This is a genomic window from Sphingobium sp. LMC3-1-1.1 (assembly GCF_040676285.1).
Lineage (GTDB): Bacteria > Pseudomonadota > Alphaproteobacteria > Sphingomonadales > Sphingomonadaceae > Sphingobium.
In genome coordinates this window covers 446,864-676,552 of the sequence record NZ_JBEGHQ010000001.1, presented here as the reverse complement: position 1 = coordinate 676,552, position 229,689 = coordinate 446,864, and the positions used below count along the sequence as shown (strand labels likewise).

General features: G+C 63.7%; 201 protein-coding genes, 9 tRNA genes, 1 other RNA gene and 1 pseudogene (1 of these 212 running past the window's edge). 108 read left to right on the top strand and 104 right to left on the bottom strand.

The features are described 5' to 3' along the window. Nucleotides 1–646 carry the 3' portion of a class I SAM-dependent methyltransferase gene (locus MRBLMC3_RS03285; RefSeq protein ID WP_363825766.1) on the top strand. Its footprint begins 2 nt before the window's first position, so the window shows 646 of its 648 coding nt (coding positions 3–648); the start codon is cut by the window's left edge — 1 of its three bases falls inside, at nt 1; it ends in the stop codon at nt 644–646. 18 nt (nt 647–664) lie between these two features. Here MRBLMC3_RS03285 and hemA read toward each other — a convergent pair whose 3' ends face one another. Together hemA and murI are read right to left on the bottom strand one after the other, a co-directional pair. Further along, nucleotides 665–1,885 (bottom strand): 5-aminolevulinate synthase, encoded by a 1,221-nt coding sequence (gene hemA, locus MRBLMC3_RS03280; RefSeq protein WP_363734783.1) that lies wholly within the window; start codon nt 1,883–1,885, stop codon nt 665–667. Nucleotides 1,886–2,039: 154 nt separating this feature from the next. Next, entirely contained in the window at nt 2,040–2,843 is an 804-nt protein-coding gene (gene murI, locus MRBLMC3_RS03275) for a glutamate racemase (RefSeq protein WP_363825765.1), read from the bottom strand. A 189-nt stretch (nt 2,844–3,032) separates the two neighbouring features. Here murI and plsY point away from each other — a divergent pair, with 189 nt between their 5' ends. The 3 genes from plsY (at nt 3,033) to topA (ending at nt 7,432) form a co-directional block, all read left to right on the top strand. Beyond that, nucleotides 3,033–3,647 carry a glycerol-3-phosphate 1-O-acyltransferase PlsY gene (plsY, locus tag MRBLMC3_RS03270; RefSeq protein ID WP_363826627.1) on the top strand — a complete coding sequence of 205 codons (615 nt, stop codon included), beginning with the start codon at nt 3,033–3,035 and terminating at the stop codon, nt 3,645–3,647. Then, nucleotides 3,644–4,726 carry a DNA-processing protein DprA gene (dprA, locus tag MRBLMC3_RS03265; RefSeq protein ID WP_363754291.1) on the top strand — a complete coding sequence of 361 codons (1,083 nt, stop codon included), beginning with the start codon at nt 3,644–3,646 and terminating at the stop codon, nt 4,724–4,726. The genes plsY and dprA overlap by 4 nt, the downstream gene beginning before the upstream one ends. A 117-nt stretch (nt 4,727–4,843) precedes the next feature. Further along, the gene (topA, locus tag MRBLMC3_RS03260; RefSeq protein ID WP_363754288.1) at nt 4,844–7,432 is read left to right on the top strand and encodes a type I DNA topoisomerase; all 2,589 of its coding nucleotides are present in this window, start codon (nt 4,844–4,846) and stop codon (nt 7,430–7,432) included. A gap of 66 nt (nt 7,433–7,498) precedes the next feature. Here topA and era read toward each other — a convergent pair whose 3' ends face one another. The 3 genes from era to lepB all read right to left on the bottom strand — a co-directional run bounded on the left by era (nt 7,499) and on the right by lepB (nt 9,972). Then, on the bottom strand, nt 7,499–8,407 hold the full coding sequence (gene era, locus MRBLMC3_RS03255) for a GTPase Era (protein ID WP_363734787.1): 909 nt from the start codon (nt 8,405–8,407) through the stop codon (nt 7,499–7,501). A 72-nt stretch (nt 8,408–8,479) separates the two neighbouring features. Beyond that, nucleotides 8,480–9,193 (bottom strand): ribonuclease III, encoded by a 714-nt coding sequence (gene rnc, locus MRBLMC3_RS03250; RefSeq protein ID WP_363825762.1) that lies wholly within the window; start codon nt 9,191–9,193, stop codon nt 8,480–8,482. Further along, entirely contained in the window at nt 9,148–9,972 is an 825-nt protein-coding gene (lepB, locus tag MRBLMC3_RS03245; RefSeq protein ID WP_133652043.1) for a signal peptidase I, read from the bottom strand. Before lepB ends, rnc begins: the two co-directional genes overlap by 46 nt. Before the next feature lie 459 nt (nt 9,973–10,431). Here lepB and pgi point away from each other — a divergent pair, with 459 nt between their 5' ends. Both pgi and gor read left to right on the top strand, forming a co-directional pair. After that, the gene (gene pgi / locus MRBLMC3_RS03240) at nt 10,432–11,937 is read left to right on the top strand and encodes a glucose-6-phosphate isomerase (RefSeq protein WP_363754283.1); all 1,506 of its coding nucleotides are present in this window, start codon (nt 10,432–10,434) and stop codon (nt 11,935–11,937) included. A 91-nt stretch (nt 11,938–12,028) separates the two neighbouring features. Beyond that, entirely contained in the window at nt 12,029–13,375 is a 1,347-nt protein-coding gene (gene gor, locus MRBLMC3_RS03235; protein WP_363754281.1) for a glutathione-disulfide reductase, read from the top strand. A gap of 34 nt (nt 13,376–13,409) precedes the next feature. Here gor and MRBLMC3_RS03230 read toward each other — a convergent pair whose 3' ends face one another. Beyond that, nucleotides 13,410–14,123, bottom strand: a complete 714-nt coding sequence (locus MRBLMC3_RS03230) for a 2OG-Fe dioxygenase family protein (RefSeq protein ID WP_363825760.1) — start codon at nt 14,121–14,123, stop codon at nt 13,410–13,412. A gap of 76 nt (nt 14,124–14,199) precedes the next feature. Then, on the bottom strand, nt 14,200–14,985 hold the full coding sequence (locus MRBLMC3_RS03225; RefSeq protein ID WP_363825758.1) for an SDR family NAD(P)-dependent oxidoreductase: 786 nt from the start codon (nt 14,983–14,985) through the stop codon (nt 14,200–14,202). Nucleotides 14,986–15,093: 108 nt separating this feature from the next. On the opposite strand from MRBLMC3_RS03225, the gene MRBLMC3_RS03220 reads away from it, so the two are divergent. Next, nucleotides 15,094–15,990: a LysR family transcriptional regulator gene (locus tag MRBLMC3_RS03220; protein WP_363825755.1), complete on the top strand. Its 897-nt coding sequence runs from the start codon at nt 15,094–15,096 to the stop codon at nt 15,988–15,990. Between the two features lie 53 nt (nt 15,991–16,043). On the opposite strand, the gene MRBLMC3_RS03215 is transcribed toward MRBLMC3_RS03220, so the two are convergent. After that, nucleotides 16,044–17,459: a helix-turn-helix domain-containing protein gene (locus MRBLMC3_RS03215; protein ID WP_363734794.1), complete on the bottom strand. Its 1,416-nt coding sequence runs from the start codon at nt 17,457–17,459 to the stop codon at nt 16,044–16,046. Between the two features lie 121 nt (nt 17,460–17,580). On the opposite strand from MRBLMC3_RS03215, the gene MRBLMC3_RS03210 reads away from it, so the two are divergent. The 8 genes from MRBLMC3_RS03210 (at nt 17,581) to alr (ending at nt 28,185) form a co-directional block, all read left to right on the top strand. After that, nucleotides 17,581–19,113, top strand: a complete 1,533-nt coding sequence (locus MRBLMC3_RS03210; RefSeq protein ID WP_133652036.1) for an acyl-CoA carboxylase subunit beta — start codon at nt 17,581–17,583, stop codon at nt 19,111–19,113. Nucleotides 19,114–19,126: 13 nt separating this feature from the next. Beyond that, complete coding sequence (mce, locus tag MRBLMC3_RS03205; protein WP_363734795.1) at nt 19,127–19,567, top strand: methylmalonyl-CoA epimerase; 441 nt, start codon at nt 19,127–19,129, stop codon at nt 19,565–19,567. A gap of 1 nt (nt 19,568) precedes the next feature. Beyond that, a complete protein-coding gene (scpA, locus tag MRBLMC3_RS03200; protein WP_363825752.1) occupies nt 19,569–21,722 on the top strand; it encodes a methylmalonyl-CoA mutase in 2,154 nt (717 codons plus the stop codon). After that, on the top strand, nt 21,722–22,732 hold the full coding sequence (gene bioB, locus MRBLMC3_RS03195) for a biotin synthase BioB (protein ID WP_363754273.1): 1,011 nt from the start codon (nt 21,722–21,724) through the stop codon (nt 22,730–22,732). The genes scpA and bioB overlap by 1 nt, the downstream gene beginning before the upstream one ends. Before the next feature lie 117 nt (nt 22,733–22,849). Continuing rightward, nucleotides 22,850–24,850 carry an acetyl/propionyl/methylcrotonyl-CoA carboxylase subunit alpha gene (locus MRBLMC3_RS03190; protein ID WP_363825749.1) on the top strand — a complete coding sequence of 667 codons (2,001 nt, stop codon included), beginning with the start codon at nt 22,850–22,852 and terminating at the stop codon, nt 24,848–24,850. Nucleotides 24,851–25,018: 168 nt separating this feature from the next. Beyond that, nucleotides 25,019–25,390: a tRNA-binding protein gene (locus MRBLMC3_RS03185; protein WP_363825747.1), complete on the top strand. Its 372-nt coding sequence runs from the start codon at nt 25,019–25,021 to the stop codon at nt 25,388–25,390. A gap of 115 nt (nt 25,391–25,505) precedes the next feature. Then, entirely contained in the window at nt 25,506–27,098 is a 1,593-nt protein-coding gene (locus tag MRBLMC3_RS03180) for an MFS transporter (RefSeq protein WP_363825744.1), read from the top strand. A gap of 40 nt (nt 27,099–27,138) precedes the next feature. Then, complete coding sequence (alr, locus tag MRBLMC3_RS03175) at nt 27,139–28,185, top strand: alanine racemase (RefSeq protein WP_363826625.1); 1,047 nt, start codon at nt 27,139–27,141, stop codon at nt 28,183–28,185. A gap of 61 nt (nt 28,186–28,246) precedes the next feature. Here the strand turns inward: alr and MRBLMC3_RS03170 are convergent, their stop codons facing one another. Further along, nucleotides 28,247–29,422, bottom strand: coding sequence for an acetyl-CoA C-acetyltransferase (locus MRBLMC3_RS03170; RefSeq protein ID WP_363825741.1), 1,176 nt, complete (start codon nt 29,420–29,422; stop codon nt 28,247–28,249). 50 nt (nt 29,423–29,472) lie between these two features. Next, nucleotides 29,473–30,561, bottom strand: a complete 1,089-nt coding sequence (locus MRBLMC3_RS03165) for an alpha/beta hydrolase (protein ID WP_363825738.1) — start codon at nt 30,559–30,561, stop codon at nt 29,473–29,475. Between MRBLMC3_RS03165 and phaR the strand changes: the two genes are divergently transcribed. The 3 genes from phaR (at nt 30,560) to proS (ending at nt 33,143) form a co-directional block, all read left to right on the top strand. Further along, nucleotides 30,560–31,147, top strand: a complete 588-nt coding sequence (phaR, locus tag MRBLMC3_RS03160; protein WP_363734802.1) for a polyhydroxyalkanoate synthesis repressor PhaR — start codon at nt 30,560–30,562, stop codon at nt 31,145–31,147. The two genes, MRBLMC3_RS03165 and phaR, sit on opposite strands and share 2 nt — an antisense overlap. Before the next feature lie 4 nt (nt 31,148–31,151). After that, nucleotides 31,152–31,493 (top strand): hypothetical protein, encoded by a 342-nt coding sequence (locus MRBLMC3_RS03155; protein WP_363734803.1) that lies wholly within the window; start codon nt 31,152–31,154, stop codon nt 31,491–31,493. A gap of 123 nt (nt 31,494–31,616) precedes the next feature. Then, nucleotides 31,617–33,143 carry a proline--tRNA ligase gene (gene proS / locus MRBLMC3_RS03150; RefSeq protein WP_363734804.1) on the top strand — a complete coding sequence of 509 codons (1,527 nt, stop codon included), beginning with the start codon at nt 31,617–31,619 and terminating at the stop codon, nt 33,141–33,143. Nucleotides 33,144–33,268: 125 nt separating this feature from the next. Here the strand turns inward: proS and hslU are convergent, their stop codons facing one another. Together hslU and hslV are read right to left on the bottom strand one after the other, a co-directional pair. After that, complete coding sequence (hslU, locus tag MRBLMC3_RS03145) at nt 33,269–34,570, bottom strand: ATP-dependent protease ATPase subunit HslU (protein ID WP_363735382.1); 1,302 nt, start codon at nt 34,568–34,570, stop codon at nt 33,269–33,271. A gap of 120 nt (nt 34,571–34,690) precedes the next feature. Further along, nucleotides 34,691–35,269, bottom strand: coding sequence for an ATP-dependent protease subunit HslV (gene hslV, locus MRBLMC3_RS03140; RefSeq protein ID WP_414714615.1), 579 nt, complete (start codon nt 35,267–35,269; stop codon nt 34,691–34,693). 171 nt (nt 35,270–35,440) lie between these two features. Between hslV and MRBLMC3_RS03135 the strand changes: the two genes are divergently transcribed. Next, nucleotides 35,441–35,629 carry a hypothetical protein gene (locus tag MRBLMC3_RS03135; RefSeq protein WP_363734806.1) on the top strand — a complete coding sequence of 63 codons (189 nt, stop codon included), beginning with the start codon at nt 35,441–35,443 and terminating at the stop codon, nt 35,627–35,629. 35 nt (nt 35,630–35,664) lie between these two features. Here the strand turns inward: MRBLMC3_RS03135 and MRBLMC3_RS03130 are convergent, their stop codons facing one another. Continuing rightward, on the bottom strand, nt 35,665–35,793 hold the full coding sequence (locus tag MRBLMC3_RS03130; protein ID WP_007685859.1) for an entericidin A/B family lipoprotein: 129 nt from the start codon (nt 35,791–35,793) through the stop codon (nt 35,665–35,667). 134 nt (nt 35,794–35,927) lie between these two features. Here MRBLMC3_RS03130 and MRBLMC3_RS03125 point away from each other — a divergent pair. The 5 genes from MRBLMC3_RS03125 (at nt 35,928) to MRBLMC3_RS03105 (ending at nt 41,033) form a co-directional block, all read left to right on the top strand. Next, nucleotides 35,928–36,002: transfer RNA gene (locus MRBLMC3_RS03125), tRNA-Val, on the top strand. A gap of 129 nt (nt 36,003–36,131) precedes the next feature. Further along, nucleotides 36,132–38,369, top strand: a complete 2,238-nt coding sequence (locus MRBLMC3_RS03120; RefSeq protein WP_363825736.1) for a S9 family peptidase — start codon at nt 36,132–36,134, stop codon at nt 38,367–38,369. 162 nt (nt 38,370–38,531) lie between these two features. Beyond that, nucleotides 38,532–39,557, top strand: coding sequence for an aspartate-semialdehyde dehydrogenase (locus MRBLMC3_RS03115; RefSeq protein WP_133652022.1), 1,026 nt, complete (start codon nt 38,532–38,534; stop codon nt 39,555–39,557). An 8-nt stretch (nt 39,558–39,565) separates the two neighbouring features. Further along, the gene (locus MRBLMC3_RS03110; RefSeq protein WP_363825733.1) at nt 39,566–40,267 is read left to right on the top strand and encodes a DUF2238 domain-containing protein; all 702 of its coding nucleotides are present in this window, start codon (nt 39,566–39,568) and stop codon (nt 40,265–40,267) included. A 4-nt stretch (nt 40,268–40,271) separates the two neighbouring features. Beyond that, nucleotides 40,272–41,033, top strand: coding sequence for an alpha/beta fold hydrolase (locus MRBLMC3_RS03105; protein ID WP_363825730.1), 762 nt, complete (start codon nt 40,272–40,274; stop codon nt 41,031–41,033). Between the two features lie 17 nt (nt 41,034–41,050). Here MRBLMC3_RS03105 and MRBLMC3_RS03100 read toward each other — a convergent pair whose 3' ends face one another. Then, nucleotides 41,051–42,505, bottom strand: coding sequence for an AMP nucleosidase (locus tag MRBLMC3_RS03100; RefSeq protein WP_363734810.1), 1,455 nt, complete (start codon nt 42,503–42,505; stop codon nt 41,051–41,053). A gap of 72 nt (nt 42,506–42,577) precedes the next feature. Further along, nucleotides 42,578–43,060, bottom strand: coding sequence for a peroxiredoxin (locus MRBLMC3_RS03095; RefSeq protein WP_133652018.1), 483 nt, complete (start codon nt 43,058–43,060; stop codon nt 42,578–42,580). Between the two features lie 145 nt (nt 43,061–43,205). Between MRBLMC3_RS03095 and MRBLMC3_RS03090 the strand changes: the two genes are divergently transcribed. Beyond that, nucleotides 43,206–43,766, top strand: coding sequence for a YqgE/AlgH family protein (locus MRBLMC3_RS03090; protein WP_363825728.1), 561 nt, complete (start codon nt 43,206–43,208; stop codon nt 43,764–43,766). A gap of 377 nt (nt 43,767–44,143) precedes the next feature. Continuing rightward, complete coding sequence (ahcY, locus tag MRBLMC3_RS03085; RefSeq protein WP_363734812.1) at nt 44,144–45,553, top strand: adenosylhomocysteinase; 1,410 nt, start codon at nt 44,144–44,146, stop codon at nt 45,551–45,553. 202 nt (nt 45,554–45,755) lie between these two features. Here ahcY and MRBLMC3_RS03080 read toward each other — a convergent pair whose 3' ends face one another. The 3 genes from MRBLMC3_RS03080 to MRBLMC3_RS03070 are packed head-to-tail and all read right to left on the bottom strand — an operon-like array spanning nt 45,756 to nt 47,418. Next, nucleotides 45,756–46,037, bottom strand: a complete 282-nt coding sequence (locus MRBLMC3_RS03080) for an acylphosphatase (protein WP_363825725.1) — start codon at nt 46,035–46,037, stop codon at nt 45,756–45,758. Next, nucleotides 46,037–46,768 (bottom strand): NYN domain-containing protein, encoded by a 732-nt coding sequence (locus tag MRBLMC3_RS03075; RefSeq protein ID WP_363734814.1) that lies wholly within the window; start codon nt 46,766–46,768, stop codon nt 46,037–46,039. The genes MRBLMC3_RS03080 and MRBLMC3_RS03075 overlap by 1 nt, the downstream gene beginning before the upstream one ends. Continuing rightward, nucleotides 46,768–47,418: a carbonic anhydrase gene (locus MRBLMC3_RS03070; protein ID WP_363734815.1), complete on the bottom strand. Its 651-nt coding sequence runs from the start codon at nt 47,416–47,418 to the stop codon at nt 46,768–46,770. The genes MRBLMC3_RS03075 and MRBLMC3_RS03070 overlap by 1 nt, the downstream gene beginning before the upstream one ends. A gap of 20 nt (nt 47,419–47,438) precedes the next feature. Between MRBLMC3_RS03070 and lipA the strand changes: the two genes are divergently transcribed. Beyond that, nucleotides 47,439–48,422, top strand: coding sequence for a lipoyl synthase (gene lipA / locus MRBLMC3_RS03065; RefSeq protein ID WP_363754247.1), 984 nt, complete (start codon nt 47,439–47,441; stop codon nt 48,420–48,422). Between the two features lie 4 nt (nt 48,423–48,426). Then, nucleotides 48,427–48,903 (top strand): type II toxin-antitoxin system RatA family toxin, encoded by a 477-nt coding sequence (locus MRBLMC3_RS03060; protein ID WP_363734816.1) that lies wholly within the window; start codon nt 48,427–48,429, stop codon nt 48,901–48,903. On the opposite strand, the gene MRBLMC3_RS03055 is transcribed toward MRBLMC3_RS03060, so the two are convergent. Next, complete coding sequence (locus tag MRBLMC3_RS03055; protein ID WP_363734817.1) at nt 48,849–49,367, bottom strand: CinA family protein; 519 nt, start codon at nt 49,365–49,367, stop codon at nt 48,849–48,851. The two genes, MRBLMC3_RS03060 and MRBLMC3_RS03055, sit on opposite strands and share 55 nt — an antisense overlap. Before the next feature lie 4 nt (nt 49,368–49,371). Continuing rightward, entirely contained in the window at nt 49,372–50,538 is a 1,167-nt protein-coding gene (locus tag MRBLMC3_RS03050; protein ID WP_363825722.1) for a bifunctional 2-C-methyl-D-erythritol 4-phosphate cytidylyltransferase/2-C-methyl-D-erythritol 2,4-cyclodiphosphate synthase, read from the bottom strand. Between the two features lie 106 nt (nt 50,539–50,644). On the opposite strand from MRBLMC3_RS03050, the gene dusB reads away from it, so the two are divergent. From dusB to hflX, 7 genes are all read left to right on the top strand, one after another. Further along, the gene (gene dusB, locus MRBLMC3_RS03045; RefSeq protein ID WP_363825719.1) at nt 50,645–51,664 is read left to right on the top strand and encodes a tRNA dihydrouridine synthase DusB; all 1,020 of its coding nucleotides are present in this window, start codon (nt 50,645–50,647) and stop codon (nt 51,662–51,664) included. Then, entirely contained in the window at nt 51,661–52,770 is a 1,110-nt protein-coding gene (locus MRBLMC3_RS03040) for a two-component system sensor histidine kinase NtrB (protein ID WP_363734821.1), read from the top strand. The genes dusB and MRBLMC3_RS03040 overlap by 4 nt, the downstream gene beginning before the upstream one ends. A gap of 13 nt (nt 52,771–52,783) precedes the next feature. Then, nucleotides 52,784–54,229 carry a nitrogen regulation protein NR(I) gene (gene ntrC, locus MRBLMC3_RS03035; protein WP_363734823.1) on the top strand — a complete coding sequence of 482 codons (1,446 nt, stop codon included), beginning with the start codon at nt 52,784–52,786 and terminating at the stop codon, nt 54,227–54,229. A gap of 117 nt (nt 54,230–54,346) precedes the next feature. Continuing rightward, nucleotides 54,347–56,611: a sensor histidine kinase gene (locus tag MRBLMC3_RS03030; protein ID WP_363825717.1), complete on the top strand. Its 2,265-nt coding sequence runs from the start codon at nt 54,347–54,349 to the stop codon at nt 56,609–56,611. After that, nucleotides 56,601–57,974 (top strand): sigma-54-dependent transcriptional regulator, encoded by a 1,374-nt coding sequence (locus MRBLMC3_RS03025; RefSeq protein ID WP_133652005.1) that lies wholly within the window; start codon nt 56,601–56,603, stop codon nt 57,972–57,974. The genes MRBLMC3_RS03030 and MRBLMC3_RS03025 overlap by 11 nt, the downstream gene beginning before the upstream one ends. Before the next feature lie 155 nt (nt 57,975–58,129). Further along, nucleotides 58,130–58,612, top strand: a complete 483-nt coding sequence (gene hfq / locus MRBLMC3_RS03020; protein ID WP_133652004.1) for an RNA chaperone Hfq — start codon at nt 58,130–58,132, stop codon at nt 58,610–58,612. Nucleotides 58,613–58,677: 65 nt separating this feature from the next. Further along, nucleotides 58,678–60,009: a GTPase HflX gene (hflX, locus tag MRBLMC3_RS03015; protein WP_363825714.1), complete on the top strand. Its 1,332-nt coding sequence runs from the start codon at nt 58,678–58,680 to the stop codon at nt 60,007–60,009. 36 nt (nt 60,010–60,045) lie between these two features. Here the strand turns inward: hflX and mazG are convergent, their stop codons facing one another. The 10 genes from mazG to MRBLMC3_RS02965 form a co-directional block, all read right to left on the bottom strand. After that, the gene (gene mazG / locus MRBLMC3_RS03010; protein WP_363825712.1) at nt 60,046–60,837 is read right to left on the bottom strand and encodes a nucleoside triphosphate pyrophosphohydrolase; all 792 of its coding nucleotides are present in this window, start codon (nt 60,835–60,837) and stop codon (nt 60,046–60,048) included. 123 nt (nt 60,838–60,960) lie between these two features. After that, nucleotides 60,961–62,256, bottom strand: coding sequence for an MFS transporter (locus tag MRBLMC3_RS03005; RefSeq protein ID WP_363825709.1), 1,296 nt, complete (start codon nt 62,254–62,256; stop codon nt 60,961–60,963). Continuing rightward, nucleotides 62,253–62,888: a retropepsin-like aspartic protease family protein gene (locus tag MRBLMC3_RS03000; RefSeq protein ID WP_363825707.1), complete on the bottom strand. Its 636-nt coding sequence runs from the start codon at nt 62,886–62,888 to the stop codon at nt 62,253–62,255. The genes MRBLMC3_RS03005 and MRBLMC3_RS03000 overlap by 4 nt, the downstream gene beginning before the upstream one ends. A gap of 11 nt (nt 62,889–62,899) precedes the next feature. After that, the gene (locus MRBLMC3_RS02995; RefSeq protein ID WP_363734831.1) at nt 62,900–63,679 is read right to left on the bottom strand and encodes an MBL fold metallo-hydrolase; all 780 of its coding nucleotides are present in this window, start codon (nt 63,677–63,679) and stop codon (nt 62,900–62,902) included. Further along, nucleotides 63,676–64,449, bottom strand: coding sequence for a TatD family hydrolase (locus tag MRBLMC3_RS02990; RefSeq protein WP_363754241.1), 774 nt, complete (start codon nt 64,447–64,449; stop codon nt 63,676–63,678). Before MRBLMC3_RS02990 ends, MRBLMC3_RS02995 begins: the two co-directional genes overlap by 4 nt. 4 nt (nt 64,450–64,453) lie before the next feature. Then, the gene (metG, locus tag MRBLMC3_RS02985) at nt 64,454–66,016 is read right to left on the bottom strand and encodes a methionine--tRNA ligase (RefSeq protein ID WP_363825705.1); all 1,563 of its coding nucleotides are present in this window, start codon (nt 66,014–66,016) and stop codon (nt 64,454–64,456) included. Nucleotides 66,017–66,059: 43 nt separating this feature from the next. After that, a complete protein-coding gene (locus MRBLMC3_RS02980; RefSeq protein ID WP_363825702.1) occupies nt 66,060–67,022 on the bottom strand; it encodes an AAA family ATPase in 963 nt (320 codons plus the stop codon). Beyond that, on the bottom strand, nt 67,019–67,660 hold the full coding sequence (gene tmk, locus MRBLMC3_RS02975; protein WP_363734836.1) for a dTMP kinase: 642 nt from the start codon (nt 67,658–67,660) through the stop codon (nt 67,019–67,021). Before tmk ends, MRBLMC3_RS02980 begins: the two co-directional genes overlap by 4 nt. Then, complete coding sequence (locus MRBLMC3_RS02970) at nt 67,657–68,820, bottom strand: D-alanyl-D-alanine carboxypeptidase family protein (RefSeq protein ID WP_363825700.1); 1,164 nt, start codon at nt 68,818–68,820, stop codon at nt 67,657–67,659. The genes tmk and MRBLMC3_RS02970 overlap by 4 nt, the downstream gene beginning before the upstream one ends. A 79-nt stretch (nt 68,821–68,899) precedes the next feature. Further along, the gene (locus MRBLMC3_RS02965) at nt 68,900–69,937 is read right to left on the bottom strand and encodes a lytic murein transglycosylase (protein ID WP_363825697.1); all 1,038 of its coding nucleotides are present in this window, start codon (nt 69,935–69,937) and stop codon (nt 68,900–68,902) included. Nucleotides 69,938–70,085: 148 nt separating this feature from the next. On the opposite strand from MRBLMC3_RS02965, the gene MRBLMC3_RS02960 reads away from it, so the two are divergent. Then, nucleotides 70,086–70,175 (top strand) — tRNA-Ser (locus MRBLMC3_RS02960). Nucleotides 70,176–70,248: 73 nt separating this feature from the next. Next, on the top strand, nt 70,249–70,449 hold the full coding sequence (locus MRBLMC3_RS02955) for a hypothetical protein (RefSeq protein WP_133654158.1): 201 nt from the start codon (nt 70,249–70,251) through the stop codon (nt 70,447–70,449). A gap of 438 nt (nt 70,450–70,887) precedes the next feature. On the opposite strand, the gene secA is transcribed toward MRBLMC3_RS02955, so the two are convergent. Then, nucleotides 70,888–73,617 (bottom strand): preprotein translocase subunit SecA, encoded by a 2,730-nt coding sequence (gene secA / locus MRBLMC3_RS02950; protein ID WP_363734867.1) that lies wholly within the window; start codon nt 73,615–73,617, stop codon nt 70,888–70,890. A gap of 181 nt (nt 73,618–73,798) precedes the next feature. Here secA and argJ point away from each other — a divergent pair, with 181 nt between their 5' ends. Both argJ and MRBLMC3_RS02940 read left to right on the top strand, forming a co-directional pair. Beyond that, nucleotides 73,799–75,025, top strand: coding sequence for a bifunctional glutamate N-acetyltransferase/amino-acid acetyltransferase ArgJ (gene argJ, locus MRBLMC3_RS02945; RefSeq protein ID WP_363825696.1), 1,227 nt, complete (start codon nt 73,799–73,801; stop codon nt 75,023–75,025). A 15-nt stretch (nt 75,026–75,040) separates the two neighbouring features. Next, entirely contained in the window at nt 75,041–75,838 is a 798-nt protein-coding gene (locus MRBLMC3_RS02940) for an inositol monophosphatase family protein (RefSeq protein ID WP_363754226.1), read from the top strand. A gap of 114 nt (nt 75,839–75,952) precedes the next feature. Here MRBLMC3_RS02940 and trxA read toward each other — a convergent pair whose 3' ends face one another. From trxA to ettA, 8 genes are all read right to left on the bottom strand, one after another. Continuing rightward, on the bottom strand, nt 75,953–76,273 hold the full coding sequence (gene trxA / locus MRBLMC3_RS02935) for a thioredoxin TrxA (protein WP_363825693.1): 321 nt from the start codon (nt 76,271–76,273) through the stop codon (nt 75,953–75,955). Nucleotides 76,274–76,301: 28 nt separating this feature from the next. Then, the gene (gene addA, locus MRBLMC3_RS02930; protein ID WP_363825690.1) at nt 76,302–79,745 is read right to left on the bottom strand and encodes a double-strand break repair helicase AddA; all 3,444 of its coding nucleotides are present in this window, start codon (nt 79,743–79,745) and stop codon (nt 76,302–76,304) included. Beyond that, nucleotides 79,726–82,725, bottom strand: coding sequence for a double-strand break repair protein AddB (gene addB / locus MRBLMC3_RS02925; RefSeq protein WP_363825687.1), 3,000 nt, complete (start codon nt 82,723–82,725; stop codon nt 79,726–79,728). The genes addA and addB overlap by 20 nt, the downstream gene beginning before the upstream one ends. Then, nucleotides 82,718–83,428 (bottom strand): nucleotidyltransferase family protein, encoded by a 711-nt coding sequence (locus tag MRBLMC3_RS02920; protein ID WP_363734874.1) that lies wholly within the window; start codon nt 83,426–83,428, stop codon nt 82,718–82,720. Before MRBLMC3_RS02920 ends, addB begins: the two co-directional genes overlap by 8 nt. Then, nucleotides 83,425–84,411, bottom strand: a complete 987-nt coding sequence (locus tag MRBLMC3_RS02915) for an aminoglycoside phosphotransferase family protein (RefSeq protein ID WP_363826623.1) — start codon at nt 84,409–84,411, stop codon at nt 83,425–83,427. Before MRBLMC3_RS02915 ends, MRBLMC3_RS02920 begins: the two co-directional genes overlap by 4 nt. Continuing rightward, nucleotides 84,408–84,827, bottom strand: a complete 420-nt coding sequence (gene tsaE / locus MRBLMC3_RS02910; protein WP_414714625.1) for a tRNA (adenosine(37)-N6)-threonylcarbamoyltransferase complex ATPase subunit type 1 TsaE — start codon at nt 84,825–84,827, stop codon at nt 84,408–84,410. Before tsaE ends, MRBLMC3_RS02915 begins: the two co-directional genes overlap by 4 nt. Before the next feature lie 31 nt (nt 84,828–84,858). Beyond that, nucleotides 84,859–87,204 (bottom strand): sensor histidine kinase, encoded by a 2,346-nt coding sequence (locus MRBLMC3_RS02905; RefSeq protein ID WP_363825682.1) that lies wholly within the window; start codon nt 87,202–87,204, stop codon nt 84,859–84,861. 365 nt (nt 87,205–87,569) lie between these two features. Further along, nucleotides 87,570–89,255: an energy-dependent translational throttle protein EttA gene (gene ettA / locus MRBLMC3_RS02900; RefSeq protein WP_363734879.1), complete on the bottom strand. Its 1,686-nt coding sequence runs from the start codon at nt 89,253–89,255 to the stop codon at nt 87,570–87,572. 100 nt (nt 89,256–89,355) lie between these two features. Between ettA and MRBLMC3_RS02895 the strand changes: the two genes are divergently transcribed. The 3 genes from MRBLMC3_RS02895 (at nt 89,356) to MRBLMC3_RS02885 (ending at nt 91,301) form a co-directional block, all read left to right on the top strand. Next, nucleotides 89,356–90,726, top strand: a complete 1,371-nt coding sequence (locus tag MRBLMC3_RS02895; RefSeq protein WP_363825679.1) for a M28 family peptidase — start codon at nt 89,356–89,358, stop codon at nt 90,724–90,726. Between the two features lie 156 nt (nt 90,727–90,882). Beyond that, nucleotides 90,883–91,095: a hypothetical protein gene (locus tag MRBLMC3_RS02890; protein ID WP_133654171.1), complete on the top strand. Its 213-nt coding sequence runs from the start codon at nt 90,883–90,885 to the stop codon at nt 91,093–91,095. Nucleotides 91,096–91,224: 129 nt separating this feature from the next. Further along, a tRNA-Pro gene (locus tag MRBLMC3_RS02885) sits at nt 91,225–91,301 on the top strand. 350 nt (nt 91,302–91,651) lie between these two features. Here the strand turns inward: MRBLMC3_RS02885 and MRBLMC3_RS02880 are convergent. The 5 genes from MRBLMC3_RS02880 to MRBLMC3_RS02860 all read right to left on the bottom strand — a co-directional run bounded on the left by MRBLMC3_RS02880 (nt 91,652) and on the right by MRBLMC3_RS02860 (nt 98,211). Beyond that, nucleotides 91,652–92,929 (bottom strand): alginate export family protein, encoded by a 1,278-nt coding sequence (locus MRBLMC3_RS02880; RefSeq protein ID WP_363825676.1) that lies wholly within the window; start codon nt 92,927–92,929, stop codon nt 91,652–91,654. Nucleotides 92,930–93,009: 80 nt separating this feature from the next. Next, nucleotides 93,010–93,813: an ABC transporter ATP-binding protein gene (locus MRBLMC3_RS02875; RefSeq protein WP_363734882.1), complete on the bottom strand. Its 804-nt coding sequence runs from the start codon at nt 93,811–93,813 to the stop codon at nt 93,010–93,012. 14 nt (nt 93,814–93,827) lie between these two features. Next, nucleotides 93,828–94,784, bottom strand: coding sequence for a nitrate ABC transporter permease (gene ntrB, locus MRBLMC3_RS02870; protein WP_363825673.1), 957 nt, complete (start codon nt 94,782–94,784; stop codon nt 93,828–93,830). Between the two features lie 14 nt (nt 94,785–94,798). Beyond that, complete coding sequence (locus tag MRBLMC3_RS02865) at nt 94,799–96,079, bottom strand: CmpA/NrtA family ABC transporter substrate-binding protein (protein ID WP_363734885.1); 1,281 nt, start codon at nt 96,077–96,079, stop codon at nt 94,799–94,801. 569 nt (nt 96,080–96,648) lie between these two features. Then, entirely contained in the window at nt 96,649–98,211 is a 1,563-nt protein-coding gene (locus MRBLMC3_RS02860; protein ID WP_363825671.1) for a DUF389 domain-containing protein, read from the bottom strand. Between the two features lie 150 nt (nt 98,212–98,361). Here MRBLMC3_RS02860 and nhaA point away from each other — a divergent pair, with 150 nt between their 5' ends. From nhaA to MRBLMC3_RS02840, 4 genes are all read left to right on the top strand, one after another. Next, the gene (nhaA, locus tag MRBLMC3_RS02855; protein ID WP_414714614.1) at nt 98,362–99,564 is read left to right on the top strand and encodes a Na+/H+ antiporter NhaA; all 1,203 of its coding nucleotides are present in this window, start codon (nt 98,362–98,364) and stop codon (nt 99,562–99,564) included. After that, a complete protein-coding gene (locus tag MRBLMC3_RS02850; RefSeq protein WP_363754205.1) occupies nt 99,557–100,855 on the top strand; it encodes a chloride channel protein in 1,299 nt (432 codons plus the stop codon). The genes nhaA and MRBLMC3_RS02850 overlap by 8 nt, the downstream gene beginning before the upstream one ends. 477 nt (nt 100,856–101,332) lie before the next feature. Beyond that, nucleotides 101,333–103,087 carry a chloride channel protein gene (locus MRBLMC3_RS02845; RefSeq protein WP_363825668.1) on the top strand — a complete coding sequence of 585 codons (1,755 nt, stop codon included), beginning with the start codon at nt 101,333–101,335 and terminating at the stop codon, nt 103,085–103,087. A gap of 45 nt (nt 103,088–103,132) precedes the next feature. Next, nucleotides 103,133–104,380: an MgtC/SapB family protein gene (locus MRBLMC3_RS02840; protein WP_363825665.1), complete on the top strand. Its 1,248-nt coding sequence runs from the start codon at nt 103,133–103,135 to the stop codon at nt 104,378–104,380. Between the two features lie 94 nt (nt 104,381–104,474). On the opposite strand, the gene MRBLMC3_RS02835 is transcribed toward MRBLMC3_RS02840, so the two are convergent. Together MRBLMC3_RS02835 and MRBLMC3_RS02830 are read right to left on the bottom strand one after the other, a co-directional pair. Next, nucleotides 104,475–104,918, bottom strand: a complete 444-nt coding sequence (locus tag MRBLMC3_RS02835) for a potassium channel family protein (protein WP_363734894.1) — start codon at nt 104,916–104,918, stop codon at nt 104,475–104,477. Nucleotide 104,919: 1 nt separating this feature from the next. After that, entirely contained in the window at nt 104,920–105,429 is a 510-nt protein-coding gene (locus tag MRBLMC3_RS02830; protein ID WP_363826620.1) for an NUDIX domain-containing protein, read from the bottom strand. On the opposite strand from MRBLMC3_RS02830, the gene MRBLMC3_RS02825 reads away from it, so the two are divergent. Continuing rightward, complete coding sequence (locus MRBLMC3_RS02825; RefSeq protein WP_363825662.1) at nt 105,355–106,089, top strand: host attachment family protein; 735 nt, start codon at nt 105,355–105,357, stop codon at nt 106,087–106,089. The genes MRBLMC3_RS02830 and MRBLMC3_RS02825 overlap by 75 nt on opposite strands. Before the next feature lie 111 nt (nt 106,090–106,200). On the opposite strand, the gene MRBLMC3_RS02820 is transcribed toward MRBLMC3_RS02825, so the two are convergent. The 4 genes from MRBLMC3_RS02820 to MRBLMC3_RS02805 form a co-directional block, all read right to left on the bottom strand. Further along, entirely contained in the window at nt 106,201–106,401 is a 201-nt protein-coding gene (locus tag MRBLMC3_RS02820; RefSeq protein ID WP_363754191.1) for a hypothetical protein, read from the bottom strand. 127 nt (nt 106,402–106,528) lie between these two features. Further along, nucleotides 106,529–106,604 (bottom strand) — tRNA-Ile (locus MRBLMC3_RS02815). 25 nt (nt 106,605–106,629) lie between these two features. Continuing rightward, nucleotides 106,630–107,667, bottom strand: a complete 1,038-nt coding sequence (locus MRBLMC3_RS02810) for a polysaccharide deacetylase family protein (protein WP_363825659.1) — start codon at nt 107,665–107,667, stop codon at nt 106,630–106,632. Between the two features lie 52 nt (nt 107,668–107,719). Next, nucleotides 107,720–109,429 carry a sensor histidine kinase gene (locus MRBLMC3_RS02805; protein WP_363825656.1) on the bottom strand — a complete coding sequence of 570 codons (1,710 nt, stop codon included), beginning with the start codon at nt 109,427–109,429 and terminating at the stop codon, nt 107,720–107,722. 204 nt (nt 109,430–109,633) lie between these two features. Here MRBLMC3_RS02805 and MRBLMC3_RS02800 point away from each other — a divergent pair, with 204 nt between their 5' ends. Further along, nucleotides 109,634–110,107, top strand: coding sequence for an Lrp/AsnC family transcriptional regulator (locus MRBLMC3_RS02800; RefSeq protein WP_133654704.1), 474 nt, complete (start codon nt 109,634–109,636; stop codon nt 110,105–110,107). Nucleotides 110,108–110,237: 130 nt separating this feature from the next. On the opposite strand, the gene MRBLMC3_RS02795 is transcribed toward MRBLMC3_RS02800, so the two are convergent. Together MRBLMC3_RS02795 and MRBLMC3_RS02790 are read right to left on the bottom strand one after the other, a co-directional pair. After that, complete coding sequence (locus MRBLMC3_RS02795; RefSeq protein WP_363734902.1) at nt 110,238–111,509, bottom strand: hypothetical protein; 1,272 nt, start codon at nt 111,507–111,509, stop codon at nt 110,238–110,240. Between the two features lie 103 nt (nt 111,510–111,612). Then, on the bottom strand, nt 111,613–112,893 hold the full coding sequence (locus MRBLMC3_RS02790) for a hypothetical protein (protein WP_363734904.1): 1,281 nt from the start codon (nt 112,891–112,893) through the stop codon (nt 111,613–111,615). A gap of 241 nt (nt 112,894–113,134) precedes the next feature. Here MRBLMC3_RS02790 and gyrA point away from each other — a divergent pair, with 241 nt between their 5' ends. From gyrA to MRBLMC3_RS02745, 9 genes are all read left to right on the top strand, one after another. Continuing rightward, nucleotides 113,135–115,870 (top strand): DNA gyrase subunit A, encoded by a 2,736-nt coding sequence (gene gyrA, locus MRBLMC3_RS02785; RefSeq protein ID WP_363825654.1) that lies wholly within the window; start codon nt 113,135–113,137, stop codon nt 115,868–115,870. Then, complete coding sequence (locus MRBLMC3_RS02780; RefSeq protein ID WP_363754181.1) at nt 115,867–116,214, top strand: DUF952 domain-containing protein; 348 nt, start codon at nt 115,867–115,869, stop codon at nt 116,212–116,214. Before gyrA ends, MRBLMC3_RS02780 begins: the two co-directional genes overlap by 4 nt. A 216-nt stretch (nt 116,215–116,430) precedes the next feature. Then, the gene (locus MRBLMC3_RS02775) at nt 116,431–117,408 is read left to right on the top strand and encodes a GGDEF domain-containing protein (protein WP_363825651.1); all 978 of its coding nucleotides are present in this window, start codon (nt 116,431–116,433) and stop codon (nt 117,406–117,408) included. A gap of 197 nt (nt 117,409–117,605) precedes the next feature. Next, nucleotides 117,606–118,250, top strand: coding sequence for a phosphoribosylanthranilate isomerase (locus MRBLMC3_RS02770; protein WP_363825649.1), 645 nt, complete (start codon nt 117,606–117,608; stop codon nt 118,248–118,250). Between the two features lie 90 nt (nt 118,251–118,340). Continuing rightward, the gene (trpB, locus tag MRBLMC3_RS02765) at nt 118,341–119,582 is read left to right on the top strand and encodes a tryptophan synthase subunit beta (RefSeq protein ID WP_363735385.1); all 1,242 of its coding nucleotides are present in this window, start codon (nt 118,341–118,343) and stop codon (nt 119,580–119,582) included. After that, the gene (trpA, locus tag MRBLMC3_RS02760) at nt 119,579–120,409 is read left to right on the top strand and encodes a tryptophan synthase subunit alpha (protein ID WP_363734911.1); all 831 of its coding nucleotides are present in this window, start codon (nt 119,579–119,581) and stop codon (nt 120,407–120,409) included. The genes trpB and trpA overlap by 4 nt, the downstream gene beginning before the upstream one ends. Continuing rightward, nucleotides 120,406–121,257: an acetyl-CoA carboxylase, carboxyltransferase subunit beta gene (gene accD / locus MRBLMC3_RS02755; protein WP_363734912.1), complete on the top strand. Its 852-nt coding sequence runs from the start codon at nt 120,406–120,408 to the stop codon at nt 121,255–121,257. The genes trpA and accD overlap by 4 nt, the downstream gene beginning before the upstream one ends. Nucleotides 121,258–121,278: 21 nt before the next feature. Further along, on the top strand, nt 121,279–122,601 hold the full coding sequence (locus MRBLMC3_RS02750; protein WP_363825648.1) for a bifunctional folylpolyglutamate synthase/dihydrofolate synthase: 1,323 nt from the start codon (nt 121,279–121,281) through the stop codon (nt 122,599–122,601). Between the two features lie 68 nt (nt 122,602–122,669). Then, on the top strand, nt 122,670–123,110 hold the full coding sequence (locus tag MRBLMC3_RS02745) for a DUF6628 family protein (RefSeq protein WP_363734914.1): 441 nt from the start codon (nt 122,670–122,672) through the stop codon (nt 123,108–123,110). Between the two features lie 58 nt (nt 123,111–123,168). On the opposite strand, the gene MRBLMC3_RS02740 is transcribed toward MRBLMC3_RS02745, so the two are convergent. Next, a complete protein-coding gene (locus MRBLMC3_RS02740; protein WP_363734916.1) occupies nt 123,169–124,479 on the bottom strand; it encodes an AmpG family muropeptide MFS transporter in 1,311 nt (436 codons plus the stop codon). 95 nt (nt 124,480–124,574) lie between these two features. Further along, a complete protein-coding gene (locus MRBLMC3_RS02735) occupies nt 124,575–125,033 on the bottom strand; it encodes a response regulator (RefSeq protein WP_363734917.1) in 459 nt (152 codons plus the stop codon). A gap of 161 nt (nt 125,034–125,194) precedes the next feature. Here MRBLMC3_RS02735 and MRBLMC3_RS02730 point away from each other — a divergent pair, with 161 nt between their 5' ends. Both MRBLMC3_RS02730 and rsmD read left to right on the top strand, forming a co-directional pair. Continuing rightward, a complete protein-coding gene (locus MRBLMC3_RS02730; RefSeq protein WP_363734918.1) occupies nt 125,195–126,109 on the top strand; it encodes a pseudouridine synthase in 915 nt (304 codons plus the stop codon). After that, on the top strand, nt 126,106–126,654 hold the full coding sequence (rsmD, locus tag MRBLMC3_RS02725; RefSeq protein WP_363825646.1) for a 16S rRNA (guanine(966)-N(2))-methyltransferase RsmD: 549 nt from the start codon (nt 126,106–126,108) through the stop codon (nt 126,652–126,654). Before MRBLMC3_RS02730 ends, rsmD begins: the two co-directional genes overlap by 4 nt. 49 nt (nt 126,655–126,703) lie before the next feature. On the opposite strand, the gene MRBLMC3_RS02720 is transcribed toward rsmD, so the two are convergent. Next, nucleotides 126,704–127,153 (bottom strand): globin domain-containing protein, encoded by a 450-nt coding sequence (locus tag MRBLMC3_RS02720; protein ID WP_363734921.1) that lies wholly within the window; start codon nt 127,151–127,153, stop codon nt 126,704–126,706. Nucleotides 127,154–127,262: 109 nt separating this feature from the next. Here MRBLMC3_RS02720 and MRBLMC3_RS02715 point away from each other — a divergent pair, with 109 nt between their 5' ends. Next, on the top strand, nt 127,263–127,715 hold the full coding sequence (locus MRBLMC3_RS02715; RefSeq protein WP_363734922.1) for an RrF2 family transcriptional regulator: 453 nt from the start codon (nt 127,263–127,265) through the stop codon (nt 127,713–127,715). On the opposite strand, the gene MRBLMC3_RS02710 is transcribed toward MRBLMC3_RS02715, so the two are convergent. Together MRBLMC3_RS02710 and MRBLMC3_RS02705 are read right to left on the bottom strand one after the other, a co-directional pair. After that, nucleotides 127,696–128,160, bottom strand: coding sequence for a Fe-S oxidoreductase (locus MRBLMC3_RS02710; RefSeq protein WP_363825644.1), 465 nt, complete (start codon nt 128,158–128,160; stop codon nt 127,696–127,698). The two genes, MRBLMC3_RS02715 and MRBLMC3_RS02710, sit on opposite strands and share 20 nt — an antisense overlap. A gap of 148 nt (nt 128,161–128,308) precedes the next feature. After that, nucleotides 128,309–128,704, bottom strand: coding sequence for a GFA family protein (locus MRBLMC3_RS02705; RefSeq protein ID WP_363825641.1), 396 nt, complete (start codon nt 128,702–128,704; stop codon nt 128,309–128,311). Between the two features lie 103 nt (nt 128,705–128,807). On the opposite strand from MRBLMC3_RS02705, the gene MRBLMC3_RS02700 reads away from it, so the two are divergent. Further along, entirely contained in the window at nt 128,808–131,084 is a 2,277-nt protein-coding gene (locus MRBLMC3_RS02700; protein ID WP_363825638.1) for an ATP-dependent helicase, read from the top strand. Nucleotides 131,085–131,662: 578 nt separating this feature from the next. Here the strand turns inward: MRBLMC3_RS02700 and MRBLMC3_RS02695 are convergent. From MRBLMC3_RS02695 to MRBLMC3_RS02680, 4 genes are all read right to left on the bottom strand, one after another. Next, nucleotides 131,663–132,220: a hypothetical protein gene (locus tag MRBLMC3_RS02695; RefSeq protein ID WP_363825635.1), complete on the bottom strand. Its 558-nt coding sequence runs from the start codon at nt 132,218–132,220 to the stop codon at nt 131,663–131,665. Between the two features lie 560 nt (nt 132,221–132,780). After that, nucleotides 132,781–132,856: transfer RNA gene (locus MRBLMC3_RS02690), tRNA-Ala, on the bottom strand. A gap of 199 nt (nt 132,857–133,055) precedes the next feature. Then, a tRNA-Ala gene (locus MRBLMC3_RS02685) sits at nt 133,056–133,131 on the bottom strand. An 89-nt stretch (nt 133,132–133,220) separates the two neighbouring features. Further along, entirely contained in the window at nt 133,221–133,556 is a 336-nt protein-coding gene (locus MRBLMC3_RS02680) for a TIGR02300 family protein (protein ID WP_133654682.1), read from the bottom strand. A gap of 149 nt (nt 133,557–133,705) precedes the next feature. Between MRBLMC3_RS02680 and aroA the strand changes: the two genes are divergently transcribed. The 7 genes from aroA to MRBLMC3_RS02645 all read left to right on the top strand — a co-directional run bounded on the left by aroA (nt 133,706) and on the right by MRBLMC3_RS02645 (nt 140,573). Beyond that, the gene (gene aroA, locus MRBLMC3_RS02675; protein WP_363825633.1) at nt 133,706–135,046 is read left to right on the top strand and encodes a 3-phosphoshikimate 1-carboxyvinyltransferase; all 1,341 of its coding nucleotides are present in this window, start codon (nt 133,706–133,708) and stop codon (nt 135,044–135,046) included. Further along, nucleotides 135,043–135,294: a CBU_0592 family membrane protein gene (locus tag MRBLMC3_RS02670; RefSeq protein ID WP_133654680.1), complete on the top strand. Its 252-nt coding sequence runs from the start codon at nt 135,043–135,045 to the stop codon at nt 135,292–135,294. The genes aroA and MRBLMC3_RS02670 overlap by 4 nt, the downstream gene beginning before the upstream one ends. Beyond that, nucleotides 135,291–135,926, top strand: a complete 636-nt coding sequence (gene cmk, locus MRBLMC3_RS02665) for a (d)CMP kinase (protein ID WP_363825630.1) — start codon at nt 135,291–135,293, stop codon at nt 135,924–135,926. Before MRBLMC3_RS02670 ends, cmk begins: the two co-directional genes overlap by 4 nt. Nucleotides 135,927–136,097: 171 nt before the next feature. Beyond that, nucleotides 136,098–137,810, top strand: a complete 1,713-nt coding sequence (rpsA, locus tag MRBLMC3_RS02660) for a 30S ribosomal protein S1 (protein WP_133654678.1) — start codon at nt 136,098–136,100, stop codon at nt 137,808–137,810. Between the two features lie 168 nt (nt 137,811–137,978). Continuing rightward, nucleotides 137,979–138,269 carry an integration host factor subunit beta gene (locus MRBLMC3_RS02655; RefSeq protein WP_133654677.1) on the top strand — a complete coding sequence of 97 codons (291 nt, stop codon included), beginning with the start codon at nt 137,979–137,981 and terminating at the stop codon, nt 138,267–138,269. Between the two features lie 54 nt (nt 138,270–138,323). Continuing rightward, nucleotides 138,324–138,409: transfer RNA gene (locus MRBLMC3_RS02650), tRNA-Leu, on the top strand. Between the two features lie 379 nt (nt 138,410–138,788). Then, entirely contained in the window at nt 138,789–140,573 is a 1,785-nt protein-coding gene (locus MRBLMC3_RS02645) for a cation:proton antiporter (protein ID WP_363734933.1), read from the top strand. Here MRBLMC3_RS02645 and MRBLMC3_RS02640 read toward each other — a convergent pair. From MRBLMC3_RS02640 to MRBLMC3_RS02630, 3 genes are all read right to left on the bottom strand, one after another. Continuing rightward, entirely contained in the window at nt 140,570–141,508 is a 939-nt protein-coding gene (locus MRBLMC3_RS02640; protein ID WP_363734935.1) for a glutaminase, read from the bottom strand. The genes MRBLMC3_RS02645 and MRBLMC3_RS02640 overlap by 4 nt on opposite strands. A 218-nt stretch (nt 141,509–141,726) precedes the next feature. Continuing rightward, nucleotides 141,727–144,393 (bottom strand): alanine--tRNA ligase, encoded by a 2,667-nt coding sequence (gene alaS, locus MRBLMC3_RS02635; protein ID WP_363825628.1) that lies wholly within the window; start codon nt 144,391–144,393, stop codon nt 141,727–141,729. Between the two features lie 220 nt (nt 144,394–144,613). Beyond that, nucleotides 144,614–146,707, bottom strand: a complete 2,094-nt coding sequence (locus MRBLMC3_RS02630) for a malate synthase G (RefSeq protein ID WP_363825625.1) — start codon at nt 146,705–146,707, stop codon at nt 144,614–144,616. A gap of 94 nt (nt 146,708–146,801) precedes the next feature. Here MRBLMC3_RS02630 and MRBLMC3_RS02625 point away from each other — a divergent pair, with 94 nt between their 5' ends. The 4 genes from MRBLMC3_RS02625 to MRBLMC3_RS02610 all read left to right on the top strand — a co-directional run bounded on the left by MRBLMC3_RS02625 (nt 146,802) and on the right by MRBLMC3_RS02610 (nt 152,155). Beyond that, nucleotides 146,802–147,725 carry a LysR family transcriptional regulator gene (locus MRBLMC3_RS02625; RefSeq protein ID WP_363825622.1) on the top strand — a complete coding sequence of 308 codons (924 nt, stop codon included), beginning with the start codon at nt 146,802–146,804 and terminating at the stop codon, nt 147,723–147,725. Nucleotides 147,726–147,735: 10 nt separating this feature from the next. Continuing rightward, nucleotides 147,736–150,003, top strand: a complete 2,268-nt coding sequence (locus MRBLMC3_RS02620; protein WP_363825620.1) for an NADP-dependent malic enzyme — start codon at nt 147,736–147,738, stop codon at nt 150,001–150,003. 148 nt (nt 150,004–150,151) lie between these two features. Beyond that, the gene (locus tag MRBLMC3_RS02615; protein WP_363734943.1) at nt 150,152–150,826 is read left to right on the top strand and encodes a L,D-transpeptidase family protein; all 675 of its coding nucleotides are present in this window, start codon (nt 150,152–150,154) and stop codon (nt 150,824–150,826) included. Between the two features lie 117 nt (nt 150,827–150,943). Beyond that, entirely contained in the window at nt 150,944–152,155 is a 1,212-nt protein-coding gene (locus tag MRBLMC3_RS02610; protein WP_363825617.1) for an MFS transporter, read from the top strand. Nucleotides 152,156–152,187: 32 nt separating this feature from the next. Here MRBLMC3_RS02610 and MRBLMC3_RS02605 read toward each other — a convergent pair whose 3' ends face one another. The 12 genes from MRBLMC3_RS02605 to MRBLMC3_RS02550 form a co-directional block, all read right to left on the bottom strand. Continuing rightward, nucleotides 152,188–152,721, bottom strand: coding sequence for a hypothetical protein (locus tag MRBLMC3_RS02605; protein WP_363825614.1), 534 nt, complete (start codon nt 152,719–152,721; stop codon nt 152,188–152,190). Continuing rightward, nucleotides 152,708–153,079, bottom strand: coding sequence for a phosphoribosyl-AMP cyclohydrolase (gene hisI / locus MRBLMC3_RS02600; protein WP_363734947.1), 372 nt, complete (start codon nt 153,077–153,079; stop codon nt 152,708–152,710). The genes MRBLMC3_RS02605 and hisI overlap by 14 nt, the downstream gene beginning before the upstream one ends. Nucleotides 153,080–153,213: 134 nt before the next feature. After that, nucleotides 153,214–153,290 (bottom strand) — tRNA-His (locus MRBLMC3_RS02595). A gap of 281 nt (nt 153,291–153,571) precedes the next feature. Then, nucleotides 153,572–153,844 (bottom strand): HU family DNA-binding protein, encoded by a 273-nt coding sequence (locus tag MRBLMC3_RS02590; protein WP_007688799.1) that lies wholly within the window; start codon nt 153,842–153,844, stop codon nt 153,572–153,574. Between the two features lie 176 nt (nt 153,845–154,020). Then, the gene (gene lon / locus MRBLMC3_RS02585; protein ID WP_363825611.1) at nt 154,021–156,417 is read right to left on the bottom strand and encodes an endopeptidase La; all 2,397 of its coding nucleotides are present in this window, start codon (nt 156,415–156,417) and stop codon (nt 154,021–154,023) included. A 130-nt stretch (nt 156,418–156,547) separates the two neighbouring features. Next, nucleotides 156,548–156,871: a YbaB/EbfC family nucleoid-associated protein gene (locus MRBLMC3_RS02580; protein WP_363734949.1), complete on the bottom strand. Its 324-nt coding sequence runs from the start codon at nt 156,869–156,871 to the stop codon at nt 156,548–156,550. Then, nucleotides 156,868–158,478 carry a DNA polymerase III subunit gamma/tau gene (locus tag MRBLMC3_RS02575; RefSeq protein WP_363825608.1) on the bottom strand — a complete coding sequence of 537 codons (1,611 nt, stop codon included), beginning with the start codon at nt 158,476–158,478 and terminating at the stop codon, nt 156,868–156,870. Before MRBLMC3_RS02575 ends, MRBLMC3_RS02580 begins: the two co-directional genes overlap by 4 nt. 105 nt (nt 158,479–158,583) lie before the next feature. Further along, nucleotides 158,584–158,681, bottom strand: an RNA gene (gene ffs, locus MRBLMC3_RS02570) — signal recognition particle sRNA small type. Between the two features lie 132 nt (nt 158,682–158,813). After that, on the bottom strand, nt 158,814–159,731 hold the full coding sequence (blaSGM, locus tag MRBLMC3_RS02565; protein ID WP_363826617.1) for an SGM family class A beta-lactamase: 918 nt from the start codon (nt 159,729–159,731) through the stop codon (nt 158,814–158,816). A gap of 14 nt (nt 159,732–159,745) precedes the next feature. Next, nucleotides 159,746–160,081 (bottom strand): 2Fe-2S iron-sulfur cluster-binding protein, encoded by a 336-nt coding sequence (locus MRBLMC3_RS02560; protein WP_133654664.1) that lies wholly within the window; start codon nt 160,079–160,081, stop codon nt 159,746–159,748. Nucleotides 160,082–160,149: 68 nt separating this feature from the next. Then, nucleotides 160,150–161,238 carry a cysteine desulfurase family protein gene (locus tag MRBLMC3_RS02555; RefSeq protein WP_363825606.1) on the bottom strand — a complete coding sequence of 363 codons (1,089 nt, stop codon included), beginning with the start codon at nt 161,236–161,238 and terminating at the stop codon, nt 160,150–160,152. Next, nucleotides 161,235–162,278 carry a cysteine desulfurase family protein gene (locus tag MRBLMC3_RS02550; protein WP_363825603.1) on the bottom strand — a complete coding sequence of 348 codons (1,044 nt, stop codon included), beginning with the start codon at nt 162,276–162,278 and terminating at the stop codon, nt 161,235–161,237. The genes MRBLMC3_RS02555 and MRBLMC3_RS02550 overlap by 4 nt, the downstream gene beginning before the upstream one ends. Before the next feature lie 147 nt (nt 162,279–162,425). On the opposite strand from MRBLMC3_RS02550, the gene MRBLMC3_RS02545 reads away from it, so the two are divergent. Then, nucleotides 162,426–163,082, top strand: a complete 657-nt coding sequence (locus MRBLMC3_RS02545) for an alpha/beta hydrolase (RefSeq protein WP_133654661.1) — start codon at nt 162,426–162,428, stop codon at nt 163,080–163,082. Nucleotides 163,083–163,265: 183 nt separating this feature from the next. Further along, a complete protein-coding gene (locus MRBLMC3_RS02540) occupies nt 163,266–164,351 on the top strand; it encodes an HPP family protein (RefSeq protein ID WP_363734955.1) in 1,086 nt (361 codons plus the stop codon). Here the strand turns inward: MRBLMC3_RS02540 and MRBLMC3_RS02535 are convergent. After that, the gene (locus MRBLMC3_RS02535) at nt 164,348–164,542 is read right to left on the bottom strand and encodes a hypothetical protein (RefSeq protein ID WP_363754156.1); all 195 of its coding nucleotides are present in this window, start codon (nt 164,540–164,542) and stop codon (nt 164,348–164,350) included. The two genes, MRBLMC3_RS02540 and MRBLMC3_RS02535, sit on opposite strands and share 4 nt — an antisense overlap. A 102-nt stretch (nt 164,543–164,644) precedes the next feature. Between MRBLMC3_RS02535 and rpiB the strand changes: the two genes are divergently transcribed. From rpiB to MRBLMC3_RS02515, 4 genes and pseudogenes are all read left to right on the top strand, one after another. Further along, nucleotides 164,645–165,082, top strand: coding sequence for a ribose 5-phosphate isomerase B (gene rpiB, locus MRBLMC3_RS02530; RefSeq protein ID WP_363734958.1), 438 nt, complete (start codon nt 164,645–164,647; stop codon nt 165,080–165,082). Between the two features lie 12 nt (nt 165,083–165,094). Further along, a complete protein-coding gene (gene glyA / locus MRBLMC3_RS02525; RefSeq protein WP_363825601.1) occupies nt 165,095–166,414 on the top strand; it encodes a serine hydroxymethyltransferase in 1,320 nt (439 codons plus the stop codon). 6 nt (nt 166,415–166,420) lie between these two features. After that, entirely contained in the window at nt 166,421–166,882 is a 462-nt protein-coding gene (gene nrdR / locus MRBLMC3_RS02520; protein ID WP_133654656.1) for a transcriptional regulator NrdR, read from the top strand. 16 nt (nt 166,883–166,898) lie between these two features. Next, a pseudogene (locus tag MRBLMC3_RS02515) lies at nt 166,899–167,612 on the top strand (RNA methyltransferase); the annotation flags it as partial. Between the two features lie 14 nt (nt 167,613–167,626). Here the strand turns inward: MRBLMC3_RS02515 and MRBLMC3_RS02510 are convergent. Beyond that, complete coding sequence (locus MRBLMC3_RS02510) at nt 167,627–167,923, bottom strand: chorismate mutase (protein ID WP_363825598.1); 297 nt, start codon at nt 167,921–167,923, stop codon at nt 167,627–167,629. 180 nt (nt 167,924–168,103) lie between these two features. Between MRBLMC3_RS02510 and rpsD the strand changes: the two genes are divergently transcribed. From rpsD to aguB, 6 genes are all read left to right on the top strand, one after another. Beyond that, a complete protein-coding gene (gene rpsD, locus MRBLMC3_RS02505; RefSeq protein WP_363734962.1) occupies nt 168,104–168,718 on the top strand; it encodes a 30S ribosomal protein S4 in 615 nt (204 codons plus the stop codon). A gap of 186 nt (nt 168,719–168,904) precedes the next feature. Further along, nucleotides 168,905–170,551, top strand: coding sequence for a M28 family peptidase (locus MRBLMC3_RS02500; protein ID WP_363825595.1), 1,647 nt, complete (start codon nt 168,905–168,907; stop codon nt 170,549–170,551). Between the two features lie 296 nt (nt 170,552–170,847). Next, nucleotides 170,848–171,441, top strand: coding sequence for a hypothetical protein (locus MRBLMC3_RS02495; RefSeq protein ID WP_363735620.1), 594 nt, complete (start codon nt 170,848–170,850; stop codon nt 171,439–171,441). 216 nt (nt 171,442–171,657) lie between these two features. Continuing rightward, the gene (locus MRBLMC3_RS02490) at nt 171,658–172,641 is read left to right on the top strand and encodes an agmatine deiminase family protein (protein ID WP_363754148.1); all 984 of its coding nucleotides are present in this window, start codon (nt 171,658–171,660) and stop codon (nt 172,639–172,641) included. Then, nucleotides 172,642–172,995 carry a DUF3147 family protein gene (locus MRBLMC3_RS02485; protein WP_363825592.1) on the top strand — a complete coding sequence of 118 codons (354 nt, stop codon included), beginning with the start codon at nt 172,642–172,644 and terminating at the stop codon, nt 172,993–172,995. 10 nt (nt 172,996–173,005) lie between these two features. Next, complete coding sequence (aguB, locus tag MRBLMC3_RS02480; protein WP_363734967.1) at nt 173,006–173,854, top strand: N-carbamoylputrescine amidase; 849 nt, start codon at nt 173,006–173,008, stop codon at nt 173,852–173,854. Nucleotides 173,855–173,914: 60 nt separating this feature from the next. Here the strand turns inward: aguB and MRBLMC3_RS02475 are convergent, their stop codons facing one another. Continuing rightward, the gene (locus tag MRBLMC3_RS02475) at nt 173,915–174,571 is read right to left on the bottom strand and encodes a uracil-DNA glycosylase (protein WP_363826614.1); all 657 of its coding nucleotides are present in this window, start codon (nt 174,569–174,571) and stop codon (nt 173,915–173,917) included. Between the two features lie 23 nt (nt 174,572–174,594). Between MRBLMC3_RS02475 and folK the strand changes: the two genes are divergently transcribed. Both folK and MRBLMC3_RS02465 read left to right on the top strand, forming a co-directional pair. Continuing rightward, nucleotides 174,595–175,095: a 2-amino-4-hydroxy-6-hydroxymethyldihydropteridine diphosphokinase gene (gene folK / locus MRBLMC3_RS02470; RefSeq protein WP_363825589.1), complete on the top strand. Its 501-nt coding sequence runs from the start codon at nt 174,595–174,597 to the stop codon at nt 175,093–175,095. Nucleotides 175,096–175,140: 45 nt separating this feature from the next. Then, nucleotides 175,141–175,216: transfer RNA gene (locus MRBLMC3_RS02465), tRNA-Lys, on the top strand. A 248-nt stretch (nt 175,217–175,464) separates the two neighbouring features. On the opposite strand, the gene glgX is transcribed toward MRBLMC3_RS02465, so the two are convergent. The 6 genes from glgX to MRBLMC3_RS02435 all read right to left on the bottom strand — a co-directional run bounded on the left by glgX (nt 175,465) and on the right by MRBLMC3_RS02435 (nt 186,117). Further along, a complete protein-coding gene (gene glgX, locus MRBLMC3_RS02460) occupies nt 175,465–177,372 on the bottom strand; it encodes a glycogen debranching protein GlgX (RefSeq protein WP_363825586.1) in 1,908 nt (635 codons plus the stop codon). Continuing rightward, entirely contained in the window at nt 177,369–178,811 is a 1,443-nt protein-coding gene (glgA, locus tag MRBLMC3_RS02455) for a glycogen synthase GlgA (RefSeq protein ID WP_363825584.1), read from the bottom strand. Before glgA ends, glgX begins: the two co-directional genes overlap by 4 nt. 35 nt (nt 178,812–178,846) lie before the next feature. Next, entirely contained in the window at nt 178,847–180,106 is a 1,260-nt protein-coding gene (glgC, locus tag MRBLMC3_RS02450; protein WP_363734971.1) for a glucose-1-phosphate adenylyltransferase, read from the bottom strand. Between the two features lie 50 nt (nt 180,107–180,156). Further along, complete coding sequence (glgB, locus tag MRBLMC3_RS02445; RefSeq protein WP_363825581.1) at nt 180,157–182,319, bottom strand: 1,4-alpha-glucan branching protein GlgB; 2,163 nt, start codon at nt 182,317–182,319, stop codon at nt 180,157–180,159. An 18-nt stretch (nt 182,320–182,337) separates the two neighbouring features. Then, a complete protein-coding gene (locus MRBLMC3_RS02440) occupies nt 182,338–184,824 on the bottom strand; it encodes a glycogen/starch/alpha-glucan phosphorylase (RefSeq protein ID WP_363825580.1) in 2,487 nt (828 codons plus the stop codon). Nucleotides 184,825–184,911: 87 nt separating this feature from the next. After that, nucleotides 184,912–186,117, bottom strand: a complete 1,206-nt coding sequence (locus MRBLMC3_RS02435; protein WP_363825577.1) for a serine hydrolase domain-containing protein — start codon at nt 186,115–186,117, stop codon at nt 184,912–184,914. A 283-nt stretch (nt 186,118–186,400) separates the two neighbouring features. Here MRBLMC3_RS02435 and MRBLMC3_RS02430 point away from each other — a divergent pair, with 283 nt between their 5' ends. The 4 genes from MRBLMC3_RS02430 to MRBLMC3_RS02415 all read left to right on the top strand — a co-directional run bounded on the left by MRBLMC3_RS02430 (nt 186,401) and on the right by MRBLMC3_RS02415 (nt 193,641). Beyond that, a complete protein-coding gene (locus MRBLMC3_RS02430; RefSeq protein WP_133651998.1) occupies nt 186,401–186,913 on the top strand; it encodes an RNA polymerase sigma factor in 513 nt (170 codons plus the stop codon). A gap of 55 nt (nt 186,914–186,968) precedes the next feature. After that, on the top strand, nt 186,969–187,901 hold the full coding sequence (locus MRBLMC3_RS02425; protein ID WP_363735388.1) for a FecR family protein: 933 nt from the start codon (nt 186,969–186,971) through the stop codon (nt 187,899–187,901). Continuing rightward, on the top strand, nt 187,885–190,329 hold the full coding sequence (locus MRBLMC3_RS02420; protein ID WP_363825574.1) for a TonB-dependent receptor domain-containing protein: 2,445 nt from the start codon (nt 187,885–187,887) through the stop codon (nt 190,327–190,329). Before MRBLMC3_RS02425 ends, MRBLMC3_RS02420 begins: the two co-directional genes overlap by 17 nt. A gap of 102 nt (nt 190,330–190,431) precedes the next feature. Then, nucleotides 190,432–193,641, top strand: a complete 3,210-nt coding sequence (locus tag MRBLMC3_RS02415; protein ID WP_363825573.1) for an autotransporter outer membrane beta-barrel domain-containing protein — start codon at nt 190,432–190,434, stop codon at nt 193,639–193,641. 149 nt (nt 193,642–193,790) lie between these two features. Here the strand turns inward: MRBLMC3_RS02415 and MRBLMC3_RS02410 are convergent, their stop codons facing one another. The 4 genes from MRBLMC3_RS02410 to gatC form a co-directional block, all read right to left on the bottom strand. Continuing rightward, nucleotides 193,791–194,675: a hypothetical protein gene (locus tag MRBLMC3_RS02410; RefSeq protein WP_363825570.1), complete on the bottom strand. Its 885-nt coding sequence runs from the start codon at nt 194,673–194,675 to the stop codon at nt 193,791–193,793. Between the two features lie 50 nt (nt 194,676–194,725). After that, nucleotides 194,726–196,228 carry an Asp-tRNA(Asn)/Glu-tRNA(Gln) amidotransferase subunit GatB gene (gatB, locus tag MRBLMC3_RS02405; RefSeq protein ID WP_363825568.1) on the bottom strand — a complete coding sequence of 501 codons (1,503 nt, stop codon included), beginning with the start codon at nt 196,226–196,228 and terminating at the stop codon, nt 194,726–194,728. A gap of 97 nt (nt 196,229–196,325) precedes the next feature. After that, on the bottom strand, nt 196,326–197,828 hold the full coding sequence (gene gatA / locus MRBLMC3_RS02400) for an Asp-tRNA(Asn)/Glu-tRNA(Gln) amidotransferase subunit GatA (RefSeq protein WP_363825565.1): 1,503 nt from the start codon (nt 197,826–197,828) through the stop codon (nt 196,326–196,328). Then, a complete protein-coding gene (gene gatC, locus MRBLMC3_RS02395) occupies nt 197,828–198,115 on the bottom strand; it encodes an Asp-tRNA(Asn)/Glu-tRNA(Gln) amidotransferase subunit GatC (RefSeq protein WP_133651941.1) in 288 nt (95 codons plus the stop codon). Before gatC ends, gatA begins: the two co-directional genes overlap by 1 nt. Nucleotides 198,116–198,221: 106 nt before the next feature. Between gatC and MRBLMC3_RS02390 the strand changes: the two genes are divergently transcribed. Continuing rightward, nucleotides 198,222–199,340: a DUF3089 domain-containing protein gene (locus MRBLMC3_RS02390; protein ID WP_363825562.1), complete on the top strand. Its 1,119-nt coding sequence runs from the start codon at nt 198,222–198,224 to the stop codon at nt 199,338–199,340. A gap of 2 nt (nt 199,341–199,342) precedes the next feature. After that, complete coding sequence (gene ruvX, locus MRBLMC3_RS02385) at nt 199,343–199,813, top strand: Holliday junction resolvase RuvX (protein ID WP_363734983.1); 471 nt, start codon at nt 199,343–199,345, stop codon at nt 199,811–199,813. Nucleotides 199,814–199,837: 24 nt separating this feature from the next. Here the strand turns inward: ruvX and MRBLMC3_RS02380 are convergent, their stop codons facing one another. After that, complete coding sequence (locus MRBLMC3_RS02380) at nt 199,838–200,239, bottom strand: MerR family transcriptional regulator (RefSeq protein WP_363825559.1); 402 nt, start codon at nt 200,237–200,239, stop codon at nt 199,838–199,840. 70 nt (nt 200,240–200,309) lie between these two features. On the opposite strand from MRBLMC3_RS02380, the gene MRBLMC3_RS02375 reads away from it, so the two are divergent. Continuing rightward, nucleotides 200,310–201,065 carry a glutaredoxin gene (locus tag MRBLMC3_RS02375; RefSeq protein WP_363825556.1) on the top strand — a complete coding sequence of 252 codons (756 nt, stop codon included), beginning with the start codon at nt 200,310–200,312 and terminating at the stop codon, nt 201,063–201,065. Between the two features lie 163 nt (nt 201,066–201,228). Here the strand turns inward: MRBLMC3_RS02375 and serB are convergent, their stop codons facing one another. Further along, nucleotides 201,229–202,107 (bottom strand): phosphoserine phosphatase SerB, encoded by an 879-nt coding sequence (serB, locus tag MRBLMC3_RS02370; protein ID WP_363754124.1) that lies wholly within the window; start codon nt 202,105–202,107, stop codon nt 201,229–201,231. Here serB and miaA point away from each other — a divergent pair. The 7 genes from miaA (at nt 202,106) to leuA (ending at nt 209,871) form a co-directional block, all read left to right on the top strand. Beyond that, nucleotides 202,106–203,050, top strand: coding sequence for a tRNA (adenosine(37)-N6)-dimethylallyltransferase MiaA (gene miaA / locus MRBLMC3_RS02365; RefSeq protein WP_363825553.1), 945 nt, complete (start codon nt 202,106–202,108; stop codon nt 203,048–203,050). The two genes, serB and miaA, sit on opposite strands and share 2 nt — an antisense overlap. Before the next feature lie 100 nt (nt 203,051–203,150). After that, nucleotides 203,151–204,899: an acetolactate synthase 3 large subunit gene (locus MRBLMC3_RS02360; protein ID WP_363734989.1), complete on the top strand. Its 1,749-nt coding sequence runs from the start codon at nt 203,151–203,153 to the stop codon at nt 204,897–204,899. 10 nt (nt 204,900–204,909) lie between these two features. Beyond that, nucleotides 204,910–205,254: a hypothetical protein gene (locus MRBLMC3_RS02355; RefSeq protein ID WP_133651933.1), complete on the top strand. Its 345-nt coding sequence runs from the start codon at nt 204,910–204,912 to the stop codon at nt 205,252–205,254. Then, nucleotides 205,254–205,769: an acetolactate synthase small subunit gene (gene ilvN, locus MRBLMC3_RS02350; RefSeq protein WP_133651932.1), complete on the top strand. Its 516-nt coding sequence runs from the start codon at nt 205,254–205,256 to the stop codon at nt 205,767–205,769. Before MRBLMC3_RS02355 ends, ilvN begins: the two co-directional genes overlap by 1 nt. A 251-nt stretch (nt 205,770–206,020) precedes the next feature. After that, entirely contained in the window at nt 206,021–207,040 is a 1,020-nt protein-coding gene (gene ilvC / locus MRBLMC3_RS02345) for a ketol-acid reductoisomerase (protein WP_133651931.1), read from the top strand. Nucleotides 207,041–207,281: 241 nt separating this feature from the next. Next, nucleotides 207,282–207,905 carry a YceI family protein gene (locus MRBLMC3_RS02340; protein WP_363734991.1) on the top strand — a complete coding sequence of 208 codons (624 nt, stop codon included), beginning with the start codon at nt 207,282–207,284 and terminating at the stop codon, nt 207,903–207,905. A 292-nt stretch (nt 207,906–208,197) separates the two neighbouring features. After that, nucleotides 208,198–209,871: a 2-isopropylmalate synthase gene (gene leuA / locus MRBLMC3_RS02335; protein WP_363825550.1), complete on the top strand. Its 1,674-nt coding sequence runs from the start codon at nt 208,198–208,200 to the stop codon at nt 209,869–209,871. Between the two features lie 154 nt (nt 209,872–210,025). Here leuA and MRBLMC3_RS02330 read toward each other — a convergent pair whose 3' ends face one another. Continuing rightward, nucleotides 210,026–211,402, bottom strand: coding sequence for a M20/M25/M40 family metallo-hydrolase (locus MRBLMC3_RS02330; RefSeq protein ID WP_414714613.1), 1,377 nt, complete (start codon nt 211,400–211,402; stop codon nt 210,026–210,028). A 185-nt stretch (nt 211,403–211,587) separates the two neighbouring features. Between MRBLMC3_RS02330 and MRBLMC3_RS02325 the strand changes: the two genes are divergently transcribed. Both MRBLMC3_RS02325 and trmFO read left to right on the top strand, forming a co-directional pair. Then, a complete protein-coding gene (locus tag MRBLMC3_RS02325) occupies nt 211,588–212,907 on the top strand; it encodes a dicarboxylate/amino acid:cation symporter (RefSeq protein WP_363825549.1) in 1,320 nt (439 codons plus the stop codon). Between the two features lie 91 nt (nt 212,908–212,998). After that, a complete protein-coding gene (trmFO, locus tag MRBLMC3_RS02320) occupies nt 212,999–214,342 on the top strand; it encodes a methylenetetrahydrofolate--tRNA-(uracil(54)-C(5))-methyltransferase (FADH(2)-oxidizing) TrmFO (protein ID WP_363825546.1) in 1,344 nt (447 codons plus the stop codon). Nucleotides 214,343–214,364: 22 nt separating this feature from the next. On the opposite strand, the gene MRBLMC3_RS02315 is transcribed toward trmFO, so the two are convergent. From MRBLMC3_RS02315 to eno, 6 genes are all read right to left on the bottom strand, one after another. Beyond that, nucleotides 214,365–214,829 (bottom strand): EF-hand domain-containing protein, encoded by a 465-nt coding sequence (locus MRBLMC3_RS02315; protein ID WP_133651925.1) that lies wholly within the window; start codon nt 214,827–214,829, stop codon nt 214,365–214,367. A 10-nt stretch (nt 214,830–214,839) separates the two neighbouring features. Beyond that, nucleotides 214,840–215,481 carry a hypothetical protein gene (locus MRBLMC3_RS02310; protein ID WP_363825544.1) on the bottom strand — a complete coding sequence of 214 codons (642 nt, stop codon included), beginning with the start codon at nt 215,479–215,481 and terminating at the stop codon, nt 214,840–214,842. Nucleotides 215,482–215,626: 145 nt separating this feature from the next. Beyond that, nucleotides 215,627–216,979: a pyruvate dehydrogenase complex E1 component subunit beta gene (locus tag MRBLMC3_RS02305; protein ID WP_363825542.1), complete on the bottom strand. Its 1,353-nt coding sequence runs from the start codon at nt 216,977–216,979 to the stop codon at nt 215,627–215,629. Continuing rightward, nucleotides 216,979–218,055 carry a pyruvate dehydrogenase (acetyl-transferring) E1 component subunit alpha gene (gene pdhA / locus MRBLMC3_RS02300; protein ID WP_133651922.1) on the bottom strand — a complete coding sequence of 359 codons (1,077 nt, stop codon included), beginning with the start codon at nt 218,053–218,055 and terminating at the stop codon, nt 216,979–216,981. The genes MRBLMC3_RS02305 and pdhA overlap by 1 nt, the downstream gene beginning before the upstream one ends. A 124-nt stretch (nt 218,056–218,179) precedes the next feature. Beyond that, complete coding sequence (locus MRBLMC3_RS02295; protein WP_363825539.1) at nt 218,180–218,491, bottom strand: FtsB family cell division protein; 312 nt, start codon at nt 218,489–218,491, stop codon at nt 218,180–218,182. 76 nt (nt 218,492–218,567) lie between these two features. Continuing rightward, complete coding sequence (eno, locus tag MRBLMC3_RS02290; protein ID WP_363735002.1) at nt 218,568–219,842, bottom strand: phosphopyruvate hydratase; 1,275 nt, start codon at nt 219,840–219,842, stop codon at nt 218,568–218,570. 223 nt (nt 219,843–220,065) lie between these two features. Between eno and MRBLMC3_RS02285 the strand changes: the two genes are divergently transcribed. From MRBLMC3_RS02285 to MRBLMC3_RS02265, 5 genes are all read left to right on the top strand, one after another. After that, nucleotides 220,066–220,683: a hypothetical protein gene (locus MRBLMC3_RS02285; RefSeq protein ID WP_363735003.1), complete on the top strand. Its 618-nt coding sequence runs from the start codon at nt 220,066–220,068 to the stop codon at nt 220,681–220,683. A 53-nt stretch (nt 220,684–220,736) separates the two neighbouring features. Next, nucleotides 220,737–221,096 carry a phage holin family protein gene (locus tag MRBLMC3_RS02280; protein WP_363825536.1) on the top strand — a complete coding sequence of 120 codons (360 nt, stop codon included), beginning with the start codon at nt 220,737–220,739 and terminating at the stop codon, nt 221,094–221,096. Next, nucleotides 221,093–221,416: a hypothetical protein gene (locus MRBLMC3_RS02275; RefSeq protein WP_363735006.1), complete on the top strand. Its 324-nt coding sequence runs from the start codon at nt 221,093–221,095 to the stop codon at nt 221,414–221,416. Before MRBLMC3_RS02280 ends, MRBLMC3_RS02275 begins: the two co-directional genes overlap by 4 nt. Then, nucleotides 221,409–221,996 (top strand): hypothetical protein, encoded by a 588-nt coding sequence (locus MRBLMC3_RS02270; RefSeq protein ID WP_363735007.1) that lies wholly within the window; start codon nt 221,409–221,411, stop codon nt 221,994–221,996. Before MRBLMC3_RS02275 ends, MRBLMC3_RS02270 begins: the two co-directional genes overlap by 8 nt. Nucleotides 221,997–222,104: 108 nt before the next feature. Then, nucleotides 222,105–222,326, top strand: a complete 222-nt coding sequence (locus MRBLMC3_RS02265; RefSeq protein WP_133651916.1) for a DUF4170 domain-containing protein — start codon at nt 222,105–222,107, stop codon at nt 222,324–222,326. Between the two features lie 3 nt (nt 222,327–222,329). Here MRBLMC3_RS02265 and MRBLMC3_RS02260 read toward each other — a convergent pair whose 3' ends face one another. The 6 genes from MRBLMC3_RS02260 to carA form a co-directional block, all read right to left on the bottom strand. Continuing rightward, nucleotides 222,330–222,968 (bottom strand): rhomboid family intramembrane serine protease, encoded by a 639-nt coding sequence (locus MRBLMC3_RS02260; protein ID WP_363826608.1) that lies wholly within the window; start codon nt 222,966–222,968, stop codon nt 222,330–222,332. A gap of 28 nt (nt 222,969–222,996) precedes the next feature. Beyond that, complete coding sequence (greA, locus tag MRBLMC3_RS02255) at nt 222,997–223,473, bottom strand: transcription elongation factor GreA (protein WP_133651914.1); 477 nt, start codon at nt 223,471–223,473, stop codon at nt 222,997–222,999. Nucleotides 223,474–223,554: 81 nt separating this feature from the next. After that, nucleotides 223,555–226,902 (bottom strand): carbamoyl-phosphate synthase large subunit, encoded by a 3,348-nt coding sequence (gene carB / locus MRBLMC3_RS02250; RefSeq protein ID WP_363754110.1) that lies wholly within the window; start codon nt 226,900–226,902, stop codon nt 223,555–223,557. Continuing rightward, nucleotides 226,902–227,546 carry a hypothetical protein gene (locus tag MRBLMC3_RS02245; RefSeq protein WP_363825533.1) on the bottom strand — a complete coding sequence of 215 codons (645 nt, stop codon included), beginning with the start codon at nt 227,544–227,546 and terminating at the stop codon, nt 226,902–226,904. Before MRBLMC3_RS02245 ends, carB begins: the two co-directional genes overlap by 1 nt. After that, nucleotides 227,543–227,911, bottom strand: coding sequence for a ribonuclease E inhibitor RraB (locus MRBLMC3_RS02240; RefSeq protein ID WP_363825530.1), 369 nt, complete (start codon nt 227,909–227,911; stop codon nt 227,543–227,545). The genes MRBLMC3_RS02245 and MRBLMC3_RS02240 overlap by 4 nt, the downstream gene beginning before the upstream one ends. Then, entirely contained in the window at nt 227,908–229,071 is a 1,164-nt protein-coding gene (carA, locus tag MRBLMC3_RS02235; RefSeq protein WP_363825528.1) for a glutamine-hydrolyzing carbamoyl-phosphate synthase small subunit, read from the bottom strand. Before carA ends, MRBLMC3_RS02240 begins: the two co-directional genes overlap by 4 nt. 154 nt (nt 229,072–229,225) lie before the next feature. Here carA and MRBLMC3_RS02230 point away from each other — a divergent pair, with 154 nt between their 5' ends. Next, complete coding sequence (locus MRBLMC3_RS02230; protein ID WP_363735015.1) at nt 229,226–229,678, top strand: GatB/YqeY domain-containing protein; 453 nt, start codon at nt 229,226–229,228, stop codon at nt 229,676–229,678. Nucleotides 229,679–229,689 lie beyond the last annotated feature (11 nt).

Here is a 229,689-nt window from a genome sequence, read left to right as displayed (position 1 = left end):
GACGGGCGGGCATGGGGGGCTGATGGACAGCGTCTATCGGCGCCAGCGGCATATTTATGACCTTTCCCGCAAATTCTACCTGCTGGGGCGTGATGCTCTGATTGCCGATCTGACCCCGCCGGCCGGTGGGGCGGTGCTGGAGATTGGTTGCGGCACCGGGCGCAACCTGATCGCCGTGGGCAAGGCCTGGCCGGAAGCGCGGCTTTACGGGGTCGACATATCCGAAGCGATGCTGAAGACGGCGCGGAAGGCCGTGATGAAGGCGGGGCTGGCGGATCGCGTCGTGCTGGCGCAGGGCGATGCCTGCGCTTTCGATGCAGGGGCGCTGTTCGGGCGGGAGCGGTTCGAGCGGGTGTTCATCAGCTATGCGCTGTCGATGATACCGGATTGGGAAAGCGCTTTGCGGCAGGCCGCAGGGTGCGTGGCGCCGGGCGGCAAGCTGGAGTTTGTCGATTTCGGGCAACAGGATGGTCTGCCGGGCTTCTGGAGGCGGGCCCTGTTCGGATGGCTCGCCCGATTCCATGTGTCGCCGCGGGCGGGACTGGGGCAGGCGATCGGAAGAGTGGCGGCGGACCTGGGCGGCTTTCCGCATAGCCGGAGCCTGTATCGGGGCTATGCGGTCAGGGGCGGGTTGATCCGGCTGTGAATCTTGGAAGGCGACCGTTCAGGCCGCCTTCCTGAATTCCAGTTCCAGACGATCCCAGATTTCCACCAGGGCATCGACCAGTTCGCGCATCATCGCTTCGCTGTGCGCCGGTCCCGGCGTGAAGCGCAGGCGTTCCGTGCCGCGCGGCACGGTGGGGTAATTGATCGGCTGCACATAGGCGCCATATTCCGCGAGCAAAATGTCGCTGATCCGCTTCGCCTTGACCGGATCGCCCACCATCAGCGGGACGATGTGCGTCACCGATGGCATGACCGGCAGGCCGGCTTCGGCCATCAGGCGCTTCAGGGTCGCGGCGGACGCCTGCTGGCCTTCGCGTTCCTCGCTCGACTGCTTGAGGTGGCGCACGCTGGCCAGCACGCCGGCCACGAGTACCGGGGAGAGGGAGGTGGTGAAGATGAAGCCCGGCGCATAGCTGCGGATCACGTCCACGATCATCTGGTCGGCGGCGATATAGCCGCCCATGACGCCGAACGCCTTGCCCAGCGTGCCTTCGATGATGGTCAGACGATGTGCGACATCATCGCGTTCCGAAATGCCGCCGCCGCGCGGGCCGTACATGCCGACTGCATGAACCTCGTCCAGATAGGTGAGCGCGTTGAATTCGTCCGCCAGGTCGCAGATCGCCGCTATCGGGGCGACGTCGCCGTCCATCGAATAGACGCTTTCAAAGGCAATCAGCTTGGGCACGTCGGGATCTTCGGCGGCGAGAAGTTCGCGCAGATGGTCGACGTCATTGTGGCGGAAGACGCGCTTTTCGCAGCCCGAATTGCGGATGCCCGCGATCATCGAGGCGTGGTTCAGTTCGTCGGAGAAGATGATGCAGCCGGGCAGGATCCGGGCGAGGGTAGAGAGCGTCGCTTCATTCGAGACATAGCCCGAAGTGAACAGCAGCGCGCCTTCCTTGCCGTGCAGGTCGGCGAGTTCCGCCTCCAGATCCACATGATAATGGGTGTTGCCGCCGATATTGCGGGTGCCGCCGGAGCCTGCGCCGACATCGTGCAGCGCCTCTTCCATCGCGGCGACGACCTTGGGATGCTGGCCCATGGCGAGATAGTCGTTGGAGCACCAGACGGTGATGGGCTTTGGCCCATTATGGCCGTGGAAGCAGCGGGCGTTGGGGAAGGCGCCCTTGTTGCGCAGGATGTCGATGAAAACGCGATAACGGCCTTCGCTATGCAGCCGGTCGATCGCCTGCGTGAAGATGTGCTTGTAGTTCACCTGAAAGCCCAGTCCCTATTCCCGCTTCCCCTCTTTCGAGGGGCATTTACCTGCTGTGTCCGCCCATTACCAGTGATAAACGTTCGCAGCCTTAGGGAGAATTACCTATCACACTGATAGAAAGGCTTGCGATTGGACCAAAGGTCCACCCGTTTCAAAGGCCCTCCATCCGCTGCAGCCCATAGCCGGCAAGCGCGGCGCGCAGAGGTTCGACGCCCTGGTCCAGCCGCGTGAACAGCGCTGTTCCGGGGGACGGGACGGACGGCCATTCCTGCCCCACTGTCAGGTAGGCGATGCGGCGCGCAATGCCCTCTCCCCCATGCACGAAGCGGAGCGGGCGCGGCGATGCGGCGGCCAGTTCGGCCTCTACCAGCGGAAAATGCGTGCAGGCGAGGACCACTATGTCCATCCTGTCGCCGCCGGGCTGATCGAGCAGGCCGGCCAGCGCGTCGCGCGCTATGGCGGGATCGAGCGGTTCGCCGCGCAATTTCGCCTCGGCAAGCTGGACCAGCGCGGCCGACCCATGGCGCAGGACCGTGCAATCGGCGCCATGTTCGGCCGCGAGCCGGTCGACATAGGGCTGGCGCACCGTGGCGTCCGTGCCAAGCACGCCAAAGACGCGGCTTTGGGACAGCAGGGCGGCGGGCTTGATCGCCGGCACCGTGCCGACGACGGGAATGTCGAGCGCCGCGCGCACCGCCGGCAGCGCGATGGTGGAGGCGGTGTTGCAGGCGATGACGGCCAGTCGTGGGCGGTATCGTTCCACCAGCCGGCCCAGCAGGGCGGGAACGCGGGCGGCGATTTCCGCCTCGCTCTTGGTTCCATAGGGGAAGCCTGCACTGTCGGCCGCATAGACGACCGGCGCGTTGGGCAGTGCGGCGCGTGCCGGGCCAAGGATGGAAAGCCCGCCGACGCCGGAATCGAAGAACAGCAGGGGTGCATGGGGTGCGACGGTCATTATGCCCGATATGTCGCGACGTCCGGCATTCCTGTCAACGGGCGGCCTGTCAGCGGCTGGGCTGTCAACGGGCGGCCTTTCATCGGGCGGCTGCCCAGGCCGGGTTCCGGTGTGTGCAAGGCGCCCCTCCAAGGGTTGCCCGGCGCGCCGGGAACGCTATGGTCGCGCCGCAACCATAATGGCGAGATCATGACTCCTCCCTGGCTACTTCCCGCATTCGTCCTGCTGATCGGTTATCTGCTGGGTTCCATTCCCTTCGGCCTGCTGCTGACGCGCGTCACCGGCGCGGGCGACCTGCGCAAGATCGGGTCGGGGAATATCGGCGCGACCAATGTGCTGCGGACGGGGCGCAAGGGGCTGGCGGCGGCGACGCTGCTGCTCGACCTGCTGAAGGGCGCGGCGGCGGTGCTGATCGGTTCGGCGCTGATCGAGGGCGGTGGGCCGATGGCGGGCGCCATGGCCTTTATCGGCCATTGCTATCCGGTCTGGCTCCGTTTTGCCGGTGGCAAGGGCGTGGCGACGATGATGGGCGTGGTGACGGCGCTGTACTGGCCGGCGGGAATCGTCTTCGCGGTCGTGTGGCTGGGGGCGCTGTTCGGGACGAAATGGTCCTCCGTCGGCGGCATGTCGGCGGCGGTGAGCGCGCCTGTCGCCATGTGGTGTTTTGGCCGGATCGACCTGGTTCCCGTCGCGCTGGCGCTCGCGCTGATCGTGCTGTGGCGGCATCGGGCGAATATCGCGCGGCTTGCCAGGGGGACGGAGCCGAAGGTCGGTGCTTCGAAAAAGGCTGCGGGCGGGGAATGAGCGAGCAGGAGCGGTTCAACCGCCTGCGCCTGATCCGTTCGCCGCGCATCGGCCCCGTGACATTCCGCCAGTTGATGGCGCGCTTCGGCACGGCGGGCGAGGCCTTGCGCGCCGTGCCGGACATGGCGGCGCGGGGCGGGGGCAAGGCGAGCATCATCGACGCGCAGATCGTCGAACAGGAAATTGCGCGCAGCCGGGCGGCTGGCGCCCGCTACCTCATCATCGGCGATGCCGATTATCCCTTCCTGCTGGACCAGATGGAAGGCGCGCCGCCGGCGCTGATCGTGCGCGGGCATGTGTCGCTGGCGGGGCGCGAATGCGTGGCGATGGTGGGCGCGCGCAATGCCTCCGCCGCGGCATGCCGTTTCGCCCGAACGCTGGCGCAGGAACTGGGGCAGCGAGGCGCCGTGGTGGTTTCGGGGCTGGCGCGGGGAATTGACACCGCCGCGCATCAGGGCGCGCTGGAAAGCGGCACCATCGCCGTCATCGCCTGCGGCATCGACATCGCCTTTCCGCCTGAAAATGCCGAGTTGCAGGAGCGGTTGGCGGAGGAAGGATTGCTGGTCACCGAGCATCCGCCGGGCACGCAGCCCCTGGCGCGGCAGTTTCCGGCGCGCAACAGGATCATCGCCGGGCTGGCGAGGGGCACCGTTGTCGTCGAGGCGGCGCCCAGGTCCGGCTCGCTGATCACGGCGCGGCTGGCGGGCGAGGCGGGGCGGGAGGTCATGGCCGTGCCCGGTTCCCCGATCGATCCCCGCGCCCAGGGGTGCAACCAGCTGATTCGGGAGGGCGCGGTGCTGATCCAGAGCGCCGCCGACGTGATCGAGGCGATCGGCGCCATCGATCCGCGCATGGTTCGCCAGCCGGGAAGCGATTTTTCGGGCGAGCCGCCGTCGGGCGACGTGGCCGATCGGGAGCGGGCGTCGATCGTCGCGCTGCTGGGTCCGGCGCCCGTGCCGGTGGACGAACTGATCCGCTTGTCCGGCCTTGGCCCCGCGGTCGTGCAGACGGTGCTGCTGGAACTGGAGCTTGCAGCGCGGCTGGAGCGGCATGCGGGGGGAAAGGTCAGCCTGTCCTGAGCGCGAGCGTTATGCCGCATGTTCGGATGCCCGCTGCATCGCGGCGGGTTGACGGGGGGCCAAAACAGCTTTCAGACTCGCGCGTGTACGTGAGAGACAATTTGAACCGGGGCATGAATGCAACTTGTCATCGTTGAATCGCCGGCCAAGGCGAAGACCATCGAAAAATATCTGGGCGGCGATTTCCACGTGCTGGCCAGCTATGGGCATATTCGCGACCTGCCGCCGAAGGACGGGTCGGTGGACCCCGACAACGGCTTTGCCATGAGTTGGGAAAATTATGGCGACAAGGGCAAGCAGCTGAAAGCCATAACCGATGAAGCCAGGAAGGCGACGCGCCTGATCCTGGCGACTGACCCTGATCGCGAAGGGGAGGCCATCAGCTGGCATGTGCAGGAGGTGCTGCGCGCCAAGAAGGCGCTGCCGCAGAAGGTCGACCGCGTCACCTTCAACGCGATCACCAAGCAGGCGGTGACGGACGCGATGGCGCAGCCGCGCGCGTTGGACGAGGATCTGATCGACGCCTATCGGGCGCGGCGGGCGCTGGATTATCTGGTGGGCTTTACCCTGTCGCCGGTGCTGTGGCGCAAGTTGCCGGGCGCCAAGTCGGCGGGGCGCGTGCAGTCGGTGGCGTTGCGGCTGGTGGTCGAGCGCGAGCGCGAGATCGAGAGTTTCGTGCCGCAGGAATATTGGTCCGTCGCGGCCGAGATGGAGCAGGGCGGACAGGGCTTCACCGCCCGGCTCGTCAGGTGGCGCGGGGAGAAGATCGACCGGCTGACCATCGGCAGGGAAGGCGACGCCATGGCCGCGAAGGCGGATGTGGAGGCGGGGCGCTTCACCGTCGAGAAGGTCGAGACCAGGCCGGTTTCGCGCAACCCTCCGCCGCCGTTCACGACCTCGACGCTCCAGCAGGAGGCGGCGCGCAAGCTCGGCTTCTCGGCCAGCCATACGATGCGGGTCGCGCAGCAGCTCTATGAGGACGGCGCGATCACCTATATGCGTACCGACGGCGTGCAGATGGACGGCAGCGCCATTTCCGCCGCGCGCAAGGCGATCGCGGAGCGCTATGACGGCGGCTATCTGCCCGAAAAGCCGCGCCAATATCAGACCAAGGCCAAGAATGCCCAGGAAGCGCACGAAGCCATCCGTCCGACCGAATTTGGTCGTGAAAAGGTCGGTTCGGGCGATCATGCGCGGCTTTACGACCTGATCTTCAAGCGGGCGCTGGCAAGCCAGATGGCTTCGGCGCGCATGGAGCGGACCACCGTCGATCTGGTGGATGCGACCGGGCAACATGGGCTGCGCGCCACGGGTCAGGTGGTGATCTTCCCGGGATTCCTGGCGCTCTATGAAGAGGGCCGTGACGATCCTGAGCGCGGCTCCGGCAAACAGGCCTCCGCCGATGCCGAGGAGGATGACAGCAAGCTGCTGCCGCGCATGGTCGCGGGCGACGCGCCGGCGAAGAAGAAAGTGACGGCGGAGCAGCATTTCACCCAGCCGCCGCCGCGTTATTCGGAAGCGTCGCTGGTCAAGAAGCTGGAGGAACTGGGGATCGGGCGTCCGTCCACCTATGCCTCCACGCTTCAGGTGCTCAAGGACCGCGACTATGTGCGGGTGGAGAAGAACCGCTTCTTCGCCGAGGAGAGCGGGCGGCTGGTGACGGCCTTCCTCGAGCGTTTCTTCGAACGCTATGTCTCCTATGACTTCACCGCGGGGCTGGAAGAAGAACTGGACGATATTTCCGGCGGCCGCGCCCAGTGGCAGGCGGTGCTGGAAGCCTTTTGGCGCGACTTCAAGCCGAAGACCGCCGAGGTGATGGAGCAGAAACCGTCCGACATCACGGCGGAGCTGGACAAGTTCCTGGAGCCGATGCTGTTTCCGCCCAGGGCCGACGGCAGCAATCCGCGCGCCTGCCCCATGTGCGGCGACGGGCAGTTGGCGCTGCGTGGCGGACGCTTTGGGGCGTTCATTGCCTGCTCCAACTATCCCGAGTGCAAATATACGCGGAAGTTCGGTCAGCCGGGCGGCAAGGAAGGCGACGAGGATACGGGTCCGGAGGTGCTGGGCAAGCATCCGGAAACCGGGCAGGACATCGTCCGGAAATCCGGTCGTTTCGGCCCCTATATCGAGATGGGCGAGGGGAAGGAGGCCAAGCGCGGTTCCATTCCCAAGGACCTGCCCGATGGCGAGATGACGCTGGATTGGGCCGTGAAGCTGTTAAGCCTGCCCCGCGAGGTCGGGCTGCATCCGGAGACGGGCAAGCCGATCGTGGCCAATATCGGGCGTTTCGGGCCCTATTTGCTGCATGACGGCAAATATGGCCGCCTGTCATCGACCGCCGAGATTTTCGAGGTGGGGATGAACAGCGCCGTCGCCAAGCTGGCCGACGCGGCGAACAAGGGCGGGCGGGGGGCTTCCTCGCGGGAGCCGTTGAAGGTGCTTGGCAAGCATCCGCGCACGGAGGCCGAGATCAAGCTGATGGCGGGGCGCTATGGCCCTTATGTGACCGATGGCACGACCAATGCGACCTTGCCCAAGACGATCGAGCAGGATGCCTTGACGCTGGAGGAGGCGGCGCAGCTGATCGACGCGCGGGCTGCGGCGGCGCCGGCGAAGAAGGGGAAGAAGGCTCCGGCGAAAAAGGGTGCGGCCAAGAAGCCTGCTGCGAAAAAGGCGCCTGCGAAGAAGAAGGTGGCGGCGGAATAGCCACCCTTCAAGCGAGGCGCGACGTACTCCTGCCTGCGCAGGAGCACGTCGCATTATTGGATGGATTCACTCCACCCAATCCAGACCGATGTCGCGGTAGATGAAGCGGTCATCCTCCCAATCCTCCTTCACCTTGACGTGGAGGTAGAGATGGACCTTGACGCCCAGCAGGCTGGCCAGTTCGGCGCGCGCCTTTGATCCGATTTCCTTGAGGCGCTGACCGCCCTTGCCCAGCACGATGGCGCGCTGGCTGGGGCGGCCGACCAGTATCTGCTGGTGGATTTCGACGGAACCGTCCTCGCGCTCGCTATATTTTTCGGTGTCCACTGCGGCGGCATAGGGCAGTTCGGCATGGAGTTGGTGATAGAGCTGCTCGCGGGTGATCTCGGCGGCCAGCATGCGATCGGTGGCGTCGGAAACCTGATCCTCCGGGAAATGCCAGGGGCCTTCCGGCATGGCCCTGGCAAAGGCGGCCTTGAGTTCGGGAAGGCCATCGCCGGTGGCGGCGCTGACGAAAAATGTCTCGGCGATATCGAGCTGCTCGTAGAGCTTCTGGGTGTGGACCAGCAGCTTTTCCTTGATGGCGATATCGACCTTGTTGAGGATCAGCCATTTCTTTTCCGGGCGGGCGGCGAGGGCGGAAATGATCGGTTCCATCTTGGCGCCCAGCCCGGCCTTGCCGTCGACGACCAGCGCGATCAGGTCAGCGCCCTGCGCGCCGCCCCAGGCGGCCTGCACCATGGCGCGGTCCAGCCGGCGTCGGGGCGCGAAGATGCCGGGCGTGTCGACCAGCACCATCTGTGCCGCTCCCTCGATCGCGACGCCCATGACGCGGGTCCGGGTGGTCTGCGCCTTGGGGCTGGTAATCGCCACCTTCTGGCCGACAAGGGCATTTACCAGCGTCGATTTGCCCGCATTGGGGGCGCCGACGATGGCGATTACGCCGCAACGTTGATTGTCGAGATCGATCGTCAAACAAGAACTCCGTTCACCCGGCGCCTTTCGCCGGGCTTCTTTCCTACCGTAAAATCAGGCTTTGGGACAGGATCAGCCGCCCAGCTTTTCCAACAGGGCCCTTGCCGCCGCCGTTTCCGCTTCCTGCTTGGAACCGCCCGATGCGCTTGCCTCGCCCGCGCCCCTGATGCTGACGGTGACCGTGAATTTCAGGGCGTGGTGCGGGCCGGAGCGGTCGGTCATCGCATATTCCGGCGGCTTGCGCTTGTTGGCGGCCGCCCATTCCTGAAGAGCGGATTTGGGGTGTTTGGGCGCGCTCGCCTGGGTATCGACGCGGTCGGCCCAGAGGCGGCGAACCAAGGCGCGGACTTCCTCCAGCCCGCCTTCCAGATAGAGCGCGCCGATCAGCGCCTCCATGACGTCGCCCAGGACATTGTCGCTGTCCGCCGCGCCATCGTCGCGGGCCTGCTTTCCCAGCACCAGATGAGCGGGAACCCCGGCGCTGCGGGCGACGTCGGCACAGGTCTCGCCCGATACCAGGGCGTTGAAGCGGCGGGAGAGCTTGCCTTCCGGTTCGCCGGAAAAGCGGTCATAGAGCCATTCCGCGACCAGCAGGCCGAGTATGCGGTCGCCAAGAAATTCCAGCCGTTCGTAATTCACCGCACTGGCGCTGCCATGGGTCAGCGCCTGATCGAAGGCGGCCGGATCCCGCGGCGTGCGGCCGATCAGGGTCTTGAGCCAGCCTTCGGTGTCCGGTTTCGTCAAAAGCCTTCCCCGATCCGGCTCCAGCGCGCGGCGGTGAACCATGTCCAGGGCAGCAGCCAGTTCGCGCTGCCGTCGGTCGAGAAGACGGAGACCATCGCCTTCCCCACCAGATTTTCCTCCGGCACCAGGCCGATGCCGCCACCTTCGACCGCCGGGAAGCGGCTGTCCGCGCTGCGATCCCGATTGTCGCCCATCATGAAGAGATGGCCTTCCGGCACGACCACCGTGTCGCGGTCGTCGGCCGCGCCGTCCGGCACCAGGTCAAGCACATTGTAGCTTTTGCCGCCCGGCAGCGTCTCCCGATATTGGGGATAGCGGCACTGGCGCCCGCCATCGGGTGCGGCTTCCTCGAACTTCGGGCGGTAGCAGGGGGAGGGACTGCCTTCCTTTTCCGCCGCGTCGACCATATTGGGGGTGACGGGTATGACGAGGTCGGCCACCTTCTGCTTGGGAATCGCCTGGCCGTTCAGATAGACGGTGCCGCCGCGTACCGAGATCATGTCGCCGGGCAGGCCGATGACGCGCTTGATATAGTCGTTCTTCTGGTTTGGCGGCGCCTTGAACACCACCACGTCGCCGCGATGGGGCGTGGATGCGAAGATGCGGCCGGGGATCAGCGGGATGCCGAAGGGCAGGGAATAGCGCGAATAGCCATAGGGCCATTTCGCCACCAGCAGATAATCCCCGATCAGCAGGCGCGGCTGCATCGATTCCGACGGGATGTTGAAGGGCGATACGATGAAGCTGCGAAGGACGAAGACGAACACCGCCAGCTTTGCGAGAAACCAGAGGAAATCCCGCGTTTCGGATTTTGCGCTCATGCTTTGGTCGTCTTTTCCTTCATTTCGCCCTGAAAACAGGCCGTCGCGGCTTTTGCGGGTTAGTAAAGCCGCCGTCAAGCGCGCTAGAGCGCGTCGCGTCAAATCCGACTCATCCAGCGCGTTCTATTCTTTTGATGTCGCATCGTTTTTGCGCAAAACCGGTTCCCGCTTCTGCGCACGATGCTCCAGGATGGATCGCCATTCAGCGCTGACGGCCCGCACATGATGATTTGCCGCGCTTCCGATGTTCCTATGCTGCACGAAAAACCGCCATTTTTCGGTTCGTCATCCTATGAAAGGCAACCCTTTTCGACGACCGGGCGATCGTCACCCGATAGACCCTTGCCGCCTGATTTTTCCTGCTTGACGGTGCAATAGCGGAACGACTTGGCTAGGATGGCAAGAATCGACAGGTGCAGCGTCGGTGTCGACCAACAGCGAAACAAGAGGATATTCCCAATGCCCAGCCCTGCACTGGCAGCGCTTTCGGCTCTTCCCCAGGCTGATCTGAAGTCCATCTTCACGACCGATCCCGACCGGTTGAGCAAGTTCACCCTGACGCACGGGCCGATCCGCTTCGACTGGTCGAAGACGCACCTGACCGACGAATTGTTCGACGGTTTCCTGAAGCTGGCGGAGGAACAGGGCTTTGCCGCGCAGCGTGACGCCCTGTTCGCGGGCGAGGCGGTGAACAACACGGAAGGGCGCGCCGCCGAACATCCCGCCGAGCGGGGCGAGGGCAATGCGGACAGCGTGGCGCGGGCCAAGATGTTCCATGCGCGGATGCGCGCGCTGATCGATGCGATCGAGGGCGAGGCGCTGGGGCCGATCCGGCACATCCTGCACATCGGCATCGGCGGATCGGCGCTGGGCCCCGACCTGATCATCGACGCCTTGGGCGGGGACGGCGCGCGCTACGATGTCGCGATCGTCTCCAATGTGGACGGCACCGCCATGGAACGGGCGATTTCGCGTTTCGACCCGGAAGCGACGCTGATCGCCGTGGCCTCCAAGACCTTCACCACGACCGAAACCATGCTGAACGCGGCGAGCGCGATCAACTGGATGGTCGAGGCGGGCGTGGAAGACCCTTATGGCCGGGTGATCGCGCTGACGGCGGCGCCGGACCGGGCGATCGAATGGGGCGTGGATGAAACCCGCGTGCTGCCCTTTGCCGAAAGCGTGGGCGGGCGTTATTCGCTGTGGTCGTCCATCGGTTTTCCGGCGGCGCTGGCGTTGGGCTGGGACGCTTTCGAGAGCCTGCTGGAAGGGGCGGCGGCGATGGACCGGCATTTCCGCCTGTCCGATCCCAAGGCCAATGCGCCTTTGATCGCGGCCTTTGTCGACCAATATTATGCACGGGTGCTGGGTTGCCAGACGCGCGCGCTGTTCGCCTATGACGAGCGGTTGCGGCTGCTGCCCTCCTATCTCCAGCAACTGGAAATGGAGAGCAACGGCAAGAGCGTGACGCGGGACGGCCAGCCGGTGGACGGTCCCACGGCGCCGATCACCTGGGGCGGCGTCGGCACGGACGCGCAGCATGCGGTGTTCCAGTTGCTGCACCAGGGTACGATCCTGACGCCGGTCGAATTCATCGCCTCGATCGAGCCGGGCCATGCGCTTGATCCCGCGCATCACCGCGCGCTGCTGGTGAACTGCTTTGCCCAGGGCGCGGCCCTGATGCGGGGCAAGGACAATGCGGCCGATCCGGCACGGGCCTATCCCGGCAATCGTCCTTCGACCACGATCCTGCTGAATGACGTGACGCCGGAGGTGCTGGGCGCCCTCATCGCCTTCTACGAGCATCGGACCTTTGCCAATGCGGTGCTGATGGGGATCAATCCCTTCGACCAGTTCGGGGTGGAACTGGGCAAGGAGATTGCCAGGTCCATCGAGGCGGAGGGGCCGAGGGGGTTCGATCCCTCGACCATGGCGCTGATCGACATCGCGCTGGGCGGTGTTTGACGATCGGGTCTTTCCGGTTTCGGGAAGCAAGAAGCATTTGTAACTCCGCTGGCGAAGCTCCATATGCGGGCCCAGTCCAGCGGAGGGATGAATGAGCAATTACGACTTCGACCTTTTCGTCATCGGTGCGGGATCGGGAGGGGTCAGGGCGTCTCGGGTGGCCGCAGCACATGGCGCAAAGGTCGCCGTGGCCGAGGAATATCGCGTCGGCGGCACCTGCGTCATTCGCGGCTGCGTGCCCAAGAAGCTGCTCATCTATGGCGCGCATTTTGCCGAGGACCTGAAGGATGCGCGGCGTTTCGGCTGGAACGTGCCCGATTGCGGTTTCGAATGGACGACGCTGCGCGACAATGTGCTGGCGGATGTCGACCGGCTGGAGGGGCTCTACAGGAACACGCTCGACAGCCACAAGGTCGAGCTGATCGCGGAACGCGCCACGATCACCGGGCCGCATGGCGTGAAGCTCGCCAGCGGGCGGCAGGTGAGCGCGAAACATATCCTCATTTCCACCGGCGCCTGGCCCATCATTCCCGATATCGAGGGCGCGGAGCATGGCGTGACGTCCAACGAGGTGTTCCATCTGGAGGAATGCCCCAAGCGGATCGTGATCGTCGGCGGCGGCTATATCGCCAATGAATTTGCCGGCATCTTCCACCAGTTCGGCAGCCATGTGACGATCGTCAACCGATCAGGCACGCTGCTGCGCGGCTATGACGAGCAGATCCGCGACCGATTGCTCCAGATCTCGACGATGAAGGGGATTAATTTCCGCTTCAATGCGGAGATGGAGAAGATCGAGAAGAATGAGGACGGCACTTTATGCGTCCGGTTCAGGAACGGCGATCCGGTCGCCTGCGACCTGCTGGTCTTCGCGACCGGGCGCAAGCCGCATGTCGATGGGCTGGGCCTGGAAAATGCCGGGGTCGAGTTGAACGACAAGGGCGCGATCAAGGTCGATGAATATAGCCGCACGAGCTGCGAGAGCATCTATGCGGTGGGCGACGTCACCGACCGGATGCAACTGACGCCGGTGGCGATCCGCGAGGGGCATGCCTTTGCGGACACGGTGTTCGGGGACAATCCGCGCACGGTCGATTACAGCTGCATCCCCTCCGCCGTGTTCAGCCATCCGCCGCTGGCCGGCGTCGGCCTGACCGAAGCGCAGGCGAAGAACAAGCTGGGCACGGTGAAGGTCTACACGTCCGACTTCCGGCCGATGAAGAACGTGCTGGCCGGGCGGGACGAGCGGGCGCTCTACAAGATGGTGGTGGATGCGACGACCAATCGCGTGGTCGGGCTGCACATGATCGGGCCGGATGCGCCGGAGATATTGCAGGCAGCTGCGATTGCGGTGAAGGCGGGCCTTACCAAGCAGCAGTTCGACGACACGGTCGCCCTGCATCCGAGCATGGCCGAGGAACTGGTGCTGCTGAAATAGGATCGGGAGCGGAGGACGGGCTGCCCGGACGGGTTCAGCCCTCCGCCACGAAGGTCAGGACCAGCGCGTCGCGCCAGGCCGGTTGCGCCGGATCGACGCCATGGATCTCAGTGACGCCGTGCAGGATGCGGTGGTCGTCGATCAGTACGGCATCGCCCGCCTGCGCCAGGGTGAATTCGCCCAGCGGCGTGCCGTCTGGAGAGCCGATCCGGGTCACGCCCTCGCCGACATTGCGGCGGTCGACCAGCATCACGAACACCCAGTCCACGCCGTCGCGGTGCATGCCCTCCGGCGTCGGGCGGCCGGCCTCCGCCAGGCTTGCCTCGATGCGGAACTGATGCATTTCGACATGCTGCGGCCCGGCGAGCGGGAAGCTGCGCGCGCAGAAGGCGAAGATGGAACGCATCGCGCCATTGTCGATCGTGGCCTGTTCCACGGGATCGAACCAGCGCTGCACGTCGCCGTTCAGCGGATTATAGTCGCGGCTCTGGAAATGGGGCTGATGCGGTTTGCGCGTGAACCGGCCCTGGTCGTAGGCGAAGGTCGCGTGGCGGCGGCGGCGGTAGCGACCGCCGTCCGCCATGTAGAGGTCGGGACCAAGGTCGTTCCAGCTGCGTACGAGCGCTGCCCAGTGGTCCGCCGCGATCGCGAGCTGTCCGAACAGCCGGGGACCGTCCAGGCGCGCGAAGCCCGCGGCCTCCAGTTGCTGCCGAAGGGCGGTGTCCGCCAATATGTCCGTGTCGCGCATCCATCTTTCCTACCGGAAGGGACGGACGAGCGACAGGGCCAGTTCCCGCATTCAGGATTGCCGCATGTTCCCAGGCTCAGGCGATCGTCGGAACGATCCCGCCCTCCGCCCTTATGGCGGCGCCGTTGGTGACGGCAGCGAGCGGGCTGGCGAGATAGGCGACCATCGATCCGATCTCGTCCGCCTCTATCAAACGGCGGATGAGGGAGAGCGGACGCATCGTCCGGAAGAACTCCGCCTCGCGATCGGCCTCCGGCGCTTCCTTGTTGTCGACTACGGACTGGATGAAATCGACTATCCCTTCCGACCGGGTGGGGCCGGGGAGGACGGAATTGACGGTCACGCCGGTGCCCCGGGTCTGTTCGGCAAGGCCGCGGGCGATGGCGAGCTGGGCCGTCTTGGTCATGCCGTAATGGATCATCTCTCCTGGGATCACCAATGCGCTTTCGCTGGCGATGAAGATGATGCGGCCCCAGTTCCGGTCGAGCATGCGGGGGAAATAATGGCGGGCAAGGCGCGCGCCGCTGACCACATTGACCTCGAAGAAGCGATGCCAGTCCTCATCCGAAATTTCGGTGAAGGGCCTGGCCTCATAGATGCCCAGATTGTTGACGAGGATGTCGATATCGGGCGCGGCCTCGACAAGGGTGGCTGCGCCGGCGGCCGTGGCTGCGTCGGCCAGTATCGGCCGGATCCTGCCCGATTGGGCGAGTTGCGCGGCGGCCTCGTCCAGCTTGTCCTGGTTGCGGCCGGTGATGACGACTTCGACACCTTCTTCGGCAAGGCGTTTGGCTATGGCAAAGCCGATTCCGGCGGTCGATCCGGTGACGAGCGCGGTCTTGCCGCTGAGTTTCAGATCCATGGGGCAACTCCTGTCTTGCGTGGTTGGGCGCAGAGATAGGAGAAGCAGTCATTGATGATTAGAATGATCATCGTCACTATAGAAGTGATTCAGGATCATGAGTGACATATGGATAACCGCTTCGGGGACATAGAGACATTTCTGGCCGTGGCGCAGGAGGGCAGCCTTGCCTCCGCCGCCCGGACATTGCGGCTGACCCCGTCCGCCGTCAGCCGAAGCATCGCGCGGCTGGAGCAGCGTCTTGGCGTCACCTTGCTGCGGCGGACAACGCGATCCCTGGCGCTGACCATGGAAGGCGCGGCCTATCGGGACCGGATGACCGCCCTGATGGCGGAAATGACCGATGTCGAAAGCAGGCTGGGGCAGGAGGACCAGGGACCGCGAGGGCTGTTGCGGGTGAATGCCTCCGTATCCTTCGGCATCCACTGCCTCTTGCCGATCCTGCCCCGGTTTCTGGCGCGGCATCCGGTGGTGACGGTCGATCTGGCGCTATCCGACGCGGTGGTGGACCTGGTGGAGGAGAGGGCCGACATCGCCATCCGGATCGGACCGTTGCGCGACACGCGGTTGCGGGCGAAGAAGCTGGGGCACAGCCGCATGGTGCTGGTCGCCAGTCCCGCCTATCTGGCTGAGCGGGGCACGCCGCGCACGCCCGACGATCTTGAAGGGCATGACTGCCTGCAATTCAGCTTTCGCAGGTCGGTGGACAGCTGGGCGTTCCGGATCGGGGGGCGCACGGTGATGCGGCCGGTACAGGGGCGCTTCTTCGGCAATTCCGGCGAGGTCGTTCGGCAGATGGCGATCGCGGGCGGCGGCATAGCGCGGCACGGGCGGTTCCACGTCGCCGCCGACCTGCGGGAAGGTCGGCTGGTCGAGGTGCTGGGCGATTTCAGCACGGGCGACGGCGAGGATATTCACGCCCTCTATTCCGCTCAGGACCGGCTGGCGGCGCGGCTGAGGGCCTTTCTGGACTTTCTGGAGGAAGAGCTGGAACTGCCGGTTTAGAGCGGGTTTCGATCGGGATTCCCTTTCTTAAGCAGCGATGCCTGGAAATCGCTCTAGCCAATCCAGTAGGGCACGATCTGGCGGTTGTCGGGATCTACGCGGATTGGTCGGTCGGCCGGTGGGAAGGCACGCTGGTCGCAGCTTTGGCGGGGGCAGAGGCGGCAGGTAACGCCTATGGGGGTCGCCGCGCCCTCCACCTCCAGCTGCAGGCCGTCGGCATAGACGAAATTGGCGGCGTGCGCGATTTCGCAGCCCAGCACGACGGCGAAGCGGCGCGGCGTGCGGCTGTAGCTGCCGGAGGGTTTCACCAGCCCCTTCGCCATGGACACATAGCGCACCCCGTCGGGCGTTTCGCCGAGCTGCACGTTGATCCGGTCGGGGACCGCCACCGCTTCATGGACGTTCCAGAGCGGACAGGCGCCGCCGAAGCGGGCGAACTGCAACCGGGTGGCGCTATGGCGCTTGGTGATATTGCCGGCCATGTCGACACGGCAGAAGAAGAAGGGGATGCCCCGCAGGCCGGGCCTTTGCAGCGTCGAGAGGCGATGGCAGGCCTGTTCGAAGCTGACGCCGAAGCGGCGGGCGAGGCGGTCTATGTCATGGCGCACTTCGCGAGCGGCTTCGCGGAAGGGCGCATAGGGCATCAGCAGCGCCCCCGCGGCATAGTTGGCAAGGCCGATGGCGAGCAGGCGGTCCGCGCCGGGGACGGGCAATGCCGCCTTGTTGACGACGTCGGCGATCACGGCCTGCCCCTCCAGCATCGTCAATTGATGGGCGAGCATGAACTTGCGGCTCTCGGTCGGGAGGGCGGCGTTCACGAACAGCCGCTTTTCGCTGCTGGTATAGGAGCGGAGCGCGGAATCCGGCGTTTCCGCGATCAGCGTTTCAATGCCGTGGCGACGGGCGAGCGCCTCCACCAGCATGCCTTCGTCGAGCGTCTGGCCGGCGGTGAAGCTGGCAGCCATGTCCTCCGCCAGGCAGTCCAGGACATGGACGTAATTGCCCGCTTCGTGGAACCAGTCGCGCGCCGCCTCCCAGGGGAGGCGGGCCTGCACCGCATGATCGTTGGCGATGGCCTCCTCGATCATGTTGATGCGTTCATTGGCGCGCATATGGGCGTTGTACAGGTCGACATAGCGCGCCGCGAATTCGGGAAATTGCAGGTGCAGCTTCTCGATCCGTTCAGGCTCCATCGGGACGCCGGGCAGTTCGGGATGGGCAAGGGCGAAGGTGAAGGCGCCAAGAAGCTGCTCCTCCTCCCGGCTGTCGAAGCTGGCCCAGTCGGTGGGAAAGGCGCTGGCGACGGCCGCCTTGACCTTCGCCGTCAGGGGGCGGTCGTCATTCTCAAGCTGACTGAGATAGGATACCGATATGCCGAGCGCATGCGCCATGGTCGACTGGTCCATGCGATGGTCCAGGCGTAGCTGGCGCAGGCGCGGACCTGCGAAGATTCGATTGCCACGAGCCATGGATCGTCCATAATTTGCAAAATCGCGATTTGCAAATTGGCAAAATTGCATTTGCGAAAATGCGGAAAGATTGAAATGGGGCGGACATAGACGTCCGCGACAAGCCGGAGAAAAGCCAGATATGTCGAAGCTCGCCATTATCGAACAGCTCGAAGCCAAGCGGGAGGCCGCCCGTCTGGGTGGCGGACAGCGCCGCATCGACGCGCAACATGCCAAGGGCAAGCTGACCGCGCGAGAACGGCTGGACGTGCTGCTGGACGAGGACAGCTTCGAAGAGCTGGACATGTATGTCGAGCATAACTGCATCGACTTCGGCATGGATGGGCAGCATATCCCCGGCGATGGCGTCGTCACCGGATCGGGCACGATCAACGGCCGGCTGGTTTACGTCTTTTCGCAGGATTTCACCGTCTATGGCGGCGCGGTGTCGGAACGGCACGCGATGAAGATCTGCAAGATCATGGACATGGCGCTGAAGGTCGGTGCCCCTGTCATTGGCCTGAATGACTCGGGCGGCGCGCGCATCCAGGAAGGCGTGGCATCGCTGGCGGGCTATGCGGAGATTTTCCAGCGCAACGTGCTGGCTTCGGGCGTAGTGCCGCAGATCAGCGTGATCATGGGGCCGTGCGCGGGCGGTGCGGTCTATTCGCCTGCCATGACGGACTTCATCTTCATGGTGAAAGACAGCAGCTTCATGTTCGTGACTGGCCCGGACGTGGTCAAGACCGTCACCAACGAGGTGGTGACGCAGGAGGAACTGGGCGGCGCGGTGACGCATACGACCAAGTCCGGCGTGGCGGACGTGGCGTTCGAAAATGACATCGAGGCGTTGCTGGCGGTGCGCGACTTCGTCGATTTCCTGCCGGCGTCCAACAAGGAACCCGTGCCGGAACGGCCGAGTGCGGACCCGTGGGACCGGATCGAGGAAAGCCTGGACACGCTGATCCCGGCCAATGCGAACCAGCCCTATGACATGCATGAGCTGATCCGCAAGGTGGTGGACGAGGGCGATTTCTTCGAGGTGCAGCCGGCGCATGCAGGCAACATCCTCTGCGGCTTCGGGCGGATCGAGGGCAAGACGGTCGGCATCATCGCCAACCAGCCGATGGTGCTGGCGGGTGTGCTGGACATCAACTCGTCCAAGAAGGCCGGGCGGTTCGTGCGCTTCTGCGACGCGTTCGAGATTCCGATCGTCACCTTTGTCGATGTGCCGGGCTTCCTGCCGGGAACGGCGCAGGAGCATAGCGGCATCATCAAGCATGGCGCGAAGCTGCTGTTCGCCTATGCCGAGGCGACCGTGCCGAAGATCACCGTCATCACGCGCAAGGCCTATGGTGGCGCCTATGACGTCATGTCCTCCAAGCATCTGCGCGGCGACCTCAACTATGCCTGGCCGACCGCCGAGATCGCGGTGATGGGCGCGAAGGGCGCGGTGGAGATCATCTTCCGCGGCAAGACGCCGGAAGAGATTGCCGAGAAGACGAAGGAATATGAGGACCGCTTCGCCAATCCCTTCGTGGCGGCGAGCAAGGGCTTCATCGACGAGGTGATCCAGCCGCACTCCACCCGCAAGCGGATCGCTCTGGGCCTGCGCAAGCTGCGCAACAAGAGCCTCGAAAACCCGTGGAAGAAGCACGACAATATTCCGCTCTGAGGAGAGGGCAGTCATGAAACTCGGTCGCTTGAACCATATCGGCGTTGCCACCCCCTCGCTGGAAGCGTCGCTGGCCTATTATCGCGACGTCATGGGCGCGACGCTGACGCACGAGCCGTTCGACCTGCCCGCCCAGGGCGTGAAGGTGTGCTTCGTCGATACGCCGGGCGAAAATGGCACGGCAGGCACACAGATCGAGCTGATCGAGCCTTTGGGCGAGAACAGCCCGATCCACGGCTTCATCGCCAAGAACCCGGCGGGTGGGCAGCATCATATGTGCTATGAAGTGCCCGACATTCATGAAGCCAAGGCCTGGTTCGAAAAGCTGGGCAAGAAGGTGCTCGGCGAACCGCGTATCGGCGCGCATGGGACGCTGATCTTCTTCGTCCACCCCAAGGATATGAACGGGGTGCTCACTGAAATCATGGAAACGCCGAAAGAGGGCGCGCATTGATATGACCGAGAAGCCGACGCTGGACCAGTGGGCCGCCGCCGCCGCCAAGGAGGTGAAGGGCAAGGATCTGAACTGGCATACCCCGGAAGGTATCACGGTGAAGCCGCTCTACACGGCCGAGGACGTGACCGTCGATCCGGGCCTGCCCGGCTTCGCACCGTTCACGCGCGGGGTGCGCGCGTCCATGTATGCGGGGCGCCCCTGGACCATCCGGCAATATGCGGGCTTCTCGACGGCAGAGGAATCCAATGCCTTCTATCGCCGCAATCTGGCGGCGGGGCAGAAGGGCCTCAGCGTCGCCTTCGACCTTGCCACCCATCGCGGCTATGACAGCGACCATCCCCGCGTAGTCGGCGACGTGGGCAAGGCTGGCGTGGCGATCGACACGATCGAGGACATGAAGATCCTGTTCGACGGCATTCCGCTCGACCAGATGTCGGTTTCCATGACCATGAACGGCGCGGTGATCCCGATCCTCGCCTTCTTCATCGTCGCGGGCGAGGAGCAGGGGGTCGAGCGCAAGCTGCTCGACGGGACCATCCAGAACGACATCCTCAAGGAGTTCATGGTCCGCAACACCTATATCTACCCGCCTGAACCGAGCATGCGGATCATTTCGGACATTTTCGGCTATACCAGCCGCGAGATGCCCAAGTTCAACAGCATCTCCATCTCCGGCTATCATATGCAGGAAGCCGGGGCGACGCAGGTGCAGGAACTGGCCTTCACCATCGCGGATGGTGCGGAATATGTGCGCTATGGCGTGGCTTCGGGCCTCGACATCGACAAGTTCGCGGGGCGTTTGAGCTTCTTCTTCGCCATCGGCATGAACTTCTTCATGGAGATCTCCAAGCTGCGCGCTGCCCGCGTGCTGTGGCATCGGGTCATGACGAAGCTGGGCGCGAAGGACGAGCGCAGCAAGATGCTGCGCACCCATTGCCAGACGTCGGGCGTGTCGCTGACCGAGCAGGATCCCTATAACAACGTCATGCGCACCACCATCGAGGCGATGGCGGCGATGCTGGGCGGCACGCAGTCGCTGCACACCAATGCGCTGGACGAGGCGATCGCGCTGCCGACGGATTTTTCGGCCCGCATCGCGCGCAACACGCAGATCGTCATCCAGGAAGAGACCGGCATGTGCAATGTCGTCGATCCGCTGGGCGGCAGCTATTATATCGAGAGCCTGACCCAGCAACTGGTCGACGCGGCGCAGGAGATCATCGACCGCGTCGAGGCCGAGGGCGGCATGGCGAAGGCCGTGGGCGCCGGCTGGCCCAAGGCGATGATCGAGACCGCCGCCGCCGCCCGTCAGGCGCGGGTCGACCTGGGCGAGGACGTGATCGTCGGCGTCAACAAATATCGCCTGGCGAACGAGGACCTGCTGGAAACGCTGGAGGTCGACAACACCAAGGTTCGCGAGGCGCAGATCGCGCGCATCAACCGGGTGAAGGCGGAGCGCGACGAGGCTGCGTGTCAGGCCGCGCTGGATGCGCTGCGTGCAGCGGCGGCCGGGCCGCAGTCGATCGAGAACAACCTCCTTGCCCATGCGGTCGAAGCGGCGCGGGCGCGTGCCACGCTGGGCGAAATCTCCTCCGCCATGGAGGACAGCTTCAATCGTTACGGCACGGTGCCAACGCCGGTGAAGGGCGTCTATGCCGAGCCTTATGCGCAGGACAGCCGCTGGAAACAGGTACTTGACGGGGTGCAGGCCGTCGAGCGGCGCCTCGGTCGCAAGCCGAAGATCCTTATCGCCAAGATGGGGCAGGACGGCCATGACCGGGGCGCCAACGTGATCGCTTCCGCCTTTGGGGACATGGGTTTCGACATCGTGTCGGGTCCGCTGTTCCAGACGCCGGAGGAAACGGTGGTGCTGGCGCTCGACAGCGGCGTCGATGTGGTGGGGGCTTCGTCGCTGGCCGCGGGGCACAAGACGCTGATCCCCGAACTCATCCGGCAGCTTCGGGAAAAGGGTCGGAACGACATCAAAGTGATCGCGGGCGGGGTCATTCCGCCGCAGGATTATGACTTCCTCCGTGACGCGGGCGTTCAGGGGATTTATGGACCGGGCTCCAACGTCGTGGAATGCGCCGCAGATGTGCTGCGCCTCCTCGGCCACAACATGCCCCCGGCGGGGCTGGAGGAAGCCGCATAATGACACCCACTGCCAAAGTCCTTGGCCGCACTGACTGGACCCGCGACGAGATCGCCGCGCTGTTCGACCTGCCCTTCAACGACCTGATGTTCGAGGCGCAGTCGATCCACCGGGCGAATTTTCCGCGCAATGAAGTGCAGTTGTCGACCCTGCTGTCGATCAAGACGGGCGGCTGTCCGGAGGATTGCGGCTATTGCAGCCAGTCGACCGAGGCGGAAAGCGGCCTCAAGGCCACCAAGCTGATGGACGTGCAGGCCGTGCTCCAGGCGGCGGCGCAGGCCAAGGACCATGGTTCGGGCCGTTTCTGCATGGGCGCTGCGTGGCGCAATCCCAAGGAACGGGACATGCCCAAGCTCATCGAGATGGTGAAGGGCGTTCGCCAGATGGGCATGGAAACCTGCATGACGCTGGGCATGCTGTCGTCGACCCAGGCGAAGCAGCTCGCGGATGCGGGGCTGGATTATTATAATCACAATATCGACACTTCGCCGGAAAATTACGCCAACGTCATCACCACCCGGACCTTCGAGGACCGGATCGAGACGCTGGAAAATGTGCGCGATGCAGGCATCAATGTGTGCTGCGGCGGGATCGTCGGCATGGGCGAGACGCGGAGCGACCGGATCGGCTTCCTGCATGCCCTGGCCACCATGCCCCACCCTGAGAGCGTGCCGATCAATGCGCTGGTTCCCGTCGAGGGTACGGTGTTGGGCGACATGCTGAAGGACACGCCGCTCGCGAAGATCGACGAGGTGGAGTTCGTCCGCACCGTCGCCGTGGCGCGTATCGTCATGCCGCAGTCGATGGTGCGGCTCTCGGCAGGTCGCGAAAGCATGAGCGAGGCGTGTCAGGCGCTGTGCTTCATGGCGGGCGCGAACAGCATCTTCACCGGCGACAAGCTGCTGACGGCGGCGAACGCTGGCGACGACAAGGATAGTGCGCTGCTTTCCAAGCTTGGGCTTACGCCGATGATGGCGCAGCCGCATGGGCATCTGGAAGCGGCGGAGTGAGAAAGAGGCTGCCGCTGTTAATCGGCGGCTTCTTCATCTTCATCCTTGTCCTTTGGACTATCCAGACAATCGTTTTCCTTAGAGATCATACATAAAGAGCGGAAGCCGAGGACATAGATGGCAATCACCAAGATCCTGATCGCGAACCGTGGCGAAATTGCGTGCCGCGTCATCCGTACGGCGCGGAAGATGGGCATCAAGACCGTGGCGGTCTATTCGGATGCGGACGCGCGCAGTCCCCATGTGCTGATGGCGGATGAGGCGGTGCATCTCGGCCCGCCGCCTGCTGCCCAGTCCTATCTGCTGGCCGACAAGATTATCGAAGCCTGCAAGGCGACCGGCGCGGACGCGGTGCATCCGGGCTATGGCTTCCTTTCCGAGCGTGAGAGCTTCCGCAAGGCGCTCGACGCTGAGGGCATCATCTTCGTGGGGCCGCCTGCCAATGCCATCGCCGCGATGGGCGACAAGATCGAGTCCAAGAAACTCGCCAAGGCCGCGGGCGTCAATGTGGTTCCGGGCTATGTCGGCGTGATCGAGGATACGGAGCATGCCGTCCTCATCTCCAACGAGATCGGCTATCCGGTGATGATGAAGGCTTCGGCCGGCGGTGGTGGCAAGGGCATGCGCCTTGCCTATAGCGAGCAGGACGTGCGCGAGGGCTTTGAGGCGACCAAGCGTGAAGGTCTCAACAGCTTTGGCGATGATCGCGTGTTCATCGAGAAGTTCATCGAAAGCCCGCGCCATATCGAAATCCAGATACTGGGCGATCAGCACGGCAATATCGTCTACCTCAACGAACGCGAATGTTCGATCCAGCGCCGCCACCAGAAGGTGGTGGAGGAAGCGCCTTCGCCCTTCGTCAGCCCCGAAATGCGCAGGAAGATGGGCGAGCAGTGCGTCGCCCTGGCCCGCGCGGTCGGCTATTTCAGCGCGGGTACGGTCGAACTGATCGTGTCGGGCGCGGACAAGACCGGCGACGGATTCTACTTCCTGGAGATGAACACCCGCCTGCAGGTGGAGCATCCGGTCACGGAAGAAATCACCGGCCTTGACCTGGTCGAGCAGATGATCCGCGTCGCCAATGGCGAGGAACTGTCCTTCCGCCAGGAGGATGTGAAGATCAACGGCTGGGCGATCGAGAACCGCGTCTATGCGGAGGATCCCTATCGCGGCTTCCTGCCTTCGACCGGCCGCCTGATCCGCTACAATCCGCCTGAAACGGGTGCGGACGAAACGGGCGCGCTGGTGCGCGTGGATGACGGCGTGGTCGAAGGCGGCGAGGTCAGCATGTTCTACGACCCGATGATCGCCAAGCTGATCACCTGGGCGCCGACCCGTCTGGAGGCCATCGACAAGCAGATCGCGGCGCTGGACCTGTTCGAGATCGAGGGGCCGGGGCACAATATCGACTTCGTCTCCGCGCTGATGCAGCATGAACGCTTCCGTTCGGGCAACATCACCACCGGCTTCATCGCGGAGGAATATCCGGAGGGGTTCACCGGCGCGCCGGCTTCCGAAACGCTGCTGAAGCGCCTGTCGGCCATCGGCGCCTTCGCCGCCATGGCGCAGGCGGACCGGGCGCGGCGGATCGACGGGCAGTTGGGCAAGCGCCTGTCTCCGCCGACCGATTGGCAGGTGAAGATCGGTGACGCGATCCACGATGTCGTGATCAACGGCGATGACGTCACGGTCGACGGCGAAGCCATGGAACTGGCGCTGGAATATACGCCCGGCGACCGGCTGATCGAGGCGGAGTTCGGCGAGGAGCAACTGGCGGTGAAGATTGCGCCGGTGCGGTCGGGCTTTGTGCTGACCGTCCATGGCGCCAGCCACAAGCTGCGCATCCTGCCCGCCCATGCGGCGGTGCATGCCCGGCACATGATCGAGAAGATCCCGCCAGACCTGTCGCGTTTCCTGATCTGTCCGATGCCCGGCCTTCTGGTCGCGCTGAACGTCCGGGAAGGGGACAAGGTCGAGGCTGGCCAGCCGCTTGCCGTGATCGAGGCGATGAAGATGGAGAATATCCTGCGCGCGCAGAAGGCGGGCGTGATCAAGAGCGTGTCCGCCGCGCAGGGCGAAAGCCTGCCGGTGGATGCGATCATCCTGGAACTGGAATAATCGGGCGGCGCCAAGGGAAAGTCGGGATGCGCCTCTCGACTTTTCCGCCGCCGGCATTGCGAGCGATCGGTTCCGATCGCTTGGAAATCGCTCTGGATTTCTTGCTTTCCGCGATTTCTTAACCAGCGATCGGTTCCGATCGCTTGGAAATCGCTCTAGCATGACCGCATGCATGTGAACCACGATTCCGGGGCGGTGGCCGCCGACCCCATCGGCTTCGACGATTTCCTGAAGGTGGACATCCGCGTCGGCACCATCGTTTCGGCAGAAGCTTATCCGGAGGCGCGCAAGCCCGCCTACAAGCTGCTGATAGATTTCGGGGCTTCCATCGGGCTGAAGAAATCAAGCGCGCAGATCACCGAAAATTATGCGGTCGAGGAACTGGCGGGCCGGCAGGTTGCGGCGGTCGTCAATTTTCCGCCGCGGCAGATCGGGAAATTCATGTCCGAGGTGCTGACTTTGGGTTTCGCGGATGAGGCGGGAGCGGTGATGCTGTTCGCGCCCGACCGGGTGGTGCCGAACGGGTCTCGCCTGTTCTGATCGGTAGGGCATAACCGGCCGGGGCAGATGCGCTGCCGATGCCGATCGCGCTTGCAGGGGTTCGGTGCGGCGGTAGAACGGGCGCAGGGAAATCGCGCAGTCGAACGGGGGTGGAATGAGGGACGATGCGGCCGACGCCGACTATGTGATGGACGCAAGGCGCGACCGGCTGGTAATCACCGCGTCGGCGCTCGGCACATTATTCGAATGGTATGATTTCTACATCTACGGCGTGCTGGCTCCGATCATCGGCAGGACATTCTTCCCGACCGACAATCCGACCGTCGAACTGCTCTATTCTCTCGCGGGGTTCGCCGTCGGCTTCGGCTTCAGGCCGCTGGGCGCCGTGTTGTTCGGCTATCTGGGCGACAGGCTGGGGCGGAAATATACCTTCCTGGCGACGATCATGCTGATGGGGGCAGCAACGGCGGGGGTCGGGCTGACGCCTTCGGCCGCAAGCATTGGCATTGCCGCGCCGATCATCCTCATCATGCTGCGCATCGCGCAGGGACTGGCGCTTGGCGGCGAATATGGCGGCGCCGCCATCTATGTCGCCGAACATGCGCCCCCGCGCCGGCGCGGTTTTTACACCAGCTTCATCCAGGCCGGCGTGATCGGCGGCTTCATCCTTTCCCTGATCGTCGTGATCGGCACGCAATGGATCGTCGGCAAGGCGGTATGGGACGATTGGGGATGGCGGCTGCCCTTCATCTTCTCGCTGGCGTTGCTGGCGATTTCGCTCTGGATGCGGCTGATGCTGCGCGAAAGCCCGGTGTTCGTGGCGATGAAGGCGGGGGGCGCGCAATCCCGCAACCCGCTGAAGGAAGCCTTCACCTATCCCGGCAACAAGCGGCGGATGCTGGTGGCGATGATCGGGATCGCGGCGGGCTTTACCGTCATCGCCTATACGGTGATGTTCCAGGCGCTCTATTTCCTTCAGAACGGGCTGCATGTCGCATCCGGCATGGCGCAGCTCCTCGTTGGCGGCAGTGCTTTTGCGGGCGTGGCGGCGTTTATTTTCTTCGGCTGGCTGTCCGACCGGGTGGGCCGGAAAAAGCCCATCGTCATCGGCTATGCGCTGGTCCTGCTGCTGCTGATGCCGCTTTATCATTTCATGGGCAGAACGGCCAATCCCGCCCTCTATCAGGCGGCGCAGCGCGCGCCGGTGGTCGTGAGCGGGCCTGATTGCAGCTTCGACCCCTTCGCCAAGGTTCAGCCAACCGCCTGCGGCAAGTTGCTCGATCATTTTTCCAAGCGCGGCATCCCGTATGAAAAGCGCGAGGCCGCGGTATCCTCCGTCAGCATCGGTGCGGCGAGTGTCGCCGATATCAGCGCGCAAGGGCTGGATGCGGCGCTGCATGACGCGGGCTATGCCTCCGCGCCCGTGACGCCGGACTGGCCCCGCGCCATGCTGCTTTTCATGGCCCTGTTGCTGCTCTGGACGCTGTCGGGGGCGACCTATGGGCCGGTGGCGGCGTTGCTGTCGGAATATTTTCCGGCGCGGATACGCTATAGCTCGCTGTCTATCCCCTATCATATCGGGACCGGCTATTTCGGCGGGTTCCTGCCGCTGGTCAGCCAGTATATCGTGGCGCGGACGGGGGATCCCTATGCCGGGCTGTGGTATACGATGGCGGTGGTGGCGGCGGCGCTGTTGACCTGCATCATCGCCCTGCCGGAAACGCGCGGGGCACGGATGGATGCCTGATCCCTCGACGCTGGCGTCGCGCAGCGCTATCGGACAGGCGATGGCTGATTTTTCTGCACCGCTGCGCCTGCGCCTGGATGGCGACGCCCTGCTTGCCAATTGGCGCTGGTTGAAGCGGCTGGGCGGCGCAGCGGCATGCGGGGCAGCGATCAAGGCCAATGGATATGGGCTGGGCAGCACGGCGGTCATGCGGCGCTTGCTGGAAGCGGGGTGCCGGGATTTCTTCGTATCCAACTGGGCCGAGGCGGCCGTGCTGGAGCCGTTGGTCGGCGAGGGCGTGTCGCTTTCCGTGCTGCATGGCGTGCGGGAGGAGGACATGACCGTTGCGCTGGCCTCCCGCGCCAGGCCGGTGCTGTGCACGGAAGGGCAGATTGCCCGATGGAGAGCGGCGGACGGCGGGCCGTGCGACGTCATGGTCGACACGGGCATGAACCGGCTGGGGCTGGATTGGCGGGGCGATGTGTCAGCGCAAGTTGCGCGGATGGACATTGTGACGCTGCACAGCCATCTGGCCTCCGCCGACGAGGATACGCCGCTCAGCCAGGACCAGCTCGAACGGTTTTCAGCGCTGCGGAGCCAGGTGAAGGCGGCGCGCTACAGCCTGGCGAACAGCGCGGGGATCTGCCTGGGCGCGGCCTATGCCTTTGATATGACGCGGCCGGGAATAGCGCTCTATGGCGGAGTGCCGCGAGAGGAGGCCGCCGGACATATCAGGCAGGTGGTCTTTCCCGAGGCCCAGGTGCTGCAACGCCGTCGCGTCCGGACTGGCGATACGATCGGCTATAATGCGACCCATCGGGCAGCGACGGAGATGGAGATCGCGGTGGTGAACCTGGGCTATGCGGACGGATATCTGCGCGGATTTTCCGGGCGGGGTTCCATGGCCGTGGGCGACAAAAGCCTGCCGGTGGTGGGGCGGGTGTCGATGGACTTGACCGCTGTCGACGTGTCCGCATTGCCCGACATTGCGGAGGGGGATTGGCTGGGCGTCGATTATGCGCTGGTGGAGGCGGCGGCAGTTTCCGGCTTGTCGCAATATGAGTTGCTGACCGGCCTTGGCGCGCGCTTCGATCGGATCTGGCGCTGACATGAAAAGGGCCGCCGATCCGCAAGGGGATCGGCGGCCCAGCCATTATTCCATCACTGGCTCAGGGCCGTTCGACGCACATGGCGACGCCCATGCCGCCGCCGATGCAGAGGGTCGCAAGGCCCTTCTTCGCGTCGCGCTTCTGCATCTCGTAGAGCAGGGTGGTGAGAACGCGGGCGCCGGACGCGCCGATCGGATGGCCGATGGCGATCGCCCCGCCGTTCACATTGACCTTTTCAGCATCCCAGCCCAGTTCCTGGCCGACGGCCAGCGCCTGCGCGGCGAAGGCTTCGTTGGCTTCGATGAGATCGAGATCCGCGAGCGACCAGCCAGCCTTGGCCAGCGCCTGGCGGCTTGCCGGGGCCGGGCCGATGCCCATGACCGAGGGATCGACGCCGCAGGTCGCGAAACCGGCGATGCGCGCCAGGACGGGCGCGTTGCGCCTTGCCGCTTCGTCGGCGCTCATCAGCACGAGGGCGGCGGCGCCGTCGTTGATGCCGCTGGCATTGGCGGCGGTGACGGTACCGTCCTTCTTGAATGCGGGACGCAGGGCCTGCATCGCATCCAGCGTGGCACCGGCGCGGATATATTCGTCGGCGTCGACGATGGTGTCGCCCTTGCGTCCCTTGACGGTCACGGCGGCAATCTCATCCTGGAAGCGGCCCGATGCGCGGGCGGCCTCCGCCTTGTTCTGGCTGCTGACGGCGAATGCGTCCTGCGCTTCGCGGCTGATCTGATATTTTTCGGCCAGGTTTTCGGCCGTGATGCCCATATGATAATTGTTGAAGGCGTCGGTCAGGCCGTCATGCGTCATCGTGTCGATGAAGGAGATCGGTCCCATTTTCGCGCCGGCGCGCAGATATTGGGCGTGCGGCGCGAGGGACATGCTTTCCTGGCCGCCCGCGACCATGATGCGCGCATCGCCCGCCCGGATCGCCTGTGCCGCCAGGGCAACGGCGCGCAGGCCCGAACCGCAGAGCTGGTTGAGGCCGATGGCGGTCCGCTCGACCGGGATGCCGGCGTTGACGGCGGCCTGACGGGCGGGGTTCTGGCCCTGGCCGGCGGTCAGCACCTGGCCCAGGATGACTTCGTCCACTTCCTCCGGCGCGACGCCGGCCTGTGCAAGTGCCGCGACGATGGCGGTGCGGCCCAGTTCATGCGCAGGAGTCGATCCGAACGCGCCCATGAAGCTGCCGACGGCGGTACGCTTGGCAGCGGTGATGACGATGTCTGACAAAGTCTGATCCTCAATTCCAGGGGGTGATGTTTTCGCGGCTGCACATATCATCATCCGCCATGGCTGGAAAGCCATTGGGACAGCGGCTCCCACAGCAATGCCCGGGCCGCGCCGCCCACGATCATGCCGACATGGCCAAGCATCAAGCTTATGTTCTCTGCCATCTGTGGCGCGGCGGCGGCGGGGACGATGCGGTCGGTTGTGGAACGGATCGAAAGCGTGGGACAGGAGAGCCGGCCGGGATCGATCGCCAGCCCGTCGACATGCCATTCGCCCCGCCCGCTCGCATTCGCAGCGTAGAACCCCTCGAAAAGATCACGACCCGCAGCAAAGCTGAGCGGCGGGCCGCCATTGGCCCAGTCCTCCACCGCGAGAAAGGCCTGTTCTTCATGAGAATGGGGCGCCATGTCGGCGAAGGCGGCATATTTGCGAATCGTCCGGCCAGGATCCATCGCCCAGAAGCCGGATTGCAGCACCTCCATCGGTACATAGCCCAGTCGCTCGCACATCGGCCTGGAGCTCTGCCAGAGCGACCCGATCTCCTGAAGTTCGGCGGCCGGGAAGCCGTCGAAATTCCAAGGGGCCGCGATCGTCGCCAGCGCCCGTGCCGGTTGCAGTGCCGCTGCGGCGATCGCCAGATTTCCACCAAGGCAATATCCGACGATGATCGGTGTTCGCTGCAGGCTGCCCAGCATCGGCAGCAGGCGCTCCGTCACGTGCCGGTCGAGGCCCAGCGCGCCATCGTCCGCGGCCGGCGTGCCCCAGTCGACCAGATAGGCATCATGTCCTGCTGCAGCCATGTGGCGCAGCATGGAGCGGCTGGCCGAGAGGTCCAGCACCTGCGGCGGGTTGATCAGCGAAGGCACGAACACCACCGGATGGCGCCCGTTTTCCGTCCCATATCGAAGCAGCCTGGCGCTGCCCGCGCGGGCGACGACGGGAACCGGAGCGGGCGGGGGAGGGCGGTCAGCCTCCTGATATCTCCGCAAGCCCTGGAAAGCCCGTTTGCGCAGTTCGGCATCGCTCTCCGTTTCGCGCCATAAAATATTGAGAAAAAGGGGTAAGGGCCGCGGTCCATGTTGCGGCGCGGCATTCGCTTGTGCTATTGCGGAAAATACAGGTGTGGGAGAGGTATCCATGGCCAAATCTAAGACCGCGAACGAATCCGAACCGGTCGTTATCAAGAAGTACGCTAACAGGCGGCTCTATAACACAGAAACGTCGAGCTACATCACGCTGGATCTTTTGTCGCAGATGACTCGTGAGGGGCGCGAGTTCGTTGTCGTCGATGCGAAGACCGGAGAGGACATCACGCATAATGTCCTGACGCAGATCATCATGGAGGAGGAGCAGAGGGGCAAGAACATGCTGCCCGTCAACTTCCTGCGCCAGTTGATCGCCATGTACGGCGATTCCATGCAATCCATGGTGCCGCAATATCTGGAAGCGTCGATGGACGCGTTCCGCAAGAACCAGCAGCAATTTCAGGAAGCCATGAAGGGCGCCTTCGGAGGAGGCCCGCTGGCCGAGATCGCCAAGCGCAACATGCAGATGTTCGAAGCGGCGGCGAGCGCCTTTGGCACCGGCATGCCGGGGATGCCCGGAATGCCGGGCATGACGGCGCCTGCGCCGGCAACGGCTGCCGATGAGAGCAAGGATGACGAGATTGCCCAGCTCAAGGCGCAACTGGCGGCGCTGAATGCGAAGATCGACAAGCTGAGTTGAGATCTTGGCAAAGGCCGACAGACTTGAGCGACTGGACGTCCGTCGCGAGGAAATGGAAGCGGAGTATCGTGACGCGCTGATCGCGGCGCTCCGCGAGACGGCAAGCGGCCGCTGGGGCTTGTTCGGCCATAATGACGATCGCTGGGCGCGGGCAAATGCCCAGCCGGCGATCGATCGCCTGGAAGAGCTGGCCGACGACATCGATCGGCTTCGCAGCCAATTGAGCCTCGACGTCTTCGCACTGCACCGGGAATTTCTGGCGGCTCGAGGCAAGCCCGCTGCCGATGCCGTCGGCGAACCCAAACAAGCGAAGGCCTGGCTGGAACAATTGGGCGCGGGCGCCTGATCCGGGATTGCTTGCTCGCCTGACATCCGCCTCTTCTGCGGGTCGCCCTGCTCTTCTGGGGGTCGACATTGGCGGCGCGGTTCGCCTATGGCGCGCCATCCACTCGAATTTAAGGTCGATCCCGTGAAGCACGCCCTTTCCGTTACCCGCGATCAGGATTTCGCCGCCTGGTATCAGGCCGTCATTTCCGAAGCCGACATGGCCGAGGAAAGCGGCGTGCGCGGGTGCATGGTCATCCGGCCATGGGGTTATGGCATATGGGAACGGATGCAGAAGCTGCTGGACGAGCGCATCAAGGCGACCGGCCACGAAAACTGCTATTTTCCGCTGTTCATCCCGCTTTCCTATTTCGAGAAGGAGGCGGAGCATGTCGACGGCTTTGCCAAGGAAATGGCGGTCGTCACGCATCACCGGCTGATCCAGAAGGACGGGAAGATGATCCCGGACCCCGAAGCCAGGCTGGAGGAGCCGCTGGTGGTTCGCCCGACTTCGGAGACGGTGATCGGCGCGGCATTTTCCCGCTGGGTGCAGAGCTGGCGCGATTTGCCGGTGCTGATCAACCAATGGGCCAATGTCGTCCGCTGGGAAATGCGCACCCGCATGTTCCTGCGCACCGCCGAATTCCTCTGGCAGGAGGGGCATACGGCGCATGCCACCGTCGATGAGGCGATGGAAGAGACGCTCAAGATGCTGGAAGTCTATCGCAGCTTTGCCGAAGAATGCGTCGCCTTGCCCGTGATTGCGGGCGAGAAGCCGGAAAATGAGCGCTTTCCCGGTGCCGTGGCGACCTATTCCATCGAGGCGATGATGCAGGACGGAAAGGCGTTGCAGGCGGGAACGTCGCATTTCCTGGGCACGACCTTCTCATCGGCGCAGAACATCAAGTTCCAGAATGCCGAGGGGCAGCAGGAACTGGCGCAGACGACAAGCTGGGGCGTTTCCACGCGGATGATCGGCGGGCTGATCATGGTGCATGGCGACGATGACGGGCTGCGCGTGCCACCGCGGGTGGCGCCCTATCAGATCGTCGTCGTGCCCATGCTGCGCGATACGGACGAGGATGCGGCGATCCTGGAATATTGCAGCAATCTGGTGACGGAACTCAACAAGCAGGATGTGTTCCGCGAACCGGTGCGCGCGCTGCTGGACCGGCGGCCCGCCAAGGCCGCGAACAAGCGCTGGAGCTGGGTCAAGAAGGGCGCGCCGATCGTGATCGAGGTCGGCGGTCGTGACATGGCGGGTGGCAATGTGTCCGTCATTCGGCGTGATCGGCTCTATCGTGAGGATGGGAAGCTCGATAGCCGGATCGTGGCCAAGGATGATTTCCTGGGCAGTGTGGCCGGGATGATCGAGGAGATCCAGCAGACGCTGTTCGCGGACGCGCAGGCGCGGCTGCTGGGGAATATCGACAAGTCGGTGACGTCGCTCGATGGGCTCAAGGCCTATTTCGGGGCGAGCAGGAAGCCGGGTTGGGCGCTGGTGCAGTGGGCCAAGCCGACCGGGGCTGCGCTCGACAAGGTGGTTGAGTGGTTGAAGGGCGAGAAGCTGACGCTGCGCAATATTCCCTCTGATGCGGAAGCGGCCGACGGCGTTTGCGTGTTTACCGGCGAGAAGGCGGTGGAGCGGGTGCTGGTGGGGCGCAGCTACTGACTTTTAATCGGTAGGTGAAGTCGGGACCGGTCCCGACTTCACGTGATTGACAGAGGCGTCTGAATAACATGCACCATGTTCCTGCGCAGGCAGGAACATGGTGTCAGTAAGGGCCAGGTTCGCCCTTACAGCACATATTTGCTGAGGTCGGTGTTGCGCGCGATCGCGCGCAACTGCTTTTCCACATAGGCGGCGTCGACCAGCAGCGTTTCGCCCTGGCGGTCCTCCGCGTCGAAGCTCACATCCTCCAGCAGTTTTTCCATCACCGTCTGGAGGCGGCGGGCGCCGATATTCTCGACCTCGCTGTTCACTTCGGCGGCGATTTTGGCCACGGCGCGGATGCCGTCGGGCGTCAGGTCGATGGTGACGCCTTCGGTTGCCAGCAATGCGCGATATTGCGCAACAAGGCTGGCCTTGGTGTCGGACAGGATCGACACGAAATCATCCTCGGTCAGGCCCTTCAACTCCACCCGGATCGGCAGGCGGCCCTGCAGTTCCGGCAGCAGGTCGCTGGGCTTTGCGACATGGAAGGCGCCGCTGGCGATGAACAATATATGGTCAGTCTTGAGCGGACCATATTTGGTCGAGACCGTCGTGCCCTCGATCAGCGGGAGCAGGTCGCGCTGCACGCCCTCGCGGCTGACGGAGCCGCCGCGCACGTCGCTGACGGCGATCTTGTCGATCTCGTCGATGAAGACGATGCCGTTCTGCTCCGCGCTGGTGATGGCGACGCGGGCGACATCGTCCTGGTCCAGGCGCTTGTCCTGCTCCTCCTCGACCAGCTTGTCCCAGGCGTCCACCACGCGCAGCTTGCGCCGCTTCTTCTGCTGCTGCCCGAAGGCCTTGGACATCATGTCGCTGAGGTTGATCATGCCGATCTGGCCGCCCATGCCGGGGATTTCCATGGGCATGGAGGGGCTGTCGGCGACTTCCACCTCGACCTCGACATCGTTCATCTGGTTGTTCTCGATCCGCTGGCGAAAGGAGAGGCGCGTGGCCTCGCTCGCTTCCTTGCCGGTGAGCGCGTCGAGCAGGCGGGACATGGCGGCTTCGGACGCGGCTTCGCGCACCGCTTCGCGACGGCGATCCTTCTCCAGACGCACGGCTTCCTCGACCAGGTCGCGCACGATCTGTTCGACGTCGCGGCCGACATAGCCCACTTCGGTGAACTTGGTGGCCTCCACCTTGACGAAGGGCGCGTCGGCGAGCTTGGCGAGGCGCCGGCTGATCTCCGTCTTGCCGCAGCCGGTGGGCCCGATCATCAGGATGTTCTTGGGCGTCACCTCTTCGCGCAGGTCGGCGGGAAGGCGCTGGCGACGCCAACGGTTGCGCAGCGCGACCGCAACGGCGCGCTTGGCGTCGGCCTGGCCGATGATATGCGCGTCGAGGGCGGAAACAATGGCTTTGGGGGTCAGATTGTCGTTCATCTTCATCTCACTCCCCTTCCGCATGCGGGAGGGGCCGGGGGTGGGGGCGACTGCCTCAGCAATCGCGTGCAGCGGTTCGGGACAGGCTGGAGGCTCGTCTTGCCCGCGGGAGGCGCGCCATTATGTGGCAGATGCCAGTTCTTCGACCACAAGCTGGTCGTTGGTGTAGACGCAGATTTCCGCCGCCACCTGCATCGCCTTGCGCGCAAGTGTTTCGGCGTCTTCCTCATATTCCACCAGCGCACGCGCGGCCGCGAGAGCGAAATTGCCGCCCGAACCGATGGCTGCCACGGTGCCCTTGGGATGGGACACCGGTTCCAGCACATCGCCATTGCCCGTCAGGATCAGCGTCACGTCCTTGTCAGCGACGATCATCATCGCCTCCAGGTTGCGGAGATATTTGTCGGTTCGCCAATCCTTCGCCAGTTCGACGGCGGCGCGCATCAACTGTCCGTTGTGACGCTCCAGCTTGGCCTCTAGCCGCTCGAACAGGGTGAAGGCGTCCGCCGTGGCACCGGCGAACCCGCCGATCACCGAGCCGTCGTGAAGACGACGGACCTTGCGGGCATTGGGCTTCATCACCGTCTGGCCCATGGAAACCTGGCCGTCGCCGGCCACGATCACCTTTCCGTTCTTGCGTACCGACATGATCGTCGTGCCATGCCAGACTGGCATGGATTGGGAGCGTTGGTCGTTCATGGCCGGCATATGGGAGCGATGGCGACGACGCGCAAGCATCGCCTGCACAAGCGCTGAATCGTGTCATTTTCTGGACAGATTTATTTCAATTCGTTCAGGAACCAACCTGGCGCAATTGACATTGTGCAACGCAGCAACAATCATTCAGCCATGTTGCAGAGAGGCAAGACCATGACCCTCCGGGCCAGAGCGCAGGAAAAGGTCGAGCGGGCGGGAATATCCAACTATTCCTTCGATCAGGATGTGCTGGTGATGTGCGGCGTGCGCTACACCATCGCGGCCTGCGACTGCGGTGAGCCGGAATGCGACGGCGTCCGGCTGGAGAAGGATGCGGCCGTCGCCAGCCGCATCCTCCAGTAAATGGGCCGGCTTCGGTAAACGAGCCGGTTGCCCGATCAATTAATGGCTTTTTCCCCGGCGCGACCGACGGATTCGATGTCGCGACCCGCACCCTTGACGGTGTTGCAAGCGGCCAGCGAGGTAAGAAGCAGCCCGGCAATGACGAGGGCGACGGTTTGACGCATGAACATGCACTCCTTTTGAAAGCGTATCGACTATAACGCGGATGGCGTGAATAAGTCCATTTTCGGAAAATTGCTTGTTGCACTGCTTGACAGGCGGCGCGGTGGATGCCAATGGCCGCCTCCTCCTTGAAAGGGGGCGCGTAGCTCAGCGGTAGAGCACACCCTTCACACGGGTGGGGTCACAGGTTCAATCCCTGTCGCGCCCACCATGACCTGCCTGGGCGCGGTCATGGTTTTTCCAGGAAATATTATTTCCCAACATTGATCTTTTCATCCGCTTGACGCTAATTTCGCGCCCATGTGCTGCTGCTTCGTCGCGGCTCAAGCAAGGGATGAAAATGTCGCCATATCTGAAATGCGGTGCGGCTGTCGGCGTGCTGCTGCTCTCCGTGATATCCGCCCAGGCGCAGGAAAAGCTGACGCTGGAGCGGGTGTTTGCCAGTCCCGACCTGTCCGGTCCACAGCCTAGAGCGCTGAAGCTGTCCCCTGACGGCAGGCTGGTGACGCTGTTGAAACCCCGGCCCGATGAAAAGGAGCGGCTTGATCTCTGGGCGGTGGACAGCTCCACGGGTGCGGAGCGGATGCTGGTCGATTCCAGGAAGACCGGCAGCGGCGCGGAGCTTTCGGAGGCGGAGAAGATGCAGCGGGAGCGGGATCGCTCCGTTGCGGGCAGTACCGGCATCGTCAGCTATGACTGGTCGCCGGACGGCAAGTCCATCCTCGTGCCGGTCGACGGGGACCTCTATCTGGCGGCGCTGGACGGGAAGGTGACCCGGCTCACCGACACGCCGGATGGCGAGTTGAACGCGGTGGTCAGTCCAAAGGGCGGCTATGTCTCCTTCGTGCGTGGCGGCAATTTCTTCGTCCAGCCGATGGGCGGGACGGAAAGGCAGTTGACGCAGGGCGCCAGTGGCACGGTAAGCTGGGGCGTGGCCGAGTTTGTCGCGCAGGAGGAAATGGACCGGCGCACAGGCTATTGGTGGTCGCCGGACGACAGGCTGATCGCGGTCGCGCGCGTGGATGAAGGGCCCGTCGGCGTGGTCACCCGTACCGCCATCGGCGGCGAGGGCACCAAAGTATATGAGCAGCGCTATCCGGCAGCCGGAACGCCCAATGCATTGGTCGACCTCTATGTGATGAAGCCGGAGGGCGGCACGCCGGTGAAGGTCGATCTCGGCGCGGAAAAGGACATTTATCTCGCCCGCGTCGATTGGTCGAAGGACGGCAAGACGCTTTACGTCCAGCGCGAGAGCCGGGACCAGAAGACGCTGGACCTGCTGGCGGTCGATCCGGCGACGGGAAAGGCGCGGGTGATCCTGACCGAAAGGGCGAAGAGCTGGATCAACCTCAGCAATAATTTCACGCCGCTGCGGGACGGCAGCTTCCTGTGGTGGTCGGAAAAGACCGGCCACGGGCATCTCTACCATGTGCGGGGCAGCCAGTGGACGGCGCTCACCAGCGGCAATTGGGAGGTGCGCGACGTGGTGAGCGTGGATGAGGGCGCGAAGGGGGGCGGGGGCACCGTCTATTTCACCGGCAACAGAGAGACGCCGCTGGAACAGCAGCTCTATGCCGCGCCGATCGCCAAGGCGGGACCGTTGCGGCAATTGACCTCGGCCGGGTGGTGGAACGACGCCGTGATGGATGGCGCGGCCAGCCGGATCGTGGTTTCCCGAAGCAATACCGATCAACCGCGCGAGGTCTATCTCGCCGATAATTCAGGCAAGCGGCTGCAATGGCTGTCGGAAAATGCGATCAAGGGCGACCATCCCTATGCGCCCTATCTTGCCAGCCATGTGAAGACGAAATTCGGGACCATCAGGGCTGCGGACGGATCGACGCTCTACACCCGGATCATGACGCCGCCCCTGAAGGCCGGAAAGCGCTATCCGGTCTTCATGCTGCATTATGGCGGGCCTGGCACCGGGCGGCAGGTCACCAATTCCTGGGGTTCGCCCATCTACCAATATCTGGTGGACCAGGGCTGGATCGTCTTCGTTCTGGACAATCGCGGCACGCCCGACCGCGGCAAGGCGTTCGAGGACCAGATCTACCACGCCATGGGAACGGTTGAGGTGGAGGACCAGCTTGCGGGCGTGAACTGGCTCAAGAGCCAGCCCTATGTCGATCCCAGGCGGATCGCGACCTATGGCTGGTCCTATGGCGGCTATATGTCGCTCAAGCTGCTGGAAAAGGCGCCTGGGGTCTTCTCGGCGGCGGTGGCGGGCGCGCCGGTCACGAAATGGGAGCTGTACGACACCCATTATACCGAGCGCTATCTCGGCCAGCCGCAGGAGAAGCCCAGCGCCTATCCCGGCTCCGGCGCGGTGGAGGAGGCGGTCAAGATCAGCGATCCACTATTGCTGATCCACGGCATGTCGGACGATAATGTGGTGTTCGACAATTCGACCGCCTTGATGGCCAGGATGCAGGGGGCGGCCGTGCCGTTCGAGATGATGGTCTATCCGGGCCAGACACATCGTGTGGGCGGGCCGGGGATCAGCGTCCATCTGTGGCGGACGATCGAGAATTTTCTCGCGCGGCATGGGGTGGGGCCGGAAACGCCTGGCAAATAACTGTTTCCTGTTCCTGCCTTCGCAGGAGCACGGAACCTCAATAGGATGCGTAGTGCCAAGAAGCCCGGCTTTGACGCAATAAACGGCTTGTCACTGGACAAATGGTGCAATGCCGCTATGGCGCGCACTCCGCAATGCAAGCATCGAGTGGAGTGTCAAGTCATGGGTTACAAGGTCGTCGTCGTGGGAGCCACCGGAAATGTGGGCCGCGAGATGCTGACCATTCTCGCCGAGCGCGAGTTCCCGATTGACGAGATCGCGGCGGTAGCCTCGCCCCGGTCGCAGGGCGCCGAAATTGATTTCGGTGACACCGGCAAGACGCTCAAATGCAAGAATATCGAGCATTTCGATTTCACCGGCTGGGATATCGCCCTGTTCGCCGCGGGTTCCGGCCCGACGGCCGAATATGCGCCCAAGGCGGCGGCCGCAGGATGCGTGGTGATCGACAATTCGTCGCTCTACCGCATGGACCCGGACGTGCCGCTGATCGTGCCCGAGGTGAATCCGGATGCGATCGACGGCTATAAGCGTAAGAACATCATCGCGAACCCGAACTGCTCGACCGCGCAGATGGTCGTGGCATTGAAGCCCCTGCATGACGCCGCGACGATCAAGCGCGTGGTCGTCGCCACCTACCAGTCGGTTTCCGGCGCGGGCAAGGCGGGCATGGACGAACTGTTCGAACAGTCGCGCAACATCTTCGTGGGCGATCCGGCCGAGCCGAAGAAGTTCACCAAGCAGATCGCCTTCAACGTGATCCCGCACATCGACGTCTTCCTGGACGATGGTTCGACCAAGGAAGAATGGAAGATGGTCGCGGAGACGAAGAAGATCCTTGATCCCAAGGTGAAGGTCACGGCGACCTGCGTGCGCGTGCCCGTGTTCGTCGGCCATAGCGAGGCGCTGAACATCGAGTTCGAGAAGGAAATCTCGGCCAAGGAAGCGCAGGACATCCTGCGCGAGGCGCCCGGCGTGATGCTCGTCGACAAGCGCGAGGATGGCGGTTACGTCACCCCTGTCGAATGCGTGGGCGACTATGCAACCTTCATCAGCCGCGTGCGCGAGGATTCGACCATCGAAAACGGTCTGAACCTCTGGTGCGTCAGCGACAATCTGCGCAAGGGCGCCGCGCTCAACGCGGTGCAGATTGCGGAACTGCTGGGCCGCCGGCACCTGAAGAAGGGCTGAGGCGCCCGATGATCTCCGGCGCTGTGGGGGTCTGGAAATCCGTTCCAGTCCAGCAGCGCCGGATGATCATGATGCTGGTCGCGGCCATTCTGGCCGCGAATGTCGACCAGCCCTATCCCGAACTCGCGCCGCTCCAGCATGGCCCGACCATGTTGCTGGCTCTCGCCGCGCCATGGCTGCTGCATCGCTGGCCCCTGTCGAACGGGTCGGCGGGATGCGTCCTGCTGTTCCTGCTGCTGCACACGCTGGGCGGACGCTATATCTATTCCTATGTGCCCTATGACGCCTGGGCGCGGGCGATCAGCGGGCATGATGTTTCAGACACGTTCGGGCTGGCGCGCAACGGTTATGACCGGCTGGTCCATTTCGCATTCGGCGCCCTGCTGACCGCGCCTTTCGCGGAGCTGGCGCGGCGTCATGGCGCGATGCGGCCGGGTTGGAGCCTGGTATTCGCCTTTGCCTTTGTGGGGTTCGTAGGCGCCATCTACGAGATTTTCGAATGGTTGCTGAGCGTGTTCGCTGCCGGGCAGACCGCGGACTGGTATAATGGCCAGCAAGGCGACATATGGGACCCGCAGAAGGACATGGGAGCCGCGCAGATCGGCAGCGCGTTGGCGCTTCTCTGGCTTTGCGCCACTCGACAAGGGTGGGGCGAGGCCATATCGCCGGACCCGCATTCATCCCCGGACCCGCATTCATCCAAGGAGTAGCCCAGTGTCCGACCTGCCCGTCGAAAAGTTGGAAATCAAAGGCCTGGGTGGGCTTCCCCTTGCCGTGCACATGGTGGGGGCGGGCCGTGACTTGGTGCTGATCCACGGCTATTTCTCCAATGCCTACACCAACTGGATACGCTATGGCCATGCCGCGAAGCTGGTGGAAGCGGGCTTTCGCCTCATCATGCCCGACCTGCGCGGCCATGGCGAAAGCGGCAAGCCGCATGATCCCGTCGCCTATCCGCCGGACGCATTGACGGAGGATGGGCTGGCGCTGATCGAGCAGCTCGGGCTGACCGACTATGATCTGGGCGGCTATTCGCTGGGCGCCCGGACGACGGTGCGGATGCTGGCGCGGGGCGCGACGCCGCGCAAGGTGATCCTGGCCGGCATGGGGCTGCGTGGCCTGGTGCAGACGCTGGACAATGGCGGCTATTATCGCAACGTCCTGACCAATCTGGGTAGCTTTGAGCGCGGCACGTCGGAATGGATGACGGAGGCCTTCCTCAAGACCACCAAGGGCGATCCGGTCGCGATGCTGAACATCCTCAACACCTTCGTCGATACGCCGAGGGAGGTCATCGCCGGGTTCCAGCAGCCCGTCGAGGTGATTTGCGGGGCCGACGACCGGGACAATGGCGTCGCGCAGGAACTGGCGAAACTGCTGCCCAACGGGCGCTATGTCGAGGTTCCGGGGAACCACATGAATGCGGTGACCCGGAAGGAACTGGGGCAGGCGATGGTGGATTTCCTGACGGCCTGAAGCGCAGGAGCCGGTGCTTACCGAAAGGGCGGCTCGTTGAAGGCGCGCAGCTTGCGGCTGTGCAGCTTCGGCCCCTCCTGCCGCAGCAGTTCGCAGGTCATCAGGCCCACCCGCAAATGGCCCGCAATGGCTTCCTCATAGAAGCGGTTGGCCTGCCCCGGCAATTTCAGTTCGCCATGGATCGGCTTGTCCGAAACGCAGAGCAGCGTTCCATAAGGCACCCGAAACCGATAGCCCTGCGCGGCGATCGTCGCCGACTCCATGTCTATGCCGACCGCACGCGAGAGGCTGAAGCGCAGCGCCGAACTGGAGTAGCGCAGTTCCCAGTTGCGGTCGTCGGTCGTGACGACCGTGCCCGTGCGCAGGCGGCGCTTGAAATCCTCCCGGTCGTCACCGCCCAGCACGGCTTCGGCCGCCTTCGCCAGCGCCACCTGGACCTCCGCAATGGCGGGAACAGGGATTTCCGGCGGCAGCATCTCATCCAGCACATGATCATCGCGCAGATAGGCGTGCGCCAGCACATAGTCGCCGATCCGCTGGCTGGGGCGCAGGCCGCCGCAATGGCCGATCATCAGCCAGGCTTCCGGACGCACCACGGCCAGATGATCGCAGATGGTCTTTGCATTGGACGGGCCGACGCCGATATTGACCAGCGTGATCCCGCTGCGATCGGGCGCGATCAGGTGATAGGCGGGCATCTGGTGCCGGCGCCATGCGCTGTCCGCGATCATCCGGGCGGGATCGGCGGTTTCCGGCGTCACATAGACTCCGCCTGCCCCGGACAGCGCGGTGTAGCGGTTTCCCTCCCGCTGCAATTCGGCACAGGCCCAGGCCACGAATTCGTCCACATAGCGATGATAGTTGGTGAACAGGATGTAGCGCTGCACATGCTCCGCCGGCGTGCCGGTATAATGTTTGAGCCGCGCCAGCGAGAAATCAGTGCGCAGTCCATCGAACAGGGCAAGCGGCCTTTCGCCCGCGCTGTCCTGCATGAACAGGCCGTCGGCGATCTCATCCCCGATTTCCGCCAGTTCGGTGGCCGGGAAGTGGCGCGCGAGTTCGGTCGGCGGCGTGCCGTCCAGCGCGCTCATGTCCAGGCCGTCCAGGACATAGGGAAAGGGAATCTGCTGCTCGCTGATCCCGGTTTCGACCGTCACGCCATAATCGCGGACGAGAAGGTCGATCTGTTCGGCCAGATAATCGCCGAACATGGCGGGACGGGTGACGGTCGTCACATAGCGGCCAGGCCTGGACAGCCGCGCGAAGGAACGGCCGGGGGGCGGCGCGTCCGACTCGCCATGATGGGTGATCCGCAATTCCGGATAGCAGAAACGTCCATCCGTCCGGGCTTCGGGAACCGGAACGCTGCCGTCGCTGGCGTAGGCACGCATGGCCTGGCGGAGATTTTCGATGGAATTCCGATAGATTTCGTCGAGCTCAGCGACGATCGCACTGCCGATGCTTTTTGTCATCGAACCTTGGTAACGCACTAATGTGACCGAAGAAAGATGCGCGCCCGATCAGAGGCGCGCATCCTGCAAGATTCAGATCTGATCGAGCATATATTCGGCCGACGAGACCTTGTAGTCGCCCGGCGCCTCGACATTCAGTTCCGCGACGACGCCGTCTTTGACGATCATGGAGAAACGCTGACCGCGCGTGCCCATGCCGAACTTGCTGCCGTCCATGGTAAGGCCGACTGCCTGTGCGAAATCCGCATTGCCGTCCGCCAGCATCGTCACCTTGCCATCGGCGTTGGCGGACTTGCCCCAGGCGCCCATGACGAAAGCGTCGTTGACGGCGGTGCAGGCGATCTCATCGACGCCCTTGCCCTTCAGTTCTTCCGCCTTCTCTACGAAGCCGGGCAGATGCCGCGCGGAACAGGTGGGCGTGAAGGCTCCCGGCACGGAAAAAAGCGCGACGGTGCGGCCGGCGAAGAAATCGTCCGAAGCGACCTGCTCGGGGCCGTTTTCGGTCATCTTGACGAAAGTGGTGCTGGGGACGCGTTCGCCCTTCGAAATGGTCATCGTCTGCCTCCTGGCCTTGTTTGGGTCGGCGGCACGTTGGGCTTGGAGGCCGGTCTGTCAAGGGGTTGCGCGGAATATGGCGCACTGCCCCTTCCAAGCGATGGCTCGCCATTGGCAAAGGCGGCAAGGCGCGTATATTTGACGGATGACCCCAACACGCTCCTATGCCGGTCAATTCCTGCTCGCCCTGCCGGGGATGGAGGACATGCGGTTCGATCATTCCGTCATCGCCATGTGCGTGCATGATGAGGGCGGATCGCTGGGCATTGCCGTCAGCGACGAGATTGACGGCGTCAGCCTGCACGATCTGCTGGAGAGCTTTGACATCGAGCCGCGCAATGTCCCGGATGTACCCGTGCTGCGCGGCGGGCCAGTGGAACCCCGGCGCGGCTTCGTCCTGCATTCGCTCGACTGGGGTGGGCATGACATGGTGGCCGTGGGCGAGGAATGGGGCCTGTCCGGCTCGCTCGAAATCCTGAAGGCGATTGCGGAAGGGAAGGGGCCGAGTCGCTATCTGGTCGCCCTGGGCTATGCTGGCTGGGGCGCGGGACAACTGGACGAGGAAATGAACGGCGAAAGCTGGTTTCCGACCAGCTGCACCGCCGAGCTTCTGTTCGACGTCCCTGCGGCGCGGAAATGGTCCGCCGCCTATGCCTCTGCCGGAGTCGACGCCTCCCATCTGGTCAGCGGTGCGGGATCGGCCTGACCCGCAGGTCGGATCGCGGCCGTAAGCATGGCGGCTGCGATGGCTTGTTTCTCCATCGTAGCTGAACCCTTTGTGGTGAAATTCAGCTAAGCTTCGTCGTTGATGGTCCGTCAAGGACGGGTGCAGGCTCGTCCTCTGCCGCTACGATCGGCCCGCATCGGTCGGACATGCCTTGGGACATCACCACCGCATTGGCGGCAGAGGATTCTTCGTCTCAGGAGCCGGTGAAGGTCGCGTTGCGCGGCCCGGCGGAATAGACATAAAGAAAACTTTATATTGAGTTGCCATGGACGGCGGCGATTGGTAAAGCCCAGCCCATCGCCGCCGTTCGTTCATTCGGGCGGCGGCCTCAATCTTAACGATATGGAGACAGGCTCGTGGCCACCGCACCCGCCACCCAGGCGCAGGATTATGTGATCCGCGACATCAGCCTTGCCGCTTTCGGCCGCAAGGAAATCGAAATCGCGGAAACCGAAATGCCGGGCCTGATGGCCCTGCGCGCCGAATTCGGCGCCGCCAAGCCGCTGAAGGGCGCGCGCATCACGGGGTCGCTGCACATGACGATCCAGACCGCCGTGCTGATCGAGACGCTGGCGGAACTGGGCGCTGAAATCCGCTGGGCATCGTGCAACATCTTTTCCACCCAGGATCATGCCGCCGCCGCCATCGCGGCGCGGGGCATCCCGGTGTTCGCCGTGAAGGGCGAGACGCTGGAGGAATATTGGGACTATGTCATCCGCATCTTCGATTGGGGTGACACGGTCTGCAACATGATCCTGGACGATGGCGGGGACGCCACCATGTTCGCGCTGTGGGGCGCCCGCGTCGAGGCCGGGGAAGAGCTGTTCACGCCCGGCAACGAAGAAGAGGAAATTTTCGTCGCCACGCTGAAGCGCTTCCTTGCGGAGCGTCCGGGTTATCTGACGGAGACGGTCAAGGCCATCAAGGGCGTGTCGGAAGAGACCACCACGGGAGTCCACCGCCTTTATGAGCTGGCGAAGAAGGGCAAGCTGCCTTTCCCGGCGATCAACGTCAATGACAGCGTCACCAAGTCGAAATTCGACAATCTCTATGGCTGCAAGGAATCGCTGGTCGACGCGATCCGCCGCGCCACCGACGTCATGCTGGCCGGCAAGGTTGCCGTGGTCGCCGGTTTCGGCGACGTGGGCAAGGGTTCCGCCGCTTCGCTCCGCAACGGCGGCGCGCGCGTGCTGGTCACCGAAATCGATCCGATCTGCGCATTGCAGGCGGCGATGGAGGGCTATGAAGTCGTCACGATGGAAGAGGCGGCCAGCCGCGCGGACATTTTCGTCACCGCGACCGGCAATGAGGACGTCATCACCGTCGATCACATGCGCGCGATGAAGAACATGGCGATCGTCTGCAACATCGGCCATTTCGACAGCGAGATCCAGATCGCGGGCCTCAACAACATGAAGTGGACCGAGATCAAGCCGCAGGTCGACGAGGTGGAGTTTGCCGACGGGAAGAAGATCATCGTCCTGGCCAAGGGTCGGCTGGTGAACCTTGGCTGCGCCACCGGCCATCCGAGCTTCGTCATGTCCTCTTCCTTCACCAACCAGGTGTTGGCGCAGATCGAGCTTTGGACCAAGTCGGGCGAATATAAGAACGAAGTCTATGTGCTGCCCAAGCATCTGGACGAAAAGGTCGCGGCGCTTCACCTGGAGAAGCTGGGCGTGAAGCTGTCGAAGCTGACGCCCAAGCAGGCCGCCTATATCGGCGTGACGCAGGAAGGTCCGTTCAAGCCGGATCATTACCGCTACTGATCCAGAGCATTTTTCAACTTGGCCGTTTTCGGCCAGTTCGAAAGCGCTTTGCGGGGACGGGAAGGGGAGGCGTTGACCTCCCCTTTTTTGCGAGCGGTCTCGGCCTCAGTACAGCGACGAAGGGGACGAAAAATGCCTTTCTGTCGTACCGCTGTCGTCCTTCGGTTTGTGGATCAGCGGCACTCCGCCTGATGCAGATCGCTCAAGCGGTTGGATGTTGCTCGAATTTCAGATGTCCTTCCGCCGCCACTTCGGCCGCATCTATCCGCGCGACACGGGCTGCCGGCGGACCTTGGCCGGCCAGGGCAATGAACCGCTCGACCGCATCATCCTGCCCTTCGATCAACGCCTCGACGCTGCCGTCGATACGATTGCGGACCCATCCCGCAAGGCCGAGCCGACGGGCGGCCTCGACCGCCCAACCGCGGTAGAATACGCCCTGCACCTTTCCATGGATCGTCAGGTGCCGGGCGACAGTTCCCATCAATGCACCCGCTTGATCCAGGTCTGGCCGTCGCGGCTTTCGACCTTGAAATTCTTGATCGAGCGGACGAGGTCGGACAGCCGCTTGAACCCATAGTTGCGGGTGTCGAAGCTGGAGCGGTTGCCCGCAAGCTGGCCGACTTCGCTGAGGCGGGCAAAACCCTGATCGTCGCGTTTGACGGCGTTATAGGCGTCGATCAGCAGCTTGACGAGATCGGGCGCGACCTCGGTGGCGTCGGGGGAGGCGGGTTCCTCCATCGATTCCAGCTCAACGGGCGTCTCTCTTGTGCTGGTAAGCGCGCCGACATCGATGAAGCGGGTGCAGGCGCTGCGGAACGCCTGCGGCGTCTTGTCAGTGCCGAAGCCGTAGACCGGCAGGCCTTCCTGCCGGATGCGCGTGACCAGCGGCGTGAAATCGCTGTCGCTCGACATCAGGCCGAAGCCCGTGACGCGGCCCGACGCCATGAGATCCATGGCGTCGATCGTCATCTTCATGTCCGTCGCATTCTTGCCCCTGGTCAGGTCGAACTGCTGCTGCGTTTCGATCGCCTGCGTCACGGCCTGCCGCGCCCAACCCTTCAGCGCGGGCTTGCTCCAATTGCCGTAGGCGCGCCTTATGTTGACCGTGCCCAGTTCCGCCAGAACGGTCAGCACCGGATCGAAATGATCGGCAGAGACATTGTCTGCATCGATCAGCAGGGCGATATTGCCGCTGGGGATCGATGCGACCATCAGCCTTCCAGCGCCGCCGGGCTGAACTGTCCGCTCGCTTCGTCCAGCAGGTGAAGCTGGCCGTCGGCAATCGCGAAGAAGGCACCGACCAGCCTGATCTCGCCGGTTCGTTCCTTGGCGCGGACGCAGGGAAAGCTGCGCAGGTTGGCCAGGCTGACCTTGACGCCTTCCTGTTCCATGGCCCGTTCCGCGTCGCGGCTGCGGTCATCGCCGAAGCGTTCCACCACCTTCTCCCGCGCTTCGTCGAGCAGTTCGATCCAATTGTGGATGAAGCCGCCCTCGCCGGGGGGCGCATCTTTCAGCGAATGGCTGAGAGCCGCCTTGCAACCGCCGCATTTGCCATGGCCCATGACGACGATCTCTCCGACCTTCAGCACCTGAACGGCGAATTCCAGCGCCGCGGACACGCCGTGGCGGCCGGGGTTGGTTTCGAAGGGCGGGACCAGCGCAGCCACGTTGCGGACCACGAAAATCTCGCCAGGGCTGGTGTCGAATATCTGCGCGGGATCGACTCGGCTGTCGGAACAGGCGATCACCATGACGCGCGGGCTTTGCCCTTCGTTGAGTTCGTCCCATCGTCCCCGCTGCATCGTCCAGCCCGTATTCCGGAAACGGCGATAGCCGGCGAGCATGTCAGCAAAATCGGTCATGCGCCGGTCTGTGCCGAACAATGATGGGGCTGGCAAGAGCGCTCTCGCATCGCTATCTGGGGCGCATGACCGATATCGTCCCGATCCCCGCGCCCGCCGCGCGGCCCGAACGCACCCGCAAGCCCGACTGGATTCGCGTCAAGGCGCCGACCAGCCCCGGCTATAACGAGACGCGCAAGCTGATGCGGGAAAAGGGACTTGCGACGGTGTGCGAGGAAGCAGCCTGCCCGAACATCGGGGAATGCTGGACCAAGAAGCATGCGACCGTGATGATCCTGGGCGATGTGTGCACGCGGGCCTGCGCCTTCTGCAACGTCAAGACCGGCATGCCGCGCAAGGTGGATCCCAACGAGCCGCAGAACCTGGCCGACGCCTGCGCGGAAATGGGGCTGGAGCATATCGTCATCACCTCCGTCGATCGCGACGACCTGCCCGATGGCGGCGCGTCGCAGTTCGTGAAGGTGATCGAGGCGTTGCGCCGCACGACGCCGGACACGACCATTGAAATCCTCACCCCTGATTTCCGCAACAAGCATGAACGCGCGGTCGAGATGATCGTGGCTGCGCGGCCCGACGTCTATAACCATAATCTGGAGACGGTGCCGCGTTTGTACCCCACCATCCGGCCCGGCGCGCGCTATTATGCGTCCTTGCGGTTGCTGGAGACGGTGAAGAAGCTCGATCCGTCAATCTTCACCAAATCCGGCATCATGCTGGGGCTGGGGGAGGAACGGCTGGAAGTCCACCAGGTGATGGACGACATGCGATCGGCCGATATCGATTTCCTCACCATGGGCCAGTATCTCCAGCCCACGCCCAAACATGCCAAGGTGATGGAGTTCGTCACCCCGGCGGCGTTCAACGCCTATGCGGCGATTGCGCGGGCCAAGGGCTTCCTGCAGGTGGCATCCAGCCCGCTTACGCGATCCAGCTATCATGCGGGCAAGGATTTTGCCGAGATGCGCGCGGCCAGAGAGGCCCAACTGGCGAAGGCAGCCCGATAAGCCGATGCCCAAGCATAACGAAACGAGGCCGCTTCCCTATACGCCTGAACAGATGTTCGACCTTGTGGCGAATGTCGAGGCCTATCCCGAATTCCTGCCCTGGGTAAGCGCGATCCGGGTCCGGTCCGACAGCGATTCGGAAATGGTCGCGGACATGATCGTCGGCTTCAAGGGGATCAAGGAGAGCTTCACGTCCCGCGTGCACAAGCACCGGCCGGATCATGTGCGGGTCGATTATCTCGACGGGCCGCTCAAGCATCTCCACAATGAATGGAACTTCCGCGATGACGGCAAGGGCGGGGTGCTGGTGGATTTCGAGGTCGAGTTCGAATTCAAGAACAGGCTGTTCGAGATGCTGGCGGGGCAGATGTTCGACAAGGCGCTGCGCAAGATGATCGGTGCGTTCGAGACCCGCGCGGCGGAGCTTTACGGCGCCGGCGAGTCGGGCAGCAATAGTTCGAGCGCGCAGAGCGCCGCCTGAAGGCGGACGCCGCCCCGGCCCGTATCCCCGAAATAATGCATGTCGGCGACGATCTTGTCGGGGCTGGCGCCGCGTTCGGCGCGGGCGAAAACGACGGTGCCGACGGGTTTCTGTTCCGATCCGCCGCCGGGACCGGCTATGCCCGTGATCGCGACGGCGACATTGGCGTGGCTCTTGTTGAGCGCGCCCTGAGCCATCGCCCAGGCAGTGGCGATGGAAACGGCGCCGAAAGTTTCAATGACATCTTGAGAAACCTTGAGCAGTTCGCTTTTCATATCATTAGAATAAGTGATAAATCCAGCTTCGAAGACTTCTGACGAGCCGGCTATCTCGGTCAGCGCGGCGGACACCAGTCCGCCCGTGCAGCTTTCCGCCACGGCAATGGTACGACCGGCGCGCCGGTTGGCGCTGATGACGCGCTCGGCCAGGTCGACCAGCTGCGCGGGAAGGATGTTATCGGGCATGGAGTCAGATTAGCGCGGGGAGGGAGAGGGTGGCAACAGCCTGTGCGGCGATACCTTCCCGGCGTCCAGCGAAGCCCAGCTGTTCCGTGGTGGTCGCCTTCACGCTGACCCGATCCAGGGAAATACTCAGGATTTCGGCGATCCGGTTGCGCATGGCGTCACGGTGGGGCCCGATTTTCGGCGCCTCGCAGATCAGCGTCAGGTCGACATGCTCGATAAAGCCGTCCCGTTTTGCGACGCGTCCCGCCGCATATTCCAGGAAGCGGGACGAGGCCGCGCCGCGCCATTGAGGGTCGGAAGGCGGAAAATGGCTGCCTATGTCGCCCTCCGCCAGGGCGCCGAGCAGGGCATCGACAAGGGCGTGGATCGCCACATCCGCGTCGCTGTGCCCGGCCAGGCCCCGATCGTGCGGAATGCGTATGCCGCACAGCCAGAGCTCCTCTTCGGGCGCAAGTCGGTGGACATCATAGCCCATGCCCGTCCGCACGCTTCGAGCAGCGCCCAGTCGGGCTTCGGCGCGCGCAAAATCTTCAGCATAGGTCAATTTTTCCAGCCTTTCATCGCCCGCGACCAGCATGACGTCATGACCCGATTGCCGCACCATCTGGGCATCATCGGTTGCTTCCTGTGTACTGTCCCATAGCCGGTGCGCAGCCAGCAAGGCGTCGAAGCGAAAGGCCTGGGGCGTCTGGACACGGAACAGGCCATTGCGGTCGACGACCTCAGCGGCATTGTCCTGCTCGCTCCTGACCAATGTGTCTGCGACCGGCAAAACAGGGATCGCACCGATTGCCCCTTCCAAAGCGGCAAGCAGCCGATCGATCACCGGCGCAGGAAGAAAGGGGCGGGCCGCGTCATGAACGAATATGCGCGCCGCGCCGCCGGCGGAGGCGATATGCTCCAGGCCGGCGCGCACCGACCCACGACGGCTGTCGGCGCCCTGAACGATTGCCCCGACGGCACGATTTCCCAGCATGGCCCGCACATCGTCTTCCTGCCCCGCACCCACCACCAGCACGATGGAATCGATAGCCGGATGGCGTGCCAGCGCGTCGACGGCATGGATGAGAACCGGCTTGCCGCCGATCGGCCGGAATTGCTTGGGGATGTCGCCGCCCGCGCGGCTGCCCTGTCCTGCTGCAACCAGCAGGGCGACGGTTCGGTCTGTCATGGCCGCGCCTGTACCGCAGTGCCGGAGCGACCGCCAGCCCCGCTTCGCTTGCCGAGGATGCGGATTTCCGCTAAGGGCTGCCTGTTTTTTAGGCAGTGACGGAACGATGCAGAGGCTTTCCCCGATTTCCATAGGTCCGGTGACGATTGACATGCCGGTCGTGCTGGCGCCCATGACGGGCGTGACGGACATGCCGTTCCGCACGCTGGTGCGCCGCTATGGCTCCGGCCTGAACGTGACGGAGATGATCGCCACGGCGGCCATGATCCGCGAGACCCGCCAGTCGCTGCAGAAGGCGGCATGGCATCCGCTGGAGGAACCCGTTTCCATGCAGCTTGCCGGCTGCTCGCCCACGGAAATGGCGGAAGCGGCGAAGCTCAACGCCGATCGCGGCGCCGCGATCATCGATATCAACATGGGCTGCCCGGTGAAAAAGGTGGTGAACGGCGATGCCGGCAGCGCCCTGATGCGTGATCTACCGCTCGCCGCGTCGCTGATCGACGCCACCGTCAAGGCTGTCGACGTGCCCGTCACGGTCAAGATGCGCATGGGTTGGGACCATGCCAGCCTCAACGCGCCCGAACTGGCCCGGATCGCAGAGGATCTGGGTGCGAAGCTGATCACGGTCCACGGCCGTACGCGCTGCCAGATGTACAAGGGGTCGGCGGACTGGGCCTTTGTCCGCAGCGTGAAGGAAGCGGTGTCGCTGCCCGTCATCGTCAATGGGGACATCTGCTCCATCGACGATGCCGAGACAGCGCTGGAGCAGAGCAGCGCCGATGGCGTGATGATCGGGCGGGGCGCCTATGGCCGGCCCTGGCTGATCGGTCAGGTGATGCACTGGTTCCGCACGGGCGAGCGCCTGGCCGATCCCTTGCTGGACGAGCAATATCGCGTGATTACGGAACATTATCGCGCGATGTTGGAGCATTATGACAGTCACACTGGCGTAAACATGGCCCGCAAGCATATCGGCTGGTACACCAAGGGGCTGCCGGGCTCTGCCGAGTTCCGCAACGCCGTGAACCAGGAGCCGGACGGTGATGTCGTGCTGGACATGCTTGCGCGCTTCTACGAACCGCTGATTGCCGACGAGGGTCTGGTAGAGACACGCAAGGCGGCATGACGGCGGACATGACCACCATCCCATCGCTTCGACCGCAGCGGGATGGGCCATCGCTTTCCGAACTCATGACTGCGCTGCCGGTCGCAACTTTGGTGGTGCGGCCGGACAACAGCATCGCCGACGCCAATGTCCGCGCCGAAACGCTGCTCAACATGGCGCGTTCAGCCATAGTCGGAAGCGATATAGCGCGGACCATCCGCATGGCGGAGATGGGGGCGCGCTTCGACATCTGGCATAGCAACAAGCCGATCGCGGCCTATGACATTCGCGTGCATGCCGGACGCACGGCGGAGATGGAAGTCGACCTGATGATCGCGCCTATCGTGGATCATGAAGGCTGGCGCGTGGTATCGGTCCACACCCAGAGCCAGGCGCGCAAGATCGGCCATCGCGGCACGGCGGGAGGCGCGCGCTCGGCCATCGGCGCAGCGGCGATCCTGGCCCATGAGATCAAGAATCCCCTGTCGGGCATAAGGGGCGCGGCTCAATTGCTGGAATCGGGCAATGGCGGGCGCGACGCCGCTTTGACGCAACTCATCTGCAATGAGGTGGATCGGATCGCCGCGTTGATCGACCGGATGCAGGATTTCACCACCGACCGGACCCTGGAATGCCGCAGCGGCAACATCTACCCGCTGATCGACCGGGCGGCGAATATCGCCGCCGCCGGATTTGCAAGAAATATAAAGATCATAAAGAGTTATGATCCATCCCTGCCATTTGCCAATATCAACGAGGACGCGCTGGTGCAGGTGATGATCAACCTGCTCAAAAATGCTGCGGAAGCGCTGGAGCATTGCAAGAAGCCGCGCATTCGCGTGGAAACGGCGTTTCGCCACGGTGTGTCGGTGGTTGTCGGCAAGGGGAAGGGCAGCGCGGTGCTGCCCATCGAAATCCTGGTCGTCGACAATGGTCCCGGGGTGCCGGAGCATATATTGGACCACCTGTTCAATCCCTTCATCACCGGCAGGCGGGACGGGACGGGACTGGGGCTGGCGCTGGTGGACAAGCTGGTGCGCGACATGAGCGGGTTCGTGCAATATTCGCGCGATCATCAGGCAGGGGAATCGACCTTCCGAATCCTGCTGCCGATGGGGACTGGATGAAGACGGCAGGGTGATGGCGGTGACAGGCTCGATCTTGATGGTGGATGACGATCCGGCGATCTGCCTCGTCGTCGGTGAGGCCCTGCGGCGGCAGGGATACAGGGTGAAGACGGCGGCATCGATCCGGGAGCGCAGCGTCCTGCTGGAAAGCTTTTCGCCTGATGTCCTGATCACGGACGTCATGTTGCCGGACGGTGACGGGCTGGACGGCATTGCGGACATATTGGAGCGGCGCCCCGCGCTGAGCATCATCATCCTGTCGGCGCAGAACACGCTGAACACGGCGATCCGCGCCACGGAAAAGGGCGCGTTCGAATATCTGCCCAAGCCCTTCGATCTGAACGAGCTCACGCGCGCGGTGTCCGATGCGATCGGATCGGGCAAGGGAGCTGCCGAGGAAGCGACCGATAGCGGGTTGCCGCATGACGGACTGCCGCTGGTGGGGCGCTCCCCGGCGATGCAGGAGGTCTATCGGACCATCGCCCGAGTCCTGTCGAACGACCTCAGCATATTGGTGCTGGGGGAATCCGGCACGGGCAAGGAACTGGTGGCCGAGGCGATCCACAGCCTGGGTCAGCGGCGGACACGACCCTTTGTGGCGATCAACATGGCCGCCATTCCGCGCGAATTGATCGAGGCGGAACTGTTTGGTTATGAAAAGGGCGCCTTCACCGGAGCCCATGCCCGCACCGCCGGCAAATTCGAGCAGGCGCAGGGCGGCACGCTGTTCCTGGACGAGATCGGCGACATGCCGATGGAGGCGCAGACGCGGCTGCTACGCGTTTTGCAGTCGGGCGAAGTCACGACCGTGGGCGGCTCCAAACCGGTGAAGGTGAATGTTCGCATCATCGCAGCCACCAACAAGGACCTGCCCAGGCTGATCGAGGAGAATCGCTTCCGGCAGGATCTCTATTATCGGCTGAACGTGGTTCCCATCGCGTTGCCGGCACTGCGCGAGCGGCGGGAAGATGTGATCCTGCTTGCTCGCCACTTCCTTGATCGCGCGGCGCAGGAGGGGCTGCCGCGCAAGGCGCTGTCCGACGATGCCGCGCAATTGCTGATGGCCTATCATTGGCCCGGAAATGTGCGGGAGCTGCAGAATATCATGCAGCGGCTGGCGGTGTTGAGCCGCGAGAATGTGATCACGGCCGACCTGCTGCGCAACAGCCTGCCGCTGGATGCCGTTCCGGCCGATTATGCCGCGCCCGGCGATCTGCTGGGCCAGGCGGTGCGGGAATGGGCAAAGCGGCAACTGGGCATCGGCCTTACCCAGCCGAACCGAAGCCTGCATGATGACCTGCTGGCCGTGGTGGAGCCAATCCTGTTCCAGGAAACGCTGGCCAGCGTCGATGGAAATCAGATCCGCGCCGCCGGGCTGCTCGGCATCAACCGGAACACGCTGCGCAAGAAGCTGACCGATTACGGCCTCGATCCCTTGCAGCTTCGGATCGCCGATTAAGGCATCGGCCGACGGTCCGGTCGCCGGCGACGAAGCGAAAGCGCTTTTCGACCGGAAGCCATTTGTTCATCAATTACTGTGTTTGATCGGGCACATTAATGTTGTAACCAAGCCACTATGGAAGGCGCAGTAACTCTTCCGGCGCGGGGCCGGGCATGGAAAAGGCGTTTTCCGCTTTTCCTGCGCCGTCGGCTTGCCGCGGTGGTGGAGGCTGTGACGCTCGTCCTGTTTCTGGGCATGGCGGGGATCACCTATTTCCTGCTGAGCGGGCAGGGGCAGTCCTACACATTGCTGACGCCGCCCATAGTGGCGCTGCTGCTGGTGGCGAACCTGGTGCCAGCCATTGCGCTGCTCGTGCTGCTGGGGCGGCGGGTGGCGAAGCGGCGCGCGGCTCAGTCAGCGATCGGCAGCGACGGTCAGTTGCACGTTCGGCTGGTGGCGATCTTCTCCATCGTCGCCAGCGTGCCGATGCTGCTGGTCGTGATCTTCGCCTCCCTGCTCTTTCAATATGGCGTGCAATTCTGGTTTTCCGACAGTGCACGGGGCATGTTGCAGAACGCCAGCGATCTGGCGCGGGGCTATTATGAGCAGAACCTGCGCGACGTGCGCGACGAAACCGTCACCATGGCGAGCGACCTGCGCGATTATCTGGCTCAGTCGAAGGTTTCCAGTCCACGCTTTGCAGAGGGCTATATCTACCAGGTGGTCACGCGGAAGCTGAACCGCTCGGCGATCATCGAGATCGGGAAGGACGGCGTGGCGCGCACGGCGGCTACGGTCGATCCGGAAAGCCGGCCGGTTTCGGAAATGCTGACCCCCGATGTGGTGAAGCGGCTGGCCTCCGGCGAGGATGTGGTGGTTGCGGCGAAGCCCAACCAGATCGAAGCGGTGACGCTGCTCTACCCCAATGCGAAAATCTATCTCTACGCCACCCGCGATTCCGGATCGACGGCCTTCAGCAATGTGGAACGGGCGCAGAAGGTGTTGTCGGATTACGACATATTTGCCGCACAGTCCCGCGCGCTGCAGTTGCGGTTCAACATATTGCTGTTCGTGGGGTCGCTGCTGCTGGTCGGCGTGGCTGTGTATATCGCGCTCAAGGTCGCAGACTGGATGGTGCGGCCGGTGAACGAACTGGTGATGGCGGCACGGCGAATCACGGCGGGCGACCTGTCGGCCCGCGTGACCAGTCCCCAGAGCCGGGACGAGATCGGCACGCTGGCCGCGGCCTTCAACCGCATGACCCAGCGCCTGGAGGCGCAGACCGGGGCGCTGGTAGCGGCGAACAGCCAGCTTGACGAGCGGCGCGCCTTTATCGAGGCGATCCTGTCGGGCGTGTCGGCCGGCGTGTTGTCGGTGGATCGCGAAGGTATCATCCTGCTGCTCAACAGCTCGGCGGCGGCCCTGCTGGTGAGGGAGGGGGACGATCCGGTAGGGCGGCCGTTGACCGAAATTTCCCCCGAACTGGCGTCGCTCATCGCGTCCGAGGATGGTGCCGGCATCGTTCAGATCCGCGCCCATGGCGATGTACGGACGCTGGCGGTCAAGGTGTCGGAGGACGCATCGCGCCACATTCTGACATTCGACGATATCACCCAGCAGCTTTCCGATCAGCGCCGCGCCGCCTGGTCCGACGTGGCGCGGCGCATCGCGCATGAGATCAAGAATCCGCTCACCCCGATCCAGCTCGCCGCTGAACGGTTGCAGCGCCGCTATGCCGAGGAAGTGACGAGCGACAGGGCCACCTTCACCCGCCTGACCGGCACGATCGTGCGCCAGGTCGGTGACCTGCGTCGTATCGTGGATGAATTCTCCTCCTTCGCGCGCATGCCAAAGCCGGTGTTCCGGCGCGAGCGGATCGACGATATCGCTCGCCATGCGCTGTTCCTGCATGAAGTCGCCCATCCCGACATTCGCTTCCAATATCATTCGACGGACAGCGATGCGGAATTGGTATGCGATCGCCGGCAACTGGGGCAGGCGCTCACCAATATCGTCAAAAATGCCGTTGAGGCGATCGAGCCCAAGACCGTCTCGGACGGCGATGACTGGCGTGGCCAGGTCTCCATGAGTGTGGAGCATGATGGCGGCAATCTGCTGATTGCGGTGCAGGATAATGGCATTGGCCTGCCCCCGGAACGCGAACGCATTTTAGAGCCATATATGACGACCCGGACCAAGGGCACGGGCCTGGGCCTGGCGATCGTGAAGAAGATTGTCGAGGAACATATGGGTGAAATCCGCTTCGACGATGCCGACGGTGGGGGCGCTCGTGTGGCCCTGCGCTTTCCGGTGGCGGCGCTCGAAAAATTGGAAGAGGGGCAGGTCATTGCCTTGTCCCATGGCAAAACGACTGGAAAAGTGACGGCCAATGGCGCTTGATATTCTGATAGTCGACGATGAAGAGGACATTCGCGATCTGGTGGCGGGTGTCCTGGAGGATGAGGGTTTCGCCACGCGCACGGCCGCGAACAGCGACAGCGCGATCGAGGCGCTGGATGCGCGGCGCCCTTCGCTGGTGCTGCTGGACGTCTGGTTGCAGGGTTCCAGGCTTGATGGCCTGGAACTGCTGGACGAGATAAAGCGGCGGGATGCGACCATTCCGGTGCTGATGATCTCCGGCCACGGCAATATCGACACCGCCGTCGCCGCCATTCGCAAGGGGGCAGCGGATTTCATCGAAAAGCCTTTCGAGGCGGACCGGCTTCTGCATCTCGTATCGCGGGCAACCGAAACCGAACGGCTGCGGCGCGAGAACCAGGTGCTGCGGGCGCGTTTCGGGCAGGATGATGAGCTTACCGGCACATCGGCGGCGATCAATGCCGTTCGTGCCACCATCAAGAAAGTCGCGGGTACGGGCAGCAGGGTGCTGATTTCCGGACCCGCCGGGGTGGGCAAGGAAGTCGCCGCGCGCATGCTGCACAGCTGGAGCGGACGGGCCGATGCCCCCTTCATCATCGTCGCCGCGGCGCGGATGGACCCGGATCGCGTCGAGGAAGAACTGTTCGGCGTCGAAGATCCGAGCGGACTGGTGCGTCCGGGCTATCTGGAGCAGGCGCATGGCGGTACGCTCTACCTGGACGAGATCGCGGACATGCCGCTCACGACGCAGGCGAAGATCCTGCGCGTGCTGACCGACCAGAGCTTCACCCGCGTCAGCGGCCAGCGGCAGGTCAAGGTGGACGTGCGCGTCATTTCCTCGACCGCGCTCAACCTGGCGAGCGAGATCGAGGAGCGGCGTTTCCGCGAGGACCTCTTCTATCGGCTCAACGTCGTGCCGCTGGTCATTCCGCCTCTGGCCGAGCGGCGGGACGATATTCCTCCGCTGGTCGAACATTATCTCGCGCGTTTCGCGGCGGAACGCCGGGTTCCGTCGCCGGAGATCGCCAGCGACGCCATGGCCGCGCTCCAGGCCAATGAATGGCCGGGCAATGTCCGCCAGCTTCGCAATGTCATCGAACGCACCATGATCCTGGCTCCGGGCGAGCGGATCGGAAGGATCGAACTGGACATGCTGCCGCCCGAACTCACCAGCAATGGTGGTTCGGAAGGCATGGGTCAGTCCGCGATCATGGGCGCGCCCCTTCGGGAGGCGCGGGAAAGTTTCGAGCGCGAATATCTGCGCATCCAGATCCGGCGCTTTTCGGGCAATATTTCCCGCACCGCAACCTTCATCGGCATGGAACGTTCGGCGCTTCACCGGAAGTTGAAGCTGCTGGGTATTACGGATGGGAAGGACGGTTGAGGCAAAGGGAAGCCACTGGAGCCAAACTGGGCATGGACGGCTCTTCGCAATTGCGGTAGACTTGCCTCGCTTCCGACAGGCGGAGGCGAGCAAGACATCCTGCTTAAGGGTGCGAGCGCGGGTAACGTCCCGCCAATAAAGGACTGGTGAAGACCATGGCCGACAAAGTGAACAACCTTCAAGACATCTTCCTGAACAGCCTGCGCAAGAGCAAGACGCCGGTGACCATGTTCCTGGTCAAGGGCGTTAAATTGCAGGGCATCATTACCTGGTTCGACAATTTTTCCGTCCTGCTGCGGCGCGACGGGCAGTCGCAACTGGTATACAAGCATGCGATATCGACCGTCATGCCTGCCCAATCCATGGACCTTACCGATCTGCGCAAGGCGAGTGACGGCAACGGCAAGTCGAAGCTGCTCCAGGAAATCTTCCTGAGCGCGGTGCGCAAGTCGGGCAGCCCGGTGACCATGTTCCTGGTGAACGGCGTCATGTTGCAGGGCGAAATCGCCGCCTTCGATCTTTTCTGCATGCTGCTGGAACGGGACGGCATGGTCCAGCTCGTTTACAAGCATGCCATTTCCACCGTGCAGCCGCTGCACGCGCTCGACCTCACCGGCGAGGGTGAGGGCGAGGATTGAACGCTTTTTCTTGTCTCTGCCGGGTTTCCCGTGAAGCCGGCAGAGGCGGGAAGCGTTAAGCCGTCATGGCCGTTTTCAACCGAGATTCAGCTGACGAAGTATCGCGTGGTGCACGCGCCATTGTTGTGCGCGCCGATGTCCATGGTCCGGAACGGCGTGACAGCGATGCGCGGCTGGACGAGGCGAGGGGGCTTGCCCTGGCTATCGGCATCGACGTGTGCGCAGCGCAGGCCTTCCGTGTGCGCGATCGAAAGCCGGCGACCCTGTTTGGTAGCGGACAGGTGGATCAGATCGCGACGCTGGCGCGGGCGGAAGATGCCGAACTGGTCATTGTCGACAATGCGCTCAGCCCCGTGCAGCAGAGCAATCTGGAAAAGGCGACCGAGACGAAGGTCATCGACCGGACCGGCCTGATCCTGGAAATTTTCGGTGAGCGTGCGGCGACCAATGAGGGGCGTCTGCAGGTCGAACTGGCGCATCTGGACTATCAGGCAGGACGGCTGGTGCGCAGTTGGACCCACCTGGAGCGGCAGCGGGGCGGTTTCGGCTTTCTTGGCGGTCCCGGTGAAACGCAGATCGAAGCGGACCGTCGGATGATCCGCGATCGCATGGCGAAGATCAGGCGCGAACTGGATCAGGTGACGAAGACGCGCGGCCTGCATCGGGCACGGCGGCAACGTGCGCCCTGGCCCGTGATCGCGCTGGTGGGTTATACCAATGCGGGCAAGTCAACGCTGTTCAACCGCCTGACCGGGGCTGACGTCATGGCGGAGGATTTGCTGTTCGCGACGCTTGACCCCACCATGCGTCAGATTGCCCTGCCGGGACTGGACAAGGCCATTCTTTCCGACACTGTGGGGTTCGTTTCTGACCTGCCGACGCAGTTGATCGCCGCATTTCGCGCCACGCTGGAAGAGGTGCTGTCGGCCGATCTGATCATCCATGTCCGCGATATTGCACATCCCGACAGCGAAGCGCAGCGCGACGACGTGATGGACGTATTGGCCGAGCTTGGCGTCGCGGGGGAAGGGGCGCTTGACGCGAGCGAGAGTGGTGATCCGCCGCCCATTATCGAAGCGTGGAACAAGCTGGACCTGCTGGACGAAGAGGCTGCGCTACTGGCGCGCGAGACCGCTGCGCGGCGGGACGATGTGGTGATCCTGTCCGCTTTGACCGGGGAGGGGGTCGACGACCTTCAGCGGGCCATCAGCAGCCGGCTGACCGCCGGTGCGCGAGTGCACCAGTTGCATGTGCCCCTTTCTGACGGCGCGGCCATGGCGTGGTTGCACGAACATGGCGAAGTGATTGGAAGCAAGGCCGATGGCGCGGACATGCTGGTGGATGTCCGCCTGTCCGATTCCGCATTGGCGCGGTTCCTCAAGCGTCTTGGGAAATAGCCTTTCGGGTTACCGGCCTGTCGCCGGGAAACCACTCTATTTCGCCTGTCGTAACCGCTCCTTTGCCTGCAGCCACAAGCCTTCCTTCTTATCGAGGGAAAGGGCGACGAAATCGTCGCCGGCCAAGGCTTCCATGATGCGGAAGCGCTTGTCGAACTTGCCGCTCGCCGCGCGCAGGGCAACCTCCGGATCGACTTTCAGATGGCGGGCGAGGTTGACCACGGCAAAGAGAAGATCGCCCACTTCCTCCTCTCGTTCGGATTGGGAAGTCGCCTCCCGCACTTCGTCCAGTTCTTCCTCGATCTTGGCCATGACACCGCCAAGATCAGGCCAGTCGAACCCTGTTCGGGCGGCGCGGTTCTGGAGCTTTTCAGCGCGGAGCAGGGCTGGAAGGGCTGTGGCGACGCCCGCCAGCGCGCTCGGATCAGATTCCTTTTCGGCACGCTCGGCCGCCTTGATGGCTTCCCATTGGGCGTGGCCGTCCTTCCTGTCTGTTCCTTCGCCGAAGACATGGGGATGGCGGCGGATCATCTTTTCCGTGATACCGTCGATGACCTCCTGCAATGTGAAATGACCCGCCTGTTCCGCCATGCGGCTGTGGAACGCCACCTGCAGCAGCAGATCGCCAAGTTCATCGCGCAGGGCCGCCATGTCGTCACGTTCTATGGCGTCGGCGACTTCGTAAGCTTCCTCGATCGTATAGGGCGCGATGCTGGCAAAATCCTGTTCGATATCCCAGGGGCAACCCGTTTCCGGATCGCGCAAACGCGCCATGACATTGGCGAGCGGCATGATGTCGGCGGGATTCGCCTTGCTGTTGGATGACATGCGGTACTCTGGATTGAGGAGATCTATGGCAGGGATAGATTGTCGGGACGCAGAAGGCCAGCTTGTCGAGTAGCTATCAAAGTCCGATAATAAGGATTATGTTAAATTTAACGGGCTGGACACTCAGTCTTCCAATATCAGGCTGTGCCGCTGCGTGTCGCGCATGCGTATGTAAACGATCAGCGAAATACCGATCATCACCGTCACATAGATATAGAAGGCCTGCTCCACACCGAGCTTCTTGAACCAGAGCGCGACTAATTCCGCCGTGCCGCCGAACATGGTATTGGCCAGCGCATAAGGCAGCGCCACGCCCAGTGCCCGGATATGCGCTGGAAACAGTTCCGCCTTCACGACGGCGTTGATCGAGGTGTAGCCGGTTACGATCACCAGCCCGGCCATCACCAGCAGCCCGGCCATCCATGGGTCCTTGGTCACGGCCAGCGTCGCGAAGATGGGATAAGTGCAGGTGACGCCCAGCAGACCAAAGCCGATCATGAGCGGCTTGCGCCCGATACGGTCGGAAAGAGCGCCGCCGAGAGGCTGGATCAGCATGAAAACAAAGAGCGTTATCCCATTGATCTGGGATGCTGCTTCACGGCTGATGCCGCTGGTGTTGACGAGGAATTTCTGCATGTAGATGGAATAGGCGTAGAAGGCGATCGTGCCGCCCGCGGTCAGCAACATGACTGTCAGCGTCTCTTTCGGATGCCGGGTTACCAGTTCCACGAAACCCGATCTGGGCGCACCCTCTGCCTGGGCTTTGGCGAAGCTCTGCGTTTCGGCCAGGCCGCGCCGCAGCCAGAAGACGATGATCGCCAGCGCCCCGCCAATCAGGAAAGGAATGCGCCAGCCCCACGCATCCAGTTCAGCCTCGGTCAGCATGGCCTGAAGCGCCAACAGGACGCAGATGGCGACAAGCTGGCCGGCTATCAGCGTGACATATTGAAAGCTGGAGAAAAAGCCGCGGTGATTGCGCCCCGCCATTTCGGACAAATAGGTCGCGCTGGCGCCATATTCGCCGCCGATTGACAATCCCTGCATCAGGCGCGCCAGCACAAGCAGTAGCGGCGCGCCAACCCCGATACTGTCATAGGATGGCGTGACCGCGATCAGCAGCGAACCGGCGCACATCAGCGCCACGGACAAGGTCAGGCCGCTCTTGCGACCATGGCGATCGGCATAGACGCCCATCAGCCAGGCGCCGATGGGGCGCATCAGGAAGCCGACCGCGAAAATGCCGGCGGCGCTCAGCAACTGAGCGGTGCGGTCTTCGCTGGGGAAGAAATGCTGGGCGAAATAGAGGGTGAAGGCCGAATAGGCATACCAGTCATACCATTCCACCAGATTGCCCGTGGAACCGCCGATCACGGCTTTCAGGCGCTGTCGCTGATCGGGCGCGGCTATGTATGACGTCATGGTGTCAGCACCATCTCTCCATTCTGGACGGACCAGCTTTTCAGCCGTGACAGCATGTTCATCCCGATCACATTGACATCGCCAAAAGCCGGGGAAACGACAATGTCGAGATCGCTGGCGCGGATTGGGCCGACGACCAGCGTGGCGATTGTCGAGCGCTTGGCGTCGATCTTGCCGTTGGCGGTCATCATGCTGACGCCGGACGCATTCAGGTCGAAATTGAGGCCGGCGGCGCGCGCCGCCTCCACTGACAATGCGGTCACGCTGGCCCCGCTGTCGATCAGAAAGCGTGTCGGGTTCCCGTTGACCATTCCCTCGACCCAATAATGGCCGTCGGGCGCAACGGGTATTCGCAGTGCCTGCCCCTCCACGCGCGCGGTGGGCAAGGCTGTCGGCATATCATTGGTCGCCAGTGCGGGAGATCCGCCCCCTTCCCCCTTGATACGGCTGGCAAACAGGCCGTATTTCTCGCCAGCCTTGAACAGTCCAAGCAGCGCCGCGAAGATGACGATCCATAGCATGGCCATACGCAAGAGGCCGCCCATCGGCGCCCGCCGCGCGAGCAAGGCCGATCCGACCAGGACCAACGCCAGCACGTACCAGAGACTGGACATTGCCTGATCGCCACCCATTTCCCTGCCCCTTATGATGCGCCCAGTTCGGCCACCAGCCCGTCATAACCCGGTTCGACGCCCGCCGGGAGTGTTCGGCAAAGCGACGCATAATCCATGCTCTGGTCCATATGGATCAATATGGCGCGGCGCGGTCGCACGGCCTGTACGGCATCCAGGGTAAGCGCCAGATGCGCGTGGGTTGGATGCGGCCGTTCCCGCAAGGCGTCGACCACCCAGATGTCCAGCGCATCGTACAGTGCCATCATATCAGTCGTTATATCATGAAAATCAGTAGCATAGCCAATGGAATGGCCATCATACGTGAAACGGAATCCGGTGGAGAATATCTCGCCATGGGGCTGGTCGGTGCAGGCGATGCTGATGTCCCCGATGCGCAGGCCATCCGGCAGCGGATGCGGTTCGATCGTCGGATGATAGCCATGACGCCCTTCGAAGGCATAACCGAAGCGCTCCCGGAGCAAGCGAAGCGTCTGCGGGCGCGCATAGCCGGGGACAGGCGTGCCGCGATGGTGGTAAAGCTGACGGACATCGTCCAGGCCGTGGCTGTGGTCGGCATGGTCATGCGTCCACAGGATCGCGTCGATATGGATCACGTCGGCCGCGAGCAACTGCGCACGCATGTCCGGTGATGTGTCGATCAACAACCGGGTCGTGGGGCTTTCGATCAGGATCGATGCCCGGGTGCGGCGGTTCCTGGGCTCCTGCGGATCACAGGCGCCCCAATCATTGCCGATGCGAGGCACGCCCGAGGAGGTGCCGCTTCCCAGGATGGTGAGCTTGAGGCTCATGCTGCCTTGCTGAAAAGCGTACGGAAATTGGCTGCTGTTGCCTCAGCCAGTTGCTCGACGCTTTCGCCCCGTAAATTCGCCAGAAAACGGGCAGTGTCGGCCACGAAGGCGGGTTCGCACGGCTTGCCGCGATGGGGCACGGGCGCGAGGAAAGGAGCGTCGGTTTCGATCAGCAGCCTTTCGAGCGGCAGACGGGCAGCCGTTTCCTGAAGATCCCTGGCGTTCTTGAAGGTCACGATACCCGAAATGCTGATGTAGAAACCCAGTTCCATCGCTGCATCGGCAAAGGCGCCGCTGGCGGTAAAACAATGGATGACCCCGCCATAGGTCCCCTTCCCCATTTCATCGCGCATGATGGCCAGCGTGTCCTCCTCCGCATCGCGGGTGTGGACGATCAGCGGCAGGCCGGTTTCGCGAGAGGCGGCGATATGGGACCGGAAGCTGCGTTGCTGCCGCTCGCGATCGCTATGGTCGTAATAATAATCCAGGCCGGTCTCGCCTATGCCGACGATGCGTGGATGGGCCGCCCGTTCGACCAGCTTCGCGGTGTCGACATGTGGATGCTCGTCCGCTTCATGGGGGTGAATGCCGACGGTCGCCCACACATCCGTTTCGCGCAAGGCCGTTGCCAGCACATCGTCCCATTCGCTTTCGCGCGTGGCAATGTTGAGCATCAGGTCGACTCCAGCGCCCCTCGCCCGTTCGAGCACATTATGCTGATCGTCGATCAACCCCTTGTAATTCAAGTGACAATGGCTGTCTATGAACATGACGTCACGCCTCTTCAGCGGGCAGTTCGAGGCGCGGGAAGAGCGGCTTGGGCGTGCTCAGGGCAAAGCCGGACGCACGAAGCTGCGTATACCAGTCGCTGCCGATGGCAGAATAGTTCCTGCCATTCTCGGCTGTCCCCATCTGCTCGAGCAGGGCGGAGGCGCTTGCGGGAATGATCGGCTGGACGATGATGGCAAGGTCGGCGATCGCTTCGTAAAGGGTGGCGAGCACCGCCTCCATCCTGGCAGGATCGGTCTTGCGGAGCGTCCAGGGCGCCTGGGCATCGATATAGGCGTTGCAGGCAAACACCGCGCGCATCCACGCTTCGATGGCTGTCGAGGGCGCAAGGTCCGCCATAGCGGCCTGGAAGGTCCGGGCCGCTTCCCCGACCGTTGCAAGAAGATCGCGATCGACCTCCTGCGCTGCGGGTTCGGGCAGGCGACCCTCCAGATTCTTGGCAATGAAGCTCAGCGTTCGCTGGGCGAGATTGCCGAAGCTGTTGGCGAGGTCGCTGTTCGAACGGGCGACGATCGCCTCCGCGCTGTAGCTGCCGTCATTGCCGAAGGTGACTTCCGACAGCAGGAAATAGCGGAGCTGATCCACGCCGAAGCGTTCGGCCAATTCCATCGGATCGGCCACATTGCCGAGCGACTTCGACATCTTCTCTCCCCGGTTGAGGAGGAAGCCGTGACCGAAGACCTGCCTGGGCAAGGGCAGCCGCGCACTCATCAGGAAGGCTGGCCAGTAAACGGTATGAAAACGCACGATATCCTTGCCGATGACATGCGTGATATCGCCACCTTCCGACCAGTAGCGGGCCATGCGGTCCGCATCATCGGGATAGCCGCAGCCCGTGAGATAGTTGGTGAGCGCGTCCACCCACACATACATGACATGGCCGTCGCTGCCGGGCACCTTGACGCCCCAGTCGAAGCTGGTGCGCGACACGCTGAGGTCGGACAGGCCACCCTCCACGAAGCGCATTATCTCATTGCGGCGGCTGTCAGGCTGGATGAAATCCGGCTGGCTGGTGTAAAGTTCCAGCAATTTCTGCTGATAGGCGGACAGGCGGAAGAACCAGCTTTCCTCCACCGTCCATTCGACAGGCGTGCCCTGGGGCGAGAGCTTCTGCCCGCCCTCTCCTTCGACCAGTTCCTTTTCGTCGTAAAAGGCTTCATCGCGGACGGAATACCAGCCTTCATAGCGGCCGAGATAGAGATCGCCATTGGCCTCCATCGCCTGCCAGATCGCCTGGCTTGCGCGGTGATGATCCGGCTCGCTGGTGCGAATGAAGCGATCATAGCTGATGTTGAGACCATCATTCATAGCCTTGAAATATCCTGACATTTCGTCAGCGAGTGCGCGCGGCTCCATGTCCCTGTTGCGCGCGGTCTGGGCCATTTTCAGGCCATGTTCGTCCGTTCCGGTCTGAAAGAAGACGTCGCGGCCCATCATACGCTGGAAACGGGCGATCGCATCCGTTGCGATCACTTCATAGGCATGGCCGATATGCGGGCGGCCATTGGGGTAGCTGATGGCTGTCGTGATGGTATAGGGCTTGGACATGCGCCCTCCCTAGCGGGTGTTAGTCCCGGCGCAAAGCCGCTTTTCAGCGGGCAAGGGCGGCGACATGCCCGGCAAGTTCGAAAACCACGGCCCCCGGTTCAAGCGACAGGATGACGGCTCCCCCGGCAAGCTGGCGTGCTGCTTCCCAATGGTCCAGCGCCTTGCCGAGATCGCTCCCCTTGCGTTGGCGCGCCGCCGCCGCGATGAAGGCCGGCGCCCGCTCAAGAAACGCCTCATAACGGGGCCGGGCGCTCTTTGACGCCAGCATCCTGGCCAGCATTAGTCGCTGGCGGTTGCCAGGGTCGCCGCCAGCGGCAATGGCGGCCAACGAATTTTCGATGTCCACTATGTTGAGGCCCGCATAGCGTAACGCTTTGCCGGGAGACCCCTCACCTGCCTGGATCAGCGCGGTCAGTTCATCCGGAGAAAGACTGTCGTCCGTCGCGCGCAAAATGCTGCGCATGGCCTCTTCGTTCAACATGTCGAAGCGCAGGGTACGGCAGCGGGAGCGGATAGTCGGAAGCAGCCGGCCGGGCGCATGACTGACCAGCAGGAACAGCATATCGGCCGGCGGCTCTTCCAGATTCTTGAGCAGCGCATTTGCCGCGCCGCGCTCCAGATCGTCGGCACTGTCGATGACCACGATCCGCCGTGACGACATGGAGGGCGCCGACTGGATCAGGCGCTGGAGGCTCCGGATCTGATCGACCGTGATGTTGCGGGCGGTGCCGCTTTCCTTTTCCAGGCAGAACAGCTCGGCATAGTCGGGATGGGCATCCGCCTCGAACAGGCGGCGGGTCGGATGATCCTGCGGCACGTCCAGCCCATCAGCCGTGATGGGCGGCCCTGCCGCCTCCGCCAGCAGGCGCAGCGCCATGGCGCGGGCGAAGCTTGCCTTGCCAATGCCCCACGGGCCAGCAAGGATCCAGCCGTGGTGCAGACGACCGCTCCGCGCGGCATCGAGCAGCGTGCGGGCCTGCGCGTCATGGCCGATGAGTGACGTCATGGCAGCAGGTCCTGCAACGCCTGAAGCAGCCGTGCCGTCACTGCCCCGGCGTCTCCCGAAGCGTCGACGGCAAGGAAGCGCGCCGGTTCCTGTTGGGCGAACCGATGAAAGGCTGTTGCCACGGCGAGATGAAAATCCCGGTCGCGTCCCCCGATCCTGTCGGCCGCATCTCCATCGCGAGAACGGGCACGCGCGCTCGCTTCCTCCTCTGGCAAGGTGAGGAAGAGGGTCCGGTCGGGCAGGAAACCGTTGCTGCCAATCCGGTGAAGCGCCAATATATCCGCATCCGTCAGCTCGCTTGCGCCCTGATAGGCGCGGCTGCTGTCCAGAAAGCGGTCGGAAAGCACCCATGCGCCCCGCTCCAGCGCCGGACGGATCGTCTTTTCCACATGATCGGCACGGGCAGCAGCGAACAACAGCGCTTCGGCGCGGGGGCTCCAGCGGTCGGCTCCCCCGGTCAGCAACAGGGCGCGAATGGCCTCCGCCCCTTCGCTGCCGCCCGGCTCGCGCGTTTCCACGACTTCCACGCCGCGCGCGCGCAGGGCGGCGGCAAGGGCCCGCAACTGGGTCGACTTGCCTGCACCTTCCCCGCCTTCCAGCGAGATGAAGCGGCCCCGCGTCGTCCCTGCGGCCGTCACCCGAAGAAGGACTTCAGCCCGTTCCACAGTCGACCGAAAATGCCGGCTTCAGCGACATCCTCACCCGCGACCAGTGGCAGGATCTGGGGCGGCGTGTCAGGCGTGGAGACGATCAGCTGCGCAATCCTCTGCCCCTTGGTGATGGGCGCCTTGATCGGGCCGGTATAGGCGACCTTGACCGAGATGTTGGACGAAGCGGCGCGCGGCAATGTCACCGCCATATCCTGCGCCGCGACCAATGGAACGCTGGTTGCGCTGCCGAGCTGCACCTCGGCGGTTTCGACGGTCTGTCCCTTCTTGAAGAGCGGCTGCGCCTTCCACGCGCGGAAGCCCCAGTCCATGAAGCGCACCGACTCCTCGATCCGCTGGTTGTAGGTGCCCAGCCCTGCCACGACCATGACCAGGCGGCGTCCCTCCTGTTCCGCCGATCCGGTGAAGCCGAAGCCGGCTTCTTCGGTGTGTCCGGTCTTGAGACCATCGGCTCCGGCGACCTTGCCCAATATGGGATTGCGATTGCCCTGCTCGATATCCGCGCCGCCCATCGTCTTGCCCCAGGTGAAGCTGCGCGTGGCGTAGAATTTCTTGTAGAGGTTGGGCGTTTCCTCGATCGTCGCTTCGGCCAGCGCCGCAAGGTCGGCCGCGGTCACATAAGTCACACCTTCGTCCGGCCAGCCATTGCTCGTGCCGAAATTGCTGTTCTTGAGGCCGAGGCGCTTGGCTTCCTGGTTCATCAGGGCGACGAAGGCCTGCTCTGTCCCGGCAATGCCCTCCGCCAGCACGACGCAGGCATCATTGCCCGAAAGCGTGACGATGCCGTGGAGAAGATTTTCCACCGACACCTGCTCGCCCGGCGACAGGAACATGGTCGATCCCGCCTGCGGGCCATGCCATCGCTGCCAGGTTTCCGGGCGGACGGTGAATTTCTGGTCGAGTTTCAGATCGCCCTTCTGGATCAGGCGAAAAGCGACATGGGCCGTCATCATCTTCGCCATGGAGGCGGGCGGCATCCGCGTCTCGCCCCCCTTGTCGTAAAGCACGGCGCCCGACGAGAGATCCTTCATATAGGCGATCGGCGCCTCGCTGCTATAGGGTGGCGCGGCGGCGGTCAGCGGCGTGGACAGCAACCCGACGAACAGGAGGGCGGCGATGGACTTCTTCATGCGGGATGCCTTTGGACTGGTGGATTCTTCGAATGCCTAGCGCATTCAATAGCCATGGCAGAACCAATATCAAGGCGCTCTATTGCTTCACCGCATCGGCCAGCAGGCCAACGGACAAGGCATAGAAATTCGAACAGTTATAGTCGAGGATCGCCCGGTAGTTGCTGGTCAGAAGATAGGCGGTCTTGCCCGGACCATCGGGCTCCAGCAATGTCGCCATCACCCGGTCGGCGGGCCAGCCGGCGCCGCTGGGCACGATTCCCATGCGCCGCCATTCGGCCATGCTGAGCCAGCGGCTATGGCGGCTGAAGACGCGGGGGCAACGGACCGCAGTGGTGCGCGCGGCGAGGCCGGAACGGTCCAATCCGACCGGAACGGACACGGCAATGCCCCAAGGCTCGCCGCGTCGCCATCCGGCCTGAACGAAATAATTGGCGATGGATGCCAGGGCGTCGGCTTCGCTGTTCCAGATATCGACCCGGCCATCGCCATCGCCATCCTTGCCCAGCCGCAGATAGACGCTCGGCAGGAATTGGGGATAGCCGGTCGCGCCAGCCCAACTGCCCACCAGGCGGCTGCGCGGCACGCCATCATCGAGCATCTTCAGCGTCGCCAGCAGTTCCGGTTCAAACAATGTCCGGCGACGCCCCTCATAGGACAAGGTCGCAAGCGAGCGGATCAGGTCGAAATCGCCGGTATAGGCGCCGTAATTGGTTTCGTGGCCGTAGATGGCGACCATGATCTCTTCCGGCACACCGGTTTCCGCTTCTATCCGGGCAAGGCGGGCGCGATTGGCCAGATATGCGGTCCGGCCCCGGCTGATGCGTGCCGCATCGACATGCTGGCGGCGATAGGGCTCGAAATTCGGGATCGGGGCATAGGTGCCGCCGCCGGGTTGATTTTGGTCGAGCTGGACTACGCGCGGATTGGGCGTCAGCCCCGGAAAGACACTGTCCAGAGTCGAATCCCGGATGCCCATCGCTCGGGTCTTGGGGCGCAGGGATTCAAGATAGGCGCGAAAGCCGACATTCTCCTGCGCGCTGACGCTGTCCGCCGTCAGACCGCCCGCCACGACGGCAGCAAGTCCCAGCAACAGCGACAGGATCGACGAACGCATTGAAGAATCTCCTTAAGCTCTTTTGTTGCACAGGGATGGCGCGGCGTGAATCCCCTTATTGGCACTTGACGACATTGGCAGGATCAAACCGCCTTCACGCCATTTTACGCTTGGCAAGGCCGTCGGGTTCGCTAGGAAGCGTGACGACGGACAGGTGGCCGAGTGGTTTAAGGCAGCGGTCTTGAAAACCGCCGTGGGTTTACGCTCACCGTGGGTTCGAATCCCACCCTGTCCGCCATCCAGTTTGATCCGCGTTAAGGCGACGCGATTTTCTTCATGCTAGAAGCGGCCGATAATCATCGGAGGTGACAATGTCTGCCGATACCGACGCACGTTATCTGTTCCGGCGTGCAAGAGAGGAAGCCGCGAAAGCCGATGCCGCTGCAAAGCGGAGTGCGGCATCGCAGGAAATTGCCGCCCATCGTGAACTCGCGCTGCGCTATCGGGTACGGGCGCTTGCCATGTCCTGTGCCGATCAGGTTCTCCATGATGCGCTGGGGCGGGAACCCTGATCATCGGTTCTTGCTGGTTGATGACGGTCAGACGTTTCGCGTTCCGGGATGCGGAATAAAAATGCGCCCCCGGGCAAGGGAATGCCGGGAGCGCGATCTGTTTGCTGTCGGGCATCCAAATCCATTTCCGCTTAGCAAGAATGGACGTTCATCGCAATCTATCCAAAGGTAGATCGCCACCTTTCCGTAACGTCAATCGGCGGTCACGGGTGGGCAATCCTTCGAGCCGAAAGGCGGCCTGAACCATGCAAATGGCGATAGCACCGCACCTTCGTCATCAGGCTGAAAATGCGCGCGAGCCAATGTGATGACCCGGCGCGGGACGCTGCCAAGGCGCGCGTGGAACCATTCACCAGCGATCGGGACCGATCGCGGCAGGTGATTCCCGAAAAACATAAGGCCAGAAGCGTGACCTGCCCCTGTCAGGTCACAACCCTTCTAGTTGAGCGCACCGTGGCAATGCTTGTATTTCTGGCCCGATCCGCAGGGGCATGGCGCGTTGCGGCTGATGTCCAGATTGGCGAACTCGCCAGCCGGTCCTCCTGCGGCGGGACGAGGCAGGGTCGTCGTGATGCCGCTGATCTGACCACCGTCGAAGTCTCCGCTATTATCCTCGCCCGAAAACGGGTCGATATGCGTCGTGATGAAGTCGGGCAGTATCGGCAGGTCGAATTCCGGCAGCGGCTCCTCCATGCGGAACTGGACGCGGGCGATGGAGCCGGTCACATCCTCGCGGATATTGCCGAGCATGCGTTCAAACAGGGCGAAGGCTTCCTGCTTATATTCATTGATCGGCGTTTTCTGGGCATAAGCGCGCAAATGGACAACCTGGCGCAGCGCGTCGAGGGTCGACAGATGCTCCTTCCAATGATGGTCCAGACTTTGCAGCAGGATCGACTTTTCGATCATATGCCAGCTCTCGGGATCAAGTTCCCTGACCTTCTCGGCCACGGCCGCGTCGGCCAACGTTCTGAGCCGTTCCTCGATCATCTCCGGATCGACATGGTCCTCGGCCAGCCAGGCGTCGAAATCGGGTTCGAGGTTCAGCACCTCGGCCGATCGAACCTTCAACCGATCGATATCCCATTGTTCGGGATAGGTACCCTGCGGGCATGATGCGCCGACAAGATCATTGACCGTTTCATGCCGCATGTCGGCAACGACATCATCAACCGTATCCGCATCCATGATGTCGCTGCGCTGTTCGTAAATGACCTTGCGCTGATCGTTCATCACATCGTCATATTCGACGACCTGCTTGCGGATGTCGTAGTTGCGGGCTTCCACCTTCTTCTGGGCAGTCTCGATCGCCTTGCTGAGCCATTTGGACGGGGGCAGCGCCTCGCCATCCTCCAGGTTGGAGCGGATCATCTTGGCGAACATCGTGTCCGGGCCGAAGATGCGCATCAGGTCGTCGTCGAGGCTCAGATAGAAGCGCGAAAGGCCGGGGTCACCCTGACGGCCCGAACGGCCGCGAAGCTGGTTGTCGATGCGGCGGCTTTCATGCCGTTCCGTGCCCAGCACGAAAAGGCCGCCAGCCGCGAGCACTTCCTGCTTTTCGGCCTCGATCTCTGCATCGATCCGCGCGATGGCGGCTTCCCGCTCCGGCCCTTCGGGCATGTCGCGCAGTTCGTCCTCGACGCGGAATTCAAGGTTGCCGCCCAATTTGATGTCGGTACCGCGACCGGCCATGTTGGTGGCGATGGTGACGGCGCCCTTGCGGCCTGCCTGCGCCACGATATGCGCTTCGCTTTCATGGAAGCGGGCGTTGAGGACGGCGTGCTTCACGCCTTCCTGCGTCAGGAATTCGGAGAGCATTTCCGATTTTTCGATCGAAACCGTGCCGACAAGGACAGGCTGGCCCTGCTCCGCATGGACCTTGATGGTCTTGGCGATTCCGCGGAACTTGTCTTCCAGATTCTTGTAGAAGCTGTCTTCCTCGTCGACACGTTGCACCGGCCGGTTGGTCGGGATGGTGACGACGTTCATCTTGTAGATTTCGTAGAATTCGGTGGCTTCGGTCGCGGCCGTGCCGGTCATGCCGCCCAGTTTCGGGTACATGCGGAAATAATTCTGGAAGGTGATGGAGGCGAGTGTCTGGTTTTCCGGCTCGATATTCACCGCTTCCTTGGCTTCCACCGCCTGGTGCAGACCGTCCGACCAGCGGCGGCCATCCATCATGCGGCCGGTGAACTCGTCGATGATGATGACCTTGCCATCCTTGACGATGTAATCGATGTCGCGGCGGAACATCACGTTCGCACGCAGCGCCTGATTGACATGGTGGACGACGGCGGTGTTTTCGAAATCATAGAGGTTGGCACCTTGCAGCAGCCCAGCCCCTTCCAGCATGCGCTCGATCTTCTCGGTCCCGTCCTCGGTCAGCGTGACGGTGCGCTGCTTCTCGTCCTTCTCATAATCGCTCTCGTCCAGCTGCTTCACGATGGCATCGACGGAGACATAGAGTTCCGACTTGTCATCGGTCGGGCCGGATATGATCAGCGGCGTGCGCGCTTCGTCGATGAGGATCGAGTCCACCTCGTCGACGATGGCGAAGTTGAAAGGCCGCTGTACCATCGACGCGCGGTCATATTTCATGTTGTCGCGCAGGTAATCGAAGCCGAGCTCGTTATTCGTCGCATAGGTAATGTCGGCACTGTACGCCTCGCGGCGCTGGTCCTCCGACAGGTTCGGCACGATGACGCCGGTGGTAAGGCCCAGGAAGCGATAGACCTGTCCCATCCATTCGCAGTCGCGGCTGGCCAGATAGTCGTTCACGGTGACGACGTGGACGCCCTTCCCTTCCAGCGCGTTCAGATAGGTGGCGAGCGTCGCGACCAGCGTCTTGCCCTCGCCCGTGCGCATTTCGGCGATCTCGCCGCGATGAAGCACGATTCCGCCCACCATCTGCACGTCATAATGGCGCTGGCCCAAGGTCCGCTTGGCGGCTTCCCGCACCGTGGCGAAGGCTTCGGGCAGCAGGCCGTCAAGCGTTTCACCCTGTGCCAGCCGCTCCCGGAACCGCACGGTCTGCGCCGCCAGTTCCTCGTCACTCATGGCCGAAATGGTGGGTTCGAAAGAGGCGATCTGTTCGACGGTCTTGCCCAGCGACTTCACATAGCGGTCGTTGGAGGAGCCGAAAATAGACTTGGCGAGTGCGCCGAACATGCAAATTCCTGACAAAAGGGGACGCGCACGCCTTTTGGGGCGATGCACGCGGACATGCGCGGCGATTTAGGACGCGCACAGGCGTTAGTCAATCAGAGCGGGCATGCCGGATAGCATCGGAAAGCTCCATGTCCGCCCATCTCTCCGTTGACGGACGGGCATATTGCGCTAAGCGACGGGCATGACAGAACGTTCGCCCCTCGCCCCCGCTGCCTTTCCTGAACTTCCGCCCATTGCGGGCGTCACCGCGCGCGTCGCCAGGGCGCGATACAAGAATTGGGACAGGTGCGACCTCACCTATGTCGAACTGAGCGAAGGCACGGCCGTGGCGGGCGTCACGACGCAGAGCAAATGCCCCTCTCCTGAAGTCGAATGGTGCCGGGACGCCATTCCACTGGGTTCCGCGCGGGCGCTGGTGGTGAATGCGGGCAATGCCAATGCCTTTACCGGCCACCGGGGCCGTGCAGCGGTGGAGGCGATCGCCGCCAAGGTCGCGAACCATCTGGATTGCCAGCCTTCCAGCGTCTTCATCTCCTCGACCGGGGTAATCGGTGTTCCTTTGCCGGTGGACAAGGCGGAGGCAGGGCTGGAGGCCGCCTTTGTCGCCGCGCCCTGCGGCTGGGAAGAGGCAGCGACCACCATCGGCACGACCGACACCTATGCCAAGGGCGCCCGCGCCTCTGCCATGATTGGCGGCACGCGGGTCGAACTGGTCGGGATTATCAAGGGTTCGGGGATGATCGCTCCCGACATGGCGACGATGCTGGGCTATATCTTCACGGACGCCGCCATCGACGCCAAATTGCTGCAGCAGATGCTGTCCGCCGCCAACCGGAAGAGCTTTTCCTGCATCACGGTCGACAGCGACACGTCGACCAGCGATACGGTGCTGGCCTTCGCAACGGGCAAGGCGGGCAACACGCCGCTCCTCTCGATGGAGGATGGCGGGGCGGACGCCTTTGCCGCGGCGCTCGACGATCTTTGCCGCCAACTGGCGCATCTGGTGGTGCGCGACGGCGAAGGCGCGACGAAATTCGTTCAGATCACCGTCGAGGGAGCGGAAAGCGACGCGAGCGCCCACCGCATCGCGCTTTCCATCGCCAACTCGCCGCTCGTGAAGACCGCCATTGCGGGCGAAGACGCCAATTGGGGTCGCGTGGTGATGGCGATCGGCAAGGCAGGCGAGCCGGCCGATCGGGACAAGCTCTCCATCCGCTTCGGCGCGACGCAGGTCGCATCGGGCGGACGGGCGGTGGAGGGCTATGACGAGGCGCCGGTGACGGCCCATCTCAAGGGGCAGGACATAGTGATCGGCGTCGACCTGGGGCTGGGCGATGGTCGGGCCACGGTTTGGACCTGTGACCTGACTCACGGCTATATCTCGATCAATGCGGATTATCGCAGTTGAAAAAGGACGGGCCGGATGCCCACGGAATTGCATGAACCCGTCGTCGCGCTGATGCGCGAGGTGGCTCGTGACGTGGTGATGCCGCGCTACCAGAATCTCGCCAGCCACGAAGTGGCCGAGAAAGCGGCCGATGACTTCGTCACCATCGCCGACAAGGAAAGCGAACTCCGGCTGGCGGAGGGGCTTTCCGCCATCCTGCCCGAAGCAGGCGTCATCGGGGAAGAAGCATGCGCCGCCGATCCCGCCATGCTGGACCGCGCGGGCGAAGGGCTCAACTGGATCATAGACCCCATTGACGGGACCGGGAACTTCGCCGCGGGAAAACCGCCCTTCGGCATCATGGTCGCGCTGGCGGATGCAGGCACGATTTTGGCGGGTTGGATATTGGACCCGCTGACCGGACGCATGTGCCACGCCATATTGGGCGCTGGCAGCCATATCGACGGTCAGCAGGTCCATGCACGCGAAAGCGGCGAAGCGCTGCCGATTGCTGCGCTTGCCGTCTATTTCATGACGGAGGAGGAGCGCGCCGACGTCAGGCGCCGGTCGGAGGCGATCTTCCAGCTGGTGGACATTCCCCGTTGCGCTGCCGAGCAATATCCGCGCCTTGTGCTGGGGCAGAATGACGTATCGGTCTTTGCCCGCACCTTGCCCTGGGATCATGCGGCCGGGACGCTGTTCGTGAACGAAGCGGGTGGGCTGTGCCAGCGGCTGGACGGTTCACCCTATGTCGTGGGTGATCTGCGACGCGGGTTGCTCGGGGCTTCATCCCCTCGCCTCTGGGATCTGGCGGCAGACCGGCTGTTCCGTTGATGGAGTGAGGCGCGGGGAGCGCGATCGCGGAACGCCAGCTTCCAGAACGAAAAATGCTCCCGCAAATGCGGGAGCACCAAAGGGAAAGGCCGTTTCAGGCCTTTCCGGACATCATCAAAGGACGCTTTCGATCCAACCCTTGAGCGCGCTCTTGGGCGCCGCGCCCACCTTGGTGGCGGCGGCTTCGCCATTTTTGAAGAGGATCATCGTCGGAATGCCCCGCACGCCATAGCGGCCGGGCGCATCGGGATTTTCGTCGATATTGATCTTCGCGATGGTGACCCTGTCAGACAGTTCGTCCGAAATTTCTTCCAGCGCCGGGCCGATCATCTTGCACGGGCCGCACCATTCCGCCCAGAAATCGACAAGCACGGGCTTGTCCGCATTGATGACGTCCTGCTGGAAGCTGAGGTCGGTGACTGCCTTGGTAGCCATTTAGATATCTCCTTCGATTGCGGAATATTTAGGATGATGACGCATCCGGCTCAACGGTCGGAAGCGGCAAATTCTCCTGCGTGGGCGGAAAGCCCGGCTTGTGCCGTTCCAGCAGCTCAGGCGGCAGCGTGATGAGCCTTGGCGCAGAAGTGTATAGCAGGCCGGCCTCTATCCTGCGGCCGGGAAATATCACCTGAAGCGCAGCGGAATAGGCCGCCATCTGCCGGATATGGGCCAATGGTACCTCTTCGATCCCCAGGGGTGATATGCGGCCGGTCTTGAAATCGACCAGCTGCACGACATCGTCACTGATGCGCAGCCTGTCCACGGTCCCGGCGATCACCGCTTCCCCCACCACGGCGGCGATCGGGGCCTCAGCCAGCGCATCGGCATGGAACAGCGGCGCGAATCGCGGATCTTCAATGATCCGCATGGCCTGTTCGATGACGTCATGCCGCTGCGCCGGATCGCCAAGGCCCTGCTGCGCCAGCCAGTTGCCGGCACGTGCACGGCGGCTGTCCGGCGGCACGTCGGCCAGCCGTTCGAACAGCCGGTGCAGCCAGCGCCCTCGTTCGGCTGCGTCCCGCATGGCCGGGGTCGGCGGCGGATAGGGCACATCATCCTCGATGGCGGCGGAGGGCGCCAGGGGACGTGGCGGCCGGGCCTCCACAGGCGCGCGGCGGCGAAGCCAGTCCGGTTCGACATGCGCTGTCCGGCTTTCGGGAACGCGTTGCTCCGCCGCCTTTGGAGGGAGCATTTCCCTGCCACGCCAGCGGCGGCGCGCGCCCCACAGCGGATCGGCCTCCCACTCCGCCTCCAGCGAAATCAGCGCGCCTTCGACGGCGGCGTACCAGCTTTCGGGCTTGACCTCGCCCTTGGCGCGCGGACCGAGCGAACCCGCGACCACCAGCCTTTCCTCCGCCCGTGTGAGGGCAACATAGAGCAGACGCCAATGTTCGGCGCGCTCGACGGCACTGGCTTCCTCGGCCAGTTGGCCGATCGCTCCCTGCCGCTCGCTCTTTCGGGGGGCGATGATCGGCAGGCCATTCCACTCCAGCGAATCGGCCCGGTTGCCCGCGTCCGGATCAAGGCAGGCGTCGGCAAGAATGACGATGGGCGCCTGCAATCCCTTCGCCCCATGAACCGTGAGCAGGCGGAGCGAATCCCCCTGCGTGGCCGCGTCGCGCACGATCTCGACCTCTCCCCGGTCGAACCAGTCGATGAAGCGCTGAAGCGAGGGGTGATCATCATTCTCGAAGGCGAGCGCGGCGTTCAGCAATTCCTCTATCGGATCGGCCGCCTCCGAACCCAGTCTTTCGATCAGGCGACGACGGCCATCCATCGGGCCGGACAAGACCTCCTCCAGATAGCGATAAGGGGTGGTGAAGTCCGCCTGCGCCAGCAACTGCCGCAAGGGGTGCAGCAGTGTGTCGTCCAGCGTTCCCGTCAGATGCTGCCACAGTCCGACGCGGCGGCCGACAAGGCGGCCCATCAGTTCGTCCTGCGTCCAGCCGACCAGCGGCGATACCAGCAGCGCCGCGAGGTTCAGGTCATCCTCCGGCTGAACCGCGAAGCGCAACGCGGCGAGCAGGTCACGCACGGCAAGCGGCTGGTTCAGGCGAAGGCGGTCAATGCCTGCAACCGCCACCTTCTCTTCATAGAGCCGCGCCACGATCAACCGCGCCAGTTCGGAGCGGCGGCGGACCAGGATCATGATGTCGCCCGCCGTTACCGGGCGGCCCCGGCTCTCCAGCATCAGCCCGTCATCGATCCACTGCCTGATCTGGCGGGCGATGCTCTGGGCCAGCACCCGTTCCTGGTCGGCGGCCCAATCCTCCTCCCCCTCCGCCTCGTCGGACAGCCCGGCGATGACAGGTTTCCAGAGCAGTACTTCGCCGGGAAAGCGGTTGGCGCTGATGTGCTGGACCTCGCCCGGCTCCAGGCCGAAGCGCTCGGCCCGCAGGGTCGCTATGGTGCGGTCGACCACATCCAATATAGCGGGTGTCGAGCGGAAGCTGTGCTGAAGCGAGAGGTCGTGGAACATCTGGCTTGCATCTTCCGCATGGCGTTGGAAGACGATCTGCGCGGCGCGGAAGGCTTCGGGACTGGTGCCTTGAAATCCGAAGATCGCCTGCTTGAAATCACCCACCGTGAAGAGGGTGCGAACCCTGTCGCCCTTCGCGCCTTCGCCCGCGAAAAATTCCGCCGCCAATGCGCCGACAATCTGCCATTGGCTGATATTGGTATCCTGCGCCTCGTCCACCAATATGTGATCGATCCGCTGGTCCAGCTTGTAGCGGATCCAGTCGGCGATGCCGGGCTGGGACAGAAGGCGGGCCGCATTGGCGATCAGGTCGTCGAAATCGACGGCGCCGGCAAGGCGCTTGGCTTCGGCATAGGCTCTTGCGTAGACGCGCCCGGCATGCAACGCCCTGGCGAGCAGGGCGGCATAGGCTGCCCGAACGCGCAGGCCCAGCAGTTCGGAACAGCATTCGTGCATCCGCGCAATCGCATCACCATAGCCATCCACTGACGGCGCCCAACCCTTGGCGGTGGAAAGCAGATCGCCATCGGCCTTCGCCCAGACCGCGTGGAGATCGACCAGTCCGGTGGCGCGCGCCGTCGGATCGAGAGCCCGCCAGCGCGCTATCCTGTCGCAGCGTTCGAGCGCACGCCCCGTGCCCCAATCCGCATTGGCCTGAGCGATCCAGCCGAGCGTCCGCATGTCGAACAGATCGTCCGCGCATCGTTCGGCAATGTGGGCTTCAATGTCTCCTTCGGGCAGGTTCAGTTCCCGCAGCAGCCATGGCGCGATATCTTCCGGTAGGGTTTCGAGCGCATCCAGCCGGGCCGCGCAGCGCAGCAGGAAATTTTCCGCGCCGCCCTCCCCCATGCGCAGGCTCAGCGCCTGCAACGCTTCCATCAGGATGTCGTCGCCCTGCTCCTGCGCCACCACCACCATATCGGCCAGGGTCTGGCGCGCCAGCATCGCCTGCTCGCGCTGGTCGAGCGGGCGGAAACCGGGGGGCAGGTCGGCCTCCAGCGGGAAGGTGGTGAGCAATTGCTGGCAGAAGCCGTGGATCGTCTGGATGCGGAGGCCGCCGCCGGTCGATTCCAATACTTCGGCGAACAGGCGGCGGGCGCGGTCGCGGGCTTCCGGTCCCGACTCTTCGCCCAGCGCCTCCAGGTCATGAAAAAGGTCGGCCTCGTCCATGAGCACCCAGGCGGCGAGGCGATCATGGATGCGATCCGCCATTTCCGCGGCACCCGCCTTGGTGAAGGTGAGGCACAGGATATTTTCCGGCCGCACTCCCTGGAGCAGCAGACGGAAGACGCGGGCGGTCAGCACATGGGTCTTGCCCGTGCCGGCCGAAGCGGACAACCACACATGCGCATCAGGTGCGGCGGCCTGCGCCTGCGCACCAGCCAGCGGTTGCAGTGCCCCAGGCTTTCTAGCCATCGTCCCGGCCATACCATTCCTCCAGCCGCATGAGCTGGTCATAATCACCATAGCTGGCGACTTCCGGATTTACCTGGGCGTCGAAGGGCGCCGATCCGTTGAGCCAGGCGGCGGCGATGCCCTCGAACTGGGCATGCACCCCGGACGTGAAATCGGCGGTGATGATCTTGTCCCGCTTGCCCAGCGGATCGACCGGGCTTTCCCGATAGCCGAACGCCTCCCCCTTCCTGGCCAGCGACCAATATTCGAAACTCCCGACGACAGGCGCGGCGTCGGTGCCGGGAAAGCCGCCATGTTCCGCGATCAGGCCCAGCAGGCCGAGTTGCAGCGCATAGCCCGCCTTCACCTGCCGCGCGCTGGGCGGCTTGCCGGTCTTGTAATCCATAATGCCCAGCTTGCCGTCCGGAAGCAGGTCGATCCGGTCGGCCTTGCCGGTCAGCGTCACTCCGGCAATCTCCGCCCGGCCTTCGGTCTCGACCGAGAGGATCCTGCGCCCGGCGGCAAGGTCGCTCGCGACTTCAGCGGCGATCCATCTTATGGCTTCGATAAGGCGCGGTTGCCAGAGAGCCCTGAGCAAGGGATGGACATCGGGCCGGTCGAACATCGCCCGGGCCCGCGCCTCCAGATCGGACAGCTTGCCATTGCCCTCCTCCGCCCATCGCTGAAGGATCTCATGGACGGCTGTCCCGCGCCAGGCGGGGCCGGCATCGGCATCCACCGGGTCGAGCCGCGCCAGGCGCAGGATGCGCTTGGCATAGAAGGCGTAGGGATCAGCCTTCAACCGATCGACATCGGTGACGGGAATGACCTTCGGTCGCACGGACAAAGGCGGCACCGGGGCCGGGCGCGCTGCGGGCCTGTGTTCCTCTGCCCGGTCGATCGCCTGCGCCAGTGCGGCATAGCGGCCGGTATTCTTCCATTGCGGCCCGGCCATGGCCTTCAGCCGCAGCCAGAAGCGGGAGGCGACCGCCGGACCGCCCGCCCCGCGACGGGCGCGCGTGATCAGCACCTGCGGCGCGCCCAGGGCGCTGGCGAAGTCATGGGCGGCAAGGCCGATGCGGTTTTCGAGGCCCGGCAGTCCTATTTCCCGACGGATGCGCGGCGCGAGCCATGGATCGGGCGCGGGCAGGCCCGGCCAGGTACCCTCGTTGAGACCGGCCAATATCATGAGGTCGGTCTGCACCAGCCGCGCTTCGATGAGACCGAGGATGCTGATCCGGGGATGGCCACCCTGCGGCGGGCGAACCGACAGGCCGCCCAGAAGATGGTCGAAAAGGGCAGGCAGCCCCCGTATGTCGGCCTGACGCGGTCCTTCGCTCGCCGCCTCCTCCATTTCCGCAAAGAGATCGGCGGCGGCGTGACCCTGATGCCCGGCCCAGACCGTATCATGGGAGAGACGACCGGCATGCTCGCGAATTGCCGCCAATTGGCCCGCAAGATCCGGCGCGGCCATGAAGGCCTGCTCCAGCGGTTCGAGCAGTTCTCGGGCTTCTGCCCACCATAGCCGCGTACGGTCGCGCAAGGCCCGCTGCCGGTCTTCGCCCTCCCGTTCGGCCAGCAACAGGTCGAGCCCATGAATGCCCGCCTGCGGCCTTGGCCCGCGCAGCAACAGGTCAAGCCCACGCACGCCCTCCAGCCAGGCAAGCCGCCCCTCCCCCCGCATGACGAGCGGATGTTTGAGCAGGGTCAGCAGCGCAACAGGAGCAAAGCGCTCCGCCAGCGCCTCCGCCATCGCGATCAGCAGCGTTCCGGGCGGCAGGCGCGAGAGCGGCTGCCCGGCGGAATCGTCCGCCTCTATGCCCCAGCGGCGCAAATGGGCGGACACGCGGGTCGCCAATTGCCGGTCGGGCGTCACCAGCGCCGCCGTGCGTCCCGGCGTCTCGACCGCCTCGCGCAAGGCAATGGCGATGGCCTGCGCCTCTTCGCCCGGCGTCGCGACCTCCAGCGTCTCGACGCCGGCGAGCAGGCGGTCAGCGGTCCTGAGGTCTCGCCAACGGCTGGTCAGCCGGGGCGGCAGCATGGCGTTTGAGATGTTGCGTCCCCGGACAGCGCGGGCGTCATGCTCGCTGCCCCAGCGCCAGAGCGCCACGTCATCGCGCGTGGCGCTCATCCGGTCGAGCAGGCGTTTCAGCGCATATTGCGGATGGCTCTCAAGCCCACCGGGCCCGATACCGGTTGCGCTGCCGGCCGTGCTGCCGGTCGGGGTATCGGCATCCGATGGACCAATGGCGTTCCAGGCGTCGGCGTCCATCTCCTGATCCAGCCCGGCAAAGACAACCGCCCCCTTGGGCAGCATGGCAATCCGCCGGAGCAGCATGGCCACTGCAGGCGCCGTGGTGGACATTCCCGCCGCAATGACGAAGCCATCGGGCGGCGCCTTGGCCCAGCGCGCCGTCATGCGGTCCAGCAGGCGATTGCGTCGATCCGCGAGGTCGATGCACCCCAATCGCGCCAGTTCCTGCGGCCATTGCGCCAGCAATATGCCGAACAACCTGAGCGATGTCTGCCAATGCTGCGACAGGTCGTCCGACAGGCCAAGCTCTGCCAGCGCGCGCACGGGGACGCGCTCCACCTGCATCTGGTCGAGGACCGCGCCAAGCGCCTGGGCCAGCTTCAATGCCTGCCCCGCATCGATCGGGTGTGCCGATGCCTGCTGCACCATGCGCGCCAGGATCATCTGGCGGCGCATCGGCGCTATGGCGGGAGGGATCGGGTCATCCTCCCCCAACGGATCGAGCGCGCCACCCACCTGCTCGCCCAGATCGGGATCGCCCAGCGCGACGAGACGCGGCAACAACAGCCCGCCCCCCGATTTACGGACAAAGGCATCGCTCACCGACCGGATGGCGCGATTGTTGGGCAGCAGGATCATGCCCTGCGCCAGCCGTACCAGATCATTGCCGTGCCGGGCCAGGATGCCCGTGACCAACGCGTCGGAAAAGGCGCGATGCGCGGGGATATTGAACAATGCGGGGCGGGTGCGTTCACCCATGGGCCAGCATCGACTCCACGATGGGAATGGCCTGCGGCGTGCCGACGTCGAACCAGAGCCCCTGGTGCGAGACACCGTAGAGGCGGCCCGACTCTATCGCCCGGTTCCAGAAGACATTGGTGGAAAAGACATCGGACGGCGGATCTACCAGCAGCGTGGGAGACATGATCTGGACGCCGGTGAAGACAAAGGGCGCGACATGGGCAGTCTTGCGCCGCGTCAGTCGCCCATTCGCGTCCATGTGAAAATCGCCCGGTCCCCGATGGCAATGGGCGCGGGCGAGCGGCACCAGCAGCAGCAGCGCGTCCATTCGATCCGGGTTCCAGATCCTGCGCATCATGCCCAGCGTTTCCTGCGGCCCATCGATCCACAGATTGTCGCTGTTGGCACAGAAAAATGGCGCGTCGCCCAACTGCGCCTTCGCGTGGATCAGCCCGCCGCCCGTCTCCAGCAGCTTCCCGCGTTCGTCCGAAATGGCGATCTGCATGCCTTCATTATGCGCCGCCAGATGCGCTTCGACCGTATCGGCCAGATAATGGACATTGACTACGAGCTTCCGGATGCCGCCAGCCGCCAGCCGGTCCAGTGCATGGTCCATCAGCGGCTTGCCGGCCACCCTGACCAGCGGCTTGGGGCGGGTCGCCGTCAACGGCCGCATGCGCTTGCCCAGTCCGGCCGCCATCAGCATCGCGGTGTCGATCATGCCGGGACATGGTCCTCTAGCGCATGGTGACGCTTGTCGGGGGGGACGTTCGCGGCGAACCATTCCGCCACGGGCGCCAGCGCCGGATGGGCGAGGTCGCGTTCCAGCAAGTCCCACATGCGCGGCAGATAGGACAGGTAACGCGGCTTCCCATCGCGCTTCCACAGCCGGGTGAATATGCCGATGATCTTCGCGTTGCGCTGCGCGCCCAGCACGGCATAGGCGGTGTCAAAGTCAGCCGGCGGATTGGCGATGGCGCGATAATGGTCCAGCATCGCCGCCTCCAGCGTGGGCGGCACGTCGCGCCGCGCATCCTGCAGCAGCGAGACGAGATCATAGGCCGGGTGCCCCGCAAGGGCATCCTGAAAGTCGAGCAGGCCCAACCCGTGCGATGCCGTCCCGTCGATCAGCATGATATTTTCGGCATGGTAATCACGCAGCACCGTGACCACCGGGCTGGACGATTGCTCGACGATCGGAAGGACCATGTCCCATGCCCGGACATAGCCCTCCTCATCCACCTGCAGGCCGACGGCGGGACAATAATATTGGGTGAGCAACCCGGCCTCCCGTTGATAGACGGCACGGTCATAGGGCGGCACGTCAGCGGCAGGCAGTCGATGAAGCGCGGCGAGCAGGTCCACGGCCCGGCGATACACATCCCGTTCCGCCTCCGGCTGATCCTCGACATGCTCCTTCACGCGCAGATCGCCGAAATCCTCGATCAGGACCAGGCCTTCCTCCAGGTCGCGCGCCAGTATCCGGGGCGCTGCGAAGCCATTTTCCGTCAGATGTTCGGCTATCGCGATGAAGGGGCGCGGATCCTCATGCGGCGGCGGCGCGTCCATCAGCACGGCGCGGCGCGCGCCGTCGATCACCCGAAAATACCGCCGGAAGGAGGCATCGCCGGCGAGGGGAACGACGGCGGCCTGACCCCACCCCACCTGCGCGAGGAAGGCGGGAGCGGCAACGGGCGGGATCATATCTGTGACCATCGCTCCGTCCAAGCGTCCGGCACGTCCGCTGTCAAGCGCCGAGCGCCGTCGGGTTCCGTGCCGATGTGGAAACGCAGCGCGCCGGGCCAGACCCCGATGCCCATCCGTTCCGGCCATTCGACGATCAGCAGGCTGTCCATCAGATAGTCGTCAAGCGCCAGTTCCTGCGCCTCCTCCGGCCCGTCCAGCCGGTAGAGATCGACATGGGCGACAGGCAGCCTCACATCGGGAATATCATAGGGCTGGACAATGGCGAAGCTGGGGCTCGGTGCTTCCTCTTCCAACCCCAGTCCTTCCAAAATCCCGCGGGCGAGCGTTGTCTTGCCCGCGCCCAATCCGCCTTCCAGCGCAATGACATCCCCAATGCGGACCAGCGCTGCCAGCCGATGCCCGAACGCCAGCATGTCGACCTCCGCGGCCAGCAGGATACCGGCTTCAGCCACGGGGCAGCTCGATCACGACCATCGTTCCCTGCCCCGGCTCCGACACCAGTTGCAAGGTGCCGCCATGGGCCTCTGCCAATTGTTTGGCGAGCGGAAGGCCGATCCCCGCCTTGCCGCCGTTGCGCGCCTGTTCGGTCCGGGAAGACGCGTCGAAGATCGTTGCCTGCCGCTTGATACTGATGCCCGGACCATTGTCGGATACGACAAGGCGCGCCTTGTCCTCGCCGCCATCGCCGTGCAGCAGCACGCGCCCCCCCCGGGCGCAATAACGCACTGCATTTTCCAGAAGATGATCCAGCACCTGGCCGATCCTTCGCTTGTCGCCCTGCACGGTGCCCAGGCTGGACTGGAGCGACGTGGCAAGGTCGATCCCCTTGGCCGTCGCATCGCCCTTGATCCGCGTGACAGCGTCGCGCGCTTCCGCCGCAAGATCCACCGTCGCCTTTTCGATGGGCAGCATCCCGGCCTCGCCCTGCGTCAGGTCAAGCACATTGTCGATCAGCATGGAGAGGCGACTGGTGCTTTGCAGGATGCCATCGACATAGTCCTTGGCGGAATCGCTCAGTTCGCCCGCATAGCCCGCACTCATCATCTCCGCGAAACCAGCGATGGTGGTGAGCGGCGTGCGCAATTCATAGCTCATATTGGTGACGAAGGCTGTCTTCACCTTGTCCGCCTGCTCCAGCGCGTCATTGCGGTCGCGGAGCACCTGTTCCACCCGGCGGCTGTCGGTGACGTCGAGCATGGTGAACAGCGCATTGCCGTCGGGCAGCGGGATCGCCGCGAATTCGAAAATGCGCCCATCCGCAAAACCGACATGGCCGACGCGCTGCTTGCGCTCCACCGTGGCGGCGCGCACCAGTTCGCGGACGAGGTTCGCCTGCTGCGGCTTGGCTAGGCGCGACTGGACGGCGCGCATCAGTTCGTCGATCCGGGGATGTTTGGCCAGCAAATCCTCCGGCACCTCCCAGATCGACCGGAAACGACTGTTCCAAAGGTGCAGTCGTCCGTCCGAGGAAAAGACCCCGATCGATTCGAACAGATTGTCGAAAGTCGCTGTACGGACGCGCAGCAGAGTGTCGCGGGCGCTCGACAACTGAACCTGCTCTGTCCGATCCTCGAATATCAGCAGCAGACCGCCATCGGGCAAAGGCTGCCCATAGACGCGCAAATGGGTGCCGTCCGCCAGCAGCCAGTTTTCCTCTCGCGGATCGGGGGAGAGGAACCAGTCGCGCCGTTCCGCGCGCCAGGCCGGAAAATCCCTGTTCTCGGGCAGCCGCCGTGCTTCCCGCATCTGGTCCAGAACCCGCTCGAACGGCGGATTATCGGCCAGCCGTTCCTGATCCAGTCCGAACAGACTCATGAAGGGCTGGTTCCAGAAGCGCAGCGCACGATCGGACCCGAAGCGCGCCACCCCTGCGGACAGCCGGTCCAGCAGGTCGCGCTGCGCCGCCTCCAGCCGCCGATGTTCGACGCGGGCCTGCTCCAGCTCATTCTGGTCCATGGCAAAGCCCGCGACGCCCGCCGCGCCGAGCGGAACGTCGACCACCCGCATCGTCCGCCTTTCGCCGTCGATAGTCGCGGGGACCAGACGTTCGACCGGCGCGCCGTCGGCCAGGGTCTGCGCCGCGGCAGCCTGCGGCGTGACGCCGCCCACCGTCTCCACCAGTTCAGTGCCGTTGGCGATGACCTCCCGCGCGCTTTCACCGTCCACTGCCCGGACATAGGCCGTGTTGACCAGGCTGAGCCGCATGTCGGCGGCGCGATGCCACATGGGAAAGGGCGCCGCCTCGACCAGCCCCGCCAGCGCCTCCAGCGCCTCGCGAAGCTGCTCCACCTTGCCCTTCAGCGCCTGGATCTCCGCCTGGCTGTCGGTCGCGTCGAAGATCCACAGGACGACGCCGCCGCTCTCGGCCAGCACCGGCCCTGCAGGCGCACCACGGACCAGCAGCAGGCGCGACGAATCGGCGCCCTTCACCGGCAGCGCAAAGCTGCGCCCGGCACGCTGGGCCGCAGCGATCTCCTGCGCCAGGGCGGCCGCATCACCGGGTTCCAGACCGCCGTCCGGCGCGGTGAATTCGGAAACGAAAGTGGGCACCCTATCCTTGCCCAGCCATTTGGCGAGCCGGTCGGCCGCCTCCAGCCGCCCATCCGGGTGGATGACGATGGGCGCGGCCGGCGCCGAAGCGAGCAGGACAGACAGCCTGTCGAGCTTTCCCTGCGCCTGCATGCCTTCGCGGCGCCGACGCTGACCACTGGACAGAGCCCAGACCGCAGCACCCAGCCACAAGGCCAGCACGACGCCCAGGATCACGCCGGAAAGAGGGGTCAACGCCATTAGACCTGCTTCACCCTCATTGCCTGATATCTGCCCTGTCCATTGTTCTGAGGGGACTAACCCAAGTCCGATGCAGCGTGAAGCACCGAGATGGAAAGAATCGCGCTTTGCAACGCGCCGCGACCACAAGCCCGACGGAAGCGCCGGCACCCGGCCCGCAACACGCCGCCCAACGCTGCTGAAGCACGTCGCCGGGCACGAAAAAAAGGCCGATCCAAAAAGGACCGGCCGGAAAGTTTTAGGAGAGGATGCCTGAAAGGCCTTTCCTATGTGCAGTGCAGCACATTATTTTGCAAGTGCGAAAATGAAGCCCGTCATTGCAATGATTGCAATCCCTTGATCATCTCCGCACCGCATGGCGAAAATCAGCGCGTCAGCTTCTTATATGCGAGGCGCGTGGGACGATCCGCCGCATCGCCCAGACGGCGGCGCTTGTCCTCTTCATACATTTCGAAATTGCCCTCGAACCATTCAACATGGCTGTCGCCTTCGAAGGCCAGGATATGAGTCGCCAGGCGGTCCAGGAAGAAGCGATCGTGGCTGATCACCACGGCGCATCCCGCGAAATTCTCGATGGCTTCCTCCAGCGCCGCCAGCGTTTCCACGTCAAGGTCGTTGGTCGGTTCGTCGAGCAGCAGCACGTTGCCGCCCTTTTTCAGCATCTTGGCGATGTGCACGCGATTGCGCTCACCGCCGGATAGCTTGCCGACATTCTTTTGCTGGTCCTGCCCCTTGAAGTTGAAGGCGCCGACATAGGCGCGCGTCGACATGTCGTGGCCGTTCACCTTCACATAATCGAGCCCGTCCGACACTTCCTCCCAGACATTTTTCGACGCATCGAGGTGATCGCGGCTCTGGTCGACATAGCCCAGGCGCACGGTCGAACCGATGTCGATTTCGCCCGAATCGGGCTGTTCCTGTCCGGTAATCAGCTTGAACAGGGTCGACTTGCCCGCACCGTTCGGCCCGATCACGCCGACAATGCCGCCCGGCGGCAGCATGAAGGAGAGGTTTTCGAACAGCAGCTTGTCGCCATAAGCCTTGCTGATGTTCTTCGCCTCGATCACCTTGCCGCCCAGGCGCTCCGGCACCTGGATGACGATCTGGGCCTTGCCGGGGGTACGGTTCTCCTGGCTGGCGACCAGTTCCTCGAACTTCTTGATACGCGCCTTGGACTTGGTCTGGCGCCCCTTGGTGCCGGCCCTGATCCATTCCAGTTCGTCGTTGATCGCCTTCTGGCGACCTGTCGCTTCCCGGTCTTCCTGTTCCAGGCGCTTGGACTTCTTCTCCAGATAGGTGGAGTAGTTGCCTTCGTAGGGGAAATATTTGCCGCGATCGAGCTCGAGGATCCAGCCGACCACATTGTCCAGGAAGTAGCGGTCGTGGGTGATCATCAGCACCGCGCCGGCATATTCCTTCAGGTGATTTTCCAGCCATTCGACGCTCTCGGCATCAAGGTGGTTGGTCGGTTCGTCGAGCAGCAGGATGTCCGGCTTCTGGATCAGCAGGCGGGTCAGCGCGATGCGGCGCTTTTCACCGCCCGACAGGCTGTCGACCGGCCAGTCCGAAGGCGGGCAGCGCAGTGCTTCCATCGCGATCTCCAACTGGTTGTCGAGCGTCCAGCCGTCGACCGCGTCGATCTGTTCCTGCAACGTGCCCATTTCCTCCATCAGCGCGTCGAAATCGACGTCCTCCGGCGGATCGGCCATGATCATGCTGATCTCGTTGAAACGGTCCAGCTTGTCGGCGACTTCCCGCGCGCCGTCCTTGACGTTTTCCAGCACCGTCTTGCTGGGGTCGAGCTGCGGCTCCTGCGGCAGGTAACCGACAGTGATATTCTCGCCAGGCCAAGCCTCGCCGCTGAAATCAGTGTCGATGCCGGCCATGATCTTCATCAGCGTCGACTTGCCCGCGCCGTTGGGGCCGACGATGCCGATCTTCGCCCCGCGATAGAATTGCAGGTTGATCTGGTTGAGCACCGGCTTGGCGGCGCCGGGAAAGCTCTTGGTCATGCTCTTCATGACGAAGGCGTATTGGGAGGAGGCAGACATGGCTTGAAGCAGCTCCGAAGGAATTATGTGAAAATTTGCGGCGGAGTTAGCGGAGGCAGAACGCGTTGGCAAATGGGGGATGCCCCGCTAAGCCTGATCCATGCATAAAATCCGATCGGGCACGCTGGCCGCCCTTATCCTGGGCGGCATCCTTACACCCTCCCCGCTCCTTGCCGCCTCCGGTGCCGATGCGATTCGAACCGCTGCCCTGGCGGACGAGATCGCGATGGACTTCACCGAAGGCCTGACCACGGAGGTCGGCCCCCGCCCCGCCGGTACGCCCCAGGAGGCGCGCGCGCGCGATTGGGCCGTGGTGAAGCTTAAAAGCCTGGGCTTCTCGAACGTCCGCGCAGAGCCCTACACCATGCCGGTATGGCTGCGTGGACATGACGAAGCCCGGGTGATCGCGCCCTTCCCCCAAGCCCTGGTCCTCGCCGCCCTGGGCAACAGCGCGTCGACCCCGGACAAGGGGATTGAGGGCGACATCGCCTATTTCCCGACGCTCGCCGATCTGGAGGCGGTTCCTGACGGCAGCCTCAAAGGCAAGATCGCCTTTGTCAGTCATGCGATGCATGCGACGCAGGACGGCAGTTCCTATGGCTATTTCGGTGCAACCCGTCGGCAGGGGCCCAGCGTCGCCTCCAAAAAGGGCGCCATCGCCATCCTGATCCGATCGATCGGCACAGACAATCACCGCCAGCCGCATAGCGGCGTCCAGATGTGGGCGGACGGCGTAAAGCCCATCCCCGCAGCCGCGCTAAGCGTGCCGGATGCGGACCAACTCGTCCGGATCGTCTCGCGGGGACAGGCCGTGCGGCTTCATCTCACGCTCACCTCGAAGATGCTCAAGGACCAGCCCTCGGGCAATGTCCTCGCTGAAATCCCCGGCAGCGATCCCAAGGCCGGCATCGTCGTCGCCGCATGTCATCTCGACAGCTGGGACCAGGGAACGGGGGCAATCGACGATGGCGCGGGCTGCGGCATCGTCGCGGCCGCCGCGCTCCAGGCGAGCAAGACAGGACCGCTCCGCCGCACCATCCGCGTGCTGATGGCCGGCGCAGAGGAAGTGGGCGGAAATGGCGGGCGCGCCTATTTCGACGCGCATGGCAAGGAAGCGCATGCCATGGCGATGGAATCGGATTTCGGCGCGGATCGCGTGTGGCGCGTGGATTTCAAGCTGCCGCAGGGTCAGGACGCGCTTGCCCGCCGTGTCATCGCCGGACTGGCTCCGCTCGGCATCGGCGCCAGCCGGTTGCCCGCTGGCGGCGGCTCCGACATTGAACCCCTGGTGAAGGCGGGCGTTCCCGTGATCGACCTCCAGCAGGACGGCACCCGCTATTTCGACATCCATCACACACCGGACGACACGTTGGACAAGATCGACCCGGCGCAGCTTCGGCAGAATGTCGCGGCATGGGCAGTTGCACTTTTCGAAATCGCAAATGCGCCGGAATCGCTAGGAAGTAACTGAACTTTTATTGTAGACAACACCCTGTCGCGTGATTCTGTCGCTTCACCGACGCAGAAAAGCATTGATTTGTGCAGCGCACACGTTAATGCGGGTCGCTCGCGTAGGTCACGTTTTTTGGCGTGACGACGCGGCAAAATGCTATGGGAGCCGTACACAATGAAGAAGATCGCTGTTGTTTTCGCTTCGGCCGGCCTGATGGCCCTCGCCGCTTGCGGTGAGAAGCCGGCCAACGAGACCGCGAACGCTTCGAACGCTGTTGTTGAGAACGTTGTCGAAAACGCCACCAACGCTGCTGACAACGCCGCGAATGCCGCTGACAACGCCGCCAACGCTGCGAACGTCGCTGGCAACGCCGCCAACGCCAAATAATCTTCGCTTCCGCGAGATTTTCGAAAGGGCGGATCGTCTTGGCGATCCGCCCTTTTTCTATGCCAACGGAAATGAAGGCAAAAGCGCGATTGACGGGCGGCCTGCTTCACCGCTAAGGCCCGCGGGCGCCGGGGAGTAGCGCAGTCTGGTAGCGCGCCTGCTTTGGGAGCAGGATGTCGCAGGTTCGAATCCTGTCTCCCCGACCATTACCCGAATATATTGTGGATGCCGGTCATGCCGGTTGTTCAGTTCAATGGAATAGAAGCCACAGGACGATGATGACGGGAATGGGCACGCCCAGCAGCCACAGCAGAATGCCCTTGCCCATATAGTCGGTCCTCCGTCGTCTGGCTTTGCATGCTGAACGACAGGGGAAGCTCCGAAGTTCCCGTTCCTAAAGGCACGCCCTTCTGGCGGCGCCCCGGCTTATCCTTGCGTCCGGTGCCGGAACAGCCGACCGCCCGGAACAGCCGCCTGCAAAGCAAAAACCATCACTGCCAACCCTGGGTCGGCAGCGATGGCTCATGATACCGGCATTCACGCCGGACAGGCGATATCAGAGCGCGTAGTCGATCTGCGCCCAGAACTTCCTGGTGTCGGCATCGCCGGCATAGCTGGCGATCCCCTTGCGATCATATTCGGCATATTTGACGAGCGCGCTCAAATGCTTGTTCAGCTTCAGCGTTATCTGCGCATTATATTCGTCGCTATAATGGATCGACAGCCGGTCGCTGCTGAAATGATGGTAGATGAAGGAGGCGACGAGCGGCCCGGCCTTGCCGACCTTCGGCACGGTATAGGCGATGCCGGCATAATAATCCTGAAGGCCGGTGCCGGGTGTAGTCAGGAACTTGTCGGCCCAGCCGTTGAACTTGTGAAGCGTTGCGAAGGGTGTCTGAAAGGCAAAGCCGCCCGCGATACCGGTCGCGCCCGCATCCGATCCCAACAGTTCATAGCCGGCCGTCAGCTTGAACGCCGCAACATCCAACCCCAGTTCCGCCGTGGCATAGTCCGCCGAATAGTCGACTGGATTGATCGCATAGTTGCTCTGCCGCGCATAGCTGGCGAGGTAGCTGAGCTTCACCTTCTTCGTCAGCGGCTGCGCGCCCATGAAGCGGACGCCATATGTCTGGCTACTATTGCGCCTCAGCGCGGCCACGGCCTCATCCTCGTCCACCAGATAGGCAAAGCCGGTCAGCGTCCCAAGCTTGGTCTTGTAGGAGATGTTCGCGAAAATATCGTCGCCGTCGATCTGCGTCGGCCGGTTGACGGAGCCGAACTTGCCCCCGTCAATGCCCCAGATGGTGCGCGCCGAAATGGCGTAGCTCAGGTCGATCTTCAGGTTTTTCACGCCCATATATTCGACGCGCACGGCATCGAATGTCTGCTCATTCTGCCGCCATGCGACGGAGCCGACGAAACGCTGGTCGTCCAGGTTGATCCGCTGGCGCCCCACGGTCACGATCAGCGGCTTGGTGCGATACTGGATCTGCACCCGGTTGGCCTCGACATTTTCCGGATCGGGGACGATGGGGTAGAGCGTCTTGCCGTTGACGCCGCTGTTATAATCCTCATCGATCGCCAGCGTGCCTTCCCCTTCGACCAGCAGCGCCCAGGGGCCCTTCGAAATCTCGCCCCCCGCACGCAGTCGCATTGTCACGGCATTGGCATCCCGGCTGCTGCTGAGCGGCGCCGGGCCGGCCTGATCGACCGTCTCATAGCGCAGGCGCGCTTCCACGATCGGTTTGAACACGACCTCCTGCGCCTGCGCAGCGGCCGCGGACAGACCGATTATCGGTGCCGACGCCGACAACAGGAAATAAACCTTCTTCATAAATCCCCCTTCATTTGCTCCCGATGGCTATTCTGGGCCTTTTCAGGGCAGCCTCTCCAAACCCGATTGTTCCTTTGATTTCAGGCCGCGAGCGTCGCCGGATTGCGATAGCGCTCATGCAGGAAGTGGATCACCGCCGAACGCGCTTCGGCATATTCGACGGTATCTATGGCCTCCAGCCGGTTCCGGGGACGCGCCAGCGACACCGTGAGATCCTCACCGATGCGGGCGGCCGGGCCGTTGGTCATCATGACGACCCTGTCCGCCAGCAAGACCGCCTCATCGACATCATGGGTGATCATCAACACGGTATTGTTCAGCCGTGCCTGCAAATTCATCACCACATCCTGCAACGCCGCCCGCGTCAGCGCGTCCAGCGCGCCGAACGGTTCGTCCATCAGCAGCACGCGGGGGTTCATTGCGATAGCGCGGGCGATGCCGACGCGCTGCTTCATGCCGCCGGACAGTTCGCCGGGCCGCTTGCCCGCCGCGTGGGCCATCTGGACCAGTTCCAGATTATGGATCACCCAATCCTTGCGCTCGGCCTTGCTCTTGCCGCCCGCCGTCTTGTCGACCGCCAGGCGCACATTCTCCTCGACCGTGAGCCACGGCAGCAGGCTGTGGTCCTGGAAGACCACCGCGCGATCCGGCCCGGGCACATCGACCAGTTCGCCGTCGAGGAAGATCGCGCCTCGCGTTGGTTTGACCAGCCCCGCCACGGCGTTGAGCAAGGTCGACTTGCCGCAGCCCGAATGGCCGATCAGGGCGACGAACTGTCCCTTGTCCACCTCCAGGTCGATCCCGTCGAGCGCACAAAAGCGCCCCGCCCTGGTCGGAAATTCGACGCTGATGCCCTCTAGTGCGAGATAACTGCGCTGTTTCATGCCAATCCCCCTTTTCAGCCCGCGCGGCCGATGATGCGGCCCGCAAGCGCGACCATCCGGTCGAGCGCGAAGCCCACCATGCCGATCCAGATCAGCGCGACGATGGTGTCGGTGAGGAGCGAGCTGTTGTAGCTGTCCCAGATGAAGAAGCCGACGCCAGTGCCGCCCTGCACCATTTCCGCAGCAACGATGGCGAGCCAGCTCATGCCGACGCCGATCCGCAGGCCGGTGAACATGTGTGGCACGGTGGCGGGCAGCATGATGCGGGCGAAATATTCGACCGGATTGAGCGCCAGTACCTTGGCCACGTTGCGATAGGCCGCCGGAATGGTCTGCACCCCCACCGCCGTGTTCAGGATGATCGGCCAGATCGCGGTGATGAAGATCAGGAAGATCGCGGACGGCTGCGCCTGCTGGAAAATGGCAAGGCTGATCGGCAGCCAGGCCAGCGGCGGCACGGTGCGCAGCACCTGGAACAGCGGGTCGAGCGCTCGGAAGGCAAACACGCTCTGTCCGATCAATATGCCCAGCGCTACGCCGATCACCGCCGCGATGCTGTAGCCGATCAGCACGCGGCCGAGGCTGGTCAGCACATGGCCGGCAATGCCGACATCGCCGCCGTCCTGGATGCTGAGATGGGTAAGGCCGATCTCCACGCCCTTGAACGGGTGAACGATGACGTCATGGCTCTCCTGCCAGACCTTGAGCGGACTGGGAAAAGTCGCATCCAGCGATCCGCAGAGCAATTGCCAGAAGGCCAGCAGGGCACCGACCATCAGCAGCGTCGGCGTGACGTTTGCGGCGACTGACCTGAGGCTGCGGATCAATGGATGAACCGGCGCCGCAACGGGTTCGAAGCTCCGGCGCGCAATGGCTTCCTCGGGATAGGGCAGGATGACCCCCAATTCGGTGGCGGACCCGCCGGTCGAAGCCGACGGTCCATTGGTCTTGCCGGGCGATGCCGATGCCATGCTGATCTCCTTCATCAGGCGCGCTTGATCGCCAGGCTGGCGAGGTAGGCCTTGGGGTTGGCGGGGTCGAAGGTCTTGCCGTCGAAGAACTTCTCGACGCCGCGGCTGTCGCTGGCGGGGCCCTTGCCGCCCAGCATGGCCGCTGCCTTCCGCCAGATGTCGGATCGGTTGACCTTTCCGATCACCCCCTTGGTGTCGAGGGACACGGGCAGCTTCCCCCAGCGCTGGTTTTCGGTGAGGAACCACAGATCGTGGCTCTTGTACGGGAAGGAGGCATAGCCCGCGAAGAACTTCATCTTGAAGGCCGCGTTCGGGAATTTGCGTCCATCCCCCATGTTGAAATTGCCCTGCAGGCGGTCGGCAATGTCGGTGATCGGGCACTTCAGATAATCGCGCCCGGCAATCGTTCCGGCAAGGCGCGTGATGTTGCCGGGATTGTCCGCCCAACGCTGCGCCTCGATGATCGCCGCCGTGATCGCGACGGCGGCCCTGGGATATTTCGCGACCCAGTCGGACCGCATGGCGAAGCTCTTTTCCGGGTGGTTCATCCACATCTGCCCGGTCGAAACCGCCGTGTAGCCCAGTTGCTGCGCGACGAGCTGGTCGTTCCACGGCTCGCCCACGCAGAAGGCGTCCATCGTGTCTGCCTTCATGTTAGCGACCATCTGCGGCGGCGGCACGGTGATCAGCTCGACATCCTTGTCAGGATCGATCCCCCCGGCCGCCAGCCAATAGCGCAGCCACAGGTCATGAGTGCCGCCTGGGAAGGTCATGGCCATGGTGATCTTCTTGCCCGCCGCCTTGCGCTGCGCGATCACGCCCTTCATCTTGCCGGCGTTCTGGTCCGCCTTGGCGCCCAGATATTCCTTGGAAACGGAAATCGCCTGGCCGTTGACGTTGAGGCGGGCGAGGATGCTCATCGGCGTCGCCTTGCCGATTGCGCCCAGCGTCAACAGATAGGGCATGGGCGTCAGGATATGCGCCCCGTCGATGCCGCCGGCGGCGGAACCCAGAACCAGATTGTCACGCGTCGCGCCCCAACTCGCCTGCTTCGCCACCTGCACGTCAGGCATGCCATATTTGGCGAAGAAGCCCAGCTCCTTGGCGATGATCAGCGGCGCAGCATCGGTCAGCGCGATGAAGCCCAGCTTGGCGCCGGTGACTTCCGGTCCCGCACCTGCGGCGAATGCCCCTGATGGAAAGGCCTGCTGCACAGCAGCAAGCACCGCCGCCGTTCCGCTGGTCTTCAGCAGCCCACGGCGACTGACGCCATCCTGATTATCCCCCTCTGCCATTCCCCAATGTCCTTTCCTTGTTGATCGTGATCGCTGGAGGCGGCACGCGACTGGTCATCGTCGGAAAAGATCCAGCACACGAAAATCGATGTCGAAAGCCGCCCTGCAGCACCTATGCCGCCGGTGAAAAACCAATAAAAAAGCCGCCGGAACGAAGGTCATCTGACCCTGTCCAGGCGGCATCTTTGCCATGTCGGTTTTTCAGAAACCGGGCCGACCCCCAGCCGTCATCGGTGGGTTCAGCCTGAATGCCGAAGCGCCCCTGCCTCGACCGTTATGAAGCTGTCACTGATTCGCCTGAGTCGCAAGCAAAATTTTGCATTGCACAAATTGCAACTTCTTCGCAGCCTTCTGCATCGGGCACCATGTCCCGTCAACGCGGCGAGATTAGTCCGGTCGCGGCTTCGACAGGCATCGCGGAGCAAACACCGGCGCGACATCCTTTGCGATCTTCACAACGTCCTGCGAAGCCGCTCATCCGAGCACCGCGTCGCCCAGATGGGCGTGGAAATGGGAGCGGCACCGCACTGACTGTCACCGTGACGGCGGGGCGAAGGCCCGCCTGGGTGTCAAGGAAGGTCCTCTGTCCGCGCGGGGAGCAGACGGAATGCCTGTCCTGCGGGCGCGCGAGATACGGCCCTGACGCCATTTTCCCGCAGTAACCCACCGATTGCCAGAGCGCGCCGTTCCGAAAGATTGGGTTTGTCGGTATCCGTTTCAGGCAGCGCCGGAACGGAGAGCGCCTGCATATTCCACCGCCGCGCGGCCCATGCCGACGTCAGCACCGCCTGTCGAGCCACGCTGTCGAGCGTGTCGCTATTATCCGCAAAGCTTATGATCGGCAGGTCGGACTGCGGCGGGATGATCGCCAGCTCCCAACCTTCGACCTGCGCCGAAGCACGCGCCTCCAGCGCTCGATAGGTCGCAAGCGTCGCACCAGGGAGCGGAGCCGCCGCTACGCTGGCCCGGTGGTGATCGCGATCCACGGTGACCTGATCGGTCGAGACGCCCGCGGACAGGGCGAGCGACTGGATGACCATATTGACGCGTGTGGTTTCCAGAGCCGCCGTCTCGCTGGCCTGGCGCAATTCTTCGCGCTGGGCATCGACGGCGCCCGCGCCAGGTTCCAGCAGGACCCGATCCAGCCGCAGGCGGACCGGTCTTCCCAGGCGCTGCTCCAGCTCGGATTGCAGGATGTCATTGGCCTTCGCCTGATTGCGCGGCGTGATCACCACGGCTCGCACCAGGAGCGGATGGGCATCAAAGTCCAGATCAAGCTGTGTGATGCGCGCGTTCGAACCGAAGCGATCCGAAAGATAGGAGCGCGCCTGATTGGTCGTCACGGCTTCGGTCGCTATCCGTTTCAGGGAAATGCCCAACGGGATCGCCATGGCCGCAAAGACGAACAGCAATATGATGGTCTGCGTCCAGCTCTGCTGACTGGATAGATGGTGACCAAAGCCATAATAGCGGGCCATCACGGTGGCCGACAGGGCGATCGTGACGAAGTTGGTGACGAACAGCGCGACGGCGCCGCCCAGAACCGGCATATTCCAGGTAGCAAGGCCATAGCCGACCACGGCCAGGGGCGGCATCAGGGCAGTTGCAATGGCAACCCCGACAATCGTGTCCCCGCGACCGCGGATGATCGCGAAGGTGCCTGCGAGCGCTGCAAAAAGGGCGACGGCAAGATCGAAAAGATTGGGACGGGTGCGCGCGATGATTTCGGCGGTCGGCGCCTGAAGCGGCGAAAGCGCGACGATCAGCGCCGTGAAGAGCACAGCCGCGATGCTTCCTACGGCGAGCGCGATGAGCGAGCGGCGCATCTCCCCAAAGTCGAACAGTGCAAGGCTGAAACCCAGCCCCAATATGGGGCTCATCAGCGGCGAGATCAGCATGGCGCCTATGACAACCGCCGGCGACGACAGAAGCAATCCGAGAACCGCAATCCCGGCCGACATCATTGTCATGAAGGCATAGCGGGGCGACCAAGCGCTATCGCCGAAAATCCGTTCCAGCACCCGCTCATGCTCGACCCGCCCTACGACCGCACGACGCCACCAACGATAAAGAGCGACCCGTTCCAGCCGCTCATCGGCAAATTGTGCGAGGCCTTGCAATTGCGCTGTCATGAAGTCCCCTTACGCGCCGTTTCCGGCATGGAGCAACTATAACGTCCGCCGCATTCAAAACCAGATTCAGACCCAGAGTTGCTATTTTTCTCACTATATGGCCCGGTTTTCTTGGACATTTCATGGCAAGGGCCGTTATCGGGTTTCACCATGCTGATGCTTGATGCCTTCGACCGCCCCCGCTCGGCGCTGCGCGAATTTCTCAGGACCGAGGCGGCCGGGGGTATCCTTCTGATCCTCGCGGCGCTGCTCGCGATGATCCTTGCCAACAGCAGATGGGCAGAGGTCTATTTCGAAAGTCTGCACGTCCATCTGGGCCCGCTGTCGTTGCTCCATTGGATCAATGACGCATTGATGGCGCTGTTCTTCCTGCTCGTCGGCCTGGAGATCAAGCGGGAGTTCATAGATGGAAGCCTGTCGAACTGGAGCGACCGCTGGCTGCCCGTAATCGCGGCGGCGGCAGGAATGGCGATCCCTGCCATAACCTATTTGCTGATTGCCGGTCGTACGCCGGGACTCGCCAACGGATGGGCGATCCCGGCCGCGACCGACATCGCCTTTGCCATTGGTGTGCTCGCCCTGCTCGGCAAGCGCGCGCCAACGTCGCTCAAGCTGCTGCTGACCACCGTTGCCATCGTCGACGACATGGGCGCGGTTCTGATTATCGCGCTTGCCTACACCAAGGGGATCAGCGGGTTGGCGTTGCTGGTCGGCGCGCTTCTTTTCTGCGCGATGCTGATCCTCAACCGGTCGGGCGTGAAGAAGCTCTGGCCCTATATGGTGCTGGCCGTGGCCTTGTGGCTGGCGGTATTCTTGTCGGGGGTCCATGCGACGATAGCCGGGGTTCTGGCGGCGCTGGCCATTCCCATCCGCACGTCGCCAGGGGCCCCGGACGACGCAGAATCGCCGCTTCATCGCCTTGAGCACCGGCTGCACCCCTGGGTCGCATTTGCGATCGTGCCCCTGTTCGGCTTCGCCAATGCCGGCGTATCGCTGGCCGGCGTCGGCATGGAGCAGATCATGGGGCCACTGCCACTCGGCATCGGTGCCGGACTGTTTCTGGGCAAGCAGATCGGAATATTCGCCAGCATCCGGGGGGCGGTAGCCCTGGGAATAGCAGACCGGCCGGCAGGCGCTACCTGGCTGCAGGTCTATGGCCTCGCTCTCATCTGCGGCATCGGCTTCACGATGAGCCTCTTCATCGGCGGCCTTGCGTTCAGCGATCCGCTTCTGTCCGACGAGGTCAAGATTGGGGTTCTGGGCGGATCGGTACTTTCTGCGGTCGCCGGTTTTCTGCTCCTGCGGCTCGCGCCCGGATCGCCGCGCAAAGAAGGCAGCATGGCCGATGCGTAATTCCTTGCGCCTGCGCGCCCGCCTGCGCCTCTACGGCCTGCGGCCGACCGTCTGGCGCAGGCGAGCAGCCTTCTTGGGCGGGGCAATATTGATCGGCCTTGTCGCGCTGACATTCGCGCGTCTGGCCGACGAGGCCAATCATGTCTTCCTGTCCGTCGTGGCGCGCTGGTGGTGGGCGCCGCTGCTGATCACGCCGGCGGGCTTTGCCGGGCTGGTCTGGGCGACGAGGCGGTTCGCACCGGCCGCCACCGGTTCCGGCATACCCCAGACGATCGCAGCGACCCGCAATCCGGAGCGGGGCATGGATCGGCTGGTTTCCGCGCGAACCGCGATCGCCAAATTCATTCTCACGATCTGCACTTTGCTGCTGGGCGCGTCGGTAGGCCGAGAGGGGCCGACGGTGCAGATCGCAGCTTCCATCATGGGATATGCGCACCGTTTCCTGGCGATCCCGGTACGGGCTTCGGTCTATATCGCCGGCGGCGCGGCGGGCGTCGCTGCGGCGTTCAACACGCCTTTGGCGGGCGTCGCCTTCGCCATCGAGGAACTGGCCGCAGCCTATGAGCAGAGGATGACCCTCCTGGTGATGGCGGCAGTGCTGATCGCCGGCATGGTCAGCCTGGGCCTTGCCGGGGATTATGTCTACTTCGGCGCCATGCAGCAGACGCTGAGTGTGCGTGAAGCACTGGTGGCCGCACCTATTGCCGGTGTGCTCGGCGGCCTGCTCGGTTCGTTTTTTTCCCGCGCCATGCTGGCGGTAGGAAACACGTCCTGGCGGCCGCTGGCATGGATGAGCCGGCGACCCATCATATTCGCCGGATGTTGCGGCTGCATCGTCGCTGTCACCGGCGTCCTGACGGGCCTCACCTGGGGCACTGGTTATTCCACGGCGCACGCGATCATCACCGGTTCGGACGTCCCGATCTGGTTCGGCGCGGCCAAGCTCCTGACGACACTTGCGACGGCGGTATCGGGCCTTCCCGGCGGTATCTTCGCCCCCTCGCTCTCGGTCGGTGCGGGCGTTGGAGATGTGCTTCGAAGCATTTTTCCGACCTATCCACCCGGAGCGATCGTCCTGCTTGGGATGGTAGCCTATTTCACGGGTGTGGTGCGGGCGCCCCTTACGGCTGTCATCATCATTTCGGAAACAACCGCAAGCCGGGGCCTCATGATGCCGCTCCTGGCCTCCGCGCTGGTAGCCGATTTTGTGGCTCCCTTTGTCTGCCGCAAGCGGCTTTACCACCAGATGTCGCTGCGTTTCATTGAGACTGGCGGTGGGGGCACCCGCTGAGAGCTGATGCCCTCGCCGACAGAAGACAAGTGAGGATGGCTTCAGCAGCGCCCAAAAAATAGCTGGAGAGCACAACCGCCATGTAAAAGCTGGAAAAGGTGAACCGGTTGGGCGGATCCCACTGACCGAGCCACAGCCGAAAAGCAAGGCTTCCCAGAACCAGCAGCAGAATGATGAGAAGCCGGGGGAAAAAAGACTCCCACGTTAGCCGAAGCATAAGGCGGACCATATTCAATTTCCCGAAGGCATCCCAATGCTCCAACCACCCTCCGAATGCAATATGCGGTTGGCTAGGTTGGCCGAAGATGATCGATCCGCTTTGCCGCGCAGGACAAGAGCTACAGGGCAATCTTGCCTCACCCCCGGTCCGTCAATTGTTCTGCTGACATCTGCTTTTTCCAAGCTTGCGCTGAGCGAGGCATGGGCGCAATGCCCTCGTCGGCCCGGATTGGACCGACCACGGAACCTATGGTGACAATGCGGCGAAACTGGCAAGCACTCTTCAGGTCGTTCACCATCAGGCAACGGCGACGCCTGCGCGAAAGCGAGGCGGCCTTCATCCTGTTGGCCGTCATAGCGGGCACCGCGGCGGGACTGACGACCAATGCTCAGCAATGGCTGGCCCATGGTTTACAGCGCATATTTTATGGCGTGACGGTGAATCGACTGAGCGCGTTGGAAACGATCCACCACCCCTGGCGCTTGCTGGCGCTGCCATTGGGCGGGCTGATGTTGATGGCTTTCGCCCTGCTGTTGAGGGGACGTAAAAGGGAGCCGATCGACGTGGTCGAGGCGAATGCCCTTCATGGGGGACGCATTCCGGCGACCGACAATCTTGTGATCGCCACCCAGACGATCATTTCCAACGGCATGGGCGCGTCGGTGGGGCTGGAGGCGGCCTTTGCCCAGTTGGGCGGCGGCGTTGCATCATTACTGGGTCAATGGCTAAAACTGAGGCGCAATGATCTGCGCACTTTGGTGGGCGCAGGCGCAGGGGCGGCCATCGGGGCTGCGTTCGGCGCTCCGCTGACCGGTGCCTTCTATGCCTTCGAGATCGTCATCGGCCATTATACGCCCTCGGCGATCGCGCCTGTAATCGCGGCCGCTCTGGCGGGCGTTTCCGTGTCACGGGCGATGGGGGTGGAGCCTTGGCTGATCGCAACAACTGCCGACAGGGTGATCTCCACAGCGGATTATATGTTGTTCGCCCTGCTGGGCATATTATGCGCCTTGTTGGGGATCATGATCATGCGGCTCGTCACCTTCGCAGAGGCGCGGGCGCAGGGTTGGCGGAGGCTGGGGCGATGGAGACCTTTGGTCGGCGGTCTGCTCCTGATACCTCTCGCTCTGGGCTCGCCGCAAACGCTGTCAGCAGGGCATGGAGCGTTGCATCTGGACCTTGTCCTGCAACCTGCACTCGGACTGCTGCTGCTCATATTGGCACTCAAGATCGCCGCATCGGTGATTTCCTTAAGCTTCGGCTTCCGGGGCGGCCTGTTCTTCGCATCGCTTTTCCTGGGCGCCCTTGTAGGGCAGATTTTCGCTGGCGCGGTCAATGCGTCGGCAATTGGGTTCTCGCTCAATCCCCGAGATGCAGCCTTGGTAGGCATGGCGGGGCTGAGCGTGTCGATCGTCGGCGGCCCAATGACCCTGGCCTTGCTGATGCTCGAGACGACCCATGATTTCGGTCTGATGGCTGTCGTGCTGACCGCTTCCTTGCTGTCGAGCGCGATGACCCGGGAGTTTTTCGGCTATTCCTTCTCGACCTGGAGACTTCACCTGCGCGGTTCAAGCATTCGCAGTCCGCGCGATATCGGCTGGGTGCGAAACCTGACGGCCGCGCGCATGATGCGTCGCGACTGGATTTCGGTGGACGAGAATTGCACCGTGGCCCAGTTTCGGAGCAGAGTGCCGCTCGGCTCCGCGAGCAAGGCCGTGATTGTGAACCAGGACGGCCAATATTGTGGAATCGTACCGACGCCCTCAGCCTATGCGCCAGAGATTGAGGAAGATACGCGAATAACCGAGCTTGCAGTGCTGCGCGAGGCTACGCTCAGTCCGGATACCGACATACAGAAGATTTTGCACCTGTTCGACCAATGGGTGGCTGACGAACTGGTGGTGGTCGATGCGTCCGGCAAGGTCTTGGGTTTATTGACCGAAAAGCATGCAAGACGGCGATATTTCGAGGAAATCGAGACATCGCAACGGGCTCTGTTCGGAGAGATTTGATGTTGCAGGCACGCTCTTGGCACAGCGCTTAGGCTAGCCAAACTCATGTTCAATATCGCTCACCCCTATCTCTCCCTGATCGCATCGATTGCAGTCGGCCTGCTTGTAGGGATGGAGCGCGGCTGGACGCAGCGAGATTTCGGCAAGGGGCGCAGGGTCGCGGGCTTTCGTACCTTCGGGCTGATCGGTTTGCTTGGTGGGCTCGGTGGCCTTTCCCCCGACTTGGTCGCCGCTGCCCTTGCCCTGGGAGTCTCGGCTGTGCTGACGGTCGGCTACAACCGAAGCGCCGATCAGGATCATTTGTCTGCCACGACTACGCTGGCGGGCCTGCTGACCTTTGGAGCGGGCTTTTGCGCGACGCGCCTCTCGCCCGCCCTGGGCTTGGCCATAGGTGCGGCGATCTTTGCGATGCTGAGCGCACGGCAATCGATGCACACTCTGCTCCGGGGAATGGATGAGAGCGAGATCGAGGGCGTGTCCCGCTTCCTGCTGGTATCCCTCATCATTCTGCCGTTGCTGCCGGATGCCTCTTACGGTCCTTACGACGCCTGGAACCCCAGGAAAATCTGGATGGTCGTCGTCTTCGTAATGGGGCTGTCCTTCGCCGGCTATGCCATCTCGAGGCGCTTTGGCCGCGACCGCGGCGTGTTGCTGGTGGCGCTCACCGGGGCCATTGTGTCCTCCACCGCCGTCACCGCAGACTATGCCAGGCGGCTGCGCGACGAACCCGATGGCCGAGGATTATTGACGGCCGGAATTGCGGTGGCATCCATCGTGATGTTCGTCAGGGTGCAGTTGGTGGCACTCGTTCTCGTTCCCCGCGCCTTACCGTCTCTGGTACTGACCATGGCGCCGGCGACGCTTGTAGCCGTCGCCTTCGCCCTGACTGCCTGGCGTGCCCAGGGCAAGGGTGGCAACGGCGTAGCCGTCGCCAATCCCCTGGGCTTCACCCCCGCGCTCATGCTGGCCGCCCTTGTCGCGGGATTGTCGCTTGCCGCGCGTTGGGCCTTGGAACATTTCGGCCAAAAGGGCATGGCATTCGTTCTCACCCTTACCGGCGTGTCGGACGTCGATGCAGCCGTGATGACCATGGCCGGGCTCCCCCCGCATGCAATCGACGATCAAACCGCCGGATTCATACTCGGAGGCGCGGTTCTAGCCAACACTCTGGCGAAAGGCGTCATGACGGTGGTCATCGGTTGGGGGCAAGGCGGCATGAGGGCCGCGATACCACTATTCGCCGCTCTTGCAGCGGCGGCAGCGAGCCTTGCAGTCTGGATTGTCATCGGCTGACCGTCCACGCCACGCCTATTACAGGAAGGAACGGCCATGCATGGAACGCCGTCGCCACACAGTTGCGTCAACCCGCGGCCTTCAATGCCTCCCCTCAGCCCTTCTCCAGATACCGTTCAAGAAGCTTCAGCCGATCCACAATGGAAAAGAAGAAAGCGGTGGACCAGCCGATCAGAATAATGCCGTTCGCACCCTCTATCACGCTCAGAATTCGGCTACCGACCGGCAAAACAACATCGCCATAGCCGATGGTCACATAGGTCGAGGTGGAAAAATACAGCGAATGCTCCAGATTGGGAAATGCATCCAATAGCAGGTAAAGAGCCGCCCAGAGCCAGATTTCCACGGCATGTAACGCGAAAAGCCCAAATGCAGCGAGCAGGATCGCTATTCCATTCACAAAAGAAGCGATGAGCAACTGCGATGCGTGGCGGTGGCGCCGCAGGATCGCCAGCAATCCCGCCAGTCCCACCAAATGAATCAGCACGGTCGTCGCCACCATGGCAGTCGCGATCGCCAATTGCGTCGTCAAACTCATCCTACTTCGATCCCTCTCGGATAGTCCGCGAGGAGCCAGCATCCTCGCTTCGGGAGAGGGCTTGTTCGAGAGCCGTCAGAAACGGTGCCTGGCTCCTGAGTATTTTGACGCGCGCCTCGGCTAGCGAAAACCAAGCGGCGTGATCGATCTCGGGAAAGGAACCTATGATGCCACTTCGGGGCGGCCATTCGACTTCGAACGCATTGCTGGCAAGATCGGCGGGATCAAGGTCACCCTCGACGGCGTAAGCCTCCACCCATTTCCCGCCAGCCTGACGCAGGCGTGCGAGTGGCCACGGATTGCCGGCAGGCCGCGCACCGACTTCCTCCTCGAACTCCCGCAGTGCGGCGTTGTGAAGGGCCTCCCCCGGCAAGGCGCCGCCCTTGGCGATCTGCCATGCCCCCTCATCCTTTCGCTGCCAGTAAGGCCCTCCTGGATGAACGAGAAAAACCTGGAGGGCCCCACCGTGCCATCGATACGGAAGCAGCCCTGCACTTTCTTGCGCTACCATCATATTCGCTGCTTTCAATGTCCTGTTGCAGGGAGTCGCTCCGCTTCACGTCATCATGGCCGCGGCGTGCCTGGAAGCCATACGGAAAAGCCCCAATATCGCGGTCCAGGTCATTTGCGCGATGCTGTGCGAAAGGTGTGGCGTCGGCCGCCGATTCACGATCGGATATGCGGCCAGCCACCGGCAATCCACGCCAGGAAAGGCAAAGCCATGAAAATAGCTTCCGGCACAATCCTGTTGATCGTCGACGGCGCGAAGATGCTGTTGCTGAAGAACGAAGGGAGCGCCGTCTGCCCAGAACTGAAGGTTCTGGTGCATCGCACGATCGATAATCCAGCCAATCGCGAGCAGCGCACCGATGCGCCAGGTGTTAGTTATTCGAGTGCGGGCCCGGAGCGCAGTACCTATGAGGAAGCGGATTTACACCAGCAGAAGGAAGATCGGTTCGCGGTGGAAGCCGCCGGCGCTCTCGCCGAATTGGCTGTCAAGGAAGATGGGGACATCATTGTCGTAGCGCCTCCCTCCACCCTGTCCACCCTGCGCCACCATTATGACCGTGCGACACAGGACAAGCTCGTAGCCGAAATCGACAAGAATCTGGCCGGGCACCCAACCTCCCACATTGCCGAACTGGTTGGTGCCTGGACGCCGTCACAGTAACCGCGCCCCATGTCCCATCCCTGGAAACGCCCCTGCCCCTTCGATTCGGGGCAGCTAGGCGAGAAGTCCGGCTGCATCACGGTGAATTTATATCACTGAAGACGCTACGCTTCACGCGGTCCATGAGCCGTTGCCGCCCGGATTGATTGGAACCACCTGTACGCTCCGCCGAAAGCATTCGTCGTTCGCATCGGCAATCACAGGGCCATGCCGTTTTTCGCGGGCAGCACGGAGCATATGCACCGGGCGGCTCATGCCGCCCGGCAGAAAGGATGCAATCTGCCGCCTTCTTCTGCCCTTGAGCATATTCATCCAACACGGCCCCCGCTCCAGGCCAGGTCATACCCCACGGCACCGGAATAAACCTGGAAGCGTTCCGTAACGGTGATGATAGTAACATCGACGCGCAAGGCCTTCGCCAAGGCAAGACCATGGTCGTTGGTGGGCCCGGCAGGACTCGAACCCGCAACCTAGCCGTTATGAGCGGCCAGCTCTAACCATTGAGCTACAGGCCCCACCTTGTTGCCCGGATAGGCAGCATCAGGCGACTTGGCAAGCCTGTCCTCGCTCCGGAACAGCCTTCAGAAACACATCCAGCGTCGCGGGGCGAACATTCCGACGGTCCAGGTGATCCAGCACCGCGTCCCACCAGCGATAAAAGGCCGTCCTGTCCCCCTCGTTCCGGACATAGGGCGTGTGCCCCGGTTCCAGCGTCGGGGAATGAAAACTGAAATTCAGCACTGGCGAACCTTCTTCAATCAGGGCATCGATCGCGGCGATCGCCTCCTGCGCGCTGATGCCTTCAGGCGTCAGCGGAATGCGGCTCAACATTCCCGTTCGCGCCAGGGCGCCGGACAGCGGACCGGCTCCTTGCGCCAGTCGGTACAGCCGTTCGCCACCGCGCCTCAGCAAGCCGGCAAAGGCGGTGGACAGCGGCAATTCGACCAGGCTCCGGCCCGGCCCGGCCCAATAGGGATATTGCGGCAGCCCCTGGAAATCGGGCCCATATTGGCCGCTATAGTCGAACCGGCTGCGGACCGAACTGTCGATCCGGAACCCGGCCTCCTCCAGCAGGCGGGCGCTATGGCGGCCCACGCCATAACGGCCGGCTCGATAGACGATCGGCCTCGCGCCGAAACGCTCCGCGAGCCGCAGGCACAAGGCTTCCAGCTTCGCCCTTTCCACCGCCTCGGGCAGAAAGCCGACATAGCTGTTGGCCGCCGTCACCTCCTCGATGTGCGGCGGATTGACCCAGGGATGAAGATGCGCCCCCACATCGGCCGCGCCATCGGCCAGCCAGCGTCCCATCATTGCCGCCGCCGCATCGCTGTCGACCACCGGATAGTCGGTCACGTAAATCGGCTTGATCCCGGCCGCCGCAAAATAGGCCTGCCCGCGCTCCATCCCTTCCAACGCCGTCACGCCATGCCCCGTCCGGCGGAAGGGCGCGTTCCAGTCAAACTCCTCCTCCGTGTCGACGAACAGCATGAAGCGCGTGCCGAAAGCCGGATCGAGCGTGATCCTGTCTTCCGGCGCAGGCGCGTGGAGCAGATTGCCGTCATGGGAAAGCGAGGTCATGCCACCACCGCTACCCGGATTTGGTTGCGATAGGGTTTCCCTCAGGCGCGCGTCAGGCGCTGCCGACGGCATCCTCTGTTTCCGCCATGGCCGGCACGGCGAGCAGGAAGCGGCCCGGTTCGATGTCCAGAGCGCCGCCGCATCCCGTCGCCAGACTGCGGATCAGGCGCAGCGAAAAACCAAGGCCCAGCAACGGCCCGTCTGCCCAATTGCCGTCCGGCATATAGCCGGGGTCGAGCAACCGCTCCTCCTCCATACCCTCCAGCGTCGAGGGCCTGTCGATGGCCAGTACCACGCGCCCTTCCGCGCCGCCTGGCTGATGCCAGCATGTGCCGGTCAGCGCTTCCCCGGCTGGCGCCACGGAAATCAGCGTGCGCATCAGATGCTGGATCATGCGCTCGCCCTGCACCGGGTCGATCTGCACCATCGGCAGCCCCCGCGCCATCGCGATGTCAATCCGGGCACCGTCGCCCTGTTCGCGAAAGCGCGTCGAGACCTGCGTCACCAGAAGCGCGGGATCAACGGCGCGCGGCGCTCCATTGCCGTCCTCGCCACGCGACACGCGGGCCGCAAGGTCCAGATCATCGAAGGCGGTCAGCAGATGCCGCGCATCCACAGCGATCTTACCCGCCATATCCTGATATTCAGGACCCGCCGGACCGAACAGTTCCTGCTCGATGATCTCGGCAAAGCCCAATATGGCATTCAGCGGCGTCCTCAGTTCGTGCACCAGTTGCCGGATCGAATCGGCGGACAGCCCGGCGATCGACACAGACTCTGCACGCGGTTCGGCGGCCACTTCGTGAAGATAGGGGCGCCTCGCCTGTCCACGATAGCCCTGGAAACGCCCTGATCGCGGATCGAAAAAGGGTGCGGCCGACAGCCGCCATTCACCGGCCATCGTGCCGCCCACGATCGTATAGCGGCCGTTCTGAAAACCGCTGCGCCGCATGAAGGCGCCCGCGACATGGCCATCCGGCCCGCTGCCCCCTTCCAGCGCCGTTTCATTGAGCGCAAGGCCGATCAGCGCCGCCCGCGGGCCCTGATCGACCCATACGATCGACCCGGATGCATCCGTTTCGAAGGCGAAGGTGCGCGGCCCGGTCATGGCGGCCCGTTGCGGCGCTTCGTCCAGATCACCTGTGCGCCGTGCATTGGTGAAGCGCGCGATGCGGTCGACCAGATTACGGATCTGGCTGCGGTCCTCCGCCGCCTCCTCGACCGGCTCGGCCTGTGGCTGCTCCTCTATCGGATCGGCAGGGACGATCATCGCCTCGGTCAGCAGCATGTCGTCCTGCTCCGCCGCGACATGGCTGGTCAGCACCAGATCGGTCGCGCCGAAAGCCTCAAGTCCCTGCACCGTCGCCGATCCAAGGTCGCGCCGCGACCGCAGCACGCCGCGTGCCGTAGGCGTCAGGCGCGGCAACATCTCCACCCAGGCTGCATCGGGGAGGCGCGCGCGGGACATGGCGGCTGCCGCAATCGCCGGGCGATCATTGGCGAAGAATTCCACCAAGGCGGGTGACCGCAACCGCCCGCCCAATTCCACGACGGTCGCAATGCGCTGCGTTTCCGACAATTTCGGCAGCAGTCCGGTCAACCGCTCCAGCAGTGCCGCCCGCTCCGTGTCGGACATGATCGAACGGTCATGCCGGTCATTTTGCGCCAGCAGATCCACGCATTGCCGCCACAGCGTCACGGCCCCCAGGCCGCTACGCCCTTCCGCGGCGAGAACCGTCTGCATGAGATCGTTGAAGCGCACCCAAATTCCCCAATTCCGGCCCCGGCGCAGCGCTGAAAAAACCTTCCGCCGAGGGTATCGTTACACAGGAATAATGCTTCCCGCTGCAAAGGGGAAGGGCCGCGGAAGGGTTCTTATGCGAACGTTGCATAGTGGGACAATTGCATTGTCCTGAAATATTATTATGGTAACGCGATATTAACAGGCAAGGAAATAAGCGGAATAATGGCCGGCCCCAATATTGACGACATCGATCTCCAGATCCTTGGCGAACTGCAGGACGACGGCAGGATGACCAATGTGGAGCTGGCTCGCAAGGTGGGCCTGACGGCCCCCCCATGCCTCCGTCGCGTGCGGGCGTTGGAGGAAAGTGGCGCCATCAGTTCCTACCATGCCGTGGTGAACCCGTCGATGCTGGGCTACACCATCACCGTCTTCGCAATGGTCAGCCTCAAGAGCCAGGCCGAAGCGGACCTGAAGGCATTCGAGGATCATGTCGCGACCCTGCCCGAGGTCCGCGAATGCTATATGCTCAACGGTGAAATCGACTTCATCCTGAAGGTGGTGGCCAAGGATCTGCAAAGTTTCCAGCAGTTCCTGACGTCGAAACTGACGCCGGCGCCCAATGTCGTGAGCGTGAAGACGTCGCTCACCATCCGCACCTCCAAGAACCTGCCCGGCGTACCGCTTCCGGTTTGACTGGCTGGGGGGAGAAAGCGGGAACCCGGCTTTCGCCCATGATGATGCTACAGAAGCGAGAGCGCGTGACCTGCGTCATCCGACGCAGCGCGCTCCCGGCCCCAGCCCCGACCTCGCCGCGATTTTTCCCTCAGCCCGCCGACGGAACGACGACCGGCTTCGCTGCCGTCTTCCTGCTCTGCTGATCGACCCAGACTGACCAGAAGCCGGCGACATTCGCCCAATTGCCCGTCGTCGCCTGACCAAGCGCCGCCTTTGCGCCCGCCAGATCGCCCGACCTTGCCAGCGCCACGCCAAGCCGCGCATTCGCCTTTGCGGCATCAACGCCCCCCTTGCTCAGGGCGAGCCGATATTGCTCCACCGCCTGCGGAAACTGCGCGAGCGAAAAATAGGTGTCGCCGACCGCCATGGCCGCCGACCCGTCCTTCGCCGCTGCCGCCTTCTTCGCAGCAGCGGGCAGACCGGCTATTTCCTTGGCCGCCTTGGGCGTCGCGCCCTTCAGCAATTGCGCGGTCACCGCCTGTGTCGGAGTCAGCTTGCCGGCCGAGCGACCGGCCTCGATGATCGCCTTGGTCTCCGCGCTATAGCCGGTCTTTTCGGCCAGTTGGGCATAGGCCTGGTAATCGCGCTCGCTGGCCATGGCGCCATTGGCGGCCTGAAGACGGTAAAGGTCGAGTTGCACCTGCGAATCCATGCCGGGCGCCGTCAGGTAATTGGCCAGGGCCGACCGCCACTCGCCCGCCGAATCATAGTGGGTCAGGCGCTCCCGATACAGCGCGCCCACCTCAGCCCAGTCCCCGGCCTGATAGGCCATGGAGATCGCTCTGTCATACCAGGCCGCCGGGATCGGCTGCCCCGCCGCCCGCTGCCGCGCCAGGGCCTGCTGCACAAAGCCGCGCGCATCCTTCGTCCTGTTGCGCCGGATGGCGATGTCGGCGCGCAGCATGGTGGCGTCGATGGGATCGTAACCCAGCGTCTTGGCGTAATCGAGCTGCGCCGTCGCATCGTCATAATTGCCGACGATATAGGACAGGTAGCCCGCAACATAGCGCAGGCGCGGCATGTCGCCCTTGGGCACCGAGGACGTCTTGAACATATCGTTCAGCGCCACGCGCTGCGCCTGCCGGTCGACCTTCAGCACCGCAAGCTCGAAGCGCAGGCCGGCCGCGACATAGGCTTCGAAGTCGCTGACCGGCATCAGGCCCGAAATCTGGGCCTGGGCAGTGGAGACATCACCGGCCTTGATCGCACTGTCCGCTGCCTGGGTGGCGGCGCGGAAACTGTCCGACATCTCGATTGCCGGGCCGACATTGGGCTTTTTCGCGATGACAGGCGTGGCCGTCAGCAAGGCGGCTCCCGTGAACATCCCACAGGTCAGAATCGAAAGTCTCGTCACGGCCATGGCAGCCATCCCCCTTGTTGCCTGGCTTCGGCCAGACGATCATGATGTTCGAAGGCGAAAAGGCGCACCACCCGCCGGGCAGTGCGCCTCTGTCAGGCGAGGATCAGGCCTTGGTACCCAGATAGGCCAGCCACAGATCGGCGATCTGCTTGCGCGAACCGGCCTGCACCGACTGGAAAGCGGCCTTGGCCGACGCATTGTCGCCGCTCAGCGCCTTGGCAATGCCCATGCGCGTGTTGATCTCGTCCGCGTCGACGCCGCCCTTCTGCTTGGCGAGTTCGAACATCGCCACCGCCTTGGCATAGTCGCCATAGCCCAGATAGGCGTCGGCCGTGGCTGCCGCGATCTTGCCGTTCGCTGCCTTGCGCGCATCGGCTTCCGCACTGCCCAGCGATCCCTTGTCGCCCGCGATCTTGGCGACGGCCGGCTGATACAGGTCGCCGCCCTGGCTGGCGCTCAGCACACCCTTGCTCCGGCCGGCATCGATGGCGGTCTTCACTTCGCCGTAAATGCCGGTCTTGGACGCCATTTCCGCATATTCCAGATAGTCCTGAGAGACCACCAGACCGCCGGACGTCGCCATCAGACGCATCACGTCCAGATTCTCGCGGTTGGAAATGTTGGGATTGGCCTGCTGGAACAGGCGGATCAGCGTGCGCAGATTCTCACCGCTGGGTGCCGCCTGATAGGCCGACTTCGCCCATTCGGTGACTTCCGGCAGCTTCGCGTTCGCAGCGCGGCTGACCCCGATCTGATACCATTGCGCCGGCACCTGGCCACCGGCGGCCTTGGTGGCGTCCGCTGCCGCCTTCAGCGCGGCGAGGCCCTGCTGGTTGAGGCCGCGCTGCGGCTCGACCGAGGAATTGGCGGTGCCTGCCTTGCCGAAATAGGCCTGCGCCAACGCGACGTTCACCACGTCTGGCTTGTAGCCGGCCTGCAAGGCGGCCCGCGCATGGGTGATGGCAAGGTCGTAATTCTTCATCTGCAACGCCTGATCGGCGGCAATCGCATTGAACTGGCCCACCTGTTCCGGCGGCGTAAGGCCGCTGTCCAGCATCTGCGTCAGCGCCTCGCCCTGCATCGCGGCATCCTTGCTGGCGATGGAGGTGTTCAGCTTGACGGCGCCGATCTGATATTTGTCGTCGTTCGACTTCGCCTTGCTGTCGGCGTCGGCCAGCGCTGCCTTGGCGGCGGCGAAGTCCTGCTTCCCGGCCGCCTGCTGCGCTGCCTGCAAGGCCTTGATCACGTCGGGCGAGACGTTCAGCTTGGGCGCGCCGCCCTTCTTCTCGTCCTTCTTGGCCGCGAATGCCGGGGCCGAAACGGCGCCGCCAGCCAGCGCAAGAGTCAGCGCGAGCGCCACGGGGGTAACAAAACGCATGTTCATCTTCTCCTCTGCGCCCGGGGGACAGGCGGCTTTCGTTTGACGCCGATTAGGGGTCGGCGCGTGAATAACCATTGAACGACCTATATGCACCAGTTAACCGCCTGTCAGCCCCCCGGAAACGATCTGGCGCACCCTGCACGCATCTCATGCCATTGCGCGTGCGCGCGCGAGGGGTGACAGATTTGTTTCGCTCCGCTAGTGATGCGGCAGCACAATTCATCCATCCAAAAAGAGAATCGCTTTGACCGACGAGACTGCCCTCGCCGACCCCTCGGATATCAGCCCCATCTCCATCGTGGAGGAGATGAAGGCAAGCTATCTCGACTATGCCATGTCGGTGATCGTCGCCCGCGCCCTGCCGGACGTGCGCGACGGTCTGAAGCCGGTGCATCGCCGCATTCTCTTCTCGGCCCATGAATCGGGCTTCACCTACAACAAGCCCTATCGCAAGTCGGCGCGCATCGTCGGTGACGTGATCGGTAAATATCACCCCCACGGCGATAGCGCGATCTATGACGCCCTGGCGCGCATGACGCAGGACTGGTCGATGCGCGTGCCGCTGATCGACGGCCAGGGGAACTTCGGTTCCATGGACCCCGATCCACCAGCGGCCATGCGTTATACCGAAGCGCGCCTGGCCAAGGTGACGAACGCCCTGCTCGACGATCTCGACAAGGACACCGTCGATTTCCAGCCCAATTATGACGCCTCGGAAAGCGAACCGCAGGTCCTGCCGGCGCGCTTCCCTAATTTGCTGGTCAACGGCGCGGGCGGCATCGCAGTCGGCATGGCGACCAACATTCCGCCGCACAATCTGGGCGAGGTGATCCGCGCCTGTTTGGCCTATATCGACAATCCCGGCATCACTATCGACGAACTGATCCAGATCGTCCCCGGCCCTGATTTCCCGACTGCCCCGCTGATCCTGGGCCAATCGGGCGCCCGCAGCGCCTATCACACCGGACGCGGCTCGATCATGATGCGCTCGCGCTACAAGATCGAGGAAGGACGCGGCGATCGCCAGTCGATCGTCCTGACCGCAATCCCCTATCAGGTCGGCAAGAACGGCCTTGTGGAAAAAATCGCCGAAGCCGCCAAGGACAAGCGGATCGAAGGCATCAGCGACATTCGCGACGAATCGAACCGCGAAGGCGTCCGCATCGTCATGGACCTGAAGCGCGACGCCACGCCCGAAGTCGTGCTCAACCAGCTCTGGCGCAACACCCCCGCCCAGTCGAGCTTCCCGGCCAATATGCTCGCCATTCGCGGCGGCCGCCCGGAACTGCTCAACATTCGCGACATCATAGAAGCCTTCATCCGCTTCCGCGAAGAAGTCATCACCCGCCGCACCAAGTACGAACTCAACAAGGCCCGCGACCGCGCCCATATCTTGCTGGGCCTGGTCATCGCGGTGACGAACCTCGATGAAGTGGTCCGCATCATCCGCGGTTCGGCCAGCCCTGCGGAAGCCCGCGAGACCCTGCTCGCCCGCGAATGGCCGGTGGCGGAGATCGCGCCTTATCTCAAGCTGGTCGAGGCGATCGAGACCGAAGCATCGGGCGACACCTACCGCCTCAGCGACGTCCAGGTCCGCGCCATCCTCGACCTGCGCCTGCATCGCCTGACTGCGCTCGGACGCGACGAGATCGGCAATGAATTGGCCGAACTCGCCGCCGCCATCGCGGAATATCTCGCTATATTGGGTGACCGGGTGAAGCTCTACGCCGTCATGCGCGAGGAGTTCGAGGCGATCGAACGCGACTTCGCCACCCCGCGCCTGTCGGAAATCACCGCCGCCGCCGACGGCATCGAGGATGAAGACCTGATCGAGCGCGAGGAGATGGTCGTCACCGTCACCGTGCAGGGCTATATCAAGCGGACCCCGCTCGAAAGCTTCCGCGCGCAGGCGCGTGGTGGCAAGGGCCGCTCCGGCATGGCGACCAAGGATGAGGACGCGATCACCGAACTGTTCGTGACCTCCACGCACACGCCGGTCCTCTTCTTTTCCACCGCCGGCAAGGTCTATCGCCTCAAGGTCTGGCGCTTGCCCGAAGGCGGCCCGGCCACGCGTGGCCGTCCAATGGTGAACCTGCTGCCGCTCAGCCCCGGCGAGACGATCCAGACCGTCCTGCCGCTGCCCGAGGATGAGGAAAGCTGGAAGGATCTGCACGTCATGTTCGCCACCGCGAACGGCACGGTCCGCCGCAACAGCATGGACGCCTTCGCCAACGTGCCCAGCAACGGCAAGCTCGCCATGCGCTTCGACGATGACAGCGACGACCGCCTGATCGGCGTCGCCCTGCTGACCGAAGAGGATGACGTCCTCCTCGCCACCCGCCAGGGCAAGGCCATCCGTTTCCAGGCGACCGACGTGCGCGAATTCCAGAGCCGCACCTCCACAGGCGTGCGCGGCATGACGCTCAGGAAGGATGACGAGGTGATCTCGCTTTCCATTCTGCATCGCGCCGGCATCAAGGATCAGGAAGAGCGCGACGATTATCTCCGCTTCGCCCCCTGGAAGCCGGAGAAGGATGGCGAACCCCAGATGGATGCGGAACGCTTCTCTGAACTCGCCGCGAAGGAACAGTTCATCCTTACGGTCTGCGCCAACGGCTATGGCAAGCTGTCCTCCGCCTATGACTATCGTCGAACCGGACGCGGTGGGCAGGGCATCACCAATATCGACAATATCGGTCGCAACGGTCCCGTCGTCGCCAGCTTCCCCGCGCGCCACGGCGATCACCTGATGCTTGTCACCGATCAGGCGAAGCTGATCCGCATGGGACTGGAAAGCCTGCGCGTCATCGGCCGCAGCTCGGCGGGCGTTCGCCTTTTCAACGTGTCCGACAACGAACATGTCGTCAGCGCGGCGAAGATCGAGGAAAGCGATGAGGAGGCGGAGGTCAGCACCCCGGCCGGCCTCGAGGTCGACCCGCAGGTCAGCCCCGAAACCGACCCGGACCTGACCGAGGAATGACCGACCTCTTCGCATACAAGATCCTGACGAAGGATCAGTATGACCAGCTCAAGGCCGACGGCACGTTCAAGGGCGCGCCCGTCGACCTTGCGGACGGCTATATCCACATGTCCACCCGCCAGCAGGCCGCCGAAACCGCCGCCAAACATTTCGCCGGGCAGGACCATCTGGTGATGGTCATGGTCGATCTCGCTCCCTTCGGCGACACCCTCAAATGGGAGGAATCACGCGGCGGCGCCCTCTTCCCGCACCTCTATGGCGACCTTCCCCTGAACGCCGTGGCGGGTAAGGTGATCCTACGCCTGGACGAACAGGGCAGGCACCAGTTTCCAGCCGGCTTCTGATCCCTGCCTCCGCGCAACGCAGAAAGGCGCAATCCTTCATCCTGCATCATTCCCGCCTAACAAGGGCGGGAATGACGAAACTGAATGGGCGCTCCCTCGACGGATCACGGCGCGTCATCGGGAAGCAGGCATGCAATTAATGCCGTCGACGGTCATTGCCGCCACCTGTCCGGTAGTTTAGAGGGGCCGCCATCATGACGTACTTGGGGGAGTACAATGGTGCAAAAGCAGACATATGCCGTCGCGAAGGATGTGTTGACGTTCCTTCAACAACAGTGGCTCGTAGCGACACCAAGAAATTACGCATTGGGCTATGCGCTAAAGACCGATACGGATTCAGCCTTGGTGCGAGCCATGAACGCCATTATCGATGGCGGCGTTCGCATGAGTCAGCAGCAGGCGGATGACCTTTTCATTCAGTTCGTGGGCCATGTCGGGGTGGCTAATGCCATCGAGGCCGACAAGGGCCAGGACCTGGCACGGCATCATGCCATACGCTTGGGCGAGATCGCGCAAAGCGCGGCCGCCGCGACGGGGGAATTCAACCGGGAACTGAGCGCGGGCTACGACAGGCTGGATGGGGAGACATCGGATCTTGCGCCGATCGTCGCGAGCATGATCGAGCGATCCTTGAGGGCCGAGAACGAGCTTGCGGCAGCGGCTCGCGAAGTCGAGGCGCTCCGGCGCGAGCTGGATGTCGCTCGCCACGACGCGACGAAAGACGCGTTGACCGGTCTTCACAACCGAAGAGCGCTCGACATGGAATTGGAGCGTTTGATCGCATCCGAAGGGCCCTATCTCGTCGCGATCTGCGACATCGACCGGTTCAAGTCGGTGAACGATCGTTATGGCCATGCTGTTGGAGATCGCGTCATCAAGACGGTCGCCGCCTCACTTTCGGAGGGCTGCGCACCACATATGGTCGGTCGATGGGGCGGAGAGGAGTTTCTGGTCATCCTGCCCGATCTGGACCTGGAGGACGGCGTAGCGCTCGTTGACAAGGCGCGTCGAGACCTGGGGCAACGTCCTTTCAATTTGCGCGAGACCGACGAGCCGATGGGCGCCATAACCTTCTCTGCGGGTGTCGCCATGATTGGCAGGGATGAAGCGGATAATGTGGCCGTGCTTGCCCGGGCCGACGCGGCACTCTATCGCGCAAAGGATCAGGGCCGGAATCTGGTGCTTTCTGGCTGACTGGGATCCGATTCCAGTTATTTTGCCCGTTCCATTCGAACGACGCGCCTATCCCTCGTCCAATAGTCATAGCCGTCTCATCTGATCCGTCGCGCCGCCCGCGGCTGATCCCGCTCCACCACGCCCGCGATGCCAGGAGAAAGGGTGGCGGGATGAAAGCGGTTCTCACACCCTGCCGCACCGGCTAAAGCGCCTTCATGTCCCGACTCGCCATCAAGATTTGCGGCCTTTCGACGCCCGACACGATCGGCGCGGCCATGCGGGCGGGCGCCACCCATCTTGGCTTCGTCCATTTTCCGAAAAGCCCCCGGCATGTCGAAGCGGACCAGTTGCGATCGCTGGCCGCGCCCGTCCCGTCCCATATCGGGCGCGTCGCCGTGCTGGTCGATCCAACCGACGAAACACTCTCTGATCTGAGCGCCACCGGCACCCTCACCGCCTTCCAGCTCCATGGCAAGGAGACGCCCGAACGCGCCGCCGCCATTCGCACACGCTTCGGCATTCCCGTCTGGAAAGCCATTTCGGTCAAGACCGGCGCGGATATCGCCGCCGCGGGGATTTACGCCGACGCTGTCGATTTCCTCCTGTTCGACGCCAAGACGCCCGATGGTGCTGCGCTGCCCGGCGGCATGGGCCTGCGCTTTGACTGGACATTGCTGCGTGGCGCCTCCCCCTCCCTGCCCTGGGGGCTTTCGGGCGGACTTGGCATCGACAATGTGGCCGAGGCCATCCGCATCACCGGCGCCCCGCTGGTCGACATTTCCTCCGGGGTCGAAAGCGCGCCGGGCATCAAGAGTGTGGACAAGATCATGGCCTTCTGCAATGCGGCATCGGCATGTTGACGCAGAGCATAAATTCAGAACGCATCAGCCTTCGATGGCGTTGATCACTTGGCCCAAGTGATCCAACCCATGCCCGAAGAGATGGAAATGATGACCGATAATATCACCCTGCCCAACAGCCTGCGTTCACAGCCCGATGCCTCCGGCCATTTCGGCACCTTTGGCGGCCGTTATGTGGCCGAAACCCTAATGCCGCTCATTCTGGAGCTGGAGAAGGTTTACAAGGAAGCGAAGCAGGATCCGGCCTTCGATGCCGAATTCACCGAATTGCTGCGCAGCTATGTCGGCCGCCCGAACCCGCTTTACTATGCGGGGCGCCTGACCGAAGCGCTGCGCGCCGATGCCGGCCCCGGCAAGGGCGCAAAAATCTACCTGAAGCGCGAGGAACTCAACCATACCGGCGCGCACAAGATCAACAATTGCATCGGGCAGGCGCTTCTCGCCCGTCGCATGGGCAAGAAGAAGGTCATTGCCGAAACCGGCGCGGGCCAGCACGGCGTCGCCACCGCCACCGTCGCCGCGCTGTTCGGGATGGAATGCAAGATCTTCATGGGCGCAAAGGACGTGGAGCGGCAGAAGCCCAACGTCTTCCGCATGAAACTGCTGGGCGCGGAAGTGATCCCCGTCATTTCCGGATCGCAGACGCTGAAGGATTCGATGAACGATGCCCTGCGTCACTGGGTGTCGAACGTCCACGACACCTTCTATATCATCGGCACGGCGGCCGGGCCGCATCCCTACCCTGAACTGGTGCGCGATTTCCAGTCGATCATCGGCCGGGAAGCACGCGAACAGATATTGGAACTGGAAGGCCGCCTGCCTGATCTGCTGATCGCGCCGGTCGGCGGCGGCTCCAACGCCATCGGCCTTTTTCACCCCTTCCTCGACGATGCGGAGGTCAAGATGATCGGCGTCGAAGCGGCGGGCGAAGGCCTGCATGGGAAGCATGCGGCAAGTCTGGCGGGCGGCAAGTCCGGCATATTGCACGGCAACCGCACCTATCTGCTCCAGGACGAGGACGGGCAGATCACCGAAGCGCACAGCGTGTCCGCCGGTCTCGACTATCCCGGCATCGGACCTGAACATAGCTGGCTGCACGAAATCGGCCGCGTGCAATATATGCCGATCACCGACGACGAGGCACTGGCCAGCTTCCAGAAACTCTCCGCGCTGGAGGGCATCATTCCGGCGCTGGAATCCGCGCACGCCATCGCCAGCGTGGAAAAGGTCGCGCCCACTCTCGACGCGGAGCAGATCATCATCGTCAATCTTTCGGGGCGAGGCGACAAGGACATCTTCACGGTGGCGAGCGCCCTGGGGGTCGAGATATGAGCGCCGATCGTCTCTCCGCCCGCTTCGCCGCATGCAAGTCGCAGGGCCGCGCCGCGCTCGTCACCTTCGTGACCGCGGGCGATCCGACCGTGGCTGACACGCCCGCCATCCTCGACGCCCTGGTGGAAGGGGGCGCGGACATCATCGAACTCGGCATGCCGTTCACGGATCCGATGGCTGACGGGCCGGCGATCGAGCTCGCCAATCTGCGCAGCCTGGGCTCCGGCACGAAGACGAAGGACATCTTCGCCCTCGCTACTGCCTTCCGCGATCGACATCCCGACACGCCGCTGGTCCTGATGGGCTATGCAAATCCGATGCTGGTGCGCGGCGCGGCCTGGTTTGCGGACCAGTGCAAAGCCGCGGGCGTCGACGGCGTCATCTGCGTCGATGTCCCGCCGGAGGAAGATGCCGAAATCGGCCCCGCCCTGCGCGCCCAGGGCATTCACCTGATCCGCCTTGCAACGCCAACGACTGACGCCGCAAGGCTGCCCACCGTGCTGAACGGCGCCAGCGGTTTCCTATACCATGTCGCCGTCGCCGGGATCACCGGCAAGCAGCAGGCCGCCCAGACCGCTGTCGAACAGGCGGTGGCCAGGCTGAAGGCCGCCACCGACCTGCCCATCGCCGTGGGCTTCGGCGTCCGCTCCGCTGAACAGGCCGCCGCGATCGGACGGGTTGCCGATGGCGTGGTGGTGGGTTCCGCCATCGTCGACATCATCGGTTCGCATGGTGATGCCGCCGCGCCCTTCGTCAAGGATTTCATCGCCGCCCTTCGCGCCGCGCTGAACGCCAACAGCCCTCATTTCCGGGAGACCGCCGCATGAGCTGGATCAACCGCGTCCGCAACGCACTGCCCTTCATGGCGAAGAAGGAAACCACCGCCGAAACGCTGTGGCACAAATGCCCTTCCTGCGCCGAGATGATCTTCATCAAGGAATGGGAGGATAATCTCTCCGTCTGCCCGCGCTGTGACCATCATGGCCGCATCGGACCTGCGGAGCGGTTCGAACAGATACTCGATGCCGGCTTCATCCTGCTGCCAACGCCGCAGGTGCAGGAAGATCCGCTCAAGTTCCGCGATTCCAAACGCTATCCCGACCGCATAAAGGCCGCCCGCGCCGCGACCGGCGACCAGGACGCGCTGATCAACGCCCGTGGGGCCATTGACGATGTGCCGCTCGTCATGGGGGTTCAGAATTTCGCCTATATGGGCGGCTCCATGGGCATGGGCGTGGGCGCCGCCTTCATCCAGGGCATCAACGAGGCCATCGCCCGCAAATGCCCCTATGTGATCTTCACCGCCGCAGGCGGGGCGCGCATGCAGGAGGGCATCCTCTCGCTCATGCAGATGCCGCGCTCGACCGTGGCCATCCGGAAACTCCACGCCGCGGGCCTGCCCTATATCGTGGTGCTGACCGATCCGACGACCGGCGGCGTCACCGCCAGCTATGCCATGCTGGGCGACATCCAGATAGCGGAACCCAATGCGCTCATCGGCTTCGCGGGCCAGCGCGTCATCGAAAGCACGATCCGCGAAAAGCTGCCCGACGGATTCCAGCGCGCTGAATATCTGCTGGAACACGGCATGCTGGACATGGTCGTCCACCGCAGTGACCTGCGCGACACGCTTGCCCGGGTGATCGGCTACCTCGCCCCCCGCGCCGCTGCCTGACGCTGCCTGAGACCAGAGCCGATGGCCGACCACGCCGTTTCCGACGATCCGGCTGTTCAGGCACAGCTTGACCGCCTGGCCACCCTGTCGCCCGGCGCCGACATATTGGGGCTGGAACGCATCGCCCGCCTGCTGGACCGCATCGGCAACCCGCATCGCGCCCTGCCGCCGGTCTTCCATGTTGCCGGCACCAACGGCAAGGGTTCGACCTGCGCCTTCCTCCGCGCTGCGCTGGAGGCGGACGGCAGGAAGGTCCATGTCTTCACCTCTCCCCATCTGGTCCGCTTCAACGAACGCATCCGCATTGGCGGCAAGCTGATCTCCGACGAAGCGCTGGCCCATTATCTCTCCCGCGTGCTCGACGTGGCGGAAGGGATCGGCGCCAGCTTCTTTGAGGTCACCACCGCCGCAGCCTTCCTCGCCTTTTCCGAACATCCCGCCGACGCCTGCATCGTGGAAGTGGGCCTTGGCGGCCGCCTTGACGCCACCAATATCATCGAACGACCCGTGATCTGCGGCATCGCGCAGCTCGGCCTCGACCATCAGAGCTTCCTTGGCGCCACGATCAGGGAGATTGCCGCCGAAAAGGCCGGCATCGCCAAACCCGGTGCGCCGCTGGTGACGCAGCGCTATGCCGACGCGCTCTTCCCCGTGATGCTGGAAGCCGCGGCCCGCAACCGGACCCAATGGTTTGCCATGGGCGAGAGCTGGGACGCGGCGGCCTATCGGGATCGCCTCCATTATCGCGATGATCAGGGACGGCTCGACACCCCCCTGCCGCGCCTGCCCGGCGCGCACCAGATCCACAATGCCGCGCTCGCCTTCGCCATGCTGCGGCACCAGAATGTCATACCCGTAGGCGAGGCCGCCTTGAAGGCAGCGCCGCTCTGGGCGCATTGGCCAGCCCGCCTGCAAAGGCTGGACCATGGTCCGCTGCTCGCCCCCCTGCCCGAAAGCACCGAAGCCTGGCTGGATGGCGGCCACAATGCCAGTGCGGGTGAGGCGATCAGCGCCTTCTTCACCAGCGAAAGGCTTGAGGAGCAGAAGCTCCAGCTGATGATCGGCATGTTGTCGAACAAGGATCTGGAGGCCTACCTCCGTCCTTTTGCCGGTCGGATCGCGCATATCCATGCCCTGCCGGTACCTGGCCATGACCATCATCCACCGGAACGATTCGCCGCCATTGCCGATCGCTGGGGCATTGGCTGCACCGCTCATGCCATGCCGGAAGACGCCATTGCGGCCATTGCCGCTGGACCGGACCACGCCTCAAAATTGCTGATTTCCGGCTCGCTCTACCTCGCCGGTGAAATTTTGCGACTGAACGGGCAATTTCCCGACTGATTTTACTTGCGATTGACTCGCAATAGCGTAGCTTTGCCATCTGACGACAAGGCAGAAGGTAGTGACGCATGGTCCATGGAGACTCCCCCTCTCTCGATAATCTCCGGCCGCTTCCCGGCGGCTATGGCAACCGGCTTTTCCTCTACGTGATGCGCCGCATCGCGACGGCCGGCGTCAACGATGCCCATGCCGCCAATGCCATGCTCGGCGCCTTCGGCCGCAGCTATCGTCGGCCGCTGGTGCTGATGCGCGCGATGATGCTCGAATTGGCCCGGACCTCCAGCCGCAAGATATTGATCGCGCCCTGCTGCTGTTCGCGGATGACAAGCGACGAGGCGCTGATGATGCAGGCGATCGGCAGCGCCCTGCGCGATCCCCGATCGGCCTATGACGATGTGGCGGCACTGCTGGGCAACGACCATGCACTGGGCGCCCTCACCTGCCTTCAGGCCGTGGCGCAGGCGCATCGCGACCTGGGGCGTCCTCTCGGACTTTATGGGGCGGTTTAGAGACTGTCTGGAAATACGCTGCTTCGCGCGTTTTCAAACAGATGCCGAGCACATCGGTTCAGCCATCCTGCGTGGCCGCCGTGCCGACGCTGGCATCGATCAGTCCCGCGCGCATCATCAGCCAGAACAGGACGATGCCCGGCACCGCCAGGGCGGTGGTCAGCAGGTAGAAGTCGACATAGCCGAACCGTTCGATCATTCCACCCGCGGTCGTCCCGGTCAGGAACCGTCCCACAATGCTCGCCGCCGCCGAAATCAGCGCATATTGCGCGGCCGTGAAGCGCAGGTCACAGAGCGCCGAGAAATAGGCGACCACAGTCACCCCGCCGATCCCGCTCGCAAAATTTTCGAAGCCAATGGCACCGGCCATACCCCAATTGCTCTTGCCCAGCGCCGCCAGCAGCGCGAAGCTGAAATTGGACACGCCCATCAGCAGCAGGCTGACCAGCACAGACCGCTTCATCCCCATGCGCGCATAGAGCACGCCGCCGACGAAAATCCCGATCAGATAGGCCCAGAAGCCGATGCCAACATCGTAAATGGCGATCTCGTCATTGGTGTAGCCCATATCGTCAAACAGCAGGCGAAAGGTCAGATTGGCGAGCGTGTCCCCGATCTTGTGCAGCAGGATGAACAGCAGCACCAGCCAGGCGCCGCGCCGCCGGAAGAATTCCACGAGCGGCCCGGCGATCGACTGCCATATTTCGTCCAGCCCCCGCCGCGCCGTCGGTTCGCGGTGCCGCTCCGGTTCGCCGAGTGCGAGCCCGGTCAGCATGGCGGGTAGCGCGAATATGGCGCAGGCCATATAGGCGCCATGCCAGCCGATCCGCGCCGCCAGCACCAGCGCAAGCGCGCCCGCTGCAACCGATCCGATGCGCCAGCCATATTGCGACATGCCTGACCCCACCCCCAATTGCTCCGGCCGCAATGTCTCGATCCGATAGGCATCGATGACGATGTCGAAGGTGGCACCCGCAACGCCGACCAGGATCGCGGCATAGGCCGTCTGCAGCAGGCCGCTGGCGGGGTCGACCAATGCCAGGTTGATGACCGCCGCCATCACGAGCAATCCCGCGAGCAGCAGCCAGCTCACGCGTTGCCCCAGGCGACCTATGACCGGCAGCCGAACCCCGTCGACGACCCAGGCCCACAGCCATTTGAGATTATAGACGAGGAAAGCGAGGGTGAACGCCGTCACCGCCTTCTTGTCGATGCCGTCCTGCGCCAGCCGGGTGGTCAGCGTGGCGCCGATCATCGCATAGGGAAAGCCCGACGATATACCGAGAAAAAAGGCACCCAAGGGCGCCTTCTGCATATAGGGCTTCACCGCATCCAGCCAGCTTGTCGAGCCCTTCGCCATGTCGGTCATAAATTGATGCGCCCCCGGACGATGATAGTCCGGGCCACCATATGGGCAAATGTCAGTGTGGCAAGCCGTCCGCCCATCTTATATCGGCGATCGGATCAGACAGCATCCCCGAACAGGTGCAGGCCATCGGGCAAGCGAGGCAGAATCTTGCCCCGCAGCAGAGCATCCACGACATTGATCGCCGCCAACAGATCGCGCGGCGCATATGGCTTTGCCAGGCATCCCAGTGCCAAGCCTCGCGCGTCGACAGGGCAGGCGCCCGTCACGAACAGCACCGCAACTCCTCGACCTGCGGCAAAGCGCGCCAGGTCGATGCCGCTCTTCTCGCCATGAAGGGTCACGTCCGCGATCACCAGATCGACGCTTTCCTCCTCCATGACACTGACGGCATGGGCATATTCGTCGACGGTCGCGGCGACGCGATAGCCCGCCATTTCCAGCACATGTTCATTGTCGAAGGCAACCAGCGGTTCATCCTCGACCACCAGCACGCTGCGAATGGCCTTGCGGCGCTCCCGCGCTCCGGCTTCCCCTTTTACCAGCCCGAAAAACATTTGCCGATACGCCCCATTTGCGCCATTCAACCGACCAACGTGCAGCGCCCCGCAGGGGTTTCGCATCGTCCTGGCGCATGGGCGCAAGGACAGCACCATTCGTCAATTTCCTGGCTTCTCCAATATGGGGAGGCCATCCCGTTTTGAAAAGGAACTCTTCTGTGGAACCGCCGAAAAAATCTGGGCCGCCGCGTCGGCCGGGCTCCGGTGGTCCCAGACGTCCGAATGACGCCAAACCGGTGCCAGGGTCCCGCCCGGCTCGCCCGCCCTTCAAGAAGGCCAGGACGGCGCCCGCAAAACCGGCCAATCCCCATCCCGCCCGCGCCGCAGCCGTCGCTAGCGGCAAGAACGAGCCGCAGCGCATCGCCAAATTGCTCGCCCGCGCAGGCATTGCGTCCAGGCGGGAGATTGAGCGGATGATCGAGGAAGGACGGATCACGCTGAACGGGGAGACAGTGTCCACGCCCGCCACGCTCCTGACCTCGCTTCACGGCGTCGCCGTCGACGGCAACCCGGTCGCCGCGCCGGCACCCGCGCGCATGTTCCTCTTTCACAAACCATCGGGTTTCCTGACGACAGAGCGCGATCCTCGCGGGCGGCCCACCATTTACGACAAGCTGCCGGCCGACCTTCCCCGCGTCATGCCGATCGGACGGCTCGACATGACGACCGAAGGCCTGCTGTTGCTCACCACCGATGGAGAGTTCAAGCGGCAGATGGAGCTGCCCTCGACCGGCGTGCCGCGCACCTATCGCGCCCGCGCTTTCGGAGAGGTCAGCCAGAACCAGCTTGAGGATCTGTTCGACGGGCTGGAGATCGACGGCATCCGCTATGGCCAGATAGAGGCCAATCTGGAACGCCGCACCGGGCGCAACCAGTGGATCGAAATGACGCTGACCGAAGGCAAGAATCGCGAAGTCCGCCGCGTGCTCGAACATCTGGGGCTTCAGGTGAACCGGCTGATCCGCACCAGCTATGGCCCCTTCCACCTGGGCGAACTCGCATCCGGCGCGGTCGAGGAGGTGCGCCAGCACGACCTGGTCCTGTTCCGCAAGAGCCTGAAGGACGCGAAATGAGGATCGTCGCAGGCCAGTGGCGCGGCCGCCCCCTCGTCGCGCCCCGCGGCGACGCGACGCGACCCACGGCGGATCGCACCCGCGAGACCCTCTTTTCCATGCTGCTGAGCCGGATCGGCTCCTTCGAGGGGTTGAGCGTCGGCGATTTTTTTGCCGGCTCGGGCGCCCTGGGTTTCGAAGCGCTTTCACGCGGCGCGGCAAGCTGCGTCTTTGTGGAACAGGACCGTGCCGCGCTCGATGCGATCCGCGCCAATGGCGACAAGCTTGGCATCCGTCCCGACATTCGCCAGAGCAGCGTCCTGTCGCTTGGCCCGGCGAGCAAGCCGCTGGACCTTATCTTCATGGACCCGCCTTATCAAAGCGGGGCGGGCATGGTGGCGCTGGACAAGCTCAGCCGCCTGGGCTGGACCGGCCCCGCCACATGGATCAGCATCGAGACCGACCGCCGGGAAGATGTCGAGGTCAAGGGCTTCGCCACCGACGCGGTCCGGGACGTCGGCAAAGCCCGGCTGACGCTGCTACGCGCAACGGACCAGGCGGAATAATCCGCCCCTCCGATCGGCCCCGGTCCTCGCGGAAGCCCTTCACGCCGGATCACGCCGCTTCGGCATCCTCATAAGCCTGTGCCTCCTTGCCGATCAGGATATTGGCCAAGAACCAATAGGCCTGCCCCCAGGCGTCCAGCACGGCATCGGTCGCCACCTCCTCGCCCAGCACATCGCGGATGGCGGGCAGCAGCGCTTCGGCCACCTTGGGGTAATGTTCCGCCTTGACCCCCGTTTCGACATGGCGCTGCACCATCCGCGCGACGGCGCCGTCCAGAGCCTGCAACCTGTCGATATTCTCGGCATAGCCCAGGATCGCCGCAGCCAGCCGCTTGGGCTGCTCCCCGCTTTCCTGCGCCGCCTGATCGAACATATCCCTGATCGACGCATCCATGAACAGACGGGCGTACATGGCCGTCGTGATCTCCACGCCATGCTTGCGCAAGGCAGGGGCAGTCGCTTTCACGATGGCAATGGTGTCGTTGGTCAATTGGGTCATGGATGCACCTTTGTCGAGCAGTTACAAAGGTGCATCTACTATGCATGTTTTAAGATGTAAACAGGATATATGTTCAAGACCCGTCCTATGGCCTATAAGCGTGGATGCCATGCAGTTGACCCGCCACACCGACTATGCCCTGCGCGTTCTCATCCATCTCGCGGTCGCACCAGGCGGCCGCGCCACCATCCCGGAGATCGCTGACGCCTACGGCCTGTCCCGCAACCATCTGATGAAGGTGGTGCATCATCTCGCCCAAGGCAGCTTTCTGAAGACCCAGAGGGGACGTGGCGGAGGCTTCACCCTGGCGCGTCCGGCAGAGACTATCGGCCTGGGCGAAGTCGTCCGCCATAGCGAGCCTGACATGAAAATGGCCGACTGTGAGGGTTGCGCGCTACGTCAGGCCTGTGGCCTGTCGGGCATATTGCGGGCCGCCACCACAGCCTTCCTGTCTGTGCTCGACCAGCATAGCCTTGCCGATGCGGCGCGGGACCGGGCCGGGCTTGCGGCCATCATCGCCGCCCTGCCCGGCCCGAAAGCCGTCAGCGCCGCTTGCGCATAGATTTGGGCGCTTCGCTTCTGTTGATGCAGCTATCCTGCACGGTCTTGCTGCACAGCGGATAATCCTTCTGTTCAGTTGGCGGAGGAGTCATGTTGCCGCCGACCGTAGCGGGGTTGGCAGACGTGCCGACCGGAGCGGAGGGATCATGCGGCACGCCGGCGGGCGCCGGCTGCATGCCCGTCTCAGGAGGCACGGCACCCATCGGCTGGCCAGCATTGGGATCAGCGGCGGGCGGCGGTGTAGCCGGTGTCGCCGGACTGGCGGAAGCCGCTCCGGGGTCGGCCGGCGTGGCGGGTGTGGCAGGCGTCGCGCCCTGTTCGGGCGGAGGCGGCGCACCGGTCGCTGGCGGCTGCGTCGAAGCAGGCATGTCCTGCGCGATCGCCATACCAGTGACGCCAGTGCAAAAGGCCAGCATGGCCGCACCAGCCAACAGGATCGATTTCATCGGGATCATCCTTTCCTTGTTCTCACCCCGTTCTGCCATTCGGGCTGGACAAAGAACCGGATGCATTACGCCTGCGTTCCTGCGATGGCGACGAACCGTTGCGATCGCGCCGTCAGACGATGCCCCAATGACGCTCCCCGGTGGGGCCTCAATGCTCCGGATAGCGTTCGAACTTGGGCAATTCATGCGCACCCGCCATCCACGGCGCAGCCTCGGCGAATTGCACATGGATGGTGGGCGGCAGAACGGACTGGTCGTCCAGCGTTGCCGTCTGGATGTCGACCATCCCCGGAAAGAAAGCAGAGTTGCGATAGAACAACCCCGTGCCGCAGGTTCCGCAAAATTCCCGCGTCACATTTTCGGAGGACTGGTAGCTCACGGCTTTGCCCGTCACAGTCACCATATCTTCGCGAAACAGAGCCCAGCCGACCATCGGCGCTCCGGCGCTTTTCCGGCAATCCGAACAATGGCACAGCGCGCTATGGACTGGTTCCCCCCGCGCTTCATACTGGATAGCCCCACATTGGCATCGCCCAGAGACCATGGCCTTTCTCCTTGCATGATTCGCCTTTTGTTCTCATAGAAGGAACGGTAGCGCAAGGGGCCCGCTCTTGCCGCTTCCCGCCCAGCATCCTAGTTGACAGCTCATGACCCTGCCCGCTCCCTCGCCCGATGATCCCCCCTATCTTCAGGGGCTGAACGAACCCCAGCGGGAAGCCGTGCTCACGACCGAGGGGCCGGTGCTGGTCCTCGCCGGCGCAGGCACGGGCAAGACGGCGGCGCTCACCGCCCGCCTCGCCCATCTGATCGCCACCAGGCAGGCCTATCCCTCCGAAATCCTCGCTGTCACCTTCACCAACAAGGCGGCGCGGGAAATGCGGGAACGGGTCGGTCGCATGATCGGCCCCGCAATAGAGGGCATGCCGTGGCTCGGCACGTTCCACGCGATCGCCGCAAAGATGCTGCGCCGCCATGCCGAACTGGTCGGCCTGCAATCCAATTTCACCATCCTCGACACGGACGATCAGCTTCGCCTGATGAAGCAACTCATCCAGGCCGAGGGTATCGATGAGAAGCGCTGGCCCGCCCGCCAGCTCGCCGGCCTTATCGACCAGTGGAAGAACAAGGGCCTGACCCCGGAGGAAATCGGCGCCGGCGAGAGCGAGGGCTATGCCAACGGAAAGGGGCAGAAGCTCTACGCCGCCTACCAGGCGCGCCTGCGCGATGTGAATGCCTGCGATTTCGGGGACTTGCTGCTGCATGTTCTGACGATTCTGAAACGCCACCGCGACGTTCTGGAAAGCTATCAGCAGCGTTTCCGCTACATCATGGTGGACGAATATCAGGACACCAACTCCAGCCAATATCTCTGGCTCCGCCTGCTGGCGCAGACGCGCAAGAATATCTGCTGCGTGGGCGATGACGACCAGTCCATCTATTCATGGCGCGGCGCGGAAGTCGCCAATATCCTTCGGTTCGAAAGGGATTTTCCGGGCGCGAAGATCGTCAGGCTGGAACAGAATTACCGATCGACACCCCATATATTGGGCGCTGCCTCAGGGGTCATCGCGGAAAATGGCAATCGCCTGGGAAAGACGCTCTGGACGGACATCGACGTGGGCGAAAAGGTCCGGGTCATCGGCGTATGGGACGGACCGGAGGAAGCGCGGCGCGTAGGCGAAGAAATCGAATCGATAGAGCGCGGAGGCGGGTCGCTGGACGAGGTCGCCATCCTCGTCCGCGCCCAGCACCAGACTCGCGAGTTCGAAGACCGCTTCATACAGATCGGCCTGCCCTATCGCATCGTCGGCGGCTTCCGCTTCTATGAACGTGCCGAGATTCGCGACGCGCTTGCCTATCTTCGCCTGGTCAACCAGCCTGCCGATGATCTGGCCTTCGAACGGATCGTCAACGTTCCCAAACGCGGCCTGGGCGACAAGGCGGTGGAAAAGCTGCATCGGCTTGCCCGCGCAGAGGGCATACCGCTCGCCCTCGCCGCTGCGCGGATACTCGACACGGATGAGATGACGCCGCAGGCCCGGCGCAGCCTGGGCGCCTTCATCGGCGATCTCGCCCGCTGGCGCGACCGCGCGGCGCAACTGCCTCATGCCGAGCTGGCGCGGCAGATATTGGACGAAAGCGGCTACACCGCCATGCTCCAGGCCGAACGCACCGCCGAAAGCGCGGGACGGCTGGAAAATCTGAGCGAACTGACCCGCGCCATGGAGGAATATGAGACGCTGGGCGCCTTCCTTGAGCATGTCAGCCTCGTCATGGACAATGAGGCGCAGCAGGACGAGCGCAAGGTCACGATCATGACCATCCACGCCGCCAAGGGGCTGGAGTTCGATACGGTCTTCCTGGCAGGGTGGGAGGAGGGAATTTTCCCCTCCCAGCGCGCGCTGGACGAAGGCGGCCTCAACAGTCTGGAGGAGGAGCGTCGCCTCGCCTATGTCGCTATCACGCGGGCGCGGAAATCCTGCATCATCCTCCACGCCGCCAACCGCCGCATCTATGGCCAGTGGACCAGCTCCATCCCTTCGCGCTTCGTCGGGGAACTGCCTCCCGAACATGTGGAGGAGGAGAGCAGCATGGCTGGCGGCGCCTCGCTCTGGCGCGCCAACTGGTCCGAACGTGCAGATCCCTTCGCCAATGTCCAACGGGGATCCGGCCGCGGTCCGGGCTGGCAGCGCGCCCAGCAGGGCGGGCAATTCACCACCGAACCCATCCGGATCGTGGAAGCGCGCACATCAGCCGTCTCGCTCGGCAACAAGGGTCGCGACGACATGAGCATCGGCCTGCGCGTCTTCCACCAGAAATTCGGCTATGGCACCGTGGCGCAGATCGAAGGCAACAAGCTGGAGATCGACTTCGAGACGGCCGGACGCAAGCGGGTGATGGACAGCTTCGTCCAGCCGGCTTGATTTTCAACATGCGTTTCCGGAATGGTTCAAAACAATGGGCATCAAATGCTCCGGCTCTCGCACCCCCCCGACAATATAGCCGGACATAAGATCACCGGTCCGTAACCCTGCATTTTTGCCTTTCAAAAGAAATCCGTATATTCCAATAAGATATACGGCAACAGCAACCGAGTCCGCGCCAGAGGCTCCGACGGCTTCCTGATCTCCGCGCAACGAAACTGGCCCCCAGGCGGTTTCAACTTCGCGCAGATGCCAGCTTAACCGTCCTCGTGTTCCGCCGGCGCTACTGCGAAAGGAGGATAGTACTTCTCCCCAGGCCGTTGCCCCGACAGGGATCGCCAACCTCCCGTCAACGCAGACAGGTGCTTCCACTCGAAGCCTGAACCTGTCCCCCGGCTTCGCCCCTCTGCTGCCTACGGCATCCACCACCGAAAGTTGCACAATGGTGCCGTCGATCCAGCGGGGAGCATCGGCTCTGTTCTGCGACACGCCTGGCAAAGGCGAAGCGAGGATCTGTGCATCTACTGCCGAGACCATGCAACTCGCGCTGAGCCATGCGCTCAAGACGAAACGCATCTTCATTGTGGCACCCCGTTGCGGAACTCCGTCTCGCCCCCGTCGGACATGGGTTGTTGCGTCGTTGCCAATGCCGATTGCGCCAACATGTCGCCGGCCGGCGCGCCCATGATGAATGGAAGATCCTCATCTAGAATGGCGGTGAACGCAGTTCCGCGAGGGATGCGGGCGCTTGTGCCGGTCATGATGAAACCCAATGGCCAGGAAGTCATGACAGCGCCTACAACTACCGCCGTACCCGTTACTCCCTTGTCGTTGATTCCGCCCGTCAAACGGACGCGGCGTCCGCTCATATTAAGGTGGACGGCGCGAACTTCGACAAAGCCCGACTTGCCCCACATGCCTTTGTTGCGAGCTTCAATGATCTCTCCTTCGCCGCGCGTTCCAGCGGGAATGACCACCAGCGGACCAATCATTACAGGAGCGACTGTTTCAATCGGAAATCTTTGACCGGAATAGGATTGCTTCTTCTTGGTGGTCAGGTCGGCCAAAATGCGAACCGCAAACTTGGTGCCGACCGGCACATATTGGACGCTGGCGACACCCGCGGAGCTTGTCATCGGGGCCTGAGCCTGCGCCGGGATTACTCCAATCGAAGTCGACCATAAAATCGTAGCGAGTAGTTTCGGCACGTTCTTCCCCCCTTCACGAACTGAACTTGCCGCGACACTACTGCCTTGTTTTATTTACGCTTCTTCGCATTTAGCATTAGCTCGAAAAATTCAGCAGCTAATCCAAATGGCTAGCTGACGATGATCGCGAGTCAGCCGGCTCCGCTAAGCCTTGCACTGCATATCGCGACAGGCGGCAGCATCTGCGATGCAGACGACGAAATAAGGCTCAACCGTAACCCAGCAGCAACAGCATCCTCAAAAAGCGTCCTATTTGTCCAACAGGGGATATTTTCGCCTGTCCTATTCCGTCCCGACCGACCTACCAGACGCCGTCTTTGAAATGTCCGGCATATCAGACCCCCGCGGATACGCGCGCCCAGGCACGCGCGCGCATACACTGTGAACTTCGGCGGAAAATCAAGGAAATCGGCCGCAATCAGCAGCCTCCCGCCCGACAGGATCGAGCGACCTGCCGATGGCAAGGCATTTCGGATGATAGGAAAATTTGGTGGAGCCTAGCGGGATCGAACCGCTGACCTCCTGCATGCCATGCAGGCGCTCTCCCAGCTGAGCTAAGGCCCCATCGTTTGCGGCATCATACCGCATCCCAATGGATCAGGCCATGTCCGGCGTCAAAGCCGTCGGCCTTATGTCTGGACGTCCCGTGCCCAAATCACCAGGAGCGTTGATCGAAGTCATTTGCAACCTCGACACACCCCTTGCTTGCGCTCGGGAGTTTTTCGGAAAAATGTCCCTAGGGACATTTCATTTCCCGAAAAACTGGTGGAGCCTAGCGGGATCGAACCGCTGACCTCCTGCATGCCATGCAGGCGCTCTCCCAGCTGAGCTAAGGCCCCGTTTCCAGTGTCGGCGCCGTTTGGGTCCGGCGCCTCGGAGGCCGCTGCCATTAGGTGGCAGCGAACTCCTTGGCAAGCACAAAATTCAATTAATTGTCGTCGTCGCCATCGTCCCCGCCGGCATCGACGCCCAGGTCGTCGTCGCCGCCCAGATCGACGTCATTGTCCGGCGAATCGCCGTCATCATCCACGTCCAGATCCAGGTCCAGATCGTCGTCGGCCGTCTCCATTTCACCGTCGGCGGTTTCGATGACCTTCTTGGGCGCTTCCTCATAGGGCAACGGCTGTTTCGACTTCAGCACGGGTTCCGGTTCCCAGGCGGTGCCGCAGTTGATGCAGGTGACCGGGTCATCCTTGCCCAGGTCGTAGAAGCGCGTGGCGCATTTCGGGCAGGTACGCTTCGTGCCCCATTCAGCCTTGACCATGTCCGGCCTTATCCTTCTCTTGCGAGTGCTCAAAACAGAAATTACGCGGCACGACAGGGTCGCCCGCGAAGAGACGGCGCCTTGCCATAGCGAGGCCGCGCTGTCAAAAGCCGGGCGCATTTTTTCAAGTTTTGCAGACGGATTGACCCGTGACCGCTTTTTCCGACCAGCCGACCCCGATGACCTTCACCGCCTCCCCCGCCCTTTCCGGTTCGATCCACGTGCCGGGCGACAAGAGCATTTCGCACCGATCGCTGATGCTTTCGGCGCTGGCCGTGGGCGAAAGCCGGGTCGAAGGACTGCTGGAGGGAGAGGATGTGCTGGCCACCGCGGCCGCCATGCGGGCCATGGGTGCGGACATCAGCAAGGATGCGGACGGCATCTGGCATATCCACGGCGTCGGCGTCGGCGGCCTGCTTCAACCGGACGGCCCGCTCGACATGGGCAATAGCGGCACCTCCACCCGCCTGTTGATGGGTCTTGTCGCCAGCCACGCCATCACCGCGACCTTCGTGGGCGACGCCTCGCTCAGCAAGCGCCCCATGGCGCGCGTCACCGATCCGCTGTCCCGCATGGGCGCGAGTTTCACAAGCAGCCCCGGCGACCGCCTGCCGCTCACGATGCGCGGCGCCTGCCCGGCCGTACCGCTCGACTACCGCCTCCCCGTCGCGTCGGCGCAGGTGAAGTCGGCCATCCTGCTTGCCGGGCTCAACACGCCCGGCATCACCCGCATCGTGGAGCCGGTCCCTACCCGCGACCATAGCGAGAAAATGCTCAAGGGCTTCGGCGCAGACCTTGAGGTCGAGGTGGAAGCGGACGGCACGCGCATCATCACGCTCAGGGGCGAAGCGGAACTTCTCCCGCAATCGATCACCGTTCCCGGCGATCCTTCCTCGGCCGCCTTCCCGATGGTCGCCGCGCTTCTTGTTCCGGGATCGAAGGTCACGATCGCCAATGTCGGCCTCAACGCAACCCGCGCAGGCCTTGTCGATCTGCTGCGGGAAATGGGCGGCGACATCATTGTCGAAAATCCGCGCCAGGTCGGCGGGGAGCCGGTGGGCGACCTCGTGATCACCGCCTCGGCACTCAAGGGGGTGGAGCCGGATCCGGCGCGGGCGCCGTCGATGATCGATGAATATCCCGTCGCCTTCATCGCCGCCGCCCTGGCCGAAGGACGCAGCATATTCCGCGGACTGGAGGAACTGCGCGTCAAGGAATCTGACCGTATCGCGACCATGGCGGCGGGGCTGCGTGCCATCGGCGTGCAGGTCGAGGAACTGGAGGACGGCATCGTCATAGAGGGCAGCAATGGCACGCTCCTGCCCGGCGGCGGTCCGATCGCCACGAAGCTGGACCACCGCATCGCCATGAGCTTCGCGATTGCGGGCCTTGTCTCCAGCAATGGTGTAACCATAGATGACATGCGCCCCGTCGCGACCAGCTTCCCGGGTTTCACCACCCTGCTGCAATCGCTCGGCGCGCTGACATGACCTTCGATCTCGCCAGCATCATCGGGTTGATCGGCAGTGGCATGATGGTCTTTGCCTATGCCTACAGCAACATGGCGAAGACGCTGAACTTCATCCTGTTCAACCTGCTGAACCTGGTCGGCGCACTGCTGCTGATCTATTCGCTGACCATCCATTTCAACATCGCGTCCTTGGCGCTGGAGATCGTGTGGTCCATCATCGCGCTCATCGGCCTTGCCAAGGCATGGCGGAAAGGCAAAGCATCATGATCATCGCCGTCGACGGTCCAGCCGCTTCCGGCAAGGGCACCATCGCCAAGGCGCTCGGCCGTCATTATGGCCTGCCCGTCCTTGACACCGGCCTGCTCTATCGCGCTGTCGGGCTCGCCGTCTTGAAGCGAAGCGGTGATCCCGATCACGAAGCGGACGCTCTCGCTGCCTGCGATTTCGACGCCGCCATGCTGAACGATCCTGCTCTGCGCAGCGAGGCCGTCGGTTCGCTCGCCTCCCGCGTCTCGATCCATCAGAGCGTGCGTCAGGCCCTCGTCAATCGGCAGCGCGAATTCGCGACCCAACCCGGCGGCGCGATCCTGGATGGCCGGGATATCGCCACCATCATCGCGCCCGATGCCGAAGCCAAGATCTTCGTCACCGCCAGCGTCCATGTTCGCGCCCAGCGGCGCTATCAGGACGCGCTCGACCATGGCGGCCATCCCGACATGGATAGCCTGATCGCGGACATCCAGGCGCGCGACACCCGCGACATGAGCCGCGACCATGCGCCGCTCCGTATGGCCGATGGAGCGGACTTGCTCGACACCAGCAATTTGACTATAGACGCCGCCGTCCGGCAGGCCATTGCACTGGTGGACGCCCAGTTGGAACGTCGGCGACAGGCCTGACGCGATGCCGGGTGCCGGGAGTTCCCAGGCGCCCTTTTCGCTTATCCACCAGGCGTCGACTCGTCAGGTCTTACGGATGTTCGCGCGGGTATTCGGCCCCGCGGACGATTTGGCCTGAAAGACCACCGGATACAACCGGTAGGCCAGCAATGAAGAATGAAGGAAACTACCATGGCCTCTACGGCATTCCCCTCGCGCGACGATTTCGCCGCGCTTCTCAATGATTCTCTCGGTGGCGAGGACGGCGGCTTCGAAGGTCGCGTCGTCAAGGGCACCGTTACCGGCATCGAAAACGACATGGCTCTGATCGACGTCGGCCTGAAGTCGGAAGGCCGCGTGCCGCTGCGCGAATTCGCCGCGCCAGGCCAGAAGGCTGACCTGAAGGTCGGCGACGAGGTCGAAGTCTATGTCGACCGCGTCGAAAATGCCCATGGCGAAGCCATGCTGTCGCGCGACCGCGCGCGCCGCGAAGCCGCCTGGGACAAGCTCGAAGCCGAGTTCACCGAAAATGCTCGGGTCGAAGGCGTCATCTTTGGCCGCGTCAAGGGCGGCTTCACCGTCGACCTCGACGGCGCCGTGGCGTTCCTTCCCGGTTCGCAGGTCGATATTCGCCCCGTGCGCGACGTCACCCCGCTGATGGATATTCCGCAGCCCTTCCAGATCCTGAAGATGGACCGCCGCCGCGGCAATATCGTCGTGTCGCGCCGCGCCATTCTGGAAGAAACCCGCGCCGAACAGCGCAGCGGCCTCATCCAGACGCTGGCCGAAGGTCAGATCATCGAGGGCGTCGTCAAGAACATCACCGATTATGGTGCGTTCGTTGACCTGGGCGGCATCGACGGCCTGCTGCACGTCACCGACCTGTCGTACAAGCGCATCAACCACCCGAACGAGATGATCAACATCGGCGATACCGTCCGCGTGCAGATCATCCGCATCAACCGCGACACCCAGCGCATCAGCCTTGGCATGAAGCAGTTGGAAAGCGATCCTTGGGAAGGTGCTGCCGCCAAATATCCGGTGGGCGCCAAGCTGTCGGGCCGGGTCACGAACATCACCGAATATGGTGCGTTCGTCGAACTGGAAGCCGGCATCGAAGGTCTGGTCCACGTTTCGGAAATGTCCTGGACCAAGAAGAACGTCCACCCCGGCAAGATCGTTTCGACCAGCCAGGAAGTCGAAGTTCTGGTCCTCGAAGTCGATCCCGAAAAGCGCCGTATCTCGCTCGGCCTCAAGCAGGCCCAGAACAACCCCTGGGACAGCTTTGCCGAACGTCACCCGATCGGTTCGACCGTCGAGGGCGAAGTCAAGAACGCGACCGAATTCGGTCTGTTCATCGGGCTGGACGGCGACGTGGACGGCATGGTCCACATGTCGGACATCGCCTGGGGCATTTCGGGCGAAGACGCCCTGGCTCTGCACCGCAAGGGCGAGACGGTTCAGGCCGTCGTTCTCGACATCGACGTCGAGAAGGAGCGCATCAGCCTTGGCATGAAGCAGCTTGAGCGTGGCGGCCCGGCTGCTGGTGGCACGACCGCCGCTGCCGCTGGTCTCAACAAGAACCAGACGATCACTGTCACGGTTCTGGAAGTCCGCGACGGCGGCCTGGAAGTCCAGGCGGGCGAGGACGGCGCGACCGGCTTCATCAAGCGCAGCGACCTGGGTCGCGATCGCGATGAGCAGCGTTCGGAACGCTTCCAGATCGGCCAGAAGTTCGATGCGATGGTCACTGGTTTCGACCGTGCGAAGAAGCCGACCTTCTCCGTCAAGGCCCTTCAGATCGCAGAAGAGAAGCAGGCCGTGGCGCAGTACGGCTCGTCCGACAGCGGCGCGTCGCTGGGCGACATTCTGGGCGAAGCGCTGAAGGCCAAGAGCGAAGGCTAAGCGCACATTCGATATGTAACTTAAGTAATATGGCCCGCCGGAACTTAACTCCGGCGGGCTTTTTATTTTCCCAAAATGAGATTGACATACCGATATTGGCCGATTGTCAGAAGGTCGCGGATTCATTATAAATAAACCGGGAACCAGAAGGGGGAGTCTGGAGGACCAATGATACGCTCGGAACTCATTCAGAAATTGGCTGAGGAAAATCCAAACCTCAACCTCCAGGAAGTGGAAAGGATCGTCGATCTTTTCTTCAAGGAAATAGTCGATCGCCTGTCCAGCGGCGGGCGAGTGGAACTTCGTGGTTTCGGCGCCTTCACGACCAGAGCGCGCGACGCACGGACCGGCCGCAATCCGCGGACCGGCGAACAGGTGCCGGTAGATGCCAAACGCGTTCCCTATTTCAAACCTGGAAAAGAGATGCGGGAGCGCCTGAACGGCAAAGCTGCTCTCTGACCAAACCATGTCCTTGACCTGCGCGCCGTTAGCCTTCAGGGGTGGCGGCCTCAAGCGGACGTGGCGAAATCGGTAGACGCAGCGGACTTAAAATCCGCCTCCCCCTGGGAATGCGGGTTCAAGTCCCGCCGTCCGCACCAGCACTGATTTTGCTGGCTTTTTCGAAGGCTGGCGTTCACCTTTTTGCGTCACGTTCCGACAGCATTCCGACAAGGCTGCGTGCGCTCACGAACCGTTCTGGCCAAGAGTAGCGGCAATCCAGGCATCCACGGCCTCCGCCACAATGGGCGCGTCGAGGCCCATCCCGCCGGCTTCGATGGCGACATCATGTCCCGGCCGTCATGATATTTCGTGGTCAGCAGTTCCACTCGAGCGCTGGATCGATAGCCTTCCCGGTCAGTAAATCCATCGATACTTCCTGCGTCAGGCAGACCATGTCCCGCCTGTCATCATTCGGCATTTTTCCGGCTTGCGGTGCTTAGCGCTGGATATCCGCGGCATTTGTCGCGATGATCCGCCATGGCCGGCGCGATCAATCCTCAGAGTTTCAGCGATTCCCTTGTCATCCTGGGCGCTGCGGGGGTCGTGATCCCCGGCTTTGCTCGGCTTCGGATCAGTCCCGTCATAGGCTTCATCCTTGTCGGGCTCGCGGTCGGACCGTCTGGGCTGGGTGCATTGGTCGGCCAATATCCCTGGCTTTACCATGTCACGATTTCGAACAGGGCAGCGATTGAGCCCTTTGCCGAACTGGGCGTCATCCTGCTGCTTTTTTCCATTGGGCTGGAACTCAGTTTCCGTCGCCTTTGGACCATGCGCACGCAAGTGTTCGGCGTGGGCGCGGCAGAATTGATCGGCGGCGGCACACTGATCGCACTTGGCCTTTATCTCCTTGGGCAGGCGCCAGCAGGTGCCTTTGGCCTTGGCCTTGCGCTCGCGCTGTCATCCACGGCCGTCGTTCTGCCGATGGTCGGCACCCAAAGCGCGGTTGGACGCGCGGCTTTTTCCATGCTCCTCTTCGAGGATCTGGCCCTCGTCCCCATCATCTTCATGTTGGGCGCCCTGGCTCCCTCCGTAGCTGCCAGTCCGGATGGCCCGTGGACCGAACTGGCGGACACGCTGCTCAAAAGCGGTATCACCATCGCCGTCATGCTGGTTCTGGGACGGCTCTGCCTTCCGCACATCTTCAGCCAGGCCGCCCGTACGAAAAGCCCGGAAGTATTCCTGGCCGCCAGCCTGCTGGTCGTCATCGTCTCCAGCATGGCCACGTCCATCGCTGGCCTCTCCCCGATCGTCGGCGCGCTGCTTGCCGGGCTGCTGATCGCGGAAACCGATTATCACGGCGAAGTCGAGGTCATGACGGCGCCGTTCAAAGGACTGGCGCTCGGCGTATTCCTGATTACCGTCGGCATGGGCCTGGACGTACGCGTCATCCTCGCCAACTGGCCTACGCTCATTCTGGCGGTGATCGGCGTCGTCCTCGCCAAAACGATCGTAACTGCTGCCCTGCTCTACCTCTCCGGCGCAAGAAAAGGCGTCGCGCTGGAAGTCGGCGTGCTGATGTCCAGCCCGTCGGAAACCACATTGATCGTGCTGTCCGCCGCCGCCGCGGCGCAGTTGATCCTCCCGTCTACCGCCGCCTTCTGGCAGATCGTGACCGCGATCGGGCTGACCATAACGCCGCTGCTTGCGCGGCTCGGGCACGATGTTGCCCGACGGTTGGAGATGGCGCTGGGCGAAGAAACGCCGGAATTCACCGAAGACCATATCCAGGCGGCGGCGGTCGTGATCGGCTTTGGACGCGTGGGACGCATGGTCTGCGACCTCCTCAACCTGCACAAGCAGCGCTTCATTGTCGTGGAATCCGACCCGGATGTCGTCGCGGAGGCGCGTCGCGGCGGATATCCTATATTGTTCGGTGACGTATCGCGCGCCGAAATGCTCGACAAGCTTCGTCTCGGCCATGCGCGGGCGCTGATCCTGACGATGGACGACCCCGTCCTTTCCGTGCGCGTTACAAAGCGCGTCAGGGGATGGGTGCCCGACCTGCCGATCATCGCGCGTGCGCGGGATACCGATCATGCAGCGCAGCTTTATCGCGCCGGGGCGAGCGATGCCGTTCCGGAAACGCTCGAAAGCTCTCTTCAGCTAGCGGAAACCGCGCTGGTTGACCTGGGCGTCGCAATGGGGCCAGTAATCGCATCGATCCACCAGACCAGGGAGGATTTGCGCATGGGTATCAAGGATGCGGCCCAGCTCGAAACCGCGCCCAAGCTGCGGAGGCTGAGGGCAGATGAGGTGCCTTAATCCGGCGCCGGGGGTGGACTGAAGACGGACCAGCCTGTTTGCCTGGCCAGTTCTTCGAGCGCCAGCGTGCCAAGCTTGCTGTTCCCATTGTCGTTCAGGCCGGGTGACCACACTGCTATGGAGGCGCGACCGGGCACGATCGCCAATATGCCGCCGCCCACGCCTGACTTGCCCGGAATGCCGACGCGGAAAGCGAAATCGCCCGAAGCGTCATAATGGCCGCAGGTCAACATCAGGGCGTTGATCCGTTTTGCCCTGTTCGACGAGACAACCCGGCCGCCTTCGGGGTGCCGACCATCAAGCATCAGGTAACGACCGGCGAGCGCAAGCTGGCGACAGCTCATCTCGATCGCGCATTGATGAAAATAGGTGCCGAGTACCAGATCGACCGGATGACGGATATTGCCGAAGGCGCGCATGTAATTCGCCAGCGCCATGTTGCGAAAACCCGTCGCTGTCTCCGACGCGGCAACGGTCTCATTGATCGCGATGCTGTCGTCATTTGCCAGAAAGCGAACGAAGCGCAGCATTTCGCCAATGGCCACGCGAGGTTGATGGCCGCCCAGATTGACGTCCGCGACGACCACAGCGCCAGCGTTGATGAAGGGGTTTCGGGGAATGCCTTGTTCCTGCTCCAGTTGAACGATCGAATTGAAGGCATTGCCGGACGGTTCCCGTCCGACCCGCTGCCAGAGCTGATCGCCTATTTTGCCAAGCGCCAGGGTCAAGGCGAACACTTTTGAGATGGACTGGATCGAAAAGGCGGTTTCGGAATCGCCACCTTCGATCAGTCGGCCGTCCGCCGTCGCAACCGCTATGCCGAACTGGCCGGGATCGATTTTGGCAAGTTCCGGGATATAGCTGGCAACGACGCCGTGGTCTTCCTGCTCCGCCATATGGGCAACGATGTCGGCCAGGATCGCGGGTAGGTCCATGAGGAAAGCGGCGTCCATTTGCTACGGGGCTCGGCGGAACAGATTACACAATGACGAGCAAGAGCATGCCATTTTTCGGCATGCTGCCGTGGCGCATGAAAAGACAATGCGCGTCGCCATCTTCCATAAAGGACAAAACCGCACTGCTTTCTGCGAAGGAGCACGGTTCGCCAGGAATTGTCCGCCTTTCGCTTGTGAGGACCGGACCTGTCGGTTGGTTACGCCGGCACGCTGGCCAGCGCCGCCTTGACGGATTCTATCGCCGTCTGCGCCTTGTCCCCGTCCGGCCCGCCGCCCTGGGCCATGTCGGGACGACCGCCGCCGCCCTTTCCGCCAAGCGCTTCAACACCGGCGCGAACCAGGTCCACGGCGCTTATCGTGGCCGTGAGATCGTCCGTGACGCCCACGGCGATGCTGGCGCGCCCATCGACCACTGCCAGCACCGCGGAAACTCCGCTGCCCAGCGCCGCCTTGTTCTGATCCACCAATCCGCGCAATTCCTTGGGGTCCAGCCCTTCGATCACCTGACCGATGAAATTGATCGCGCCGACCTTTTCAGGACCAGCCGCCTGGGCACCCGCCCCGCCAGCTCCTGCCCCGCCGAGCGCCAGCGCCTTCTTCGCTTCGGCCAGTTCGCGTTCGAGCCTGCGGCTCTGTTCGACCAGCGCAGTGATGCGGGCGGGGACTTCCTCGGGCGTGGTTCTGAGCGCGGCGGCGGACTGGCGCAAGCGATCCTCGCGGTCGGACAGCCAGAGGCGCGCAGCCTCCCCCGTCAGGGCCTCGATACGGCGAACGCCGCTTGACACGGCCGATTCCGAGATGATCTTGAAGATCGCGATGTCGCCCGTCGCGCGGACGTGCGTGCCGCCGCAAAGTTCGACCGAATAGCTGTTCGCGTCCCCCCTGCCCATGGAAAGCACACGGACTTCGTCCCCATATTTTTCCCCGAACAGCGCCATCGCGCCGGCCGCAATGGCATCGTCCGGGGTCATCAGACGTGTGGTCACCGCTTCATTGTGGCGGATTTGCTCATTCACCTGGGATTCGATCGTCGCGATCTGGCCATGGGTCAAAGCCTCTGGGTGCGAGAAGTCGAAGCGGAGGCGATCCGGCGCAACCAGGCTACCCTTTTGCGTGACATGCGCGCCAAGCTGGTTGCGCAATGCCGCATGCAGCAGGTGGGTGGCGCTGTGATTGGCGCGAATCCGGTCGCGACGGCTGACGTCAACGCTGAGATGCACCGTATCGCCCAGCTTGACGCTGCCCGCGCCGATCTTCGCACGGTGGGCATGGAGCCGGCCAAGCGGCTTGGCGGTGTCCTCGACATCCGCGACGAGTCCGGATTGCGAACTGATCGTGCCCGCATCGCCCATCTGGCCGCCGCTTTCGCCGTAAAATGGCGTCTGGTTGGTGATGATCGTCACCGTCTCACCCGCGGTCGCGCTGTCGAAGTTCACACCGTCCTTGACGATGGCAAGCACCTCGCCCTCGCCCTCGGTCGAACTGTAGCCGATGAACTCGGTATTGCCCGCCTTTTCGGCGATGTCGAACCAGATTTCGTCCGACGCCTTTTCGCCCGAGCCCTTCCACGCCGCGCGCGCAGCGGCCTTCTGCTCGGCCATGGCGGCGTCGAAGCCGGCGCGGTCGACGGTCAGGCCGCGCGAGCGCAGCGCGTCTTCCGTGAGGTCATAGGGGAAGCCATAGGTGTCATAGAGCTTGAACGCGGTTTCACCGGGCAAGGTGTCGCCTTCGGCCAGATCGCCGGTTGCTTCGTCGAGCAGTTTCAGGCCCTTTTCCAGGGTCTGGCGGAATCGGGTCTCCTCACGCAGCAGCGTTTCCTCGATCAGTGGCTGCGCGCGGACCAGTTCCTGATAGGCGCCGCCCATTTCGGAGACGAGGCTGCCGACGAGCCGGTGCATCAACGGCTCCTTCGCGCCGATGATGTGGGCGTGGCGCATGGCTCGGCGCATGATGCGGCGCAGGACGTAGCCGCGGCCCTCATTGGCGGGCAGCACGCCGTCCGCGATCAGGAAGCTGGTCGAACGAAGGTGATCAGCGATGACGCGATGGCTGGCCTTGAACGCACCATCGGTGGCGGTCTTCGTCAGCGCGCCCGATTCCTCGATCAGTGCCCGGAACGTGTCGGTGTCATAATTGTCATGGACGCCTTGCAGCACCGCCGCGATACGTTCCAGACCCATGCCGGTGTCGATGCTGGGCTTGGGCAGTTCGCTGACGATCTCGTTCGCTTCCTGCTCATATTGCATGAAGACGAGGTTCCAGATTTCGACGAAGCGGTCGCCATCTTCTTCGGGCGATCCGGGCGGGCCGCCCCAGATATGGTCGCCATGGTCGTAGAAGATTTCCGAGCAGGGACCGCAGGGGCCGCTGTCGCCCATTGCCCAGAAATTATCCTTGGTGGGGATACGGATGATCCGCTCCTCCGGCAGGCCGGCGATCTTCTTCCAGAGGTCAAAGGCCTCGTCGTCGGTATGATAGACGGTCGCCGTCAGCCTTTCCGGCGACAGGCCCCATTCCTTCGTCAGCAGGGTCCAGGCATGGGTGATCGCCTGTTCCTTGAAATAATCGCCGAAGCTGAAATTCCCCAGCATTTCGAAGAAGGTGTGGTGGCGCGCGGTGTAGCCGACATTGTCGAGGTCATTATGCTTGCCGCCGGCGCGGACCGACTTCTGACTGGATGTTGCGGTCGAATAAGGCCGCGATTCCAGCCCTGTGAAGACATTCTTGAACGGCACCATGCCCGCATTGACGAACATCAGCGTCGGGTCGTTGTGCGGCACCAGAGGCGCGGACGGAACGATGGTGTGGCCGTTGGCCCCGAAATAGTCGAGGAAGGAGCGGCGAATGTCGTTGGTCGAAGTCATTCGGGCGATTTAGTGGGAAGCGCTCCAACGCACAAGCGGGGCTTTTCGTCGTTTATGGGAATATCGCTTGATGGGGCGGGGATTGGGATGGGCGGCAGCGCCGAACGTCCCGCCCCTCAGCACGAGACATGCTCCCAGCGCGAGGCTTGGGAGGCAGGCAGTCGAAGGCTGATGGGGGAATGAGCGGACGTCGCACATTCCCCACCAGACGATTGCAGGATTACTGCGCCTTGACCAGGGCGCGGTATTTGTGGAGCAGCGGCTCGGTATAGCCGTTGGGCTGGGCGACGCCCTCGAAGACCAGTGCGCGGGCGGCTTGCCAGGCGAGGCTTTCCGGATTGCCGCTCATCGGGCTGTAAAGCGGGTCGCCCGCATTCTGGGCATCGACCTTGGCCGCCATGCGGGTGAACGCCGCATCGACCTGTTCGGCCGTGCAGACGCCATGGAGCAGCCAGTTCGCCATATGTTGCGACGAGATGCGCAGCGTCGCGCGGTCTTCCATCAGGCCGATGTCGTGGATGTCGGGAACCTTCGAGCAGCCGACCCCCTGATCGACCCAGCGGACGACATAGCCGAGAATGCCCTGGGCGTTATTGTCCAGTTCCTGGGCAACCTCCTCCTCCGACCAGTTGCGGCCCGGCTGCGCGACCGGGATGGTCAGCAGCTTGTCGAGGGCGGCGACGGGTTCGGCCGCACGTTCCGCCTGGCGGGCGTAGACGTCGATCCGGTGATAATGGGTCGCGTGCAGCGTCGCCGCCGTGGGCGACGGCACCCAGGCGGTGTTGGCGCCGCTCTTGGGATGGCCGACCTTCTGCTCCAGCATGTCGGCCATGCGGTCCGGCGCGGCCCACATGCCCTTGCCGATCTGGGCGCGGCCCGAAAGACCGCAGGCAAGGCCGGTCTGGACATTGCGATCCTCATAGGCCGTGATCCAGTCGCTGGTCTTCATCTCGCCCTTGCGGATCATGGGACCGGCGCGCATCGACGTATGCATCTCGTCGCCGGTACGGTCGAGGAAGCCGGTATTAATGAAGACGATGCGGTCCTTCACCGCCTCTATGCAAGCGGCCAGATTGGCGGAGGTGCGGCGTTCCTCGTCCATGACGCCGACCTTCAGCGTGTGGCGGCCGAGACCCAGAAGGTCTTCGATCGCATCGAACAGGCGGTTGGTGAAGCCGACCTCCTCCGGACCGTGCATCTTGGGCTTGACGATATAGACGCTGCCCGTGCGGCTGTTGCCGCCCTCCTTGCTGAGGTCGTGCATGGCGATCAGCGTGGTGACGATGCCGTCGAGAATGCCTTCAGGCGCTTCCTGGCCATTGGACAGCAGGACGGCGGGCGTCGTCATCAGATGGCCGACATTGCGCACGAAGAGCAGGCTGCGGCCCGGCAGGGTGAAGGTGCTGCCGTCGGGCGCGGTGTAGCTGCGGTCCGGGTTGAGGGCGCGGGTCATCTGCGCGCCGTTCTTCTCGAACGTCTCGACAAGGTCGCCCTGCATCAGGCCAAGCCAGTTGGAATAGGCGGCGACCTTGTCCTCCGCATCGACGGCAGCGACCGAGTCTTCGAGATCGCAGATGGTCGTGAGCGCGGACTCCAGGATAACGTCCGCTATGCCCGCAGGATCGGTCTGGCCGATGGGGTGCGCGCGGTCGAAGACGACTTCGATGTGCAGGCCATTATGGCGGAAGAGACGGCCCTTCTCACTGCGGCCGAGATATTGGCCGGGGTCGGCCAGATTGATGTCTTCGCTGGCAAGGTCCGCCCAGGAGCCGGAGGCGAGCGGGACGGCTTCGTCGAGGAAGGCCTTCGCCCAGGCGATGACCTGCGCGCCGCGCGCGGCGTCATAGCCCTTGCCCGCGGCTGCGCCGGGAATGGCGTCCGTGCCGTAGAGCGCGTCATAGAGGCTGCCCCAGCGCGCATTGGCGGCATTCAGCAGGAAACGGGCATTGAGGATCGGGACGACGAGCTGAGGCCCAGCCAGGCGCGCAACCTCGTCATCGACATTCTCGCTGCCGATCTGGAACGGCGCGGGTTCGGGGACGAGATAGCCGATCTCGCGCAGGAAGCCCTGATAGGCGGCGGCATCGATGGGCTGGCCCGCCCTTTCCTGATGCCATGCATCGATCTGGGCCTGGATCGAGTCGCGTTTGGCCAGCAGGGCGGCATTTTCCGGAGCGAATTGCGCGAAGATCGCGGCAACGCCACGCCAGAAGGCGTCGGCGTCGATCCCGGTGTTGGGGAGCGCGCGTTCCTCGATGAAGCTGGCAAGTGCTTGCGCGACCTGGAGGCCTGCGCGATCGGTCATGCTGGTCATGGAATGATCTCCTTTTGACGCGGGAACATAGACGCGTCGCATTATGTTCGGTAGACGATATTATTCGAATTCAGATTTTCCTCTGGTGAAACAAATGATGGACCCCGATTACGACCTTTTCGCGACCATCGTCGAGGAAGGCGGCATGGCATCGGCGGGAAGAAGGCTGAATGTCTCGCCCGCCATGGTGTCGAAGCGGCTGGTCCGGCTGGAGGACAGGCTGGGGACGCGGCTGATCCATCGAACGACGCGGCGGCTGGCACTGACCCCGGCGGGCGAGCGACTGCACGAGGATCTGCGGGCGATCATGGCCGCGCTTGACGAGGCGGAACGACGCGTATCCGGCGCTTCGGCAGAGGCGGCTGGGACATTGCGCGTGTCGGCGCCCACATCCTTCGGGCGGATGCATGTCGCGCCCTATCTGGGCCGGTTTCTGGAAGCCCATCCCAAGGTGCGCATGCAGATCGATCTGTCGGACGATTATGCCGACCTGGTGGCGACGCGCGCTGACGTGGCCATCCGCATCACGGCGGATCCGGGGTCCGGCCTTGCCGCCCGGCGACTGGCGACCAACAGGCGCGTGCTGTGCGCGGCGCCGCGCTATCTGGACCGTTTCGGCGTGCCCGAGACTGCGGCCGACCTGCGCCGGCATCGCCTCTTGGCGGCGGAAGGGCAATTGCCCTGGCGGCTGCTGGGGCCGAGGGGGCCGGTCTCGATCGAAGGGACCAGCCATGTGCGCACCAACAGCAGCGAAATGGTGCGGGAACTGGCGCTTTCGGGCGTGGGCATCGCGTTGCGTTCGCTCTGGGACGTCAGCGACGCGCTGGAGCATGGGGATATTCGACAGATCATGCCGGATCATGAGGGATCTGTGGACGTCGGCCTTTATGCTGTTCATCTGCCGCAGAATAATCCGCCGCTCGCCATCGCGGCCTTCGTAGATTTCCTGGTCGGGCTCTATGCTCCCAGCCCGCCATGGGAACGGTCGGGCATTGCTCCGGCTGAAAACCGGCTTTAAGGGGCCTTTCATGGACGAAAACACCCGGCGCGCCGCCTTAGACTATCACCGCTATCCTCAACCCGGAAAGCTGAGGATCGAACCGACCAAGCGCATGGTCAACCAGCGCGACCTGGCGCTGGCCTATTCGCCCGGCGTCGCCGCGCCCTGCGTCGACATTGCCGAAGATCCCGACAAGGCGATGGACTATACCGCGCGGGGCAATCTGGTCGCGGTGATCTCCAACGGCACGGCGGTGCTCGGCCTGGGTTCCATCGGCGCACTGGCATCCAAGCCGGTGATGGAGGGCAAGGCGGTCCTCTTCAAGAAATTCGCCGATATCGACGTGTTCGACATAGAGGTCGACACCACGGACCCGGAGAAGTTCGTCGAGGCCGTCGCCCTGCTGGAGCCGACCTTCGGCGGCATCAACCTGGAGGATATCAAGGCGCCCGAATGTTTCGCCATCGAGGCGGAACTGAAGAAGCGGATGAAGATCCCGGTCTTCCACGATGACCAGCATGGCACGGCCATCGTGGTTGCGGCGGCCGTCCGCAACGCGCTGGTATTGCAGGGCAAGACGCTGGCCGATGCCAAGCTGGTGACGTCCGGCGCGGGCGCGGCGGCGCTGGCCTGCGTCGACCTCCTGGTGTCCATGGGCCTGCCAATCGAGAATGTGACGCTGACCGACAAGGACGGCGTGATCCATTCGGGGCGCGAGGGCATGTTGCCGAACATGGCCCGCTATGCCCGCACCACTAATGCGCGGACGTTGCCCGACGTGCTGCCTGGCGCGAACCTGTTCCTGGGCCTGTCGGCGCCGGGCGTGCTGAAGCCCGAATGGTTGCCGTTGATGGCGCCTAATCCGCTGATCTTCGCGCTCGCCAATCCGGAGCCGGAAATCCGCCCGGAAGTGGCACGGGAGGCACGGCCTGACGCCATTATCGCCACGGGACGGTCGGACTATCCCAACCAGGTCAACAACGTCCTCTGCTTCCCCTACATCTTCCGGGGCGCGCTGGATGCGCGGGCGACAGAGATCAACGAGGCGATGAAGGTCGCCGCCGCCGACGCCATCGCCAACCTCGCCCGGATGCCCGCCCACGACAGCGTCGCCCAGGCCTATGGCGGACGCAAGCTGGTCTTCGGTCCTGATTACATCATCCCCACCCCCTTCGACCCGCGCCTGATCGCGGAGATCGCCTGCGCCGTCGCCAAGGCAGCGATGGACAGCGGCGTCGCCAAGAAGCAGCTCGACCTGGAAGCCTATAAGCGCCAGCTCATGCAGCAGAATACGCGCTCTGCCCAGCTGATGCTGCCGGTGTTCGAGGCGGCGCGGGGAACGCAGCGGCGCATCGCCTATGGCGAGGGCGAGGATGAGCGCGTGCTGCGCGCCATTCAGGATGCACTGGAAGAAGGCATCGTACGCCCGGTCATCGTCGCGCGCAGGCGGATATTGAACCAGAAACTGCCGAACCTTGGACTGAGCTTCGAACTGGACCGGGATGTCGAGGTGGTCGATCCCGAAACCGACCATCTGCTGATGGGCGAACTGGTGGAGGCCTATCGCGCCGTCGCGGCGCGTCGCGGTGTTTCGTCGGCAGAGGTGGTGCGCCATGTCTATCGCCGGCCCAGCGTGACGGCGGCCATGCTGCTGCGCACCGGGCGGGTGGATGCCGCTCTGGTGGGCGGCAACAGCGAATATTGGGGCGAGGTCGAGCATGTGCTGCGCATCATCGATCGCACGCCCGGCAACAGCCGGGTCTATGCGCTGTCGGGGCTGATCCTGGACGCGGGCGCGCTGTTCATCACCGACACCCATATGGTGCCCGATCCAACGCCCGAGCAGATCGCGGAAATGGCGCTGCTCGGCGCGACGGAACTCAGGCATTTCGGCCTGACGCCGCGGGTGGCTCTGCTGTCCCACTCCAATTTCGGCGCCTCCCATTCGCCCAGTGCGCGCAAGATGCGCGAAGCGATCAAGCTGGTGAAGAAGGCCGCGCCCGACCTGATGGTCGACGGAGAGATGCATGCCGATGCAGCGCTCAGCCAGGGACTGCGCGAGCGGCTGATCCCGGATTCGCGGTTCGAGGGGCCCGCCAACCTGCTGGTCATGCCCAATCTCGACGCGGCGAACATCACATTGACGGCGCTGTCGGCTTCGTCCAGTTCGCCCACGGTAGGCCCGATGCTGGTGGGGCTGAAGCAGCCTATCCATGTATTGACCCCCGGCGTGACGGCGCGCGGTATATTGAACCTGACCGCCATCGCGGCGGCGGAGGTCGAGCGGGAAGGCTGAAGCCTTAACCTTTGTCTGCCATGGCTTGGCCGGCAATGGACCGGTACCGCCCCAAGGGTGGAGCCGGTTCCCGTCGATCCCTGCCGGAAACGGTCGGGAGAATGCGCCCTTCCGGGCGGGATGACGATGATCGGGTAGTGGCAGGTTCATGGCGGGACAGGTTTCGACTGGAGTCAAGCTGGCGATCGGGGGCGGCGCAGCGGCGGTAATGCTGGTGCTGGGGCTTTCCCTCGGCCGCGGGCGCGACCTGCCTCCGCCTGAAACTGAAAGCGCTCCCACAAAAGAGCCAAAGCCAGTCAAGGCGGCCAAGGCGGCCGAACGCACCCGTGCCCAGCCCGTAGCGGTCGATCCCCAGGCGCTCATGGTCAAACGGGTGCTGGCCATAGACGGCCCCTTCCGCCACGGCGATTATGTCTGGAACGAAAGCGGCGCGCCCGCGACGGGACGGATCATCATCACCGTCGATCTCAAGGCGCAGACCTTGTCGGTCTTCCGCGCAGGCTATGAGATCGGATCGGCGGTCATCCTTTATGGCGCGGATGACAAGCCCAGTCCGCTGGGCGCGTTTCCTGTCATCGAAAAGGACGCCGATCATTATTCGCGAACCTACAACAATGCGCCCATGCCCTACACGCTGCGGTTGACCAGCGACGGCGTCGCGATCCATGGCAGCGACGTTCGTTGGGGCTATGCCACCCATGGCTGCATCGGCGTACCCAAGCCCTTTGCGAAAAGGCTGTTCGGCGTGACGAAGCTGGGCGACCTGGTCGTCATCACCAATGGCAGGATGCTGGATACCAGCCATGCCAAACCCGCCGCCTGAGTTGCGCGGGCCATCATTGCACCTGCAATAAAGTCACGCTCCACGCGGCTTGATTTTCGCAGATAACGTTATCATGTGCGGGCCTCATTCCCATCGCATCGCAACATGGAGCAGCCAATGGCGCAGGCCAGCCGTCCCCCTTCTTCCGGCTCCGTTCACCCCGCGCTCGTCATTCTTGCGCTCTCCATGGGTGCCTTCGCCATTGGCACGACCGAATTTGCAGCGATGAGCCTGCTGCCCTTCTTTGCGAGCGATCTGCGCATCAGCGAACCGATGGCCGGTCATGCGATCAGCGCCTACGCGCTGGGCGTGGTGGTCGGCGCGCCGGTGATCGCAGTGCTGGGCGCAAGGCTGCCACGGCGAACACTGCTGATCGGGCTGATGGCGCTGTTCGCCATCGGCAATGGATTGAGCGCCCTGTCGCCTGATTATGCCACCATGCTGCTGTTCCGCTTCCTGAGCGGCCTGCCCCATGGCGCATATTTCGGCGTGGCGGCGCTGGTGGCGGCGTCGCTGGTGCCGAGCGACCGGCGTGCATTGGCGGTGGCGCGCGTGATGACCGGGCTGACCGTCGCGACCGTGATCGGCGTGCCGGTTGCAAACTGGATGGGACAGGCGCTTGGATGGCGTTGGGGTTTCGGCATCGTGGCGGTGCTGGCAATGATCACCATGTCGCTGGTCGCATTATATGCGCCGCGCGACGCGGGCGATCCGCAAGCCAGTCCGATGCGGGAGTTGGGCGCCCTCAGGAAGCCCCAGGTGCTACTGACGCTGCTGACCGGCGCCATCGGCTTTGGCGGGCTGTTCGCTGTCTATACCTATTTGGCCTCCACCATGATTTCGGTGACCCATGTGTCGGAGCGGTTCGTGCCGATCGTGCTGGCGGTCTTTGGCATCGGCATGACGATCGGCAATCTGGGGGCGGCGTGGGCAGCGGACCGGGCGCAGGGCAGAACCGGGATCATCGTGCTGCTGTGGAGTGCGGCGTCCCTTGCCCTTTTCCCGTTGATGGCTGGAAATATCTGGAGCCTAATGCTGGTGATCTTCATGATCGGCTGCGGCGGGGGATTGGGCAGCGTGCTGCAGACGCGGCTGATGGATGTGGCGGACGATGCGCAGACGCTGGCGGCGGCAGCGCATCACAGCGCCTTCAACATCGCCAATGCGCTGGGACCATGGCTGGGTGGGCTGGCGATATCGGCAGGCTATGGCCTGACCTCGACCGGGTGGATCGGTGCGGGCCTCTCCCTGGGTGGCCTTGCGATCTTCCTTCTGGCGCTTGACCTGCGCCGGAGGTCTTTGTCCTTGGTGGCCGTGGCCTGCGAGTGAGCCGAGCCGGCTTCTACTTTTCCGGGGACGCTCTAATCAGCTTCGCATAGCTGCCCGCCACGGCTGTCACGCGCGTTGAGGGCCGAGGCGGCATCGCTCGCCACGCGAGGGAAGCTGACGCCTTCCAGCGAGCCGCGTCCCCTGCAGAGTTCCGTGCATTTCATGTCGACCACGCCGGGCAATGACAGCTGATCGCCGTCATATTGGGCGACCACGATGCAATGATCGCTGCGGGAAAAGCTGAGTATCAGCTTGTCGCCTGCCTTTCGCGCCGTGCCTTCGCCCGCGCAACTCTGGTCCTCCCCGAAGGTCGCTTCCAGGCCGAAGCGATAATCGCCATTCTTTGCCGGGATTACGCAGAGCGCATCGCGTCCAGCTTCATGTTTTCGCTGGTAGAGGCCGACGGGCGGCACTTTGGCGGCGTCCGCGATTACGCCGGTTTCGATGGCGGCGCGCTCCAGGCCCGAACTGGTCTGAATTCCGGTATCCCGCGGCCCTGGCGCGGAGCCCGCCTGACGCTGGCACGCCGCGAGCAGGAGCAACAGGGCAAGACTAGTTCGGCGCATCGACAGGTGCCAGGCCTTTCGGACCGATGCGGCGGAAGAAACAGGAACGCGCGCCGGTGTGGCAGGTGGGACCGGCAGGCGCGGCCTTTACCCAGACGGCGTCCTGATCGCAATCGATGCGGAGATCGCGCACCTGGAGCATATGGCCGGACGTCTCGCCCTTTTTCCACAGCGCCTGGCGGCTGCGCGACCAGAAATGCGCGAGGCCGGTATCGCGGGTGAGTTGCAGCGCTTCGGCATTCATATGCGCGACCATCAGCAGCTCGCCACTTTCCACATCGGTCACGACGGCAGTGATCAGGCCGTCCCTGTCATATTTCGGATTGAGGGTCAGGCCCTTGTCGCGCGCTTCGTCCATGAGCGGGCTATAGAGGGCTGCAACGCCCGTGCGAAGCCCTGAATGATGGAGAGGCGGGAGACGGACAACTCTTCGACCAGCCCGACGCAAATGGAAGAAGCCGTGTCTGCCCAATAGGGCTTCCAAGAGGAGAATGGGGCGATCGACGGGATCCGAACCCGCGACCTCCGGTACCACAAACCGGCGCTCTAACCAACTGAGCTACGATCGCCACAGGGGCTGTGCCCCTTGAGAGAAGGCCACATATGCGGCCCATCCCGCGCCGTCAAGCGACCTCATGGCGAAAAATCAGCGACGCCGAAATAAAAAGAAAAAGGGGCGAAGAGCCTGACGCTCTCCACCCCTTTTCATGCCCCGGAAAATCAGCGCGCATGGGAACCATCGCCCCTGCTGCGTTAAATCCGGCAATCTCTCCAACAGAAACTTCCGCCAACCGCGATGCCGGCTTGGAATCAAAATGGGACGCCCACGAGGAAGCGCCCCTTGAACCCTTTAGTTAACCGAATCCTTCAGGCCCTTGCCGGCCTTGAACTTCGGCTGGGCCGAAGCCTTGATCGTCATCGTCTCGCCCGTGCGCGGGTTACGGCCGGTCGAGGCCTTGCGCTGAGAAACGGAGAAAGTGCCGAAACCGACAAGGCGGACTTCGTCCCCCTTCTTCAGGGCTCCGGTGATGGCGTCGAAAACGCCCTCGACAGCCTTGCTTGCATCGCTTTTTGAAAGGCCGCTGCTTTCAGCGACTGCGCTGATAAGATCCTGCTTGTTCATGCCTTGGGAACCCCCTTCTAGCTGTTTGGATAGTTTAGGAATCGCGGCGTAGGCGGCGCAATAAGGCCCAGCTTTCGGGCCTTGTCAAAGGGAAAGCGGCGTCAGCAGCCAGTCTGGCGAGATTTTATGGTAAATCCCCGCCGATCAGCCCGCCCAGGCCGCTTTCCTGATCCATATCAATGCCGAATGGAGGCTTCCCCATCCCGCCCCTGCGCCGGACTCGGCTGGGCGGCGAGATCATCCTCCTCGGTCCAGGCGATCGCCTCCGGCTTGCTCATCAGGGCGCGGGCCAGCACCTCGTCCACATGGGATACGGGGACGATCTCCAGCCCTTCCTTGATATTGGCGGGAATCTCCGCGAGATCCTTCTCGTTCTCCGCCGGGATGAGCACCGTCTTGATGCCGCCGCGCAACGCCGCCAGGAGCTTTTCCTTGAGGCCGCCAATGGGCAGTACCCGGCCACGCAGGGTCACTTCGCCGGTCATCGCCACATCCTTGTGCACCGGAATGCCCGTCAGCGTCGACACGATGGTCGTCACCATGCCGATGCCGGCCGATGGGCCATCCTTGGGCACCGCCCCTTCGGGAAGGTGGATGTGGATGTCCTTGCGCGTGAAGATGCTGGGCTTGATCCCATAACCGGGCGAACGCGCCTTCACATAGGAGAAGGCGGCCTGAACCGACTCGTTCATGACCTCGCCCAGCTTGCCTGTGGTCTTGATCGCGCCCTTGCCCGGCACGGTCACGGCTTCGATGGTCAGCAGTTCGCCGCCCACCTCCGTCCAGGCGAGGCCGGTCACGGCGCCGATCTGATGCTCTTCCTCGCCCACGCCGTGGCGGAACTTCCGCACGCCGGCATAATCAGCGAGATTCTCCGGCGTGATCGTCACCTTGTCATAGACGCCTTCAAGGATCTTGCGCAGTGCCTTGCGGGCGAGACGCGCCACTTCCCGTTCCAGGGTGCGGACGCCGGCTTCGCGCGTGTAATAGCGGATGAGGTCGCGCACCGCCTCTTCACTGACGTCCAGCTCGCCTTCCTTGAGGCCGTGGGCGTCGATCTGCTTGGGCAGCAGGTGCCGCTGCGCGATCTCTACCTTCTCATCCTCGGTATAGCCCTCGAGGCGGATGATCTCCATGCGATCGAGCAAAGGTTGCGGCAAATTCAAGGAGTTGGCCGTCGTCACGAACATCACGTCCGAAAGATCGACGTCGATTTCCAGATAATGATCCTGGAACTTGCTGTTCTGCTCGGGGTCGAGCACCTCCAGCAGTGCGGAAGCCGGATCGCCGCGGAAATCCTGTCCCAGCTTGTCGATCTCGTCCAGCAGGAAGAGCGGGTTCATCGTCCCGGCCTTCTTGAGGTTGGTCACGATCTTGCCCGGCAGCGAGCCGATATAGGTGCGGCGGTGACCCCGGATTTCCGCCTCGTCACGTACGCCGCCCAGCGACTGGCGCACGAATTCGCGGCCAGTGGCCTTGGCGATGCTGCGGCCGAGCGAGGTCTTGCCGACACCCGGAGGGCCAACGAGGCAGAGGATCGGGCCTTTCAGCTTGTTCGTGCGCGCCTGCACGGCGAGATATTCGATGATCCGGTCCTTGACCTTCTCCAGCGCGAAATGATCCTCGTCCAGGATCGCCTGCGCCTTTTTGAGGTCGGTCTTGACCTTCCCCTTCTTGCCCCACGGCAGGCCCAGCAGCACGTCGAGATAATTGCGCACGACCGTCGCTTCGGCTGACATGGGCTGCATGCCCTTCAGCTTCTTGAGCTCCGCCGTCGCCTTGTTCCGGGCTTCCTTGCTGAGCTTAGCCTTGGCGATCTTCTCGGTCAGTTCGGCGAGTTCGTCACCCTCCTCGCCATCGCCATTGCCCAGTTCGCGCTGGATCGCCTTCAGCTGTTCGTTGAGATAATATTCGCGCTGGGTCTTCTCCATCTGCCGCTTCACGCGGCCGCGGATTTTCTTCTCGACCTGAAGCACGCCCAGTTCGCCCTCCATGAAGGCGAAGACCATTTCGAGGCGCTTGACCGGATCCGCCTCGACCAGCAGCGACTGCTTGTCGGCGACCTTGACGTTGATGTTGGCGGCAACGGCGTCGGCCAGACGACCCGCATCCTCGATCTCACGAAGTTGCACGGGCGTTTCCGCCGGCAGCTTCTTGTTGAGCTTGGCATAGTTTTCGAACTGTTCGGCGACCGACCGCATCAGCGCGGCGGCTTCCGGACCTTCGGCGGCGATTTCTTCAACCGCGGTCACGTCGGCGATCAAATGGCCACCGGCCTGCGCCATGCCGTCCAGGCGGGCACGCTGCTTGCCCTCCACCAGCACGCGGACCGTACCGTCGGGCAGCTTCAGCAATTGCAGCACCACGGCGATGACGCCGGTGTCGTAGAGCGAATCCTGCCCCGGATCATCCTCCGCCGGGTCGAGCTGGGACACGAGGAAGATTTCCTTGTCGCCTTCCATCGCGGATTCGAGCGCGGCCACGCTCTTGTCGCGGCCCACGAACAGCGGCACGATCATCTGCGGGAAGACGACGATGTCACGCAGGGGAAGCAGGGGATATTGCGTAGTCATTCACTCTCCGGGGTGAGAATCCACCCAGTCATGCGGTTCATCGCCTTTATGGGGACGATCACCGCATGGTTCAATCACGCGTTATGGGATCGCAATCATGAATAAAGGCTGATCCCCGGCATCGCTGCGATCAGAAAGGCAGTTTGAAGCCGGGCGGCAGAGGCAGGCCGGCGGTCATCTTGCCCATTTCGGCGCTGGAGACTTCGTCCGCCTTCTTGCGCGCATCGTTGAACGCGGCGGTGATGAGATCTTCCAACATCTGCTTTTCCGATACGGCAAGCAGGCTGTCGTCGATGGCGACGCCCAATATGCGCCCCTTGGCCGAAGCGCGGACCTTCACCAGCCCGCCGCCGGCGCTGCCCTCGACTTCCAGCTTGTCGAGATTTTCCTGGGCGCGTTGCAGTTCCTCCTGCACGCGGTTCGCCATGCCCAATATTTCGTTCAGATCCTTCATCGCTCTGCGCTCCATTGTTCGAGCTCATTGCCAAGCTCGGCATCGGGGAAAGCGGCGAGCGCCGCCTTGACCACCGGGGTTTCCATGATTTCTGCGCGGGCGTCCGCCGCCTTGCGCATGTCCTGTTCCTGCAGCGTCGGCGCGGCGGGACCGTCGACCGCGCTGACGCGCCAGGCCGTGCCGGTCACCTCGCGCAGCGCCGGGTTCAGGCGGGCGAGGAAGTCGGACGGCAGGGAGGGCGTCGGGACGTAATCCAGTTCCGGCGCGGCATAACGGACAAGGCCGATGCAATCGTGCAGTTCCTGCGCCAATTGCCCCTTGCCCCGTTGCCAGAAGGCCTCGATCAGATCCTCAAAACTGCCTGGCAGCTTCGCGGCGGGCGAGCCGACAGGGCCGACAACCGGCGCCTGACCCGGATCAGCAGCAGCGGACGCGCCAGTGCGGAGCAGGCGTGCGATCTCTCCCGGATCGGGCATGGTTGCGGCATGCATCACCCGCAGCAGCGCCATTTCACAGCTTTCGATCGGCAGGGTGGCGCTGGCGACCTCGTCATGGCCCTTCAGCAGCAACTGCCAGAGGCGGTGAAGCTGCGCGAAGCCGAGTTGCGACGCCCAATCGGCCAAAGCCTCGCGCTCCTCCGCCGACTGGCCCGGACTGGCGATGTCGCGGCCAGCCTTCACCAGCGTAACCGCATGAACCAGTTCCAGCAGGCCGCGCATCAGCGAAAGCGGCTCGACCCCCAGCGCATATTGGTCACGCACCGCGCCCAGCAGCGCGCCGGTGTCCCCCTCCAGCAGCAGGCCCAGGAGACGGCGCGTGGCCCCCCGGTCCGAAAGACCCAGCATGTCGCGGACCTGCAGGGCTGTGACGAGCGGGGCGCCGTCACCCATTTCGGCATGGGCGATGGCCTGATCCAGGATCGACAGGCCATCCCGCGCGGAACCCTCGGCAGCCTGGGCGATCAGCGCCAGCGCATCGGGTTCGGCGGCGACCGATTCCGCCTCCACCACATGGGCGAAATGGGCGGCCAGCAGTTCGGCGGGGATTCGGCGCAGGTCGAAACGCTGGCATCGCGACAGCACCGTCACCGGCACCTTGTTCACCTCCGTCGTGGCGAAGAGGAATTTCACATGCGCCGGCGGCTCCTCCAGCGTCTTCAGAAGCGCGTTGAAGGCGTTCTTCGAGAGCATATGGACTTCGTCGATGATGTAGATCTTGTAGCGGGCCGAGACCGCGGCGTAGCGCACGGCCTCTATGATCTCCCGCACATCGTCGACGCCGGTATGGCTGGCGGCGTCCATTTCGACCACGTCGATATGGCGACCTTCCGCAATCGCCCTGCATGGCTCACAGACGCCGCAGGGATCGATGGTGGGGCCGCCCTGCCCGTCGGGGCCGATGCAGTTCAGCGCCTTGGCAATCAGGCGCGCGGTCGAGGTTTTCCCCACGCCGCGCACGCCGGTCATCAGGAAGGCGTGGGCCAGGCGTCCACGCCGGATCGCGTTGCCGAGCGTTTGCACCATCGCGTCCTGCCCGATCAGTTCCCGGAAATTGCGCGGGCGGTATTTGCGCGCGAGCACGCGATAGGGCTGGGGGGAATCGGACATTTCGACGTTCTAACCGTTCGCGCCGGGCTTGTCGAAGCGCTGTCCTGACTTCGTGGAAAGAAAAGAACAGGGCTTTGACAAGCCCGGGCCGAACGGAATTTGGATGGAGGTGGGAGCCGGAACGACCCGCAGCGAAATCACTGTGGCTGCTTCCGTCAGGACCTGACCAGGTTCGCGACGACTACGCCCGCCCGACTCCCGGCGCGGCATATGGCGAAAGGTGGAAGGGATGGCAAGGGGTGGCGCAATCGTTGCAGCTTCCAAATGAGACATGTTCCTGCCTTTGCAGGAGCAGGATGGTTCCTGAAACGATGGTCGCGCGCCTTCTCGCCGGCTTATTCCAATCCCGTCTTCTGCGCCTTCCCCACAAAATCAAGCGCGGCGCGCGCCGTTTCGGCGATGGCGGCTTCGGCGGCCTTCGCATCCACCGTCGGGTGATCGAGATAGATGGCGAGGATATATTCTTCGCCCGACGGCGCCTTCACCAGCGCCACGTCATTATAGGCGGTGCCGCAGCTTCCGGTCTTGCTGCCCGAGGTCCAGCCCTTGGGCAGGCCTGCCTTGATCCGATTGGCCCCGGTTGTGCTGGCATCGAGCCAGCCGCGCAGCTTTTCGGCACTGGCCGGCGCGAGGTCGCGAAAGATCAGGCGGCCCATCAGGCCGGCCATGGCGGCCGGACTGGTCGTATCGCGCTCGTCGCCCTCGACATTCTGATTGAGCGACGGCTCGTTACGATCGAGCCGGGTCACCATGTCGCCATGGGCGCGGATGAAACGGGTCAGGCCTTCCGGCCCGCCGACCATGGGCAGCAACAGGTTGGCCGCGCTGTTGTCACTGACCTCGACCGCTGCCGCCGCCAGTTCCTCCATCGACATGCGGCCGCGCTTGAGGTTCGCCTTCACGACAGGGGCATAATCCAGAAGATCGGCCTTGCTGAAGCTGATCTGTCCCTCCAGCCCGAACTTGCCGCCTTCCGCGCCGGTCAGCACGGCAGCGGCGAGCGGTGCCTTGAAGGTCGAACACATGGCGAAGCGCTCGTGCGGGTTGAAGCCCAGCATCAACGCGCCCTTGCTGTCCACCAGCGCCACGCCCAGCCGGCCGCCGGTCGCGCTCTCAATCTCCTTGGGATTGCGGACAGACGCCAGCGCGGATTCGCTTATTATATAGCGAGGGGCGGGCGGCAGGAGCGATGGTCGCGGGGTTTCCTGCTGCGCGGACGCCGGCGCGGCGAGCAGCAGAACCGCAGGGATCAAGCGTTTTGGCAAGCTCACATTCCCTGCATATTGTAGGATTCGCCCGGAATGCGGACCGTCAGGCTGTCGAGCTTTTCGTCCAGTACGATCTGGCAGGACAGCCGGCTGGTGCGGGTAGCGGCGGCGGCAAGGTCCAGCATGTCTTCCTCATCCTCGCTCGCCCGCTTGAGCTTCGGAAAATCTGCGGCGTCGACGATGACATGGCATGTCGAGCAGGCCATCTGCCCCTCGCAAGTGCCTTCGAGCGGCTGGCCTGCGGCCTGCGCGACCTCCAGCAGCACGGCGCCCGTCGGCGCTTCGACCTCCTGCTTATGCTCTCCATCGGCGCTGACGAAGACGACCCTGGTCATGATATGCGTTCCCCGCTTTATGGTGTCACATGGGGCGCAAACGGTTTTCCGCTTTTCCGCACCATGCCTCAAGGCGCCCATATTTGGGCTGCCCTGTTCATTGTTTCCGCAGCATCCTCCAATTCGGTCAGCGTCGTGTACCGGCCAAAGCCGATCCGCACCGATCCGCGCGCCTCCGCATCTGAAAGGCCGAGTGCGCGCAGAACATGGCTAGGCCGCCCGGACCCACTTGCGCAAGCGCTGCCGAGCGAAAAAGCGACATCACGGCATTCCGACAACAGCCGCGCACCGTCGACTCCTGAACGACGGAGGTTCAGATTGCCATGATAGCGCAAATTTTCGCTGCCGTTGAGCGTCCATTGGGAGAAGAGATCGCGAGCAGCGGTCCAGAGCGATTCCACATGAAGGCGGTCGCTTTCCGCCCGTTCACGCATCAGCCGCGCAGCGACGCCGAAGCCGGCGCACAGGGCCGGCGAAAGGGTACCCGAACGCAGGCCACCCTCCTGCCCGCCGCCGTGGATGATGGGCGCCAGGGCCACGTCGTCGCGCAGCCAGAGCGCACCGACGCCCTTGGGCCCATGGATCTTGTGGGCGCTGATCGCGATCATGTCGCATCGGGATGGGACAGGCACCCGGCCATAGCCCTGAACGGCGTCGCAGAGAAACAGCGCGCCAGCCGTGCGCGCAAGGTCCGCGAGTTCGGCGACAGGCTGGATAACGCCGATCTCGTTGTTGACCAGCATGGCCGCGACGAGCGCCGTGCCGGGCCGGATCGCCCTGGCTGCCTCTTCAAGGTCGACGATGCCGTCATGGCGAACCGGCAGGATCGTGACGTCCCGCCCGGTCCTGCGCAGCGCGTCGACCGTGTCGAGGACAGCGGCATGTTCGGTCGCGATGGTGACGATGCCGCCCGCCGGTGCGCCCTGAATGCCCAGGTTTAGCGCTTCCGTCGCGCCGGAGGTGAAGATCAGGCGCCCGCCCTCCGGCAGCAGCCTCAGGATTTCCGCGCGGGCCAGCTCCACCTGCGCGGTGGCCGCCCGGCCCAGCCGGTGGGGGCTGTGCGGATTGGCGAACTGGCCGCGGAGCAGCGGAACCATCGCGTCGAAAGCTTCGGGCGCGAGAGGCGTCGTCGCCTGATAATCGAGATAGATCGTCATCGCGCCCGCGCCGCCATCGATGTCCAGGCCGCGGCGAAGCGATCCACCTCCGCCTCGCCGGTATCCGGGCCGAAGCTGACGCGGACGACTTCGCCCGCCTGCGCATCGTCCCATCCCATGGCGTGGAGGACATGGCTGGTCTTGAGCGAGCCCGAAGAACAGGCGCTGCCCGCCGAAACGGAAATGCCCGCAAGGTCGAACTGGATGAGTTGGGCGCGAGCGGACAGGCCGGGCATGCGGTAGCTGGCGATGGCAGGGATGCGCGGGGCGTCGCGAGCGACGATCTCGCCGCCGGATGCCTCGATGGCGGCGTCCAGCCTGGCGCGAAGGGTCGCCGCTTTGGGCAGCCAGTCCTCGCGCGCCTCCAGCGCCGCCGCCATGGCGAGGATGGCGGGCAGGTTTTCGGTGCCGGGGCGATAGCCCTGTTCCTGGCCGCCGCTGGGATGGATCAGGGCAAGATCCTTGATCAGCAGCGCGCCTATGCCCGGAGGGCCGCCGAATTTATGCGCGCTGATCGCGATCATGTCGGCATCGGGGAGGGGAAGCTTGCCCGCGCTCTGGGCGCAGTCCGCGAAGAGGAGCGCGCCTTCACGGTCGAGCGCGTCGAGAGGCTGGATGACGCCGGTCTCATTGTTGACGTGCTGGATGGCGAGGATGATCTTGCGCCCTTCATCCCCGTGCCGGCGGGAAAGACGAAGAAGCCCATTCGCGTCCACCTGCAACCGTTCGGCATGCGGGGTGACGCGCAGGACCGAATCATGCTCCACCGGCGAGTTCAGGACTCGGTCCGCCTTGACGCGGCCGAGCGCGATGGCGATCGCTTCGCTCGCGCCGGAGGTGAAGATGATGTGCCCGCCCCATCCCAGCGCGGCTCCGATGCGCCGCCGCGCATCCTCCAGCGCGGCACGGGCGGCGCGGCCATCGCCATGCGGGCTGGATGGATTGGACCAGTTCGCCAGCGCCTCGACCATCACTGCCCTCGCCTGGGGCAGGATCGGCGTGGTGGCGGCATGATCCAGATAGAGACGGTTGGAAGCCACGGATCTGGGAAGACTCATTGATTGCGGAAATGGTGGCGACTTCTATATAGGCGGTCTGTCGCGCAGCGCCAGCGCTGGCTGCTGCGCCCCCTCCATTCGCGGCCCGCCCTGTTTTGGGTCGGGCTGCCCAGAACCATAACAGGTGCCATGCCCGACGTTATTTTCCCCGGACCCGAAGGCCGTCTCGAAGGCCGCTTCAGCCCCCCGCCCCGCCCCCGCGCGCCGGTCGCGATGATCCTTCATCCGCATCCCCAGGGCGGCGGCACGATGAACGACCGCATCACCCAGGCGCTCTACAAGACCTTTGTGCGGCGCGGCTTCGCGACGTTGCGCTTCAACTTCCGGGGCGTGGGACGCAGCCAGGGCACGTTCGACAACGGCATTGGCGAATTGTCGGATGCCGCCGCCGCGCTCGACTGGGTGCAGAGCTTCCATCCGGAGGCCCAGACCACCTGGATCGCCGGATTTTCCTTCGGCGCGTGGATCGGCATGCAACTGTTGATGCGCCGTCCGGAAATTCGGGGCTTCATCTCGGTCGCGCCGCCGGCCAACATGTATGACTTCTCCTTCCTGGCGCCCTGCCCCTCCTCCGGCATCATCGTGCAGGGGACGGCGGACGAGGTCGTGACGGCAAGCGCGGTGCAGAAGCTGGTCGACAAGCTGCGCACGCAGAAGGGCATCACCATCCATCATGACGAAATCCGTGGCGCAAACCACTTTTTCGAGCATGAGCTGGAGCAGCTCATGAAGTCGGTCGACAACTATCTCGACATGCGCCTGTCGCCCGATTCGCCCATTCGGTGAGCCCGGCCCGATGCTGAAGTTTCAGGGGCTGCTCCGGCGGCCCCTTTTCTTTTCGCGCCTTGGGTCAGGCCCTGCAACGGTCCCGCACGCGAGAGGGAAGCTGGCGCTGAGAAGTTGGGGTTGAGGTGGCAGAGGAATTTTGCGCTTGGCCTGATGGTCTGTGCGATCTAGCCGCCAAGCGCGATGAGTGAGCAGAAGAATGAATCCCGGCTGATCTGGAGCCGTTATTACAGCGCCTTCGTTCCCGCTCCGGCGGGGCCGGGTTTTCTGGATCGGTTGAAGGCGGCGAGCGGCGCCATTGGCGGCATCGCCATTACCGGCCTGCTGTGCGGGCTGATGCTGGGTAACGGGATCGCCCACCCGCTGCTGGTTGCGCCCATGGGCGCCTCGGCCGTGCTGCTCTTTGCCGTGCCGGCCAGTCCGCTGGCCCAGCCATGGTCGGTCTTTGGCGGCAATGTGGTGTCGGCCCTGGCCGGGATCACCGTGGCGAAACTGATACCCGATCCCACCATCGCCGCCGCATTGGCCGTGGGTTGCGCAATTGGTGCGATGTCGCTCTTCCGGTGCCTTCATCCTCCGGGTGGAGCGGTAGCACTGTCGACGGTGCTGGGCGCCACCCACGGGGCGCCCGGCTATATGTTCGCTTTTGTGCCAGTAGCGGTGAACACCGCGTTGCTGGTGACGGTGGCGATCATCTTCCATCGGATAGCCGGACATAATTATCCGCATATCGTGCCGAAGGCGTCCAGCGCCCATGGCACCAGCGATCCTGTGCCGGTCCTGCGCACGCCGTCGGAACAGGACGTCGAGGAGGCGTTGCACGCCTATGGCGAGACATTGGACGTGGATGCGGCCGATTTGCAGATGGTTCTGCATGACGCGGAAATGCGCGCCGCCGAACGGGCGCATGGCCGGCTGACATGCGGAGAGATCATGTCGCGGGACGTCATCTCCGTCCAAGAAGACCGGCCGGTGGCCGAGGCGCGGGAACTGCTCCACCTGAGGCAGCTATTGTCCTTGCCGGTGCTGGACAGATCCGGGCGCGTGCAGGGCGTGGTCGGACCCCTGGACCTGGCGCGCCAGGGGGAGCGGGTGCGCGACATCGCCTCTGCGCCCTACGTGGTGCATGCCGATACGCCGGTGGCGGCGCTGCTGCGGCCCCTGACCGGCGGAGCGCGGCGCGAGGCGATTGTGGTGGACGACGACCGGATGCTGTGCGGCCTGATTACCCAGACTGATTTGCTGACCGCGGTGGCACTTCGCGCCTAGCGACCATGTCCCGGCAGCGACAGGTCCGGCCCCGGAATGGCGGAAATGGCGACATTGGCGAACATCACCAGCCCGGCCAGGATCATCAGCGTGCCACGCTTGCGGTCGCCCCGCTTCGCGATGGCGTATATGCCGCCGCCGGTCAGCGCCATGCCCGCGAGCATCAATATCGATAAAATCGTGCCAGCCATGAAGCAGGCCATAGGTGGGCGGGTGGACTGTGGCAATATCGCGGATCAGCCCCTATGAGGCGCGGGAACGAATCACCTTTTGCGTGACAGGACGAATTTGCCGTGAAAATCGCTATCGCCTCCGACCATGCCGCCGTCGATCTGAAGGCGGAACTTGCCGATTGGCTGCGCGCTGAAGGGCATGAGGTCGACGATCTGGGTCCGGCGACTGCGGACCGGGTGGATTATCCCGACTTTGGTTACAAGCTCGCGACGGCGGTGGCTTCGGGTGCTGCCGAACGCGGCATCGCGCTGTGCGGATCGGGCATCGGCATTTCCATTGCCGTGAATCGCAACCCCGCCTGTCGCTGCGCGCTGGTGTCGGAGCCGCTGTCGGCCGCGCTCAGCCGCGAGCATAATGACGCCAACGTCCTGGCCATGGGCGCGCGCCTGACCGGCGTGGACATGGCCAAGGCCTGCGTCTCCGCCTTTCTTTCCACCGATTTCGGCGGTGGCCGCCATGCCGGCCGTGTCGAGAAACTCTCCCAGCCCGCGCTTTAAGGAGCCTGCCCTATGAGCACCGCCGCCCTCACCCAGCCCGCCCTGTCGGACATTCGTTCCGAAGGCTATTTCACGCGCAACCTTGCCGAAGCCGATCCGGCGGTCTTCGCGGGCGTCACCAGGGAACTGAAGCGCGAGCAGAACCAGATCGAGCTGATCGCTTCGGAAAATATCGTGTCCAGGGCGGTGCTGGAGGCGCAGGGCAGCGTCTTCACCAACAAATATGCCGAAGGCTATCCGGGCAAGCGCTATTATCAGGGCTGCGCGCCTTCCGATGAAGTCGAGCAGCTGGCCATCGACCGGGCGAAGGAAATCTTCAATTGCGGCTTCGTCAATGTGCAGCCCCATTCGGGCGCTCAGGCGAACGGCGCGGTGATGCTGGCGCTGACGAAGCCGGGCGACACCATCATGGGCCTGTCGCTGGATGCCGGCGGGCACCTGACCCATGGCGCCAAGCCCGCGCTGTCGGGCAAATGGTACAATGCCGTGCAATATGGCGTGCGCGAGGATACTCACCTCATCGACTATGACGCGCTGGAGGCGCAGGCGATCGAGGCCAAGCCGACGCTGATCATCGCGGGCGGTTCGGCCTATCCCCGCCACCTCGACTTCGCCCGCTTCCGCGCGATCGCGGACAAGGTCGGCGCACTGCTGATGGTGGATATGGCCCATTTTGCAGGCTTGGTGGCCGGCGGTGCGCATCCGACGCCCTTCGGCCACGCCCATGTCGTGACCACCACCACGCACAAGACGCTGCGTGGCCCGCGTGGCGGCATGATCCTGACCGATGACGAGGCCATTGCGAAGAAGATCAATTCGGCGGTGTTCCCCGGCCTTCAGGGCGGGCCGCTGATGCATGTGATCGCGGCGAAGGCGGTCGCCTTCGGCGAAGCGCTGCGGCCTGAATTCAGGACCTACGCCCAGGCGATCGTCACCAATGCGAAGGCGCTGGCCTCAAAGCTGGAGCAGCGCGGCCTGGCGGTCGTTTCCGGCGGCACCGACACGCACCTCGCCCTGATCGACCTGCGCCCCTATGGCATTTCGGGCAAGGATGCGGACGAGGCGCTGGAGCGCAGCTTCATCACCTGCAACAAGAATGGTGTGCCGGGCGACCCGCTGCCGCCGACCAAGACCAGCGGTATACGGGTCGGTTCCCCTGCGGGAACGACGCGCGGGTTCGGCGTTGCGGAGTTCGAGGCGATTGGCGACATGATCGCGGATGTTCTGGAAGGGCTGCGCGATCATGGCGAGCATGGCGATGCCGCCGTGGAAGCCATTGTCCGCGAGCGCGTTTCCGCCCTCTGCGCCCGCTTCCCGATCTACGAAGGGTAAGCGCCCTTGCGTTGCCCCTTCTGCGCCCATGACGACAGCCAGGTGAAGGACAGCCGCCCGACGGAGGATGGCGCCGCCATCCGCCGCCGGCGTCAGTGCGAGGCCTGCGGTGCGCGCTTCACCACCTTCGAGCGGATTCAGCTTCGCGATATCTGGGTGGTGAAGAGCGAGGGGCGCAAGGAAGCCTTCGACCGCGACAAGCTGGCGCGCTCCATCGGCATCGCCTCCCGAAAACGGCCGATCGATCCAAGCCGGCTGGAGAAGCTGATTTCCGGCATCCAGCGGCAACTGGAGACTTCGGGCGACGGCGAGGTTCCTGCACGCGCCATCGGGGAGATGGTGATGGAAGGGCTGAAACGCCTCGACAGCGTCGCCTATATCCGCTTCGCCAGCGTGTACAAGGACTTCACCGATGCGCGGGATTTCGAGGATTTCGCCTCCACGGTGAAGGAGGTGGGGAGTGATTGAGGCTCTGGCCGACTCTCCCCCTCCCCCTGTCATCGTGCTCGTTCGCCCGCAGCTTGGCGAGAATATCGGCAAGGCGGCGCGGGCCATGCTGAATTTCGGGCTGACCGAAATGCGGCTGGTGTCGCCTCGCGACGGTTGGCCCAATCCCGATGCCGGGCCGTCTGCGGCAGGCGCCGATGCGGTGTTGGACCAGGCGGAGGTGTTCGAGACGCTGGCCGACGCCGTGGCCGATTGCGCGCATGTCTATGCGACGACCGTGCGCAAGCGGGGCGTGACCAAGCCTGTTGTGACGCCCGAAGAGGCGGCACGGGAAATCCACGGCGCCGCGGGACGATCCGCTTTCGTCTTTGGGCCTGAGCGATCGGGGCTGGAGACCGAGGATGTGGCGCTGGCGCGGAAGATATTGACGGTGCCGATCAATCCGGAATTCGGATCGCTCAACCTGGCGCAGGCGGTGATCCTGTGCGCCTATGAGTGGTCGAAACAGGCTTTGCTGGAGCAGCCGACCGTGGTCGATCTGGGCGAGCCGGCGCCGCAGGCGGAGCTGGAGGGGATGATCGCGCAGTTCGAGACGCTGCTGGAAGGGGCCGGCTATTTCTTCCCGCCGGACCGGGCGCCTGCGACCAAGCGAACCCTGCGGAACCTGCTGACCAAGCCCGGCTGGAACCATCTTGAGGTTCGGACCTTGCGCGGCGTCCTGTCCGCACTGGGCCATCCCCGCGCGCGCTGAACTACGTTGCGATTCTAGCTCCTGAGCCGATCGAACTCGTTCATTTCATAAGCGATCGACGCTTCGACCAACGTTTCCCACAGCGCCCCGACCACATCGGCGGGGATGCCGAGACGCTCTGCTTCGGCCTGTGCATTGGCTATGACCTCCGCCTTGCGCGCTTCGTCACGGACGGCGCCGCGATCCGGCTTGATGCGGGCAGCGGCGCGCATATGAGCGAAACGGCGGGCAAGCAGGGCGACAAGCTGGCGGTCGAGTTCATCCACGCCCGCGCGGACTTCGGCCATGGTCGTGTAGCTTTCGGGGTTCATGGCCCGCTCACCTAAGGCCGGAACGCCAGGCTGTCGAGGGTTGACATGCCCCGCGCCCTTCGCCATAGGCGCCGCTTCGCGATTGGCTCCGCATCCCGGTGAAGCGGTGGCCCTGCCCCTGAAATACGGATCGCAGGCGATACCGGGAACAACGTTGAAGCAATTGTCTAGGACCATATCATGTCGAAGCGTTCAAGCGCAAAGTACAAACTCGACCGCCGCATGGGCGAGAACATCTGGGGCCGCCCGAAGAGCCCGGTCAACAAGCGTGAATATGGCCCCGGCCAGCACGGCCAGCGCCGCAAGGGCAAGATGTCCGACTATGGCATTCAGCTGCGCGCCAAGCAGAAGCTGAAGGGCTATTATGGCGACATCACCGAAAAGCAGTTCAAGAAGAACTACACCGAAGCCGCGCGCATGAAGGGCGACACCGGCCAGAACCTGATCGGCCTGCTGGAGCGCCGTCTGGACGCCGTCGTCTATCGCGCCAAGTTCGCCCCGACCATCTGGTCGTCGCGCCAGCTGGTTTCGCATGGCCACGTCTATGTGAACGGCGTGAAGTGCAACATCGCGTCGCGCCTGGTGAAGCCGGGCGATGAGATCACCCTGGGCAAGAAGGCGCAGGAAATGGCGCTGGTCCTGGAAGCCCAGAGCCTGCCCGAGCGTGACATCCCCGACTATGTCGTCGCGGATGGCGCTGCCAAGGTCACCTATGTCCGCGTGCCGACGCTGGACGAAGTGCCCTATCCGGTGAAGATGGAACCCAATCTGGTCGTCGAATTCTATTCGCGCTGATCCGGTTTCGCTTCCGGCGAGACATTCAGGAAGGCGGTCCTTCGGGGCCGCCTTTTTTATTTGCCCGCCCGGCTTGTTGGAGCGCTCCGTTTGTTTGCCCATCCAGCTTGTTTGCCCTCCCCGCTTGTTTGATGGCCGGCCAACTGGCATCAACGGCGCATTCGCAGTCTTTTCAAAGGCCTTGCCATGCGCGCGCTTTTCCTCACCTCTCTCATCGCCCTTGCCAGTGGGGGCGCGGCGATGGCGGCCTCCTCCGTCGGCGGTCCTTCGATCGAGACGATGAAGGAAGTGGTCAAGGAGATATCCTCCGACGCCTATGAAGGCCGCGCGCCGGGAACGGTGGGGGAGGAGAAGACCCTCGCCTATCTGGTGCAGCGTTTCGAGGCCCTGGGGCTGAAGCCCGGCAACAAGGGAAGCTGGTTCCAGGACGTGCCCCTGGTCGAGATCGACGCGAAGAATGTGTCGCCGCTGCGCTTCACCGGCGGAAAGACGGCAGTTTCGGCCAGTTACGGGCCTGAAATGGTGATCGCCACCTACCGCACCGGCCAGCCGCACATCGATGTGAAGGACAGCCCGGTCGTCTTCGTCGGCTATGGCATCAATGCGCCGGAAAAGAAGTGGAACGATTATGCCGGCATCAATGTGAAGGGCAAGACGGTCGTCATCCTGGTGAACGATCCCGATTACCAGACCCCGACGCTGCGCGGCCCGTTCAACGGGCGGGCGATGACCTATTATGGCCGCTGGACCTACAAGTTCGAGGAGGCCGCCCGGCAGGGCGCGGCGGCGGCGATCATCGTGCATGATACCGTGCCCGCCGCCTATGGCTGGAATGTCGTACAGTCGAGCTGGACCGGCGCCCAGCATGTCGCCGACAGCGCCAATGGCAATGCCAACCAGTCGGCCGCCATAGGATGGATCCAGAAGGACAAGGCCGCGGCGCTGATGGCAAGTGCGGGCCTGAACCTCGACACGCTGATGGCGGCGGCGAGGAAGCGTGGCTTCAGGGCGGTTCCGCTCAGGAATGTGAAGGCCAGCGTCTCGTTCGACAATGCCATCCGCAAACATAGCTCGAAAAATGTCGTGGCGCTGCTCCCCGGCAAGGCCCGACCTGACGAATATGTCCTCTATGCGGCGCATTGGGATCATCTGGGCCATTGCGAGGCAGCGCCCGACGGCGACGACATCTGCAACGGGGCCATCGACAATGCGACCGGGACGGCGGCGCTGGTGGCTCTGGCAGAAGCCAATGTGAAGGCCGGACCGACCGACCGCAGCCAGGTTTTCCTGGCCGTGACGGCCGAGGAATCGGGCCTGCTGGGGTCAGCCTATTATGGCGATCATCCCGTGTTTCCGCTCAGCCGGACGGTCGGCGGGGTCAATATGGACGCGCTCAGCATGGCGGGCCTTGCGAAGAATGTCGTGGTGATCGGCAAGGGCAAGTCACAGCTCGATGCCTATCTCGACCGCGCGCTGGCGGCGCAAAAACGGGTGGCCAGCCTGGAGCCGACGCCGGAAAAGGGCTTTTACTATCGCTCCGACCATTTCAGCTTCGCCAAGCATGGCGTGCCGATGCTCTATTTCGAAGGCGGCCAGGATCTGGTGAAGGGCGGCCCCGCGGCGGGCGCCAGGGCCGCGAAGGATTATGAGGAGCATCATTATCACGGCCCCAAGGATGAATATGATCCCAAATGGGATTGGAGCGGGGTGAAGGCGGACCTGAAGCTCTATTATGATGTGGGGCGTGCGCTGGCGAATACGACCGATTGGCCCAATTGGATGCCGGGCGACGAGTTCCGGGCAATCCGCGACAGGAGCCGAGCGGGGAAATAACGGTTTTCCTCCATTTTTTACAAAATGTCGCGCCGAAGTTCACACCATATGCGCGCGCGTGCCTGCGCGCGCGTATGCGTGACGAAACAATCTGTCGGACGTTTCAAAGAGCGATGCCGCGATAGTCTGGCCGACACCGAGTAGGACAGGTCGGATTACGTTCCGTTGAAGAAATAGGATGTTTTTTGAACCCATTGTTGCCGATTGGGCACGCATCATGAGCGGGATGTCATGGTTGATCTTCCCGCGGCTGTCGACCAGTTGCGGACCTATTTCCGTTCAGGCACAACGCCCCAATGAAGACGTTAGTGATTGGAATAATGTTGTTAGCCGGTGCGTTTGACACGCCGCCGGTCTTGGTAAAGCCGGAAGTCGCTGCGGCAAAGGTCGCAGAATGCGGCTTCAGAAAGGTCCATTCGAAATTCGACGACACACTTCAAGAAGAAGTGGTCGAAGTTCTGGACGAAGCCCCAATCTCAGATAACCAGCTACAATGTGCGGCCCGCGCCTCACTTGCTACAAGCTATTACGTCACGTTTGTTCCGCCTGTAGAGCAGGCGTATCAGTCAATATACTGGGACTTATCGCGCAAACAGGCAAAGATTGATGCGCGGGCATGGCTGGATAAGAGAGGGTTGCTTTCAGGCCTGCCAACATATGACGCCAATAGCACTGACGAAGTAGCGTTCGCTCACTCTCTTGAGCAACTTTGCGGGCCAAAGGCTGCGGGAGTTCTTCAGCCGTTAAATGGTATGGCGACATTCAAAGCCAGCATACTGGCTTCTGGCGCGCTGGATGAAGAAACACTCTGGTGCCTTACCAACGCCGCTGAGGTTTCTGGTTATCCGTTGGGCTTCATAGGCAACGAAACAAATCGTCAAGACCGTTAAAAATCGGAGATTTGCGTATTTGGTAGGCGTCAGCTTATGCGGGCTGGTGATCCGAAAGCCGACATTCCGCCATCCACCCATTTCCGCAAACGCTGTCGTGTTCCTTCAACGGGTCCCCTTCCCACCCAAATAGGCCGTTCTTCATAATGCCTCTGGAATGCGTAACGCGATCCTGTAGAGGGCGCGGAGGACAGCTTGCAATCAGGAGCCAGGCCGATGACTTTCCGTATGCCCGCCGAATGGGCGCCGCACGAGTGGAGCTGGATCGGCTTTCCCACCTCTGCCGAGGAATGGCCCGGCGCGTTCGAGGGTGCGCGGCGGCAGATCGCTGATTTTGCCAGCGCGCTGCATGCCGGCGGCAAGGGCGAGGAGGTGCGGTTGGTCTGCGCCAATGAGGGCGATGCGGAGGCCGCTCGCACCCTGGTGGCGCCTGGGGTTGCCGTTGTCGTGCACAGACTGGGCGATGTGTGGCTTCGCGATACGGCACCCATCGCGGTGATGCGGGGCCGGGAAAGGGCGCTGGTGGACTTCGGCTTCAACGGCTGGGGCGGCAAATATCGGATGCCGGGCGACGAGGATATAGGCGCGCGGCTGGCGGCGACGACGGGATTGCCCACATCGACCCAGAATTGGGTGTTCGAAGGAGGCGCGGTCGACACCGATGGCACGGGCCTGTTCGTGACGACCGAGCAATGCCTGCTCAACCCCAATCGCAACCCCGAACTGGACCGGGGAAAGATCGAAACCCTGCTGGCGGGATCGCTGGGGCTGTCCGACATGCTGTGGCTGGGCGACGGCCTGCTCAACGACCATACCGACGGGCATGTCGACAATCTGGCCCGCTTCGTGGCGCCAGGGGTGCTCGCCCTGCCCGAAGCGAGCACGGAGGATGATCCCAATGCGGCCGTCTATGCCGATGCGTGGGCGCGGGCCAGGGCGTTCGGGGTCGACATCGCCTCCATCCCCTCCCCCGGCCGGGTGATCGTGGATGGGGAGGCCATTCCGGCGAGCTACATGAATTTCTTTGTCGGCAATGCCGCCGTCATCGTGCCCATTTATGGCCAGCCCAATGACCAGGCGGCTCTCGATGCCCTCAAACCCTTCTTCCCTGATCGGGAGATTGTCGGGTTGCCCAGCGATGCGATCCTGTCGGGCGGCGGCAGCTTCCATTGTTGCAGCCAGCAGATGCCGTCGGCCTGAATGAGCGCGATGCTGGCGCTGCGGGCGCTCCTTTCCGGGATCATCATCGCCATCGTGTCGGTGGTGTCGCGGCGGTATCCGGGGCTGGGCGCGCTGATCGCGTCGTTGCCGCTGATTTCGGTGCTGGGGATGATATGGCTGTGGAACGACAGGCCGGACGTGGAGAATATGGCCCGCCATGCGGAGGCCACATTCTATTTCGTCATCCCTTCCCTGCCCATGTTCCTGCTGATCCCCATGCTGCTGCGCCGCGGCGTTTCCTTCGCGCCCGCGCTGATCGCGGGTTGCGCGGTCACGATCCTGCTCTATCTCCTGACCGTCGCCATTGCGGCCCGCATGGGCATTCGTCTTTAGGGTATAACCGATGACCAAGATTACCGTTGCCGCGCTCCAGCTCGCCTTTTCCGACGATCGGGCGGACAATATCGAAATGGTCGCGGGCCATGTGGTCAAGGCAGCGGCGCGCGGCGCGAAGATCGTCCTGCCGCCCGAACTGTTCGAAGGCCACTATTTCTGCAAGGTCGAGGAGGAGGAGCTCTTCGCCAGGGCCCTGCCCCTGGACGAGCATCCCGCCGTGCAGGAAATGCGCAAGGTGGCGAAGGCGGAGGGCGTCTATATCCCCGCCAGCTTCTTCGAGCGCGACGGCCATCATCATTACAATTCGCTCGCCATGATCGACGATGAGGGCGAGATCATGGGCGTTTATCGCAAGAGCCACATTCCCGACGGGCCGGGTTATGAGGAGAAATATTATTTCCGCCCCGGCAATAGCGGGTTCAAGGTGTGGAACACGAAATATGGCGTCGTCGGCGTCGGCATCTGCTGGGACCAATGGTATCCGGAAACAGCGCGGGTGATGGCGTTGATGGGGGCGGAGATGCTCTTCTATCCGACGGCCATCGGGTCCGAACCTTATGACGCCGATCTCGACACCAGCCGCATGTGGCGTCGGGCGATGATCGGCCATGCGGTGAGCAACTGCATGCCCGTGATCGCCGCCAATCGCATCGGCGAGGAGGATGGCCAGAAATTCTACGGCCACAGCTTCATCACCGACGAGTGGGGCGATTTTGCCGCGGAAGCCGACGGCAAGGACAATGGCGCGCTGGTGGCGACGCTGGACCTGGCGCAGGCACGCCAGCATCGTGCCGGCATGGGCTTCTTCCGCGACCGGCGGCCGGAGCTTTATGCGCGGATCGCGCAGGACATATAGGCTGCGGCGGCTGGGGCGATTTCCTGACCGGCGATCGGTTTCGGCCGAATGGAAGTCGGGCTAGCCCGCCGCCAGTTCCACCGCCCTTTCGAACACCGCCTCCAACATGTCGGCGGTCAGGCGGCCGGTGTTCTGATTATATCGCGAACAGTGGTAGCTATCGATGACGATCCTGCCGCTGGGCATGCGATGCTCCGCCAGATGAGCGAAGCGCGCCTTGGGGAGCTTGCCACCCAGCGCCTTCACCACGGACTGGTGCGCGATCTGGCCCAGGGCAACGAAGACGTGCGCATGGGGCAAGGCCGCGACGGCGGGCTTCAGGAAGGCCCGGCAGTTGCGGATTTCATCCGGCAGCGGCTTGTTCTGCGGCGGCAGGCATTTGACGGCATTGAGAATGATGACGTTGCGCAGCGTCAGGCCGTCATCGGGCCGCGCATCATAAACACCCTCGGCAAGCCCGAATTTGCCCAGCGTGGCGAACAGCAGGTCGCCGGCATCATCCCCGGTAAAAGGGCGCCCCGTCCGGTTGGCGCCCATCTTGCCGGGCGCAAGTCCGACGACCGCGATCCGGCCGAGCGGATCGCCGAAGAGCGGGACCGGCGCATTCCACCAGCCTGGATGATCGACGCGATTCTGCTGCCGGAGAGCGGCCAGTCGCGGACAAAGCGGGCAATCATGCGGCGCTTCACTTTGCGGGATAGGACTTTTCAGCGTCATGGCGACGGGATAGGCGCTGCTCCATGGCCAAGACAAGCGCTCGTCATCTTTACGCCCTCGCTTTGGGATCGAACCGGGCTCTTTCGGCGCGGATGACTCCCGCGCGCCTGCTGGACGAGGCGGTTCGCCGGATCGCGGCGTTGGGCCAGGTTCTCGACGTCGCACCCGTCATGCGGACCCCGCCGATCGGTCCGTCGCGGCGGATCTTCGCCAATGGCGCGCTGCTGGTGGAGAGCCGCCTGCCGCCCGACGAGATGCTGTCGCAATTGCAGGCGATAGAATGCATGCTTGGCCGGCGGCGGTTCAGACGCTGGGGGCCAAGGCGCCTGGACATCGACATCATTCTCTGGTCCGGCGGTCGCTGGAACAGCCGGTCGCTGCACATACCGCATCCAGACTTTCGCAGCCGCGATTTCGTGCTGGAACCGCTGCACGCCATCGTGCCTGGATGGCGCGACCCTGTATCGCGGCTTTCGATCCGCCATTTGCGCTTCCGCTTGCGAAAAGCGATTTCTGGAGGTTGACCAGCCGCACCGCCGCCTCTAGTGCGTGCGGACCTCAGGACATGAGGGCCCTTAGCTCAGTCGGTAGAGCAACTGACTTTTAATCAGTAGGTCGCTGGTTCGAATCCAGCAGGGCTCACCATCCCGCTGATCTTCGATGTCTCGTCAATCGACGGCGTGGATCAGCAGTGCGGCGAAGCACCAGATCTCGATTGAAACCAGCAGGCCGAACAATATGCCGAACATGGCATGCGGCTTTAGCGCATCGTCCATCTGCCTTCTCCCTTTCTTTCTGCAAGATGAACGACTTAACCACCGATCTGGTTCCAGTAACGGATCAGCGCGGCATTGTCTGGTTCCAGCGCGTAATCGATTTCGGCTTTTGCAGCCTCATGCGCTTTGCGTCGGCAGGCTGTTCGGGCCGCTGGGCTGTCCAGCCAGGATGGGCAGTACGGTTCGCGCAGGAACGTGCACGGTGCCGAAGTCGTGGGGCACATCATCGCCATTGATGAAGACGCTGAAGCCCGAACTGCGGAACCGCATCGCCAGACAGCGGCGGTCAGGCTGCTCCCATTGCGAGACGGTCATCGGCTGGCCCTGCTCGTCCAGCCATTCCACGTCGGCTTCGGACAGCCAGTCGGTACGATGCAAATCCGGCGTCGCTGCGCGCAGGGCGGCAAGGGCGAAGGCATGTGCCTCGATCTCCCGGTCCCGTCCCTGCCAGTCGATCCAGCCGATCGCATTATCCTGCGCATAGGCATTGTTGTTGCCATGCTGCGTCCGTCCGAACTCGTCGCCGGCGGTCAGCATGATCGCACCGCGCGAGCAGAACAGCGTGCCGAGCAGCGCCATGATATCGCGTCGCCGCGCGGCCCGGACGTCCGGATCGGCGCTCTCACCCTCGGTCCCGTTGTTCCAGCTGAAATTCTCGCCATGGCCGTCGCGGTTCTGTTCGCCATTGGCTTCATTGCGGCGATGTTCATAGGCGGTCACATCCGCCAGCGTGAAGCCGTCATGAGCAGCCAGGAAATTGACGGTGCGCGTTGCCGGAGCGGCGTGGAATATGTCGGACGATCCCGCAAGTCGCGTCGCCAGTGCGCCGATCATGCCGTCATCCCCGCGCCAGAAGCGGCGCAGATCGTCCCGATAGCGATCATTCCATTCCAGCCAGTTCTCCCCGAACCGCCCGAGTTGATAACCGCCTGGACCGATGTCCCACGGTTCCGCGACAAGGATGCGATCGGAGAGGAGCGGATCGCCGCGCATCGCCGCCAGCAAGGGCGCGTCGCTGTCGAAACCCGCAGGCAGCCGCCCGAGAGCGGGAGCAAGGTCGAAACGAAAGCCATCGACGCCCGCCACGGTGACGAAATGACGCAGCGAATCCAGGATCAGCCGCTGCGCGACGGGATGGTTGCAGTCGATGCTGTTCCCCGTGCCCGTATCGTTGATCAGGCGGCCGTCCGGTTCGTGCCGGAAATAGCTGCGCGCATCCAGGCCCCTGAGCGACAGGGTAGGCCCCAGACGGTCGCTTTCCCCGTCATGATTATAGACCATGTCCAGGATAACGCCGATCCCCGCGGCATGCAGCGCAGCCACCACGCCGCGCAATTCCGCCATGCCGCCGGGTGCCAGCCGGGGATCGAGCGCGAAATAGCTGACCGGATTATAGCCCCAGGCGTTGTGCAGCCCCAGCGGCCCCAGATGCCGCTCATCGATCCAGGCATTGATCGGCATCAGTTCGATGGCGGAAACGTGCAGGCGGCGCAGATGCTCGACCACTGCGGGGTGGCCAAGGGCGGCTATGGTGCCGCGCTGCGCCTCCGGAACGTCGGGATGCAGCATGGTGAAGCCGCGGACCTGCACTTCATAGATCAGCCCGCCGGGCCGGAAGATCGGCGGTTCTGGAGCGACCCCGGGCAAGGGCGCGGTCACCACCCCCCTGGGCATCAGGACCGCTGTGTCCCGGCCCTCGTGGCGCGGCGCTGCCAGCATCGGGTCATAGGTGAACGGCCGGTCGATGGCGATGGCATAGGGATCGAGCAACAGCTTGGCCGGATCGAACCACAGACCAGTATCGGGATCATAGGGACCATCGGCACGCAGCCCATAGCGCGCGCCGTCCCCCACGCCGGGCGCATCGATGAACCAGCCCCCCGCATCGTCCCTTGCCATGGGCAGGCGTTGCTCGCGATCTCCGGCGTCGAACAGGCACAGCCAGAGCTGGTGCGCATCGGGCGCATGGACGCGGAAACGGGTTCCATGCCCGTGCAGGTCCGGACCCAGCGCCTCAGCGCTCATGCCCTGGTCTGGATCAGTGCGTGGAACAGCGCCGCGTAGCGCGCCGCGCTGCGGGTCCAGGAAAAGTCGGCGTGCATGCCGGCACGCTGCATCGCCTGCCATGTCGGCCGCTGCGCATGGAGCCGGATGGCGCGAGCTATGGCTCCGTGCAGGGCGAGCGGGTCGGACGGGGGGAAGACGATGCCGGTGGCCACTCCCGCGCCGACGGCAGCTTCATTGGCATCGATCACCGTGTCGGCCAGGCCGCCGACCCGAGCCACCACCGGCACGCAGCCATAGCGAAGGCCGTAAAGCTGGGTCAGGCCACAGGGTTCGAAGCGGGATGGGATCAATATGGCGTCGCCCCCCGCCTGCATCAGGTGCGACATCGGCTCGTCATAGCCGATCCGCGCGCCCACCCGCCCGCGATGCCGATCCGCCGCCGCCAGGAACGCGCCCTCCAGCACATGATCGCCCGATCCCAGAAGCGCAAGCTTGCCACCCAGCCCCACCAGATGGTCGATGGCATCCATGACCATGTCCATCCCCTTTTGCCAGGTAAGGCGGCTGACGATGATGAAGATCGGCGCGTCGTCGCGGTCTAGGCCGAACTGCGCTTCCAGGGCCCGTCGGCTGGCGCTGCGCCCGCCCAGGGCCCGCGCGCTGAACGGCCTGGCGATCAGGGGATCGGCGGCGGGATCCCATATGGCGGCATCCACGCCGTTCAATATGCCGTGCAGCCTGTCGGAGCGCCCGTTGATCAGGCCATCCAGTCCCATGCCATGCACCGGGGAGCGGATTTCGTCGGCATAGGTGGGGCTGACGGTGGTGATCGCGTCGGCCGAGACAAGCCCGGCCTTCAGATAGCCGGTGCCGCCATAATATTCGACGCCGTCGACGCCCCAGGCTTCGGGCGGCAGGCCGAGCTGCGGAAAGACGTCCGCGCCGAAGCGCCCCTGGAAGGCCAGATTGTGGATTGTCACCACGCTGGGCACCGCATGGGCCGGCCCGAAGCGCATATAGGCTGCGGTCATCGCCCCCTGCCAGTCATGCGCATGGACGAGGTCGGGTCGCCAGCCCTTCACCCCCTCGGCCGCTATGTCCGCCCCTGCGCGGGACAGGGCGGCGAAGCGTTTCCAATTGTCTGGCCATTCGCCCCCGGCCGAATCGCCATAGGGGCCGCCCTCCCGCGCGAAAAAGTCGGGGGCGTCCAGCACCAACAGGTCCAGTTCGCCCAGCTTCGCCGCCAGTACCGCCGCCGATGCGCCGAACAGCGCGTCATAGCGGCGCAGCGGCTTTGCCTTGCCGAGGCGCGACAGAACAGCCGGATAGCCGGGCACCAACGTCCTGACCTCCACGCCCTGCGCCGCCAGCGCGCCGGGCAATGCGCCGGCCACATCGGCCAATCCGCCGGTCTTCACCAGCGGATAGACTTCGGACGCCACCGAAAGCACCCGCATGGCCCCTGCCCTGCTTTCCCCTGCCTTGCCCAAGATCAGTCCACCAGCCGTTCGATCATATATTGGGTGATCAGCGTCACGCCGCTGTCCGTTCGTCGGAAACGTTGCGCGTCATGTTCGGGATGCTCTCCGACGATCAGGCCCGGCGGGATGATGACGCCCGAATCCAGCACGCATTTGTGCAGCCGCGCACCCCGGCCGATCACGCAATTGGGCATGACGACGCTTTCCGTCACGGACGAGAAACTGTGCGTCCGCACGCCCGTGAAGAGCAGGCTGTGATGCAGCGAGGATCCCGATACGATGCATCCCCCCGCGATCAGGGACGATGTGGCGGAACCGCGCCGCCCCTCTTCATTATGGACGAATTTCGCCGGCGGCGTGACTTCGGAATAGGTCCAGAGCGGCCAGCTATGGTCATAGAGGTCGAGCGAGGGCACCACATCGGTGAGGTCGATATTCGCCTGCCAATAGGCGTCGATCGTTCCGACGTCGCGCCAATAGGGCACGGGTTCGCTTTCCGCGCGGACGCAACTGTTGGAGAAACGATGCGCCACGGCTTTCCCGTGGCGGACGATATGCGGGATGATGTCACCCCCGAAATCGCGCTTGCTGTCCGGATCGTCCGCGTCGCGTCGCAGTTCCTCGATCAGCAGGGCGGTACGGAAGACATAGATGCCCATGGACGCCAGCGCCATGCCGGGACTGCCGGGAATATGCGGCGGGTTCTTCGGCTTTTCCACAAAGGCGGTGATCACGTCCTGCTCGTCCACATGCATGACGCCGAAGCCGCTGGCTTCCTTCACCGGCACCTCCATGCAACCGACAGTGACGTCCGCGCCGCTGTCGACATGCTGCTGGAGCATCAGTTCATAATCCATCTTGTACACATGGTCGCCCGCCAGGATGACCATATATTCCGGCGCATAGCTTTCGATGATGTCGATATTCTGGAAGACCGCGTCGGCCGTGCCTTCATACCATTGGCTTTCCGACACGCGCTGGCTGGCGGGCAGGATGTCGAAGCTTTCATTGCGTTCCGTGCGAAAGAAGTTCCAGCCGCGCTGGAGATGCCGGATCAGCGAATGCGCCTTGTACTGCGTCGCGACGCCGATGCGCCTGATGCCGCTGTTGAGCGCATTGGACAGGGCGAAATCGATGATCCTGGCCTTGCCGCCGAAATGCACTGCGGGCTTTGCGCGCCGGTCGGTCAGTTCGGCAAGGCGACTGCCCCTGCCCCCGGCCAGTACATATGCCATGGCGTCACGGGCGATCGGCTGGTTCCTTGGTTGCATCGCCCTCTTCTCCTTCATGCTCGCGAGCGTTGATATTCCGCCCGTTCGTTTCAATATTCCAGTTCCAGCATCAACGTTGCAAGCGGTGGAATGGTGACATTGGCCCACCCCTCTTCATCAGCGACGACAATTCCCATATTTCCCGCGCCGCTGCCCCCATAGTCGACGGCGTCGCTGTTGACGATTTCCCGCCAGCGGCCGCCGGAGGGAAGGCGCATCCTGTATCCGTGGCGCAATGTGGGCGTGAAGTGGCTGATGACGACGATGGGCGCCACGCCGGGCGCGCGTCGCACCCAGGCGAAGACCGAGTCCGCCGCCGCATCGACCAGGACCCAGTCGAACCCCTCCGGCTCGCAATCGCGGGCATGCAGCGCAGGACGGGAGCGGTAGAGGCGGTTGAGGTCGCTCAGCAGCAACTGCACGCCCCGATGCGGCGCGTGATCGAGCAAATGCCAGTCCAGCGCCCGCGCCTCGCTCCATTCATCGCGCTGGGCGAATTCCTGCCCCATGAACAGCAGCTTCTTGCCCGGATAGCCCCACATCATCGTGTAATAGGCGCGCAGGGTCGCGAATTTCTGCCAGTCGTCCCCCGGCATCTTGTGCAGCAGGGAAGCCTTGCCATGCACCACCTCGTCATGGCTCAGCGCCAGCACGAAATTCTCCGTAAAGGCGTAGAGCAGGCCGAAGGTGATGTCGTCATGGTGATGGGCGCGGTGCACCGGATCACGCGCCAGATAGCGCAGCGTGTCGTGCATGAAGCCCATATTCCATTTGAAGCCGAAGCCCAGGCCCCCTTCATGGACGGGATGCGACACCTTGGGCCAGCTCGTCGATTCCTCGGCGATGGTCATGACGCCGCCATGGGTGCCGTAGAGCGCCTTGTTCATCTGCCGCAGGAAATCGACCGCCTCCACATTCTCCCGTCCGCCCTGGCTGTTGGGGATCCATTCCCCTTCCTTGCGGGAATAGTCGAGATAGAGCATCGAGGCGACGGCATCGACCCGCAGCCCGTCGACATGGTAGCGCTCCGCCCAGAAGAGGGCGTTGTTGACCAGATATTGCGCCACCTCCCGCCGGCCGAAATTGTAGATCGCCGTGTTCCAGTCGGGATGGAATCCCTTGCGCGGATCGGCATGTTCATAAAGGGCGGTGCCGTCGAAACGGGCCAGCCCATGGGCGTCGGTGGGGAAATGGGCGGGCACCCAGTCGAGGATGACGCCCACGCCCGCACGATGCGCGCCATCGACGAAGCGGGCAAAGCCCTCCGGATCGCCAAAGCGCGCGGTCGGCGCGTATAGCCCGGTGGTCTGGTATCCCCAGCTCGGATCATAGGGAAATTCGCTGATCGGCAGGAATTCGATATGGGTAAAGCCCATGCCGACCACATAGGGGATCAACCGTTGGGCAAGGGCATCCCAGCAAAGGAAATTGCCGTCATCGTCGCGCTGCCAGGAACCGGCGTGCACCTCATAGACGGAAACGGGCTCGCGACGCGGATCGGCCTTTTGCCAATAGTCGCGGTGGCGTTCGTCGCCCCAGTCATGGTCCGGGGCGGCCGCCACGACGGAAGCGGTGGCGGGCCGCAATTCGGAGCGGAAGGCGAAGGGGTCGGCCTTCAGCGGCAGGACATTGCCGTCGGGCCCGACAATCTCATATTTATAGGCGCTGCCGACGCCCAGTTCGGGCAGGAAGATTTCCCATATGCCCGCATCCTGGCGACGCCGCATCGGCGCCCGGCGTCCGTCCCAGCGATTGAAGTCGCCCACCACCGACACACGCTGCGCATTGGGTGCCCAGACCGCGAAATGCGTGCCCTCCACCCCTTCATGGGTCATGATATGGGCACCCATCTTGTCGAACAGCCGCGCGTGAGACCCTTCGGCAAAATAATAATCGTCCATCGGCCCCAGTACCGGGCCAAAGCTGTAGGGATCGATCAGCGCATGTTCGCCGCCATCGGCATAGGTCGCCCGGTAACGCAGCGGCTGGCGCTTGCGGATGGCGATCCTGCCGAAGAACAGCCCTTCCGGATGGAGCCGGTCCAACGTGCCGACCGCCTTGCCGTCCAGTCTGCAGGCCTCGACGCGCACCGCGTCCGGCAGGAAGACGCAGGCGGTGAAACCCTTTGCCGCCGGATGGACGCCAAGCGTGGCGAAGGGATCGTCCTCCCGCCCCTCCAGCAGGCGGGCGATCTGTTCCGGGTTCGGGCCCACGCTAGATCCGGCCTCGCTTCAAACCGGCACCTTCCAGATGTCCGTCGCATATTCCCTGATCGTACGGTCCGACGAGAACCAGCCCATGCGGGCGACATTGTGGATCGCCCTGCGCGCCCATAGCGCCTGGTCCTGCCATATTCCGTCCACCCGGCGCTGCGCGGCGGAATAGCTGTCGAAGTCGGCCGCGACCATGAACCAGTCATGATCATGGATGCCCTGCACCAGATCCTTGTACCGTCCCGGATCGTCGGGGGAAAAGACGCCGCTCGCGATCGCATCCAGCGCCTGGCCCAGTTCGCGGCTCTGGCCGATCACCTCGCGCGGGTCGTAGCCCTGGGCGCGCCGTTCGTTCACCTGCGCGGCGGTGAGGCCGAAGATCACGATATTCTCCTCCCCCACATGGTCGCGCATTTCGACATTGGCGCCGTCCAGCGTGCCGATGGTGAGCGCGCCGTTGACGGCGAACTTCATGTTGCCGGTGCCCGACGCCTCCATGCCCGCAGTCGAAATCTGTTCGGACAGGTCCGCCGCCGGAATCATCATTTCCGCCAGCGACACATTGTAGTTGGGCACGAATTGCACCTTCAGCAGGCCATTCACCGCCGGGTCGTGATTGACCGCCCGCGCAACATCGCCCGCCAGTTTGATGATCAGCTTGGCATTGTGATAGCTGGGCGCCGCCTTGCCGCCGAACAGCTTGACGCGCGGCACCCAATGCCGCTCCGGATGCGACCGTATCTGGTCGTAGAGCGACACCGCCTCGATGATGTTGAGCAACTGCCGCTTATATTCATGGATGCGCTTGATCTGGATGTCGAACATGGCCGAAGGATCGATCCGGGCATTGACCCGCTGGCGCAGCAGATCGGCCAGCGCCACCTTGTTGGCGCGCTTGACGCCCAGGAATTTCTCCTGGAACGCGCTGTCGTCGGCGAAGCGGTCCAGCTCGCGCAGCGCTTCGGGATCGTCCATGAAGCGGTCCCCGATCGCTTCCCTGATCAGTTCGAACAGCCCGTGATTGCACTGCATCAGCCAGCGGCGGAAGGTGACGCCATTGGTCTTGTTGTTGATCCGCGTCGGGTAGAGCCGGTGGAAATCGGCAAAAACCGTTTCCTTCATCAATTCGGTATGCAGCGCCGACACGCCGTTGACGCTGTGCGATCCGGCAAAGGCCAGATTGCCCATGCGCACCCGCCGCTCTCCCCCCTCGTCGATCAGGGAGATGGTGCCGATGGCCCGGTCGTCGAACTGGCCCGCGCCATCTTCGGCCTTCAGGCGTCGCGCCTCCCCCAGCAGCCGGCTGTTCACTGCATAGACGATCTGCATGTGCCGGGGCAGCAGCCGTTCGAACAGCGGTACCGGCCAGCTTTCCAGCGCTTCGGGCAGCAGCGTGTGATTGGTGTAGCTGAACGTCCGGCGGGTGATGTCCCACGCCTCGTCGAAGTCGAGGCCGTAATCGTCGAGGAGGAGCCGCATCAGTTCCGCGACGGCAACCGCCGGATGGGTGTCGTTCAGCTGGATCGCCGCCTTGTTCGGCAGGGTGCGTATATCGCCGAAATATTGGATATGCCGCCGGACGATGTCCTGCAGGGATGCGGAAGAGAAGAAATATTCCTGCCGCAGCCGCAATTCCTGACCCGCCGGGGAACTGTCGGCCGGGTAGAGCACGCGCGTGAGCGCCTCCGCCCGATTGCTTTCCGTCAGCGCGCCCAGATGGTCGCCAGCGTTGAAGCGGTCGAGCAGGATCGGATCGATCGGCTGGGCTTCCCACAGGCGAAGCGTGTTGACCCGCTTGCCCCGCCAGCCCGCGATCGGCGTGTCATAAGGCGTGGCGATGACCCGCTCGGCCGGGCGCCAGCGCATCTGGTGGGGACCGGCATCCTCATTTTCCGACGGATCGACCCGGCCGCCAAAGCCGATCTCATAGCTCGCCTCGCGCCGTTCAAATTCCCAGGGATTGCCATGGGTCAGCCAGGTTTCGGGCAGTTCCACCTGCCAGCCGTCCGAAATTTCCTGCCGAAACATGCCGTTCACATAGCGTATGCCATAGCCATAGGCGGGCACGTCCACTGTCGCCATGCTCTCCATGAAGCAGGCCGCGAGCCGGCCAAGGCCGCCATTGCCCAGGGCGGCGTCGGGTTCCAGCGCGGCGATGATGTCGATGTCGACGCCCAGCGACGCCAAGGCCGCCTGCATGTCGTCCAGCATTTCCATGTTGGACGCCGCGTCGCGCATCAGCCGTCCGATCAGGAATTCCAGGCTCAGATAATAGACCCGCCGTCCCTGCTCCTGATAGGTTTTCTCCGTGGAGGCGATCCAGGCGTCGATTACCCGGTCGCGAATGGCGAGGATCACCGCATGCAGCCAGTCATGCGGCTTGGCTGCCGTCGCGTTCTTGCCGATCCGGTAGGTGAGCCGCTCGACGATCTCATGGGCAAGGACCTGTGGGTCGACCTGCCGCGGAGCGGGCTTGGGAAGGGTGGTTTGGCCTTTCAGGTTCATAAATGTGCCCCTTTCGCCTTTGAGTCCAGGCGCGATGATGGCACGCCGTCCCGAGGCGCGCCACCAGCAAATTTTGCAGCGCAGCAATTAATCGGTGCGGCTTTCGGCGATGGCACGGCGAACACCCTGCCTCAACTCGCGACGGACCGGATGGATGCTCGAGGGAAAATGCTGGGTCATGAATATGGCGATCAGCCGCTCGACCGGATCGATGAAGAAGAAGGTGGAGAACACCCCGCCCCAATAATATTCCTGCGTCCGAAGGTCCGTCGCGAAGCCCAGGCCGAAACCGACGCCCGCATAATCCGCTTCGCTGAACATGGAGGAGGACAGGCTGGCCAGGTCGCCGCCGCCGGGCAGATGATTGGCGTGCATCGTCGCGACCGTTTCCGGTTTCAGCAGCCGCACGCCGTCCAGTTCGCCGCCGCGCAGCAGCATCCGCGCGAAGCGGTGGTAATCAGCCACGGAGGATAGGAGGCCGCCGCCGCCCGAACGTAGCCTGAGCGGCCTGCGCCATCCGCTGCGCGCGCCCCGGTCGTAGAGCGAAAGCGTGCCGTCCGGTGCCCACTGCCACGCGTCCGTCATCCGCTCGACCCGGTCCTCCGGCAGTTCGAAGAATGTGTCGGGCATGCCCAGCGGATCGAAGATGCGCTCGCGAAAATAGCGCTCCAGGTCAAGGCCGCTCAGCCGTTCGACCACGATGCCCAGCACATCGGTGGAAACCGAATAGTTCCATCGGTCACCAGGCGAAAATTCCAGCGGCAGCGCGGCGAGGGTCGCAATGAAGTCGTCGGAACTGCGCTTCTGCTGGAACTCGTCCAGGCCAAGATCGCGATAGCGCGCGTCAATGGCCGTCTGCCGCTGCAATCCATAGGTCAGGCCAGAGGTGTGCCGCAACAGGTCGATCATCAGTATCGGTCGCCGCATCCGCCCGATTCCATCGGCGCCGACGGCGAGGTCGGCAAATTCCGGCAGCACCTTCACCACCGGATCGTCCAGCGCGACCAGCCCCTGTTCCACCAGCATCATGAAGGCGACCGATGTCACCGGTTTGGTCATGGAGGCGATGCGGTAAAGCGCGTCGTCGCCCAGCGGCTCGCCGGTGGCGCGCGCCGCGCCGCTGCGGACGGAGACGATCGGCTGCTCGTCACGCGACACGAGCAACTGCATATGGGGCAGCTTGCCGGGCGCGACATAGCGATCATGGACAAAATCGGCCAGCGCCTGCAATTTTCCGGCATTCATGCCGGCCGCTCGCGCCGCCGCCACGTCCACCTGCCCGATTAGCTGCATCGATCCTCCTGCCGACCTGACCATCCAGGACGGATCGACATTCAGTCCTGGCGGCCTGCAAATGGCGGCTTTCCGTGCTTCCGGTGCTCACCTACTGGAAGCAGGCTGCGCGCCGGGTCACGAAAAATCACCATTTTCGGCTCGTCATCACCTGAATGTCGATCCGTCCTAGAACAGGCATGGCCGCGGGTAAATGGCAAGATCCCATGGACCGCTTGCCCGTTGCAACGCCCTCATCGGCCCTTTATGGCAACCGCCTGATCCCACTGGACGCACGTTCTTCATGGCTACCGGCCTCTCCGCCATCTTCCTGAACAATCGCCCTGCTCTGCTGCGGTTTTTGCGCGCGCGCGGCGCGGGCGATGAGTCCGAGGATCTGTTGCAGGACATGTGGATGAAGCTGGAGGAGAAGGATCTCGGCCCGATCGCCGATCCCCTGCCCTATCTCTACCGCATGGCGAACAACCTGATGCTCGATCGCTATCGGTCCGCCACGCGGCGGGAGCGGCGCGAACAGGATTGGGCGGAGGGTGCAGGCGGCGTGATGGCCGATCCGTCGGAGGATATCGCCGTCGATGAAAGGTTGGTCCTGAACGAACGGCTGGAGGAGGCCCGCGCCGTGCTGCGGTCCCTGGGGCCGCGGGTCGAGATGGTGTTCCGTCGCTTCCGTCTGGAGGGCGTGGGACAACGGCTGATCGCGGAGGAACTGGGCGTCAGCCTGACCACCGTGGAGAAGGACCTGCAGAAAGCCTATCGCGCGATGATCGCCCTCAAGCAGAAACTGGATACGGAATGAGGATGGCGGTGGCGTCTGGTTCAGATGAGGGGCTGAAATGAACGGGGCTAAGGCCATGATGAACGAGGAGGCGCTCGGATGGGTCATCCGGACGCGCGATCCCGAATTTGCCGATTGGGAAGCCTTCACCGCCTGGCTGGAGGCCGATCCCGCGCATGCGCCTGCCTATGACGCGCTGATGGCGGCGGACGCCGACCTGGTGCGGATCATTCCTGCAGAGCCGGTCGTCATCGCCGCGCCTGCCAATGATGCGGGCACGCGTGGCTGGCGCTGGCCGAGATCGCTGATCGGCGGCGGCGCAGTGGCCGCGGCGCTGGTCGCGGCGCTGTCTATCGGCATGTGGAACCGCAGCGACATCTACACCGTCACGACCCGGCCCGGCGAAACGCGCACCGTCGCGCTGGATGAAGGCACGCATATCGAACTGAACGGTGGCACCACCATGCGTTTCGATCGCCATGACGCGCGTTTCGCGGCACTCGACAGCGGCGAGGCCGCTTTCACCGTGCGGCATGACCCGGCCGACCCCTTCCGCGTCACAGTGGGCAACGCGCTGTTCGAGGATGCAGGCACCGTCTTCAACATCGTCCGGACCGGCACAGCGACGCGCATCGGCGTGTCGGAGGGCGAGGTCATCTACAATCCGAAGGCGGAGGCGATCGCGCTCCCCGCCGGTCGCGCCCTGACCGATGACGAAAACGGCCTGCGCGTCATGGATATCGCGACCGATGCCGTGGCAAGCTGGCGCCAGGGCCGGCTGAGCTATGCCAATGCCCCGGTAACGCAGATCAGCGCCGACATCGCCCGTTCATTGGGCGTCCGGCTTACCGCCACGCCCGGCGCGGGAGCCATGCGCTTCACCGGCACGATCCGCCTGGACCGGGATCCGGCGCGGTTCTTTGGTCAGGCGGCGCCACTGATGGGCCTTAGCGCCGTCAGGGAAGGCGACGGCTGGCTGTTGAAGGAGGGGGATGGCCCGCCACGCTGACGTCCTGATCGTCACCGCCCTCGCCATGATGGCCGCTTCGCCCGCGCGGGCGGCGGATAGACAGCAAATCAGCATCGCCCCCGGACATTTGGGCGAGGCGGCGATAGCGCTCGGCCGTCAGACCGGAGCCAGCATCGGCATGTCCGACCAGTCGCTGGCCGGCATCGCCACGCCGGCCGTGGCAGGCCGCCTCTCGGTCGAAGCTGCGCTGAAGCGGCTGATCAAAGGCAGCGATGCCAGCATCCGGCGGATCGACGCGACCACATGGCGGATCGTGCGGACTGCCACCGCGCGCGAACAGGGCTGCCCCCACATAGCCCGGCCCGTTGCGCAGGCCGCGCCCGAACCTGCCGACATCATCGTCACCGCGTCCAAGCGCGACACCCCGCTGCCCCGCTATGCCGGCATGGTCGATGTGGTGGGCGATGACGCCTTCACCGCCGCCGAGGCGGCCGGGGGCACCGCCAGCCTGATCTTCCGCGTGGCGAGCCTCAGTTCCACCCATGCCGGCGAAGGCCGCAACAAGCTGTTCATCCGCGCCATCGCCGACAGCGGCGTTGCCGGCCCCACGCAGGCGACGTCGGGCCAGTATCTGGGCGACATGCGGCTCAACTATGCGGCGCCCGACCCTGACCTGCGGCTCTATGACATGCAGGGGGTGGAAGTGCTGGAGGGCCCGCAGGGCACACTCTATGGCGCGGGTTCGCTGGGTGGCATCGTGCGCATGATACCCAATGCGCCCGATCTGGTGCGCACCGGCGGGCAGGCTTCCGCCGGCCTCAGCGCCACGCAACATGGCGCGCCCGGCGGGGACCTGTCCGCGACGATCAACCTGCCGATCCTGACGGAGAAGATCGCGCTGCGCGTCGTTGGGTACGGCGTGCAGGATGGCGGCTATATCGACGACGTCCTGCGCAACAGGCATGACGTCAACCGCATCCGCACCTATGGCGGTCGCGCCGCATTGCGTTTCGCGCCGAACGAGGACTGGACCATGGACCTCACCGGCGTTTTCCAGCGCATCAAGGGCGACGATGCCCAATATGCAGAAAAGGATATCGGCGAACTCGAGCGCGCATCCGCCGTCGCCCAGCCCTATTCGTCCAGCTATGCGCTCGCCAATCTGCGCATCGAAAGGCAGTGGGACAATCTGCGTTTCATCTCGTCCACCGGCTTCGTCCACAACGTCCTGACGGAAAGCTATGACGCGACGCAATATGACCCGTTCGGAGCCGATGCACCCGCCGCCCTGTTCCGGCAAAGGAACAAGGTCGATATCTTCTCGACCGAAAACCGCATTGTCCGCGATCTGGACAATGGTCTGGGCTGGATATTGGGCGCGTCCTATCTGGAAAGCACGTCGGACATCCATCGTTCGCTGACATCCTACAGCGCGGACATCATGCAGCCGCAGGTCATTCCCGGTGTGCCGATGTACGGGCGCGGCATGCCGGCGACGTCGACCGGCGTGCATAACCGCATCCGCGAGGCGACGCTGTTCGGCGAGGCATCCTTCGAACCCGTGCGCGGCCTGATCGCCACGGTCGGTGGCCGGCTGACCAACAGCCGCCTGACCGGCGAGGCGCTCGATCCCATAGCCCTCCTGTCCCTCGCCGCCATTGCGAGGGCCGAGGCGCAGGCGAACCGGAACGAAACGATCTTCCTCCCCTCCTTCTCCCTGCTGACCGACGCCTGGCGGGGAACCACCATCTACGCCCGTTTCCAGCAGGGATTCCGCCCTGGGGGGCTGGCGGTCGACGACCAGCATATCCAGCGTTTCCGCAACGACCGCGCCTCCACGCTGGAACTGGGCTTTCGCCGGGGCATTCCTGGGGTCGACAGGATCGCGCTGACCGGCAATCTCGCCTATACGAGGTGGAAGGACATCCAGGCCGACGTCACCGATCGCATCGGCATCCCGACCACCGACAATATCGGGGACGGACGCATCTATACGGTGGAGGGGCGCGTCGTCGTCCGCCCCATCCCGCGCCTGACGCTGGACGGCAGCATCATCTTCAACGACAGCCGGCTCAACCGTCCGGCGCAGTTCGTGCGGCTGCTGTCCTACGAAGGGCAGTCGCTGAGCCTGCCCAATGTCGCCAATCTGGGCGGGCGCATCGGCGTCGACTACCGCGCGCGTGTGGGAGACGAGATGCAACTCCATCTCAGCGGATCGGCCCGCTATGTCGGCAAGTCGCGCCTGGGCGTCGGACCGATATTGGGACGCGAACAGGGCAATTATGTGGACACGGCGTTCAACGCCGCGCTGACCCGCGGACCCATGCAATGGTCGCTATCTCTCACCAACCTGTTCGACAGCAGCGGCAACCGCTTCTCGCTGGGCACGCCGTTCGACATCAGCGGCGATTATGTGACGCCCCAGCGTCCCCGGACGGTCCGGCTGGGGATGGATTTCGCCTTCTGATCCTGCGTCTCATTATTTTTAGGTGACGGACCGGCCGGTCCGGCGCCGTCTCCCCCGCATGCGCGCTCATCGACAAGAGGCGCGGCACGCAGAGGAGACATCATGCGCAATCTACTGGCCTGTACGGCCATCGCTTCCGTTCTGGCCGCTCTTGCAGTGGCCGATGCGGCGGCGGAAACCACCATAGGTTCCTCCACCACGACGGCGGTCAGGACAGCCACCGCCGCCAACGGCGCCCCCGATGACGTGACGGTCAGTTCCGCAGGATCGGTCACCCTGACCAGCGGCACCGCCATCACCCAGGACAGCAACAACAATGTCAGCAATGCAGGTACGCTGAAGATTTCGAACGCGGACGGCGCGACCGGCATTCTTTCGATCGCGGGCGTGAGCGGCAACATCGGCAACAGCGGCACGATCACCCTGGACGAGGATTATACGGCCACCGACACCGACAATGACGGCGATCTGGACGGCCCCTTCGCCAAGGGTTCGAACCGCTACGGCATCTGGGTCCAGTCCGGCGCGGCGCATATCGGCAATATCGACAGCAGCGGAACCATCACGGTGGAGGGCAACCAGTCGGCCGGGATCCGCATCGATGCGCCGCTGACCGGCAATCTGTCGACCAGCGGCTCCACCAGCGTGCTGGGCGACAATGGTTATGGCGTGCTGGCCAATGCGGTCACGGGCAATGTCACGATCCGCGGAACGACCACGGTCACGGGCGCCAACAGCATTGGCGTGGCCCTGCAGGGGGACGTGAACGGAGCGGTCAAGATCCAGGGCACGATCACCAGCACCGGCTACCGCTACACGACGCGGCCCAGTGACATTTCCAAACTGGACCCCGACGATCTGCTTCAGGGTGGATCGGCGGTGACGATCGCCGGCAATGTGACCGGCGGCGTCATCTTCGACATCCCGCCCACGCTCGACAGCACGAAACCGGACGTCGACAATGACGGCCTGCCCGACGCTACCGAAGGGTCCGCCAATATCATCACCTATGGCTCGGCCGCTGCGGTGCAGATCGGCTCGGCCACGGCGGCCACGACCATCGGCGCGGTGGCAGCCGACAGTTCCGGCTATGGCCTGATCGTCAAGGGAACGATCATCGGACAAGGCGTCTATGATGGCGTGAACGCCAACGGCCTGGTCATTGGCGGGCTGGGCGGCAATGTCACGCTGACCAAGGGATTGCTGGTGTCGGGATCGGTCGGCGCGGTATCCTATGACAGCAATGCCACGGCCATTCGCCTGGGCAGCGGCACCATGGCGGATACCATCCAGATCGGCGGCACGGTGGGCGCGTCGGGTTCGAAACTTGCCGGCACCTCCGCCCGCGCGCTGGTGATCGATGCAGGCGCGACGAGCCGCGCCATCGTCAACAGCGGCACCATCTCCGCCAGCGCGATCAGCAGCACGGACGGCGCGGCCATCGCCATCCTCGATGCGTCGGGCACGGTATCCTCCCTGTCCAACAGCGGTGCGATTTCGGCAACGGGGGGCAAGAGCGGATCGAACGTCGCCATCGATATGACCGCCAACAGCAGCGGCGTTACCCTGACGCAGTCGCTTGCCTCGGCGACCGCGACGGCGCCGAAGATCACCGGGGACGTGCGGCTGGGGTCGGGCAATGATGTCATGACCGTGTCGGCAGGCAGCATCGCGGGCAATGTCGACCTGGGCGGGGGCAGCAACAGCCTGGCGCTGTCCGGTTCCTCCACCCTGGCGGGCAATGTGGCCATGGGCGGAAATGGTTCCAGCCTGGCGCTCTCCGGAAGTTCGCAGATCAACGGCGGCGTGGATTTCGGCGGGGGTCCATCGACGCTGACCCTCTCCGGCACCGCGGCCCTGAATGGCGCCATCAGCAATGCCGGCAATACCGCAGTCGTCGTGAACGGCGGCATGCTCAACGCCAGCAACAATGGTCCCGTCGCGCTTGCCTCGCTAGCCGTCGGCGCATCATCCGTCATCGGCGTGACGGTCGACACGGCCAATGGCACCAATACGCTCTACAATGTCGCCGGAGCCGCAACCTTCGCCAGCGGATCGCAGGTGAAGGCGACCCTGACCCGCGTTGCCGGGTCCGAAGGCAATTATGTCATCGTCCGCGCCGGATCGCTGAACGGCACGCCTGCCCTCTCCAGCACGACGCTGATCCCCTATATGTTCAAGGGCGGCATCACCAGCAATGCGGCCACGGGGGAAGTGACCCTGTCGATCGCCGCCAAGACCGTGTCCGATCTGGGCCTGACCGGATCACAGGCGCGCGCCTATGACGCGATCTTCAACGCGCTGGACAAAGACAGCGCCTTTGCCAGCAACTATCTTGCCATTACCGACGGCGACACGCTGAAGGCCAATCTGCAGCAGATGCTGCCCGACCATGCCGGCGGCACGTTCGAGGCGGTGACCGCCGGTTCGCGCGCCACCGCCCGCATCCTGGCCGATCCGGGCGGCATCTATCGCACGGCTGACGGCAATCTGGGTTTCTGGCTGCAACAGGTCGCGTTCGGCAGCTCCAAGAGCGTGGGCGACACGGCGTCCTATGACATCAATGGATGGGGTGCGAGCCTTGGCGCGGAATATCTGACGGGGATCGGCGCGCTGGGCGCATCCATCGCCTATATTCACGGCAGCGATTCGTCCGGCAGCAACGACAATGTGGTCGATTCGGATCAGTTCGAACTGGCGGCACACTGGCGCGGCGATTTCGGGCCGTTCCAGACCTATGCCCGTGTTTCGGCCGCCCATATCGACTTTCGCGGCGGTCGCCACTTTGCATCCGGCGACCTCGTCCGCACGGCGAACGGCGACTGGTCGGGCAAGCTCTATTCGGCGACGTTGGGCGGGTCCTATGAAATGCGCTTCAATCGCTTCACCCTGCGGCCGGCGGCCGGCATCGACTATTACAGGCTGAAAGAAGGCGGCTATAGCGAAACGGGCGGCGGCGACGCGTTCGACCTGATCGTCGACAGCCGCACCAGCGACGAGCTGACCGCCAGCGGCAATGTCACCGTCGGCTACGACTTCGGCAGCCGCAACCGCGAGGACGGCTGGATGCGGTTCGAGCTGGAGGGCGGGCGTCGGCAGATCATCGGCGGATCGCTGGGCGACACGACCGCGCATTATGTCGGCGGCGAGGACTTCACCCTGATCGCGGACAAGCGCACCAGCGGCTGGACCGGGCGCGCGCGCCTGATCGGCGGCACCGAGAGTTTCCGCGTCGGCGGCGAATTCGGAGCGGAACAACAACAAAATCACGTCGCCCTGTCCCTGCGGGCGACGGTTAACTTCATCCTGTGACGTCCTAGCAGTGAATTGGCGGGCCACACCCCACAGACCCTCCGGGCCCGCCGATCCGCCATGACCTAAGCCGTCTTCCCAACGGTGTCATGGCCCTAAAGGAAGGGGCGCTGCCTTCCCCCGGCAGCGCCCCTTTTATTGTCCCGCCTTCAGGGCCGGATCGCGAAATCGAAGATTCGCGCGCCGCCCGTGCCCCCGCCCCACATGCCGGGCCCGGAGCCGGCACTGACGGAATAGAGAAAGCCATATTCGCCCGTGCCCAGATCCACCCTCGGCATGACCTTGAAGACGCCGGGCGCCACCTGCTCATAATCGAAGGCGATGCGGTCCTTGTCCATCACGCCCGATTTGGCGCCGCCCAGATTCATGCTGCCGACGCGGGTTTCGCGACGGTCCTTCTTCACATCGAACTGGATCAGGCTGAATTCATTGGGCGAGGTGATCGCCGTCGCCGGCCCTGCCAGCCAGAGAGACGGCGCCCCTGCCTGCGACAGGCTGCGATTGGCCTCATCGAAATAGAAGTAGAAGATGGGCCGCGCCTTGCCCGAGACGATGCGGGCGCTGACATTTGGAATGACCGCCTTGATGCTGAGGGAGGCGATGCCGCCGGTGAAGGCATAGCCCAGGATGCCGCCGGTCTTGCTCTGGTTGGAAATGGTAGGATCGATCCGGGCCATGCGGGCAGGCTCGGCGGCGTCGACCAGCATGTAGATGCCGGAGGGATGCGGCACGAGCGGATCGGGCGAGTCCGCCGACATCGCCGCCTTGGCGGAGGTGATGCCCTGCGATCCCGCCTCGATCATCGCGGCGATAACGGGGCCGGAAACGCCGCTCTTCTTGAGCGCGATCAGGTCATCGGTGGAGAGCCTGTACTGGGCCGGCGAAGCCTTGATCTTCGCGATCACGGCTTCATCCCCCAGGCCCGCCGAAACCAGCGCGACGACGCTGTCATTGTTGAGCGTTTCCGCCCGCGCCGCGACGGTCGCGACGCATGCCGCGAGGCACAGCCCCGCGACGAAAATCCCCCTGTTCATATCCACCCCCCATTGAAGGCCGGCATCCCCATGCCGGCCCTAGAAACAGATCAGCCCAATGCCTTCCTGACGAGTTCATTGACGACCTGCGGATTGGCCTTGCCCTGCATGGCCTTCATCGTCTGGCCGACAAAGAAGCCGAACAGCGCCTCCTTGCCCGCCTTATATTGTTCGACCTTGTCGCCATTATCGGCAAGAACCCTGGCCACCGCCGCTTCGATCGCGCCGGTGTCGCTCGTCTGCTTCAGGCCCTTTTCCTCGACGATCTTCGGCGCGCTCTCGCCGGTTTCGAGCATGATCTCGAACACCTGCTTGGCAATGGTGCCGCTGATCGTGCCGTCGGCGATGAGGGCCAGCAGTTCCGCGCCCTCTTCCGGGTTGACGGGACTTTCCTCCAGCGTCTTGCCCAGGCGGTTGAGCGCACCGTAAAGTTCCGACAGCAGCCAGTTGGCCGAAGCCTTGGCGACCTCGCCCTCGCTCTTCTTCTGGATGCGCGCGCCCTCTGCCAGCAGCGCCTCGAACCAGCGCGCGGTGTCGGCGTCGGCGGTCAGCGTGGCGGCATTATAGGCGGACAGGCCCAGCGCCTGCTCATAGCGCTGACGCTTGGCGTCGGGCAGTTCCGGCAGCGACTGGCGGCATTCCTCCAGAAAGGCGTCGTCCAGTTCCAGCGGCAACAGGTCCGGATCGGGGAAATAGCGATAGTCATGCGCGTCTTCCTTCGACCGCATGGAGCGCGTCTCATTCCGGTCCGGATCGTAGAGGCGGGTTTCCTGCACCACCTTGCCGCCGGCCTCCAGCACGTCGACCTGACGGCTGGCCTCATGTTCGACGACAGCCATGACGAAACGGACGGAATTGACGTTCTTCGTCTCGGTGCGGGTGCCAAAGGGTTCGCCCGGCTTGCGGACGGACACATTGACGTCGGCGCGCATCGACCCCTGGTCCATATTGCCGTCGCACGACCCGACATAGCGCAGGATCGTCCTGAGCTTCGACAGATAAGCGCCTGCCTCTGCGGGAGACCGCATGTCGGGCTTCGACACGATCTCCATCAGCGCCACGCCGGAACGGTTGAGGTCGACATAGGAGCGCGTCGGATGCTGGTCATGCATCAGCTTGCCGGCGTCCTGCTCGACATGGATGCGCTCGATGCCGATGGTCTTGGTGCTGCTGTCGGGGTTCTTCTCGTCCAGCGTGATCTCGATCTCACCCTCGCCCACCAGCGGGTGGTAGAGCTGGCTGATCTGGTAGCCCTGCGGCAGGTCGGCGTAGAAATAATTCTTGCGATCGAAGCGGGACCATTTGTTGATCTGCGCCCTGATCGCCATGCCGGTGCGCACCGCCTGACGGATGCACTCGCGGTTCGGCACGGGCAGCATGCCGGGCATGGCCGCGTCGACAAGGCTAACCTGAGTGTTCGGTTCCGCGCCGAAAGCAGTCGCCGCGCCGGAAAAGAGTTTGGCGTTGCTTGTAATCTGCGCATGGACCTCAAGGCCAATCACGACCTCCCACAAACCCGTAGCGCCCTGAACGCGAAATATCGTCTCAGTCATTTTCTTGTCCTCAAGTGTTCCTGCGAAAACAGGAACCCAGGGTGAGTGCAGAGCCCAGGAGGCCCTGGGCTCCTGCTTTCGCAGGAGCACGGTTTCGTTACCACCACTTCTCCGGCCGCGCCGTGAAGCCTGCGCGTTCCTCGATGGCGAGGCCAGCGTTCAGCACGGTCTGCTCGTCCAGCGCCTTGCCAATAACCTGCAAGCCCAAGGGCAGCCCTTGCGCGTCCAGCCCGCCCGGCACCGCCATGGCAGGCAGACCCGCCAGCGACGCAGGCACGGTGAAGACGTCGTTCAGATACATGGCGAGCGGATCAGCCTGCTTCTCGCCCAGCGCGAAGGACGCGCTCGGCGCGGTGGGCGTCAGCAGCAGGTCGCACCTTTCGAAAGCCTGTTCGAAATCGCGCGCGATCAGCGCCCGGACCTTCTGCGCCTGCGTATAATAGGCGTCGTAGAAGCCCGCCGACAGCACATAGGTGCCGATCATGATGCGGCGCTTGACCTCCGGCCCAAAGCCCAAGGCACGCGTCGCAGCATACATGTCCTGCAGGCCCGCCCCATCGGGCAGGTCGCGCTGGCCATAGCGCACGCCGTCATAGCGGGCGAGGTTCGAAGAAGCCTCGGCGGGCGCGATGATATAATAGGTCGGCAGCGCATATTTGGTATGCGGCAGCGACACCTCCACCACCTCGGCGCCCGCGTCCTTCAGCCATTCGATGCCGCGATCCCACATGGCGGAGATTTCCGCGTTCAGACCGTCAGGCCGATATTCCTTGGGGATGCCGACCTTCTTGCCGCGCAGATCGCTGGAAAGTCCCGCTTCCCACTGCGGCACAGCCAGATCGAGCGAGGTCGAATCCTTGGGATCGAAGCCCGCCATCGTCTCCAGCAGGATCGCATTGTCGCGCACCGTCCGCGCCATCGGCCCAGCCTGGTCGAGCGAGGAGGCGAAGGCCACGATGCCCCAGCGCGAGCAGCGACCGTAGGTCGGCTTGATGCCCGAAATGCCCGTGAAGGCCGCCGGCTGGCGGATCGAGCCGCCCGTGTCGGTCCCGGTCGCCGCAGGGCAGAGCCGCGCAGAGATCGCGGCGGAGGAGCCGCCCGAGGAACCGCCCGGCGCCAGCGCGGCATTGTCGCCGCCGCCGCGCCGCCAGGGCGAGATCACATTGCCGTAATAGCTTGTCTCGTTCGACGAACCCATGGCGAACTGGTCGAGATTGAGCTTGCCCAGCATGCCCGCGCCCGCGTCCCACAGCTTCTTCGATACGGTGGATTCATAGGTCGGCGTGAAGCCTTCCAGCATGTGGCTGGCAGCGGTCGTCTGCACGCCCTCTGTGCAGAAGAGGTCCTTCATGCCGATCGGCACGCCCGAAAGCGGCTTCAAAGCCTCGCCCGCAGCCTTCGCCCTGTCGGCGGCGTCGGCGGCCTCCAGGGCCTTTTCCGGGGTCTCGACGATGAAGGCATTCAGCGCCTTGGCGGCGGCGACATTGGCGTTGAACGCCTCTGCCACTTCGCGCGCGGAAAAGTCACCGCCACGGAAGCCGTCGCGGATTTCCGCCACCGTCAGATCAGTCAGCGCGCTTTTGTCTGTAGGATTTGACATTATTCGATCACCTTCGGCACCGCGAAGAAGCCATGTTCGGCCTGCGGCGCATTGGCCAGCACCCGGTCGCGGACATTGCCGTCGGTGACGACATCCTCGCGCAGGCGCAGCGTGTTGGGAATGACGGCGGTCATCGGCTCCACGCCGGTCACGTCCACCTCGCCCAGTTGCTCCACCCAGCCAAGGATGTTGTTGAGTTCGGGCACCATCGCCTCGGCTTCGGCATCCGTCACCGAAATGCGCGAAAGGCTGGCGATCTTCTTTACGGTCTGAAGGTCTATCGACATGCGCCGCCGCTACCATCGGCACCTTCATGCTTCAAGTCCTTGCGCGCATGTTGCGCTTGCGCCAGACAGGAAAGCATCTGCACAGCATCCCGATGGAGAGCGCCGATTGGCCCGCAAATTTCTCTATGTCGTAGCCGGCCTGATCGTGCTGGTCATCGCGGCATTGCTGGCCTATCGCATCTGGGGCATGCAGATGATCCGGGCGGTCATGGTCCCGCGGGAGGCCTTTGCGCAGATTCAGCCCTTGCCGGCCAACGCCTATGACGATGCCGGCATGTGGATCGCGCGGCCGGACATCAGGAAGGACAATCCCGCCGCCTGGCTGCCGGAGGGGGTGAAGGACGCGCCCGCCAGCGACAAGGCTGCGGTCTTCTTCATCCACCCGACATCCTACATCACGACGCTGGGCGACGCGCATTGGAACATGCACCTGGACGACCAGGATTCGCTCGCGACGGCGCGGCGCTTCGTGCAGAATCAAGCGAGCGCCTTCAACGCGGTGGGCGCCATCTGGGCGCCGCGCTACCGCCAGGCCAATTATGGCGCCTTCCTGACCGACAAGCCCGCGGGCGACCAGTCGCTCGCCGCGGCCTATCGCGACGTCGCCCAGGCCTTCGCCGCCTTTCTCAAGGCCAATCCGCAGGGGCCGCTGATCCTCGCCGCGCATAGCCAGGGTTCGTTCCATCTGCTGAGGCTGCTGCGCGAGCAGGTGGCGGGAAAGCCGGTCGCTGACCGCATCGCCGCCGTCTATGCCGTGGGCTGGCCGATTTCGGTCGAGGCCGACCTGCCGGCGCTTGGCCTTCCCGCATGCGCGCGGCGGCGGCAGTCGCATTGCATCGTGAGTTGGCAAAGCTATGCCGAACCGGCCGATCCATCGGCCGCGATCGAGAGTTTCGAGCGCAAGCCCAGCTTCACCGGCCGGCCGCACAAGGGCACGCATATGCTCTGCACCAATCCGATCACCGGCGCCTTCAATGGCGCGGCCCCCGCCAGCGCCAATCGCGGCACGCTGGATGCGCGGGACGCCGGCAAGCCCACCCGGCTGGTCGCCGGCGTCGTCCCGGCGCGCTGCGACACCAGTGGCGTGCTGATGATCGGGGAACCGGTGGACATGGGTCCGTTCACCTTGCCGGGCAATAATTATCACGTCTATGACTATGCGCTGTTTTGGGCCGATGTGCGCGAGGATGCGAAACAGCGGCTGGCCGCCTTTCTGAAGAAGTAAACATGTCCATTGTCACTGCCGACCGCGCGGTTTTCCGCGAAGCCCTGCCCCATGGCGGCCGCCTGATCGGGCTGGATGTCGGCACCAAGACGATCGGCCTTGCGCTCTGCGATGCGGAATGGTCCATCGCCAGCCCGGCCCATACGGTCAGCCGCGGCAAGTTCACCAAGGACAAGATCGCGCTGGCGGCTTTCATGGAGCAGCAGTTGGTGAGGGGCGTCGTGATCGGCCTGCCGCTCAACCTGGACGGCAGCGAATCCCCGCGCAGCCAGGCCAGCCGCGCCTTTGCCCGAAACATCGCGGACATGGGCCTGCCGATCCTGCTGTGGGACGAGCGCTGGTCGACGCAGGCGGTGACGCGGACGCTGCTGGAGGCGGATGCCAGCCGTGCGCGGCGGGAGGAATTGGTGGACAAGCTCGCCGCGAGCTATATTTTGCAGGGCGCGATCGACGGGCTGATGTCCGGGTTCTGACGCCCTGCCCTACTCCTCGAAGCCCTACTCTTCGAAGGCGGAGATGATCGGGCAAGGCCCCTCCTGGGAGGCATGGCAGGCACCGGCCAGTCGCCGCAGACTGTCCCTTGCCGCTTCCAGTTCCGCGATCTTCCTGTCCAGCGCCGCCAGCCGCTCCGCCGCCAGTTCACGCGCCCGTGCGCGATCCTGACCGGCGTCCAGCCGCAGCAACTCACCGATCTGATCCAGGGTGAAGCCGGCCGCCTGTGCCGCGCGGATGAACTTCAAACGCCGCACATCGTCCTCGCCATAGCGTCGCACGCCACCGGCAAGGCCGCCGCCCTCCGGCCGGTCGGGCGTGTCCAGCAGGCCGCGACGCTGATAAAAGCGTATGGTCTCGACGCCCACGCCGCCCGCGCGCGCCAGACCGGAAATCGTCATCACCATGCTTGACTCCGGACCATGGTACGGACCCCATATGGGATGCGAAGCGAAACTCTCCAGAGAAAGCGATGCGATGACCACAGCCGCCGCCGAAGCTCCGCGCAAAGCAGAGCTTTATCGCATGGTGATGCCCGACCACATCTGCCCCTTCGGCCTCAAGGCCCGCTGGCTGCTGAAGCGAAAAGGCTATGCTGTCGATGATCACTGGCTGACCAGCCGTGCCGAAACCGACGCCTTCAAGGCCGCGCACAATGTCGCGACGACGCCGCAGATCTTCATCGACGGGCAAAGGATCGGCGGCCATGACGACCTTCGCCGTTTTTTCGGCCTGAAGGTCGCCGACCCGCAGGCGAAAAGCTATACGCCCGTCCTCGTCGTCTTCGCGGTGGCGGGCTTGCTCGCGCTCGTGACCAACTGGCTGACCGCCCTGCCCCTGCTCGGCATCATGACGGCGGAACGCTTCATCGCGATCGCCATGATGCTGCTCGCCATGCTGAAATTGCAGGATGTGGATCGCTTTGCGACGATGTTCCTGAACTACGACCTGCTTGCCCGCCGCCTTGTCCCCTATGGATATGTCTATCCGTTCCTTGAACTGGGCGCAGGCACGCTGATGCTGGCGCGAGCGCTCGACTGGCTGTCGATCCCCGTGGCGCTGTTCATCGGCGGGATCGGCGCGGTTTCGGTGTTCAAGGCGGTCTATCTCGAAAAGCGCGAACTCAAATGCGCCTGCGTCGGCGGCAGCAGCAATGTGCCGCTGGGCTTCGTGTCCCTGACGGAAAATGTCATGATGGTAGCCATGGCGCTGTGGATGCTGGCCGCGCATTGAGCAAAAACGAAAAATAGAGCGATTTCCAAGCGATCGGAACCGATCGCTGGTCAGGAAATCGCGGAAAACAAGGAATCTGGAGCGGCGCTCAACCGTGCGGTGGCGGATCAGAGGACTTCTGATGAGGCCCTGCTTCTGCCTTCGCTCCAGGATATCGAGGCGATCAGGCCTCTACCCACTCGGCCGAAGCGATGCCCTGCGCATAGAGCAGCACGGAGAGGTCGCCATGCACGATTTCGGCCGCCGCCGCTTCCCGCGTCCTGGGCTTGGCATGATAGGCGACGCCCAGCCCGGCCCCCTGGATCATCGGTATATCATTGGCGCCGTCGCCCACGGCGAGTGTCAGCGGCCGATCGATCCCGTCGTTGATCGCCGCCTCCAGCTCCATCCGTTTGCGCGCAGCGTCCACGATCGGAAGCGTCACCGTGCCCAGCAGGGCGCCGTTGGCGATCTCCAGCACATTGGCGACGGCGTCGTCGAAGCCAATCTCCTCCGCCACCGGGCCAGTGAAGCGCGTGAACCCGCCCGATACGAGCAGCGTCCTCGCCCCCCTCTGCTTCATCGTGCGCACCAGCGCTTTTGCGCCCGGCATGATCTTCACCCGCTCGGTCCGGCATTGGTCGATGGCCGCGTCCGCCAGTCCCTTGAGCAGGGCGACCCGCTCATGCAGCGCGCCGGCAAAGTCGAGTTCGCCGCGCATTGCCCGCTCCGTAATCTCCGCGATCTGCGCCTTGATCCCGGCATAGTCGGCCAGTTCGTCAATGCATTCGACGGTGATCATGGTGGAGTCCATGTCCGCGATCAGCAGCTTCTTCTCACGCCCCTCGGCGGGCTGGACGATCACGTCCGCCCGCTCGCCAACCCCGGTGAGCGCAGCGCGCGCGGCAATCGGATCAAGGCCGAAGAAGATGTCGGCCGCCTTGCCCTCGTCCAGCCACTTGCTATCGACAGGCGCGCAACCCACCGTGGCGAGCCGGCCGGCCGCCTCGGCAATATCCTCCTGACTCAAGGCACCACTTGCCACTAAGGTCGCAACGAACATGGAAACTCCTGACTCAAGGATGGGCGAATCCCGCCCGCGCGTCGCGCTTATTGCCGGGCCAACCGCCAGCGGCAAGAGTGCGCTCGCGGTTCGGCTGGCCCGGATGGCGAACGGCATCGTCATCAATGCGGACGCGAGCCAGGTCTATGCCGACCTTCGGATCCTTTCGGCCCGGCCGGACGAGGAGGAAATGGCGGGCGTTCCACATCGGCTGTTCGGCCATATCGACGGCGCGGAAGCCTGCACCGCCGCGCGCTGGGCGGCTGAGGCGCGCGACGAGATCGGCAAGGCGCATGCGGCGGGGCGCCTGCCCATATTGGTGGGCGGCACCGGCCTTTATCTGCGCACCCTGCTGGACGGTATCGCCCCGGTGCCGGACATCGATCCTGCCATACGCGCTGCCGTGCGCGCTATGCCGGTCGCCGAGGCGCATGCCGCGCTGGCAAGGGAGGATCCCGAGGCGGCCGCCCGCCTCGCCGCCGCAGACACCACTCGCGTCGGCCGCGCGCTGGAGGTGGTGCGATCGACCGGCAAGCCCCTGTCAGAATGGCAACGGCACAAGAGCGGCGGCATAGGCAGGGACATCGCCCTGGCGCCCATGGTCCTGCTGCCCCCGCGCGACTGGCTGATCGACCGCTGCGACCTGCGGTTCGGGCAGATGGTGGACCATGGCGCCGTCGGGGAGGTGGAGGCGCTGCTGGCGCGCAAGCTCTCGGCCGAGCTTCCCGTCATGCGGGCCATCGGCGTCCCGGAGATCGCGGCCTGGCTGGCGGGGGAAATCGACCGCGAAACCATGGTCGAGCGCGGCCGGATCGCGACGCGACAATATGCGAAGCGGCAATATACCTGGTTTTCCCGCCAGCCTCCCGCCGATTGGCCCCGCATCGCCGCGATCATTGATAATCATTTAATGGATGAATTAGTAATAAAATTACAACAATAACTATTGACTAGCCATTTTATGTCCAATAGACGCAGCCGCCTTGCCATCGCTCCGCTTCTGGAGCAGAGGGCGCAACATTTATCCGACGGAAGGATCTATCGTGGCCGAAAAGAGCGGCGCGGACATATTGGTTGAGTGCCTGATCGACCTGGGGGTCGAAGTCGTGTTCGGTTATCCGGGCGGCGCGGTTCTGCCCATCTATGACGCACTCTACAATCATCCGAAGATCCGCCACGTTCTCGTTCGCCACGAACAGGGCGCAACCCACATGGCGGAGGGTTATGCCCGCTCCACCGGCAAGCCCGGCGTTGTCCTCGTCACCTCCGGCCCCGGCGCGACCAATGCGGTCACCGGCATCACCGATGCGCTGATGGATTCGATCCCGATGGTCGTCATCACCGGCCAGGTTCCGACGCAGCTCATCGGCACGGACGCTTTCCAGGAAGCGGATACGGTCGGCATCACCCGCCACTGCACCAAGCACAATTATCTGGTGAAATCGCCCGGCAAGCTGGCGAGCGTCGTCCATGAGGCGTTCCATATCGCCACTACCGGCCGGCCCGGCCCGGTCGTCATCGACATTCCGAAGAATGTCCAGATCGCGACCGCGCCATACCGGAAGCCGGAGAGTTTCGAACATGCCAGCTATCGCCCGCAGACCAAGGCGGACCCGGTCGCGATCGCGAGCGCGGTGGAGATGCTGGCGGCTGCCGAGCGTCCGATCTTCTACACCGGGGGCGGCGTCGTCAATTCCGGTCCCGAAGCATCGACCCTGCTGCGCGAGATCGCGGCGCTGACCGGCGCGCCCGTCACCTCGACGCTGATGGGCCTGGGCGCCTTCCCCGCTTCGTCCCCGCAATGGCTGGGAATGCTGGGCATGCACGGCACCTATGAAGCCAATTGGGCGATGAACAAGGCGGACCTGATCCTTTGCGTCGGCGCCCGTTTCGACGACCGCGTGACCGGGCGGCTGGACGCGTTCGCGCCGCATTCCAAGAAGATTCATATCGATATCGACCGCAGTTCCATCAACAAGACCGTCGAGGTCGACCTTCCCGTCATCGCGGACGTCGGCAGTGCCCTGGCGGACATGATCGCCCTCTGGAAGGAACGCGGGCACAAGGCGGCCGATCTGGGCGAATGGTGGGCGCGGATCGACGGCTGGCGCGCCCGCAACAGCCTCGCCTATCCGGAAAGCCGGGAAGAGATCATGCCGCAGGAGGCGATCGCCCAGCTCTACAAGGCTTCGCGGTCGGCGAAGGATGTCATCATCACCACCGAAGTCGGCCAGCACCAGATGTGGGCGGCCCAGCATTTCGGTTTCGACGCGCCGAACAAGTGGCTGACATCCGGCGGCCTGGGCACCATGGGCTACGGCTTCCCGGCCGCCATCGGCGCGCAGGTGGGCAACCCGGACAGTCTGGTCGTCTGTGTTGCCGGCGATGCCTCCATCCAGATGAACATCCAGGAGATGGGGACGGCCAGCCAGTATCGCCTGCCGGTCAAGATATTCATCCTCAACAATGAATATATGGGCATGGTTCGCCAGTGGCAGGAACTGACCTATGAAAGCCGCTATTCCAACAGCTATTCCGACAGCCTGCCCGACTTCGTGAAGCTGGCCGAGGCCTATGGCTGGACCGGCATCCGCATCGAGGGGCCGCAGGAACTGGCGGCGGGCATTGCCCAGATGATCGACACGCCCGGCCCGGTGATCGTGGACTGCCGCGTGGCGAAGCTCAGCAACTGCTTCCCGATGATCCCGTCGGGCGCGGCACATACCGACATGCTGCTCGACCCCAGCCAGGTCGAGGGCATCATGTCGGACGAGGCGAAGGCGCTGGTGTGAGTATGGCGGCGTGACGCAGCATCTGAAGCTCCGCATCCATGTCAGCGAACCCTTCGATTTCGAAAGGATCGCGGGCACGCCGGACCTCACGGGCTGGACGGTGGACCATGCCGATCCGGAAAATGAGGATTGGGAAGTCCATCTGGACGCGGGTTTCGATTTTCATGAGCGCCATATCGGCCGCCTGCTGGTCAGCCCCCGCTATGTGGGCGAGCATCTGGCGCGGATGTTCGACGCGATCGCGGGCTTCCCGGTAAGGATGGCCCATCGCGACGACGGCGCATGGCACTACGCCTTCACGGGCATGATTTCAGAGCGCCATGAGCGCGAAGAACCGGATAACGGAAACATCTGATGCACATTCAGGAAGAGATTAGCGAGCGGCATGTCCTGTCGCTGACGGTTTCGAACGAGGCGGGCATATTGGCGCGCATCGCGGGCCTGTTCACCGCGCGTGGCTATAATATCGACAGCCTGACCGTGGCGGACATCACCCCCGATCATGCGATCAGCCGCATCACCATCGTCACCAGCGGCCCGCCCAAGGTGATTGACCAGATCATTGCCCAGCTCGAACGGCTGGTGCCGGTGCACAAGGTGACCGACCTCACCGACAACGGCCCCTTCGTCGAGCGCGAACTGGCGCTGGTCAAGGTCGCCGGCGTGGGAGAGGACCGGATCGAGGCGCTTCGCCTGGCCGATGTCTTCCGTGCCAAGGTGGTCGACACCACCATAGAGAGCTTCATCTTCGAGATCACCGGCACGACCGACAAGATCGACAATTTCATCGGCCTGATGCGGCAGATCGGGCTGGTCGAGGTTGGCCGCACGGGCGTCGTCGGCCTGATCCGTGGCAAGGAGCCAAACTAAAGCATCGTGCGCGGTTTTTTGCGCCCAGGGATGCGACAACAGACAACTGGAGCGCGGCGCGCTCCAAATAGATTAGCCCCTCTCCCGCCGGGAGAGGGAGGGGCCCATGCGAAGCATGGGAGGGTGAGGGTGAGATCAGCACATCCCCGCCCGGTGGTTCCCCCTCACCAACTCCGACTGGGGCCATGGGGTCCAAGTCTTCGTATCCTCTCCCTCCAGGGAGAGGGTTAGGATATGAAAAGGAACGTCAAATGAAGGTTTATTACGATCGCGATGCCGATATCGGCCTGGTCAAGGGCAAGAAGGTCGCCATCCTGGGTTATGGCAGCCAGGGCCACGCCCATGCGCAGAACCTGCGCGATTCCGGCGTTGCCGAAATCGCCATCGCGCTGCGCCCCGGTTCGCCCAGCGCGACGAAGGCGGAAGGCGCGGGCTTCAAGGTGCTGCCCAACGCCGAAGCGGCTGCCTGGGCCGACATACTCATGATCCTGGCGCCCGACGAGCATCAGGCCGCCGTCTATGCCGCGGACATCCACGCCAATCTGCGTCCTGGCGCGGCCCTGGCCTTCGCGCACGGCCTCAATGTCCATTTCGGCCTGATCGAGCCGCGCAAGGACGTGGACGTCATCATGATCGCGCCCAAGGGCCCGGGCCACACCGTCCGCGGCGAATATCTGCGCGGCGGCGGCGTGCCCTGCCTGATCGCCGTTCATCAGGACGCGACCGGCAATGCCCATGACATCGCCCTTTCCTATGCCTCGGGCGTTGGCGGCGGCCGTTCCGGCATCATCGAAACCAACTTCCGCGAGGAATGCGAAACCGACCTGTTCGGCGAGCAGGCCGTGCTTTGCGGCGGCACCACCGCGCTGGTCCAGGCCGGTTTCGAAACGCTGGTCGAAGCGGGCTATTCTCCCGAAATGGCCTATTTCGAATGCCTCCACGAACTGAAGCTGATCGTCGACCTGATGTATGAGGGCGGGATCGCCACCATGCGCTACTCGATCTCGAACACTGCCGAATATGGCGACATCAAGACCGGCCCGCGCATCATCACCGAGGAAACGAAGAAGGAAATGAAGCGCGTCCTGGCCGACATCCAGTCGGGCCGCTTCGTCAAGGACTTCGTGCTCGACAACCGCGCCGGCCAGCCCGAACTCAAGATGAGCCGCGTCATCGCGCAGCGCCATCCGATCGAGGAAACCGGCGCCAAGCTGCGCGCCATGATGCCCTGGATCAGCGCCAACAAGCTGGTGGACAAGGACAAGAACTAAGGCATCGTGCGCAAAAGTGGCAACCGATTTTGCGCTTGAAACGATGCTGCAACAGAAAGCTGGAGCGCGCGGCCTGCGTCAGATTTGACGCAGCGCGCTCCAAGCCCCGTCCGCCATTCCGACAGCGGGATGGCAGGTAGACGATCCGGTAACCCTTTGTTTCCGGTTACGGCTCTGGAACAATCGAGGGACGTCGCTTATCGTAGCGGCGTCCCTTGATCGCTTCTGGAGATTGTCCTTCATGCGTAAATATCTGATCCCCGCCGCCGCCCTTCTCGCCGTGGCCGGCGGCAGCGCCGTCATCGCCCAGCAGATGCCGCCCGCCCCCGGCGCGAAGGATGCCACCCGCGTGACCGGCGGCACCTATACGATCGACCCGGGCCACACCCAGATCCTCTTCGCCTATGACCATATGGGCTTCACCAACAATCTGGGCGTCATTGCCGGACCGAGCGGCACGCTGACGCTCGATCCCAAAAATCCCGCAGCGGCCAAGGTTTCGGTCGAAGTTCCGGTGGCGAACCTCAAGACCGGCATCGCTGAACTCGACGCGCATCTGATGAAGCCCGACTTCTTCGATTCCGAAAAATTCGCCAAGGCGACCTTCGTGTCGACCGGGGTAAAGGTGCAGGGCACCTCGGCGGAGATCAGCGGCAACCTGACCATCAAGGGCATCACCAAGCCGGTGACGCTGGACACCGAATTCTACGGCGCGGGCAAGGGGCCGGCGCAGATGGGCGGCAAGGAGAATGTCGGCTTCATCGCCACCACCGCGATCAAGCGCAGTGATTTCGGCATGGGCTATGGCGTGCCGATGGTCGGCGATGCGGTGGAACTGAAGATCGTCGCCGCTTTTCAAAAATAAGCGTTGGCCAGAAATAAACACTGGCCAGCAATAAACATAGTACGCTTGCCCCCTCCCGCCGACGGACGGGGCAAGCGCCTGCCCCTTGCGCTCGCCGGCCGATTCAGGCTATGGCGTGTCCATCATGCAGCGCGCGCTTCTTCCCCTGCTACGACTTACACGCCCTTAGGCGTGGTATTTGTGCTGCTCTTCGCTTGAATGACGCGGCAATCCGCCTAAGGGCATAATCAAGCAGATAGTCGTACCACCGGGCAGGCTGCGGTCGCCCGTATGCAGAGAAGCCATTTTCGTCATGATGCTGACTGATCCCTCGCTGAAATACCGCCCCTTCGCCCAGGTGGACCTGCCCAACCGTCAGTGGCCGGGCGCTGTCATCACCTCGCCCCCGCGCTGGCTGTCGACCGACATGCGCGACGGCAACCAGTCACTGATCGATCCCATGAACGCCGAAAAGAAGCGCCGCTTCTTCGACCTGCTGGTCAAAGTGGGCGTCAAGGAGATCGAGGTCGGCTTCCCCAGCGCAGGCGCGACAGAGTTCGACTTCATATCGGGCCTGGTCCGCGAGGGCGCGATCCCCGATGACGTCTTCCCCCAGGTGCTCACGCAGGCGCGCGAAGACCTGATCGCTACCACCTTCGAATCCCTGCGCGGCGCGAAGAAGGCCATCGTCCACGTCTACAACGCCGTATCCCCGGCCTGGCGCAACATCGTGTTCCAGATGGACCGTCCGCAGATCCGGGAAATCGCGATCAATGCGGCCAAGCTGCTGCGCGACAATGCGGCCAGGCAGCCCGATACCGACTGGCATTTTGAATATTCGCCCGAAACCTTCTCCACGGCCGAACTGGATTTCAGCCTGGAATGTTGCGAGGCCGTGATGGAAATCCTGCGGCCGACGCCCGATCGCCCGCTGATCCTGAACCTGCCCGCCACGGTCGAGGCGGCGACGCCTAATATCTACGCCGACCAGATCGAGTGGATCTGCCGCCATATCAGCAAGCGCGATAGCGTCGTCATTTCGCTGCACACCCATAATGACCGGGGCACCGGCGTGGCGGCGGCGGAACTGGGGCTGATGGCGGGGGCCGACCGCGTCGAGGGTTGCCTGTTCGGCAATGGCGAACGTACCGGAAATTGCGACCTGGTGACCGTGGCGCTCAACATGTACACGCAGGGCATCAATCCGGGGCTGGACTTTTCCGATATCGACGAGGTGATCCAGACCGTCGAATATTGCAACCAGCTGCCCGTCCACCCGCGCCATCCCTATGCCGGCGAACTGGTGTTCACCGCCTTTTCCGGCAGTCATCAGGACGCGATCAAAAAGGGTTTCGCCGCGCAGGAAGCGCGCAACGACCAGATCTGGGACGTGCCCTATCTGCCGATCGACCCCAAGGATCTGGGCCGCGATTACGAGGCGGTGATCCGCGTCAATTCGCAGTCGGGCAAGGGCGGCGTCGCATGGGTGCTGCAACAGGACAAGGGGCTGAAGCTGCCCAAGCGGATGCAGGCCGATTTTTCCAAGGTGGTTCAGTCGCTGGCAGACGAAAGCAGCCGCGAATTGAATGCCGGCGACATCTGGGCCGCGTTCGAGGATCATTACCGCCTGTCGGGCGAGCAGCCCTACAGGTTGATCGACTATAATGAGACCGGCCATGCGGGCGACCGCATCTTCACCGGCAAGATCGCGCACAAGGGAGGCGAGCGATCGATTTCCGGGCGCGGCAATGGCCTGATCTCCTCCGTGCTGGCGGCGCTGCGGGACGAATTGGGCGTCGATCTGGAGGTCGCCGACTATAGCGAGCATGCCATCGGCGCCGGTACGGATGTCGCGGCGGCCGCCTATGTCGAATGCCGCACCCCGGACGGCCGGACGATCTTCGGCATCGGCACGGATACCGACGTGGCTACGGCTTCGGTCCAGGCCGTGCTTTCAGCCGCCAACAGCGTTGCGGTGGGGCGCTAAGGGGCCTCACCATCCGCATGGCCAGCGGAAGGGATGGATTAGAGCGATTTCCAAGCGATCGGCACCGATCGCTGGTTAAGAAATCGCGGAAAACAAGGAAGCCAGAGCGGCGATCTGATTCAATCAGATCGAAACCCGCTCTGGTGGAAGGCTGCTATTGGGCGAGGGCCTTCACCATCCGCTCCCACTGATCGAGCGCCTGCGGAATTCCCGCCACCGGCACGCGCTCGTTCAGCCCATGGGCAAAGCCGTCCTCGCCCCGCTGGAACAGGCTGGATACACCATAGCTCGGCACGCCGAGCGCCCGGAAATAGAGGCTGTCCGTCGCTCCCGCCGACATGGAGGGGATGACCGGAATGTGAGGGTAGCGGGCCGACACCGCTGCCTTCACCGCCTTCAGCACATCCTCCCGCAGGGGTGAGGCGTCGCTCGCCTGCGGGTGGTCCAGCGTGGTGATGGTCGCGCCGGGATCATCTATGGCCTGCGTCAGTTCCGCCTTCGCGACTTCGACGGCGATGCCCGGAAAGATGCGGCAGTTCACATCGACCTTCGCACTTTGCGGCAGGGCGTTTCGCGCATGGCCCGCCTGCGCCATGGTGGCGACGCAGGTCGTCCGCACCTGCCCCACAAATTCGGGATAATCGGACAGCAGGTCCGCCGCTTTCGGGTCGCCTGTCTCGGCATAACGCCGCATCGCCGCGCCAACCGCGCCGCCGATCCTGTCCGCCGAAAGAGCCAATGATGCCCTGGTGAGTTCATTGCGCATCGGCGCGAAGCGATAGGCGGCGATCCGGTCGATCGCCCGCGCCAGGCGATAGATCGGATTGCCGGGCGTGGGCGCGCTGCTGTGACCGCCGGCATCGGTGAAGGCGATCTCGAAATCCGCATAGCTCTTTTCACCTGCCTGCAACTGGTAGAGCACGGCCTGTCCATCCTCGTCCAGCAACCCGCCGCCGCCGTCGCCGTTCAGCAGCATTTCGGCATGCTTATATTTCTCCGCCAGTGCGCGGCTGGTGCGCATATGGCTTTCCTCGTCGCCAGACAGAAGGAGGGTGACCGTCCGGCGCGGCCGCCACCCGGACTTGCGCAAACCAGCCAGCGTCGCCACCATCATGGCGACGTCATATTTATTGTCCTCCGCGCCCCGTCCGAAAATATAGCCATCCTCCTCGACCGGCACGAAGGGGTCGCGCGCCCAGTCCGCCGGATCGACGGCCACCACATCCATATGGCCGATCAGCAGCAGGGGGCGGAGCTGAGGATCGCTGCCCCGGATGGTCGCGGCAAGGCTGGCCGTCTCGCCCAGCGGGGTGATCTCCACGTCGCCTGCCACAAAACCCGCCCGCTGCAGCACCGATGCATAATAAGCGGCGAGGCGGGGAACCTGACCCTCCCCCTCCACCGTGCGGAAAGCGATGGACCTGACCAGCATATCCTTGGCCAATGCCGGATCTCCGGCGGCCTGCGCAGCCGGCGGCAGGAACAGGACCGGCGCGGTGAAAGCCGTCAGAACCGCCCACCATTTCCTCAAATCGCATCTCCTGCTGGATCGGGGCTCATTCTGTGGCATAGTGGATCGCGGCGGCCAATCCGTTTGCTGTCCAGTCGCGGAAAGAGGACATCCTTATCCGCGTTCACCCCCATAAAGAATTGTTTGCGCGCATTTGGCAGCGTCGATCACCATATCGCGCGCCGATCGCCCGAAGGAATAAGGCCATGGCCATCAACTATCGCAGTTTCGGATTCCAGGTCATGGCTGGCATGGCCGTCGGCCTGTTGCTGGGCCTCATGGCGCGCGCCATGGGCGCTGGACCGGATGGCGACCTCAACTGGCTGGCCGCAGCACTCAAGACCACGGGGTCGATCTTTATTTCCTTGCTGAAGGCCGTGGTGCCGCCGCTGGTGTTCGCCGCCATTGTCGCCTCCGTGGCCAATCTGCGCGCGCTCGACAATGCAGCGCGGCTGGCGGGGCAGACCCTGCTCTGGTTCGCGATCACGGCACTGATCGCGGTCGTCATCGGCCTCGCCATCGGCTTGATCGTCCAGCCGGGATCGGGACTCCACGGACAGGCGCTCGCCATCGGCAAGCCCGACTCCATCGGCGGCTGGCTCGATTTCCTCAAGGGGCTGGTGCCCGGCAACAGTTTCGCTCTCTCGGCCAGCACCAAACTGAACGACGAGGGCGCATCCACCGCCCTTTCCTTCAATATCCTCCAATTGCTGGTCCTCTCCATCGCCATCGGCCTCGCCACATTGAAGGTCGGGGAGAAGGCGGAGCCCTTCCTGGCCTTTGTCCGTTCCCTGCTGGCCGTGGTCCGCGCGATCCTGGGCTGGATCATCCGTCTGACGCCGATCGGTTCCGCCGCACTGATCGGCAGCGCCATCGCCACCTATGGCTGGAGCGCCCTTGCCCAGCTCGGTGGTTTTGCCGGGGCCGTCTATCTGGGCCTCGCGCTGGTGCTGCTGGTCGTATATCCGCTGCTGCTGGCGGCAAACGGGCTCAGGCCCCTGCCCTTCTTCGCCAAGGCATGGCCCGCGATCCAGCTCGGCTTCGTCTCGCGATCCTCGGTCGGGACGCTGCCGGTCACCGAAACCGTGACGGAACGCATGGGCGTGGAGAAAGTCTATGCCGCCTTCGCCATTCCGCTGGCATCGACGACCAAGATGGACGGATGCGCCTCCATCTATCCGGCTCTGGCGGCGATCTTCGTGGCGGGCTTCTACGGCATTCCCCTTCATGCGGCGGATTATGCGTTGATCGTCTTCGTCTCCGTCGTCGGATCGGCCGCGACGGCTGGCCTGACCGGCGCGATCGTGATGCTGACGCTGACGCTTTCCACGCTCGGCCTGCCGCTGGAGGGCGCGGGGTTGCTGCTTGCCATCGACCCGATCCTCGACATGGGCCGCACCGCCGTCAATGTCGCGGGACAGGTGCTGGTCGCCACGATCGTCGCCAAGCGGGAGGGGATATTGGACGAAGCCGCTTATTATAGCGACGCTTCATCCGCTCAGGCGCTCGGCTCTTCCATGGCATGAGTACCGACGAGGCCGGTCATTTTGCGCTCCGCTTTTGGCACCGTTTCGCCTAAACGCCCCTCGACTACAGATCGATCGGAACAGAAGCAAAGTGGCAGGACATCAGGTTCACATCATCGGCGGCGGGCTTGCGGGGACGGAGGCGGCGTGGCAACTGGCCCAGGCCGGCGTGAAGGTCCGCCTGTCCGAAATGCGGGGATCGGGCGACATGACGCCCGCGCATCAGACCGATGGCCTTGCCGAACTGGTCTGCTCCAACAGTTTCCGGTCCGACGACGCGGACAGGAACGCCGTGGGCCTGCTGCATCAGGAGATGCGGCGGCTGGGCTCGATCATCATGGCGCAGGCTGAACCGGCCAAGGTTCCCGCCGGGTCGGCTCTGGCGGTGGATCGCCATATCTTTTCCGAAGGCGTCACCCGCACATTGGCGGATAATCCGAATGTGGAGATCGTGCGCGAGCGCGTCGACGCGCTGCCGAGCGAAGGCATGACCATCGTCGCCACCGGGCCGCTCACCGCCCCCGCCCTGGCCGCCAGCATCGGGCAGGCGGCGGGCATCGACCATCTCGCCTTTTTCGACGCGATCGCGCCGGTCGTGCACTTCGACAGCATCGACATGGACAAATGCTGGATGGCCAATCGCTGGGACAAGATCGGCCCCGGCGGCGGCGAAGGGAAGGACTATATCAACTGCCCCATGAACAAGGAGCAGTATCAGGCCTTCGTCCAGGGCCTGCTCGACGGCGAGAAGACCGACTTCAAGGAATGGGAAAAGGACACGCCCTATTTCGAGGGCTGCATGCCAATCGAGGTCATGGCGTCGCGTGGCCCGGAAACATTGCGCCACGGACCGATGAAGCCGATGGGCCTTGACGATCCGCGCACCGGCCGCTGGCCCTATGCGGTGGTGCAACTGCGGCAGGACAATGCATCGGGCACGTTGTGGAACATGGTCGGATTCCAGACCAAGCTGAAGCATGGCGCGCAGATCGATCTGTTCCGCACCATCCCCGGCCTGGAAAAGGCGGAGTTTGCCCGTCTTGGCGGGCTTCACCGCAACACCTTCATCCAGAGTCCCAAGCTGCTCGACGCCACATTGCGCTTGAAAAGCGCGCCGCATATCCGCTTTGCGGGGCAGGTCACGGGTTGCGAGGGCTATGTCGAAAGCGCGGCGATCGGGCTGCTCGCGGGACGATTCGCCGCGGCCGAGATATTGGGCCGGCCGCTCCCGCCATTGCCGCCGCAAACCGCGCTGGGCGCGCTGCTCGGTCATGTGACCGGCAATGTCGAGACGGCGGATTATCAGCCGATGAACGTCAATTTCGGCCTCTTCCCGCCGCTGGAAGACGTGAAGAAGAAGCAGCGCAAGGAAGCCATGACCGCCCGCGCCCGCGCCGCGCTGGGCGGCTGGCTGGGCGAACTTCAGCAGGCCTGAGCGTTGCGCGGCGCCTGACGCGTCAGCATTTGCATTTCGGGGTGGCGGTTCGTTTGGGCGCGGTAGTCGCGAATTCCGCCGGCGTCAGCTTGCCGTCACCATTGCCGTCCGCCCCGGCAAAGCGATCCGAGGTCGCCACCGCCCACTCCTCGAAGGAGAGGAGATTGTCATTGTCCCGGTCGAGCGCCTTGAACGCCTTGACGCGGCTGCCCATCATCTCGACGCGGGTGATGACGCCATCGCGATTGCGGTCATAGCGGCCAAATCGCTTCTGCTCGCGGCTTTGCGGCGACGCTTCGCCGGGCATGGGCGGCGCATCGCCCGAAGCGTCCGGATCACCCTCCGGCAGGACATCGACGGCGGGCGGCGGCGGCGATCCGACCAGGAGCTGGGGCACGGGTTCATTGTTCGCCCGCCCCTGCCACCAGAACAGCCCGCCTGCCGTCATCAGTAATGCGGCCATCACGCTCACCAAAACCCGTCCCAACAGATCCCCCCTATCGCCCGAACAACCCGATGCGCACCAATCGCCAATAGTGCGCAGGGGTCAATCCCGCAGGTGCGCGGCGGCCTTTCTCAATGTCATGACGGGCAAGGTGATAGGCGATCTGCAGCGGACGCCATTGTTTCGTCCAGGGTAAGCTGCCGCCACTTATATAGGTCCGTGCCAGATCGATCGCCTTGCCGGCGACGTCCGGGTCCGCATGATGTCCGGACAGGTCCCAGAGCGCCCATGCCGCCCCGGCGCGATCGAGCCATGGCGGAATATCCTCCTGCCCCGCCAGTGCGCGAAACAGGCCGCTCCCCCGGCCCTCCGCATAGCCGGAAAGATCAAGCTCTCCGATCAACGCTTCCCAGCCGTCCAGCCATTGCGCCAGTCCGTGGGGCGGCAAGGCGGCCAATTGCCGCATCGCGTCGATCAGCGGTTCACCCTGTCCCTTGACCCCGTTTTCATCCGTCAAGGCGTCGTTCCACCAGGCCAGGCGCATCTGGCCGATGATCGGCTCGCTCGTCGTCGCCACCAGTCGCGCGAAACGAGCGTCCAGTGCCCAGACCAGCCGATGCCGGGCAGCGCCAGGCCCTGCATAGGCGCTCAGCAGCGACGGCAAGGGCGCGAGATCGTCGCTCACGGCATGCATCCGACCAGATCGATGAAAGGGGAATGGGCCGACATCATCAGCCTTTCAGGACCGACGGACGGCGTCGGCATTCATGGCCCCGACAAGCGACGACAGAATGCAAGGCGTCGATGGGGAGCGACACACGCCGCTCCCCATCTCCACTTTACCGATAACACACCTTCTTCGCCGCCGCGACGACGCGGGCCGCGTCGATCAGCGCCGCCTTTTCAAGGTTCGCCGCATAGGGCAGCGGCACGTCCTCGTTCGTGACGCGCTGCACCGGGGCGTCCAGATCGTCGAAGCCCTGCTCCATGACCACGGCCGCGATTTCCGAAGAGATCGAACAGACAGGCCAGCCCTCTTCGACCACGACGAGTCGGTTGGTCTTCTTGAGGCTTTCCAGCACGGTCGCCGTGTCGAGCGGACGCAGCGTACGCAGGTCGATGACCTCCGCGTCGATGCCTTCACCTGCCAGCGCTTCGGCAGCTTCCAGAGCGATGCCCACGCCAATCGAATAGCTTACCAGCGTCACGTCGCTGCCCTCGCGGACAATGCGCGCCTTGCCGATCGGCAGGACATAATCGTCCACCTGCGGCACATCGAAGCTGCGGCCGTAGACCAGCTCATTCTCCAGGAACACGACCGGGTCTTCCGAACGGATCGCCGCCTTGAGAAGGCCCTTGGCATCGGCCGAGTCATAGGGCGCGATCACGATCAGGCCGGGCACCGCCGCATACCAGGGAGCATAATTCTGGCTATGCTGCGCGGCGACGCGGCTGGCCGCGCCATTGGGACCACGGAACACGATCGGACAGCGCATCTGGCCACCCGACATGTAATTGGTCTTCGCCGCAGAGTTGATGATGTGATCGATCGCCTGCATCGCGAAGTTGAAGGTCATGAACTCGATAACCGGCTTCAGACCGCCCATGGCCGCGCCCGCGCCAATGCCGGCAAAGCCATATTCGGTAATGGGCGTGTCGATCACCCGCCTGTCGCCAAATTCTTCCAGCAGGCCCTGGGTGACCTTGTAGGCGCCCTGATATTCGGCGACTTCCTCACCCATGACGAAGACGCGCTCGTCACGGCGCATTTCCTCGGCCATGGCGTCGCGCAACGCTTCGCGAACAGTAGTTTTAAGATATTCGGTGCCGTCGGGAAGCGCCGGATCCTTGACGGTGGCCTTCGGTTCGGCAGCGGGCCTGGCCGCGACAGGCGCCAGAGCGGCTTCCGCCTTGGGCGCTTCCGCCCTGGGTGCCGGAGCCGCCTCGCCGCCTTCACCCGCCATCGTCGCGATAACGGTGCCGACCTTCACCCCCTCGGTGCCTTCGGCGATCATGATCTGGCCGATCTTGCCTTCATCAACAGCTTCGAATTCCATCGTGGCCTTGTCGGTCTCGATCTCGGCGAGGATATCGCCGGAACGGACTTCGTCACCTTCCTTCACCAGCCATTTCGCCAGCGTGCCTTCCTCCATGGTCGGCGAAAGCGCCGGCATCTTGATTTCGATACCCATTAATATTGCTCCACCAGCACGTCGGTATAAAGTTCGTGCATTTCCGGTTCGGGAGAGGTTTCAGCGAAGTCCGCAGCGTCGCTGACGATCTTGCGAATGTCCTGATCGATCTTCTTGAGCTCGTCTTCGCCCACGCCGGCTTCGGTGAGATATTTCTTGACGCCCTCGATCGGGTCCGACTTGTCGCGCATCGACTGCACTTCCTCGCGCGACCGGTATTTGGCCGGGTCGGACATGGAATGGCCGCGATAACGGTAGGTCTTCATTTCGAGCAGGATCGGCCCGTTGCCACCCTGGACCCATTTCAGCGCTTCTTCCGTTGCGCCCCGTACCGCGAGCACGTCCATGCCGTTCACCTGGATGCCCGGGATGCGGAAGCTTTCACCCCGACGGTAGAGCTGGTCTTCCGCCGAGGAGCGGTTGACGCTGGTTCCCATGGCATATTGGTTATTCTCGATCACGAAGATGATCGGCAACTTCCACAATTCGGCCATGTTGAACGATTCATAGACCTGGCCCTGATTGGCAGCGCCGTCGCCGAAATAGGCGACGCAGACGCCACCGTCATTATTGTACTTATGCGCAAAACCCAGGCCCGCGCCCAGCGATACCTGCGCGCCGACGATGCCGTGGCCGCCGTAGAATTTATGCTCGACGCTGAACATGTGCATCGAACCGCCCTTGCCGCGCGAAATGCCGGCTTCCCGTCCGGTCAGTTCCGCCATGATGACATTGGGATCGATGCCATAGGCCAGCATGTGGCCATGGTCGCGATAGCCGGTGATAACGCTGTCTTTGCCCGGCTGGAGCGCTGACTGGATGCCTACGGCAACCGCTTCCTGCCCGATATAGAGGTGGCAGAAGCCGCCGATCAGCCCAAGACCGTAAAGCTGGCCCGCCTTTTCCTCGAAACGGCGGATCAGCACCATTTGCCGGTAAAATTCGAGCAACTCCTCCTTGGTGGCTTCATAATCCTGGGGAGCGTCAGGGCGAGGCCGGTTGTGGTCCGCGCCGGCGGCGGGTGCAGCCGCCTTTGCCTTTGCGCGTGAAGGACGCGGCGTCGTTGGTTTCGCCAAGGTTCTTATCCTTTTGCGTGGGTGGGGATGGAAGGAAGGGCGATATAGCGGGAGTCCGCCCCGAATTGCAACGCGGCTTGGCACTCAAAAGCGCGGCAAAGCGATCAATCAGCCGTCCGGACCGTCAGTTGAGCGGAACGATCACTTCATCATGATGAACGACGCCCAGCTCCCGCCGGATCAGTTCGTCGGAAAGATCGGGATCGACGCGCCGGGGATCGAGCAGGTCGACCCGGTTCTTCAATTCCTGCCGGTGGGCCTGAACCTGCTTCAGTTCATCCTGCGCATGGTTCAATTGTCGCTTGTAATCGCCCCAGGCCAGAACGCCGTTGGAGCCAAGCACCACATAGCCCGCGAAGAAAAGAAGAAGAAGAACCGCAATCGCCGGGCCAAAAGCCGAGAAAAGCAACATGCGGAGTTTCGCGATATGCGCCATGGACCAGTTGAATCACAGGGACGAACCGGCCGCAAGCAAAATCTGCGTTGCTTGCGGCCGGTCGCCGAATTTATATTCAGCGGAAGATCGAACGCCCGGCATAACGCGCAATATCGCCCAGCTCTTCTTCGATCCGGATGAGCTGGTTATATTTGGCAAGCCGGTCGGAACGGGCGAGCGATCCGGTCTTTATCTGGCCGCAATTGGTGGCCACGGCGAGATCGGCGATGGTCGCGTCCTCGGTCTCGCCCGAACGGTGCGACATCACGGCGGTGTAGCGCGCCCGGTGCGCCATGTCGACGGCGGCCAGCGTTTCGGTCAGCGAACCGATCTGGTTCACCTTCACCAGCAGCGAGTTCGCCAAGCCCTTGCCGATGCCCATTTCCAGCCGCTTCGGGTTGGTCACGAACAAATCGTCGCCCACCAGCTGCACCTTGTTGCCGATCTTGTCGGTCAGCGCCTTCCAGCCTTCGAAATCATCTTCGCTCATGCCGTCCTCGATCGACTTGATCGGATAGTCGGCGCACAGGGCGGCAAGATAATCGGCCATTTCGACCGGGCTGAGCGACAGGCCCTCGCCCGAAATCTCATATTTGCCGTTCCTGAAGAACTCGGTCGCTGCGCAGTCCAGCGCCAGCACGACATCGTCGCCCGGCTTGTAGCCCGCCTTTTCAACCGACAGCATGATGAAGTCGAGCGCGTCGCGGGTCGAGGCGATGTTGGGCGCGAAACCGCCCTCGTCGCCGACCGAAGTGGCCAGCCCCTTGTCGTGCAGGCCCTTCTTGAGCGTATGGAAGATTTCCGAACCGATCCGCACGGCGTCCGCGATGCTTTCCGCACCGACCGGCATGATCATGAATTCCTGGAAATCGATCGGATTGTCGGCATGTTCGCCGCCGTTGATGATGTTCATCATCGGCACCGGCAGCACATGCGCATTGACGCCGCCGACATAGCGATAGAGCGGCAGGCCGCGCGCGTCGGCGGCGGCCTTCGCCACGGCCAGGCTGACGCCCAATATCGCATTGGCGCCCAGGTTCGACTTGTTCTCCGTCCCGTCGAGCGCGATCATCGCCGCATCGACTTCGGCCTGATCCTCTGCATCCAGGCCGATGATCTGCTCGGCAATCTGGTCATTGACGGCAGCGACAGCGGCGAGCACGCCCTTGCCGAGATATCTGGCGGGGTCGCCATCACGTTTTTCCACCGCTTCATAGGCGCCGGTCGACGCGCCCGACGGCACGGCGGCACGGCCGAAGCTGCCATCCTCCAGCATCACGTCGACCTCGACGGTCGGATTGCCGCGGCTGTCCAGAATCTGGCGGGCATGAATATCGAGAATGGCGGTCATGGTCGCTCCTTGGAGTGGCTCTGGGGACTGGCTCTGGTCGCTTTTCGCGCCCCGCTTAGCCACCACCTCCCCGCTTGGCAATGCGGGGGCTTGCAAGGACTCGAAAAATGCCGATGCTCAAAATAGTAACGGCAACGGAACTGTGGGCGGTGGCGAAGCATTAGAAGCAGAGCCGCCCGCCCGCCTCGCAATCGCGCCGTATTTCAAAGGGAGACACAGGACGATGGCCGACACCCCCGAAACCCCGCCCGCCAAGCGCGTCAAGAAGGCCAGTCCCGCCAAGGCGCCAAAGGCCAAGCCCGCCAAGCCCGCCCTGTCCGGAACGCTGGTGAAGGCCGCGCCCGCAAAGGCCGCCGCCCCGCGCAAGGCCGTAGCAGCCAAGCCGGGCAATGGCACGGCCGCGCATGGCTGGACCGCGCAGATCGCGCCCATAAAGGCCCAGGCCGAAAAGGCCGCAAGGGCCGCCGCCGACAAGCTGAACACCGTCGACTGGAAATCGCATATCGACCCGCTCAAGGACCAGGCGTCGAAGACCGCCAAATCGGCTGCCGGCGTCGCCAAGGACAAGACCGGATCGGCCATGCAGAGCCTGGCCAAGCTGATTTCCGACACGGCGGGCACCGTCGATGCCAAGCTTGGCCCGCAATATGGCGACTATGCCCGCCAGGCGGCCGAATCAGTGGCCGGCGCGGCCAAGACGCTGGACAGCAAGGATGTCGACCAGTTGATGACCGAAGCGCGGGACTTCGTGCGCAAGAGCCCGGCCGTCGCGATCGGCGCGGCTGCGGTGGTCGGATTCGTGCTGATGCGCCTTGCCAAGGGATCGGACGAAGACGCCTGATCGCGTCCTGCCCGATTGACCGACGATAAGGCCCCGGTGCCGGGGCGGAGGATATGTTGACCCAAGAGCCCCTGCAGACCGATGCACAGGACGAGTCCGTGCGCGACGTCTTCGCGCGCCTGTACAGCGACGGCCGGGCCTATGCGGAGGCGGAGGTCGAACGGCAGAAGCTGCGTGCCGGCATTGCCGGAGCGGGGATTCGCGATGCGCTGATCTTCGCTTTGGTGGGCATCATGCTTGTCTTCGCGGCCATCGTCGCCGGTCTGGTGGGTGTCATATTGGCACTGGCGCCGCTTGTCGGCCCCGGCTGGGCGACAGGCGCCGTATTCAGCGGCGCGCTGGTCATCGCCCTGATATTGCTATTGTTCGCAAAGGGGCGCATCGACCGGATGAGGAAGGCCATCAAGCCATGACGCGCGAAGACGCCTATCGTGATGCAGTCGCGCGTGCCGACGCGCGCCGCGCCGCGCTGGTTTCCAGCGCCCTTGCCGCCAGGGCGCGGATCGCGCCCGCCCGGCTCAAGCAGGATGCAAAGGCCAGGGCGACGGCAACGATGATGGACGGGGCCGCCTATGCCGCCGCCAAGGTTCAGCAACGACCAGCGGCGACGGCTGCCGCGGCCGGCGCCCTTGCCCTCTATTTGCTGCGCCGTCCGCTCGCGGCACTTTTCCGGCGCATATACGTTCGGACAGGCAATCGCACAGAAGAGACTTCGGAGACTGACAATGGCTGACATCCGCGCTCAACTCACCCGCGCCCGCGAAGCGGCGAACGACATCGCCGGGACCGCGTCCGGCCGGTTCCGCGATACGGCGGATCGGGCCAGGGAAAGCGCCGGCGACCTTATCCAGACCAGCCGCGAAAAGGCCGGCGACGCCTATGCGGACGCACGGGACAGATCGCAGCGGATTGCGGCGCGCGCCAATGAGATCGTGCAGGAACATCCCGTCGCCGCCGTCGCGGGCGCCGTCGCGGCAGGTGCCGTCATCGCATGGATGTTTCCCAAGAGCCGGACAGCGATGAAGGCACTGCCCGGCCTGGCCACCAGTGCCGGGGCAAAGGTGCTGGACGCGGCGCTCGCCGCCAGGGCCATGGCCGCTGAAAATGCGGAGACCCTGCGCGCGAGTGCGGGAGATGCGCTGCACAATGCGGCCGAAGGGACAAAGGACGCCGCCTCCTCGGCACGCGACACCATTGCCTCAGCCGAACTGGGCGCAAAGGCATCCCGTCTTGCCGACGATGTGATGGCGCTGGTCGCCGCCAAGGTCGACGCGTTCAGCGAGGCCGTGAAGGCGCGGTTGCCGAAAAGCTGAACGCGCCGCCGCCACCAAAAGCATGCTGATCCGGCCCCCTGCCCCCTTTGACGGGTGCGGGCGGCCTGCTACGGTACAGGTTCCCCGAACAGGAGAACAGAAGATACCATGAGCAAGCTGCACCTTGTGATGGGCGGTCGCGTCAAAGATCCTCAGACGCTGGAATTCGAAGATCTTGGCTCCATCGAGCTGGTCGGCGTGTACCCCGATTATGCCGCCGCCGAAAATGCCTGGCGCGGCGCCGCCCAGCGAACGGTCGATGACGCCGAAATGCGCTATGTGATCGTCCATCTGCACCGGCTGCTGGAGCCGGATCTGCCCAGCGGATAAAATTCAGGACAGGGGCTGGGGACGTTTGCGGAAACGCCAGCGAAGCAGCGGCCGCGTCAGCACCAGCCCCACCAGAAAGCCGCCAATATGCGCGGCAACCGCAATCTGCCCAAGGTCACCGAGCCCCTGCGCCGTGGCGAGGCCGATCATGAGCTGGATCGCGATCCAGCTTGCTGCCAGCCACAGCAGGCGAACCAGATTCGCCGACATCGGCCCCACGCGGCGAACCTTCTGCTGGCTGTAGAGCAATGCATAGGTCGCGATGACCGCTGATATCGCGCCGCTGGCGCCGACCATCGGATTGGTGGAATGCGGATCGATCGCCCATTGCAGCGCCGTCGCGCCATAGGCGCCCGCGACATAGAGCAGCAGCGTCGCGCCCTTGTCCAGAACATGCTCCACCTGTCGTCCGCAAAAGACGAACATGAACAGGTTGAACCCGATATGCAGCCAGTTGGCGTGGACAAGCGTGCAACTGATCGGGGTCAGCCAGACCGGGACGGCCGACATGCCGGCCAGCAGCGCGCCGTCCTCCACCCGGGCCGGGATGAATCCGGCCATGATCGCGGCATTATCGACCTGCCCTGTGAGATAAATCAGCAGAAACGCGACGAAAGTTATCGCCGCGATCCCGTTCGTCATGCGACCAGCAGGCAGTTTCACGGATGGATCAAATGAAATCGATCTTGTTGACCAGGTAGAATTTGTCGCCGGAGGGCACCGACACTTCGACCTCCTCGCCGATCTGGCGGCCGATCAGCGCACGTCCCAGCGGGCTGTTATAGCTGATCATGCCGAGCTTGGCATCCGCCTCGGCCTGGCCCACGATCTGGTATTTGACCGGCTTGTCATCCTCATCGAGCAGCGTGACGGTCGCGCCGAACACGACCTTGTCTCCCGAAAGCGTCCGGGGATCGATGATCTGGGCGCGCGACAGCTTGTCTTCCAGATCGGCAATGGTGGCTTCGACCTGCCCCTGACGCTCCTTGGCGGCATGATATTCGGCATTTTCCGACAAATCGCCGTGCGCGCGCGCTTCTTCGATGGCGTCCACGATCAATGGCCGCTCGGCCTTCAATTCGCGGAGCTGCTCGTTGAGCTTGTCATAGCCCATCTGCAGCATCGGCATCTTCTCGACGGTCGCCATTCTTGCAAATCCTTCGTCAAAACTTCCCTTTGGCGGCCCCCAACTTGGGGCCACCCGCAGCATGCTTCCTTGTGCAGGGGATCAGGCTTGCGACAGTGGATAATAGGACTGGAGCGAACGCACTTCAAGGGCATGGCCCTGAAGAGCCTCGATCGCATTGGCCGCCGCGACGCTGGCCGCCGCCGTGGTGAAGCTGGCGACCTTGGCGCGCAGGGCGCTGGTGCGGATCGCCTTGCTGTCCTTGAGCGATTGCCAGCCCTCCGTCGTGTTGAAGATCAGGTCGACATCGCCGTCGGTGATCTTGTCTACGATATGGGGACGGCCTTCGGCCACCTTGTTCACTGGCTGCACGGCGATGCCCTGCTCTTCCAGATAGCGGGCGGTGCCGCCGGTCGCGATGATGGTGAAGCCCAGCGCCGCCATTTTCTGCACGGCGGGCAGGATCACCGGCTTGTCGCTGTCCTTGACCGACACGAACACCGTCCCGCTCTTGGGCAGGATGGTCCCCGCGCCGAGCTGCGCCTTGGCGAAGGCGGTCGCGAAATCGCTGTCGATGCCCATGACTTCGCCGGTGCTCTTCATTTCCGGGGAAAGGACGGGATCGACGCCGGGGAAGCGGGCGAAGGGGAAGACGGCTTCCTTGACCGCAATGTGCGAAATCGCGTTGCGGTCGATCTTCGGCAGATCCTTCAGCTTCTCGCCCGCCATCACCCGGCTCGCGATCTTGGCGATGGGCGTGCCGATGGCCTTGGCGACGAAGGGCACGGTCCGGCTGGCGCGGGGGTTGACCTCGATCAGATAGACCGTCTGCCCCTCCGGCCCATCCTTGACCGCGAACTGGATGTTCATCAGGCCACGCACCGACAGCGCGCGGGCGAGGACATCGGCCTGGCGCTCTATTTCCGCGATGATGTCGTCCGACAGGCTGTAGGGCGGCAAGGAGCAGGCGGAGTCACCGGAATGGACGCCTGCTTCCTCGATATGCTGCAGCACGCCGGCAACCACCACGTCATCGCCGTCGCAGAGCGCGTCCACATCCACCTCTACCGCGTCGCGCAGATATTGGTCGATCAGCACCGGGGAGTCGCCCGACACTTGAACGGCGGTGGCGATATATTCTTCCAGTTGCGCCTGGCCGTCGACGATCTCCATGGCGCGGCCGCCCAGGACATAGGACGGGCGCATCAGGACCGGATATCCGATGCGGTTGGCGACGGCGATGGCTTCTTCCCGGCTGCGGGCGATGCCATTGGCGGGCTGCTTGAGCTTCAGCCTGTCGATCAGCGCGGCGAAGCGCTCGCGGTCTTCCGCCAGGTCGATGGCGTCGGGCGAGGTGCCCAGGATCGGCACGCCCGCATCCTCCAGCGCCTGCGCCAGCTTGAGCGGCGTTTGCCCGCCGAACTGGACGATGACGCCGGCCAGCGTGCCGTTCGACATCTCGACGCTCAGTATTTCCAGCACGTCCTCGGCCGTCAGCGGCTCGAAATAGAGGCGGTCGGAGGTGTCATAGTCGGTCGACACCGTTTCCGGGTTGCAGTTGACCATGATCGTTTCATAACCCGCCTCCGCCAGCGCAAAGCAGGCGTGGACGCAGCAATAGTCGAACTCGATCCCCTGGCCGATCCGGTTGGGACCACCGCCCAGGATGACGACCTTCCTGCGATCGGACGGCTGCGCCTCATTCTCCGCCTCGCCAAAGATCGGCGCTTCATAGGTGGAGTACATATAAGGCGTCTTCGCCTCGAACTCGGCGGCGCAGGTGTCGATCCGCTTGAAAACCGGGCGCACGCCCAGCTTGTGGCGCAGGGCACGGACTTCATCCTCGGTGACGCCACCGGTCATTGCCTTGACCGCGTCATGGATCAGGCCCGAACCGCGAGCGATGCCCCGCTCCATCCCGCGCAGATTGGCGGACTTGAGCGCCAGATAGGCCAAGCGCTTGTCGGAAAAGCCCATGGCCTTGAGGCGGCGCATCCCGTCGGCATCCTGCGGCAGGCCATTGGACAGGATTTCCGCTTCGGCGTCGATGATTTCCTTGATCCGCTCCAGGAACCAGGGGTCGAACTTCGCGATATTGTGGATTTCGGCGACGGTCAGGCCCTCGCGCAGCGCCTGCGCGGCGACCAGCAGGCGATCGGGCGTCGGCTGGGCCAGCGCGGCGATGATGTCGTCCTTGGGCGCGCCGACCAGATGGTCGACCTCGTTGAAGCCGCAAAGCCCGGTTTCCAGGCCGCGCAGCGCCTTCTGCATCGATTCATGGATGTTGCGGCCGATCGCCATCACCTCACCCACCGACTTCATCGCGGTGCCGAGCAGCGGTTCGCTCCCCTTGAACTTTTCAAAGGCGAAGCGCGGGATCTTGGTCACGACATAGTCGATCGTCGGTTCGAAGCTGGCGGGCGTCGCGCCGGTAATGTCGTTCTCGATCTCGTCCAGCGTATAGCCGACGGCAAGCTTGGCCGCGACCTTGGCGATCGGGAAGCCGGTCGCCTTCGACGCCAGCGCCGAGGAGCGCGAGACGCGCGGGTTCATCTCGATGACGATCAGGCGGCCGTCCTTCGGATTGACTGCGAACTGTACGTTCGAACCGCCTGTTTCAACACCGATTTCACGCAGCACCGCGATACTCGCGTTGCGCATGATCTGATATTCCTTGTCGGTCAGGGTCAGCGCCGGCGCGACCGTGATGGAGTCGCCCGTGTGGACGCCCATCGGATCGACATTTTCGATGGAGCAGATGATGATGGCATTGTCATTGCGATCCCGCACGACCTCCATCTCATATTCCTTCCAGCCGAGCAGCGACTCTTCGATCAGCACTTCGGTGGTCGGGGACGCATCGAGGCCAGCGGCCACGATCTGCTTGAACTCGTCCTTGTTGTAGGCGACGCCGCCGCCGGTGCCGCCAAGCGTGAAGCTGGGCCGGATGATGGATGGAAGCCCCGTGAATTCAAGGGCTTCGAGCGCTTCTTCCATAGTATGTGCGATACGCGACCGGGCGGATTCCAGGCCGATCTTGTCCATCGCATCGCGGAATTTCAGGCGATCCTCGGCCTTGTCGATGGCTTGCGCGTCGGCGCCGATCATCTTGACGCCGAACTTCTCCAGCGTGCCGTCGTTGAACAGGGCAAGCGCCGTGTTGAGCGCGGTCTGGCCGCCCATGGTCGGCAGCACCGCGTCGGGGCGTTCCTTCTCGATGATCTTCGCCACGATTTCGGGCGTGATCGGTTCGACATAGGTGGCGTCGGCAAATTCCGGGTCGGTCATGATAGTGGCCGGGTTGGAATTGACCAGGATGATGCGATAGCCCTCTTCCTTGAGCGCCTTCACCGCTTGCGTGCCCGAATAGTCGAACTCGCAAGCCTGGCCGATGATGATCGGGCCAGCGCCGATGATGAGGATGGAGGAGATGTCGGTGCGTTTGGGCATTATTTGGCCTGAAATATTTGGGAGACGATTGCGCCAAGCAAGGCATCAGCCAGCTTAGCAATGGCGGGATTACCGTATTTTTCAATTAATTCACCCAAGCCGCGAACAACGGTTAGGTAAACCAAATAGGCCTTAAATTCGCCGGCTCGAATAAGCTCGATACCCGCTCGAAGTTGACCGAGAATACGCTCGCGTAAACCTGGCTGCTCCGGATTGCCGTTGTCTGCCTCAAGCGCTTCAATAACCGGCGCAAATGAAGCAACGGCCTCGTCTACCTGATTATGACTAAATGTCACAACTCGATCGGAGGCGGGAGCGCCATTACCCAGATTCTGTTGATTTAACCAATCATCGCCATTCATAGCGTACCGGCTAATAAAGGAATCGGGATCAGCTAGCTGCTCTTCCACATACTTGTAGCCCTCCGGTTTAATCGTGGACGAACCGCTATTACTCCAGCGCGACACAAATGATCGCTCTACTAGATCATCAAGCGCTAACTCTACGCGCTTAGCGCTAATGGCGATTGAGAACAGCTTCGCAATTTCATCCTTCAGCAGTCTTTCGTCAGCTTTTTGAGCATGGACGAAAAGCTGGAACAGGACTGCTTCGTTTAGCGCTTGCTGTGGAATAAAATTGATCAATGCACGCCCCCCGTCCGGGCCTCGCAGCCCCAGCCGTCATATTCGACGCCGCACAGGATTTCGATCTGGAGGCATTTCTTCGTCAGCGCGCGGATCGACTGCTCATCGACCGGCTGCACGCATTCGAGGAAGAGGAATAGGTCGCCATCCTCATCTTCCTCGCGGTCCAGTTCGACGAAGCCGAATTGGCTGGCGATGGTGAGAACGCGCTCGAAATCCTTTTCGCTGCCCTTGAAGCTGACATCGACCGGGCGCGCCAAACGCGCCACGTCGCCATTGGCGGCGAGATTGGCGAGGACGGACTTGTCCGCCTCCCACTCGGCGGCAAGGCGGGCTTCGTCAACCGGGGGCAGGTTGAGGCTCATTTAAGCCCCTCGACGAAGCGCTGGAACAGATAGAAGCTGTCCTGCGGGCCGGGCGAGGCTTCGGGGTGGTACTGGACCGAGAAGGCTTTCTTATCCGTGAGTTCGATGCCGCAATTGCTGCCATCGAAGAGCGACACATGGGTCGCCTTCACATTGGCGGGCAGCGTGTCGCTGTCCACCGCGAAGCCGTGGTTCATCGAGGTGATCTCGACCAGGCCGTCCGACAGGCGCTTGACCGGATGGTTGGCGCCGCGATGGCCCTGATGCATCTTGATGGTCTTCGCGCCAGCGGCGAGCGCCAGCATCTGATGGCCAAGGCAGATGCCGAAGACGGGCTTGTCGGCTTCGAGTACTTGTCTGATCACCGGCACGGCATATTCGCCGGTCGCGGCCGGGTCGCCGGGACCGTTGGAGAGGAACACGCCGTCGGGTTGCTGCTCCATCACCTGCTCATAGGTGGCGGTCGCGGGCAGCACGGTGACGCGGGCGCCTGCCTTCACAAGGTTGCGGAAGATGTTGTTCTTCGCGCCATAATCAATGGCGACGACATGGGGGCGGTCATCCGCCGCTTCATCCTTGCCATAGCCGAAGCCCAGCTTCCACACGCCGTCCTTCCAGAGGCGGCTTTCCTTGGCGCTGACCTCGATGGCGAGGTCCATGCCTTCAAGGCCCGGCCAGGCCGCAGCCTTGGCGGTGAGCGCTTCAAGGTCGAAATTGCCTTCGGGATCATGGGCGATGACGACGTTGGGCGCGCCCTTCACGCGGATCATGCGGGTGAGCGCGCGGGTGTCGACGCCAGCAAGCCCGATGCGGCCCTTTTCCTTCATCCACTGGTCGAAGGGCTCGACATTGCGGAAGTTGCTGGGTTCCGTGACATCCTGCCGCACGACGCAGCCCAGCGCGTGGGGCAGGTCCGCCTCCACATCGTCCAGATTGGTGCCGACATTGCCGATATGCGGGAAGGTGAAAGTGACGATCTGCCCCGCATAGCTGGGGTCGGTCATCACTTCCTGATATCCGGTCATCGCCGTGTTGAAGCAAAGCTCACCCACGGCATCGCCAGTCGCACCGAAGCCGCGGCCGAAGACGGCGGAGCCATCGGCGAAAACCAATACCCCTGTCGCTCCTTTGGGCACAATGAGGGTCTTGGCGTCAGCCATGGTCGTATCGTCCTTTATGCTTTTGCTAGGAACCCGTCTTAAGCGGGTTAAACGGCCGGTCACCTATGCGCTGAACCATGGCTGGTCAACCACTGTAAAAAATCTCTTTTGCCGTTATATCTGATCCTTTCCGAAAGAGGCAGGATTCATTCGCATGATTCGCGACACCATCAAGAGCGCTCAGGTCACCGCCATGAAGGCAGGCGAGAAGGATCGGCTGGCCGCCGTGCGCCTGATCCTGGCGAAGCTGAAGGATCGCGACATCGAACTGCGCACCGCGTCCAGCGTGCCGGATGACGACACCATCGTGGTCGAGGTCCTGCAGAAGATGGCGAAGCAACGCCGCGAATCCATCGACATGTTCCGAAGCGGCGGCCGCGACGAGCTGGCCGCGAAGGAGCAGGCGGAACTGGACGTGATCGAGAGCTTCCTGCCGCAGCAACTCGGCGAGGACGAGACAAAGGCCGCGATCGAGGCGATCAAGGCGGAAGTGGGTGCGGCCAGCGTCAAGGACATGGGCAAGGTCATGGCCGTGCTCAAGGAACGGCACGGGTCGGTGATCGACATGAGCAAGGCGAGCGGGCTAGTGAAGGCAGCGCTGGGCTGAGGTCGCATCCC

Coding starts and splice junctions, on each gene's coding strand:
- MRBLMC3_RS02510 (WP_363825598.1), bottom strand. CDS start 167,923: ATGAACCCCGAAAGCTACACGACCATGGCCGAAGTCCGCGCGGGCGTG.
- MRBLMC3_RS02270 (WP_363735007.1), top strand. CDS start 221,409: ATGGCTGACATCCGCGCTCAACTCACCCGCGCCCGCGAAGCGGCGAAC.
- MRBLMC3_RS02820 (WP_363754191.1), bottom strand. CDS start 106,401: ATGAATATGCTCAAGGGCAGAAGAAGGCGGCAGATTGCATCCTTTCTG.
- MRBLMC3_RS02630 (WP_363825625.1), bottom strand. CDS start 146,707: ATGACCAGCATGACCGATCGCGCAGGCCTCCAGGTCGCGCAAGCACTT.
- MRBLMC3_RS02420 (WP_363825574.1), top strand. CDS start 187,885: ATGGCCCGCCACGCTGACGTCCTGATCGTCACCGCCCTCGCCATGATG.
- MRBLMC3_RS02905 (WP_363825682.1), bottom strand. CDS start 87,204: ATGGCGTTGACCCCTCTTTCCGGCGTGATCCTGGGCGTCGTGCTGGCC.
- serB (WP_363754124.1), bottom strand. CDS start 202,107: ATGTTCGTTGCGACCTTAGTGGCAAGTGGTGCCTTGAGTCAGGAGGAT.
- addA (WP_363825690.1), bottom strand. CDS start 79,745: ATGGCCGGGACGATGGCTAGAAAGCCTGGGGCACTGCAACCGCTGGCT.
- MRBLMC3_RS02475 (WP_363826614.1), bottom strand. CDS start 174,571: ATGACGCTGAAAAGTCCTATCCCGCAAAGTGAAGCGCCGCATGATTGC.
- MRBLMC3_RS02645 (WP_363734933.1), top strand. CDS start 138,789: ATGGCCGGCGCGATCAATCCTCAGAGTTTCAGCGATTCCCTTGTCATC.
- MRBLMC3_RS02780 (WP_363754181.1), top strand. CDS start 115,867: ATGACCGACCTCTTCGCATACAAGATCCTGACGAAGGATCAGTATGAC.
- MRBLMC3_RS02340 (WP_363734991.1), top strand. CDS start 207,282: ATGCGTAAATATCTGATCCCCGCCGCCGCCCTTCTCGCCGTGGCCGGC.
- MRBLMC3_RS03185 (WP_363825747.1), top strand. CDS start 25,019: ATGCATGTGAACCACGATTCCGGGGCGGTGGCCGCCGACCCCATCGGC.
- MRBLMC3_RS02840 (WP_363825665.1), top strand. CDS start 103,133: ATGTTCAATATCGCTCACCCCTATCTCTCCCTGATCGCATCGATTGCA.
- gatB (WP_363825568.1), bottom strand. CDS start 196,228: ATGACTGAGACGATATTTCGCGTTCAGGGCGCTACGGGTTTGTGGGAG.
- dusB (WP_363825719.1), top strand. CDS start 50,645: ATGCAGAGGCTTTCCCCGATTTCCATAGGTCCGGTGACGATTGACATG.
- plsY (WP_363826627.1), top strand. CDS start 3,033: ATGACTCCTCCCTGGCTACTTCCCGCATTCGTCCTGCTGATCGGTTAT.
- scpA (WP_363825752.1), top strand. CDS start 19,569: ATGACCGAGAAGCCGACGCTGGACCAGTGGGCCGCCGCCGCCGCCAAG.
- MRBLMC3_RS02745 (WP_363734914.1), top strand. CDS start 122,670: ATGGTCCATGGAGACTCCCCCTCTCTCGATAATCTCCGGCCGCTTCCC.
- MRBLMC3_RS03090 (WP_363825728.1), top strand. CDS start 43,206: ATGACCCCAACACGCTCCTATGCCGGTCAATTCCTGCTCGCCCTGCCG.
- MRBLMC3_RS02295 (WP_363825539.1), bottom strand. CDS start 218,491: ATGGCGCATATCGCGAAACTCCGCATGTTGCTTTTCTCGGCTTTTGGC.
- MRBLMC3_RS02280 (WP_363825536.1), top strand. CDS start 220,737: ATGTTGACCCAAGAGCCCCTGCAGACCGATGCACAGGACGAGTCCGTG.
- dprA (WP_363754291.1), top strand. CDS start 3,644: ATGAGCGAGCAGGAGCGGTTCAACCGCCTGCGCCTGATCCGTTCGCCG.
- MRBLMC3_RS02265 (WP_133651916.1), top strand. CDS start 222,105: ATGAGCAAGCTGCACCTTGTGATGGGCGGTCGCGTCAAAGATCCTCAG.
- alaS (WP_363825628.1), bottom strand. CDS start 144,393: ATGACTTCGACCAACGACATTCGCCGCTCCTTCCTCGACTATTTCGGG.
- MRBLMC3_RS02890 (WP_133654171.1), top strand. CDS start 90,883: ATGAAGAAGATCGCTGTTGTTTTCGCTTCGGCCGGCCTGATGGCCCTC.
- MRBLMC3_RS02800 (WP_133654704.1), top strand. CDS start 109,634: ATGGCCGGCCCCAATATTGACGACATCGATCTCCAGATCCTTGGCGAA.
- hslV (WP_414714615.1), bottom strand. CDS start 35,269: ATGAACGACCAACGCTCCCAATCCATGCCAGTCTGGCATGGCACGACG.
- trpA (WP_363734911.1), top strand. CDS start 119,579: ATGAGCGCCGATCGTCTCTCCGCCCGCTTCGCCGCATGCAAGTCGCAG.
- MRBLMC3_RS02965 (WP_363825697.1), bottom strand. CDS start 69,937: ATGCGTTCGTCGATCCTGTCGCTGTTGCTGGGACTTGCTGCCGTCGTG.
- MRBLMC3_RS02990 (WP_363754241.1), bottom strand. CDS start 64,449: ATGTTCATAGACAGCCATTGTCACTTGAATTACAAGGGGTTGATCGAC.
- MRBLMC3_RS02305 (WP_363825542.1), bottom strand. CDS start 216,979: ATGGGTATCGAAATCAAGATGCCGGCGCTTTCGCCGACCATGGAGGAA.
- MRBLMC3_RS02670 (WP_133654680.1), top strand. CDS start 135,043: ATGACCTTCGATCTCGCCAGCATCATCGGGTTGATCGGCAGTGGCATG.
- MRBLMC3_RS02555 (WP_363825606.1), bottom strand. CDS start 161,238: ATGACGATCTATCTCGATTATCAGGCGACGACGCCTCTCGCGCCCGAA.
- alr (WP_363826625.1), top strand. CDS start 27,139: ATGGCTGATTTTTCTGCACCGCTGCGCCTGCGCCTGGATGGCGACGCC.
- leuA (WP_363825550.1), top strand. CDS start 208,198: ATGATGCTGACTGATCCCTCGCTGAAATACCGCCCCTTCGCCCAGGTG.
- gatA (WP_363825565.1), bottom strand. CDS start 197,828: ATGTCAAATCCTACAGACAAAAGCGCGCTGACTGATCTGACGGTGGCG.
- MRBLMC3_RS02920 (WP_363734874.1), bottom strand. CDS start 83,428: ATGATCGACACCGCGATGCTGATGGCGGCCGGACTGGGCAAGCGCATG.
- hisI (WP_363734947.1), bottom strand. CDS start 153,079: ATGGACGAAGCGCGCGACAAGGGCCTGACCCTCAATCCGAAATATGAC.
- pgi (WP_363754283.1), top strand. CDS start 10,432: ATGCCCAGCCCTGCACTGGCAGCGCTTTCGGCTCTTCCCCAGGCTGAT.
- lipA (WP_363754247.1), top strand. CDS start 47,439: ATGATGGGGCTGGCAAGAGCGCTCTCGCATCGCTATCTGGGGCGCATG.
- MRBLMC3_RS02915 (WP_363826623.1), bottom strand. CDS start 84,411: ATGATCCCGCCCGTTGCCGCTCCCGCCTTCCTCGCGCAGGTGGGGTGG.
- addB (WP_363825687.1), bottom strand. CDS start 82,725: ATGGGTGAACGCACCCGCCCCGCATTGTTCAATATCCCCGCGCATCGC.
- MRBLMC3_RS02260 (WP_363826608.1), bottom strand. CDS start 222,968: ATGACGAACGGGATCGCGGCGATAACTTTCGTCGCGTTTCTGCTGATT.
- MRBLMC3_RS02710 (WP_363825644.1), bottom strand. CDS start 128,160: ATGAAATCGATCCTGTTGGCTGGTGCGGCCATGCTGGCCTTTTGCACT.
- MRBLMC3_RS03130 (WP_007685859.1), bottom strand. CDS start 35,793: ATGCGTCAAACCGTCGCCCTCGTCATTGCCGGGCTGCTTCTTACCTCG.
- MRBLMC3_RS02735 (WP_363734917.1), bottom strand. CDS start 125,033: ATGTTTTTCGGGCTGGTAAAAGGGGAAGCCGGAGCGCGGGAGCGCCGC.
- MRBLMC3_RS02375 (WP_363825556.1), top strand. CDS start 200,310: ATGACCACAGCCGCCGCCGAAGCTCCGCGCAAAGCAGAGCTTTATCGC.
- MRBLMC3_RS02850 (WP_363754205.1), top strand. CDS start 99,557: ATGCGTAATTCCTTGCGCCTGCGCGCCCGCCTGCGCCTCTACGGCCTG.
- MRBLMC3_RS03220 (WP_363825755.1), top strand. CDS start 15,094: ATGGATAACCGCTTCGGGGACATAGAGACATTTCTGGCCGTGGCGCAG.
- MRBLMC3_RS02715 (WP_363734922.1), top strand. CDS start 127,263: ATGCAGTTGACCCGCCACACCGACTATGCCCTGCGCGTTCTCATCCAT.
- MRBLMC3_RS02605 (WP_363825614.1), bottom strand. CDS start 152,721: ATGCGCCGAACTAGTCTTGCCCTGTTGCTCCTGCTCGCGGCGTGCCAG.
- aguB (WP_363734967.1), top strand. CDS start 173,006: ATGACCAAGATTACCGTTGCCGCGCTCCAGCTCGCCTTTTCCGACGAT.
- MRBLMC3_RS02430 (WP_133651998.1), top strand. CDS start 186,401: ATGGCTACCGGCCTCTCCGCCATCTTCCTGAACAATCGCCCTGCTCTG.
- MRBLMC3_RS02535 (WP_363754156.1), bottom strand. CDS start 164,542: ATGGCTGGCACGATTTTATCGATATTGATGCTCGCGGGCATGGCGCTG.
- MRBLMC3_RS02240 (WP_363825530.1), bottom strand. CDS start 227,911: ATGAGCCTCAACCTGCCCCCGGTTGACGAAGCCCGCCTTGCCGCCGAG.
- glyA (WP_363825601.1), top strand. CDS start 165,095: ATGAGCACCGCCGCCCTCACCCAGCCCGCCCTGTCGGACATTCGTTCC.
- MRBLMC3_RS02940 (WP_363754226.1), top strand. CDS start 75,041: ATGCCCACGGAATTGCATGAACCCGTCGTCGCGCTGATGCGCGAGGTG.
- MRBLMC3_RS02705 (WP_363825641.1), bottom strand. CDS start 128,704: ATGGTCTCTGGGCGATGCCAATGTGGGGCTATCCAGTATGAAGCGCGG.
- lepB (WP_133652043.1), bottom strand. CDS start 9,972: ATGAGCGCAAAATCCGAAACGCGGGATTTCCTCTGGTTTCTCGCAAAG.
- MRBLMC3_RS02775 (WP_363825651.1), top strand. CDS start 116,431: ATGGTGCAAAAGCAGACATATGCCGTCGCGAAGGATGTGTTGACGTTC.
- MRBLMC3_RS02720 (WP_363734921.1), bottom strand. CDS start 127,153: ATGACCCAATTGACCAACGACACCATTGCCATCGTGAAAGCGACTGCC.
- MRBLMC3_RS02575 (WP_363825608.1), bottom strand. CDS start 158,478: ATGTCCGATTCCCCCCAGCCCTATCGCGTGCTCGCGCGCAAATACCGC.
- MRBLMC3_RS03135 (WP_363734806.1), top strand. CDS start 35,441: ATGACCCTCCGGGCCAGAGCGCAGGAAAAGGTCGAGCGGGCGGGAATA.
- secA (WP_363734867.1), bottom strand. CDS start 73,617: ATGTTCGGCGCACTCGCCAAGTCTATTTTCGGCTCCTCCAACGACCGC.
- cmk (WP_363825630.1), top strand. CDS start 135,291: ATGATCATCGCCGTCGACGGTCCAGCCGCTTCCGGCAAGGGCACCATC.
- MRBLMC3_RS03060 (WP_363734816.1), top strand. CDS start 48,427: ATGCCCAAGCATAACGAAACGAGGCCGCTTCCCTATACGCCTGAACAG.
- MRBLMC3_RS02610 (WP_363825617.1), top strand. CDS start 150,944: ATGGCGCAGGCCAGCCGTCCCCCTTCTTCCGGCTCCGTTCACCCCGCG.
- MRBLMC3_RS02620 (WP_363825620.1), top strand. CDS start 147,736: ATGGACGAAAACACCCGGCGCGCCGCCTTAGACTATCACCGCTATCCT.
- MRBLMC3_RS02770 (WP_363825649.1), top strand. CDS start 117,606: ATGTCCCGACTCGCCATCAAGATTTGCGGCCTTTCGACGCCCGACACG.
- MRBLMC3_RS03180 (WP_363825744.1), top strand. CDS start 25,506: ATGAGGGACGATGCGGCCGACGCCGACTATGTGATGGACGCAAGGCGC.
- carB (WP_363754110.1), bottom strand. CDS start 226,902: ATGCCCAAACGCACCGACATCTCCTCCATCCTCATCATCGGCGCTGGC.
- MRBLMC3_RS03000 (WP_363825707.1), bottom strand. CDS start 62,888: ATGGGTGGCGATCAGGCAATGTCCAGTCTCTGGTACGTGCTGGCGTTG.
- MRBLMC3_RS03210 (WP_133652036.1), top strand. CDS start 17,581: ATGTCGAAGCTCGCCATTATCGAACAGCTCGAAGCCAAGCGGGAGGCC.
- MRBLMC3_RS03165 (WP_363825738.1), bottom strand. CDS start 30,561: ATGGATACCTCTCCCACACCTGTATTTTCCGCAATAGCACAAGCGAAT.
- MRBLMC3_RS02425 (WP_363735388.1), top strand. CDS start 186,969: ATGATGAACGAGGAGGCGCTCGGATGGGTCATCCGGACGCGCGATCCC.
- MRBLMC3_RS03040 (WP_363734821.1), top strand. CDS start 51,661: ATGACGGCGGACATGACCACCATCCCATCGCTTCGACCGCAGCGGGAT.
- MRBLMC3_RS02590 (WP_007688799.1), bottom strand. CDS start 153,844: ATGAACAAGCAGGATCTTATCAGCGCAGTCGCTGAAAGCAGCGGCCTT.
- MRBLMC3_RS02980 (WP_363825702.1), bottom strand. CDS start 67,022: ATGACGTCACTCATCGGCCATGACGCGCAGGCCCGCACGCTGCTCGAT.
- murI (WP_363825765.1), bottom strand. CDS start 2,843: ATGACCGTCGCACCCCATGCACCCCTGCTGTTCTTCGATTCCGGCGTC.
- lon (WP_363825611.1), bottom strand. CDS start 156,417: ATGACTACGCAATATCCCCTGCTTCCCCTGCGTGACATCGTCGTCTTC.
- MRBLMC3_RS02790 (WP_363734904.1), bottom strand. CDS start 112,893: ATGAACATGCGTTTTGTTACCCCCGTGGCGCTCGCGCTGACTCTTGCG.
- MRBLMC3_RS02415 (WP_363825573.1), top strand. CDS start 190,432: ATGCGCAATCTACTGGCCTGTACGGCCATCGCTTCCGTTCTGGCCGCT.
- ilvC (WP_133651931.1), top strand. CDS start 206,021: ATGAAGGTTTATTACGATCGCGATGCCGATATCGGCCTGGTCAAGGGC.
- MRBLMC3_RS02795 (WP_363734902.1), bottom strand. CDS start 111,509: ATGGCCGTGACGAGACTTTCGATTCTGACCTGTGGGATGTTCACGGGA.
- ntrC (WP_363734823.1), top strand. CDS start 52,784: ATGGCGGTGACAGGCTCGATCTTGATGGTGGATGACGATCCGGCGATC.
- MRBLMC3_RS02640 (WP_363734935.1), bottom strand. CDS start 141,508: ATGGACCTACCCGCGATCCTGGCCGACATCGTTGCCCATATGGCGGAG.
- eno (WP_363735002.1), bottom strand. CDS start 219,842: ATGACCGCCATTCTCGATATTCATGCCCGCCAGATTCTGGACAGCCGC.
- MRBLMC3_RS03050 (WP_363825722.1), bottom strand. CDS start 50,538: ATGACAGACCGAACCGTCGCCCTGCTGGTTGCAGCAGGACAGGGCAGC.
- MRBLMC3_RS02830 (WP_363826620.1), bottom strand. CDS start 105,429: ATGGTAGCGCAAGAAAGTGCAGGGCTGCTTCCGTATCGATGGCACGGT.
- metG (WP_363825705.1), bottom strand. CDS start 66,016: ATGTCCAAGCCCTATACCATCACGACAGCCATCAGCTACCCCAATGGC.
- MRBLMC3_RS02580 (WP_363734949.1), bottom strand. CDS start 156,871: ATGAAGGATCTGAACGAAATATTGGGCATGGCGAACCGCGTGCAGGAG.
- MRBLMC3_RS02410 (WP_363825570.1), bottom strand. CDS start 194,675: ATGAACAGGGGGATTTTCGTCGCGGGGCTGTGCCTCGCGGCATGCGTC.
- rpsA (WP_133654678.1), top strand. CDS start 136,098: ATGGCCTCTACGGCATTCCCCTCGCGCGACGATTTCGCCGCGCTTCTC.
- MRBLMC3_RS03075 (WP_363734814.1), bottom strand. CDS start 46,768: ATGGTCGCATCGATCCCCAGCGGCAATATCGCCCTGCTGATCGATGCA.
- tsaE (WP_414714625.1), bottom strand. CDS start 84,827: ATGCTGGCGTTCGGGCATCGGCTGGCAGCGCTGGTCCGCATTGGGGAT.
- MRBLMC3_RS02810 (WP_363825659.1), bottom strand. CDS start 107,667: ATGACCTCGCTTTCCCATGACGGCAATCTGCTCCACGCGCCTGCGCCG.
- MRBLMC3_RS02490 (WP_363754148.1), top strand. CDS start 171,658: ATGACTTTCCGTATGCCCGCCGAATGGGCGCCGCACGAGTGGAGCTGG.
- MRBLMC3_RS03070 (WP_363734815.1), bottom strand. CDS start 47,418: ATGACCGATTTTGCTGACATGCTCGCCGGCTATCGCCGTTTCCGGAAT.
- rnc (WP_363825762.1), bottom strand. CDS start 9,193: ATGGTTCACCGCCGCGCGCTGGAGCCGGATCGGGGAAGGCTTTTGACG.
- MRBLMC3_RS03225 (WP_363825758.1), bottom strand. CDS start 14,985: ATGGATCTGAAACTCAGCGGCAAGACCGCGCTCGTCACCGGATCGACC.
- argJ (WP_363825696.1), top strand. CDS start 73,799: ATGACAGAACGTTCGCCCCTCGCCCCCGCTGCCTTTCCTGAACTTCCG.
- MRBLMC3_RS03005 (WP_363825709.1), bottom strand. CDS start 62,256: ATGACGTCATACATAGCCGCGCCCGATCAGCGACAGCGCCTGAAAGCC.
- trpB (WP_363735385.1), top strand. CDS start 118,341: ATGACCGATAATATCACCCTGCCCAACAGCCTGCGTTCACAGCCCGAT.
- glgC (WP_363734971.1), bottom strand. CDS start 180,106: ATGCAACCAAGGAACCAGCCGATCGCCCGTGACGCCATGGCATATGTA.
- hslU (WP_363735382.1), bottom strand. CDS start 34,570: ATGAACGACAATCTGACCCCCAAAGCCATTGTTTCCGCCCTCGACGCG.
- rpsD (WP_363734962.1), top strand. CDS start 168,104: ATGTCGAAGCGTTCAAGCGCAAAGTACAAACTCGACCGCCGCATGGGC.
- MRBLMC3_RS02285 (WP_363735003.1), top strand. CDS start 220,066: ATGGCCGACACCCCCGAAACCCCGCCCGCCAAGCGCGTCAAGAAGGCC.
- MRBLMC3_RS02230 (WP_363735015.1), top strand. CDS start 229,226: ATGATTCGCGACACCATCAAGAGCGCTCAGGTCACCGCCATGAAGGCA.
- MRBLMC3_RS02860 (WP_363825671.1), bottom strand. CDS start 98,211: ATGACAGCGCAATTGCAAGGCCTCGCACAATTTGCCGATGAGCGGCTG.
- mce (WP_363734795.1), top strand. CDS start 19,127: ATGAAACTCGGTCGCTTGAACCATATCGGCGTTGCCACCCCCTCGCTG.
- MRBLMC3_RS02825 (WP_363825662.1), top strand. CDS start 105,355: ATGAACGAGAAAAACCTGGAGGGCCCCACCGTGCCATCGATACGGAAG.
- MRBLMC3_RS03025 (WP_133652005.1), top strand. CDS start 56,601: ATGGCGCTTGATATTCTGATAGTCGACGATGAAGAGGACATTCGCGAT.
- MRBLMC3_RS02880 (WP_363825676.1), bottom strand. CDS start 92,929: ATGAAGAAGGTTTATTTCCTGTTGTCGGCGTCGGCACCGATAATCGGT.
- MRBLMC3_RS03120 (WP_363825736.1), top strand. CDS start 36,132: ATGTCGCCATATCTGAAATGCGGTGCGGCTGTCGGCGTGCTGCTGCTC.
- MRBLMC3_RS02955 (WP_133654158.1), top strand. CDS start 70,249: ATGTCTGCCGATACCGACGCACGTTATCTGTTCCGGCGTGCAAGAGAG.
- accD (WP_363734912.1), top strand. CDS start 120,406: ATGAGCTGGATCAACCGCGTCCGCAACGCACTGCCCTTCATGGCGAAG.
- ruvX (WP_363734983.1), top strand. CDS start 199,343: ATGTCCATTGTCACTGCCGACCGCGCGGTTTTCCGCGAAGCCCTGCCC.
- topA (WP_363754288.1), top strand. CDS start 4,844: ATGCAACTTGTCATCGTTGAATCGCCGGCCAAGGCGAAGACCATCGAA.
- ilvN (WP_133651932.1), top strand. CDS start 205,254: ATGCACATTCAGGAAGAGATTAGCGAGCGGCATGTCCTGTCGCTGACG.
- MRBLMC3_RS02895 (WP_363825679.1), top strand. CDS start 89,356: ATGCATAAAATCCGATCGGGCACGCTGGCCGCCCTTATCCTGGGCGGC.
- glgA (WP_363825584.1), bottom strand. CDS start 178,811: ATGCGGGTGCTTTCGGTGGCGTCCGAAGTCTATCCGCTGGTGAAGACC.
- rsmD (WP_363825646.1), top strand. CDS start 126,106: ATGAGGATCGTCGCAGGCCAGTGGCGCGGCCGCCCCCTCGTCGCGCCC.
- MRBLMC3_RS03030 (WP_363825717.1), top strand. CDS start 54,347: ATGGAAGGCGCAGTAACTCTTCCGGCGCGGGGCCGGGCATGGAAAAGG.
- phaR (WP_363734802.1), top strand. CDS start 30,560: ATGGCCAAATCTAAGACCGCGAACGAATCCGAACCGGTCGTTATCAAG.
- nhaA (WP_414714614.1), top strand. CDS start 98,362: ATGCTGATGCTTGATGCCTTCGACCGCCCCCGCTCGGCGCTGCGCGAA.
- MRBLMC3_RS02995 (WP_363734831.1), bottom strand. CDS start 63,679: ATGAGCCTCAAGCTCACCATCCTGGGAAGCGGCACCTCCTCGGGCGTG.
- hflX (WP_363825714.1), top strand. CDS start 58,678: ATGGCCGTTTTCAACCGAGATTCAGCTGACGAAGTATCGCGTGGTGCA.
- gor (WP_363754281.1), top strand. CDS start 12,029: ATGAGCAATTACGACTTCGACCTTTTCGTCATCGGTGCGGGATCGGGA.
- MRBLMC3_RS03055 (WP_363734817.1), bottom strand. CDS start 49,367: ATGCCCGATAACATCCTTCCCGCGCAGCTGGTCGACCTGGCCGAGCGC.
- MRBLMC3_RS03080 (WP_363825725.1), bottom strand. CDS start 46,037: ATGGGAACTGTCGCCCGGCACCTGACGATCCATGGAAAGGTGCAGGGC.
- MRBLMC3_RS03110 (WP_363825733.1), top strand. CDS start 39,566: ATGATCTCCGGCGCTGTGGGGGTCTGGAAATCCGTTCCAGTCCAGCAG.
- MRBLMC3_RS02435 (WP_363825577.1), bottom strand. CDS start 186,117: ATGCAGCTAATCGGGCAGGTGGACGTGGCGGCGGCGCGAGCGGCCGGC.
- trxA (WP_363825693.1), bottom strand. CDS start 76,273: ATGGCTACCAAGGCAGTCACCGACCTCAGCTTCCAGCAGGACGTCATC.
- MRBLMC3_RS03215 (WP_363734794.1), bottom strand. CDS start 17,459: ATGGCTCGTGGCAATCGAATCTTCGCAGGTCCGCGCCTGCGCCAGCTA.
- carA (WP_363825528.1), bottom strand. CDS start 229,071: ATGGCTGACGCCAAGACCCTCATTGTGCCCAAAGGAGCGACAGGGGTA.
- MRBLMC3_RS02625 (WP_363825622.1), top strand. CDS start 146,802: ATGATGGACCCCGATTACGACCTTTTCGCGACCATCGTCGAGGAAGGC.
- MRBLMC3_RS02750 (WP_363825648.1), top strand. CDS start 121,279: ATGGCCGACCACGCCGTTTCCGACGATCCGGCTGTTCAGGCACAGCTT.
- glgX (WP_363825586.1), bottom strand. CDS start 177,372: ATGAGCGCTGAGGCGCTGGGTCCGGACCTGCACGGGCATGGAACCCGT.
- MRBLMC3_RS02325 (WP_363825549.1), top strand. CDS start 211,588: ATGGCCATCAACTATCGCAGTTTCGGATTCCAGGTCATGGCTGGCATG.
- mazG (WP_363825712.1), bottom strand. CDS start 60,837: ATGTCATCCAACAGCAAGGCGAATCCCGCCGACATCATGCCGCTCGCC.
- MRBLMC3_RS02845 (WP_363825668.1), top strand. CDS start 101,333: ATGCGGCGAAACTGGCAAGCACTCTTCAGGTCGTTCACCATCAGGCAA.
- MRBLMC3_RS03190 (WP_363825749.1), top strand. CDS start 22,850: ATGGCAATCACCAAGATCCTGATCGCGAACCGTGGCGAAATTGCGTGC.
- MRBLMC3_RS02865 (WP_363734885.1), bottom strand. CDS start 96,079: ATGGCAGAGGGGGATAATCAGGATGGCGTCAGTCGCCGTGGGCTGCTG.
- gatC (WP_133651941.1), bottom strand. CDS start 198,115: ATGTCGATAGACCTTCAGACCGTAAAGAAGATCGCCAGCCTTTCGCGC.
- MRBLMC3_RS02495 (WP_363735620.1), top strand. CDS start 170,848: ATGAAGACGTTAGTGATTGGAATAATGTTGTTAGCCGGTGCGTTTGAC.
- folK (WP_363825589.1), top strand. CDS start 174,595: ATGGCCAAGACAAGCGCTCGTCATCTTTACGCCCTCGCTTTGGGATCG.
- MRBLMC3_RS02835 (WP_363734894.1), bottom strand. CDS start 104,918: ATGAGTTTGACGACGCAATTGGCGATCGCGACTGCCATGGTGGCGACG.
- MRBLMC3_RS02485 (WP_363825592.1), top strand. CDS start 172,642: ATGAGCGCGATGCTGGCGCTGCGGGCGCTCCTTTCCGGGATCATCATC.
- MRBLMC3_RS03115 (WP_133652022.1), top strand. CDS start 38,532: ATGGGTTACAAGGTCGTCGTCGTGGGAGCCACCGGAAATGTGGGCCGC.
- MRBLMC3_RS03095 (WP_133652018.1), bottom strand. CDS start 43,060: ATGACCATTTCGAAGGGCGAACGCGTCCCCAGCACCACTTTCGTCAAG.
- MRBLMC3_RS02875 (WP_363734882.1), bottom strand. CDS start 93,813: ATGAAACAGCGCAGTTATCTCGCACTAGAGGGCATCAGCGTCGAATTT.
- greA (WP_133651914.1), bottom strand. CDS start 223,473: ATGGCGACCGTCGAGAAGATGCCGATGCTGCAGATGGGCTATGACAAG.
- MRBLMC3_RS02695 (WP_363825635.1), bottom strand. CDS start 132,220: ATGACAAGCTCCGCGGGTGTCGCCAGCGTCCAATATGTGCCGGTCGGC.
- MRBLMC3_RS02310 (WP_363825544.1), bottom strand. CDS start 215,481: ATGCATGCCGTGAGCGACGATCTCGCGCCCTTGCCGTCGCTGCTGAGC.
- MRBLMC3_RS02500 (WP_363825595.1), top strand. CDS start 168,905: ATGCGCGCGCTTTTCCTCACCTCTCTCATCGCCCTTGCCAGTGGGGGC.
- MRBLMC3_RS02275 (WP_363735006.1), top strand. CDS start 221,093: ATGACGCGCGAAGACGCCTATCGTGATGCAGTCGCGCGTGCCGACGCG.
- MRBLMC3_RS03230 (WP_363825760.1), bottom strand. CDS start 14,123: ATGCGCGACACGGACATATTGGCGGACACCGCCCTTCGGCAGCAACTG.
- hfq (WP_133652004.1), top strand. CDS start 58,130: ATGGCCGACAAAGTGAACAACCTTCAAGACATCTTCCTGAACAGCCTG.
- MRBLMC3_RS02680 (WP_133654682.1), bottom strand. CDS start 133,556: ATGGTCAAGGCTGAATGGGGCACGAAGCGTACCTGCCCGAAATGCGCC.
- MRBLMC3_RS02540 (WP_363734955.1), top strand. CDS start 163,266: ATGAGTGAGCAGAAGAATGAATCCCGGCTGATCTGGAGCCGTTATTAC.
- MRBLMC3_RS02700 (WP_363825638.1), top strand. CDS start 128,808: ATGACCCTGCCCGCTCCCTCGCCCGATGATCCCCCCTATCTTCAGGGG.
- MRBLMC3_RS02560 (WP_133654664.1), bottom strand. CDS start 160,081: ATGACCAGGGTCGTCTTCGTCAGCGCCGATGGAGAGCATAAGCAGGAG.
- ntrB (WP_363825673.1), bottom strand. CDS start 94,784: ATGGCATCGGCATCGCCCGGCAAGACCAATGGACCGTCGGCTTCGACC.
- MRBLMC3_RS02970 (WP_363825700.1), bottom strand. CDS start 68,820: ATGAAGAAGTCCATCGCCGCCCTCCTGTTCGTCGGGTTGCTGTCCACG.
- MRBLMC3_RS02545 (WP_133654661.1), top strand. CDS start 162,426: ATGCCCGACGTTATTTTCCCCGGACCCGAAGGCCGTCTCGAAGGCCGC.
- MRBLMC3_RS02740 (WP_363734916.1), bottom strand. CDS start 124,479: ATGACCGACATGGCGAAGGGCTCGACAAGCTGGCTGGATGCGGTGAAG.
- bioB (WP_363754273.1), top strand. CDS start 21,722: ATGACACCCACTGCCAAAGTCCTTGGCCGCACTGACTGGACCCGCGAC.
- miaA (WP_363825553.1), top strand. CDS start 202,106: ATGGAAACTCCTGACTCAAGGATGGGCGAATCCCGCCCGCGCGTCGCG.
- MRBLMC3_RS02440 (WP_363825580.1), bottom strand. CDS start 184,824: ATGAACCTGAAAGGCCAAACCACCCTTCCCAAGCCCGCTCCGCGGCAG.
- MRBLMC3_RS03100 (WP_363734810.1), bottom strand. CDS start 42,505: ATGACAAAAAGCATCGGCAGTGCGATCGTCGCTGAGCTCGACGAAATC.
- MRBLMC3_RS02380 (WP_363825559.1), bottom strand. CDS start 200,239: ATGGTGATGACGATTTCCGGTCTGGCGCGCGCGGGCGGCGTGGGCGTC.
- MRBLMC3_RS02615 (WP_363734943.1), top strand. CDS start 150,152: ATGGCGGGACAGGTTTCGACTGGAGTCAAGCTGGCGATCGGGGGCGGC.
- ettA (WP_363734879.1), bottom strand. CDS start 89,255: ATGTCTGCCTCCTCCCAATACGCCTTCGTCATGAAGAGCATGACCAAG.
- MRBLMC3_RS02655 (WP_133654677.1), top strand. CDS start 137,979: ATGATACGCTCGGAACTCATTCAGAAATTGGCTGAGGAAAATCCAAAC.